We start from the raw sequence: 230,686 nt of genomic DNA on the forward strand, positions 1-230,686 counted from the left end.
CGGTGGGCCTCTTCCGCCGGTTGATGATGACCGAGGGGCCGCCGCCGACTGAGGCTCCGGACCACCCGGAGACTCGATCGGCTCGTCGGCTCCCCGCCGGATTCGCCTGGCGAGCGGTGGCTCTCTGCCTTGTCGCGTTCACGGCGGGAATCGCCATGGTCGGGGTCGCCCACCAGTTGGCTTGGCTGGCCGTCTCTCCGGAGCCCTGGACGGAGAACCGTTTTTCGCTCTCCATCGCAGGGAGTATCAGTGGCAGACATCTCCACACGATTGCCCACGGCGTCTCCTTGCACGAAGACGAGTTCCAGAAACTTCCGGGAACCGGCGCCTACTCCGCCGGCGGAGGCGCCCTTCACAGCTGGATGACAAGGCTGCTTCCGTATGTTGGACATCCGGAACTGTATCGCCGGATCGACGTCGGGAGATCGTGGCGGGATCCTGTGAACGCCGACCCGCTCTCCCAGACCGTCGAGGAATTCGGGTATCCCGAGCGGGAGCGAATCGTTCTCCCCGAATCGATCGAAGGGCGGGGGATAGCGACGTATGCCGGGAACGTTCGGGTTCTCGGACCGAATGGATGCGAGACGTCCCGGGAGGTGAAGGATGGTCTCGCCCAGACACTCTTCCTCGGCGAGATCCGCGAGAACTTTCGGGCCTGGGGAGATCCGTCCAATCTGCGGGACCCGGCGCTCGGGGTGAACCGTTCGCCAGTCGGGTTCGGTGCGCCTTGGTCGTACGGGACGCAATTTGTGATGGGCGACGGCTCGGTCCGCCGTATCTCGGACCGGGTGTCGCCAGAAGTCCTACTCCAACTCGCGACGCCGAATGCCGGCGATGGTGGAAGCGAGCTGCTCGATCCGTTCTGAGGGAGGCCGGGGCGGCGGCGGGGCTGGCCGCGCCTGCCGTGAAAAGACTTCCGCTATCGAATCGCGGAATCAGGTCGATGCAATGAATTCCCGGAAACGCACTCTCGGAAGGGCTGGATGTCTCTCGGCGGGAGGCTTGGCCTTCGTTGTCTTTGCATGCCTGGGCGGCCCCCTGTTGCCCGAGATCGTCTTCGCCCTGACAGCGGGCTGGTGGCGGCATGCCGTTCGGATCGCGGGGGACGTGACGATTGCCCCGCTTGAGGTGATCACCTTCGCAGTCTGTGTTCCGGCAACGCTAGTCCTCGCGGGACTCATTCGACGTGCGGCGCCGGGCACTGCGTCGGACGGTCCACTCGACGTCGTTCCGTCCGGCACCCTGCCCGTCTGCCGAACACTCCGCGCCGCTGGACTGGTCGCCTCGTTGTTCGTGCTATTCGCCGTGGGGACCTGTGCGGTCGCGATCGTAAGGCACGCGACATGGCTGTTGACGACTCCGGGGCCGCTCGTTGAAACGGGACGGGTGAGTTCCCGGCGTGCGGGGAGTCGAAACGCCATGCAGGCCATCGGCAGTGGCGTCATCTGGCACCACCAGGAACGCCATGCCTATCCCGTGAAGGGGACGTTCTCGCCCTCCGGGGCGGCAATCCACAGCTGGATGACGTTTCTCCTTCCCTACATGGAGCAGGCCGCGCTGTTTCGGCGACTCGACCTGTCCCAGCCGTGGAACGCTCCCCGGAACCGGCCGCTGCTCACCACGAAGATCGCGGTCTATCGGTACCCGGATCCCTACCAGGATCTTCTTCCTCCGGATGTCGACGGCCTGGGAGTGGCCTCGTTCGCCGGCAACGTTCACGTTCTCGGACCGGGACGCAGCCAGTCGATGGACGAAGTCGCCGATGGAACTTCCGAGACGATCCTGATGGGCGAGGTGCGGGAGGCGTTCAGGGCCTGGGGGGACCCGTGCAACCTCCGCGACCCGGCGGCCGGAGTGAAACGGGAGCCGGCCAGTTTCGGAGCCCCCGGTCCGGCTCCCACCCAATTCCTGATGTGCTCCGGTCACGTACGCCCAGTCGCCGACAACGTCGACGCGGAGGTTCTTTGCCAGCTCGCGACTCCCTCGGGGCACGATGGCGGTACGGAACTGCTGGAGAGATTCCACTGACCTACGAGGCGGGCTTCATCCCCAGGCTCTTGACCAGGAAGGCCCACTGGTCGGTCAGCTCTTCGATGATCTTGGCGGTCGGCTTGCCGGCGCCGTGGCCGGCACGGGTTTCGATGCGGATCAGGATCGGGGCGTCGCCTCCCTGGGCTTCCTGGAGGCGGGCGGCGAACTTGAAACTGTGGCCGGGGACGACGCGGTCGTCGGTGTCGGCGGTCGTCACCATCGTGGCGGGGTACTTCGTTCCGCTCTTGATGTTGTGGTACGGGGAGTAGGCCAACAGGGCCTTGAATTCCGCGGCGTCGTCGGCCGAGCCGTAGTCGTCGACCCAGTACCGCCCCGCCGTGAACTGATGGAAGCGGAGCATGTCCATGACGCCGACCGCCGGGAGGCACGCGCCGTAGAGGTCGGGCCGCTGGGTGAGGCAGGCTCCGACGAGCAGGCCCCCGTTGCTGCCCCCCTGGATCGCGAGCCTGGACGGTTGCGTGTACTTCTCCAAGATCAGGAACTCGGCCGCGGCGATGAAGTCGTCGAAGACGTTCTGCTTCTTGAGCTTCGTCCCCGCCTGGTGCCAGTCTTTGCCGTACTCGCCCCCGCCGCGGAGGTTCGCCATCGCGAAGACGCCTCCCATCTCCATCCAGGCGAGGCGGCTGATCGAGAAGCCGGGGGTGAGGGGGATGTTGAACCCGCCGTAGCCGTAGAGGAGCGTCGGGTTCTGGCCGTGGAGCTTGAGGCCTTTCTTGTGGGCCACGAACAGCGGCACCCGCGTTCCGTCCTTGCTCTTGGCGAAGACCTGCTTGACCTCGTAGTCGTCCGGGTTGAAGTCGACCTTCGCCCGTCGCAGCAGCTCGCTTTCGCCCGTGATGAGGTCGTAACGGTAGGTGCTCGGCGGCGTGGCGAAGCTGGAGAACGTGTAGAACGTCTCCGTGTCTGTCCGCTTCCCGTTGAAACCGGCGGCGGAGCCGATGCCGGGGAAGTCGACCGTCCGCACGAACTTTCCATCGACGGTGTGGAGGGCCACCCGGGTCTTGGCGTCCTTGAGGGACTCCAGGACGAACAGGTTGCCGACGAGGCTCACGTTCGTGAGGGCTTCGGTCCCCTGCGGGACGATCTCCTTCCAGTTCTTGCGGTCCGGATTGCGGATGTCGATAGCGATGACCCGCTTGAGCGGGGCGTCGAGGTCGGTCTGGAAGTAGAAGGTGGTCCCGTCATTGCCGATGAATGAGTATTCGTTCTCGAAGTTGTCGATCAGCGCGACCGGCGCCCCATACGGGTCGGTGAGGTCTTTGTAGAAGACCCGGAAGCGGTCGTCGGTCCCGACCATGACGGTCAGGATCAGCCAGCGGCCGTCCTCGGAGACTATGGAGTAGAAGCCCCATTTCGGCTCGTCCGGCCGTTCGAAGACGAGAGTGTCCTGAGACTGCGGGCGGCCGACGCGGTGGTAGTAGACCTTCTGGTTGAGGTTCAGGTTCTGGAACTCGGCCCCTTCCTTCGGCTCCGGGAAGCGGGCGTAGAAGAAGCCCTGGCCGTCGCTTGTCCAGGCGGGGGAGTTGAACTTCATCCAGTGGATTTCGTCGTCGAGGACTTTACCCGTCTCGACGTTCATGATGTGCCAGACCCGCCAGTCGGATCCGCCGTCCTGGACGCCGTAGGCGAGGTAGCGGCCGTCATCGCTGAAGGACATGCCTTCGAGGGCGACGGTGCCGTCCTTGGACCAGGTGTTGGGGTCGATGAGGACGCGGGCTTCGCTCTGGAGGGAGTCCTGGATGTAGAGGACGTCCTGGTTCTGGAGGCCGTCGTTCTTCTCAAAGAAGTATTTGCCGCCGACTTTGAACGGCGTGCCGAACTTTTCGAAGTCCCAGAGCTTCGTGAGTCGCTGGCGGATTGCTTCCCGCTGGGGGATCGATTCGAGGAAGGCTTGTGTGTGTTTGTTCTCGGCTTCGACCCAGGCTTCGACGTCTTTGGAGTTGCGGACGTCGTCTTCGAGCCAGCGGTAGGGGTCGGGGACCTGTGTGCCGTGGTAGGTGTCGACCTGTGAGCCGGTCTTGGTTTTGGGGGGAGCGGCCGGGAGTGGCGAGGGAGGCGACATGAGGAGCAGGGCGAGGAGGGCCGAGGTCAGTCCGGTGCGGAGCATGGAGTTTTCCCGTGAGTGGGTGACGTCTGGACTTGTAGGCCGCGCGTGCCTATCTGTCCATTGCGGATCAAGAACCGGGTCCAGGGGGACCCTGGTGGGGGATGCAAGGGGGCCACGCCCCCTTGCCCGCCGGAGGCCTGGCCGTCGGAAACCGTCGGAAGGAGCACGTGTCCAAGCGCGGACACCGTGCCGTATGCCCCTTCACCAACACGAGGGGATTGCAAAGCCAGCGATGTGGTTTGAGGGAGTCCTCAACGCGGGGACCACAAAGGGGACGTCCGTTGCTTACCACGGTTCCTCATGGAAATGCCTCCGGCGGCAAGGGGGTGAGACCCCCTTGACCCCAGCGGCCGTGGCACGTTGGGTTTGAGCTATGGGAGTCGCGCCGGCGAGGACGTTCCCTACCGCGAAAGCGAAATCAGCCGCTCATGCGCCCCCTGCCACGCCGCCCCCGCCTGCGGCTCGAACCGCTTCAGCTCACTGCTCGCCCGCACCACCGCCCGAATCTCCTCCAGCGAACCGATATCACCGGCCGAACGCGCCTGGACCAGCACATTCCCCAGCGCCGTCCCCTCCACCGGCCCCGCAATCACCGGCCGTCCACAGGCATTGGCGGTGAACTGGTTCAACAACTCGTTCTTCCCACCCCCGCCGACGACATGGATCACTTCGATCCGCGTTCCCGTCAACGACTCGATCCCCTCCAGCACCTGCCGATACTTCAGAGCCAGGCTTTCCAGAGCACAACGGATGAGCTGTCCCTCGGTCTCCGGCACCGGCTGGCCCGTCTTGCGACACCACGCCTGCAGAGCCGCTGCCATATCGTCCGGGCTGAGGAACGCCGAATCGTTGCAGTCGACAATCGACCGGAACGGCTCAGCCGCCTCCGCCTTCTGAACCAGCGTGGCGTAGTCGAACGTGTTCCCCTTCCGCTCGAACGACCGACGGCATTCCTGAACAAGCCACAGCCCCATGACGTTCTTGAGGAGCCGATACGTCCCGTCGATCCCCCCTTCGTTCGTCACGTTGAGAGCCAGCGCCTCGGGCCCGATCACCGCCTGCTGCACCTCGACGCCGATCAGCGACCACGTCCCCGAACTGATGTACGCCCAGTTCGCCTTCCCCGTCTGGTCGGTCGGCACGGCGGCGACGGCCGCGGCGGTGTCGTGTGTCGCTGGAGCAACGACCTGAATCCGGCCCAGCCCCGTTCGCCGGGAGACCTCCTCGCGGAGCGCACCGAGCCGCGTCCCGGGCTGAACGAGGTCCGGGAAGATGCTCGTCGGGATCTGGAACTTCGTCAGGAGCTCATTGGCCCAGTTCCGCTTCAGAGGATGCAGGCACTGCGTGGTGGTAGCGTTCGTGAACTCGACCACCTTGCTGCCGCTCAGGAGCCAGTGGAAGAAGTCCGGCATCATCAGGAACTTGTCCGCCTGGGCCAGCAGCTCCGGATCCTTCAGCGACATCGCGATGAGCTGGTAAAGCGTGTTGATCTCCATGAACTGAAGACCGGTCTGAGCGAAGATCTCCGCCTGTGGAACACGCGTGAAGGCGTGTCCCATCACCCCCTGCGTCCGCGGGTCGCGGTAGGTGTAAGGCGCCCCCAGCATCTCGTTGTTCTTCGTCAGCAGGACGTAGTCCACGCCCCACGTATCGACCCCGACCGAAACGATGCGGTCGCCGTACTTCTGGGCCCCTTTGGCGAGGCCGTCCTGAATGTCGGTCCAGAGCCGCAGGACATCCCAGCGGCGGGTCCCTGCCATCGGGACGGTGACGTTGGGGAACCGGTGCAGCTCATCCAGCCGGACGATGCCCTCGTTCAGCGTGCCGGCGATGACGCGCCCGCTCTCGGCTCCCAAGTCGACCGCCAGATACACCCGCTCCGCCATGTCCTGCCTCGTCCGCTGCGCTTTGACTGAGGAATTGCTCGATGGAGACCGGGACAAGCCCGATCCGCGCGTGACCGTACCGGGAACCGCCGCGTGTTCCAAGCGAACGGGGGGAGCGCCTGTCGGCCGGCTTCGCGCCGGACGGAGCCTTCTTCCGGAACGGGATCGAAGCCAGCGAGCGGTCCGGGTTTCCCCGGACGATGCCGGGCGGCATGTGACGCCGAGAGTCTTCCGGCCGTTCGGTGAACGCCGCCGCGGGAATGAAACGGGGCCGACAGGCGCCGAAGAGGGGCGGAAAACGAAAAAACCCCGGTTGCCTAGCCCAAGCAACCGGGGCCTGTTCGTGAGGATGCGGCTGGCCCGCTTACGCATCCTCACGAGCATTCTGTACAAGTCACAAGATCGGTTGTTTTGCCTAGTGACGCATGACCTGTTGAGGCTATTCTTTCTGGAAACTGTGTTTCACGAGACCTTTCGGTCAGTCACCTGTCGCGGCCTTTCCCAATGCTGCCAGAGCTGAGCCTCGTATTTCAGACGGAAAGGAAGACCAGCCTGCGGTTTCCGCTGCGGCCTGGTGTTCATCGAGTCGGCCGGGCCGCGGACTGCGATATTCATTTGATGCACATGTCGATTTCACGTGTGCACGCGGTCATCACGCACTCGGGAGCGACCATTCGCGTGGCGGACCTCGGCAGCCGCAACGGGACGTTCGTGAACCACGAGCGGATCCAGGACTCGCCGCTGAAGATCGGGGATTTCGTCTCGTTCGGCCACGCACGGTGCGAGATCGTCGATATCGCGCAGGGGGACACAAACCGCCGGATTGCGTCCGATTCCACGATCGGCCCATTGCGGGACTCCAAGGATCTGTTCCCGATCGGAAAGCTCAGCCAGGCACAGCTGAAGGTCTTCTGGCTCCTGCTGGAGGCGAAGCGCGAACGGGAGATTGCCGAAGAGCTCCATTTGAGCCAGCACACCGTTCACAATCATGCCCGCAAGATCTTCGAGGTTCTCGAAGTGACCAATAAGGCGGAATTGATCAAAGCCTACGGCGGCCTGCGGTGAACTTGGCTGCCGGAAGCACTTCCATGTGGAATCGTGGAACACGACGGGCATCCGCTTTGTGGTACCGGCGTTGAGGACTCCCTCAAAACACACCGCTGGCTTTGCAATCCCCGCGGGTTGGTGAGGGGGTATACGGCACGTCGTCCGCGTTTGGACACGCTTCACTTCAGACAGTGTCCGACGGCCAGACCTCCGGCGGGCAAAGGGCCAGAAAAACAACACAGGCCCCCTCTGCACTCCCCACCAGGGGCGAGCCCCTGGACCCCGCCTGACTGTCGACGTTGGTGGGCGCGGTTGGAGAATGCAACACTCTCCCTTTGGGGCGTGTTACCAGCCTGTTGGAATGCGGTTCGCGTTCTCGATACGCTGTCCCCATCGAGCCGGGCCGGCAATGCGGGGCAACGTCCTCCCGTCTCCAGGGCCAGCGGGAACGCCGACACGCAGCGCAGCACCGGTCTCGAGCCCCCCGTTCGTCCGCCGTCGCGGGCGAAGTCGGGAGGCGAACGAGTCGGTCGGGGCAGGGGAGTCTGGCAACATGATCTGCATCACCGTAGCGCCCACTTCGCGGACGCTGGCCAAAGTCGACATTCTCAACGCGATGCGCTACGCCGACATCGTGGAAGTGGCCCTCGACCATCTGGTCAAGGAGCCGGACGTCAAAGACCTCCTCGAAGGCTGGGAGAAACCGATCATCATCTCCTGCCGCCGCAAGGAGGATGGAGGCCAGTGGGACGGCAGCGAGTCGGACCGAATGACGCTCCTCCGGCAGGCAATCGTCGCGGGACCCGCCTACATCGAACTCGACCTCGACATCGCCTCGCGGATCCCGCGGTTCGGCAAGACGCAGCGGGTGATCTGCTTCACCAGCATGGACCGCCCCGTCCGGGACATCGATTCCATCTTTGACGAAGCGGCACAGGCCCAGGCGGACGTCGTCAAGTTCTGCTGGCCGACGCCGACCCTCGACGACGCCTGGCCTCTCCTCTCGGCCGTCAGCCAGAAGCGGCGGCTGCCGATCGTCGGGATCGGCCTGGGGCCGGCGGACCGGACGTTTTCGCTCCTGGGCCGCAAGTACGGGTCTCCGTGGATCTACGCGGCGCTGGAGAAGGGGATGGAGGCTTTCTCCGGGCAGGCGACGGTGTTCGACCTCGACGAGATTTACCACTGGCGGGAGATCGACCGGAACTCGACGTTCATCGCTGTGGCGGGGTTCGGCGAGACCCCCACGATGACGACGCGGATCTTCAACCATGCGTTCAAGCTTCTCGGAGCGAATGTCCGCTGCCTGCCGCTGCAGATCGGCGACCTGTCGATGCTGAAGAAGATGCTCGAGATCCTGAAGGTCCGGGCGATCCTGGCGAGCGGGCCGTCGGGAGGGCAGCTGCTGCCGCTGGCGGACCACATCGATGAGCAGGATCGCAAGAGCCAGTACGTCGACCTGCTGCTGAAGAAGGACGAGTCCTGGTCCGGGTACAACACCCTCTGGCGGTCGGGGCTGATGGCCCTCGAAGGCACGCTCAGCGGGGGAGCGGCGACCGGCCCCCGTCCGCTCGACAAGCACAATATCCTTGTCCTGGGGAATGGCCCTGTGGGGGCGTCGATCGCTTACGCGGTGACGCAGCGGAAGGGGATCGTGAGCATCTGCGGGCCGAATGACAAAGTCTCACAGAAGATTGCCCAGGAACTGCAGTGCCGGTTCGTGCCGTACCAGAACCTGTATGACACGCTTTCGGACGTGATTGTCATTGCGGACAAGGGGCTGGTGTGCGGGACGAAGGCGGGGGCGGTGAATCCGTCGGTTTTCCGGCCGAACCAGACGGTCCTCGACGTCAGCGATCCGCCGCTGGAGCATCCGCTGTTTACGGAGGCCCGTGAGCGGGGTTGCCGGGTGGTGGAGCCGAGCAAGGTTTACACGGACCAGTTGCAGATGCAGTTCAAGGCGCTGGCGGGTCGCGACCTGCCGATGGAGGCCTTTGCGAAGGCGCTGTCTGAGTGAGCTGCCGCAGCCTATCCCGTTAGCTCGAACCGCGTCCCTGCCGGCGCAGCTTTGTTAGCTCAAACCCAATGTTCCACGGCCACCGGGGTCAAGGGGGCAACCCCTTGCCGCCGGAGGCGCTCCGGTGAGGAACCATGGCAAACAGCGCGTGTCCGCTTTGTGGACCGGTGTTGCATGCCCCCATTTCCACAACGCTCGCCTTGCACTCCCCGCGTCTTAGGTGAGGGGGCATGCGACACGGTGTCCGCGCTTGGACACGCACTCCTTTCGATGGTGTCCGACGAGCCAGGCCTCCGGCGGGCGAAGGGGCGTTGCCCCTCTGCACTCCCCACCAGGGTGCCCCTGGACCCGATCGGGCCTGCGATGTTGACGCCTCCGGCCCGCGCTTGCAGTGCCGGCCGCGAATCGATCTGCTGACAACCGCCTTCCCTATCCACCGAGGAGAGACGTCGATGCTGCCGGGAATGAAACTGTTCGATCTGACGGGACGGACCGCCCTCGTGACCGGAGGGACTCGGGGCCTCGGCGAAGCGATGGCGGACGGTCTCGCCTCGGCCGGAGCGAACGTCGTCGTCCTGAGCCGCAAAGAGGCGGAAGCCCGGGCCACAGCGGAACGCATCCAGACGGAGCGGGGGACGAAGGCCCTGGGGCTGGGAGCGGACGTCACGTCGTCGTCGGACGTCGACCGCGTCGTCGCCGCGACGCTGGAGCGCTTCGGGGCAATCGATATCCTGATCAACAATGCGGGAATCAACATCCGCGGCCCGATCGACGAGCTGTCGTACGAGCAGTTCAAGCAGGTCCATGACATCAACGTCGACGGCCTGTGGCTCATGTCGCGGGCGGTGGTGCCGCACATGAAGTCCCGCAGCGGGGCGGGAGGGCTCGGGCGGATCGTGAACGTCGCCAGCACGCTCGGGATGGTCGGGCTGGCGAACCGGACGCCGTACGCTTCGAGCAAGGGGGCGGTCGTGCAGATGACCCGCGCCCTGGCCCTGGAGCTCGCGCCGTGGAACATCACGGTCAACGCGATCTGCCCGGGACCGTTCCTGACCGAGATGAACATTCCGATCGCCGACAGCGAGGACGCGAGGAAGAACATCATCGGCGCGGTCGCCCTCAACCGCTGGGGCCGGCTGGAGGAGATCCAGGGAGCGGCGATTTACCTCTCGAGCCCCGCCGCGAGCTACACGACGGGAAGCCTCCTCGTCGTCGACGGCGGCTGGACAGCGCGGTAAACGCCGCCCGCCGCCCGCAGAGTGATTTGTCTGCCGAGAAAGCGTGAAACACAAAGGCACAAAGAGCCCACCAAGTTCACAAAGGATTTCCGCCGCGAGTTCAATCCTTCGTGTTCTTGGTGACTCCTTGGTGTCTTGGTGTTTAACCCCTGGCCCCCCGGAATGGATCCCCGTCCCACGCCCGGTTTTCTCTTTGGATCGGGGATTTTTCCGCGGTAGCCTGACGGACCTCGGTGAAATCGCGTCGGACCTCTCCGTTTTGAGAGGGGCGAGGGAGACGACCGAGGTCCGTCGCCGTCACCTGAACTCGGCCAGCGAATTCGCAAGGGAGCCATCGATGAGTCGATGCCTGTTCGTCGAGGTCCTGGCGGCGGGACTGGTCCTGGTGTCGGGCGTACTTCAGCCGGCGAAGGCCGATCCCCCGGCGGCCGCTGCGCCACCAGTCGAAGCGACCGACAAGATTCTCCCCGTGCCTCCCGAGCAGCGCCACCGGAATCGCGTTGATATCACCTGGGATTCGGACACAGCGGATCGGATCCGCAATGCATTGAATGCTCAATGCGAGCTGGAGTTCCCCGACAACACTTTGAAAGAGATCGCGTCCTACCTGAGCGAGATCCATAACATTCCGATCCACTTCGACGTGCAGGCACTGGGAGCAGCCGGCGTTTCAGAGCTTTCCCACCTCACCGTGAGCGTCTCGGGCGTCACCTTGCGGGAGGCCCTGAAGAAGATTCTTCCCAAGGGGCTCGGGATCGTCGTCCAGCCCGAAGGCCTTCTCATTACGGCGGCGAATGAAGCCGACCGGGCGCTCTATACGCGGATCTACGATATCCGGCCGATGGTTCAGGCCGGCAAGACCCCGGAGGAACTGGTCCGCAAAGTGACCGCAGCGATCGAGAAGGCGAAGGTCGAAGGAGGAAGCGTTGTCCACAAGGACTTGATGATTTACGTGAAGCAGAACCAGGCGTCGCAGGACATCGTTCTCAGCCTGCTGAACAAGGAGAATCGCGAGGCACTCGGATCCGCTCCGCCTCCCGCGGCGCCGCCGTTGTGAAATGGCCGCGTTTCCGTCCGTTTGTAGGAAGGAAGAGCGGACCCGTCCTCGCTCTTCGTTTCCGGAAGTTCCGTCCCAAGACACGATGGCCTCATGTCTCGCCATTTCTGCTTGCCAGCCATTTTGCTCGCCGGGGTGCTCGCGGCGGACTCTTCCCCCCCGCTCCAGGCCGCTCCTCCCGCAGTCGCGGCGCCCCCCGTCGAAGAGGCCGGCAAGGTTGTCCCCATTCCTCCTGAGCAGCGCCGTGTGGGACGCGTCGACATCACGCGGGATTCGGGCAAGGAATATCTGGTTCGCCAGGCGCTGCAGTCTCAGGTGGAACTGCAGCTCCCCAACAATAAGTTGAAAGAGGTCGCGTCCTACCTGAGCCAGATCCATGGCATTCCGATCCACTTCGATGTGCAGGGGCTCGGGGCGACCGGACATTCGGAGCTCTCCCGCGTCAGCGCGAGTGTCTCGGGAGTCACCCTGCGGGAGGCCCTGAAGAAAGTTCTTCCCAAAGGGCTCGGGGTCGTCATCCAATCCGACGGACTCCTGATCACGTCGGCCAGGGAGGCCGACCGGGCGCTCTATACGCGGATCTACGATCTCCGGCCGATGGTCGCGGCCGGCAAGACCCCCGACGAGCTGATCCGCAAGGTGACGACGGCGATCGAAAAGGAGAAGATCGAAGGCGGGAGCATCGTCCACAAGGACTCGATGCTCTACGTGAAGCAGAACCAGACGTCGCAGGACATCGTTCTTGACCTGCTGATCGACGAGACGAAGGCGGTGCTCAAGGCCGCACCTCCTCCAGCGCCCGCCAAGTGAGCGGCCCCCGTCCGGAAAACGAAAGAGGACGCGACGAACCTTCGTCGCGTCCTCTCCGAGTTTCACTTCGATCCGTCGGCGGACTAGTTGCCGCTGGCCGGGAAGGCGGTGCTGGCGCCCGTCGGGCGAGTGCCGGAGACCGGCTGGACCTTCTGGCCCGTGCGGGCCTGGCCGACCGGAGTCGCTTCCTTCGAGTAGTAGTTGATGATCCGGGCTTCTTCCTTGACCTGCTCGAAGACCTTGGCGACCGCCTGCTGGGTCTTCTCTTCGACGACGAGGTTGTAGAGCTCGTTCCAGACCTGCTTCGGGTCTTCGACGATCTGCTCGGTCCGGCCTTCACACCGGAGGATGACGTAGCGGTTCGTGGCGACTTCGATGACCGGGGAGATCTCGCCCGGCTTGAGCTTGAACGCCTGGTCTTCCACGGTCGGGTTGCCGCCGTTCTTGCGGATCGGCGGGATCACGCCGCCCAGCGGACGCGTGTTCGGGTCGGCCGAGTGCTTGCGGGCGAGCTGCTCGAAGGTGTCCGGGTTGGCGGTCGCCTCTTCCCAGATCTGGTTGACGTTCCGCACGTTCCCTTCGAAGAGGATCATGCGGGCCTTCACGCGCGGTCCGTATTCCCGCTCGAACGCCTTGAGCATGTCGTCTTCGGTCGGGGCGATTTCCGAACCGGCCAGCTTCTTGAGGGCCAGCATCGGCCAGATGATGTCCTGCTGGTACTGCTCGGGATTGAGGCCCCGCTCAGCCTGGAGCATCTGGTACCAGGTGTCGGGCGGCAGGTTGAACTTCTTGGCGATGGCGATGACTTCCTGCTGGATCTCCGCCTGCGAGATCTGGAGCTTCCGCTGGTCGCACGCCTGCTGGATGACGGTCTTGTTGATGAGGTTTTCGAGGACTTCCTTCCCGTGGCGGGTCACGCACTCGCGGGCCAGGGCCTCGTAGCTGATCGTCTGGCCGTTGACGCTCGCCACCGCCGTGGAGGTGGGGCCGGCGGAAGGCTGGCCCGGCTGCTGCGGGGCCTGAGCGGTCTGCCGCGGCTCGCGCGTCTGCGAGGCCGCAGGCTCGGGACGAAGGAGCTGGAACAGGACGGCTCCGCCGATCGCCACAAGGGAGGTTCCGGCGAAGACGGGGACGATCCGGCGGCGGAGAGGAGAGGCGTTGGTCGCCGGCGCGGGACCGGTGCCGGCATCGGAGTGAGTCCGTTCACTCATGGGAAACTCCAGGGTGGGAGAGAGGCGAAAGACTTAACGCTTGAGGCTCGCGCGGCGTTATAGGGCCGCAGCAAAAAACGGGTCAAGACGTTTCCGGCAGGAGGTGCCGCCGGTCCGGTCGCCAAAGTGAGATTGCCTGAACTGGGCAGGGGAGGGTATAGAGCGTCGCGCTGTCCGGCCCGTCTGCGGCTCCCGCTCCGTCATGAAATACCGTCTCTTCGCCATCATCCCCGCGTACCTGCTGCTGTACTTCAGCAGCTTCGCGATGGCGTTTGGACTGCGGTTCGATTTCCAGACCACCCGCTTCATCGATTCCTTCTGGGCTACGGTCCCGATCGCGGTCTGCGTGAAGGCCCTCTGCTGTCTGCTGTGGAGCGAATGGCGGGGCAGCTTCCGGTTTCCGACCGTCTACGACATCGTGCGGGTCGGCTGCTTCGCCGCCACGACAGCCTTCCTCCTGGCCGCCATCAACCTCCTGGTCCCCGGTGCTCCGAATATCCCGCGGACCGTGATCGTCATCGACGGCGCGCTGGGGCTGCTGGGGCTCGGCATGCTCCGCGTCGCCTACCGCGTCTTCGGTGAAGTCGTCGGGCCGCGGCTGCGGACGCGGCGGCTCCCCAAGGCGCTGATCTACACCATCGGCCATGAGTCGATCGGGATCCTGCGGATGCTCTCCTCGACCTCGATGGAGTCCCGCCCGTTCCGGATCACCGGCTTTGTCCAGGCGGGACGGGAGCACCGCAGCTCGCGGATCGGCGGCCGCCCCGTGTATCCCAAACGGCTCGGGTGGGACCGGATCCGGACGCTGTCCGGGGCCGGCCACCTGCTGATTCCCGCCAGCGTTCCCGGCCGCGTGGTCCGCGGTCTCCTCCGGGAATGTGCCGACGCCGGCATCGCGGTCTCGATGATCCCGGCCGTCGGCGAACTCGTTGAAGGGCGGATCAAACTCGGCGTCCGCGACGTGACGGTCAACGACCTCCTCCGCCGCGAGCCGAACCGCCTCGACATGAACTCGCTCCGCAGCTCCGTCACCGGCAAGCGGGTCCTGGTGACCGGCGGCGCGGGGAGCATCGGCAGCGAGCTCTGCCGCCAGCTCCTGAGCCTGGCGCCGGAAGGGCTGGTGATCTACGACCAGTCCGAGTTTGGCGTCTTCAGCATGGAGCAGGAGCTCTCGCAGACCCACCCGGGCGCGGACATCCGGTACGTCATCGCCGACATCCTCGACGAGGATCGTCTCGGGCAGGTCTTCGACGGCTTTCGTCCGCACCTCGTTTTCCACGCCGCCGCCTACAAGCACGTCCCGCTGATGGAGGACAACCCGCAGTCGGCGATCATGAACAACGTTTTCGGGACGAAGGCGGTCGCGGACGCTGCCCTGCGGGTCAAGGCGGAGCGGTACGTCCAGATTTCGACCGACAAGGCAGTCCGCCCCACCAGCGTCATGGGAGCGACGAAGCTCGTCGCCGAGAACTACGTTCAATCCCTCGCGCAGCACGGCGAGACGCAGTTCCTGACGGTGCGGTTTGGGAATGTGCTGAACTCGATGGGGAGCGTCGTTCCGACGTTCCGCAAGCAGATCGAGGCGGGGGGGCCGATCACCGTCACCGACCCGGAGATGAAGCGGTTCTTCATGACGATCCCGGAGGCGGTCCAGCTCGTCATCCAGGCGGGTGTTCTCGGCGTCTCGGGCGAGATTCTGATCCTCGACATGGGCGATCCGGTGCGGATCGTCGACCTGGCGAAGGACATGATCATCCTCTCCGGCCTACGGTATCCGGACGACATCGACATCGTCTTCACAGGACTTCGGCCGGGCGAGAAGTTGTACGAGGAGCTGTTCTATTCCTCGGAGAAGGGCGCCCGGAAAGTCCACGAGAAGATCTTCGCGGGCGATCGGGAGCAGATCCGTCCTGCGATCCAGGTCCTGGCCGATCTGCGGCGATTGCGGGAAGGGACGGAAGTCTCGGCGGAGTCGGCTCTCGTGGCGCTGCGGGAGATCACGTGTGCCTACTCGGAGACGCCGTGGACGCCGTCCCGGCTGAAGGCGGCTTGAGCGGGCCACTCCGATGAACAAGTGAACCGGGGTCCAGGGGGAACCCCTGGTGGGGGATGCAAGGGGGCGACGCCCCCTTGCCCGCCGGAGGCCGTCTCGTCGGGAGATGTCTGAAGGACCACTTGTCCAAGCGCGGACACCGTGCCGGATGCCCCTTCACCAACCAGTGGGGATTCCAGAGCGAGCGGTGAGTCCTCAACGCCGGTTCCCCAAAACGGACATCCGTTGTGTGCCACGGTTCTGCATCGAAAATGCCTCCGGCGGCAAGGGGGCTGTGTTATTTTTTGGCCCCTTGACCCCGGCTGCCGTAGCACGTTGGGTTTGAGCGAGCAGCGTCGTGCCGGCAAGGACGTGCTTCGAGACACCGCTCAGTCTTATTCCTCGACCGACCACCCTTGGACGATTGCACCCGGCGGCGATGTGGTGCGGGTCCTCGACTCGACATTTGCCGGGGGCCAGGGTGGCGGGACCCGCGTCCCGGCCACCCTGCTGGCCCGCCTCCCGGTTTCAAAGCCCCGCCTCGAGCTGTTCTTCCTCGTGGCGGAGGACCGCCTGCCCGAGCATGATCGAGGCCCGCATCGCCATGTAGCTGGAGACCGCCTTCAGGTACGCCGCCCCCGCCTTCTTCCGTCCCGGCTTGCCGAACTCGTAAATCGCCATCCCGGTCTCGCGGGTCCGCGTTCCGACCGGCAAGTACTCGTACGACTCCAGCCGCTTCCCGTTCTCGGGCGTCCCGGCAAAAGTGATGATGTGCGGGTGGACGGAGGGGCGGTAGACGAGCGGGAACAGGGAGCTGTACTGGTAAGCCAGCGTACGGATCTGGGCACTCTCCCGAGCCGCCTTGGCCCGCCGCATGTCGGGAAGGATCCGCTCGTTGACGGCGTTCTGGTGGACGAACGGGCTGGGGCTCTCGATGTCCTCCGGCCGGATGTCCATGTCCTCCATCTGACCGTCGCGAAACCGCTCGTAGGCCCCCCTCGTCAGGGGGACGACGACGTTGACCCCCACCCGCATCGGTTCACCGTTCTCGTCGATCGTGGCGAACAGGACCGACCGCTCATCCCCCTTCCAGAATCGCAGCAGAAGGTCGATGTACTCATCGACCGTCCGCCGCATGATCCGCTCCCCAAGGACACGGGCCTTCTCCGGCGAGAGCGTATGGTCGTTGTGATACCCGACGCTCTCGACGACGATTCGCGCCGCCAGCGCGATGTCCTCTTCGTTCCGGCAATAGGCCTCTTCGGGGATCTGCCAGCCGCTGATGAGGTACGAGTACAGCCGGCCCCACCCCAGTTTCCAGACGCCTCCACTCGAGTCGTCGCGGCGATCGCGGCCGGAGGCGGGGGGAAGTTCGCTCGGCTCGGCGATCTCGGCCACGGGGAATTTCCCCAGACGGAGATGGTCGGAGATGTATTCGGAAAACGACTCAATGGTGACCCGCGTCACCGGCTCCCCCAACCGCAGGGGGCGCCACTGGTGTTCGCTGAGACGGACAGCCGGGACCCGCTGCTTGCGGGCCCAGGTGAAGAAAGCCTTGCGGGTCATTCCTTCCTGATTCCAGTTGAACGTCTCCAGGAACGCGGGACGCAACTTCAGACTCAACTCAACAGACATCCGGCCCCATCCTGTGCAGACTCACTCTGCGCCAACGCAGCGAGTTTAGAGGGGGCGGATCGTATCGGAAGGGCGCTACAGAATGGATGTTGTGCGCGCGCACGATTGCGGCGGAGTCTCGGGAGTGCGGATCGTTCGTTCTGACAGGCGACGGTCAGAAGTGCGTCGGAATGAAGAACGACGCGATGAACGCCCCCCACACGAAAGTCGTGGCGACCAGCAGGACGATGGCGACCCAATAGCGCCGCAGTCCGCGCGGCGACAGCTTGGGCTTGTCGATCGAAAGAACGAGCGGAACCGTGATGAAGAGGAGCGGGGCACAGGCCAGGTTCAGGATCGCCCCGCGAAGCAGGCGGCGGATCTTGTCGTCTTCCGTGAGTTCGGAGGGGGCTTTCGTGCCTGTTGTCTGATCTGCTGAATCCGGAGTGTCTGCTGGCGTCCCTTCCGACGGAACATCGCCGGAGTTTCCGCAGTTCCAGCAGACGTCGAATCCGGCGTCGACGTCGGACCCGCACCGCGGGCAGGTCCAGGCCGTTCGAACCGCGCGGTCCGACGCCTCCTGCTCCTCCCGCGCCAGCAGATCCCGCGCGGCCGCGGCGTCCTCCTGGGCGACCATGAGCTTCACATACTCGACCGCGGTGCCGACGTAGCTCAGCGTCGTGCGGATCTGCCCACCCAGGAGTGTGCTGGCGATTCCGCTCTGTTCCAGAAGCGCCTGCGCCGAGGCCGCTTCGACCTCGTTGTGGAACTCGCGGACACATTCCAGCCGATCCAGCTCATTCATCGGCAGTGTCTCAGAGGCGGTCCGAGAGGAGAAGAATGGTCGTTCTTTCTACCGAAGCGGGCACCCGCTGTCACGGTCCCCCTCTCGCTCCACGAGAGGAGCACGCAGGGGGAGGCCTCAAAGTCGAAGCCTCGCTTCGCTGCAGCCGAACCGCCGTTCATACGGATCGGCTCGCAACGTGGGCGACCGGATCGCTTTTCGGGCTCAACCCGCCGGAGCGGCTTCGCCGCCGAAGCAGTAGAGGTGCTCGAACGTCCGGAGCAGAACGTTTCCGTTGACGAGAACCGGAGTCGCCACCGTCTTCTCTTCCTGGGGGAGAGGATTGGTCGCCAGCAGTTTTCCGCTGGCGGCGTCGAGGACGAACGTCGTCCCGTCTTCCCGCGTCAGGTAGAGATGCCCGTTCGCCAGGACCGGAGAAGCGCTGTAGGCCAGGCGGTTTTTGGGGAGCGACGCGGTCCAGACTTCGTCGCCGGTCTCCACGTTCAGGCAGCCCGCCTTCCCCTTGTCGGTCGCCACATAGACCTTGCCGTTGTGCGCGACCGGAGTCGGGACATCCGCGGACAGCTCCCCCTTCGTCCATTGGACATGAGACTTCGTCACGTCGCCGGTTCCCCCCAGCCGGATCGCCGTCAGCGAATTGCCGCGGGCATACGGCGCCACGACGATGTTTCCGTCGATGACCGGCGACGAGATCGATCGGAAGAACCCGTTCTGCTCCGGATTCAGCCCGCCGACCCGCCACAGTTCCTGGCCATTGGCGGCGTCATGGGCCGTGACATGGTCCGCTCCGAGGACGACGACAATCTCCTTCCCGCCGTGCTGGAGGACAACGGGTGTCGTGTAGCTCTGGGCCGCCTCCTTGGGGGCGGGAACGTTCCGGTCGACCTTCCAGGCGATCTCGCCCGTCTTCTTGTCGAGGGCCGCGAGGTACGAAGGGGAGGGCTCGCTCTGCATGACCGTGACGATGACATGGTTCTTCGTCATCACCGGCGAAGTTCCCAGGTCCCACCACAGCGTGTCTTCTCCGTACTCCTTCTGCAGGTTCTTCTCCCACAGGACCTTGCCGGACCGGTCCACGCCCGCCACGTCGCCGCTCTTGTAGTAGACCGCGATCACCTGGCCATCGGTCACGGCGGAGGGATTGGCTCCCGTCGCCTTCTGGTGTTTCCCCTTCCGCTCGTCCCCGATCACCGCTTCCCACGCAGTCTTCCCGTTCAGATCGAGAGCCACCAGGATGTTCTTCCCCTCCTTGCCGCAGGTGACGTAGATCCGGCCTTCCCACACGATCGGAGTCGACCCGCCGCTCGGGAGGTCAATCTTCCACTTCAGGTTCTTCTCGCCCGACCACTCGATCGGAAACGCACCGGCGGCGACGCCGTTGTGTTGCGGGCCCCGCCAGTTCGGCCAGTTGTCCGCCAGGATCGGGGAAGAGCAGAGCAGGGCAGCCAGGGAGAAGGCGGCGGCGGAACGCATGCGTGACCTCGGGAACGTTCGAAGCAGGAAGGATCAGCCGTTCATTATGAGTGGCCGATCGCATTTGTGAACCGATCTTTGCGTCCCGCGGGAGGGCGAGGCTCCTGCCGAGCCGCGTCGGTGGCCCCCGCGGCCAATCCATCTCCGGGCATTCTCCGCGTCCTCCGTCCCTCTGTGTTTCAAAACCTCTTCCGGAAGGAAACAAAGAGATCACAGAGAGCCCCTCTCGACCTTCCACCTGAAGCGTCTCCCCCCCACCGAACAACCGGCAGAATCGATACGGTCGGTCCCGCTACGCCCACGAAAGGTGACAACCTCGTTGCCTGACACCCACAACCGACGGGCCGTCTGCAGCGCGGACTAGGTTTCGAAAAAGCCACTCACTCTGTGCGTCGCGTGTCCCGAATGCCCGACCTCGAACTCTCCGCTCTCGACAACCCGGTCGCCCCCACCCCCGCCCCCCCGGCTATCCGTACGGACCGCACCTTCGTCCGCCGGCTGCTCCTCGAAGAGATCGACACCGCCTTCGAACGCCGCTGGAAGGACCTTGCCCGCCGCAGCCTTACGCCGAACCCGTTCCTCGAACCGGAATTCGTCCTCCCCGCCCTCGAGCATCTGCCGGACCTCGCCCGCCCTATCTTCCTGGCGGTCGAAGGAGACCGCGGGGCGCTTGTCGGCCTCGGAATCTTCGAAGAGGTGTCCGGCTCCCGCCGGCTGCCGATTCCGCACCTCCGCTCCTGGCAGACACCACACACCTATCTCGACGGACTCCTCCTCGACCGGCGGATCCCGGAACTGGCGGTCTCGTCGCTCTGGAAGTACCTCGTCAACGATTCGCACGCCTGGCACGGTGTGGAATTCCCACGCCTGCGGGAGGGGGACGAACTCGACGCCGCCCTGACATTCATCAGCGAACAGGCCGAGGTCGACTGGGTCGACGGCCGGTCCATCGTCCGGGCCCAGCTGGAGACCGACTGGAGCCCCGAAGTCCAGCAGGCCGCGATCTCCCCCAAACGGGCCAAGAGCCTCCGCCGCGGATGGCACGAGCTCGAGCGCCGCGGGGCAACAGCCTTCCACGTCGAGCGGCATGACCAGACCACCGTCGCCGGCCCCGTCACGGACTTCCTCCGTCTGGAGTCGCTCGGCTGGAAAGCGGACGAAGGGACCGCGATGGAGTGCTGCGCGGAACAGCGGGCCTTCTTCGTCTCCATGATGGACCGCTTCGCCGCCTCGGGACGGACCCTGTTCACAACCGTCACCGTCGACGGGGCCACGGTCGGAACGGTGGCCCACATCGTCAGCGGGGCAGGGGCCTTCGCTTTCAAGCTCGGCTGGGACCCGGCGTTCGAGCGGGGCTGCCCGGGCTTCCAGCTCAAGGCGCATCTCGCGGAACACGCCGACGAGCTCCTGCCGGAGATCCGCTGGGTCGACAGCTGCTCGTCGGAAGGTTCGTTCATCGAACACCTCTGGGGGGGCCGGACCACGGTCCGCAGCCGCCTGTTCCTGACGAGCCGCGCCGCGAGCGTTGCGGCCATGTTCGTGGACAAAGTGAAGTCGATCCGGGATGTCCTGCTGGGACGGAGCAGCTCGTGAGTTCAACGAAAGCCGATACCTCCGGCCATGTCCGGGCCCTCGACACAGCCGGCCACGTCCGGGCGCTCGACGGAGTGCGGGGCCTCGCGATCCTGCTGGTCTTCCTCTACGACTGCCTCCGGCCTGAGGCGGGAGGCCCGATCAACTACGTGATCCGCCGCATCTGCACGGCGGGTTGGATCGGCGTCGATCTGTTCTTCGTCCTCTCCGGATTTCTGATCACCGGGATCCTGCTCGATTCGAAAGGGCGGCCCGGCTACTTCTCGAGCTTCTTCCTGCGGCGGTCGGTCCGGATCTTTCCGCTGTACTACATCGCCCTCGCGTTCACGTTCGTGGTCCTCCCGATGTGGTGCCGCTGGAGCGGCGGCCACCCGGAGCTCGAATCGAAGCTGGCGGCCCTCTCCGCCGATCAGGTCTGGTACTGGACCTATCTTCAGAACTGGCTCTTCGCATTCCGGCAGTCTTGGCCCGAGCCGGACTACCTCAAGCACTTCTGGTCGCTGGCGATCGAGGAGCAGTTCTACCTCGTGTGGCCGTTCGTGGTCGCGGCGGTTTCACTCCGATCGATGCCGGCTCTCTGCCTGGCGATGATCGGGACCTCGGTCGCGGTTCGGACCGGGCTTTATCTCAATGGTTACCACTGGGTGACGACGTTCGCCCCGACGATCTGCCGGCTCGACGGCCTGGCGATGGGTGCCCTCGCGGCAACGCTGCTCCGGACCGACTCCTGGCGCGACCGCGTGACCCGCTGGAGTCCGCCGATCGCCGCCGCCTCGCTCGTCGGACTGTTTGCGGTCGACAAGGTCTGGCCGGTCCTCGCGAACGATCACGTCGGCACGCACACCATCGGACATACGTTCTTCGCGGTCGTCTTCGCGTCGTTCATCGTGACTGCAAGAACCTCGGGCGAGCGGTCCTGGCTCGCGCGGGGGCTGTCGAACTCGTTCCTCGTTCTGTTGGGGCAGCTGAGCTACGGGCTCTATGTCTTCCACCGCCCGATCCACAAGTTCGTCCTCGGTTGGAATCTCGACGGTTTGCCCGCCGGTCTTCGCTCCTACGCCGAGTTCGCCGCCACGCTGGGCCTCTCGCTCCTCGTCGCCGGGCTGAGCTGGATCCTGATCGAGAAGCCGATGCTCCGGCTGAAGCGATACTTTCCCCGGCCGGACGAAACCCGCGACTCGTCCAATCCGCCCCCGGCTCCCGAGGCAGAGTCGGTACAGCCCACCCCCGATCCCGACTATCATTGGCCTGTCCGGGAACCTAAAGAGCCGCGCGGGGCGGAGGTTGTGACCAGCCTCCGGTGACACGCACGACGCCTCTGGCGGTTGCCGGCGCGGCCCAACGGCCGTCCACGACAACTGCCATCCACGAGAGTGCCGTGTCCGAACTGATCCGCGTCGCCGCCGTCACCGACATTCCGCCGGGAGGCCGGCTCTCCGCGGAAGTGGACGAAACGCCGGTCCTGCTGCTCCGGGCCGGGGACGACTTCTACTGTCTCGAAGATGTCTGCACGCACGACGGCCAGCCGCTGACCGATGGACCGTTCGACGGCCGCGAGATCACCTGTCCGCGGCACGGCGCCAAGTTCGATGTCCGGACTGGAAAGCCGACCTGCATGCCGGCCACTTCGCCGGTCCGGGTCTTTGAAGTCACGGTGCGGGACGGGGCCGTGTTCGTGAAGGCGTGACGCAGGTTGCCCATTCTTCAACCATCTGACTCGCGGCTTGGTGAACCGGCCGAAGAGAGGGAGCGTCTTTCCAAGACGCTGCGGTTCGCAATGCCGTTTTTGAGACCGGGAGTCATCTCGGCTGCTTTTTGACAGATTTCCTTGTGAAAATTGTCGCGCTGCCTAGGATGGGGGAAGCCCCCGAGTTTCCCCTGGAATCCCATGCGAGCATCGCTCGAACAACCCGACCGCGACTTCCTCGCCGAACTGCATCGGCGGGGTCAGGTTTCGATCTCGGAACTCTGTTCGGCGATGAAGGTTACGGCCACAGCCGTCCGGCAGAGACTGGTTCGCCTGCAGGCGGCCGGGCTGGTCGACCGGAACGTCGTCCGCGGCGAGCGCGGGCGGCCGCACTACCTGTACGGAGTCAGCCAAGAAGGGTTGAACCGGCTCGGAGACAATTACCGGGAACTGGCTCTGCTGCTTTGGGACGAGATCCAGCAGATCGAGGAGCCGGATCTCAAGTCACGGATGGTCAATAAGTTGCGGCAGTCGCTCGTCAAGGCGTACGGCGAATCCGTCCGCTCGGAGAACACCGGCGAGCGGATGGAGGAATTGCGGCGGGGACTCGCCCGGCGCGGTTTCGACGTTGAGCTGAAAGCGGGCGCGGCCGAAGGCCTGCTCCCCGTACTGCGGGAGAACGCCTGCCCGTATCACGAGCTGGCGATGAAAGATTCGTCGATCTGCGATCTCGAGGAAACCGTGTTCTCCGAGATCGTGGGAGTCCCGATCCGGCGTTCCCAGTGTTGCCGGGACGGGCATTCCTGTTGTGAATTTGCCCCTGTGGGGTGAGTCCTCCGGCGAGAGGCCGGAGGAGACCGGCAAGAACACATTCGAAAACGTTGTCGAAAATTGGAAAGCGAAGTCCCGCGTTTCAGGAGATTGGTTTTGAAGAATGGCGACGGTTAGAGTCTGTCGCTGAAGTTCCTCGCAAGTGTCGATTCGGACTTGGATTCGGACGACGCGGCTGCGAAAGACATGCAAGTTCGGTCTGGCACGGAGTTCTCACTCCCTCCCCCTAGTCTTCTGATTAGTCCTCTGACAGGCAACGAGACGGAATCATGACCTGGATTGACGGCCGGTTTGAAGAGAATGTCATCACGACGACGCTCGAGCAGGCAATGAACTGGGCGAAAGAGTCCAGCATCTGGCCGATGACGTTCGGGCTGGCGTGCTGTGCCATCGAGATGATGGCAACGGGAGCGAGCCGGTACGACCTCGACCGCTTCGGTGCCGGTGCCTTCCGCGCCACGCCGCGGCAGGCGGACCTCATGATCGTCGCCGGGACCGTAACCTACAAAATGGCGAGCCGTGTCCGCCGCCTGTACGAGCAGATGCCGGATCCGAAGTACGTGATCGCCATGGGGGCCTGCACGGTCGGCGGCGGCCCGTACTTCAAGTACGGCTACCACGTCGTGAAGGGGGTCGATCTCGTGGTCCCCGTCGACGTCTATGTCCCCGGCTGCCCGCCGCGTCCCGAAGCCCTTCTCGAAGGGGTCATGCGGATCCAGGACAAGATCAAGGCCCGCCGCATCACGAAGGGAGCGACAGAAGTCCTCCCCGTCCCGCACCACACCGGCTACGTCAAGCAGCCAGAACTGATCAACGCCTGAGGAGATTTTCCGGTTCGATGTCCGTCGCGACGCTTCTCACCGCCGAGCAGTTTTCTCAGATGGAGTTTGACGGTCCCGTCGAACTCGTCCGGGGGGAAGTTGTCGAGATGACGAGACCGGAGCCTCCGCATGGGAACGTCTGCAACGAAGTCGCTTTTGCCCTGACGTCCTGGGCGAAGCGAGGAGGGCGGGGACTCGTCACGACGAACGACAGCGGCGTTATCACCGATCGCGATCCGGATACGGTTCGCGGACCGGACGTCGCCTTTTATGCCCTGAGCCAGATTCCCGGAGGACGGTTTTCGCCCAAAAGCCGGACCCTGGTGCCGACGCTCAGCGTCGAAGTCCTTTCGCCGTCGAACCGCTGGTCGGAGATGCGGACGAAGATCGACGAATACCTCGCTTGCGGAGTCGAGGAGGTGTGGATCGTGGATTGTCAGCGGCGGACCGTCGAGGTGTTCCGCGGCGACCTTCCCGCGGTCGAATTCAAGCAGGACGCGCAGTTGGTATCGCGAGCCTTGCCGGAGTTTGTCGCTCCGGTGAGCGAGTTTTTTGCCGGGATCGAGTGAGCGTCGTCCGCTGAGTCGAGTCCGCTGTCCGATTGAGATTTTTTCAGGCCTCCATGTCCATCGAACTCAAGATCACGAACCTTCACGTTTCGGTCGGCGACGTACCGATCCTCAAGGGAGTCAACCTGACGATCCGTCAGGGAGAGATCCACGCCCTGATGGGGACGAACGGCTCCGGGAAGAGCACGCTGGCCTACACGCTCGCCGGCCACCCGAAGTACGAAGTGACCGACGGGACGATCGAACTCGGTGGCCAGGACATCGGCGAACTCGACCCGTGTGAACGAGCCCGCCTGGGGATGTTCCTCGCCTTCCAGTACCCGGTGACGATTCCGGGCGTGAAGGTCGCCGACTTCCTCCGCCACGCGATCACGAACATCCGCAACCCCGCCCGCAAGGAAGGGGAAGAGCTGATGCCGATGCGCGAGTTCCGGCAGGAGCTCCGCAAGACGATGGAAGAGCTCGACATCCGCGAGGACTTTGCCCGCCGTTACCTGAACGAAGGGTTTTCGGGCGGTGAGAAGAAGCGGATGGAGATCCTCCAGCTCGCGATGCTCAAACCGAAGTTTGCTATCCTCGACGAGACCGACTCAGGTCTCGACAGCGACGCCGTCCGCGTCGTGAGCGAAGGTCTGGCCAAGCTCTCGGGTCCGCAGATGGGTGTCCTGATCATCACCCACCACGAGCGGCTCCTCGAGTTCAATCGCCCGCAGTTCACGCACATCATGATGGCTGGCCGGATCGTCGAAACCGGCGATGCCCAGCTGGCCCACGATATCCACGCCAACGGCTACGCCGCCGTCCGCGCCCGCCATCCGGACGCGAGTGCCGAAGAAGATGCCGCCAGGGAGCGGAAGCCGCTGACCGGCGCCAAGTAGACCGCCTGTCGCGTGATTCCGATCGTCCCGTTGTTTGAGTCTGTTTGAAACAAGCCGGAGTCCAGTGCCCTCGGGCACTGAGGATTCCGTGAGTGAACAAAAGTCCCAACCACCGCGGCTTTCCACCGCGAGGAGTTGAAGAGAGATGATTGAAGCAATCCTGAACGAAGAAGCTCCTGAGAAGGCCGACGTCCAGATCGGCGAGTACCAGTACGGCTTCCACGATCCGACCGACAAGTACACCTTCATGTCCCGCAAGGGGCTGGACCGGGAGATCGTCGGCCAGATCTCCGAGATGAAGGGGGAACCGGACTGGATGCGCCAGTTCCGGCTCGACTCGCTGGAAGAGTTCTTCCGCCGCCCGATGCCCTTCTGGGGCGGCGATATGTCCGGCCTCAACTTCCAGGACATCTACTACTACGTCAAGGCGTCCGACCGGCAGGGAAAGACCTGGGACGACGTTCCGGACGACATCCGGAAGACCTACGACCGCCTGGGGATCCCGGAAGCCGAGAAGAAGTACCTCGCCGGGGTGAAGGCCCAGTACGAGTCGGAAGTCATCTACGGCTCGCTGCAGGAAGACCTCGCCAAGCAGGGAGTGCTCTTCACCGACACCGACTCGGCGCTCAAGGAGCATCCCGAAATCTTCCGCGAGCACTTCGGCAAGGTCATCCCGCCGAACGACAACAAGTTCGCCGCGCTGAACTCGGCCGTCTGGTCGGGGGGATCGTTCATCTACGTCCCGAAGGGTGTGAAGATCGACTTCCCGTTGCAGGCCTACTTCCGCATCAACACCCAGAACATGGGGCAGTTCGAGCGGACGCTGATCATCGTCGACGAAGGGGCCTCGGTGCACTACGTCGAAGGCTGCACCGCCCCGACCTACAGCAGCGACTCGCTCCACTCGGCGGTCGTTGAGATCATCGTGAAGCGGGGCGGCCGCTGCCGCTATACGACGATCCAGAACTGGTCCAACAACGTCTACAACCTCGTTACCAAGCGGGCGATGGCGTACGGCGATTCACTCATGGAGTGGATCGACGGCAACCTCGGCTCGAAGCTGACCATGAAGTATCCGGCCATCTACCTGATGGAGCCCGGGGCCCGCGGCGAGACGCTGTCGATCGCCTTCGCCGGCGATGGCCAGCACCAGGACGCGGGGGCCAAGATGGTCCACTGTGCTCCGCACACCTCGAGCCGCATCATCTCGAAGTCGATCAGCAAGAACGGCGGTCGCTCGAGCTACCGCGGGCTGGTTAAGGTTCAGAAGGGGGCCCACGACTGCAAGAGCAACGTCGTGTGCGACGCCCTGATCCTCGACCCGCAGAGCCGGAGCGACACCTACCCATACATCGAGGTCGAAGAGGAAGAAGTCGCGATCGAGCACGAGGCTTCGGTCTCCAAGATCGCGGAAGACCAGCTCCTCTATCTCATGAGCCGCGGCCTGACGGAAGCCGAAGCGAGCGCCATGATCGTCACCGGTTTCATCGAGCCGCTCGTCAAGGAGCTGCCGATGGAGTACGCGGTCGAGATGAACCGCCTCATCGAGCTCCAGATGGAAGGAAGCGTCGGATAGTTTTCCGATCTTCCGGCACAACCAGTTTTCCAGAGCAGCGGCGGACGATGTTCGCCGCTGTTTATTTGTAGACGTGCCGCCGTTCCGACTGATTGCCGCTGTCCCGACCTATCAGCAGGGGGCCGGGCGATGGACGACGTCCCGGCGAGTCTGAGAACAGGATCAGTCCTTGGCGGACGAGTTGTACCCCGTCTGCCGGATGCCCCCTTCGTCCGCGTCCTTGATGCCGGAGCTCCCTTTCATCGCTCCGCTCACTCCCAGGATCTCCGGGTGCCGGGCGATCCGGTCGCTGAAGATCCGGGCGTCGGCGATGATCGGCTCGAGGTTCCCCAGCAGCGTCGTGAGGGCCGCGGTCGAGCGGTTCAGGTTGTTGTAGAGATCGGGGTTCTTGGCGAACTGCTGGAGCGTGCCGTTCTCCGTGTTGAGGTTCTTGGAGAACATGTTGAGCTCGGTCAGCAGGGCCTCGAGCTGGCCGAGGCTGCCGTCGAGCTTGGCGACCATCGCCTCGCTCTGCTTGGCGAGCGGGTCGGTAGCCGAGTTGATTTTGTCGAGGTTCTCGCTGACCTTCTGGACCGAGGCCCGCGTCAGGGCGATCGTCTGCTGCGTCTCCTGCACGATCGCCGGGAGGGCCGCGATCGTCCGCTTGAGGTCTTGCTGGACCTGCGGATCGCCAAGGAGCGAGTTGGCGGAGGTCAGGGTTTCGTTGGCGGCCTTCATCGTGCTCGCGAACGATTCAAGTCCCGCCGCGGCCCGCTCGATGACTTCGTCGAGTTTTCCCTCTTTCGTCTCCATCAGGGCGTTCAGGTTCTTTCCGACCGACCGCCACTCTTCGCTCGTGTCGTTGAACGAACTGAGGGTCTTGCTGACCGTCACTTCCAGCTTGGCCAGCGAGGCGAGCGGATCGACGGGAGCCAGGCCGCGAAGCTTCTTGTTCGGCGGAATGAACTCGCGACTCGTCCCCGGCGTGAACTCGATCGTCGCATCGCCGAAGAGCGAACGGGTCAGCGCCGCCCGGGAGTCCTTCCGGAGCTTCCGTTCGGCGTAGATATCGACGATGCAGATGACCCCCGGCTCCTCTTCGCTGATGACGACGTCCCGCACCGATCCGATCGGCAGGCCGTTGAGCTGGACCGGGCTGCCGGGGCGGACGCCGGGCGCCTCTTCGAACTGGATCGCGAGGGCGTAGGTCTCCTGCCAGTACTTCTGGATGTTCCCGAACTGCAGGATCAGGATCACGCCGCAGAACAGCGTAATCAGGACGAACATCCCGACGCGGAACTGGAGTTTCTGTTCGTTCATGGGGAGTTTTTCAGTCGTCAGTTTTCAGTCGGGATCGTGCGAGCCTGAGGGCGATCGGACGTGGGACCTCAGGCGGCGGCGAGCTCCGTCAGCCGGTCGCGGGCTTCTCCGCGGATAAACTGGGAGACGCGGGGGTCGGGGGCGTCGAATGCTTCTTCGGCGGTCCCTTCGAAAATGATCTGCGGCTCGTGGGCCGGAAGGCGGGCCAGGGGATAGAACATGACCACCCGGTCGGCGACCTTCCGGACGGTGTGCATGTCGTGCGTGATGACGAGGCTCGTCATGTTCCGCGTCTGCTTTGTCTGCAGGATCAGCTCGTTGATGACGTCGCTCATGATCGGATCGAGCCCGGTCGTCGGCTCGTCGTAGAGCATCACTTCGGGATCCATCGCCAGAGCGCGGGCCAGGGCGACCCGCTTCCGCATCCCGCCCGAGAGCTCGGCCGGCTTCTTCTGGGCAATCATTCCCAGGCTGAGCCCGACATCGCGGAGCCGCTCGCGGACAATCTGCTCGACTTGGTCTTCGGGGGTTCGCGTGTTCTGCCGCAGGCCGAAGGCCACGTTTTCGAAGACCGTCAGGCTGTCGAAGAGGGCTCCTCCCTGGAACAGGTAGCCGAAGCGGAGCCGTTCCTTGTTGATCTTGCGGGCAGAGAGGGTCTTGAGCGGGCGGCCGTCCCACAGGACCGTCCCCCGGCTCGGCTCGAGGAGCTGCATCAGCAGCTTGAGCGTCACGCTCTTGCCGCAACCGCTCTCGCCGATCACGACGAGCGTTTCCCCCCGGTGGACCTCCAGGCTGATCTCGCGCAGCACCGCCTGCGACCCGAACGAGCGGGAGACGTTCTGCAGTTCAAGGAGGGGAGGGGGATCGTCCATGATCGGGGAGGAGTTGTCGGTTTTCAGTCTTCAGTTGTCAGCCAGGCGATTGGAAGGCTGCGTCTCTCTCTGGCTGACAACTGAAAACTGACGACTGAAAACTCCCTTCACATTGCCGCGTTGATCCGCGGCCAGAGGATGTAGTACAGGTTCATGAACAGCGCGCCGAGCGCGAAGTCCAGGACGAGGATCGTGACGAAGGAGTAGACGAACGACTCCGTCGCCGCCTTGCCGACTCCTTCCGCTCCGGCCGATGAGTGAAAACCCCGGTGGCAGGCGATGACTGAGATCCCGCAGCCGAAGAAGAGGCTCTTGATGAGGCCGGTGATGACGTCGTAGGGGGCGACGTACCGCTTCGAGTGATACCAGTAGAAGAAGCTGTCGACCCCCAGCACCTGCGTGCTGAAGAGCCACCCCATGAAGATCCCGATACAATCCCCCACGACGGTCAGCAGGGGAATCAGCAGGACGCAGGCGACGAACCGCGGGACCACGAGGTAGGCGATCGGGTTGGCGCCGAGCGCCGTGAGGGCGTCGATCTGCTCGGTGACCCGCATCGTCCCCAACTCGGCCGCCATGGCGCTGCCGACCCGTCCGGCGAGCATGATCGCCGCCAGCACGGGGCCGAGCTCTTTGACGAGCGTGATGTTCACGACGGTTCCGAGCTGGTTCTCCATGTGCATCATGGCGAACTGGTCATAGGCCTGAATCGCCAGGACCATCCCGATGAAGCCTCCCGTGATGCAGACCACGGAGACGCTCTGGACGCCGACGAAGTACAGGACCGACCAGAAGGTGTGCCCACGCGGCCAGCGGACGAGCAGCCAGGAGAGCATCCGCAGGCCGAAGAGGACGATGTCCCCCACCAGTCGGACCGTATCGATGACGATCCGCCCGAGGGCGTGGACAAACGTGTCCCGCGGAGGCTGGGCGACTGCGGACATGGAGTCAGACAATGGAGGGCTTCGGGCGAGTCGGGGCGGAGACTACCGCCATTCGCCGAACGCAGCTACGGCAGTTTGAGCCGGAAGACTGGAAGGGGCAGGGGAGATTGGGAGGACTGGGAGGAGTCTTGGCGGACCTTCAGGCAGACGGTAGAAGAGTGTTGATCACGTCGACGGCCACGTCGTCGACCGCCTGCTTCGCCTTGTCGCCCCCTTGGTTGGTCAGCGTGCCAATGGCCAGCCGCCGTTCCGGAGCGAGCCAGACGACGGCGTAGTTCATGTTGTTCGTCCCGGCGTGGTTGTAGACGCGTCGCGACGGGCCGGCCCAGCGGCGTTCCGACCGGAACCAGCCGAATCCGCTCTCGCCCCCATAAGGCGCGCTGTGCAGCCGCTCCCACGACTCACGGGAGAGCAGGGGAGCGAGGCCCTGTTCGCCGTCGACGTGGGCCATCAGGTAGCGGCCCCAGTCGGCGGGGGTGCAGTGGACGGTCCCGCCGGGGCCGAGGACCGCGGGGTTGTCCGACCGCGGCCCCGGTTCGATGGGGGTCACCTTGTCGTCGATGATCCGGTGCTGCCACGGCTGGTCGATCTTTCCGGCCCGGCCCATCGCGCCGTAGCCGAGCGACGCCATCTGCAGCGGCTGGGCGATCCGCTCTTTGAGGAGCCGCTCCCATTCCTGTCCGAGCACGCTCTCCAGCATGTGTCCGGCGATCGTGTAGTTCAGGTTGGAGTAGGCGAACTGCGAGCCCGGCTTCGACTCCGGAGCCTCGGTCAGGATGAGCTGGCAGAACCGCCGCCGCTGCTCGCGCGGCGAACCCTTGAGCGTGCCGTTTTCATAGAGCTGGCCCAGCGTCGTCCCTTCAGGGCTGTTGCGGACGGTCACCCCGGACCAGTGACAGCAGAGCTGGCTGAGCGTGACCGGCTTCAGGTCGTCGTGAATCTTGGGAACCGCCTTGGCGAGGACGTCGGCGATCGTCGTCTCCCAGGTGATCCGCTTCTGTTCGACGCAGATCGCGGCCAGCGTTGCCGTCAGCGACTTCGTGCAGGATCCGAGATGGAACTGGTCCTTGTCGGTTACGGGCGTCGGATCCCCGAGCTTTCGAACTCCGGTCGCTCCGACAGCGAACAGCTTTCCCTGGAGGACGATGACTGAGGCGAGGGCCGGCAACTCGTGTTTCGTCCGCACGCGTTCCAGGATCGCCTTCAGGGCGACGGTCGGATCTTCAGCGGCCTCCGCACGGCGTCCCGCGGAGAGCAGGGCACCGCCGGCCCAGGCGGTCAGCAGAGTCTGGAGGTAGTGGCGGCGAGTCGGCATTGGTCTCTCCCTTCGTCCCTTCCGTTGGGGCGATGAAGAAGATTCTGCCAAACGGCGCGAGTCTTCGCATTCCCGTGCGTGTCGTGCAGCGTCCTTGCCGGCACGGCGCTGATAGCTCAAACCCAACGTGCCAGGGCAGCCTGGGGTCAAGGGGGCCACGCCCCCTTGCCGCCGGAGGCACACCTGTGAGGAACCGTGGCAAGCAACGGGCGTTCCCTTTGTGGGACCGGCGATGAGGACTCGACGCTCGTCCTGCAATCCCCGCGGGTTGGTGAGGGGGCATACGACACGGTGTCCGCGTTTGGATACGCGCTCCTTCAGATATCTCTCGACGAGAGGGCCTCCGGCGGGCAAAGGGGCCTTGCCCCTCTGCACTCCCCACCAGGGTGCCCCTGGACCCGATGAACTGGCCCACCTCGGGGCCAATTCCACCAGGTGGCGGTTCTCAACCGGGGAGTGGTTCGTCAAACTTTCTGTTTTCATTGCCCGCAATCTTTGACTTCCCATGCCCGCACCGCAGCGCCTCTCCACCGGCATCCCTCGCCTCGACGACCTCCTCGACGGCGGCCTCCTTCCCGGGACCCTCGCCGTGATCCTGGGAGCGACCGGCATCGGCAAGACGCAGCTCGGAATCCAGTTCCTGAACGCCGGCCTGAAACAGGAAGGCGAACGCGGCGTCCTGTTCGACCTGACGTCGCGGGGAGACTCCCAGAACCACGCCGACTACGCCGAGCGGATCGCCGACTGGGCTCTCCGCGAGATGCCGAGCAACCTCTACGCCCCGCCCGAACGCCTCTGGGAACGGGACCGGGCGCGGTTCGACTCCGCCCACCTCTTCAACCGGGCCGGACGGCGGGTGACCATGTCCGACCTCGACGAAGACGCCCAGCGGGAATGGAAAGTCGAGCTGAACCGGAAGCTCGAACAGACGATCGCCTTCTTCTACGGCAACTTCATCCACGGCGCCCGCCGCTGCCTCATCGACGGCGTCGAGCCAAGCGACCGGGCCAGCGACTCGTTCCAGTTCGAGCTGTTCGAGTACATCTATCACCAGATCTTCCGCAAGGAAGCGGAGTGGGTCGCCCGCGACCTGTTCCGGGCCCACTACCGTGAGCACGCCGAAGCGGTCGCCCGCCACAGCTACGACAACGAGTCGCTCGGCTGCGCGATCCTCTGCACGTCGCACGAAGTCATGCTGGAGGATCTTCTTTCGCGGCGGATCGAAACCGGTGACGTCCTGTCGAACGCGAACACGATCATCCTGATGGGGAAGATCCGCGAGGGGACGAAGATGGGGCGGGCGCTGTACGTCGCCAAGCACCGCGGCAGCAAGTGCTCTGAGGAGATCGTCCCGTACCAGATCACCGACCAGGGGATCGAACTGCTGTAGAACCCGACCGCGGGCGATTGCCGACCGCAACTCTCGGATTTCAGCCGGCCCCGTCAGCGGGGCGGCGGGAGCAACCCGGAGTTGGAGAGGGCGAGCCGGACCTCGTCTTCGGGGTCGTCCGCCAGAGTTCGCACAACGTTCTGCAGCCCCGCTTCGTCGAGCGGCCGTTTGATCCCTTCGATCTCCTTGCGCAGGGCCGCGATCGTCCGGATGCTCTGGCTGCGGATCTCGGGCGTCGGGTGCTGGCACCCCTTGAGCAGGGCTCGGCTGAGCTCCACCGGTTGTGACCGGGCCTCCTGTTTCAGGAGCCCGACCAGGGAAGCGGCCTGGAGATTCCGGATCGCCTGCTGCTGGTTCTCCGCCTTCGCTGCATCTCCCTCGACCGGCCGATAGGCCGCGATCGAGCGAAGGCAGAACAGAGTGAACCGCTCGACGTTCTTTGTAACGTGCCACAGCGCGATCTCGGCGTTGTTTGCCACCTGCCAGTCCGGATCGTCGGCCAGTTCCTGCATGATGCGGACAACTTCGGGCGCGTTGCCCCCGGCCACTTTCAGGAGATGAGGGGCGTTGCTTCGCAGGTTGCGATCGGGACTTCGCGCGGCCTTCTTGAAGATGACCAGTGAGCCCTCTGGGTATTCGGAGAAGATCCCGCCGTAGGTGGACGCCGCCAGCCGGACGTCCGCATCAGAATCGTTGAGCATTTCTACGAGGGCGAGCGGGCAGGGCTGCTTCTGGAGGTAGAGAATGGACCCCAGGGCGGCGACCGCCTCCTCCCGCACCTTCGCCTCCTTGTCCCTCAGGCAACTCAGAATTGCCGGCACCGCGGAAAGCGTCTGCGGGTCTTTGGCGATCCCGCGGATGGCCACCAGGGCGGCCGTCCGCTCGGAACTCTTCCCGGGTTGTTGGACAGCTCGGATCCATTCCTCCAGCTCAGCGGAGGCCCGGCCGGCCGACAGAATCACCGCCGCAGCCGCCAGCACTTGGAAGATGTACCCCCGCATGCGGACTCCCCCCAACACCGATGGACGGCATCAGCCCCCTCGTTGCCCGGGCCGCGAATGCCGTCGACAGCCAACCGCGCCGAGTCTCAATTCAGCGCCGGAGCCGCCCGGTGGACACCGCTGTTTCCACTGGGATTGCCGCCGGCCTGCTCGACCGCCTTCACGAGCTGGTCCATCCGGAACGGTTTGTAGATCACCGAGCGGAGGCCCATCTGCCGGGCTTTGACGATCGAATGGTTGGCGTCGTAGCCGAAGCCCGCCATCAGGATCACTTCCACGCGGCTGTCGATCTCCAGCACCTTCTGGAAGAACTCGGAGCCCTTCAGGTCGGGAAGCCGGATGTCCGCTACGACCGCGTCGTAGCGGTGCGTCCGGATCATCATCAGAGCCTCTTCGCCGTTGTGAGCCGTCTCGACGCTGACCCCGAAGCGGCCCAGGATCTCGTGGGCGGAGCGGCGGATTTCCTTGTCGGAGTCGACGATCAGGACCCGCATGTGCCGCAGCTTGGGGGACTGGAACTGGTTCATCAGCCCCGCGCCCCCTCCCTTGGCGACACCGTTTCCAGCGACATCTCCCGCCTTGCGGATCGAGTCCCGGATCTCGCGCGTGTGCTTCAGAATGTTCTGCAGGCGGCTGACTGCGGCGGGGAGTTTCTCGCCGAACTTGTCGAGGATGTAGGTCGCGTCGTTGAGGATCTCGTCGACCGGGTCGGCCACCTCGCACAGCATCTGCTTTGTGCTGTTGGCCGCCGTGGTCACCTTTTCGGCGACCAGCAACTCAAGCGTGTTGAGCGCGACCGCGACCTCGCGGGAGAACAGTTCCAGGAACCGCAGGTCGCTTTCCGAGAACGCGTCCGGTTTCGTGCTCTCGACGTTGAACGTCCCGAGGACCTGATCGTGCAGCACCAGTGGGACAGTGAGCGAGCTGCGGGCTCCGGGAGCGCCGGGAAGGTAGTGGCAGTCCCGCTGCGTATCCATGCAGAGGTAGCTCTGGCCGGTCGTTGCAACAAAGCCGGTGACGCCGTTTTCTTCCGGCAGGGCTTTCAGCTCCCGCTGTGCCGCGGTCCCCATCCCGACGGAGAGGAGCGGCGTCAGGATTCCCGTCTCTTCGTTGAGGAGCCGGATTTCGACCGTCTCGAACTTCAGCAGATCCTGGGTGTAGCGGAGGATCTTGTCCTTCAGCAGCTCGACCCGGTCCTCCACCGAGAGGTCGACCACCTCCTCGGGCTGGAGATCGCCCAGCTCGAATCCGGCGGCGTAGATCGCTTCGATCTTCTGGCGGGCCGACCAGGAGGCCGTGACGTCGTGGACCACCGCCAGCAGGAGCGCCGGTCCGGCGCAGGCCGATTCTGAGACCGGTTTGACTTCGATCGTCAGGAAGGTGGAATCGCTCGACTTGAGCGTCGCCGAGGCGAGCTGGTTGGACTGAAGGGCGGCCTGGACCGGCGAGTACTCGCCCGGCAGGAACTCGTAGCCGGAAAGGGTGTCGAACAGCCCCTTGCCGACGACATCCTGTTCCGCCCGGGTCAGCTCGCGGAACTGGCCGTTGGCCCACAGGATGTTCCCCTGCGGGTCGAGGACGGCGATCCCCTGCGGCAGCTCCCGCAGGATTCCGCCGGCCTCCAGGAGCAGCTCGCTCGAGGCGATTCCTTCGTTGAGGACGCAGAAACCGTGGATTCCGCCGGACTGGAGGGCGGTGATCGCTTCGCGGAGGGTGTGGACCGCCCGGACGTCGCAATGCCGCGACAGCCCCGCCACGACGTCGTCGAGGCAGGCGTCCGATCGGCCGTAGACCAGGAATTGGGGGCGGGACATGGGATGGACTTTGGTCGAATGACGTTCGCGTCTCCGTCCCCGAAATCGGCTAGCAACGTCTGCGCCAGGATAGGGGCGGAAAACGGGCAGCCCCTGCCCGGAAACGCTGACGGTCGATGGATGGGACGACTTGCCGCGAAGATGCGGGGGAATTCTAGGCGCCGACCGGGAAGACCAGCAACAGGCGTTTAGCGCATAGGGGTATCATCTCTTGACAGTGGGGGGCGCAGTTCGGCGTTATTCGGGGAGAGCGAACGCGTTTCGACGCGCCTCCGCCGGGCAGGACCGGGGTGTTAAACACCAAGGCACCGAGATCCTCAAAGGCCACAGAAGACCCTTGGTGTTCTTCGTGCCTCCTTGGTGTCTTGGTGTTTAACTCTTCTTCGGCCTGCGGAACGGTCTCGCCCGGTCCGGCGGCCGGGAGTACACTGGAAATGGATCGAGCAGGACGGCTCGTGATCCGAAGTTCTGGCAGGCCGAAGATCGCCGCGTGCTCGCGGCCCCTCGGGTCCGGCAGGACGGCGAGTGCGACGCGGGGAGGCGGTGAGATGGGGATCAGTCGCCGATCATGGCTTTCGGCCGCCCTCCTGGCAGGGGCGACCCTGACGTTGTCTTCGGCCCGCGGAGAGAGTCCGGAACAGGTGATCCGGCAACTCGGCGCCGGACGCTTTTCCGACCGCTACGCCGCCGAGCGAAAGATCCTCGACAATCCCGAAGGGCTGTTCCCCGCGCTCCAGGCGGGGGCGGAATCGAAGGACCCGGAGCTCCAGGCCCGGGCCTCGCGTCTGCTGAAGATCGTGCAGCGGCGGGTGCTGGAACGGCAGTTCGAGCGGTTCCGGGAGACGGGGGACCGGCAGTTCATTCCCGCCGGATGGGAGCGGTTCTCGGAGGTGGTCGGCCACTCGGACGGCGCGCTCGCCCTCTACCTGGCGATGTTCCTCGCGCATCCGGACGCGATGGCGGACGCCGCCGCCGGAAACGTGCCGCTCCAGGGTACGCTTCAAAAAGTCCTCGCCGATCTGGGGCCCTGGCAGCAGGATTCGCGGCATTTCGACGTCGTGACCTTTGCGACGATCCTGTATCTCTCTTCGTCGCCCCAGTGCCGCGTCGACCGGACGTCGCAGCAGGGGGTCGGCAGCCTTCTGGGGCTGAATCCGACCCAGTCGGCCATCCTTCACGGCGACTATCACGAGGAGCTTCAGCGGCTCCTGGGGCAGTGGATCAAGCGACCCGACGCGGCGCCGCCGGAGAGTCGCTTCCACTGGGCGGAGCGATACGACCTGGAAGAGATCCTTGTCCCGGCCCTCGAGATGGTCTCCGCCGTTTCGGAAGGGCGGGGGGACAAGAACACGATCGTGGCCCAGGCGATCCTGAGCGTCGCCCGCCGCGGGGATGTCGACCACCTGGAAGTCCTGGAGCCTCTGCTCGAAGACTCGACGCGTTTCTACGAGCGAAGCAACACGACGAATGGACAGCGGGTCCACGTGACGACCGAGATCCGGGATGTCGCCCTGCTGGCGGCGATTCATCTCACGAAGCAGTCGCCGGCCGCCTTCGGCTTCGAGCCACTCCGCAGCGACAAATTCCTCTACATGCCGGAAACGGCGGGCTTCAAGACGCCGGAGGCCCGCGATCTGGCCTTCAAAAAGTGGGAGACCTGGAAGCGGCTGCACTGGCAGGGGCTCAACATGGCTCCCGTGCAGGCGATTGAGGGGGAATCGCTGTAGAGCCGCTGTCAGCGGTCAGGCACCGCTGAGTCCGAGCTCCTCGTAGAGCGTCGTCAGCATGATCCGGAAACGCTTGTTGTGCGCCGGTTCGCCGGGGCAGCCGTTCGCGACGGCGGCGACCGCCAACCCGTGGGTTGGGTCAGCGAACCCGATCGACGACTGAGCGCCGCCGTGGCCGAAGGCCCGATCCGAGCTGTGCCTGCCGAACCCGTACGGGACGGTGTCCGGCCCGTAGCGGTTCGAGTTGACGATGACCCCCAGGCCGAAGTCGACCCGGTGCTTGAACGTCTGATCGAAGCGGTCCTCGCGGTGCCGCTGCGTCATCAGGGTGACGGTTTCCGGAGCGAGGATCTGCCGTTCTCCGGCGCGGCCGCCTGCCAGCAGCATCTCATAAAACCGCCCGAGCTCCCGGGCTGGTCCGCGACAGCTCCCGCCGGGGGAGGGGGCGCGGCAGACGTCTTCCTGATGTCCGTGGGTGGCGTGGAGCGAGCCGTCCTTCACCGAGTACATGACGCCGATCCGGTCGCCGTAGGCCCGGTGGATCTGCTTGGGGATTGCCATCCACGAGTCGGTCATCCCCAGCGGTTCGAGGATCTCTTCCCGGACGACATGCTCGATGTCCCGGCCTTCGATCCGGCGGACGATCTCTCCGAGGAGGAACCAGGTCCGGGCCGGGTCGTAGGCGGCGCTCTCTCCGACGACAAAGCCGTCCTGGATCCCCGCTTCGCAGACCCGCTGGACGATCGAATCCCACGGCTGGTGCGGCCATCCGGAGAGGACGGGCTCCAGCCCGGCGGTGTGTGTGAGGAGGTGGCGGAGGGTGATCCGCTCCTTGCCTCGCGTGCCGAATTCCGGGACGTATTCCGCCGCCGCGGTGTCGAGATCGACGAGTCCCCGCTCGACCAGCCGCATGACCGCGACGGCCGTCACCGGCTTACCGGAGGAGAGCCAGAGCATGAGCGTGCGGGAGTCGAACGGGCGGGGTTTTCCGTCGACCTCACCGCCGGTTCCAATCGCGTCGTCGGCGATCGTCTCCCCATTCCGTGAGACGTAGAGCTGGATCCCGTGGTGCCACCCTTTCTCGACGCCGTTGAGAATTGTTTGAACAGTTCGGGGGAGGCGGTCCGCGAGCGACATGGTTCCAACCGGGGGATAAGGACACTGTCGCTGAATGTCGAATGGGGCCGGGGGCGTGTCAATGGGGTGCGGGTTTCTCATCGCGCCGGCTCGAACCGCGTCCATGCCGGCACGACGTCCATAGCTCAAACCCAACGTGCCACGGTCGCTGGGGTCAAGGGGGTCTCACCCCCTTGCCGCCGGAGGCACTTCCATGAGGAACCTTGGTACACAACGGACGTCCCTTTTGTGGGACCGGCGTTGACGACTCACAGCTCGCTTTGCAATCCCCGCGAGTTAGGTGAGGGGGCATCCGGTACGTTGTCCGCGCTTGGACACGTGCTCCTTCAGACATCTCTCGACGGCCAGGCCTCCGGCAGGCAAGGGGGCGTCGCCCCCTTGCATCCCCCACCAGGGTGCCCCTGGACCCGGTCGGTGGACGATGCTGAGTTCCTCCCGGTTGGTACCGCGTCCAACACCGCGATATCATCTGGAAACGGTCCAGGCCGGAATCCGACGGAACTTCTTGTCCGTCGCGGGGTTTGAATCCCCAGACCCTTCCGCACCTGAATCGAGGCATCGTGGGAATCACCTCTTCGGGGACGTGTGTGGTCACAGGGACGATGAGTTCGCCATACCTCAAGGATCCCGACGTCCAGCTCATGCTGCGCGTCAAAAAAGGGGACGAGCAGGCGTTTGGCCAGCTCGTCTCCAACTACCAGGACCGGCTGATCGGCCTCCTGACCAACATGGTCGGAGACCGCGAGACCGCCGAAGACCTGACCCAGGAACTGTTCCTGCGGGTCTACCGGGCCCGCAACGGCTACGAGGCCAACGCCAAGTTCTCCACCTGGGTCTTCAGCATCGCCCACAACCTGGCGAGCAACTCCCGCCGCTCCAAAGGACGCCGCAAGGAGGTCGCCCTGGCCCCCGCCGACTCCGGCGCTCAGTCGACGGGTGTCGAAGCGAACCTCGCGGAAAAGTCCGCCATGATGCCGACCCGGCAACTGGCCAAGAACGAGCTGATGGAACGGGTCCAGGACGCCATCGGCCAGCTCAACGAACGGCAGCGGATGGGACTGCTGCTGCACAAGTTCGAAGGGCTGAGCTACGAAGACATCGGACTGGCGATGGAGATGACCCCGCAGGCGGTCAAGTCGCTGCTGAGCCGGGCCCGCGAACAGCTGCGGGAAGTCCTCGAATCCTATGTGAAGTGAGGACCTGATGAGCCGACTCACCCGCCTCTCGACCGATGAACGCAACAACCTCGTCGCCTACCTCGATGGCGAACTGGAAGACGACGCCACGCAGCGGATCGAGGACGTCCTCAGCCAGAGCCCCGTCGCCCGCAACGACGTGGAACTGCTCGTCAAAACCTACGACCTGCTCGACCTGCTCCCCCGGCCCAAAGCCTCGGCGGAGTTCACGCAGAAGACGATCGCCACGGCCCGCATGACCGAGGTGAAGGTCGACTACACGCAGACGCCGCTCGCCAAAAAACTCCGCAGCCTGATGCCGCTTATGGGAGCCGTAGTGCTCGTGGCGGTGGGGGGCTTCGCCGGGTTCGCTGCGGCGAACCGCTTCGTTCCCCTCGAGTCCGACGTGATGCTCCGCGACCTCCCGATCATCGAGCGGATGGACGAGTACACGGAAGTCGGGGACGTCCAGTTCCTCGACAAGCTGTCGAGCGACGCTCTGCTGCTGCAGGAGGTCCGATCGGAGGTGAGCCGTGAGCGTCGCTAAGGGATTCGCCGTGCTGATGGTGGCGGCTGCCGCGGGAGTGGCGGGCGGAGCGGTCCTGATGCCGCCGGAACGCCCGGATGTCCGCAAGAACTGGGACCGGATCGCCGAGATGTCGCCCTCTGAACGGACGCGTCTCGATCAGAAGTTCCGGGCCTACCAGGCCCTGACGCCCGAGGCCCAGAGCCGGCTCCGGACGCTGTACCGCGCCCTCGAACAGGATCGGCAGACGAAGAACGGCCTCAATACGAGCGCGATGAACGACTATGTGGCCTGGATCTCGACGATCCCGGCCGCCAGCCGGGAACAGCTCTCCGCCACGACGGACCCGGCCGAGCGCATCACGGCGATGCGGACGATCCTGAGCGAGCAGCAGGCCCGCAAGACTCCTGAGCTCGCCGAGATGTCCGGCCCCCTGAAGATCAGCCGGGCCGAGCTGGCGGATGTGATCTCGATTGTGGAGGAGCACGTCCGACCGACGCTCTCGTCCGACGACGAGGCGACTCTCGAGGGCCTGAAGTCGAGACCCGCCGTCTACCGCGACGCCTTCATTGTTACGAAGCTCTCGTCCAAGTTCCCGGCCCAGCCGGATCCGGCCACGCTCCCTCCGCCGTGGTCGCAAGGGTTGTTCGACGACCTGACCCGCCGGGCTCAGAATCCGGGGATCCGGATGATGGTTCAGCAGGCGATGCAGATGCCGCGGGGGCGGTGGGGGATGGCGGTCGGTCTGAACTGGCGGCTCCTCAACGCGGTCCGGCTGGAGTTGCGGCGCGAGCTGATGACCCGTAAGGCGGGCGAAAGCGAACTGGAATCGCACTTCCTCTCGCTCGGCCAGGCGGAGCAGGACCGGCTTTCCCGACTGTCGGCCGACGACTTTCGTTCGGCGCTGCGAATGTCGTTTTTCGGCAAGACCGAGTCGGTGCTCCGCGATTTTCGGACGGAGTACGACCGATTCGACGAGATCACAAAGCGGTGGGCCCCCTTCCAGCGGCGTCCCGACGGTCCGCCGGGACGACCGGAAGGGATGGGACGTCCCGATGGCTTCGGTCCAGGTGACCGTCGTCCGGGGCGGGGAGAGTTTGGCCCGCCGGACGGCCCGCGCGGGGAATTCCGGGGGGGAGAACGCGACCGGTTCCGGCCGGATGACCGACGCCCGCCCGGTGAGAATGGTCCGCCGCCCCGTTCCGAGGATCGACGCCAGAACGACTGAAGTGGCATCTCGCCCGCGGGCGCGCCGCCGAAGTCGGTCAGATTCTGTCCGGGCTGACGACAGAGTAGATGAGCCGGTGGTCCGAGCCGTCGGTCGTGCCGATCCCCGCTTCGTGAACGCTCCATTCGGGCCCCGCGAAGATGTGGTCGATCCGGACCCAGGGCGTATTGTGCGGCCAGCGGGAGTCGGTGTTGCAGGGGCTTGTGTAGCCGTAGCCAAAACCGGCCGCCTCGAATGTGTTCGTGAACCCTTGCCAGGTGGTCGTGAGCGTGCTGCTGAAGGCGGGCGTGTTGAAGTCGCCGCCGATCAGCACGGGGAGCCCGGCCGAACCCTCTTCGACGAACCGCCTCAGCTCAGCCGCTTCCTGCTTCCGGAGAGCGAAGAACTCCGTGACCGCCTCGATCCCGGCTCCTGTAAGCGGTGAGTGCCAATGCAGCTCGCCGAAGGCGTGACGGGGCGTATTGAGGTGCGTATCGCAGACCCGGACCGGGCCGGAGGGAAGGGCCACCTCGCACAGAATCGCCGCCCGGCGCTCGAAAGGCTCGAAGCGGAACTCTTCGATCAGCCGCACCGGGTGAGGCGAGGCGACCAGGAACTCGCCGACATGGACGACGGACCAGCCGGCCAGCTGTTTCGTGAAGGTCTCGGTTCCGGCGTGGGCCTCCTGGAGCATCAGGATCTGGGGATGGAGCCGGTCGAATTCCATACCGAGCTTCAGCGGCTGGCCGGAACCGAACTGGATGTTCGACGAGACGACGGTGATGGCCGAATCCCGAGCGGGAGGAACGGCCGCGGCGGGAGTGGTAAATCCCATGACCGGCGCCGCGACGACCAGCAGGGCGGCGGCATTCGTCAGGATCATCCAGGGAGCGCGGAACGCGGAGGCGATGAGGAGTACGAGGGCCGGAATACCCCACGGGGCGCGGGGGAGGAACGAGAGGGCTGCGCTCAGCCACCACTCGTCGGAAACCATGCAGAGCAGGGCCATCACGCCGACGACGCCGACGAGGTTCACGACGGACAGCCAGGTGATGACCTGGTCGACGCGGACCGTCCCGGCCACGTCCGTCCGCCGGCGGCGGGGAGTGAGGAAGGACCGCCGCGACGTCCGAATGGGCGGGGGAGCGGCGGGGCCGGAGGTCGGGCGGGGAGCGAGGGTGGTCGACATGGCGGGGCCTATCGGCTCGGCGCGAGCTCGAGGCGATTCGAGCGGGCCGCGCGAGCAGCGGGGATCAGATCGGGTGTGGCGGCCCCTTCCTCGGCCTCGTGAACCAGTCGCGCCATTTCCCAGGCGGTCACATAGTGGTAGCGAAACAGCGGATTGTTTTTGGCCTGCGCGGCGAGCTCCTCATGGAACCGCTGCATCTCGGGACCGAGCCAGGTATCGATGTTGCCGTCCTTGCAGCCGTGAGTGTGCAGCTTCACGAACTTCCATTCAGGCCGTCCGCTGACGTGGACGTCCGCCTGGAGCCAGAGCTGCATCCGTCGCCAGGAGGCGGGACGACCGGCGTGGACGTCGGCGTTCTCGATCCGCGGAATTACGCCGAGCTTGCGGGATTGCCAGTCGAGGCCCAGCGGCCCCTGGATCATAAGCAGGTGGTCCCGCGGCGGCGTGAATCCGACTCGGGAGCGGAGTCCCTTGTCGTGTGACTTCCGCTGGCCGGGGATGTCCTGGGCGTAGTAGATCGAGTTGATCGTCGAGGTCTGGCAGGCGCTTGGGGCGGACGGGAGGGTGAAGTCGGCGTAGCAGCCGGTCTCCAGGAGGACCGTCAGCTCCTGGTCGACTCCGCACCAGTCGCCGTCCGGGCGGGAGTTGCAGAGGGCCCAGTTGCCGTGAATGAAGCCGTAGACGATCTCGCCCGTCGCGGGGTCTTTCCGCAGGAGGCCGTGGCGGTGGTAGAGGGTCTGGCGGAAGCCATCGAGTTTTTCGCGGAGCTGATCGGCGGTGTCGTGGGCGTGGTGGAGGTGGATGTCGACGTCGCCGTAGCCGGCGTCGCAGAGTTCCTTGAGGTGATCGAGGTATTCCGGCCGGTACTCGTCCTGCGGGAAGAAGAAGGTGTGCTGCGGCGGGCGGCCGGAGGAGTCGCGGTAGCGGTCGAAGAGGCGGGGGTATTCGCTGACCCATCGGGCGACGCGCTCCTTGGCCCGTTCGTGGGAGACTTTCTGGCACTCGGGCTCGTAGTGGTCGCCGATGGCGATGAAGACATCGATCGCTTCGCCGGGGGCGGTCCGTTCCTTGGGCTCGGAGGGGAAGACGTACTGGGGGATCCAGTACTGCATGTTCCGCTGGCGGATGACGAGCAGCACCGCACCTGCTGTAGCCAGCCCCAGTCCCGCCATTCCCAGCAGTGCCCACCAGACGTACGCCACCATTGGCCTCCTTTGGCGCATGCGGGGAGTCCGGAGCGCACCCTGCGCGGCCGGGCACTCCGCATGACCCTCAAAGCCTACGCCACGCTAGAGAGGGCGGTCGGATCGGATGCACTGAAACGGGGATGTCCGGAACACGGAAAGATAGACGGGCGAGTCGGCTGGCGCAGTTATGCGGACGATTCCGAGATGTTGCCCAGAAGCATCACGGAGCCGACCGGGGTCCAGGGGGTACCCCTGGTGGGGAGTGCAGAGGGGCAACGCCCCTTTGCCCGCCGGAGGCCGTCTCGTCGAGAGATGTCTGAAGGAGTGAGCATCCAAGCGCGGACACGGGGGCGTATGCCCCCCTCACCAACCCGCGGGGATTGCAAAGCAAGCGGTGTGGATTGATGGAGTCCTTAACGCTGGTACCAGAAAGGGAACGTCCGTTGTGTCCCACGGTTCCTGATGAAAGTGCCTCCGGCGGCAAGGGGGCGTGGCCCCCTTGACCCCAGGCTGCCGTCGCAATTGGGTTTGAGCTATGGACGCTGCGCCGGCAAGGACGTGATCAGCGGATGTAGCGGACCCGCGAGAAGTCCGGGAGCCGGATATACCGCGACTCCCCCAGCAGATCGATCTTCGCCTGCCGTGAGGGAAGATGAACGATGAACGGCTTGCCGATCAGCGTCGAGCGGTCGATCGCCGGATGGTCCCACGCACGGCTGTCGACCGACACCGGGCTGTTGTCTCCCAGGACGAGAAACTCACTCGGCCCCAGGACAAACTCCCGCGTCTCGCTCTCATGCTTCGGCGTGTAGTAAACGTCCCGATAGAGCCTCAGGTCGCGGATCGAGACATCCCCTCCCGAAGCCCCCAGCCGGACCGGCGATCGCGCGGAGGGCCGCGACTCCTTCGAGGCGGCGTACATCAGCGGCTCAAACAAAACCTGTCCGTCGACCGCGACCAGAACCTGACGATCCATGACCGACATTTCGATCGTCAGCGGCTTCCGCTCCTTCTCGTCCTTCGGCTTCGGAAGAGTGGCCTCACGGATCGGCCGCGTCTCGCGGTCGACGAGGAGCGAAACGCGGTTCTCGGCCCGCTGGAACTGACAGACGAACGTGTGCTGATCGTCCGACATCTCGACGACGAACGTCCCCTCGTCCGACGGTTCCACCTGGAACTCGACCATCAGGTCATGGACGGGAAAATCCTTCGCGGCCGCGTCATCGCGGTTGTAGCCGTAGGTGTCGGTGATGGGAGCGACGTGCGACCGCTCGAAGAGGTCGAGGATTGCCTTGTCGGTCTCCACGTCGTCATTGAGCGACAGCAGTTCGTCGCGAAGCTCGGCAGGCATCGCCCCTTGGGCGATCAGACGGCGGCGGTTCGCATCGAACGAAACCAGTCCGTTTGCGGCGGCCGGGAGTTCCAGCGACCGCTTGAGGAGTGGAACTTCGGTCGTATGCCGTCCCCCGTCGGTGATCCAGTTGCGGAACTGGATCCAGTCGAGGGCCCCCGCGGTCTCGTCATCCGGCTGGAACACCATCCGCCCCGGACTCGTGCTCCACCGCGAGTCCTTCCGCGCCGCGGTCCACCGCGGCCGCCAGTTCGGATCGGTCTCGTCCGGCTGGAAGGCGTGATCATCGACGGGGATCCGCACTCCCTGTTGGGCCGAGAGCGGCTTCCGCTGGAGCTGGCCCCCCGCGTAGACGTCCCCGCCGAGGAGCCGGATGGTCTCGCCGGGGAGCCCGACCACCCGCTTCACATAGGGCTGGGCCGGATCGTCCGGATTGCGGAAGACCACGACTTCCCAGCGGTGGGGATCGCGGACGTCGAAGACGTTCTTGTGGACAAGGAGCTGGTCCCCCTCGTTCTTCGGAAACGCGGCGAGCGAGATCTCGTGACGCCCGCAGTTGGGGCAGCTGCAGAACTCCCCGCGCGAGGAGGCGAAGTCGTCGACGGTTAGGAAGTCGACCTGATCGGGGTCGGCATGAACGTTGGCGTTGAGTGTTGCCGGGGAGTCTTCGACCGGCACTCCCCGCGGAAAGGTGTAGTGGCAGGTCGGGCACTCGACCCGCTTGTGATAGCCGAGCAGGGAAGGGGCCATCGAGCCGGTCGAGATCAGGTACCCCTCGGCGGCGAAGGTCCGGAAGAGCGTGACCGAGATCCCGAGGATGATGATCGATTCGAAGACCTGGCGCACGACGCCCCGGCGGTCAAAGTCGGTCTCGTTACTCGCAACACGGTCCGGCAATCAGGCACCCCATGTGTCGTGGCGGTGACGCCGGCGACGTGGGTGCGATTGTACGGATTGCTCCGGACGTGAGGAAACTGCGAATCGTGCCGGTTTGTCTGGTGGGGCCGGTTGTAGGGGGGAGGGGCGCGCCAGCGCGCGGCTTCGCTCTTAACTTCTGATGCCGCAACGGAATGGGAGATCGTCTCCCGCGCAGAGGTCGCTGCTGATTAGTGAAGGTTAGTGTTCCAAACCCTTCCAGTGAGAGGACTTGGGAACACGAATCATCGCTACTGAGCCGCAGAGTGTGTGTTTTGCGAGGGAGGCGTCCTTGCCGGCACGGCGCTGCTACCTCAAATCCAACGTGCCACGGCAGCCTGGGGTCAAGGGGGCCACGCCCCCTTGCCGCCGGAGGCGCTTCCCTGAGGAACCGTGGTAAACAACGGACGTTCCCTTTGTGGTACCGACGCTGAGGACTCCCTCAAACCGCACCGCTCGCTTTGCAAGCCCCGCGGGTTGGTGAGGGGGGCATACGACACGTTGTCCGCGTTTGGATACGTGCTCCTTCAGACATCTCTCGACGGCCAGGCCTCCGGCGGGCAAAGGGGCGTTGCCCCTCTGCACTCCCCACCAGGGGTTCCCCTTGGACCCCGGTTCTTGGCTCAGTAAACCGGAGGGCAGCTGAAGCCGTGTGTCGCCGGCCTCAGCCCGTGATCGTCCAGCGCAGATACGCCTCAATGAACGGATCCAGCTTGCCGTCCAGCACTTCCGTCGGATTGGTCGTCTTCAAATCTGTCCGTGTGTCCTTCACGAACTGCTCCGGCTGAAGGACGTAGTTGCGGATCGTCTGCCCGCCGAATCCGATCTTCGATTTCTCTCCCCGCCGCGCCGCCTGCTCGGCATCCCGCTTCTCCTGCTCCCTCTGGAACAGCTTCGCGGTGAGCATCTTCTTGGCCTGGGCCCTGTTCTGGTGCTGGCTCCGCTCGTTCTGGCAGAGGACGGAGACCCCGGTCGGTTCGTGGGTCAGGCGGATGGCCGATTCCGTCTTGTTCACGTGCTGTCCACCGGCCCCCTGAGCACGAAGTTTGTCCTCCCGGACATCCTTCTCCCAGTCGATGTCGATGTTGATGTCCTCGCCGATGTCCGGCATGACATCCACGGCGGCGAACGACGTCTGCCGCTTGTCACCGGAGCCGAAGGGGCTCATCCGGACCAGGCGGTGCTGCCCCATCTCGCCCTTGAGATATCCGTAGGCGTAGTCCCCCTTAATGAGGATCGTGCCGCTCCGAATTCCCGCCTCTTCCGCGTCGGAGCGGTAGAGCAGTTCGACCGAGAACCCGCGGTCTTCGGCCCAGCGGGAGTACATCCGCATGAGCATTTCGGCGAAGTCGGCGGAGTCGGTCCCCCCTTCGCCTGCCTGCAGGGTGATGTAGACGTCGGAGGCGTCTTCAGGGTTGGCCATGCTCGCCTGGAGTTCGACTCCGGCGATCTGTTCGCGGAGCTGCGCGAGCTGCGTCTTGACCTCCTGGATGTTTTCCGGGGTCGGATCCGCGTCGGCGAACTCGATGAGGACCTGGAGGTCGTCACCGCCGCCGATCATGTCTTTCAGGAGCTTGAGCGTCCCGTTGAGTCGCCGCAGTTCGCCGATGAGTCCCTGGGCCTTCTCCTGGTTATCCCAGAAGTTCGGCGCGCTCATCAGGTCGTTGATCTCGTTGGCTCGCTGGACTTTGACGTCGTAGTCAAAGAGACCCCCGGAGTTGGGTGATCCGTTGGAAGAGGGTTTCGCACTCCTGGCGTGTTTCGCTGTCGAGCATGGCAGGTGGGGAGGGGGGGGACGAGAGTCGCGGATTCAAAGTGGTTCGGGTGAAAAGACCCGGACCGGGAATCGTAGGAGTTGAGGGGGAATCGCTCTACCCCGGGGTGATGCCATTGGTCTGACCGGGGTCCAGGGGAATCCCCTGGTGGGGGATGCAAGGGGGCAACGCCCTCTTGCCCGCCGGAGGCCTGGCCGTCGAGGACTGTCTGAAGCGCGCCGTGTCCAAACGCGGACAGCGTTCCGGATGCCCCCTCACCAACCCGCGTGGATTGCATCGCAATCGGTGTCTTTTGAAGGAGTCCTCAACGCTGGTACCACAAAGGGGACGTCCGTTGTGTACCACGGTTCCTCATGGAAGTGCCTCCGGCGGCAAGGGGGCGAGGCCCCCTTGACCCCAGCTGCCGTGGCACGTTGGGTTTGAGCTATGGGCGTCCGTCCGGCGAAGACACGTTCCGAGACGGCAGAACGCCTTGATGTCAGCCGCTGCCGGACGAGAGTTGATACAGTCACACTGTGCTCGCTCCACAGCATTAAAACCTCGCCACCGCTGGCCCCTCCCACTTCATGTCGTCTAAGACCCTCTTCCGCGTGCTGATCGTCTGCGGGCTGGGACTGGCGGGACTGATGTGGTGGCGATCCGAATCCGCCGCGACTTTCCAGCGCGACCTCAGCCGCGCCATCGCCAACGCGGACTGGACCGCCGCCGAGACCGCCGCCGACGGCATCCTGAAACGTGAGCCCACCAACTCAGCCGCCCTGATGGCCAAAGGCCGCGGTTCCCACGCCCGGGGCGAGTTCGCCGAAGCGGTCGCCTGGTGGGACCGCATCGACACCACGCGCCCGGAAGCCCGGGAAGCCCACGTCGCGGCTGCAGAAACTGCCTTCGTCTCGCTGAAGCGGCTGAGCGAAGCGGAACGGCGGTTTCGCGCCGCCCTGGAACTCGATCCCGACTCGCTGCCGATGCTCGGTCAACTGGCCACGCTGCTGGCGATCACGGGGCGGCCGGTCGAGGCGAACGGACTCCGGCTGAAGCTGCTCCAGCGAAGCGCGATCGAATCGCTCGACCTCATGGTCATGGGACTGCTGGGGACCGATGTTCCGGAGAACGTCGTCGTGGACGACTTCGCCCGGCAGGCTCCAGACGATCCGCTCGTCGCAATCGCCCGGGCCTCGATCGCCCTCCGCCGGTTCCAGACGAGCGAGGCCGAGAACCTCCTGACACCGCTCCGTTCGGCCCCCGACCGCCACTGGCTCGTCGACGCCCTCTGGGGAGAACTCCTCTGGCAGGCAGAGCGGTCGGGCGACATCCCCGAGTGGTTCCGCGGGCTGAGTCCGGCCACGCTCGAGTCCGCGTCCGTCTGGCGCCTTCGCGGCGAAGCGGCCCGGCAAGCGGGGGAGAAAGAGGTGGCCGCCCGCTGTTACTGGGAGGCCCTCCAGCGGAACCCGGTCGACCAGCCGGCGTGCTATCAGCTCGGGCTCGTGTTGAAACAACTGGGGGCGGACGAGGCCGACCCGTTCCTGGAGCGGGCCACCACACTGCAGGAGTATCTCCTCGCCGTCAAAGGCTTGAGCAACACGGGGGACTTTTCGCGGGCCGAGCGGATTGGCGAGCTCGCGACGGCAGCCCGGCTCGACTGGGACGCCTGGGGCTGGCTGAGGCTCGCCGCCCGTGTTCCCGGCGCGAGCCGACCGGCGGACGTCTCTCCGAACGTTCGCCCGACTTCGATCTCCCGCGTCGCCCCGGAGGAGAACCTCGCCGAACGATTCGATCTGTCGAAGTATCCGCTTCCGGAGGGGGCGGATCTCTCTCAGTCTCCGAAGCCCGCCACAACGACCGATACGGCGGCCGTGATCCGCTTCCGCGACGACACGGACCGCGTCGGCCTCCGGATGACCTACGAGAATGGCCACGATCCCGCCTTCGGGGGGGCGGACGCCCGGCGGGCCTTCGAGTTCTCCGGCGGCGGCGTCGCGGTCCTCGACTATGACCGGGACGGCTGGCCCGATCTTCACTTTCCCCAGGGAACCCGCTGGCCGGTCGCCGCCGGACAGCGCGAGTTCCTCGATCATCTCTATCGCAACCGCGGCGACGGCCGCTTCGTGGAAGTTGCCTCAACGGCGGAGCTGAACGAGGACCGTTACAGCCAGGGGCCCGCGGTCGGAGACATCAACAACGACGGCTTCCCGGACCTCTTTGTTACGAACGTTGGCCGGAATCGTCTCTTCCTGAACCTCGGCGACGGCACGTTCGAAGACGTGACGGAGACCGCCGGGCTGCGGGAGTCCGCCTGGTCGACCAGCGCCGCTGTCGCCGATCTCGACGGCGACGGTCTCCCGGACCTGTACGTCGTGAACTATCTCGGAGGGGCCGACGTCACCGAGCGGCTCTGCCGCGGTCCGGACGGCCGTCCGCGGGAGTGCGACCCGCACGACTTCCCCGCCGCGCCGGATGAGGTCTATCGCAACCTTGGCGATGGCCGCTTCGAGCCGGTCACGCAGGAATGGGGCTTCGCGAGCGACGCCGGCAAAGGTCTGGGGATCGTCGTCGGACGGCTCAACCCGTCCGACGCCTGCTCGGTCTTCGTGGCCAACGACACGGACGGAAACCTGTACTTCCGCCGCGGGGCGGGGGAGACCCGCTTCACCGAGGACGCGCTCCTCTCGGGAGTGAAGTTCGACGCCGAGGGACGCTCGCTCGCTTGCATGGGCGTCGCGGCGGGGGACGCCACAGGCGACGGCCTCCCCGACCTCATGATCACGAACTACTACGACGAATCGAACATGCTCTTCGTCCAGCAGTCGGGAGGCGGGGGACTGTTCGATGATGCCGCGGCGCAGGCCGGTCTGCGGATTCCGAGCCTCAAGGTCCTCGGATTCGGGACGCAGTTCCTCGACGCCGACCTCGACGGCCGCCTCGATCTCGTCGTGGTCAACGGCCACGTCGCCCGCCAGCGGCGACCGGATGTCCCCTATGAGATGGCTCCGCAGGTCTTCCGGAATCGGAACGGTGCGGTCTTTGACGAGGTCTCCGCCACAGCCGGAACATGGTTCCAGCAGAAAGCCCTCGGGCGGGGCCTGGCGCGGCTCGACTGGAACCGTGACGGTCTGGACGACTTCGCCGTCGGCCACCAGGAGTCCCCGTCTCGTCTGCTGACGAACGAGACCACCGCCGGAGCGGACTCGCTGTCGGTGACCCTCTCGGCCCGCGGAGGCAGCCGGGACGCAGTCGGCGCCATCCTCCGCCTGACAACGGGGCAGGGGGAGCAGGTCCAAATTGTGACCGCCGGGGACGGCTACATGGCGAGCAACGAGCGGAAGTGGATCTTTTCGCGGAACCGCATGCCCCCAGGCGGCGAAATGACTCTGCAGGTCGAGTGGCGTTCCGGGATGATCGAAAACTATGCAGTTCCAGCAGACCTGCGCGCATGCGCGGCAGTCGAAGGAACCGGCCGACTCTGGACGCTGGATGGCAATCGGGGCAATTACTGAATTCCAGGGACGTTAAACGCTCCCTGCCTCACAGTTTCGAAAGTTAGCCTCGCTGGTCTGAAGTTTGCTTTCTGCTCCGTTCGAAGGCGATCTGGTCTTCTTCCGAGACGATGCGACACGCGGCCGATGCCAGCGGATGTCCTTGTCCGGGCTATACCTCGATGACTCGCTCTCCGCGCTGTGAGGGTTTGAGTCCACTCCTAAGGGAAGTTTGCGGAATATGAGTGCGCGCCTCGTCCATTCCCGGTCGGACCGGGGTTTCACGCTGATCGAACTCCTCGTCGTCATCGCGATCATCGCCGTCCTCGTGGCGATCCTTCTGCCGGCGGTCCAGCAGGCCCGCGAAGCGGCCCGGGCTTCCCAGTGCAAGAACAACCTCAAGCAGCTGGGCATCGCGATGCACAGCTATCACGAGACGCATTTCTGCTTCCCGCCGGGCTCGACCGCGGTCTTCTACAAGGGGACCAACTGGCGGACACACCTCCTGCCGTACATCGACCAGGGACCGCTCTACAACAAGCTCGACTTCAACCTTCCGCTGACCGGCGGCGGTTCCTATCCGACCTCCGGCGTGAACACGGTTCTCAACAACCTGTCGATCCCGGTCTACACCTGTCCCTCCAGCGACCTGAACCCCACGGTCGGCGGCAGCAACAACACGTCGAACCTGCTGATGCATATGTACGTCGGCATCATGGGGGCGACTCCCGATCCCGCGGGACGGACCGTCGGTTCGGCCAGCAACTACGGCGGTTTCTACGTCAACAACGGAACGCTGCTGTGCAATGAGATTACGCGGATCCGCGACATGTCAGACGGCTCGTCGAACATCATGGTCATCGCCGAGCAGTCCGGCCGGGTGAACGGCGTGACGGACGTCCGCAGCGCCTATTACGGCGGCTGGGCCGGCGTGACGTTCGCCGCTCCGGTCTCGGCCAGCGTCCCCGCCAGTTCGGACTCCTGGAGCACGGGCGTCACCGGCGTCATGTACTCGATCAACTACCGGACCTACGGCGCAGCGATCCCGGCCGAGGCCAACAGCCCCTACGACGCGAACACGCTCCTGAACTCGTTCCACACCGGCGGAATCAACGCCCTGATGGGGGACGGGGCGGTCGTCTTCCTCGGCGACTCGATGGAAATGGAAACCCTCCGCCGGCTCGCGTCGCGGGGCGACTCCAAGCCGGTCGGAGAGTTCTGATCCCGGATCGGTCGGACGCGGCCGCCGACCCCGGCCGCGTCCTTTCCTGACCGCGTGTTCGATTCACTGCACTGAGCCGCTTCCGAACTCGGATTCCCCGCCATGCCCGTCACTCGCACGTTCAAGTTGGCCACCGCTCTCCTGTGCGTCGGATCGCTCGCTGCCGGCTGCGGCGGCTCGGGGCCCCCCCCGATCGCGATCGGAACCCTCAGCGGTAAGGTCCTGCTTTCCGGGCAGGCTCCGGGCGGAGAGTGCCAGGTCAACTTCTTCGACTCGGTGAAGGGGGCAGGGGGGCTCGCTCTGACGGGCGCCGACGGGACCTTCACTGCGTCCCTGCCGGTGACGCCGTCGGGCTACAAGGTCTCGATCACGGCCAAGGAGCCGGAACCGACGGAGCCGGGAGTGCCGCGTCCCAAGACGGTCTCCGGTATCCCGCCGAAGTTCCGGTCGATGGACACCTCCGGCCTGACCGCCATGGTCAAGGAGGGCCCCAACGACCCGATCACCTACGACCTGACGAAGTGACGGAGCGCGTGGTCCGCTGATGCGGCCGCGTCGCGATCGGCGAATCGTGCGGCAGCAGATTGCCGTCATTCGCTGCGGCAAATCGCTCCAGGCAAACGCGTTGCAATCTTTGCACTCTCCCGGCCCAACCCTGGGCTTGGTCTCCCTGGGGCCCCGAAGACGGGGCTAAAATTTCGCCACGATCGACTGGATGATCGCGGTCAATGGGAGTCGGCAGGGATGCCTCGAACCTGGTCACGTCGGACTCTGCTCCGCCGTCTGCTCTTGCTCGCCCTGGCCGCCCCCGCGTCCGGTTGCGGCACGATCCTCTACCCGGAGCGCCGCGGCCAGCCGGGCGGGCCGATCGACTGGAAGGTCTTCGCTCTCGACGGGATCTTCCTGCTCCTGTTCGTCATCCCGGGCGTGATCGCCTTCGCGGTCGACTTCACGACCGGAGCGATCTATCTCCCGACCGATTGCTCGGGGGGCGTCCCGGTCTCTTCGACGAAAGTCCCCCGCGACGAACTCCATCCGACCGGGATCGCGAAAGCCGTTTCGAGGCTGATCGGCCGGACGATCCATCTGAAGGAGGGAGAATACGCGACCGAGGAACTCAACACGGTCGACGAACTCCCCACCGCCTTCGAGCAGGTTGCCCTCCGCGAACGGCGCGACCCAACCGTGCTCCGCTGCCAGTCTCCAGAATAGCATCGAGGCTGCGCCCGCGCTGCATTATCTGTGTGCATCCGTGTTCATCTGTGGCCAGTTCATTTTCTAGCCACAGATACACACAGATGAACGCAGATAAGAGCCGTCGCGTTTGCCGACGGTGTGTTCAGAACCCACGCGCCGTCTTGATGTCGTCCATCGTCCGCAGGTCGTAATCGATGCCGACGTAGTCCAGGAGCGAGCAGAGCGCCCGGACCGCGACCCCCATCCCGTCCGGCCCGCTGAACCCGCCGAACTGGCCCCCTCCCTTGAGGTGCGGCTCGAGCTCCAGGAAGACGCCCGGGCAGCCCAGGGCCTGCATCTTCGAGGTCATCGCGGAGAGGTTCTCCTTGAGGTTCCGCAGGATCGCCTCGTGGCCGGAGTCGCCGATGTCGGCCGGGACGAAGTTCTTCAGCCGCTCCTCGTCCACCACGCCGGTCCATTCGAGCGTCGGATCGACGCGGTAATCCTTGATGTGCGCCCAGCCCATCCAGTCCCGCATGGCGACGAACTCGTTGAAGCAGACGACTGGCGAGAGGTTCTGCGACGAGAGGTTCCCGCCGTCGAAAATACAGACGAGGTTTGGCCGGTTGACCTTCTCGGCCAGGGCCGCCAGGAGCCGCCCGTTCTGGCCGATCAGGTTCGCTTCGACTTCCAGGCCGTAGACCAGGCCGTGCTTGGCGCACTCGGCGACGATCGGGTTCAGCTTCTCGACCGCCTGATCGATGTACTTCCAGGGATCGTCCCCCTTGGGGTGGTAGAACGAGAAGCCGCGGAGGAGCTTCGCGCCGAGCGCCTTGGCGGAGTGGATGCTGCGGGCGACTTCCGTCTCGATGTACTGCTGGATCGGGACGAACTTGTTGTGCGAGCCGTCCTCCTGGTCGATCAGCTTGATCTTGCCGATCCGCGAGCCGATGCTCGTGACCTTCATCCCGTACTTCCCCTGCAGGTCGGCCAGCCGGGCGAGCTTCTCGTCGCTCAGCTCGGTGACGTGCTCGACCTTTCCCTCGCCGGTGACGTCGATGAACCGCGGGCTGTAGTAGTTGAGTCCCAGAGCGGAGATGACCGAGAGCTGTTCGACCGCGGTCTTGGAGAGCGCGGCCTCGTCGGCGAAGGCACTGAGGACGATGAACGGAGAGTGGGCCATGATTTCCTCGCAATTCCAAGACGACGGCAGCCAGCGCGAAGCGGGATTCTAATGGCGACAGGGGAAATTGCCCGTCCGGGGGAGGCCATTTCTGCCGCCTGTTTGCGACACGTTCTCCGCAACTTCTTTCCATTGCCCCAGAAGCGGCGCGCCAGTGGAAATGGCTATCCGAATGCCATATCGTGACAGGGCCAGCCTCGGGCCCAGGCGGTCGCGATCGACGGGATTGCGACCGCCGGAAGAACGATGCCGTGTTGTGAGACAGCAATGTCCGTCGTAATCGTCCGCATCCTGTACTACACCGCCGCCGTCGGAGCGGCGCTGGCCTACGTCCTCAATCCGAACTTCTTCCGCGTCCCGCCGGTCATCGAGGATCACCCGTTCCTCGTCTTCAGCGTGATGGTCGTGATCGCCTCGGCGATCCTGCTCGTCGACATCCTGATCCCCCGCAAGCGGGTCGAGACGATCTCGGCGATCTACTTCGGCCTCCTGATCGGGATGCTGCTGAGCCACCTCCTCAACCTGGGGCTGCAGCCGGTCTTCAGCGGCTGGGGAGAGAACGGGATCGGGGTCCTGGGGGCCGTGACCCTCGTGACGTCGATCATGCTGCCGTACCTCTGCACGACGTTCCTGCTCCAGACGAAGGACCAGTTCCGGTTCGTGATTCCCTACGTCGAGTTCTCACGGGAGCTCAAGGGGGGGCGGCCGCTCGTTCTCGACAGCAGCGCCCTGATCGACGGCCGGATCGCGGACGTCATCGACACGAACGTCCTCGACGCCCAGTTCGTCGTCCCGCAGTTCATCCTCCATGAAGTCCAGGACATCGCCGACAGCCACGACAAGATCCGCCGCAGCCGCGGCCGGCGGGGGCTCGACGTTCTGAAGCGGCTCCAGCAGAACCCCAAGATCGACGTGAAGGTCCAGGAGACCGACTCGACGAAGGGAAAGACGGTCGACCAGCGGCTGATCGAAGCCTGCCGCGAACTGAACGGCCGGCTCGTCACGAACGACCTCAACCTCAACAAGCTGGCGAGCGTCCAGGGGGTGGAGGTCGTCAACCTCAACGACGTCGCCAACGCCCTCAAGCCGCGGTTTATCCCGGGCGAGCATGTCCGGATCAAGATCGTGAAGGAAGGGGAGGGAATGGGCCAGGGGGTCGGCTACCTCGATGACGGCACGATGGTGGTCGTCGAGCAGGGCTCGCGCGAGATCGGCAGCGATGTCGACACGGTCGTGACGAGCGTCCTTCAGAACAGCGCCGGGCGGATGCTCTTCTGCCGCCTCATGGCGGAGACGAAATGACGGAACCGGTCTCGATCGACCGACTCGAACAGGCCGCGCAAGTGACGCGCGACCGTCTGCTGGCCGAGCGGGGCCCTTCCGGGCATTGGACGGGGGAGTTGTCCACCTCCGCCCTCTCGACCGCCACGGCGGTCATGGCCCTCTTTCAGGTCGACAACGCGGACGGGACGAGTCTGCATCACGAACGGATCGCAGGCGGGCTCCGCTGGCTGGCGGATCACCAGAATGAGGACGGCGGCTGGGGAGACACGACGCTCAGCTTCAGCAACATCTCGACGACGATGCTGGGGTACGCCGTCTTCCACGCGATCGATACCGAAGGGCGCTACGCGGCGACGCGCGACCGGGCCAAAGCGTACGTCGACCGCGCGGGGGGCGTCCCGGCGATCATTGCCCGTTACGGCAAGGACAAGACCTTCTCCGTCCCGATCCTGACGCACTCGGCGCTCGCCGGCCTCGTCGACTGGCGGACGATCCCGCCGCTCCCGTTCGAGCTCGCCTGTCTGCCGCATCAGCTCTATGCCGCGGTCCGGCTGCCGGTCGTCAGCTACGCCCTCCCGGCCCTGATCGCCATCGGGCAGGTCCGGCATCACTTCGCCAAGCCGTGGAATCCGCTCGTGCGGTTCACCCGGGCGGCGGCCCGCGAGCGGAGCCTACGGATTCTGAGCCGGATCCAGCCGTCGAACGGCGGGTTCCTCGAGGCGGCCCCGCTGACGAGCTTCGTCACGATGAGCCTCGCCGCGATGGGACTGACCGATCATCCGGTCGTCGTCAAAGGGGTGGAGTTTCTTGTCCGGTCGCTCCGGCCGGACGGAAGCTGGCCGATCGACACGAACCTGGCGACCTGGACCTCGACCCTCTCGACGAATGCCCTCGACGGGGACCTGCCGCCCGACGCGAAGCCGCCGCTCCAGCAGTGGCTCGTCAACCAGCAGTACCGGACCATCCACCCCTACACTCACGCTCCTCCCGGCGGCTGGGCCTGGACCGACCTCCCCGGCGGCGTCCCCGACGCCGACGACACGCCGGGAGCGATCCTGGCGCTGCTCAATCTGACCCGCGGCGCCGCTCTGCCGGAAGACGTGCGGGACGCCCTGAGAAACGGTGTTCGGTGGCTCCTCGATCTCCAGAACGGCGACCGGGGCTGGCCCACCTTCTGCCGCGGCTGGGGGCTGCTCCCGTTCGATCGCAGCGCCGCCGACATCTCCGCTCACGTCGTCCGAGCCCTTCATGGCTGGCTGACGCATCCCGATATCTCCGAATCAGATCCGTCGTCGCCCGACGGCGTGCAGCGGCCGGAAGTCGAGAAGGCGATCCGCGCCGGGATCCTGTATCTCGACCGGCACCAGCGGCCCGATGGAAGCTGGCTCCCGCTCTGGTTCGGGAATCAGCATTCGCCCCAGGAAGAAAACCCGGTCTACGGGACGGCCCGCGTCCTCAAGGCGTATTCCGGCTCCCGGACGGAGCAGAGCCTGGCCTATCAGGCGGGGATCCGCTGGCTGCGGTCGGTCCAGAACGCCGACGGCGGGTGGGGGGGCGAAAAAGGGCTCCCCTCCAGCGTTGAGGAGACCGCCCTCGTGGTGGACGCCCTTCTGGACGATCCGGAGAGCGATCCGCAGGTGCAGCGGGGAGTGAAATGGCTCGTTGAACGGGTCGAGGCGGGGACGTGGTCGGACCCTTCTCCCATCGGTTTCTATTTCGCCAAATTGTGGTATTTTGAAAGGCTTTATCCGATCGTCTTCGCGACGGGCGCGTTACGCCACGCCCTCCATCGCCGACGGACACGGATCTCCGCCCGGCGGGGTTAATCGAGCCAGCTGCGTGCGGTTTCGACGGGGATGGTTCGAAACCTGCTGTCCGGAGCGTTCGGACGGGCGGCGCGTCGACCATGAGCGTCGCATGGAATGAGGAGTCACCTTGGAAATGTCCTCACCTGGACAGGTATACACTGATTCGTCTGAACGAGCCCGGCAGGAAGGGGCTCGCTCGAATCGGTCGGGAGACTCCGACGGAGACGACGCGGCCCCCACGAAGCGGACCGGACGCCGCAGCACCAGCCACCTCAAGGCGGTCCCGGAGACGCTCGCCGCGCGGGACAAGATGAAGGCGGACTGCGACCGCTTCATGCAGTCGATCGACCGCAGCCAGGCCTTCACCAAGGACGAGCTGGAAATCTTCGGCCAGAGGTTCCTTGAGGAGCACGCGCTCCCGGAGAAGTACCTCGGCTTCGTGATGGTCCTGCTGGGGAACTCGTTCTGGAAGCGGCAGTTCCTGGCGGTCCCGTTCGAGAAGCGGCTGCTCCTCCTGCCGCACTGCCTGAAGCACGCCGAAGGCTGCCCCGCCGAGTACGACGAGTTCGGCCTCGACTGCGAGAAGTGCGGCGCCTGCTCGATCGCCGACTACAAGGTCCGGGCCGAGCAGCTCGGCTACAAGGTCCTCGTCGCGGAGGGCTCTCCGATCGTCCTCAAGATCATCGTCGAAGGGTACGTCGACGGGATCCTGGGGGTCGCGTGCCTCAATGTCCTCGAAAAGGCGATCGACAAAGTTCTTCTCGCCGGCGTTCCGTCGTTCGCCGTCCCGCTCCATTCCGGGGACTGCAAGAACACCAGCCTCGACGAGTCCTGGGTCTGGGACGTCCTCGACAAGTACGAGCCGCTCGACCAGCCGCAGACGACGACCTACATCCCGCTGATGCGGGCCTCCAACCGGATGTTCAAGGAGGATTTCCCCCGGCTCCTCCCCCGCGTCCGGAGCAAGGACCCGGAGAAGACGAAGACGCCGCTCGCGATCACGGAAGACGTCGCTTACGACTGGCTCGCCAACGGCGGCAAGCGGTTCCGCCCGTTCATCACGCTGGCCGCCTTCCACGCCCGCTCGAGCGGCGCGATCCTGCGGACCGACGTCGAGCACCCGGTGAGCGATTCCGTGGCCCGCGTCGCGATGGCAATCGAGGCCTTCCACAAGGCGTCGCTCGTCCATGACGACATCCAGGACAACGACCTCTACCGCTACGGCCGCGAGACGGTCCACCGGACGATGGGGATCGGTCCCGCGATCAACGTCGGCGACTACTTGATCGGCCTCGGTTACCGGCTCGTCAACTCGTGTCGCGGGGACCTCGGGGCGGATGTCGCCTGCGACATCCTCGACAGCATGGCGACGGCCCATATCCGCCTCTGCGACGGGCAGGGGGCCGAGATGGCGTGGCAGCGGAATCCGGACTGGACTCTCTCGCCACTCGACGCCCTTCAGATCTACGCCCTCAAGACCTCCCCGGCGTTCGAGGCGGCCCTCTATGCGGGGTTGCGGATGGCCGGGCCGATGGAGCCGTACGCGGAAATGGTCTCGCAGTTCTGCCGGCAGGTCGGGGTCGGGTTTCAGATCCTGAACGACCTCAAGGACTGGGCGGGGGACAAGGACAACAAGCTCGTGGCGGGCCAGGACGCGCTGGCCCTCCGTCCGACGGTCCTGCTCGCTCTGGCGATGCAGTCCGCGACCCCCGAGCAGCGGAAGGAAGTCGCCTCGATCCTGCAGAGCGACGGAGACAGCCTCGCGCGGCTGAGCCGGCTGCGGCGGATCTTCTCCGCGACGGGCGCGTTCGAGAAAGCCCAGAGCCTCATCGAGAAATCCCGCGAGCGGGCGGAAGCGCTCGCCGACGCGACCGAACCGGTCGCGCTGCGGCAGCTCCTGTACTTCTTCATCGACACCGTTCTGGCCCCGGAAACCGACTCCGGTCCTCCGGAAGCGGACGCCATGCCGATGTCGCTGCCGGTCGTGAATCACGCCCCGCAGCTGGCGGCGCGATGATCGATTCCCGACTGAGGACGAAGTGACGACGGCGGCAGGGACGACCGCGGAGCCCAACGCTCCCGAGATCTCGAACTGGCAGATGCTCCGCCGGCTGGTGCGCCTGGGCTATGAGTATCGCTGGGGCGCGCTCCTGATGGTCGTGATGCACGTCCTCCTCGTGGGGCTCGGCATCGCGACGCTGGGGCTGACGGGACTGGGGATCGACTACATCCGCCATGTCGTCCAGCCGGACAGCCGCGCCCCCGCCTGGCCGTTCGGCATCGCTCCGCCGGCCGACTGGACCCCGCGGACGGTCGTCGCCATCCTCTCGCTCCTGATTCTTGTCGCCGCTCTGGCGAACGCCCTCGTGCGGTTCCTGGCCGCGATCGCGACCGCGAACCTGACGCAGACGATCCTCGTGGCGCTCCGGGCCGGGGTCTTCGAGAAACTCCAGCGGCTGAGCTTTCACTTCTACGACTCGGGCGAGAGCAGCTCGATCATCAACCGGGCGGCCGGCGACGTGAATGCGGTCCGGTCGTTCGTCGACGCCGTGCTGGTCAAGATCGTGACCGTCGCGCTGACGCTGGCGGTTTATCTCGTCTACATGCTCCGCGTGCATGTCGGGCTCACGTTCTGGTGCCTCATCTCCTCGCCTCTGCTGTGGATCGGGGCGGTGCTGTTCTCGCGGCTGGTGCAGCCCTCTTACCGCCGGGCGAGCGAGCTGGGGGACGCGATGGTCCGGACGCTCGTCGAGAGTCTGACGGGGATTCAGGTCATCAAAGGGTTCGCCCGCGAGCCGGAGGAGATCGCAAAGTTCGAAGCGGCGACGCGGCGGATCCGGGACCAGAAGGAGTCGATCTTCTGGCAGGTGAGCACCTACCAGCCGATCATGGGGCTGCTGACCCAGGTCAACATGCTGGTCCTGATCGGGTACGGCGGGATCCTGGTGGTCCGCGGCGAGGTTCAGCTCGGGGCAGGGCTGTTCGTCTTTGCGAACCTGCTGCACGAGTTCGCGAACCAGGTGAGCCAGATCGTCAACATCGCCAACACGATCCAGTCGAGCCTCGTCGGGGCGCAGCGGGTGTTCGAGGTTCTCGACGCTCCGGTTCAGATCCAGAGTCCGCCGGGGGCGGTCCGGCTGCCGCGGGCGCGGGGGATCGTCGAGTTTGCCGGGGTGACGTTTGGCTACCGTCCGGGGCAGCCGGTCCTGCATGACGTCTCGTTCCGGGGCGAGCCGGGGGAGCGGGTGGGGATCTGCGGGCCGACCGGTTCGGGCAAGACGACGCTCTTGAGCCTGATCATGCGGTTCTATGACGTCGATGCCGGGCGGGTGATGATCGACGGGACGGATGTCCGCCAGCTCGATGTCGACGATCTCCGGCGGAACATGGGGATCGTGTTTCAGGACAGTTTTCTGTTCAGTCATACCGTGGCGGCGAATATCGCGTTCGGGCATCCGGAGGCGACGCTGGAGCAGATCGAGCGGGCGGCGCGGATCGCGCTCGCGGCGGAGTTTGTCGAAGCGTTGCCGCAGCGGTACGACACGGTGGTCGGGGAGCATGGCTCCAACCTCTCAGGCGGTCAGCGGCAGCGGTTGGCGATTGCGCGGGCCCTGTTGCCGGATCCTCCGATTCTGCTCTTGGACGATGCGACCGCTTCCGTCGACCCGGAGACGGAGCATGAGATCCGGGCGGCGCTGGATGCGGCGATGGAGCGGCGGACGACGCTGGTGGTGTCGAACCGGGTGAGTACGTTGCGGAAGACGGACCGGATTCTGGTGATCGAGGATGGTCGGATCACGGCGGTGGGGACGCATCATGATTTGATGGCGTCGTCGCCGTATTTCCGGCAATTGACGGATCTGCAGTACACGGACGCGCTGGAAGAAGTCGGCACGCCGTAAACCGCCCTTGCCGGACGGACTTCCATAGCTCAAACCCAATGTGCCACGGCCGCTGGGGTCAAGGGGGTCTCACCCCCTTGCCGCCGGAGGCACTCCTGTGAGGAACCGTGGTAAGCAACGGACGCCCCCTTTGTGTGACCGGCGTTGAGGACTCCACGCTCGCTCTGCGCTCGCAGCGGGTTGGTGAGGGGGCATCCGGCACCGTCTCCGCGTTCGGACACTCACTCCTTCAGACATCTCCCGACGGCCAGGCCTCCGGCGGGCAAAGGGGCGTTGCCCCCTTGCATCCCCCACCAGGGTGCCCCTGGACCCGGTGAATAAGTACCACGCGCGAAACTATCATTGCGATATGAGCGACATCCATCCCACCTCCCACTCCACACCCCGCATCGCCATCATCGGCGGCGGCTTCAGCGGTCTCGCCGCCGCTCACCACCTCGCCGAACTCGCCCAGAAAACCGGACGCCCCGTCGAACTCCACCTCTTCGACACCACCCACCGCCTCGGCGGACTCGTCCAAACCGAACAACTCGGCCCCTACACCATCGAACGCGGCGCCGACTCCTTCATCACCAACAAACCCGGCGCCATCAACCTCTGCCGCCGACTCGGCCTCGAATCCGAACTCGTCCCCACCGACCCCACCTACCGCGGCTCCCACATCCTCTCCCACGGCCGACCCGTCCCCACCCCCGCCGGCTTCAACCTCCTGGTCCCCGGCAACCTCTGGGCTGTCCTCTCCACACCGCTTCTGTCTGCCGCCGGAAAACTCCGCTGCCTCGAAGAGTGGTTCATCCCCCCCCGCACCTCACACGGGGACGAAAGCCTCGCCTCCTTCACCCGCCGCCGCCTCGGCCCCGAAGTCCTCGACCACATCGTCCAACCCCTCGTCGGCGGCATCTACACCTCCGACCCCGAACACCTCAGCCTCGCCGCCACCCTCCCGCGGTTCCTCGACATGGAACACCGCTACGGCGGCCTCCTGAAGTCGGTCTGGAAAACCCGCCGCACCCGTGACAACGCCGATCGCGAAGCCGCCGGCGCCCGCTACGGCCTCTTCGTCTCCCTCAAAGGCGGAATCTCGCAGTTCGTCCAGACACTCGCCAACCGTGTCCAAACCACCGCCCAGGTCCACCTCGGCCGACGCGTCCACGCCCTCCACAAACCGGATCCGGCCGCCTCGACCGTCGAACTGATCCTGGAGGACGAAAAGCAAACGTTCGACCACGTCATCCTGGCCCAGTCTGCGTACACGATGGCCGACCTCACGCGCCGCTGGTCGTCGGAACTGGCCACGCGTCTCGACGAGATCCCCTACGCCTCCAGCTCGATCGTCGTCTCCGGACACAACTTGAGCGACATCCGCAATCCGCTCGACTCCTTCGGCCTCGTCATCCCCTACGTCGAGCGGCGGAAGATCCTCGCCGTCTCCTACCTCAGCCGGAAGTTCCCGATGCGGGCTCCGGATGGGAAGGTGATCCTCCGGACCTTCATCGGCGGCGCCATGCAGCCGGAACTGTTCAACCTCTCGGATGACGACATCCGCAAGACCGTCCGGGACGAGCTCCGCGACCTCCTGGGAGTCGCAGGAACGCCGGACTTCGAAGTCCTCACCCGCTATCCCCGCGCGATGCCGCAGTACCACGTCGGCCATCTCGATCGCGTCCGCGAGATTCGGAAGATCGCCGAGGGACTCGGCTCGATCTCGCTGGCCGGGAACGCCTTCGACGGCGTCGGCATCCCGGACACGATCCAGAGCGGGGAAGGGGCCGCGGAACGGGCCTTCGCCGACGTCTTCCGCCCCGGCCGCGCGCCGTGCGTCGCGGTCTGATGTCCGACGTCAGCTCCTCTTCAGATTCCAGAATGACGCCATTGACAGGAACAGAGTCCCTTGGTAAAATATATTCACGACTTTGGTGGTAGTTGTTTGTGCGGATGGATGGCACGGCCACCGGGATCGACATCGGACCTCTTGTGCGACTGCTGACCGGCACGTTCCGGAGGCAGGCACGCGGACTCGAGGAGTCACGACAATGTCTTGCTGTTGTTGCCGCTGAGGCCTGCTCTGAACGTCAGGCCGCTGACCCGCTTCGGTTGGAGCGGGTCGCCCGCCCGCGAAATGACGCATCCCCGCCCGGGACGTTCCTTCGCCGAGGTCGGGAACCTGACATCTCGCTTTTACTGAGGCCCCGCCGTCGCTGACGGATGGGTTGTGCTGAACGCTTTTCTTTCCGACCGGACGCTTGCCTCACTTCGGCGCGTTCTGTGGGTCCCGCTGAGGATGCGCGCCGCACAGAAGTCGGCCGCATTCATCGCCCTCTTTCCATACGCAGGAACACCTTCGTCATGTCCTTTGCCCCTTCGTTCTTCCGCCGCGGCTCCTTGTCGCGGAAGTCCGGTTTCACGCTGATCGAACTCCTTGTGGTCATCGCCATCATCGCCGTCCTGGTGTCGATCCTCCTCCCGGCGGTGCAGCAGGCCCGCGAGGCGGCCCGCGCTTCGCAGTGCCGCAGCAACCTCAAGCAGATCGGCATCGCCCTCCACAACTACCACGAGGTCTTCGGGGCGTTGCCCCCCGGCGTCGTCCACAAGAACGGAAACCAGAATGTTGCCGCCCTCGGCTCCTACGGCTGGGGGACGTTCATCCTCCCGCAACTCGATCAGGGGACGATGTTCGAGGCGATGCAGACGAACGGTTCCGACCTCGACGAACTCCTGCGGAACACCTCGCAGCCGGCGGCCCGGGACCTCGTCTTCAAGTCGATCGCCGTCTACCGCTGCCCCTCCGACACCGCTCCGGATCTCAACACGAAGCGGGAGTGGGACACCCCCTACAGCACGTTCTTCAACAACCAGCCGGTCTACCTCTCGACGTCGAACTACGTCGGTATCTCGGGCTCGCGGTGGGCGACTCCGGAGGACTGGATCGTCAACCGCCTTGACCCCTACGGTGTCTTCTGGGGGGACAGCCGCGTCCAGTTCAAGGACATCACCGACGGCCTGTCGAACACGTTCATCGTCGGCGAGCGGGACTGGGAGCTGGGCTGGGCTGCCAACTGGGTCGGGCAGCGGAACTACGTTGGCACCGGCATCTGGGGCTCCCGCCAGAACCTCGCCATTCTCGACGTGAAGATCAACGACCCGCTCCTCCAGCCCAACGGCAACCCGGCCGTCAGCCGCGGCTTCAGCAGCACGCACACTGGCGGCGTCCACTTCCTCCTCGGAGACGGCCGCGTCCAGTTCGTGAGCCAGGACATCGAGTTCAACAACGTCCAGCCTGCCCAGCAGAAGCCGAACAACACCCTCGGCCTCTTCCAGCGCCTCGGCCGCCGCAACGACGGGCTGTCGTTGGGAGAGTTTTGAGTCTTCAGCTTTCAGTTTTCAGCCAGACACCGGCCCCGGGAGGGCGAGGCTCCTGCAGAGCCGCAGCCGCCGCCAGTCCCCCACAACCTCCACCAGAACAACAACCCACCATGACACACCAACGTGCTTTGACAGCGACGGCCCTGATCCTGATTCCCCTGGCCTGGGCCGGCTGTTCCGAACACGGCCCGCCGCTGGGCTCCGTCAGCGGGACCGTCACCTGGAATGGCGAGCCCGTTCCCTTCGCGTACGTGGTCTTCCAGCCGGTCGAGCCGAAGGGAGCTTACGGCGCGGCCTACTCCGATGCAGACGGACGCTATGAACTCCTCTACAGCCGCGATCGGAGAGGGGCCCTCGTCGGCAAGCACGCCGTGACGGTCCGGACTTCCTCGGTCGACGAGATTCAGGTCGAGGATAAGAAGACCGGTCTCATGGTCACGCCCCCCTTGCCGAAGGGTTACCGTCCCAAGATGGAGAAGCAGTTCGAACGACAGGTCGCCGCGGGGGATAATGCGATCGATCTGGAGATCAAACGGTAAGGGCGAGGATCTTGGAATGAGCCTCACGCGGAGACGCGGAGAACGCGGAGGAGACGCCAGGCCAACGTCTCTTCTCCGCGACCTCCGCGTCTCCGCGTGAGCTTTTCTTTTCTAGGGCAGTGGGGGCGCCCAATACTGACCGACTGGGTCCAGGGGTACCCTGGTGGGGAGTGCAGAGGGGCAACGCCCCTTTGCCCGCCGGAGGCCTGGCCGTCGAGAGATGTCTGAAGGAGTGTGTGTCCAAGCGCGGACAGTGTGCCGGATGCCCCCTCACAAAACCGCGGGGATTGCAAAGCGAGCGGTGTAGTGTGAGGGAGTCCTCAACGCTGGTTCTACAAAGGGGACATCCGTTGTTTACCACGGTTCCTCATGGAAGTGCCTCCGGCGGCAAGGGGGCGAGGCCCCCTTGACCCCGGGCTGCCGTCGCACGTTGGGTTTGAGCTATGACGCTGTGCCGGCAAGGGCGCGGTTTGAGCCGGCGGGACGAGCCATCCCGTCCCTGATTCACCAACCACCATCCGCGAATGCACCCGCCTCGTTCAGGCCGCCTTCGCTCCGGTCTTGATCAGCCGTGGAATCGGCACCTGCTGGCCCAGGATCTGCCCGTGCCGCGCCTTGAGTGACGGAAAGTCGTGCTTGAGGAAACTCAACAGCCGGGCCGGAGGGCGACGGGCCAGATACGCCTTCACGTAGTCCGCCATCCAGCCGTCGTACTCCTTCTGGCTGCGGGAGTGGGCATGACACCGCCCCGTAAAGCGGCGGATGTCCCCGTTGAAGTGCGGACTGATGTGATACAGCTCATGCAGGATCGTGATCAGCTTCTCTTCGAACGGCTGATCGAGAAACCGCGGCAGGTAGAACGTCAGCAGGTAGAGCATCTCCTGCCGCCCGATGAACACCCGCTGCAGCGTCCAGGTCTCGCCGTTGCGATCGGAGAACAACGACCCGTTCTCAAACCGCAGCGGCGTCAGCTTGGCCTGCACGCCGTACTTCTTCCACGTCCGGGTCTGGGCGAAGCAGACCGCGACGCGGTCCATGTCGATATGCCCGAACTCCGTCAACCGCGTGCAGACATCCCGGCAGACAGCCGTGATGGCAGCGGTGAAGTCGAGGGGAGCGGACATGGAACGACGCGTCAGGTTCTGTTCGAAATGGGTGCTCGAAGGTGGCTGGCCACACTAGCCCGAAGCGCCAGCGAGGGAAGTTCGCTCCGATCCCTCGTTGGCGCTTCGGGCTAGTGTGCTGACGGCTCTACGCCGCGCGGCGGGAGTTCGTCTCACCCGCCTGCGGGCGGAGCTTTGCGAGGAGTTCTTTGCGTCCCGCGTTGCTGAGGACCGGGCGGAGCCACTGCGGGATCCGGCGGGACTCGTACCGGCCCTTCTGATGGTGCTCGATGCGGTAGATGTGCGGCACGTCGATCGGCGTTCCGTGCGTCCCCAGGAGCCAGCGGAACGAGCGGTCTTCGTAGGTGTTCCCGAACCCCGGGCACGGCGTCTGGTAGTGCTTCAGTGCCTCGCAGTAACCGATCGCCCGGGCGACGTCGCCGTGGACGATCTGCAGCCCGCCGACGGCCTTGTGGTGGACGACCGGATGAAAGAGTTCCGTGTCGATCTCAACCAGCGACACCCCTTGCCGCGTCGGTGTTTCCTTGAGGACTTCGGACGCCTCGTGGACGCGATGGCTGCACTGGGCGACGCGGGGGAACAGCAGATAGTCCCGCCGCCCCTGCAGCTCTTCGCCGAGCTTGTCGAAGGCGTCGCGGTAGAACATCTGGTCGCAGTCGGTGAAGAAGATCCAGTCCGCCGTCGTCGCCTTGGCGCGCAGGTTGCGGCCGATGGCACGGCGGAAGAGGCGGGGCTTTTCGACCGGGACCCAGTTCCAGGTGACGTTCGAGATCGCGAGCCGTCCGAACTCCTGGAGCAGGTCGACGGTTCCTTGATCTTCCGGGCAGTAGATGACCGTCATCGTGACGTGCGTCTTCGCGGGCGGCGACAGGACGAGGCTGCTGAGCTGGTAGCGGAGCAGGTGCGCGTAGTTCCAGCAGTGGCTCACCAGTTCGATATGCAGCGGACCGGTCCGTGCCGGAAGCGACTCCGCCTTCGGCAGCCGCCGTTCGAAGAGCGTCGGTGAAACCCATCCCTTCGCGGCGATGCGGTAGAACCAGTTCACGAAGAAGTCGTTCATGACGGCTCTCGATCCCCAACAGACTGCTTGACTGATGACTGAAAACTGATGACTGAAAACGAGCATCGACCATGCTCTACTTGTGGAGCACCGCCACGTCGCGGTCGAACTCCCACTTCTTGAACTCGGAGTGGAGCGGAGCGCCGCAGCAGATCTGCTCGGGGCGATACAGCTCCCACGCCGCCTTGTTGACCGCCGACATGTCGGTCCCGACGTACTCGCCGTGGGCGTCGATCGACTGCGTCAGGTGATCGAGGAACCGCAGGACTTCCGTTCGCGGGCCGCCGTGAATGCCGGGATTGAGGATCGGATTCCAGGGAAACAGGATCCGGCCGAACTGTCGCCGCATTTCCCGCCGCATGAAGGTCTTGAGCAGGATCCGCCGGGGCTCGCGGTTGAAGAACAGAGCGTGCCGGCCGCCGTCCTCCTCCATGAGCCGGAACGGGTCCCGTTTGAACGCCACGTCGCGGCCGTCGGTGATGAGCACGAGCCGGTCATCGATCGTCCGCAGGAAGTCGCGGACGGCGAAGTGCCGCTCGAAGAAGATATGCCGCGGACCGACCGTGATTGGAACACAGTCGACGCAGTCGGTCGTGATTTCCCGCATCTCGGCGTCGGGAACGCCGCTGCACAGGACCGTTCCGCGGAGGCCGATCCGGTTGATCGTGTTCCACCACGGGCGGAGGTAGTCGAGCATCCGGAACGTCGCGCCCGGCGACTTGAAGGCGACCGTGATGACCCGCCCCCGCTGGCGGTCGGTGGCGATGGTCTGGACTTCGGCGAGCCGGTCGAGCTGCCCCTCTTTCCACTGCTGCTTCCGCGCGCGGTAGTCCCTCAGAAAACCGAGCAGGCCATCAAACGGAAGCGAGCGGGCATTTGCGGTCATCGACGGGACGTCCGTAAAGGCGAGGCGAGGCGAAGCGAGAGGCTTAGACCCAGTCGAGGTTCACGTTGCGGATCCCCTCGCGGCGGACGCGGTCGCGGAGCGCCTGAGTCCGCTGGGCCAGGTCGTCCGAGAACCGCTCATGGGTCTCGACGTAGATCGCGGAGATCTCGCGGTGCAGGCCTTCGTCGATGAGCCGGTTGACGAGGTCGACTTCGGCCCCTTCGATGTCGACCTTCAGGACATCGACCCGCCGGTCGAGCTGGCGGATGAACGCGATCAGGTCGATGACCTGTACGGAGACCGCGTTGCCGCTCGTGTGGATGTCCCGCCGGACCAGCGAGGACTCGATCGTGGCCCGTTCAGGACGGGTCTCGAAGCGTTCGGTGCGGAACAGCATCAGCTCGCCCGGCTCGGTCCCGACCGCCGCCTTGTGGAGGTGGACCTGCGGGTGCCCGGCGAACTTGGATTCGAACTTCTCGATGGCGTACGGGTCCGGCTCAAAGGCGTGGACCTCGCATCCCTGCTTGACGAAGGCCGCGGTCACCTGACCGACGTTCGCCCCGCAGTCGATGATCAGCGCGCCCTTGGGCAGTGTGCGGATGTAGTTGATGAACTCCCACGCCACACGGCGCTGCACCTTGAACCGGTTCCGGAACCGGTAGTAGCAGTGCCAGGAGAGCCAGTTGTACCAGTAGGGGTGGTCGACTCGTTTGACCATGGGGCACTTCGCGATCGCGTGTTCGGCGTCCTGCCTCGCGGCCTCCACCGCTCGTCGAGCGGAAGGCCTTGGCCGCGGGCCCACGGTCGAGCGGGATCTGCACCCCGCTCCATCGGGGGCCGGACTATAGGCCTGCTTTCGATTCAGCGGCAAGACGGATTCCCCGGCGGGGACATGGGTTGGGGGCCGGTCCCCGGGCGGCCTCGGCGAGAACTCGTCTTGTTGCAAAAGAGGATCGCGGATTACTGTCCCGGCGGGACGAACTCAACTCCTGAGCGACCGTCCATTCCGGCAAGGATGCCCACCCGATGCGCCCCAAATCCCGTTACTACAAGGGCCCGCTCTCGTTCGTGAAGTCGATGGTCTCGCAGGTCTTCTTCCGCGACCTCGTGAAGAGCACCAAGAACTTCGGGCACATCACCTGGGCCGGCAATCCGATCTGGCAGAACATTTTCGACCTCTGGACGATCCAGGAGATGATCTTCCAGATGCGTCCCTCGCTCATCCTGGAGACCGGAACGAACCGCGGCGGTTCGTCCTTCTTCTACGCCCAGCTCTTCGACCTGATCGGCGAAGGGAAGGTCATCACGGTCGACGTCGAAAAACTCCACGACCTCAAGCACCCCCGCGTCACCTGCCTCCTCGGCAGCTCGACGGGCCAGGAAGTCTTCGGCGAAATGCAGAAGGCCGCCCGCGCCGCCCGCGGCCCGGTGATGGTGATCCTCGACAGCGACCACTCCGCCAAGCACGTCCGTGACGAGCTCGAGCTCTATTCCCAGCTCGTCACTCCCGGCAGCCTGATGCTGGTCCAGGACGGCGTGATCGACACCCTCGGCCGCTTCCGCAAGGGGCGTCCGGGACCGCTCAAGGCGCTGCACGACTTCCTCACGACGCATCCCGAGTTCGAGATCGACCGCGATCTCTGCACCCGCTTCCCGATCACGCACCATCCGGACGGCTGGCTGCGGCGGAAGGCGATGTCGCAGAAGGCGGCCGCCTGATCGGACACGGCTCTCCCGCTGAGCGGGCTTGAATCACTCCCGACCGGAATCGTTTCCATGCACCTCAACAGTCAGCTCCTGTTCCGCAAGCACGCTCTGCATCTCTTCCAGCCCGGCATGCGGGTCCTGGAGATCGGGCCGGACAGCCATCCGTCGTCGTTCCGCAAGCTGCTGGGCGATATGGACCTGAAGTGGGAAACGATCGACATCTTCAACGACCCGCGTCTGACCTATAAGACGAGCGGGGAGTACTCGTTCCCGATCGCGGACAACACGTTCGATCTCGTGGTCTCGGCCCAGGTGGTCGAGCACGTCCGCAAGACGTGGGTCTGGATCAAGGAACTGGCCCGCGTCTGCAAGCCGGGCGGAATGGTCCTGACGATCAACCCGGTGAGCTGGGGCTATCACGAGGCTCCGATCGACTGCTGGCGGATCTACCCGGAAGGGATGCGGACGCTGCACGAAGAAGCCGGCCTCAAGACCGAGCTCAGCACCTGCGAATCGCTTGAGCCGTTCACGAAGTCGGCGAAGCGGTTCGTCCGCGTCGTGACCGATTCGCTGATCCGCTTCCGCGCCCCGTCGCACGGTTTCCCGCCGATCGTCGACACGATCTCGGTCGGACGGAAGGCCGCTTAGTCCGAACTTCGCCCACAGATTTCCTCAAGCCGTCGGCCTCTCCCGCGAGAGTCCGGCGGCTTTGTGTTTTGGGGGGCGGGAGAGGATTAAACACCAAGGCACGAAGAACACCAAGGGGAAGACAGAGGGAAGGGGGGCGACACCGCGGGGGGGGAATTCGCTGGAGGGCGGCCGGTTAAGGTGGGGCAGCGAATCGCGTCCTTGCCGGCACAGCTTTATTTGCTCAAACCCAACGTGCTACGACAGCCGGGGTCAAGGGGGCGACCCCTTGCCGCCGGAGGCAGTCTGGTGAGGAACCGTGGTAAACAACGGATGTCCCCTTTGTGGGACCAGCGTTGAGGACTCCCTCAAAACACACCGCTTGCTTTGCAATCCCCGCGTGTTGGTGAGGGGGCATACGACATGGTGTCCGCGTTTGGACACGATCTCCTTCAGACATCTCCCGACGGCCAGGCCTCCGGCGGGCAAGAGGGGGCCAAGAAAACAACACAGGCCCCCTGCACCCCCTGGACCCAGTCGGCTAGGAGTCGGCTACTGCCTCTTCTTCGTGTCCTTCGTGCCTCCTTGGTGTCTTGGTGTTTTACTCCTCCGTCAAACTGCGAAGGATAGGCGAAGTGTGCCGATTCGCGCTGACTTGCTGAAGGTGAGGGCTTTGACGGGTCGAAATCAGCCCAGTTGGGAGAGCTTTGCCGGGCGCTTCCTTGCTGATTTCCACGTCCCCCAACCCGGGTCGACGGCATGCTGTTCAGCTCCTATGTCTTCATCCTGCTGTTCCTCCCGATCACGCTGATCGGCTTTGCGCTCTGCAGTCCAGCAGGGACGCGGGCCTCAATGCTCTGGCTGCTGATCGCGTCGGCCTTCTTCTACGGCTTCTGGAACCCGATCCACCTGCCGCTGTTCGCGGCGTCGGCCCTCATCAACTTCGGGCTGGGACGGTTTCTGCGGACCTCCGCGCCGAAGTGGCAACGGAACACGGCGCTCGCCGGTGGCGTTGCGGCCAATCTGGCCGTCATCAGTTACTACAAGTACGCCGGTTTCTTTGCCGAGGTGTTCGCCGGTCTGACGGGGGCGGGGATCACGTTTGACAAAGTGATCCTGCCGCTCGGGATCTCGTTCTTCACGTTCCAGCAGATCGGCTACCTCGTCGACACCTGGCGGCATCAGGTTCGCCCCTACACGCTCCTCGAATACGCCTTCTTCGTGATGTTTTTCCCGCACCTCATCGCGGGACCGGTCGTTCAGCACAACGACCTCCTCGATCAGGTCGAAGGGAAGCGGACCCTCAAGCTCCACACCCGCGACCTAGCGGTGGGGCTCGTGATCTTTGTGCTCGGCCTCATGAAGAAGGTTGCGATCGCGGACTCGATCCAGCCGTTCGTCGGGAACGTCTTCGGGACCGCTGCGGCGGGGCACGACGTTGGAATGACGAGTGCCTGGGTCGGCGTCCTGGCTTACACGCTGCAGCTCTACTTCGACTTCTCCGGCTACTCCGACATGGCGATCGGCCTCGCCCGGATGTTCAGCTTCCAGCTGCCGCTCAACTTCAATTCGCCCTATAAGGCGACGTCGATTATCGACTTCTGGCGGCGGTGGCACATCACGCTGTCGGTCTTCCTCCGGGACTATCTTTACATCCCCCTCGGCGGCAGCCGCTGCGGCCCGGTCCGTCGCTACACCAACCTGCTGATCACCATGACCCTGGGCGGACTGTGGCACGGGGCAGGGTGGACCTTCATTCTCTGGGGGGCGTTCCACGGCGGACTCCTCTGCGTGAACCACGGCTGGAACGCGGTGAAGAAGCACTTCGGCTGGGGGGACCTCGGCTGGGCCGGCCGGACGGTCGCATGGGGCCTGACCTTCACGGCAGTGGTCGTGGGGTGGGTCCTGTTCCGGGCGGAACGTCTCGAAACCGCCCAGTCGCTCCTGGCCTCGATGTTCGGATTCGTCGCCGAGGGAGCGGAACCGGTCCGCAAGGCGAAGACGATCCTGCTGGGGCTGCTGGGGTTGCTCGGCGCCACCGTCCTGCTTCCCAACACGCAGCAGCTTCTGGCCCGCTTCGAACCGGCTCTCGGCTGGAAGAAACTGGCCGAGCACATCCCGCCCGCTCCCGCGTGGATGGCGTGGTACTCCTGGCAGCCGTCGGCCGCCCGCGGGGCACTGCTGGCGGTCGGGTTCGTGGGAGTGGTCGCGATGCTGACGCGGGTCAAGGAGTTCCTGTACTTCCAGTTCTAGCCGGATCTCGAAGGCGGCGTTTTGAGCTGTCAGCTGTCAGCAATCAGTAGTGAGGACTTGCGGACGGGATCCGCAGGAGATTGTTCGCTGTTCGAATGAGTTCGCTGACGGCTGAAAGCTGATCGCTGACAGCCAAAGACACTCCCACTGCGACCAGACGGGGAACCAGCCATGAATCCGAATCACGCCGACGACGTCCGCCCCTACCGCAGCTTCCTGCTGGCGTTCGTTGGAACGTCGGCCGCGCTGCTCTCCGGGATGGCGGCCCTCAACGTCGTGGTCGACCCCTACACCTCGTGGAACAGCCGCGTCTTTCCCGGAGTCTGGGACTTCGCGACGAGCCGCGTCGGTAAGGGAGAGATTTTCCACGCCTACAACGGTGAGACCGCGCTCGTCGGGAACTCACGGGTGATGCTCGGGATCCGCGGCGGGGCGGAAGGCTCACCGGCCGACGACGATGCGGACGTGCCGTGCAACCTCGGGATCGCCGGGGCCTCGTACGGCGAACTGCAGGAGATCCTCCGCTGCTGCCTCGACCGGTCGAACATTCGCCGCATCCTGTTCTTCGTCGACTTCCAGACGTTCCGCGAGGAGTACCAGTTCAACGAGAGTTTTTCGCTCTCGCGGTTCAACCCGGCCAAGGCTCCTTTCGACCACCTGTGCGATCTCGTCTGGAACTACCACACGTCGCAGGACTCGTTCGAGAAGCTCGGGATGGTCGTCCGCGGCATCCCGGCGGACTTCACGGCGACTGCCTGTCCCATCCCCGAGCGGCAGCGGGCCAAGGAGTCCTTTGCCGTCCGCACCGAGAAGATCATCCGGAACGTGACCGCGGAGCGGGGCTTTCAGTATTCCCCGGCGACGGTGGAAAAGCTGCGCGAGCTGATCCAGCACTGCCGGCAGCAGAACGTCGAACTCGTCCTGGCGATCAACCCGACGCACGCCACGTTCCTTGAGACCTACTGGCAAGGCGGCACGTGGAAGGAATACCAGCGGTGGGCCCGTCATCTCACGCAGGTTGTCCAGGAAGAAGGCGAAGGGGCCGTCGCCCTGTGGGACTTCAACGGGTTCCACCCGTATACGACCGAGTCTCTGACGGGCGCGGACGGCAAGGCGGTAACAGGGGTGGAGTGGTTCTGGGAACCCTCGCACTACACCTGTGCCCTCGGCGACCGGATGCTCCAGCGGATCAGCGGAGCGCCCGAAGCGGATCCGAACTTCGGCACCCGGCTGACGCCTGAAAACGTCGAAGGGCGGCTCGCCGCGATGGAAGCGGGCCACGAGCTGTGGGCGACTCATCACGCCGTGGAAGTCCAGCTCGTCCAGCAGATCGCCGCGACCGGCCGGATCGGTTTCCTCCAGCAGGCGACGCACGCAGAAGTGCAGACGGCCGCCGCCTCCGCCACCGAAGAGACCGTCATCCGCTGAGTGCTACGCCTGGTCCGGCTGCGGGTGCAGGTGAATGAAATTCTTCCCGAGCCGGCCGTTGTAGTTGCCGGCCGAGATCTTCACGAGACCCGGCGTTTCGAGAGCGGCGTCGATGGCGGCATAGGTCGAACGGCGGACCGTTTCGAGGTCGTGGCCGTTGATGATGATCTCCTGGATCGACACGACCCCTTCGGGAACCTGCGACGCCGTACCGAGCTTCTCCCGCAGCGTGGGGCAGAACGGATCGTTCGTGCTGGCGAACAGGAACGAGTAGCGGCTCCCCGCCTTCGATCCGCTCGAGGCCAGGCCGCCGGGGAAGGGGGCGATCACGCCGGGAACGGACATCGCCCCTTCGAGGCCCCGCTCGGCGGCCAGGAGGGCGGCGTCCGCGGTCGTCCCCATGAACCACAGATTCCCCCCCATGATCCCGTCGCGGAAGCCGAACCGCCGGTCGACGACGAACTCGCCGGACATGATCGGGAGGACCCACACCTTGCGGCCGAACCGCTCGTCGCGGAACTGGTGGTGATCGCCGAAGAGGGCGATCTTCCGGCCGAGCTTGAAGTAGACCTCGGTGTCGAGCAGGTTGAAGCAGGCGGTGGTCGGGCAGGTCAGTACGTTCTGGCTGATGCGGGTCAGCAGCACCTTTTCAAGGTGGGCTTCCCGGTCCTTCTTGAAGCGTGGAACGTGGACCTGGACGATCGCCCCCGGGCGGCCGTCGGGCGTGGCGAACGATTCATCCCCCCCGGGGCCGACGTAGCGGGACAGCCCCGCCTCGCAGTCGCAGAGGATGGAGCTGGAGGCGTTCCCGGTGGCGGCGTTGACGGCGTGGTCGAGCCATTTCCGGTCGCGGGCCGTGATCAGGAACTCGGCGTAGATGCTGCGGAAGGCTTCGGCGTAGGTGTCTTCGACAAGCTGGGAGCGGTCAGCCACAATCGTCTCTCATCAGGCCGTGTTGCAGAGCGATCTTTTTCTAGGTGGCCCGTCTACCGCGTTCAAGGGCCGTGACCCGTGATGCTGGATCAGGACGCCCCTCCGCCGGTCGAGATCCACCGGCTGATGGAGTTGCCCCCTGCACTCGAACGCCTGATTGCCGAGAGCGAGCGGGAAGGCTTCCGGTTCCTGCGTCGACTGGCGGACGACTGGGCCGCGGGACGAAACCGGTTCGCCGGCCCAGGCGAAGGGCTCTGGGGAGCCGCCGTGGCGGGACAGTGGATCGGGACGTGCGGCCTGAACATTGAAGAGACGTCACCCGATGGACCGATGGGGAGGCTCCGTCGCCTGTACGTTTGTGCCGATTGGCGGAGGACCGGTGTCGGTTCGCTTCTCGTCCAGACTGCCCTCGCGGCGGCGGCCACGCAGTTTCGGGCCGTTCAGCTGCGGACCGACAATCCGGACGCCGCGGCGTTCTATCGAGCCCTCGGTTTTCAGACGGTGTCCGGAGATCCGAACGTCACTCACAGGCGGATTCGGGCCGACTCGACCTGACTTCGCTGGCGAAACGCGGCCGGCCCGAGAGAATCCCCGGCCCCAGGAGCGGGGCAGGGCAGGAAGATGCGCCGCAATCGTCAATTCCCGTGCCCCGTTTGACGAAACCGAAAGGGCCGACTATCCTTCGCCCCTTACCCCCGAGGTCGGTGGAGTTTTCGTATTTCCAGCGGGTGGTAATTCGAGCATTGGAGTCAGCGGACGTGGCGGAAATCGTCGTCAAAGACATCCTGGAAGCGGGAGTTCACTTCGGGCACAAGACGAGCCGGTGGAATCCGAAGATGCGGCCGTATATCTACGGTCGTCGTAACAAGATTCATATCATCGACTTGAAGGAAACGGTCCGCGGCCTCGTCCGGGCCCAGAAGTACCTTCAGAAGGTCGCCGCTCAGGGCTCGCTGATCCTCTTCGTCGGCACCAAGCGCCAGGCCCAGGAAGCGGTCCAGCAGGCCGCCGAAGCGTGCGGCATGCCCTACTGCACCGAACGGTGGCTGGGTGGGACGCTCACGAACTTCCGGACGATCCGCGCCCGCCTCAAGCGGCTCGAGGAACTGGAAGGCCTGGAGCAGACCGGCCAGATCACCAGCTACTCCAAGAAGCAGCAGTCCCGCCTCCTGCGGGACCTCAAGAAGATCCGCGCCAACCTCGGCGGGATCCGGGAAATGACCCGCCTGCCGGAAGCGATCGTCATGGTCGACCCGAGCAAGGAAAAGAACGCGGTCGCCGAAGCCCGCGGCCTGGGGATCAAGATCGTCGCCCTGATCGATACCGACTCCAACCCGGACTCGGTCGACCTCGCGATCCCGGGGAACGACGACAGCATCCGTTCGATCCGCGTCATCACCGGCTACCTCAGCGACGCGATCAAGTCCGGCCGGAGCGCGATCGTCCGCAAGCAGGAAGAGACGGTCAAGGCGGAAGAATACAAGGCCGTTCCGAACGTTCGCTAAGCCTGTCCCGATCGATTCGCGAACCCACGGCCGACCTCCGTGGGTTTTCGCGTTGATGGGGGTGAGCGAATGAGAACGCGGAATGCGAACGGCGGGTGAATCCACCGTTCCGAGTGTGTGAAAAAGTGCTCGCGCGGCCGCCGGAGGAGGGCCGTGCCGGCGAAGCAGACAGTATCCAGGGGTTTTGCATTTCGTCGGGAGTCGATCCCGGCGCATCAGGAGTGTTCGAGATGGCAGATATCACGGCAAAGATGGTGAACGACCTGCGCCAGAAGACGGGTCTGTCGATGATGCTGGTCAAGAAGGCCCTCGTGGACGCCGGCGGCGACGAAGCCAAGGCGATCGAGATCCTCAAGCAGCAGGTCGGCAAGGTCCTGGTGAGCCGGGCCCAGAACGCCACGGAAGAAGGCTGGATCTTCGCCGCGACGAAGCCGGACGGCAGCGAAGCCGCCCTCGTCGAGCTCCAGTGCGAGTCCCCGCCGGTCGCCAAGGCGGATGACTTCGTGAACCTGGGCAACGCCCTCGTCAACCAGCTCCTCAACGGCCCCGGCGCCGCCACCCCGGAAGAGCTTCTCCAGCAGCCTGCCCCGAACGGCGGTACGCTCCAGGGAATGTTCGACGAAGCGGTCAACCGGATCCGCGAGAAGTTCGTCGTCGCCCGCATCGCCCGCGCCAAGGGGCCGGTCGGCGTCTACGTCCATCACGACGGCAAGACGGCGGTCCTGTTCGAAGCGACCGGCGAGAACCTGACGGCCCCGATCCTCCGCGATGTCGCGATGCACGTCGCCGCCATGAAGCCGACCGTCGCTACCGTCGAGCAGGTCGATCCGGCCCTCGTGAAGGCGGAGCGGGACAAGCTGACCGCCGACGCGGCCAAGTCCGGCAAGCCGGCCAACATCATCGAGAAGATCGTCGACGGCAAGATGAGCGTCTTCTACCGCGACGAAGCGGGCGTCCTCTCCGAGCAGGCCTTCGCCAAGGACGACACCAAGTCGGTCCGCCAGGTCCTCGCCGAAGCGGGCCTCAAGGTCAAGAATTACACGCTGTTCGTTCTCGGACAGAAGTAAGCAGCTCGACCGCACGGCAATCTGAATACCCGACCGCCCCCGGAGCTTCCGCGGGGCGGTTTTGTTTTTGGGGTGATCAGTTTTCAGTTTTCAGTTGTCAGCGAGACAGGAGCCGCACTTCTGACTGACAACTGACAACTTCCCCACTCTTCGCAACCCCCACAATCCGCACGTCCATTTCAACCCATTCCCTCGATTCCTGCGGCAAAAGTGCCGATCTAGGACGATAAGGAAAAATCGCTACACCCGGACCACGGTCCGGCGTGACAGGGATGCAGGTCCGGTTCCGGGGGGAGTCGGACAGATGAGGGTGGGGGGATCAGGGATGCGCATCGCTCTCGCGACCGTGGTGCTGTTGAGTCTGCTGCAGACGTCCGTCCACGCGCAGATGTGGGCCGACGCCGAATGGCTCTACTTCGCCCGCCTCTCCGGCAGCAACGTCCCCGTCATCTCGGGCCCCAACGGCTTCTCGACGGACAATGACGGCAGCGGCTCCGGCTACCGCCTCAGCATCGGCGGCCACATCGGGGACTTCGAGATCGATGCCTCGTTCCTGAACATCGAAGGACTCTCGTCGAGCTCCACGGGTACGCTGACGAGCGCCCTTTCGTTCGACACGGAGGCGAATAACGCCATCGTCTTCAACGGCGGGGCCAACGGAACGGCGCCTGCTAACACGCTCGCGATTTCGAGCGCCCTCTTCCGCGCCGCGACCTACGCCGGCGCTGGGGACAATGAAACGCTCGAAGCGGAGTTCCTGCTTCCCGGCGCGACCGTTGCCCTTCAGAGCTACACGGATGTCCGCAGCGGCGAGATCAACTTCGGTACCAACCGGAACCTTCGCCCCTGGCGGCTGGGGGTCGGTTACCGGACCTGGATCGTGACCGACGGTACGAGCTCCCTGATCAGCGGCACCTTCGACGCTCTCGACGCCGACGATGCCCAGACGGTCGGCGGCGGAACCAACGACGCCAACGACGGCCTCTCGCACGCGGCTCTGACGAGTGCCGGATACGGGCTCGTTGCCGGGGGGGCCGACGGATTCGACGCGATCGCGGTCGGCGGGCCGGACACCCTGCGGATCTTCGACAGCGGCTACGCCCGCAACGAGCTCCACGGAGCCCAGCTCACCGGGGCCTACCAGCTCTTCCCGCTCGAGTGGCTGACGCTCGAGGTCATCGGCCGGGCCGGACTCTACTACAACAACGTCCAGGGGAGCGTCCTGGAGCAGCTCGCCGGCTCGGTCAACGACGACTCGATCTACCAGCGGGCCTTCAGCGGCAAGAAGAGCGCCGCCTCGTTCGTCGGCACGCTTGGCTTCCGCGGCCTCTTCCCGATCACCGACTACATCAGCGTGATTGCCGGCTACGAAGCGATCTTCATGGGGGGCGTCGCCCTCGGATCCAAGCAGTTCGAAGGGATCTCGACCACGCCCCTCGGAGCCGAGTACTACGACCCGCGGTCCAGCAACCATCTCATCCTGCACGGTGGCAACCTGGGCCTGCAGATCACTTGGTAGCCGCGCACCCGGTCGCCTGAGACACACAAAGAAGAAATGCCGGCCGGGAACATTCCCCGGCCGGCATTTTTCGTCTTACGTCCGCGTGCTGCGGGCTATCATTTCTTCTCGGACGAGAGTCCCACGCCGAGGTACGTAATCCCTTCCTTGGCCATCCGCGAGGGATCGTAGAGGTTCCGGCCGTCGAAGATGACCGGGGCCTTGAGCTTGTGCTTGATGTAGGCGAAGTCCGGATTCCGGTACTCGTTCCACTCGGTCACGATCGCCATGGCGTCCGCCCCTTCGAGCGTGTCGTAGTGGTGTTCGTGATAGCGGACCTTGTCGCCGATCTCCTTCTGTACGTTCTCCATCGCCACCGGGTCATGGACGTGAACTTCCGCTCCCGCTTCGATGAGCTGCTCGAGGAGCACGAGGGCCGGAGCTTCGCGGATGTCGTCGGTGCGGGGCTTGAAGGCCAGTCCCCACACGGCGATCTTCTTCCCCTTGAGGCTGGCGCCGAAGCGGGCGGTGATCTTCTCGAACAGGACGTTCTTCTGCCGGTTGTTGATCTCGTCGACCGCTTCCAGCATCTGCATCCGCATTCCCTTCTCGGCTGCGACGGACGAGAGCGCCCGGACGTCCTTCGGGAAGCAGGAGCCGCCGTAGCCGACGCCCGGGAAGAGGAACGCGAACCCGATCCGCTGATCGTGTCCGATGCCGCGGCGGACTTCGTTGATGTCCGCTCCGACCCGCTCGCAGAGGTTCGCCATCTCGTTGATGAAGCTGATCTTCGTCGCCAGGAGGCAGTTGGCGACGTACTTCGTCATCTCGGCGCTTTCGAGCCCCATGACGAGATAGGGCTTCTCCGTCCGCAGGAACGGCTTGTAGAGGTCATGGACGACGTCGGCGACGTCCTCGCGGTCGCACCCCACGACGACCCGGTCGGGCTTCGTGAAGTCGTCGATTGCGCAGCCTTCCTTCAAGAACTCGGGGTTCGAGGCGACGTCGACCGTCCGGCCCGTCAGCTCCCGCAGGCGATTGGCGATCTTGCGGTTCGTTCCGACCGGGACCGTGCTCTTGACGATGACGACGGCGTCCGGCCGCAGGTACGGGGCGATCGCGTCGGCGGCGGAGAAGAGGTAGCTCAGGTTGGCGGAGCCATCGTCTCCCTGCGGCGTGCCGACCGCCAGGAAGATGCACTTGGCGTCCGGAACGCAGGTCGAGACGTCGGTCGTGAACTTGAGGCGGCCCTGCTCGGCGTTGTGCTGGATCATCTCCGTGAGACCCGGCTCGTAGATCGGAACGTCGCCATCCTTCAGCATGGCAATCTTCTGGGCGTTGATGTCGACGCAGGTGACGTCGTTGCCGCTGTCGGCGAAGCACGTCCCCGTGACCAGCCCGACGTAGCCCGTTCCCATCATCACAATCTTCACAACCGCATCTCCCGATCAGTCCGGAGCATTCCGGAGTGGTTTCAATTTCCTCTGGAAACATAACACAGCGTCTGGGACGCTAAACCTTCCCGTCCGGAAAGGTTGACGCAATCGACGGCATCGCGTGTAAAACGGGCGAATTGCGCAAAGTGGGGCGGCGTGTTGCGTTTGGACGACATGTCGACCGGGGGCAGCAGAAACGGCCGGACCGCAGCGGGAGGCGGGGGCTGTTCCGCGCAAACGCCTGTGCCGCCGAGGACCGCTGTTGAGGCCAACGGGGAGCCGAGCCTACGCTCGCCCCGGTCAGGAGCCTCCGATGACGATCCGTACACTCTCGACGACTTTTGCGCTGCTGGTCCTGGCCTTGGCGGGACTCTCCCGCGGGGAGGACGCGGCGGCGCCGACAGTCCTTCCCGACGCTGCTGCCTCCGGCGGGATGCCTCCCGTTGCGCTCCCTCCCGAACCGGGCCTCAAGGCCGGGTGCGTGATCATGCGCGACGGGCGGACGTTCGTGGGGGACGTGACGTCAGTGGCCGACGGATACGCAATCCGGCTCGTTCAGGGGGGCCGCTTCGTCGTTCCCTATGATCAGGTGCGGCTGACGGCGGCGGACGTCAAGGAGGCGTACCGGAAGCAGAAGGAGACGATGAAGAACGGCTCCGCATCCGAAGTGGCGGGATTGGGCCGCTGGTGCTTCGAGCAGAAACTCTATGAGGAAGGGCGGGCCGAGTGCCTGCAGGCGATCCGCCTGGAGCCGAACCGTGCGGACCTGCGGCAACTCCTCCTGCGGATCGACGCCGCCACTGGGCAGGCCAATGTCGGAGAGCTTCCCGAGATGTCGGTCGTCCCCGCCGCCGCGCCTCCCCCTGTTCGGTCAGCGTCGGCTGCCGCTCCGGTTGGGGTCTCTCCCAGGAGCAACGCCGACTTCGTGCGGATGATCCAGCCCCTGCTGATGAACACGTGCGGCAACGCCGCCTGCCATGCCGCCAAGTCCGAGACCGAATTCCGGATCATGGCGGTCCGGCCGGGGCAGGGGAGTCAGCGGTTTCAGAGTCAGCACAATCTGGAGCAGGTGCTGCGTCAGATCACGTCGGCCGAGCCGGAGTCGAGCCCGCTTCTGACGGTCACGCGGAACACCAAGGCGGGCGATCCGCACCACGGCGTTTTCGATGGACGCCGGGGGACGATGCAGTTCGACCTGCTCAAGGAATGGGTGGTCCGGGTCAGTCGAGAGAAGTCCGGAGCGGGAACGGTCGCGGCGGGGGGCAAGTCCGCTCCGCAGCGGCTCGTGCCGATTCCGCGTGGTGCGGAGCGATCGATTGTGATCAAGCCGCGGGCCGCCGACGGCGATGAGGTGAGCGAGGGGGGGAATCCCCGCGGGATCGTCCTGACCTCCGGTGAACGGAGAGCCGAAGAGGCTATCCCGGCAGAGTCCGGGGAGCAGTCCGACGAGGATCTTCTCCGCGATGTTCGTCGGGAGTCGCTTCCTGATCCCTTTGATCCGGACGAGTTCAACCGGTCGGTGCATGGAAAGACGGCGGCTGAGCTCCGCGGTGCGCCCTGACTGCTCAACCCGCGCCCTTGCCGGACGGACTCGATAGCTCAAACCCAACGTGCCACGGCAGCCGGGGTCAAGGGGGTCACCCCTTGCCGCCGGAGGCGCTTTTGTGAGGAACCGTGGTACGCAACGGATGTCCCCTGTGTGGTGCCAGCGTTGAGGACTCCCTCACATCACACCGCTGGCTTTGTAAACCCAGCGGGTTGGTGAGGGGGGCTACGGCACGGTGTCCGCGCTTGGACACACACTCCTTCAGACATCTCTCGACGGCCAGGCCTCCGGCGGGCAAAGGGGCGTTGCCCCCTTGCATCCCCCACCAGGGGCGTGGCCCCTGGACCCCGGTTCTTATTTGTTGAGCACTTCGTCCAGGTTCATCAGCTCGTTGCACAGCATCGTCCAGGCTGCCAGCTCACCCGCATCCAGCGTCGCCAGCGGCTTCGTCTCACCGACCGCAATCACCTTCGCGGCCTCCGCCGGATTCGCCTTGTAGAACGCCACCAACTCGCCCAGCGACGCATCGATCACCGGCTGCTCCTCCGACCGCAACGGCCGCGATAACAGATTCTCCGCCAGGAAGCGGGTCCGCGACACCACATCGGCCCCCCCCTCAGTCAGCGCCCGCTGCGCCAGATGCCTGGCCGCCTCAACAAACTGCTCATCATTGAGCGTCATCAACGCCTGCAGCGGCGTGTTCGTCCGCTCCCGCCGCACCGTGCAGGTCTCCCGGCTCGGTGCGTTGAAGATGTCCATCTGAGCCGGCGGAGCACTCCGCTTCCAGAACGTGTATAGACTCCGGCGATACAAACTCTCACCCGTATCGCGGCGGTAGTTCCGGGTATTGCTCTCCACCATCGCCACCGCTTCCCAGACCCCATCGGGCATATAGGGACGAACGCTCGGCCCCCCGATCTTGCCTGAGAGCAGCCCGCTCGTCGCCAGCGCATAGTCACGGACCATCTCGGCATCCATCCGGAACCGCGGCCCGCGCGAGAGCAACCGGTTCGACGGATCCTTCTCCAGCTTGTCCGGCGTCACGGTCGCTGCCTGCCGGTAGGCCGAGGACATGACGAGCATCTTGTAGAACTTCTTCACGTCCCAGCCCTGCTCGCGGAACTCCACCGCCAGCCAGTCGAGCAGCTCCGGATGACTCGGCAGCTCACCCGTGATCCCAAAGTCCCCCGACGTCCGGACCAGCCCGCTGCCGAACAGCTCCTGCCAGAAGCGATTCACCGTGACGCGGGCCATCAGCGGATGGCTCGGGCTGAGGAGCCACTGGGCAAACCCCAGCCGGTTCCGCGGAGCCTCCGCGGGGAACGCGGGCAGGACCGCCGGAACGTCGGGTGAAACCTGATCCTTCCGCTTGTCGTAGTCCCCGCGGTTCAGGATGAAGGCCATCGCGGGCTCGGTCTTCTCCTGCATGACGTGAGCCACCGTCCCGCGGGCACGGATGTTCTTGTCCTGCCATTCCAGGTCGTTCACAACCGCCGTCAGCGCCCGGTACTGCTCGTCCTGCGTCGCCAGCCACCAGGTGTGGACTTCCTCGATCTCCTGCGGCGTCCGCTTCTCGACCGGCTTCGCCAGGATCGTGGCGTACTTTGACGATCGGGCCAGCGACTCCATCTCCTCCGCCGGCAGCGGACGGCGATAGACCCGCAGATCGTGCAGAGCCAGATTCGGGAGGAACTGCCCCGTCTGCCGCTGGCCCACCTTGAACGGCACATCCGTCTTGATCGAGTGGTTGAGGCTGTCCACCTGGACGCCGGTCGGCTGGACCTGGCCGTTGATATAGATCTTCACTCCCGCCGCCTTCGACGAGCCGTCATAGCTGAACGCCACGTGCGTCCACTCGTTCGCCGGGACCTGCGCCGTCGAAACGACCTTCAGCGCATCGTCGGACCACTTGTTGACGATGTGCGTCCCGACCCGCCGCCCCTCGATCCAGAAGTCCCAGCCGCGGTAGTCGTGCTGGTCATCCATCCGGGCGCAGATCGATCCCGAGCCGTCGTTCGGAGACAGCTTGACCCACGCCGCGCAGCTGAACGGCTGGTCCCGCTCAAAGTCCCCCGCCTCCTTGACCTCGGCGACGCCGCTGGTCGTGATCAGCACCGCGTTGTCCGAGACATGCCCCGGCTCCCACTTCGTCTGCCGCGGGAGGTTCACGTCGCGACCCTTGCCGTCGATCTCGATGTGAGTCTTGTTCCCTTTCCCCTCCTTCAGCGGAGCCAGCAGGGCGAGCCCCTCCTTCGGCAGGGTCGTCGCGAAGTCCTCCGGCTTGACCGTCTTCATCCACTCGTCGAACAGCGGCCGGGCCTCCTGCCGACGGGCGGCGACCTTGGCCTGCGCGGCGGGGATCTCTTGCTTGAGGGCATCGAGCCGCGGCTGCTCGTCGGGCCGGGCGACGGGGATGATCGGCGGAGTGTCTTTGATGTTGCCGTCCATCGCGTTCTGCGTCGTGTTATTGAAGAACGCCGCCAGCGAATAGAACTCCTTCTGGGAGAGCGGGTCGAACTTGTGGTCGTGGCAGACAGCACACCCCGCGGTCAGCCCCATGAAAACCTGCGACACCGTCTCGGTCCGGTCGCGGGTGTAGAGGACAAGGTACTCCTCGGCGATCGCTCCCCCTTCGTTCGTCGTGATGTTGCAGCGGTTGAAGCCCGAAGCGATCTGCTGTTCGAGGGTCCGGTTCGGGAGCAGGTCCCCCGCGAGCTGTTCGACGGTGAACTGGTCGAACGGCATGTTGCGGTTGAATGCCCCGATCACCCAGTCGCGGTACGTCCACATCTCGCGGTAGTTGTCGAAGTGGATCCCGTGCGTGTCGGCGTAGCGGGCATAGTCGAGCCAGTACCGCCCGCGGTGCTCTCCCCACTTCGGCGATTCCAGCAGCGTGTCGACGAGCTTTTCGTAGGCACTCGGATCGGCGTCCTTGACGAAGGCCTCGACGAGCTCGGGCTTCGGCGGCAGTCCGGTCAGATCGAGGCTGACCCGCCGCGCGAGCGTCCGGCGATCCGCTTCCGCGGCAGGCGAAAGCCCTTCCTTTTCCAGCCGGGCCAGGATGAACGCATCGACCGGTGTCCGGACCCAGGCGGTGTTCTTGACCGCGGGGGGCGTCGGCCGGGTGGGGGCGATGAACGACCAGTGCGGCTGGTACTCCGCGCCGGAGGCGACCCACTGCTTGAGGAGGTCCTTCTGCCGGTCCGTCAGCTTCTTGTGGGAAGCGGGCGGGGGCATGAGTGTTTCGGGATCGGTCGAGAAGATCCGCTCGATGAATCCGCTTTCGTCCGGCTTGCCGGGGGCGAGGGCTCCGGCGGCGATGGCGTCATCGCGGCGATCGAGGCGGAGGTCCGCTTTGCGGGCGGCGCTGTCCGGCCCGTGGCAGGCGAAGCAGGTGTCGGCCAGGATCGGGCGGATGTCGCGGTTGTATTCGATCTCGGCGCCGCGGGCGGTGGCGAGGGCGGCGAGAGAGAGAGCGAGCAGGAGAAACGGGAGTCGCACGGTGCGGGGCATCGATTGCGGTCTCACGGGAGGCATCGGAGGGCCGTCGGGGCGGGGCAGGCAATCCATCAATCCTACCCGATTCAAGTGTCGGTTGACCAAGCTGCGAAGAGGATTCTGTTCCCGTGCGTGCGTCTGCTGGATGGTGGTCCGACATCGCCCCCAGCCGGGGTCCAGGGGGTACCCCTGGTGGGGAGTGCAGAGGGGCAACGCCCCTTTGCCCGCCGGAGGCCTGGCCGTCGAGAGATGTCTGAAGGAGGGCGTCTCCGAACTTGGACAACGTGCCGGATGCCCCCTCACCAACCCGCGGGGATTGCAAAGCCAGCGTTCTGGATTGAGGGAGTCCTCATCGCTGGTTCCACAAAGGGGACATCCGTTGTTTACCACGGTTCCTCACAGGTGTGCCTCCGGCGGCAAGAGGGCGTGGCCCCCTTGACCCCAGGCTGCCGTAGCACGTTGGGTTTGAGCAAACAGTGTCGTGCCGGCAAGGACGGGTTCGAGACACCGGGATCATCCTCAGTCCTCCATCAACCCCCATTCGGCAAATGCCCCCTCTCCCCCCACGGCCCCCTCCGACCACGGAATCCGCCTCACAAGCCAGAACCCCAATTGACCCCACGCCGGAGTCGAATACGATTCCGTTCCGAACCTGGGAGCCGGAAACGGTGTCCGGGTGAGGAAGCCAACCGGGGGCGATCGGATTCGACTGGTTCTCCGCGGGTGGTGGTTGCGTGTCGTGGTTGATCAGTTTGCCACGTAAAAAGCTGATCAAAAAAGAACTGCCAACAAGCAGTTTGCCCTCGCTGCCTAGAGATAGGCGCGACCGTCTGCGGAAGCCCTGCCTGAGGCGTCCAAAAGTCGGTTACCAATTCGGGCTGGTCTCCTCTCACTGATCGCTGGTGAGGAGACGAGATCAAAGGCGATCTGGTCAGAGAACGTTCTGTTCGCCGTACCGACCCTGACGACTTGAACGACGGACTACACACGTAGAGGCCCCATCTCAGGGCTCTCAGGACGGGGGTTCAATTCCCCCCGCCTCCATGTGAAGGCCGGCTGCAGAGATGCAGCCGGCCTTTTTCGTGCGCGGGGAATCGCAGGAGGACCGAGTGCCACTCGCGTCCAAGTCCGTCCGTTGCGTGTGCCAAACGAATGGACAGATAGCGTGGATATTTGGATCCAGGAGATCACATGGAACCAGACGTTCTGCTCGAACAAGAGTTCTACTCGGCTCATGCAGAGCTGTTTGCCGAATTGCTCCGTTCCGTCACGTGGGATCAAAGCATGAAGGCACGGAGAACGGCGAGTTTTGGCAAGCCTTACATCTATTCCCAAATGAATTACGAAGTATCAGAGATGTTGCCGTGCCTTGTTCCGGTTGGTGAAATACTATCGAAAAGGCTGAGTGTTCATTTCAACAACTGTTTGCTGAACCTGTACGAGAGCGGCCAGAACACGATGGGCTTCCACTCCGACGATACGACTAATCTGTTGCCGGGAACCGGCGTGGCGATCATGTCACTCGGGAGCGAACGAACCATCACTTTCCGCTCGATGGATCAGAGAAAACTGGTTCACTACAGCTTGAAGCCGGGGTCGTTGCTCTACATGGGATCGGACGTGCAAGCAGGCTGGATGCATTCGATCAGAAAGCAAGATGGCGCCGGACCACGAATCAGCCTCACTTGGCGGGCAATTCTCTGAGCGACAATTCAGCCGTCCTGTGGGCGGAATTCTTGCGAATCCAGCGACATCAGAGTCAACGTGTCGTGTGGCACGCGACGTGTGCCACTGGCTCTGCCAGTGCCGATGCGGTGTCAGATCAATGGGCAGCGGCAGGGTGGCCGGGGCTGGACCAACGGGAAGCCCCGGCAAGTGTTGCCGAGTGGTCCCTGCGATGATGCGGCACAAGTCATAGGGGGCTCGTCCAACCAGTCCCACGGAATGGCGTCGGGCTTCCACTCGTTCGGATCGGATGGTGTGGCACGCCCAGGAGGCTTTGCGGATGGGCGTGGCCGAGTTGGTCACGATGCTCTGCGTCCATGCCCCGCCGACTCGAACTCGGCCACGCCCTTCGAAGACTCAGGGCGTGCCACGCGACCCGCTATTGGCAGGAGGGAGCGGGATTCGATCGAAACCTCTTCTCCCGGTCGGCAATCCCGGGGTCAATGGATTGAAAGCCCATCGGCACTGGCAGAGCCAGTGGCACACCATTTGGTCCCTCTGACAGTGCCACCCCGCGGGGGACTGGTGGGTTGTTCTGGTTGAAAGTGGGCTGGCGAATCGAGAATCTCATTCTCGCCACAAGCCATTCCACGCTGATTGGATCTCTGCAAAATCCATGAAATCTGACGAACACCCGTTTGGCGCGCTCGCGCCGAGAGACGCGCACAAACGAGGACTCCACCGAACGATGACCCTCGGCGGAGAATACGCGACCCGCAACTACACGGTGAAACACCTTCAGGATCTGAAGGGCAAAACCGTTCTCACCGAGACAATGCCTTTCACCACCAGGGAGGCCGTGGCTGCCGAAGAGGCGGGGATCGATACGCTGAAGGTCAGGTTTGATCCAGCGAATCCGGCGGATGCCATCGCGATGCGGAAAGCCGCACCTCATACGTTCATGACGTTCTGCATCGGGCTGACAAAGATTGCGACTGCGGACGAGGCGGTCCGAGCCGGCTACATCGCGATGGAGGCTGGCGCCGATGGAATCATGTGCCAATGGGGACCCAAACTGATTCGGGCCGTTTCTGATGCTGGCATCCCCGTGGAAGCTCACGCCGGCCTGGTGCCGCGCCTGAGTACCTGGACGGGAGGCCTCAGGGCGGTCGGCAAAACGATGGAAGAAGCGATGTGGATCTTCGAACAGATCAAGTCATTCGAAGAAGCCGGTGCCTGGGCCGTTGAAGTGGAAGTGGTGCCAGCTCAGTTGCTTGCGGAGATCTCCAGACGGACTCGACTGGTCACCTCGTCGATTGGTGCCGGCAGCGGCGGCGACATTCAGTTCATGTTCGCCGAAGACATCCTCGGCTGTCATGCTCCTCCCTATCCTCGACACACAAAACAGTATCGAGACCTCTACAAGATGGAGCAGGCGATGCAGGTCGAGCGGGTCCAGGGTTTCCGGGACTATATCGCCGATGTCAAAGGGGGCACGTTCCCGGGCCCCCAGCACATCGTCAACGCCCCGGAAGGCCTGATCAATCAGTTCCTGTCTGCAGTGGATGGTCGCGGGGTGGAGTCCCGTCCGAACGACGTGAATCGCCGGACCGGTGAGACCTGAGGAGCAACTTAAAGCGGACAAGGTGACAATTCGAAAGGCATGGGATGTAGAGATGTGTAAGACCATCAAGCAGCGCGTGAAGTTCAACGCCCCACCGGCGGTCATTTACGATCTTCTCGCAGACTCGAAGAAGCACTCAGCGGTGACCGGCAAGCAGGCGACGATCAGTCGCAAGATTGGCGGGACTTTTTCGGCCAGCGGGAACGAAGTCTCCGGGATCAACGTCGATCTCGTACCCGGGCAGCGAATCGTTCAGGCCTGGCGCCATCGACTGTTCCCCGAAGGCATCTTTTCCATGGCGGCTGTGACCCTGACTCCCACTGCTGACGGCGGCACGGAACTCGTACTGACGCATCGCGGTGTGCCAAAGGACCTGATCCCTGAGACCGAACTCAGTTGGCGCGAGCAGTATTGGTCGAGAATCAAAGCCTTCCTTGCTCACGCGGGCTAAGACCATCGGCCTGTTCTTTGATCGACGGGGTGGCTGAGGTCAGGTTGCCGCGAGTGTTCGGGACCTGACCCAATGTCGTGACTGAGAGATTTCGTCGGCAAGCTGCGCCCAGCGCGAGTTCAGATCGCGATTCGCGAGTATCGCTCGGCAACGCTCGGCTGGGGGCTTCGCTACGCTGCGACCCCAGCCATCCTGTCGACTGGTGGCACTCTTGAAGGCACAGAGGAGTGTGCCACTGGCTCTGCCAGTGCCGATGTGCGATCGAGGAGATAGGAGTACCCGCGGGACCACGAGTGGCTTTGCGGTGGATGGAATTGTGAAGGGGAAACGATCCGCGTGGGCTCTGGTTCCTCGCAGTATCAGCCTTCTGACCTGCTGAATCCGTCGGCACCAGCAGTTTAACATCTCGACAGCGCCACCCCGCCATCCCGTCGCCTAGAGCAATCTGGCCAAGGATCTCTCATTTCGCCGGACCGAATTGGGGCTTGTCGACGGCCCATTCAGCCAAGGCCAGAACGCACCCCTTTAACTCGTGGTGTAACGCAGCCACGTTGTGAGGCATGATTTGAAGTCTGTCGCCATCGACGTGAACTCCGTGGTTGCGCCCCTTCAGATGCTTGGTAATTCGCCCCCCCGCGTGCGCCAGAGAATGTCGAATGAGTTTGGCATCCTCGATTCTGGAATCCAACCAGCATCGCTCGGCCAGGGCGTCTCCGAAGACACGTCTACAGGCGTCCTCAAACTTGTGTGCATTGCTGGTCCACAGCCCTCCGTGGCCCATTGCGCTCAGCAGCTGAAGAATGAAGTCCTCGTAGGCGAAGAACAAAGCCGAATAGGCGAGACGTTGCGACGCCCAGATTCCAATTCGAAATTGATTCTTGCGGCTGTCGACGCCCTCATCGGTCTCGACCTTCACCCACCCGTCCCAAAGTTCTTGACGGGGAAAAGGAATCTCTTCGCCTTTGATTTTCTCATGAACTTCACCGAACCACTCGAGCATCTTTACTAGCAGGGTGCGCTCGATTGAACTGTTGAGAGCATGTGATTGCTCTAGTCTTGCGATAATGTGTTTGGCGTACTGCAGCTGCAATGAGCTGCTCAGTTCGAGAAGTTTCGTTCCCTTGGCGAACGCCTCGACCGCATCGACGGCGAGTACTGGGATGGCGAGAGTCGTCGAGACGCCTTGAAAGGAGAGGCACAAGTCAAAAAGCATCTCCGACAGGACGGGAGCTGGTTGCGACAGCTCCACGAGCTTCCTGCCCCACTCGAAGTCGTAGATTCGTCCATACGAATCGATGTGTTCGTCAAATCTCCATTGGCGAATTTCGGGATTGCTCATGACTCTTCGACAGGTGAACGTCGATTGGGGTTCAACTATTACGCAGTGGTCTGGGTGGTCAGCGGCTGATCTGATTGCAGTTGAGGCGGCAAGAGAATACCTGCCCCGCGACTTGGTGGCGTAGACTGGCCCCAAAGGACGCTCAAACGTCTCAAGGAGAAGTGATGGCGAAATCCAAGACGAAGTTCGATCCGAAGGACTGGCGTAACTGGCGAGACTATCCACAGGAGTCACTGACAGCCATTGTGGGGAAGTGCGAGACGCACATTCACCAACTTCTCAGTGGCAAAACTGAACCAAACGAGTCCGAGGTCAACGACCTGGAGGATCAGATCGACGCCTGGATGGAGGCGATTGATACCGATGGAATCACGGCCAAGATGACGGTAGCGGAGTTCCTGGAGAGTCGTGCTGAGGAGTAGCGAGCTAGGTCGGAAGTCACACGCCATTCCAGGTGGGGACGCATACCGATGTACCCTATTTGGGGAGAAGATGATGCATTCAGATGCAAGCTGTAGCACGAACGGGGCATCCACGCTGACCGGACACTTCGCCGTATCCAGATGAAACATGAATCCGAACTCTGGGCGACCCTTGAACGCTACGGTGGCTTTGCCGGGCTGCGGAAGTTGGACACACTTCACTTGGTCGCGGAGTTTCTCGACGCGATGTCCGATGGCGACTCAGACGACTGGGCGTGGGGGCCAGAGCCTGGTTTCCCCAGATGGATCTATTCGCCCAACGTATGGCGACTTGGCGCGGTTCATCGAGCACTGACCGTGGTCGGACTCGTCGAGCTTTGCCAGCTTTTCGATGACTTCCAGAAACTGTTGCCTGATGGCTTTCGAGGGCTTTTTGGCGCTAACTCCAGCGAGAACCACAAACAGTTTGACTCACCTGCCGCCCGAGAAATCAATGTCCGTATCGTGGACGTTGTCGCTCAGCAGGGAGACGAGTTTGCAGAGCGAGTCATGCACTGGTTCCGCTCGACACCGTAGCGAACGTTCGGCCCCGCCCGTGGCGTGTTTCGCCGGGTAGTTGACCGCCCGGCGGTCAACGTCGCATTAGGAAAGGGCGAATCCTCAAGAGGCGTTCGCGGGCGACTGCGATGGCAAACGGTCCCCCTAAACACCGTCCGTTTTTGCTCCCGAGCGGCAGGGCTTCTCTTCCCGGGCCGACGCGGTGGCTCGCCACCCGCAGAAGCGTCCCCCCGTTTCTGAATCGCGAACCACGACGGACCCGCAACGGTAGCCCTATCGACGGGCCATAGAACCAGTGTCAGTCCCGGCCTACTTCGCCGACGAACCTGACGGCGCCGTCAGCCGCACCTGCACGTCGATCCTGTTCGTCCGGAGGGGGAGCGGGAATTGTCCCTTTGGGAGCTCGACCGTGACCTTGGCCATCCCTTCGACGACCCCCTTGTCCTGCGGCACGCGGAACTCCGAGTTGTAATACTCCCAGTAGCAGCAGTGTTCGTTCAGTTCATGGGTTGTCACAAGGGCAGGGGAGCCGGCGGCGACCGGCCATTCGATCCGCACGCGCATCGGGGGCGAAACGGGAAGCACGGTTTCCCCAAGACGCGTCGGGCCGGCCTCTCCGTGGCCCGGGGTCATGAAGCAGACGCTCAGCCGGTCGATGCCGGCGTTGATGACGAAGTCTTTGTTCCGGAGCAGACGCGGTTCGAGTGACCCGCCGAAATGCAGGATGGAGGCCTCCGCCGGCGAGTCGGCCCACAGCGTGCCGAACCAGCCGGCGTACATCTTGATCCCCTCGTCCCGGACCTGAAGGCGGGCTCCGGCGGCTTCCGCGGAAGGGGCGGCATCGTGAATGTTCACTGACAGCCCATAGCTGTCTTCCTTCTCGCCGTAGTTCCAGCGCTTGAGGCAGAACTCCGTCTGTGCAGGGCCCGCCTCCGGCCGGATCTCGTTCAGGAGGTACTCGTGCCAGGTCCCCGAGGACGCTCTCTGGAGTGGGAGCGGCGGCCCGTCGTCGGTCAGGTCCCCGTTCGCATTGCGGTCGAGGTACAGCGTCCGTCCGTCTTCCACCATCCAGACCTTGGTCTTCGCCTCCGGCCCGAACGCCATGAGGCAGTATCGCGGCTTGCCCCGATAAGCCGGCTGCTTCCCGATCGTCTTTTCAACGGCTGACAGATCCGCGCCCCAGAGCGGAGCGGCGGCCCACAGCGTCATCACGAACAGGACCGCCCCAAGCCGCCAGGAAGAAGTGGGCATCTCCGAACTCCACGGAACCGGGAACGAACGGAACAAGCGGATTCGGCGGGCCTCTCTCCTCGCTCGACCGCATGCGAACGGCGGCCGGGGTTGAGAGGAGCAACCCGCCCCGTCTCGATCCTACCCACGACGAAGCGCGAATGTCGATCAGGCGGCGGACGCCCTCGGGCGACTTCATCCGGTCCCTGAGGTCGCGCCCCCCGTTTCTGAATCGACCGTCCGTCTCCGTCCATCACAACAGACCCGCCGGCAGATCTCCAATCACGACCAGCCCAAAGCGGCCGCCAGTGCCGCCGTCTTCCGGTTCCCATCACCGCGGCTGTTCTCGAGTCGCGTCCTGTGGTGGCTCCTTTGATGGATCCTGAGCCACCTCCTTGGCCGGAGACGGTTTGGGCGCGGAGCGCACCCCCTTCTCGGAGAAGTGCTCGACCGGAAAACCGGGAGCGATGTTCACGGACGCGATCGTGATCGTCGCCCGCCACTGCCATTGCCGTTCGACAAGGCCCTTGCTGTCCAGCGGGCCGTACTTGGTGTGGGTCATCCGGGCGGGGAACCACACCCCTGGCGAGAGTTCGCGAAACTCCTCCACCGAGGTCTGCGAAATCGGCACGTCCAGAGACCAACTGTAACGGTAGTGGTAGACCCGGATCGGAAGATAGTTGCGGTCCTCCGCGAGCCACAGCAGTTCCGCCAGCGCCGGTTTCCCGCTCTTCAAGTCGATCCGATCCCGCCGGACCTTGTGGCATGTCAGGCCGTCAACGTCATCGGTTCCGAGAGACTGGATTTCGTTCCGATATCCCCGGACGTGATGATCCCAGCCGGTAAATTTCGTGACCGCGTCGTCGCCGGAGAGCCAGACCGACAGCGGGGGAACGAACGGCACTCCCCTGACCCACATCTGGTGCGGATAGAAATTGGCCAGCTTGGGAGTATCGGAAACGGTCACGCTCCCGTCCTTCTGCCGCGTGACGACTTGCGAACCGTCAAAGGCCCGGATGGTCGAGGAGGCCGAGGCCGAACCATCGATCAGCACGCTCTCCTCAGACTGGTCGACGCGGTATCTCTCGCCCTGTCGGATGAAATACAGCCGATGCTTCGTGTCCATGGTCTCGGTATCGGACAGCATCTCCTTGTCAGGAGCCGTCACATAGTGCGAGTCGACGATCGTCTCCAGATTTCGATAGAGCGCTTCGTTCTTCTCCACCTGAGCGATGAGTTCAATCGGCGGCAGGTCCCCCCAGGCCGACGCTGAGAGGGTTGTGAGGAGACCAGTCACAGCGAGAGTGAGCTGCCACGCAGACATGGGCGTCTTCCGGGATCGAGAGAGGGGGGCCGCGCGACCGCATTGTTGCCATTCGGGGCCCCCGGAGATCAAGGGAGCGAGGGCAGGCCCCTGGCTCTGCACTCAATGCCGTGGTCGTAGCTCCGGGTCGCGGTGGGCCTCGCCGCCCCCCCCTTCGGTCCGGGGGGCCGCGACAACCGTCGCAGATCGTACGATCGGAGCCGGCCGGGTGAGCCTCGATGTCGATCGTCGATGCTCTCGTTCGGCCGCGAGCTACGGTTTCAGAGGGTTCGACCGGTCTCGACCGCTGCCGCGAGGATGTCATGCGCTCCGTTCATCCCGTACCGCTTGGCGTGGTCGCCGTCTGGACGGGGGCTGTCCTGCTGGCCGTCCGATACAGCGATCTGTCCGCGTCCGCCGGAAGGCTCCCGGGGGTCTGGATGCGGATCGGCATGCTCGTGGCGTTGCTGCACGCGATCATGGTCATCGTGGCGGTCTGCTACCTCCCCGAGCGATTCCCCCGACTCCTTTCGCGCCTGCTGCAACTGGTGGGAATGGCGGGCGCCTTCTGGTCCGCCGGCACGCTCACTCGAGCGGTGTACGCCCTCGCCGGCTGACCGTCGGGGCAGGACATCGGGTATGGCGTCCGTCGCGCCCGGTGCCATTGCTGTTGCTCTGACCAGCAATGCTCATCGAAGAAGGAACCTCCAATCACAGCTGGCCCCAAGCTGCGAGCAGGCCTCCCGCCGCGGCTATGCCCGCTTTCTCAGAATTGCGCCGCGAAGCGCTTCGAAGGGGCAGGTCGCTGACTGGGCTGGGCAGCGGAACCCACCGGGAACCTTCCCCGCGGTAATGCAGGCCCGAGCCTGGGATTCGGCGGTGCAGCCGAAGTGAAACGCCCGCTGGGTTGGATCGTAAGCAATGACGAGTTCGGGATGCTGGAGGAGGTGTTCGAAGTAACCTTCCATCCATTCGCCGCGGCCATCGTCGTCGGAAGGGACGAAGCATCCTCCCTGGACCGCGGGGATCTGATCCCAGGCGTCGAGCGAACCGGCGTCGTCAGACTGAGGAGCAAAGAACGAGACTTCGAGGCGGCTGTCCCACAGGTCGGCGATGGTGGCTCGGTCGGCTGGCCCGAGCGAATTCCACCACTGGCGGGCGACGGCCTCAGTTCCCTGGGGTAGGGACTGAACGAAATCGATGGGGAGGTCCTGTTCGTGCATGATGTCTCCGTTTGAGTCAAGCCAGGTAATGGACATGCCAATGCGCCCTGCATTGGATAAAGACGCAGGTTCGGCCTGCACTCGACATGACTCGCTGGAACGCTAATTGACGCCCAGCTCCTGAAGGAGTTCGACGATCTCCCGATAGGCCTCGGGAGGGGGGAGATCTTCGAAGCCGCCGGCCAAACCGCGGAGTGCAACGTCCATTACGCCGGTCGTGTCGGCGCCGCGGGCCACAAGAGTCCGGACGATCTTCTTGTGGCGATGGACGACGGCGGTTGTGAGCGGTGTTGCGCCATAGTCCTGCTCGCGCCGTTCGATATTGGCGCCGTGGTCGAGCACCCACTCGAGGGCTTCGGGCAGGTCTCCGTAGATGCAGGCGTGCAACGTGGGGGGAACCCAGTCGACCCCTTCCAGCTGGTCGGAATCGTCCGCCACGATCCGCTCCGCCAGAGCGAAATCCCTCGCTTCGAACGCGTCCCACAGTGAAGGTCGTGCCGACGGGGCAGGGTAGTCTTCGATCGGAGGGCATAACTCGAACGGTCGGACCGGAGCGGCGGCGAGGCGAAAGCCGCTGTAGCGGCCGCCCCACGCGTAGAAGGAACGGGCCGCCGCGCGGCAGCTCCTCCGGGTGTTGAAGTAGCTGCCGCCGCGGCCGGCCCGCAGCTGCCTCTTCTCCGAATACCAGTCCTGGCACAATTCCCAGACATTCCCCAGCATGTCATGGAATCCCCAGGGATTGGGGGCCTTCTGGCCGACCGGATGCGGGCGATCGCTCGAGTTCCCGAGATGCCAGGCAATGGAATCGAGCGGGCCGTACGCGGGCCCCGATGTCCCGGCCCGGCACGCATATTCCCATTCTGTTTCGGTCGGGAGCCGATACTCGCAGTCCTGGCTGAGAAGGCCGGCATCTCGGTCGATCCGGGTGAGCCGGGTGCAGAATTCGGTCGCCCCGCGCCAGCCGACCGAGTCGACGGGAGCGTCCCCGGCCGCCGCATCGTTCTCGGAGCGTTCTTCCGTCCAAGAGCAGCCAGCGTACTTCGGAGAGGTGATGACCTGCTCGTACTGTCTCCGCGTCACCGGCGTCGCGCCGAGATAGAACTCACTGGGGAGCGTGACCTCGCGCTGTCGCTCCCAGGGGGCGTGTCCAACCTCGTCGCCTGGGCTTCCCATGACAAACGAGCCCGCGGGCACCCGGATCAGGCGGACGCCGTTCGAACTTGTCAGTTCGGACTTCATCGGAGGTCTCGGAGAACCCAAGGATCGCCGGAGAGTTCAGGCCCTCGTGTCGTCCGATGATAGCACGACACTCGGATACCGGCCCTCCGGATGGAGTTCGCTGTTCCACAGCCTGGCGAGCCACAATCCGCTTCGAGAGGGGCCACATCGGCCGGGGGCTCCCGTCTCGGACGGCGTCCGGGATGAGACTTCTGGAAGCGACCGTCTCACGAAGGTGACGCTTCCGGGGCCCGATCCCCATCTCGCGTCGACGTCTCGAACGTGGCGTCAGCGGGCGCGGCCTGGGGAAGGGGACCGTCGGCGCGGCGCGAGATTGGGCGGCCATCGGTCGCTTCAGATTCGCCCGGCCCGTCATGGCAGTGCGCGCCATAAGTGGCTGCTGGTAAAACGATTACGGGCATCCTTTTGGTCCGGTCGCCACGGCGGGATTATGTGAACGGCCAGGGATTCGCCACCGGCGCGGTCGTAATGTTCAAAATGTCATCTCCGTAAGGAACGCTCCGGACACGTTGGCGCGGGCTGAAAGTCGCCTATACATCGTCGCGCGGAATGAGATTCAGTCTCAGTGAGGTTCCGCCACTCACCTGAAGAGGCCCACCCCATGCTGCGTTCCCCGCTTCGCGCCCGCCACGGCTTCACCCTGATCGAACTGCTGGTCGTCATCGCCATCATCGCGGTCCTTGTCGCCATCCTCCTCCCGGCCGTCCAGCAGGCCCGCGAAGCCGCCCGCCGCACCGGATGCCTCAACAACCTTAAGCAGATCGGCATCGGCCTCCACAGCTACGCCGAGACCTACACGATCTTCCCGCCGAGCCACTGCATCGGCCTCGGACCGGGGGGCGGCTGGTCGATCCACGCCCGCCTGCTCCCGTACATGGAACAGACCGCCACCTTCCTCAAGGCGGACCTGTCCGTCAGCTACTCCGCGGAACCGAACGTCAGCAACCTGATCAGCGAGAAGCGGGTTCCGGTCTACGTCTGCCCCAGCGAGGTGAAGTCGATTCCCCGCATCGGCCCTCCGAACCACTTCCCGCCGAACTACGCCTTCAACGGCGGCACCTGGAAGATGTTCACCCACGCCGCCGACCTTAACGCCGGCGGCACGGCGGGGAACGGCGCCTTCGCTCCGAACAGCAATTTCTCGAGCAAGGACTTCACGGACGGGATGAGCAACACGCTCGGCTTCTCCGAGGTCAAGGCTTATACGCCGAACATCGGCAACGGACAGGAAGGGACCGACACGATCCCGGACTCGATCTCGTCCTACACGGCGGGAACGCTGAGCGCCAACGGCCACACGGAGTGGGTCGACGGCAAGGTCCACGAGGCGGGCTTCACGACCACCTTCACCCCCAACACGGTCACGTTGATCTCGTCGACGCCGGTCGATGGCGACTTCATCTCCTGCCGCGAAAAGGGAGCGGCCTGCGCTGGCAAGCCGATCTACGCGGCGGTCACCGCCCGCAGCTACCACGTCGGCCTCGTGAACGTCCTCTTCATGGACGGCGCGATCCGCGCCGTCTCGGAGAACATCGCCCGTCCGACATGGCAGCAGCTTGGAGCGCGAAACGACGGCCAGCGCCTCGGCGAGTACTGAGCGAGGGCAGGGCCTCGATCAATTCACGCAGGCCCTGCGCTCTCCGCAGGGCCTGCGACGTTTTGGGGGCAAGCGTCGGGCAGGTGTTGGCCAGGGACTCTGTTGTCATCGAATCGCGACCGCCGATAATATAGGCGGCTGTTGATGCGAACGGGTCCCTCCGTTGCTCTGTGCGCGCTCGAGGTCGGCGATGTGGAACGTATTCGGCTCCGGCTCATCGCGGCTGTGTGACCGCCGTTCGCGGCGGGATGTCCTGCGTGTCGGCGTCTACCCGACGATCAAGCTGACCCGTCTCGATGACCGCCGCTCGCTGAAGCGATCCTTCGACCACCTCCAGCGGACCGGCGAAACGCAGCTCGTCATGGACGGCATGGACGACCTCGAGCAGCAGGCTTACGAGATGCTCAGCAGCACCCGGGCCCACGACGCGTTCGATATCCGGAAGGAACCCGCCTCGATCCTCGAACGCTACGGCGACCACGCCTTCTCCAAGATGGCCCTCCTGTCGCGGCGGTTCGTCCAAGCAGGGGCCGGCTTTGTCTCCATCCGCATGGGATCCTGGGACCATCACGGCAACGCGGGGGGAACAGTCACATCGGGGATGAAGGAGAACGCTCCGCCGATGGACCGCGCCGTCGCCACGCTCCTCGAAGACCTCCAGGAACAGGGCCTGCTCGAGACCACGCTCGTCCTGCTCTGGGGTGAGTTCGGCCGCACGCCGCGGATCAACAATTCGCAAGGCCGGGACCACTGGCCGCAGGCGATGTCGGTCCTGATCGCGGGCGGCGGCCTCCAGCCCGGCCGGGTGATCGGCGCCACGAACCGCAAGGGGGAATTCCCGATCGACCGTGCGGTCTCTCCGGCGGACATCCTGGCAACGGTCTACCGCCAGATCGGGATCGACCCGGAGCGCCAGTTCCCCAACGGCGCCGGCCGCCCGATCTCGATCCTCTCCCACGGCAAGCCGCTCGCGGAGCTTGTCTGACGGGCGATGACTGCCACGTCCGGCCGTCGACGTTCTGCAGTGGTCCAGAGCCCGATGCTCACTTTCTGTCGCACGTGACAAAGGGGCTGGTTGGGAAGGGAATTGCAAAGACAATGCGAGGGTCAGCATGATGCGACAAGGCATCATGCTCCGGGTTAATACGGAGTTGCTAGAGGGTGAGTCGATAGAAAATAAATTGTCGAGATCAGCACGTTGAACAGAAATTGCATTCATTAGAGAGGTTAAGGAGGCCTGTGCATCCGAGCTGTTAACATTCCATGAGGGTGGTCATCACATTTTCGTTGACTCGCTGATTTCCGAGCGGTAGCGTCGGCCCACCGCCTCCCAGGATTCTAGCGCTCATGGATTTTCGAGCAGACGGTCATGGCCGAGTGATGCGCTCACACATTCGTGAGCCGTGTGTGCGCGGGCCGCCGCCACCTCAGACGATTCGCCGGCCCATCACCTGCAAATCTCTTCGTTCTCGCTTCGTGGCCCGCTTGCCTGAGTTCTGCCGGCAAGCCTTTCTCTCCTCAAGACCTCCGGAACTCCAGGTTCCGCCGCCCATGCATCGTCTTCGATGAATGGAGCGGATGTCTCCCTGGAGGTGGAGAAGTTCGCGCTCATTCCATCCACTTAAGGAGTTGTGTAATGACTGCTATCTATCGGGTATTCACTTGCGCCGTTGTTTGTGGATTGTTTCTCGCGGGCGTTCAAACGGTTCACGCTCAAAGTTATACGGCGTCAACCGGCGCAGCCCTGCGGACGGCCATCAATTCGGCCAACTCGGACGGCGTCGACAGCACAATCACGATCACTGGGACGCTGATCCTCAACCAGACCTCTCCGTCCGGGAGCGGAGAAGACGCCAACGCCAGCGGAGATCTGGACATCCTCGAGTCGGGGACCAAGCTTACCATCGTCGGCTCGGGGACGAATCCCACGATCCAGGTGTACGAGGTCTGGACCAGCGACCGCATCTTTCATGTCCATTCCGGCGCCGAGCTCGTCGTGCAGGGGGTCTATCTGAAGGCGCAGAAGTCGATGGGGGCCAACGTCATCGGCGACACGATCTACAACAGCGGCACGCTGACGCTCGATACCTGCACGCTCTACGGATCGAGCAACGTCCCGTTCGGAGGATCGTCCGGCGGCATCGAGAACCTTGGAACGGCAACGATCACCGACTGCGTCTTCATCAACTCGAAGGGAAAGCCGAGCACCTCGGGAGGCGTCCGCAACTGGGGCAACCTCTACGTGAGCGGAACGGAGTTCAACAACTGCCGCGAAACCACGTACTACGGTTCCGCGATCTCCAACCGCGGCGGCTACGTCGAGATCCTTTCCTCCGACTTCCACGACAACGTCGGGTACGGCGGAACGGTCTACAACTCCAACGACGGATCGGGAAACAGCGGTCTGATCGAGATCGACGGGACCACGTTCACGGACAACCAGGCGGGCGGCGGGGGAGCGATCTGGAACAGCGACGGCGACATCTACTGTTCCAACACCACGTTCGACGGCAACACAGGGGCCGAAGGGGGGGCGGTCCACTGCGTCCCTTATGCGACGGGGCTCACCGTGACGATGGAGTTCGACACCTGCACGTTCGTCTTTAACGAAGGCCCGAGCGGCGGCGCTCTGGAGTTTGGAGCCCCCACGGGCGCCACCTGCACGGCGGTCTTCTATGACAGCCTGATCGAGAACAACGAAGCCCATCAGGAAGGGGGCGGTCTCCGGGCCACGGGAGCAGGAACCTCCGTATCGCTCTACGATTCCGAGATCCGCTACAACGTCGCGGGGGTGCACGGCGGCGGCATCGACGAGCATGCAACAACAGTGTTCCTCAGCAATACCCCCGTCCACAGCAACAGCCCGGACAACATCTATTCCGTGCCGTAGGCCGGACGCAGCGTGTCCGGTCGATATCCGCAACTCGGCGGGCGACTGCAGCGGTGCGGCCGGGGGCTGAGCGACGCGAAGTCCCCGGCCGGCCGTGGCGGGTCTGGACGGGGGGAAGGGCTTGCAACCCCTCGGTTCCCCGACGGTCCCTCTTGGCACGGTCTCGGTCCGCAGCGAAGTGAGTCGCCGCGGACCGCGTGCTCCGTGCCAGTCGTCTGCGGATCGCACGTCAGCAGGTCCTGGCCGGGACGACCCGTCGGCCGGCCACGGTGTCCGAACACCCCTGGCACCGGCGGGACGCCGGCCCGGCCAACTTGCTACGCTCTCCCGATCGGTCCCACAAACTGATCCCGTTGTCGTCCGCCTGCCGCGGACAACGGCCAACCGAGAGCGCCGCATGTTCCGTTTGCTTCACGCCAAAGCCCTCATCCCCATCGCCCTCCTGCTCCTCCTGGGCACCTCGTCCTCCCTCCCGGCTGCCGACAACTTCGAGGCGGACCTCATCGTTTACGGCGGCACCTCTTCCGGAGTCATCGCGGCGGTCCAGGCCAAGAAGATGGGGAAGTCGGTCATCGTCGTCGGACCCGACCGCCACCTTGGCGGCCTCTCCAGCGGCGGCCTCGGTTTCACCGACACGGGAAACAAGGGAGTCATCGGCGGCCTTTCCCGCGATTTCTACCACCGGGTCTGGAAGGCGTACCAGAAACCCGAAACCTGGCGCTGGCAGAAGCAGTCGGAGTACGGCAACAAGGGACAGGGGACCCCCGCGATCGACGGTGAGAACCGCACCATGTGGATCTTCGAGCCGCACGTCGCCGAGCAGGTCTTCGAGGACTACGTCAAGGAGTTCCAGATCCCCGTCCACCGCGACGAATGGCTCGACCGCGCCGCCGGCGTGAAGAGGGCGGGGAGCCGCATCACCAGCATCACGATGCTCTCCGGCAAGACCTACACCGGAAAGATGTTCATCGACGCCACCTACGAAGGGGATCTCCTGGCCGCTGCCGGCGTCGACTACCACGTCGGCCGCGAAGCCAACTCCGTCTACGGCGAGAAGTGGAACGGCGTCCAGGTCGGCGTGCTCCACCATCGCCACCACTTCGGCGCGGTCAAGACGCCGATCAGCCCGTACGTCGTTCCCGGTGACAAGACTTCGGGCGTCCTCCCGCGGATCAGCACCGCCCCGCCGGGGGAGTACGGCGCAGGGGACAAGCGAGTGCAGGCCTACTGCTACCGCTACTGCGCTACGGACCACGCCGAGAACCGCATCCCGTTCCCGAAGCCGGAAGGCTACGACCCCAAGCAGTATGAGCTCTTGGTCCGGGTGTACGAGGCAGGCTGGCGGGAGACCTTCGAGAAGTTCGACCCGATTCCGAACCACAAGACCGACACGAACAACCACGGTCCGTTCAGCACCGACAACATCGGGATGAACTACGACTACCCCGAGGCGAGCTACGAGCAGCGGCAGAAGATCCTCGACGAGCACTGCCAGTATCAGCAGGGCTGGCTGTACTTCGTGGCGAACGATCCCCGCGTCCCGGTTGAGGTCCGTGAGGCGATGCAGAAGTGGGGCCTGCCGAAGGACGAGTTCCAGGACAACGGGAACTGGCCGCACCAGATCTACGTGCGGGAAGCCCGCCGGATGATCGGCCAGTTCGTGATGACGGAGAACGAGCTGACGAAGAAGAAGCCGACGCCGGACTCGGTCGGGATGGGAAGCTACACGATCGACTCGCACAACGTGCAGCGGTACATCACGCCCGAAGGCTATGTCCAGAACGAGGGGGACATCGGCGTCGGGATCTCGCCGTACGCCATCGCCTACGGGTCGCTCCTCCCGAAACGCGGCCAGTGTGACAACCTCGTCGTCACGGTCTGCGTCAGCAGCTCGCACATCGCCTTCGGCAGCATCCGGATGGAGCCGGTGTTCATGATCCTGGGCCAGAGCGGGGCCACGGCCGCGGCCCTCGCGATCGACGCCAATCAACCCGTGCAGAACGTCGCCTATTCGGTCCTGCAGAAGAAGCTCCTCGAAGACGGCCAGGTGCTCGAATACGCCACCCCCGCGAAGCAGGCCGCCAAGGGGAGCATCGACCTCAAGACCCTCTCCGGCGTCGTTGTCGACGATGAGGACGCCCAGCTCACGGGGGACTGGCAAGTGAGCCGCGCCTCGTCGAAGTACGTCGGCGACGGCTATCGCCACGACGGGGCCGCGAAGGATGGCAAAGCCGCCGCCCGCTTCACCGCCAAGCTGCCGGAGGCGGGCCGCTATGAAGTCCTCCTCGCCTCCCCGCCGAACGCGAACCGCTCCTCCAAGGTCGCCGTGGAGGTCGAGAGCGCGGGCGGAAAGAAGACGGTCCACGTCGATCAGAGGAAGGAACCGGCCGAGGACGCTGCGTTCGTGTCGCTCGGAACCTACGACTTCAAGGCGGACGCCCCTGCGGTGGTGACAATCTCGAACGCCGACTCCGACGGCTACGTGGTGATCGACGCCGTCCAGTGGGTGAAGCGGTGACCAGCGGGCGCCGATATACGCTTGAGCCCCGTTTCACCGGCCCATGGGGTGGGAATCGCCCCACCCCGGAGGGCTTGGTCATCAATCGTTCCCTGTCCTTCCTTCGTTCCGAATCCCTGGTCAGCCCATGCAGTACATCGCGCTGATTCACAAGAATGCCGACACCCCGCCGACCTCTGCCGAGTGGGAGCATTTCATTGAAGTCGCCGTGAAGACTGGCCTCTTCAAAGGGGGGAGCGAGATCGGATCGGGGCAAACGATCGGGAACAAGCCGGTCGCCGACACATCGCAAACCGTGGGCGGCTACATGCGATTCGATTCGGAGATTCTGGAGCCACTGCTAAGGCTTCTCGATCAGCACCCCGTCGTGAAGCACGGAGGGACGATCGAACTGCTCACGATGCCGAAGTCCTGAGGGAGCGAGCCATCGTCGGCCCGGAGAACGGCATGAGCTCCGACATCGCGGCAACGATCCGCATCCGGATCGACGACCTCTACCGCTCCGAGTCGCGCCGCGTCTTCGCTTCGCTCGTTCGCGTGCTGAATGATTTCGATCTCGCGGACGACGCCATGCACGAGGCGTTCGCCGTCGCGATCGAGGTCTGGCCGCGGGACGGAGTTCCGGCCAATCCGAGTGCGTGGCTGGTTTCCACGGGGCGGTTCAAGGCGATCGATTCGCTTCGCAGGCAGGGGCGGTTGCGGGAGCTTCAGCCGGAGATCGCCGCGCGGCTGGATGACGTGGCCGACGAGAACGCGACCCGGGCCGCCGTGGAGATCGAGGACGATCGGCTGCGGCTGATCTTCACCTGCTGCCACCCTGCGATCGATCCCCGACTGCAGGTGCCGCTCACGCTCCGTGAGGTCTGCGGGCTGACGACCGAAGAGATCGCTCACGCCTTCCTGACCTCCAAGGCGACGATGGCCCAGCGGATCGTCCGCGGCAAAGCGCGGATCCGCGAGGCCGAGATCCCCTATGCGGTGCCGTCGCTGCGGGACCTGCCCGAACGGCTCGACGCTGTCCTGTCCGCGATCTATCTCGTCTTCAACGAAGGCTACGCCGCCTCGCAGGGGGAGTCGCTGACGCGGGTCGACCTCACCGCTGAGGCGATTCGGCTTGGCCGTCTGCTGCTCGACCTGCTTCCCGATCCGGAAGTCCAGGGGCTCCTGGCCCTGATGCTGCTTCACGAGTCGCGCCGGGAAGCCCGTGTCTCCCGGGAGGGGGAGATCGTTCTGCTGGAAGACCAGGACCGCTCCCGCTGGAACGCCGGGATGATCTCCGAGGGGACGACCCTCGTCGAACAGGCTCTCCGGTCGCGGCGGTTCGGGGCCTACACCCTCCAGGCCGCCATCTCCGCCATCCACGCCGAGGCGGCCACGCCCCCCCAGACCGACTGGAACCAGATCGTCGTCCTGTACACCGTCCTGCAGCGGATCGATGCGTCGCCCGTCGTCGAACTCAACCGCGCCGTCGCGGTCGCGATGCGGGACGGTCCGGAGGCGGGGCTGGAACTCATCGACCGCATCCTGGGCCGGGGCGACCTTAGCCAGTATCCGCTGGCCCACTCCGCCCGGGGCGAACTGCTCCGGCGGGCGGGCAGGGGACCCGCGGCTCGGACGGCGTTCGAGCGGGCCCTGGAACTGGCCCGCTCCGAGCCGGAAAAGCGGTTTCTGGCAGGCCGAATCCGGGAGGTGAGCCGGTAGCGTCATCGCTCGTCGAAAAAATTCTATCGGGAGTGTCGATTTGCCGCCCGGGCCATTCGACTACTGGGTGAAAGCTCGGCCGACGTCCTGGCCGGGACCTCCCTGAACAGCCGTGATCGAACGAGAAATCCCATGAAATACGTCTGCCTCGGATTCATTGACGAGTCGAAGTTTGCCGCCATTCCGCCGGAAGAGGCGCAGCGGATGATGGAGGAGTGCTTTGCCTACGACGACGTCCTGCGGCGGGGGGGCCACTTCCTGGGGGGAGAGGCTCTCGACTCCGCCCGCAACGCGGTCACCCTCCGGGCGAAGGGGGGCGAGGTCGAAGTCACGGACGGGCCGTTCGTGGAGACCAAGGAAACGCTCGGCGGCATCCTGTTTCTGGAAGCCCGCGACCTGAACCACGCCATCGCGCTGATGTCGAAGCATCCCGGGGTCAAGATGGGCCCGTTCGAGATCCGGCCGGCCGATGAAACGCTCCATCAACTGATTGCCGAACGCACGGCCCGGATCGCCAAAGAGGGATAGTCAGCGAGCCCGCTGGTCGAAACCGGCCGCCTTCCGTCCACCAATCCTCCGTCGAGGGAACACGTCATGTCTCTAGTCCGCGTCGAGAGTTTCACGATCTCGCTGGACGGCTTCGGAGCCGGGCCGAAACAGAGTCTCACCGAGCCGCTCGGAGTCGGTGGCGAATCGCTCCACGGCTGGTTCGTTGGAACACGGACGTTTCAGCGGCAGGTGATGAAGAAGGACGACGGGGAGACGGGGGTCAACGACGACATTGCCGCCCGCGGGTTCAAAAACATCGGGGCGTGGATCCTGGGCCGGAATATGTTCGGCCCGGTCCGCGGCCCCTGGCCCGACGAGTCCTGGAAGGGATGGTGGGGGGACAACCCGCCGTACCACTGCCCGGTCTTTGTGCTCACGCATCACCCGCGGGCTCCGATCGAAATGGAAGGGGGGACGGTGTTCCATTTCGTGACCGATGGGATTCACGAAGCCCTGCGACGCGCGCGGGAGGCAGCCGGCAGCCAGGACGTCCGGATCGGCGGGGGGGCCTCGACGATCCAGCAGTACCTTCGCGAGCGTTTGATTGACGAGATGAACCTCGCCATTTCGCCGGTTCTTCTCGGTTCGGGAGAACCGCTGCTCGCTGGGATCGACCTGATCGACCTTGGCTATGAGTGTGCCGAGCACAAGGCGACGCCCACCGCGACCCATGTGGTGATTCGAAAGAAGAAGTAGTCCTTTTCGCAACGATGTCCCCGGTGGGGCGAGAACACTCCTTGTGACGCGATCCTGGAAAGAGGTTTCGATGTCTTCCGTTTCGAATCCGAATGCGACCCTGAGCAACGAGCGGGTGTTCTCCGCCAGCCCGCGGGCGATCTTTGGTGCGTTCGAGGATCCCGGCTGCCTGGCGCGGTGGTGGGGGCCGGCCGGGTTTACCAATACGTTCGAGCAGTTTGAGTTTCGGCCTGGCGGGACGTGGCGGTTTGTGATGCACGCTCCGAACGGCGCGAACTATCCTAATGAGAGCGTCTTCCGGGAGATTGAGCCCGATTCCCGGATCGTCATCGAGCACGTCGTCGAGCCGCGGTTCCGGCTGACCGTGACTCTGGCGGCGCGGGGCGGCGAGACGCATCTGGCTTGGGACCAGGAGTTTGAAAGCCCGGAGATGGCGGAGCGGATGCGGCCGCTGTGTTGGACCGCCAACGAGCAGAACCTGGACCGGTTGCAGGCGGTGCTTGCCGGGATGCAGCCGTGAGTGCGCAACACCGGGCACCGAGACTGAGGGGAGCGTGCGTTCGCTGGAGAGTGGTCCGCATTTCTTCTGTGTTGAACCGGGTCCAGGGGCACCCTGGTGGGGAGTGCAGAGGGGCAACGCCCCTTTGCCCGCCGGAGGCCTGGCCGTCGAGAGATATCTGAAGGAGTGAGTGTCCAGGCGCGGACAACGTGTCGGATGCCCCCTCACCAATCCGCGGGGGTTGCAAAGCGAGCGGCGTGGTATGGGGGAGTCCTCAACGCCGGTCCGACAAAGGGGACATCCGTTGCTTACCGCGGTTCCTCATGGAAGCGCCTCCGGCGGCAAGGGGGTGGGACCCCCTTGACCCCCGGCTGCCGTCGCACGTTGGGTTTGAGCATGCCGTGTCGTGCCGGCAAGGACATTATCCAAGAGGCGTGACGCTGCCACGCGGTCTCCGGAAAGGATGGCTTTCGCCGTCCCATCGTCTCGACTTTGACGACAGGCCAGCGCTTTGCCGCATTTGGCCCCTCATCGCCCAATCGGGCCCATTCCAAACGGCTTGATTTCGAGCAAATAAGCCGATGCTTTGACCTTAGCCAGCGATAGAGATACGGTCCGGTCGTTTTCGACCGTATCCACTCCAGAAAGGACAGCATGGCTAAGGCACCTGCAATCGAAGGGTATTCCAAGGATCCGATGGGAGCCGGTTGGAAGAAGTGCCCTCAATGTGAGGGTTACGTCAAGGGACCGGTCACCAAGGAGTGTCCCAACTGCCATCACCTGTTCGAATTCAAGAGCCGGACCGTCAAGAAGCCGGTCGCCTCGACAGTCGATCGGGAACAGCAGATGGAACAGCAGGTCATGCTGCTCGCCCTCAAGATGGGCGGACTCCAGAATGTGACCAAGGCCGTCCAGAAGCTGGCGGCGGATCCCCTGGTGGCTTTCACCATCCGCTGCGGCGGCGTGGACAACACGCTCCGCATCGTCGGCGCCATCGAAGGGAAGCTCAGCAGCTTCGAGCCGGGCCAGTAAGTTCTTTTCGGCGGGCTTGTTCCCCCGCCCGGCCCTCTCCGGCCGTGCGGGGGATGTTTCTTTTCTCGGGCAGCATGCCGAGCGATCGAGCCGATCGAGGACGATTCGCAACGGGGCGAATCCCACTCTCGCACCGAAACGCCGTGTAGCCGAATCGAAGCCGGTTTCCTAACGTCCGCAGTCCAGCAGGAGCCGATCCCAAGGTCGCCTCCGTGATGTCGACGAGACCGGACGTTGCAAAGACATGAGTGAGTCGATTTTCGCGCCTGGCCCCCAGCCCGACACCGTTCGCGCGACCGATGGGCGAATTGTCGCGGTTCCCAAGGGGTGGGTTCTCCTCCCGCCGGGAGACGCCGCGCTGACCCGCCGCGTCAAAGCGGCCGGCGAGCACTGGATCGTTCAGGAAAAGAAAGGCCGCCGGGTCTTCTCCCGTGGCCTCTGGGCGCCGGCCGCCACGATTGAACAGATCCAGGGGGACCTCGCGACGGAACGCGCGACCCCCGCCTTCGCCAGGAAGAAGGAAGCGGACGCCCGCCGCCGGGAGCGCCAGCAGGATGACTACGTCGGTGAGTTCCACGGCGCGGTCGTGGCCTTTCTGGCGTTCCATCGCCGGTATGCCGAACTTGCCGATCGTCTGGCCCGGGCAGTGACCACCCATGCCACGCCGGTCGGTTCGGGAACCGTCGCCCGCACGCAGCGGATCCCGGTCGAGCGGCGGGCCGAAGCGGCCGTCATCGCCTGGATGCGGCACCAGACGACCGGCTACGACAACATGGTAATCCCCCGGGTGAAGGGGAAACGCCGCGAAGTCCGCCGCCTGCTGGCCCAGCGATCGAAGGAACTGCTCCAGCGCTATCGCCGCGGCGAAGCGATCGAGAACGACTGTCCCCTTGCGAGGGCGCTCGAGTCGCGGGACAAAGAGACCGCATCGTCGTGACGATCCGCGTCCCGGCTCAGTGAGGACCGGGACAACAGCCTACTATCGCCTCGTCCCCAAGGGAGACCAGGATGCCCGTCCTCGCCCGCCTGCTGGCCTTGAGCCTGTGCCTCGCCGGGATCGCCTCCGCGGGGCAACCCCTCGTCGTCGCCCATCGCGGCCTCCTCCAGCACGCCCCGGAGAACACGCTCTCCAACTTCCGGGCCTGTCTCGAACTGAGGCTGGGATTCGAGTTCGATGTCGAGCGGACGAAGGACGGTCACCTCGTCTGCCTTCACGACGACACCGTGAACCGCACGACGAACGGCACCGGGAAGATCGCCGAGCTGACGCTGGAGGAACTCCGCCGTCTCGACGCCGGGAGCTGGTTCGATCCCCGCTTTGCCGGCGAGACAGTCCCGACCATCGAGGAAGTCCTGGCCCTCGTCGCCGAGTACAGCCGGCACGAAGTCCTCGTCGCGGTCGACCTCAAGGCGGCCGGTGTGGAAGAGGAAGTCGCGAGGCTGGCTGAGAAGCACAAAGTGCTTCCCCGGCTGATCTTCATCGGGAAGACGATCTCCGACCCGCGAGTCCGGCAGGGGATCCGACGGGTCTCGCCGGCCGCTCACACGGCCGCCCTGGCCAATACGCCCGAGGAGTTTCCGGCGGCGCTCACTGACGAAAGCGCCGACTGGGTCTACCTCCGGTTCCTTCCCTCCCCGAAACAGATGAAAGCGGTCGAGGCGGCGAAGAAGCGGGCCTTCATCGCCGGCGTCACGGTTGCCGGTCAACTTCCGGACAACTGGCAGCAGGCCGCGGAAGCGGGAGTCGACGGCATCCTGACCGACTATCCGCTGGAACTGCGAGCGCTGCTGCGGAAGCGGGGCCCGTGACGAGCGGACGCCGCCTCGGCCGATGAAAGGGACGGGACGAAGGCGGCTTGCATGAGAAGCGGAGTCGTTCGCTCCACCTCCCTTCGCGTCCGGGCCGCTGTGGTTCAGGGATCTCGTTCCATCGACTCCAGACCCGCCAGACTTTGCAGATCCGCCCCGATATCCCCGGGCACCGATTCGCCCTTCTGCAACCGCGAGTCGATCTCCTCCCGGACGAGTCGCGGAAACTCCGACAGCCGCTCCCCAGAGAGAGTCGCCTGGCCCACGCGGACCGACTCAAGCTCATACAGGTTGTGCCGGCCGCTCCAGACCGCCTCCGGCCACAGGTGCAGCCTTGGCTTTCGTGGCGTGGCAGAGGCGGGGACCCGAACCGGAACGTCACCTCCCAGGAGGCAGCGATCCAAGCGAACCGCGCCGCCGGTCGCCTGCAGGTCGAGACCGAGGAACGTCGTCCGCCGCGCGGTCAACTCGCAGTTCGTCGAGACCCGGATCTCATTCTCCGTCTTCTCCCGCCGGATCAGGACATTCTCGAGTGTCAGCCGGCACGGTTCCGCCGGCGTCTCCCGTCCCGAGAGATACACAGACTTCGCGGCCGAGGAGATCAAGAGCGCGTCCTGAACGGAGTAGGTGCCCGTGTCCAGGAAATACAGGTCGAAGCCGATGCAGTCCCGGATCAGGACGCGGCGGTAGCTCGTGCGGCTGTGTCCCGTGTCGCAGATCCCCGTCGCGTTGCCGATCGAAGCGAAGCCTGTGACGGTGTAGTCGCATTCGCCGTGGGCGCTAATCCCATCGTCGCCGCAGTCGATCGCCCGGATGTTCTCGAGCGTGACGTCCCGGCAGTTCGAAAGGTTGAATCCGTCGTTGTAGGGATGGATCGAAGTCACGTTCCGGATGACGAGATGCGAACAGGTCCCATGCATCGAGACCCCCGCCATCCGGAGCGGCGCCTCGATCCCGGCCTCCGCCAGTGACTGCCCCTCCGCCGTCCGGATCCAGAACGTCCCATAGATGTAGCCCGGCCGCGCGGCCTTCGTCCGCTCCTCATTTTTGACGAACGTCCACTCTCCCGGCTGCAGCGCCTCCGGAGCCTTCAGCGGCTGGCTGGGGCCTTTCGAGCACCGCTCCATCCGGTTCGGTTTGCCGTTCTGGAGAAAGAACCAGCGGCCGATGATCGCGTCGGTCAACGACAAGAGGTTGTCGTGGCGGTACAGCCCGGGCGAGACCTCCGTCCACGCCGCCGCGTCGAGGGGATCGCAACCGTTGAGCGTCGCCCCATGGCCGTCGAGGGTGATCGGCCGTCCCGGCGCGCCGGACTTGTCGAGGAACGTCGCCTGGTCGCGATACTCCACGGGGCGCAGATGGATCGTGTCCCCCGGCTGCGCCAGCCGGATCGCCCGGCCGATCGTCCGGACCGGCTTCTGCAGGCCGTCCCCGGCATCGTTCCCCTCGACCGGGTCGACATGCAGATCCCGCCCCGCCGACGGCTCGGCCGGGACCGCGGCCGATGCCGCTGCAAGTCCCGCGAGCAGCGCGATGAGCAACGTCCGGCAAAACGACGGCATGGGGAACTCCATCGAATTGAGCACCGAAGCTGGAACGCCGCGGCAGTTCGTCCAGCGGCCGCCCGCTCACGGAGTGCGGCCGCTGTCCGCCGGGATCTTCCGCATCTCCGCCGCGAACTCGTCGAGATGCTCCAGCGAGGCGGTTTTGCGGTTGCGGCGCATCCACGTCTCGTAGGAGATCCGCACCGGGGCTGTCGGGAGCGGTTTCGTCCAGAGCAGGCCGTCGCCGCTCACGATGACCGACGACTTCTTTCCGTCCGCCCGGGCGCGAAGCTGAATCTCCGCCTTCCCCATCTCGTAGGTGAGGAAGACGTAGTCGTCGGCCTGAACTCCTGCGCCGTCGCGCTTCCAGCCGAGCTCTTCCATCTGCTTGACGAACTGCTCGCCCACCTTGGGAGGAGCCGAGTCAGCCAGCTCAAACTCGATCTGCTTCTGGTCGGAATCGAATTTGATCGCGCTCGCTCCCTTCGGGAGCGTGAAGTCGGCCGCTTCGATCCCCGCCTGGTCCTTCGGCGCTTTCGCCGCGGGGGCCAGTTGCCACGAAGTCCGCTCGTCGCCAACGAGAATCCGTGTTCCCCGGCCGGGCTCCCCCTCCTTTTCCGGGAGCGCGACGAGCCGGATCTGGACATCCCGCTGTCCGCGGATGTAGGGGAGCCAGCCCCGCTTCTCGTCGATCTTTCGCCCCGCCTCCCGCGCGATCCATCCCTCCTGCGGCATCTCGGCGTCGAAGAACGCCGCCGTCTCCGGAAGAGTCATGTTGGTCGTGGCGACCATCTTGAGGTCGGTCGAGTTGTCGAACTCGATCCAGCTCGCGTCCGGCGGAATCGGGAGCGATTTGTTCGAGACGTTCACGACGTGGCGAGACGCGAATACGGCGTCCAGCCCGCCTCGTGGAACTGCTTCAGCAGGGCCACCTCGACATCGGTGATCGATGCTTTCGTGCGGGACATCGTGAACGAGAGGCCGCTGAACGTGTTCGGGGAGTCGCTCGGCAGGATCTTCGGCAGCCAGCGGGCGTCGTAGTTTCCGGAGAAGCTCAAAACGACCTGCTGCTCGCCGGCGCGCTGCGGCACCCCCGGCACCGGGTACGCGGCCGAGACCGAGACGTTGAGGGCGCATCCCTCCTTCTGGAAATTCAAACCGGGCCGGGCGGGGTCGGGCTCGGCGGCCTCTTTCCATCCCGTTTTTCCGAGCGAGTAGCGATAGAACTGTTCGATCTCCGCCTGCGCGGCCGTCGTGGTGTAGGTGCCGGATCCGCCGTATTCGCTGGCCGGGACCGCGTCCGGCAGTCGCGGGAACGAGCGGACGTCGAAGACCTGCTCGAACTGCGCGGAGGACTCGGACCGCTTCGCCGCGGCCGCGGTCCGGCGGAGCGTGGGTTGCGGAACCGGCGTGATTCCGAGGGTGGCGGCCGCCTCGGGCCGTCCCCACAGGCGAAGTCGTCCCCCCTGTGTGGCGACGACGAGGACGTCGTTGCCGGGGAGCCATCCGAGGCCCGTGGGCTGGCCCCCGTCGGTGTCGAGGATCTGCTCGAGGGCCTGTGTTGCTCCCTTCCAGATCCGGATCTCGCTCTGTCCGACGGTGGCGATCCACTTTCCGTCGGGCGAAAACTCGATGAGGTTCGCGCCGGTGTGGAGAACCGCCGGAGCGACCGCCTGCTTCTCGACATCCCACAGCTTCGTCTTGGCGTCCGTGTCGGCGAACGCCAGCCAGCGGCGGTCTCCGGAGAGGCCGAGCGCCGGGCCGATCAGGCGGCCGGTTGTCAGGGGAGCGGACTTTTCGCCGGTCTCGATGTTCCACACCACCGCTTCGCTGCCGGCGGTCGCCAGCAGTGTGTCGGAGACGAACACGAGGCCGTGAACCTCCTGTTTGTCGGCTTTGAGGCTTTTGAGCTTCTTCCCCTCCGGCAGGGACCAGAGGCGGACCTCGCCCGAATAGCTCGTCGTCGCCAGGGTCTTCGAGTCGGGCGAGAAGGCAAGCTGCGTCACGCGTCCTTCGTGGGCGGGAATAAGGGCCGCCACGCTCTCGTCGCTCCGGTTCCAGATCCGGAGTTTGCCTTTGGTGTCGCCAGCCGCCAGCCACTTCCCATCGGGAGAGATGCCGACGCAGAGGATCGGGCGTTCGACATCCTTGTCCGTGAAGTTCGCCAGCAGGTCGGCCGTCGGCTTCGATTCCGCCGGGTTCCAGAGCGTCAGCCGGGCCCCTCCGAGGGCGAGCTGTTTTCCATCGGGAGCGATCGCCATGCACTGCACGAGGCCGTCCGAGAAACCGTCGTAACAGGCGAGCAGTTGCAGCGGTCCGGCGACTTTGTCGGCGAACCCCCACTTGGCGATCTGCTCCGGCGTCGACTCGGGGGCGGCTTTGGGCGGGGCAGCGGCGGGGGGCGAAGGTTTGCCAGCGGCCGGAGCCTGGGCCAACTCGGTTGCGACGGGAGCCGAAGTCTTGGGAGCAGGCGACGGAGCGGAAGCCGTGGTGTTCTCCGCCGGCAGGACGGCCTTGGCCTCGGTGGAGGTTCCGGAGGCGGCCGCGCCCGTCGGGGACTCGGCGCTGCAGCCGTGCAGCGAGGGAGTGGTCACGGCCAAGAGCAGCACGATGTCGCGAAGCGGGTGAGGAATTCGCGAGGGCAGGGGATTCAAAGGAGTCTCTCAGGGTGTGGAACTGGGCGGATCGTCACGACGGGTGGGCGCGACTCGGGAATCGGGGAACCAGCGCCCGTGGGGCCCGATGGCAATCGTGTTCAACCGCGACCGGCCAGCCGCTTCCGGACCGCGGAGCTGTTCAGCTCGCGAAGTGCGTCCGTGCCGATCAATCGCGCTCCGTCGTGGGGGGAGTCCGACAACCGCGTTGCGGTCTCCACAGCCGCAGCGTGGAGTGTGGGATTGCGCTTCCCGACCGCCCGCAGTGCCATGTTGATTCCCTTCTGGACGAAGTGCCGCTCATCTTCGGCGGCGCTCTCGATCAGGTCCAGTCCCCGGAGGAACGGCCCGTCGTCGGCCGACTTGTCGTGGACCGTCAAACCCCACAGCAGGGCGAAGGCCCCCCGCCGGCTGAACTCGGCCCGCCGGGTGGACCACAGCTCCACCTTGGTCCAGGCGTGCGGTGTGCGGTCGAACAGGGCGAAGCAGACCGTGTCGCAGATGGCCCAGTTGTCGAACTCGCGGCACCAGCGATCCATCTGGGCGGAGGTGACGGCGGCGGGATCATCGACGAACGAGGCGAGCATCCGGGCTTCGTACCACCCGGTCTCCCACAGTTCGAGAGCGAGGTTGTGATGCTGGCCGATCTTCTTCGCCAGCGTCTTCAGCGTCCCGACGGGAACGCCGAACGCCTTGTCCGAGGGAATCGCGTAGCGGCTCATGCCGTCGCGAGTTTTTTGCGTCCCGAGCCGCTGAAGCTTCGCGACGATGGAGGCGGCGTCGTCGACCCCGGGCAAGACTGCGTCGGGAGAGGACTGGACTCGCTTGGAGTTCCGCCTTGGCGCGGGCGATCCGGAGGGCATGGAGGAACTCGTGATGGAAGAGGAGAATGTAGCGGCGCATTGGAAGGTTCATCGCCGGGTGGTTTCAAGCTTGGAATGGTGGCGGACATTCGCCTCCTGGTGTTCGCCATGCGGCCGATGGACATCCGATGTGCGCCACGACATCCTCGGCCAGCCGGGTCCAGGGGGTACCCTGGTCAGGGAGTGCAGAGGGGCGACGCCCCTTTGCCCGCCGGAGGCCTGGCCGTCGAAAGATGTCTGAAGGAGTGAGTGTCCAGGCGCGGACGACGTGCTGGATGCCCCCTCACCAACCCGCGGGGATTCCAGGGCGAGCGGTGAGTCCTCAACGCCCGTTCCACAAAGCGGACATCCGTTGTGTCCCACGGTTCCTCATGGAAGCGCCTCCGGCGGCAAGGGGGCGAGGCCCCCTTGACCCCAGTGGCCGTCGCACGTTGGGTTTGAGCAAACAGAGCTGCGCCGGCAAGGACGTGGTTGGAGCCATCGGGACAGGCCACAACCTTCAACCGACCGTCATCGTCGTCCCACCGGACTTCCGTCTCAGTGGAAATCGCGAGACTTCAAAATCACAGAAGCCAGCATCGGAGTCAGATCCTCAAGCCGTTCAACCACCACATGCACCACCCCCTCCTTGTTCTGCAGCTTTCCCTGAACGATCCAGGCCTGCGAATGGCGGGTGATCTGCCGGAACCGCGTCCACGTACCGATGTGAACGATGAGGTTGATCGTTCCCGTCTCGTCTTCAAGAGTGACGAACGTAATCTCCTTGGCGGTCGCCGGACGTTGTCGCATCAGGACGATTCCCGCCACGGTCACCGGGGAATCGTCCTGGGTACCGGGGAGCGCCGCGGCGGAGAGGATGCCCCGCCGGTCGAGCTCTTCCCGATGGAAGGCGACCGGATGCGACCGGAGCGAAAGCCCCGTCAGGTTGTAGTCAAAGCGGACCTCCTCCTCGGCGGACATCACAGGGAGCGTGGCTTCGGGTTCATCGAGAGGGAGATCATCGAAGAGAGTCTGCTGCCGGGGTCGGGATTCGATCGAGAGGGCGTTCCAGACCGCGTCCCGACGCGAGCGGTTGAGGCGGGCGAGAGCATCGGCCTCCGCCAGGAGCTCGATCTGCGGCGGAGGAACGAGCGGCGCTGCGCGGCGGAGAAAATCCGGCATCGAGGCGAACGGACCGGCGGCGCGGAGCTCGACGATCGCCAGAGCGGCCGCCTGATGAATCCCCTTGATCATCCGGAACCCGAGCCGCAGCTGTCCCTCTTCGACCGTGCTGTCCCAGTCGCTGGCGTTCACATCAACCGGGAGAACGGTCACCTGCTGCCGGCGGGCGTTCTGAATGAGCTGGGCGGGCGCGTAGAAACCCATGGGCTGACTGTTCAGCATCGCCGCCGTGAACTCGACGAGGCAGTGATGTTTCAGCCACGCCGAGACGTAGACCAAAAGGGCGAAGCTCGCCGCGTGGGCCTCGGGAAAACCGTACTCCCCAAAGCCCCGGATCTGCTGAAAGATCTGCTCCGCGAACTCCAGGCTGAAGCCTTTCTTGAGCATCCCCTTGAGGAGTTTTTCGCGATACTGGTCGATGAGTCCCGGCCGCCTCCAGGCCCCCATCGCCCGCCGCAGCTCGTCCGCCTCCGCGGCAGTGAAATCGGCGGCGACCATCGCGATCTGCATGCACTGTTCCTGAAAGAGCGAGACCCCCAGCGTCTTGCCCAGGATCGGCCTCAGGATGTCAGGGCACTTGGGTTCCTCCAACCCGGCCCGCCGGCGCAGGTAGGGGTGGACCATGTTCCCCTGGATCGGACCCGGACGGACGATCGCGACCTCGATCACCAGGTCGTAGTAGGTCCGCGGCTTGAGTCGCGGGAGCATCGCCATCTGGGCTCGGCTCTCGATCTGAAAGACTCCCATCGTGTCGGCCCGGCAGATCATGTCGTAGACCGACGGGTCCTCCTGCGGGATGTTGGCCAGCGTCAGGGCCCGGCCCCGTGTCTTCTGAACCAGCTCGAAGCACTTCCGGATCGCGGTCAGCATTCCCAGGGCCAGGCAGTCGACTTTGAGGATCCCCAGGTCGTCGAGGTCGTCCTTGTTCCACTGAACGACGGTCCGCCCTTCCATCGAGGCGTTCTCGATCGGGACGAGTTCGTCGAGCGGACCGCGGGTAATGACCATCCCGCCGACATGCTGAGAAAGGTGCCTCGGAAATCCCTGGAGGGTTGTGACCAGCAGGAGGAACCACTGGCCCAGAGGGGACTGGATGTCGAGTCCCGCCTCCCGGCAACGGGAGACGAAGTCCTCCGAAGCCCGGTAGTGATCGGAGCTCTTGGCGAGCCGGTCCACCAGATCGAGCGAGAAGCCGAGCGCCTTGCCGACGTCGCGGATCGCCGAACGGGGACGATAGGTGATCGTCACGGCGGCGAGGCCGGCCCGGTCGCGACCGTACTTCTCATAGAGGTACTGCAAGACCTCCTCGCGGCGCTCGTGCTCGAAGTCGACGTCGATGTCCGGAGCCTCGTTCCGCTCCTTGCTCATGAACCGCTCGAACAGCAGGCCCACCTGGACCGGGTCGACGGCGGTCACCCCCAGGCAGTAGCAGACGGTCGAGTTGGCGGCCGATCCCCGTCCCTGGCAGAGAATGCCTCGCGACCTGGCGAACCGGACGACGTCCCAGACGGTGAGGAAGAAGGGCTCATAGCGCAGGTCCTCGATGATGTCGAGTTCCCGATGGAGCAATTCCCGGACTAGGCCGGGGATGTCTCCCGAATACCTTTCGTGAGCGCCGCTCCAGGCCAGGTTCCTCAGATGTTGAATGGGAGTGAGACCCGGCGGAGCGAGCTCCTCGGGGTACTCATACCGCAGCTCGGAGAGGGAAAACGTGCATTGCCGGGCGATCAGCCGCGTCCGTTCCAGGGCCTCCGGGATGTCGGCATAGATCGCCTGGATGTCCGCCTGCGACCGCAGATGCCGCTGGGCATTCGGCTCGAGGGACTCTCCCGCGAGAGCGACCGTCGTCCGCAGCCGGATGGCGGTCAGGACGTCCTGGAGCGGCTTCCGCTCGGGATCGTGGAACAGGACATTCCCAGCCGCCACCAGGGGCAGCTCCGCCTCCTGCGAGAGGTGCTGGAGCCAGTCGAGACGCCGTTGGTCGTGCGGTCCCTGGTGCAGCTCGGCGAGGAGGTAGGCGGACTCCCCGAACAGGTCCCGATAGCGGCGGGCGTCGGCGAGGGAGAGCGTTTCCGCATGCGGCGGTGGCGCGACCCCTGCCAGCAGCCCGCCGGTGTGCCGGACAATGTCGTCGAACGTGAGGTGGCACTCCCCCTTGGGAGCCCGCCGCCGACCGAGTGTGATGAGGCGACAGAGATTGCCGTATCCCTGGCGGTCCTTCACCCACACCACGATCGGCGGGGCATCGACCGGCCGGAGCTCCGAGCCGACGATGAGGTGCAGCGGATGGTCCTTCGTGGCCGTGTTCGCCCGCACGATCCCGGCCACGGTGTTGATGTCCGTGATCGCCAGTGCCGAGTAGCCCAGTTGGGCCGCACGGATCACGACTTCGTCCGGATGCGATGCGGCGCACAGGAACGAAAAATTCGTCAGGCAGTGGAGTTCGGCGTAGAGCATGGTTCTTCACAGCCCGCCGTGCCAGAACCAGTTTCCGTCCTCGGACTGCCGGAAGACCCACAGCCACTGTCCCCCCTCGGTCTCCAGCCACAGGTAGTCCCGGGCGATGGACTGCGCGTCCCACCAGCCCAGCTGGACCAGCTCCGGCCGGCTGGAGCGGAGGATCGAAAACCGCGTCCCCTTCCATGACAGCCGGGCCGGGGGACCGTTCGGAATGAGGGGAACGATCTCCACGGGTCGCGGCCGGGGGAACAGGACTGTCGGGCGATCCACCACCGTGAACCGGGCCTCCAGAGGAAAGGAAGGGGGTGGGGTGAGCGAAAAGGTCCGCTCGGCGACCGGCCGCAGTCGCACCGCCCGTTCGGGGACGGGGGTCGCCTCGAGCTGCGGGACGACGACCGCTCTCTCTCCCAGGCGGCTGCCGAGCCGGTTGAGCAGCCGCGAGAACTGACGGGTCTCGTCGGAGTTTCCGCCGCCGAAGAACTCCGGCTGAGTGGTTTCGAGGGGAGCGACATCGAGGGCCTCGATCCGCGCTCCCATCATCGGCGCGTCCCACACGAGACGGTCCAGATGAGCCTGGAGCAGGTCGCTCAGGTGCGGCAGATCGTTCGTCGCTTCGCAGACCCGCAGCTCGAGCGTTTGGACCGTCCGGTCTTCGAGCGGGAAGTGGCACTTGAGCCGCCGGGTTCCCATCCGCCGCGACTGGAGCCGGGCCAGCAGCGTCTCGAGGAGCTGCGACCAGAGAGCGTCAATCGACTCGCGGTGTGTGAGCCCTTCGGTGAGGTGCCGCTCAACCTCGTAAGTCGGTTGCGGACGACAGGGAACGATGAGTTCCGAGCGGTCTCCAGTGAACTGGTCCAGCCGGACCGGGAGTTCGTTCCCCAGCCGCCGCTGAAGGGCGGTCCGGTCGAGAGCGAGGAGCTGCGCCAGGGTCGAGATCCCGAGTCGCGCCAGCCGGTCCAGCGCCCGCTCGCCCAGCCGCAGGGCGGCGACGGGCAACAGGGGAGCCAGAGGAAGGGGATCGTGAACCACGACCGGCTCTCCCGGCCGGGCAAGGGTCTGGGCCGCACCCCAGGCCGCGCCTACAGTGTCGGCGATCGCGATCCGCCCTTCGAACCGTTGTCCGGCGAGGAACTGTTCCAGCTCCCGGGCCAGGGCCGGCTCCCCGCCAAAGAAGGCCGCCACCCCCGAGACATCCATCAGGAGGGAATCGGGCTGCTCCGTCTCTTCGAGGCCGACGCAGAAGCTGTACCGCTCGCACTGGAGAGCCAGCTCCCGCAGCGCCTGGGCCGCCTCGTCCGGCTGGAAGGCTTCGACGACGAGCCGGTCCCGGCGGCGGACCAGGGTCAGGGCTTCCGAGAGGGGCATTCCGTTCCGGATCCCGCGCGTCCGGCTGAAGCGGTTGCCGTAACGGACGAACTCGCCCCGGCTGGTCCGCTCGGTCAGGAGCACGACCGCCTCGTCAAGCTCCGGATGCGGCGCGGTCCGCCGCTGCATCGGCCAAGCGGGAAGCCACAGGCAGAGGATTCGCCGGCCGGGACCCTGCGAGCTCATGAATCGTTCCTCGAAAGCGGTCGAGCAGGATGTCGATCCTTGAGCGTCGCGGTCTTCCATGGAGGGAGGCGGTCTCGACCCGAAAGCCCGGAGACCTCTCGCAGGAGGGGAAGGGAGGAGGGGAAAAAGAGGCTGCGGACCGGGAGGGAAGGCCTGGGCCGCCGGGGAGCGGCAGCGGGCGGACGACCAGCCGGGATTCGGCCCACGATGGCTGGGGGAGGGCCCGTGCCGATCGGAGAAGAAAGCCGACGCCGTTCGCCGTCTCCGCCGCCAGCTGCAGCCGCCGGAAACTCGTCCCGCTGAGCCGTTCAATGTTGGCCCACACGAAACCGACCCCCGCGCACCGCAGAGTCTCTTCGAACGCCCACAGCGCTTCCTGCTCCGAGGAGGGCCGGACGATCACGATCCGCGCGAGATCGAACCCGAGCAGCTTTAGCGCGAGAGGGAACAGCACCTGGAGCCGATCGATCAGAACGACTGGACGACCTTCCGGGCAGATCGCCCGGCCCACCGTCAGAGAGAGGGTCGCGGCTCCGCTCGCCATCCCGTCTCCCAGCCACTCCACGAGCGTCCCCCGGCCGATCCCCTGATGCGTCAGCAGTTCATCCAGTCCGCGGCACCCCGTCGAACGCACGGAAGCGGGCTGCCGGGACACCTCCCGGCCGCACTCCTGGATCTGCTTCCGGAGCGCGCCCAACCGTCGTGTTCGGGTTTCGATTTCGACCATTTTTCCTGCCTCGTCGGTGAATGTATACGCGTGTACACATTGTGGTCAAGCGGCGTTTTTCGCGAGGAAAAACGCAGCTTTCGAGGCGGAATCCGATCAGGCCGTCCGTCATCGTCCGGGGCCGGCGACTCAACAGTGACTTGGCCGCAGACCTGCCCTATCTCAGGGAAATCCCGGAGCAAAAACGCCCAAGCTCGTTCCTTGGAGAGAGGAGATCCATACCTTCGGACAAACCGACTGAAAATCATCCTTGACCGATCCATCAGCCGCGCCTGAAATGAGCTTAAGGCCGATTCTTCATGTATTGTTCATTGTTGAAGGTGGCCTACGGACTGGAAATTTCGCTGTAGGAGTGTGGTCATGCTGCGTTCGCGTTCGCTCGTTGCCTCGCCTCCCTGCCGTCGGAGCGGATTCACTCTGATCGAGCTCCTGGTTGTCATTGCGATCATTGCGGTGCTGGTTGCGATCCTGCTGCCGGCCGTGCAGCAGGCTCGCGAGGCGGCCCGCCAGACCGACTGCAAGAACCGCATCAAGCAGCTTGCCCTTGCGATGCATAACCACCATGAGACCTTCAGCAAGTTCCCGCGGAACTACAAGCAGGTCGGGGCGAACGCCTGGGAGGCGCTCAGCGCCAATTTTGAGCTTCTGTCTTATCTCGACGCCGCCAACCTCTACAACGCCGGCCAACAGAACATCACCAACTGGAGCTGGATCTACAACAACACCATGAACGCCGACCTGGCGGTGTTCCGTTGTCCTTCGGCTCAGTTGGGGCCAAAGCGTGGGCAGCACCCGCAGAGCTGGGACGGCCCCGGAACAAACTACGCCTGGTGCACCGGAAGCTCCACCGAAACCGTGTGGGCCGGTGACCGCTTCAACGGCCTGATCTCGTACCAGTTCGACCGGAAGATGGCGGACGCCACGGATGGGCTCTCGAACGTGATCATGTGCGGCGAGATCCTCTCCGGCTCGGGTCAGACCGGGAGCACAGGGAAGTTTCCGAACGACATCTTCTATGTCGGAAACGGGCCGTTCAATTCGATCGTCAACAAGGACTTCCCGACGATCAACGAGCTCAACACGATCGGCCAGGCCGCGCTGAGCGCCCCGATCGGCTTCAAGTCGAACAACGGAACGATGTGGGCTTGGTACGCCGCCGCCCAGTCGACCTTCAACGCCGCCGCTCCTCCGAACTGGCAGTATCCGACGGCCGGAGGGGACTGCTGCCCCGGCGGGGCGCACGACTGGGGTGTCGGGATCATTCCGACCCGCAGCAAGCACACCGGTGGTTCCACGGTTGCCCTTGGGGACGGCTCCGTCCGGTTCATTCAGGACAGCATCGACCTGCTGACCTTCCAGCGGCTCGGAAACATGAAGGACGGTAAGGCCGTCGGCGAGTTCTGATTGCGAACGGGCCTACCGAGCTCTCCGTAACCGATTCGATGCCGGCCTCCTCCCGAAACGGGCGAGTGCCGGCACCGGCATTTCTGTCTTCAGGCGACCGGGACCGGTCGGTCCGGGCCGCCGTTTCCCTCTTCTTCTCAAGGCGAATTCGCCATGTCGTCCCGCGCTCTGTCTGTGCTGTTGCTCTTCCCGCTCCTGGCCGGCTGCCAGCAAGGCGTCCCCGAAAAGCAGATCGTCGTCAAAGCGTCGAACGATCCGCTGCACGAACCGCGGCAGATCCTGGAGCGGTACGCGCAGGGGCAGCCGCTCGCCAGCGAAGTGAGCTCGTTTCCCGCGATGGTGGAGAACGTCCGCAAGTCCGATCCCGAACGGGCGGACATCCTGCAGAAAGGGCTCGACGAGCTCCAGAAGGGGGGACGTGCGGCCCGAGTCACGAAGGCCAAGGAGCTTCTCGACAAGCTCAAACCGTCGATGACCGCCGCGCCCGCGGCTGCAACGCCGCCGGCCGACGCTGTTCCCGCTGAGGCTACGCCGGCCGCTGAGCCCGCTCCCGCTGAGCCGAAGCCGTAGCGTCTCCCAAAACGAAACCGCCCGCGAAGCGCGGCTTTGCGGGCGGAGTTGATTCACGACGTGGATTGACGACGGAAGGCGAGACCGGACCGCCGGATTGGCGGCCGATCCGGCTCAGCCGAACTGCGTCCGGCGGTAGTACTCGATCGTCTTCGCGAGGCCCTCCTTGAGCGGAACCTTGGGTTCCCACTTCAGGATCGCCTTGGCCTTGGTAATGTCCGGCCGCCGCTGCTGCGGGTCGTCCTTCGGGAGCGGGTCGTGCTTGACCGCCGACTTCGAGCCGGTCAGCTCGAGGACCGCCTCGGCCAGCTCCAGCATCGTGTTCTCGACCGGGTTGCCGATGTTGATCGGGCCGAGGTCGACGTTCTGGTCCATCATCCGGATCAGGCCTTCGACGAGGTCGTCCACGTAGCAGAAGGAGCGGGTCTGCTTGCCGTGGCCGTAGACCGTCAGCGACTCGCCGCGGAGGGCCTGCATGATGAAGTTCGACACGACGCGGCCGTCGTTGGGATCCATCCGCGGCCCGTAGGTGTTGAAGATCCGGACGATGCGGATCGGGATCCCGTGGGCCAGGTGGTAGTTCATGCACAGGGACTCGGCGACCCGCTTCCCTTCGTCGTAGCAGCTCCGCGGTCCGAGCGGGTTCACATGGCCCCAGTAGTCTTCCTTCTGCGGATGGACCTCGGGATCGCCATACACTTCGGAGGTCGAGGTGTGGAGGATCCGGGCCCGGCAGCGGCGGGCGAGACCGAGAACGTTGATCATCCCGACCGTCGAAGTCTTGATCGTCTTGATCGGGTTGTACTGATAGGCGACCGGCGAGGCGGGGCAGGCCAGGTTGTAGATCTGCTCCGCTTCGACGTAGAGCGGATGGACGATGTCGTGGCGGATCAGCTCGAACCGCTTGTGGTCGCGGAGGTGGTCGATGTTCTCCTTCCGGCCCGAGAAGTAGTTGTCGACGCAGATGACGTGGTCGCCGCGCTCGAGAAGACGTTCACACAAGTGGCTTCCCAGGAAGCCCGCTCCGCCCGTCACCAGAATCTGTGCCATGGAATTGTCGTCGTTCAGTGGAGGTGTCCGACGGCCTCGCGGGCGGTCGGGATGGTCTTGCGATCGTCAGTGTGGCGACCCGGCTACGCTGTGCGCGGACCCAGGACGCGATCGGCAAACGAGCTTACCGTGCGTTCGAGGCCGGTGGCGAGATCGACTTTCGGCGTCCAGTTCAGCTCCGTTTGGGCGCGGGCGAAGCCGATGACGTTGCTGCGGAGGTCCCCGGGGCGGGGGGGGCCGTGGAGCGGCGCCGGGACGGCGATCGGGTTTCCGCGGCGGCGGAGCTCGGCCTGGCAGAGATTTCGCAGGTGATCCGCGAGTTCGTTCACGTCCGTTTTGCGGGCCGTGCCGACGTTGAAGCTCCGGACCGGCTCCCGGAGCGGGGTCGAGAGGGCGGCGATGTTGGCGGCCGCGACGTCGTCGACATAGACGTAATCGCGGTCATAGCGGCCGTCTCCGTTGATTGTGGATGTTTCGCCACGAAACATCCTGGTGCAGAAAATCGCTACGACCCCCGCCTCGCCGTGCGGGTTCTGCCGGGGACCGTACACGTTGGAATATCGCAACGCCGCCCCCGTCAGGCCGTGCTCGCGGTTGTAGAACCGCAGATACGCCTCGCCGACGAGCTTGCTGATCCCGTAGGGGGAGACCGGATTGGCGGGATGGTCTTCGTCGGCCGGTTCGGTGACGTCGCCGTAGAGGACTCCTCCCGAGGAGGCGGCGACGATCCGTTCGGCCCGGACCGCGACGCAGGCGTCGAGGACCGAGATCAGTCCCATGATGTTGACCGAGGCGTCGAACTGCGGATCGCGGACGGATCGGCTGACCGACATCTGCGCCGCCTGATGGCTGACCCATTGGGGGCGGAAGTCTTCGAAGGCCTGACGGGTGGTGGCGGCGTCGCGGATGTCGACTTCGTAGAAGGGAACGCCGTCCGGGATGTTGGCCCGCTCTCCGGAGGAGAGGTCATCGAGGACGGCGGGGACGTATCCCAGCCGTTGCAGTTGGTGGACGATGTGGCTGCCGATAAATCCGGCTCCGCCGGTCACCAAGACGCGCTGCCCCGCCATGTCGCTCGCTCTCCTTATCCGATCCGTGTCAGGACGCAGGATAGGTGGCGGCTGCAAAGTCTGAGAAGGGTGAAGTGGAAGGAGGGGCCAGGGTACTGCTGCGACGGGCCTACCGGGGTCCAGGGGGAACCCCTGGTGGGGAGTGCAGAGGGGCAACGCCCCCTTGCCCGCCGGAGGCCTGGCCGTCGAGAGATGTCTGAAGGAGTGAGTGTCCAAACGCGGACAACGTGCCGGATGCCCCCTCACCAACCCGCGGGGAATTGCAAAGCCAGCGGTGTAGATTGAGGGAGTCTTCAACGCGGGTCCCACAAAGGGGACATCCGTTGTGTACCACGGTTCCTCATGGAAGCGCCTCCGGCGGCAAGGGGCCCGTGTTGTTTTTTTTGCCCCTTGACCCAAGGCTGCCGGGGCACGTTGGGTTTGAGCTAACGAGTCGTGCCCGGCGAGAACGCGGTTTGAGCCGATCACCCCAGTCACGGCTGCGTCGGCGGAATCGACATCGACCGGATCAGCGAGTGAAGCATCCCCGGAACATTCGGCACCGCCATATGGACGCGGGCCGAGACCGCCGAGCGGGGATAGATGTTCGTGATGAAATCGAACGAGAACTCGGTCGGAGAGTGCCGGATCAGCACCGCATTGGCATACCGCCCGGAGAGCAGCGTGTCCGGAATCCGCAAGTCGCCGTAAATCTCGTCGATACTCGGAGGACCGGGGGGAGGGGCAGGGACGTTCTCCGGATGGAGCGACTCACTGACCCCCGGGATCGTCCCCGCCTCCGGGGCAGCCCCGGGCAGCCATTCCGGCGCGTTCTCAGCGGAGGAGGCGGCCGAAGCCGAGGGGGTCGGAGGACGGTAGCGGGGCATGGCCGGCGCCCCGAACCGGTCTTCGTAGCTTTTGAGATTCTCCTGCAGCGCGTGGATCATCTGCCGGGCAACCGCCAGCGGCAGGATGACGCGGGACACGACGCGATGCGGCTCCCCCAGCCGGAGCAGGAAATCGAGCACCAACTCGTGCGTCCCGGTCAGCAGCAGGATCCCGTTCGCAAAGACACCCGCGCCGACCTCTTCGGGAACGCGGGCGCTGACGTTGCTGTGGCGAACCTGCCCCTGGAACGGAGCAGGATCTTCGGGATCGTTCTCGGGATGACTCGACATGGATGGCACCCCGGCCGCCGCGCGGGTCTTCAATCGTTGGGGAAGGGATCAGGACTTGGCCGGTCCGTCGGTCCCGGTCAGGCGCTTGCGGAAGTCGGTCTCGACCTTGCCGAACGCCTTCTCGTGCCGCTGGACCGTCTCGGTCAGCAGGGCGGCCAGCCGCTTGGCCCAGAAGAAGTTGAGGATCACCCGCTGCGAGACCTTGAACTTCTGGATCTGGGCCAATGGATTGGGGTTCATGGCCAGATCCAGGATGACTTCCTCCGGCGTGATCGAGACCCGGCACCAGTTGGCGTAGAGCGCCGCCACATCCGAATCGTCCACATCGATGCGGATCGTGTTTTCCGCAGGGGCGTCGGCCGGGAGAGGGGAAGGAGTCTTTTTCGGGTCCGCCATGATCAGAGAATCCTTGCGTCAAGAGAGAGGAAGGTCGGTGCCACCGACCGGCCACTTGGACGCAAGGTCATATCAGCGAACGGCTGGGAACTCAAACCCGGTTTGCACGTTCTGCGGAAGATTCACCGTCCCGCCCGCCTCGCGGCGTCCCCGCCTCAGGGCGTCCCACTTCCACCGCAGATAGGCCGAAAGAGTCGGCTGTCCCCATTCGGCCGACGGGCGGCCCGCGGTCGGGATCGGTCGCGCCGTGCCGTTGTGGATCTCGACGAGACGCTCGGCAATGGCCGGCAGGTTCTCAAAGGTCATCCGCCGCTGGATGCCGATGTGCGACTCGGTCCATTCGTTGACCGGGGTCGTGAAGTAGCCGTACACGGGGCCGGTGTCGATCCCCGCGTCGATCTTGAGGAGCGACATCCCGACGCGGCCCAGGTCGCCGTGGACCAGGGCCCAGAAACACCCGTGAGCGTTCCGGTACTCGGGAACGATGCCGGGATGCATGACGAAGGTCCCGGTCCGGGCCTGCTCGAAGATCCGCGGTTTGAGGATGTGCTTGCAGCACGCCAGGATCACGTCCGGCCGGGCCTGGGCGATGAACTGTTCGGCGGCCCCCCCGTTGGGCTGCGATGTTTCCAGCAGGGGGACGGGGGGCGTGGGGGCGGCGTACTGCGTCCTGAGCTCCTGGAGCCGCGCCGCCTGCCAGCGGGTGTCCCGACCGGCCCAGCGGAGACGGTACCAGAGCCGCATCAGGAGGAGGTCCGTGAACCGCAGCGCTCCTTCGCGTTCCAGCTGCCGCCGGGCTCGCTTCTGCACCTGCGTCCGGTTGTCCCGGAGGACGATCACTCCGGCCAGGTCCGAGAACGAGTTCAGCCACAGCGGCAGCCCCTCGCGGATCAGGGGGACGTCGTGGTGGCAGATCAGAAGTGTGCGCATAACATGGACCGGACCGGCGGGGGAGTGCCTGAACAAAGATGCGTCACGCCCCGCGCCTGTCCAGCGGAATGTCCGCCGAGGGGCGGGTTTGGGCCCCCCGGTCGCTGGAAGTCGCTCGATTATTTGGTTTTGGGATGAATGTCGGGAATAATGCGGTGGTGCTCTTGGTCAACGTGGCAGGAGTGGAGGATGGATCAGTCTCCGGACGTCGACATTCGCAGTCTGGTGGCCAGCCACTATGCGGCGGTCTATCGGTACGCCTGTCGACTGACCGGAAACGCGGCGGATGCCGAAGACGTCACTCAGCAGACCTTCCTGCGGGCGCAGCGAGCGCTGTCGCAGTTGCGGGACGCGGAGCGGGCGGACCGGTGGCTCCTGCGGATCGCCCGCAATGAGTTCCTGCGCGTCCCCCGGCGTCCGCTGGCCCGCATGGAGGTTGACCTCCCCGCGCCGAGCGTCGGAGCGAAGGAGGATGCCGAGGAGGTTGCCGAGGCCCTGCGGGAGCTAGCTGAGGAGTTCCGGGTCCCCCTGCTGCTCTTCTACTTCGAAGAGTTGAGCTACCGGGAGATCGCCGAGGAGCTCGGCATCCCGCTCGGAACGGTGATGAGCCGACTGTCGCGGGGGCGGGATTACCTCCGGGAACGGCTCACTCCGGAGCCCGCGCCCGACGGGTCGGTCCCCCCGGCCGTCCGGTTTCCTCCCCGCCGTTGAAAGTCTTTTCGAAAGTGTTGGTGTCGCAATCCCGCCCCATCGAGCCGCTCCTGGCATCACGAGGACTCGACAGGAGGAACGCCGGCCGACCTTCCGGATGATCACCACCCGACAGGACTGAGTTTTCCGAGACACGTTGACCGACCCGACGAGTGCGACATGGATTGCCGTAGTGCCCTGGAGACCCTGGAGACCGTTCCGAGCCGCCGGCTTCAGGCGGAGCGGAGTGAGTTCGCGGACTTTCACACACACATCCAGTCCTGCGGGCTGTGCCGCGTCGCCTTCGATTCCCGCCGTCTGGAAGAAGACGCCCTGGTGCGGGCGCTGAGTTCCGTTCCGGTCCCCGCCGGACTGGAAAGCCGGATCTGCGACCGCCTGGACGCGGAGCCCCGGAAGCGGGGACGGCGATGGTGGAAGCTGGCCGGTGCCGGCGGGGCGGTCGTGGCGGCGGGCCTGATGCTTGGCGTCTCGTGGTCCCTGTGGACGAACGGCTGGCTGACGCTCGAACAGGTCCGTCTGGCGGTGAACGAAGCGGTGTTGCGTGTCGAACGTCCGGAGTCCGGCCCGCCGAGGGGAGCGATCCGGGACGTGACCGGACGGGAAGGGGGGACGGTTGCGGCCACGGTCTCCGATCGGGACTGGCGGTCGATGATCGCGGGGCGGCCGCCGCTGGCAATCGACGTCGATCGCCGCTGGGGTGGAGGACCCGACGCGACGGTCTACCGCTTCTCCGACGGGGCGACCCGTGTCGAGGGGGTGCTGGTGATGATTCCCCGTCGAAGAGTCGCCGCGGCTCCGCAGAATCCGGTCCCCATGTCGGTCGAGTATCTGCCGTTCCCGACCGCGAGCTGGTCCGATTCGGACTACGTCTATGTCTGCATCGCCCAGTCGGGCGATCTGGGCCGGCTCCTCCGTTCGATGTACGGAACAACGGCCTGACGGCGGACTGGTCCGATTCCGGACGGCTGTGGCGCGGATTGGGTACCGAACCCTGCTGTTTGTCTGTGCAACTGCCGCCGAGGCCACAGCCCCGTCGTGGAGGGGGCTGAGGCGGGAGGGCGAGGCTCCGGCCGAGCCGCAACCGTGGCGGAACTCGATTGAGACGGCTGCCGCCAGGGGCTCACCGTCCCGTATGGGCTCGACATGCACCGACGGGGACTCTCCGCGAAGCGAATTCCCGCCGCGTCAGCCCGTCTCCCAAAATAACAAACCTCGAGGCGCCTGGGGCGCCTCGAGGTCGTTGAGGGGATCCGGAATGTCCTGAGGACCGATCAGCGGTTGCTGGCGATCTGCTCCGAGGGAGCGGCCACGTCCTGAACGGCGACGCGCGAGACCTTCAGCGGCTTGGAAGCGGTCGCGAGCTGGCTCCGCAGACGACGGGCTTCGTAACGATGGGCGATCGGCCCGTCGATGTAATGAATGCTCGACGTGTCGGGCTTGTTCAGTCGAATGCTGTCGTCATTGCCCGGATTGAATTCGTTCGAGCGGGGGACATTGTTCCCCGGATTGAACTCATTGCTCGCCGGCGTGTTGGCGCCGGGATTCGTATTGTTGAAGCGTTCCCCCGAAGGAATGCTCGAAGCCGGCGGCGTGTACGCCGGAGCCGCTCCGCCGCCCGGTTCGCCTGCGGCCGGACCCCGCGGGGTCCCTCCACGCGGGCCGAGCTCGATATTGCTGGCGGGCGCGGGCGTTGACCAGTTGTTGGCCGGATTCGCGTTGTTCGGGGGCGTATTGCCCGGGATCGAACTGGGCCGGTTTCCGTCGAACGTCCCCGTGTTGGCGGGGGGAGTCGTGGCGCGATCGAAGCCGTCCCCCTCGGGGTTCCGCAGCGGAGTCGCCGGAGTCGGCTGCGGACCCGCGGGGCGGCTGTTGTCCGGCGTGGGGGTCATGTTCGACCCCGACGATGTCCCGGCGCAGTTCGCACAGTTCCCGCCGCTGCATCCGGACCCGCCGCAACTGCTGCATCCGCTGCCGCCGCAACTGCTGCACCCGTTACAGCCACCGGCACATCCGTCGCAGCAGCCGGTCCCGCATCCACAGTCGTAGCCGTATCCGGCCGAGTAGTTCCCGCAGCAGCCCGACGCACAGGACGAGCAGCCGCCGCAGGCCCCTCCGCTGCAGGGGCTGGAGATGCCGCAGCAGCCGCCGTTGTAGTACGACGGGCCATAGGCGGCGGTGTAGTACACCGGAGCGTAACCGGTGTAGTACGACGGACCGTATGAGGTGAACATCGACCCGCTGCCGTAGCGCGTCTCCCACGTTCCCCAAGGCATCATCTGAGCCTGTGCCGGAGCGGATTGAAGACACGCCATCACGGCGACACAGGCCGTCATCACCACAAAACGCATGGTCAGTTCCTCATCGTTGCAGGCCGTACGGGCGATGCGGACGTCACGGACGGCGAACGCAAATCGCGGGCACGGCTCGTCCATTACACCGGTCGCGACCAACGAAAGTCAACGACGCCGCGCGGATGCTGACGGGGAATCCGACGGGTCGCGGCGGCCCAAATGTGCAGTCCCCTTCGGCTTCACAGGCTGTGATGCCCGCGCGGCTCCGTCGACCCGCATAACCCTCCCGATCCTCTCAGTTTGCCGGATCGGTGCAACACGGGCGACCGTTCCGCTCGGAAAAGTCCGAGGGGAATGTCAACGGTTCTGAACGGTCCCCCGAACTTTGGCTCAAGTTTCCGATTCGTGACCTACGGTTTCCGCGGGTCGTCCGTCGGCCCCAGCACCAACCTCCGAAACCGGGAATGAACGACGCGATGGGAACGATGGTCAAGAGCCTGTGGCAGGATGAATGCGGCTTCGTGGTTTCGTCGGAACTGGTCCTGGCGGGGACGGTTGGCGTCCTGGGCCTGGTGTCCGGACTCTCCGAAGTGGCGGGGAATGTCAACGAAGAGCTCAAAGACATCGGGCAAGGCGTGCGGCTGAACCAGTCCTACAACTGCCGTCTTCCGAGCGGCGAAACCTGGAGCTTCCAGGACTCCGACGCCCGCTGATCGTTCCCGTTCGACCGGCATTCACGAAGCCAGCCCCCGGAGTTCTCCGGGGGCTGGCTTCGTTTTTTTGAGGCTTAAGGCGGCAGGTCGAGCGGGGCGAGGGTGAGTGAGTTCTTCGTTGTGCTCTTTCCTCTGAAGCCGCCGGGTGATCTATGTCCGACGGCGGTGCCTGGCCATTGGGCCTTCTCCTGGATTCGGGCGGACGGCGAGACAAGCGAAGCGAGTGAGTCTCCGTTCGTCGTTGTGGCCAATGCTTCCGGTTTGATCTCTACCTTCAGCCTTAAGCCTTCCGCCTCACGTCATTACTGAACGTCGTACTGGCCGGCACAGAAGTCCTGGCAATCCTGAAAGTGGCTTCCCTTGCTCTTCCCCTTGTGGCCGCTCAGCCCTTCGACGCAGTAGCCCTGATCGATCGAGGCGAAGGCCGAACCGACGTCTTCGAGTTCGTTGTTCACGTTGAGGGAGACTTCGCTCAGGCCGACCACCAGTCCGAGGACGGCGATCGAGGCGACCAGGACCAGTTCAGCCGAAACGATGAAACCGGCTTCGTCGCGAACAAGAGCGTTGAGGAGGCGAGTCATGGAAATCGAACCTTTGTGTGTCACTTGCAGTGGGTGGGTTGGGTGATGCAGGAGATGTAAAGCAGGCTGAATGCCACCCGGGCCGGGCGCGCCAAGATTTCTTGACGGCCACTCCATGGACAATTCTTAAGTCATTTTTGGGTCAATGTTTGCGTTTCGGTCAGTGGCCTGCGGCGACCGAAGTCCGTCCCTGTGGCCGCATCTCGCCGCTGTGGCCACAGGGCAACGTCCGTTGCCGCCGCTCGACGCAAGTCAAAGCGGGGCCTCGCTCTCACGGCGATGTTTCCGATTCGCCACGTCGGCCGCGATGGCAACACGCCCTCACAGACGGAATCCCCGGCCGATCGACGCCGGTGGGGGGAGGGACGGATCGGGCGGGGAGCGGAAGCTGAGCGCAGCGAATCGAGGGAAAAGTCGGTAGTCTGGTTCCTGCGTCAGAACGTTGGGCTTTGGCGTGAGGAGTCGTGGGCTGTCTGCCGCTGCCCGGGGCGGGACGTTTCGTTGTCGGAGTGACGTGATGAGAAGTGCTTGGGTCCTGCTGGTCGTGGCCGCTTTCTTCGCAACGCCTGGATTGGCTCAGTCCAGCAAGACTTCGCAAAGCAAGAAGACGGCGGAAGAGAACTTCGGCCCCAAGGAGTATTCCTCCGCCAACTTCCATCTGGTGACCGATCTGGGCGACAAAGGGGCCGAAGAGCTCTTGGGGCGGCTCGAGGTCATGATCAAGTTCGTCTCGGGCTACTTCGGCCGGAAGAACCCCCGGACGATCGACATGTACGTCGCGAAGAACATTGCCAGCTGGCCCGAGGCGGTCACGTCCAAGATGGATCCGGACGGAATCCAGTCGATCCGCAACGAGGCGGGCGTGACGCTGGGGATGACCCGTCGCAGCGGCACGACCGGTCGCGCGGTCGACGCCATCGCCGTCGTCTACGCGATCGCCGACCACGGCACGCCGCAGCACGAGGCGGTCCACGCCTACTGCATCCTGTCGTACGGAACCGCTGGACCCGTCTGGTACGCCGAAGGGATGGCCGAGGTGGGCCAGTACTGGCGCGCGGACGAAAAGGGGGTGAACGCTCACGAAGTCGTCGTGGAATTCCTGAAGCAGTCCAAGGTGAAGCCGATCAAGGAAATCGTGGACAACCCGCTCGAAACGACGGGGGACTCGTGGCAGAACTACGCCAGCCGCTGGGCCCTCTGCCATCTGCTCGGCTTCAATGAGAACTACACGCAGCGGTTCAAGCCGCTCGGCCTGTCGCTGCTGGCGGAGCAGCGGGATATCTCGTTCTGGACCGTCTACGGAACGCAGTCCAAGGAGATCGATTTCGAGTACCGCCAGTTCCTGAAGGATCTTGAGCCGGGCTATCGCGTCGACCTCTGTTCCTGGGACTGGAAGGCCCGCGGAAAGACGCTCAAGGGAAAGACGAGCCACAAGGCCCAGGTCAAGGCGGGGCGGGGATGGCAGCCCGCCAAGCTCCACGTGACTCCGGGGACCGAGTATTCCCTGGACATCACCGGTGAATGGAAGCTCTCGAAGGACGGCGAGCCGATCGGTGCCGGCGGCGACGAGGAAGGGAAGGGGAAGCTGACCGGCATCCTGTTCAATGACTACACCCTGAGTGAGCCGTTCGAGATCGGAGACGTCGAGACGTTTTCGCCCCCCGGCGAAGGGGATCTCTTCCTCCGCTGTGCCGATTCCTGGGGATCGCTCGGGGACAACTCCGGAACTCTCAACCTGACGCTCCGTCTGGCCGACGGAAAGTAACCGCCCGGTCTCCCGCAACGACCCCGATGAAGTCGATGCCCCTCCGTCGACTCGCAGGTCGATCGATTCTTCCTCCTTCCTTAAGCCTCGCATGTCCGACCTGACGCACTTCGACGACACGGGGGCCAGCCGCATGGTGGACGTCAGCGGCAAGCCGGTCACGGAGCGCCTGGCGCGGGCCGAAGGCTTTGTCGAGATGCGTCCCGAAACGCTGGCCCGGATCCTGAACCGGGAGTTCGCTAAGGGGGACGTCCTGGAAGTCGCCCGGCTGGCCGGGATCATGGCGACGAAGCGGACCGCCGATCTGATCCCGCTCTGTCATTCCCTCGGCCTCGACGCCGCGAGCGTCGACTTGCGTCCCGGCAGCGACCGGACGCTGCGGATCGAGAGCACCGTGCGGGTGCAGGGGCGGACCGGCGTCGAGATGGAAGCCCTGACGGCGGTCAGCGTCGCGGCCCTGACGGTCTACGACATGTGCAAAAGCATCGACCGGGGGATGGTCATCACCGGGATCCGGCTCCTCGAGAAGCAGGGGGGGCGGTCGGGAACGTGGACCGTCGCCGAGAGTGGGGATTCCGGCGCCAGCCGGCCGGACTGAGGGCCGGCGCGGGCGCCGATCGGGGGCTGCCAGCCCGGGTTTTCTCAACTTCGCGAGAGCATGGAAGGCGTTCCGATTCTCTGGTAGCTTGCGGCTCCCTTCGTGGTTCGCAGGAGAGTGCGGATGTCGTCAACTGCGTCGTGGACCGTTCAGCCGATCGCCGGTGTCAGCCCCAATCAGGAGCGGACGCTTGAAGCGGTCTATCCCTCGGTCGGCGCGTCGGCCCTCGGCCGCTCGCTCGGATCGCTGTTTGACTCCGTTCCGGTGAAAATCAACGGGGTCAAGCTCTCCTACCTGCTGTTCTGCCTGCCGCTGGCCCCGGTCGCCCTGACGATCTATCTGCTGCAGAAGGTCGTCGGTTCCTGCTACGTCCTGACCAACCGCAGCGTTGAGATCCGGAACATCATCGGTCGCGGCCTCGTCGAGAAGATCCCTCTCGCCGGGATCGAACAGGTCAACGTGGTGACGCAGGCGGGGCAGGCGTTTTTCCGGGCGGCGGACCTCGAACTGGTCAACGCCCGCGGTGACGTCCTGATGAAGCTGGAAGGGGTCCCCTGGCCGGACCGCTTCCGTCAGGTCATTCTCGACGCCCGGGAAGCCCGCAAGCGCTCCGACGAATCGCTCGCCCGGATCGAAGCCCGCAAGTAGTCTTCGTTCACGGCTCCGACTTCGCTCAGTTCCCCGTGCGGCTCCATTAATCGGGGCCAAGGTCTTTGGTCTTATCCGTGTGAATCTGTGTCCATCAGCGGCTGAAGTTCCTTTTGGACCGGCCACAGATCAACGCGGATGGACTCAGATAAGGCGACCCGGCCGGGTCAGCTCTTGAGATCGAATTCCTTGATCTTCCGGTAGAGCGTCCGCTCGCCGATGTTGAGCATCTTGGCCGCCTCCTCGCGGTTCCCGCCGGAGAGCTCCAGGGCTCGCGCGATGTAGTATTTTTCGACCTCTTCCATCGGGCGGCCGACGAGGAAGTCGGCTCCGCTGGCGAGCGGCGTCCCGTCGGGGCCGGCGGTCTTGGCGAGCGGTGAAATCTCGTCGGGAAGGTCGTCGACGTCGAGGAGGCCGTCGGTATCGAGGGCCAGCATCCCCTCGATCGTATTGCGGATCTGGCGGATGTTCCCCGGCCAGTCGAAGTGCATCAGGGCATGCCGCGCCGCGCGGGTGACTCCCTGGACTTCCTTGCCGTAGACCTTCGAAAACTCCTTGACGAAGTGCTCGATCAGGAGCGGGATGTCGGGCTGCCGTTCGCGGAGCGGCGGGAGAACGACCGAGACGACGGAGAGCCGGTAGTACAGGTCTCGCCGGAACGTCCCCTTTTCCATCATCTCCTTGAGGTCGGCGTTCGTCGCCGCCAGGAGCCGGACGTTGATCGCCTTCTCCTCGTTGGACCCGAGCCGCGTGATCTTGCGGTCTTCGAGGACCCGGAGGAGCTTGATCTGGGTCTCCATCGGCATTTCGCCGACTTCGTCCATGAACAGCGTTCCGCCGTGGGCGTACTCGAACTTGCCGATCCGCCGCGTGACCGCCCCGGTGAAGGCCCCCGGCTCGTGGCCGAAGAGTTCGCTCTCGAGGATCGTCTGCGGGAGAGCCGAGATATTGAGCGGGACGAACGGCTTGTTCTTGCGGTTGCTGTTCTGGTGGAGGGCCCGGGCGGCCAGTTCCTTGCCGGTGCCGTTCTCGCCGAGGATCAGGACGGTCGTCTCGGTCGGCGCGAGAGCCTTGAGCTTGTCGATGACCCGGTTCATCGCCGGGCTGTTGCCGATGACCCCTTCGAACCCGAATTTCTCGTCGAGCCGCCGGCTGAGGGCGGCGTTCCGGCGGATCAGGCGGACCCGTTCGGCCGCCTTGTCGACGGCGGCCCGCAGTTCCTGGATGTCGAGCGGTTTGGTGAGGTAGGTGTAGGCTCCCGCCTGCATGGCGGTCACGGCCGAATTGATCGAGCTGTGGCCGGTGAGGACGATGACTTCGGCCTCGGGAAGTTCCTCCTTGGCTTTGCGGAGGATCATCAGGCCGTCGACATCGTCCATCTTGAGGTCGGTGATGACGATGTCGAAGTTCTCGCCTTCGATCAGTTCGATGCCGCGTTTGCCGGAGGGGGCGATGGTGCATTCGCAGCCGACCCGTTCCAGGCTTTCCGCGACCGCTTCCGCGTGGGCCTCGTCGTCGTCAACGACGAGGACGCTGATGATGATGCTGTGGGCATCGTTTTCTTTGGGGTCGGGCGTCGCCACAGGTTTGTGCAGGAGGAGCGGGGGCGGGAACGAATTGGAGCCCCGGAAATTAGCAGACTCGTGAGAGGAGGGGGAGCGAGGGCATTTGATGGATGGTGATTGGTGACGGTTGGGGGGAATGTCCTGTCCCGCTGGGACGAACAACGTCCTCGCCGGCATAGCGCTGTTGGCTCCAAACCCAATGTGCGACGGCAGCCGGGGTCAAGGGGGCAACCCCTTGCCGCCGGAGGCACTTCCATGAGGAACCGTGGCAGGCAACGGATGACCCCTTTGTGGTACCAGCGTCGAGGGCTCCCTCAACCCACACCACCTGCTTTGCAATCCCCGCGGGTTGGTGAGGGGACATACGACACGTTGTCCACGCTTGGACACGATCTCCTTCAGACGACTCTCGAGGGGCCAGGCCTCCGGCGGGCAAAGGGGCGTTGCCCCCTTGCATCCCCCACCAGGGTGCCCCTGGACCCGGTTGACCAGCGACGTTGGGGGGCGAATGGAGCACCCATCGGCCCAGCACGATGTTCGATCACTCGCAAAACCGCGATTTCACCTTTTGCCCGAACCGCGTCCATGCCGGCACGACTTCCGCCCGCTCAATCCCATCGTTCCACGGCCACCCAGTCCAGCGGGACGCTGGCTGGATTCCAGTGTTCCGGTCCGCCACAATCAGACAGACCGTGGAGCGGAACCGAATGCGACGCCTGTTTACCCTCGGGAAGGGATCTCGCCTTCCCACCTACAACTCGCCCGAAGAGCGGGAAGGACTGCGCGCCGCCGGAGCCTTCAACGCCAGCGTGCTCGACCTCCTCCGGTCCGAAGTCCGCCCCGGAATCACCACCGACCACCTCGACCGCATCGCCGAAGAATACACCCGGGACCACGGCCACATCCCCGCCTGCTACGGATACCACGGCTACCCGAAAACGATCTGCACGAGCATCAACGAAGTCGTCTGCCACGGCATTCCGTCCAATGACGTCCTCCGCGACGGAGACATCGTCAACGTCGACTGCACGACGATCGTCGACGGCTGGTATGGCGACTGTTCGGAAACATTCCTCATCGGCGACGTCTCGGACGACGCCCGGCGGCTGGTCCAGGCCGCCTTCGACGCCCTGTGGGTCGGGATCGACACGGTCAAGCCCTACAGCTCCGTGATCGAGATCGGCTTCGCGATCGCCAAGTTCGGCCGGCTCAACGGCTTCGGTGTCGTCGAGACCTTCCAGGGCCACGGGATCGGCCGGCAGTTCCATCAGGACCCCGGCGTCCCGCACGTTCCGTTTCGGAAAAGCCGCAAGGACATCCTCGTTCCTGGAGTCTCCTTCACGATCGAGCCGATGCTCAATCTCGGCGGCAAGGAGACCGTCGGCCCGCTGGCGGATGGATGGACCGTCGTCACGGCGGACCGCAGCCTCTCGGCCCAGTTCGAACATCAGCTCCTGATGACCGAGACCGGTCCTGAGATCCTGACGGCCACGCGGAACGGCCCGCAGCGAGGACATCGCTTCCTTCCTCAATCAGCTCAATCCATCGGATGAATTCCCGCATAACGCTGGGTGTGATCGGGCTGACGAGCGAGTGGTTCGAGGACCTGGAGCCGCGGATCCGGTCCAACGCGCGGCTCACGGTCGCCACGATGTTCGAGGAACCCGCCGCGCGGAAGCGGCTTCTCTCCAGGCAGGAACGACTGAAGGTGACGGGCGCGGTGCAGGGGATGCTCCGGACGCCGGGACTGCGGGCCGTCATCTGCTGCCGCCTCGGCTGGCGCGGCGAACACATGGTCCGGCAGGTCCTCGAACGCGGACTGCCGGTCTATCTCGCCGCCAGCGCCGTGGCGGAGCTCGACGGACAGGTGGAACAACTTCTGTCGCAGGTCGAAGAGGCGGGGGGGATCGTCTGCCCGGACCTGTCGTGGCGCTACACGCCGGCCACGCTCCGGCTGCGGGAACTGCTCGCCACCCGTCTCGGCCCCTGCCGGACGATCGACATCGAGGTTCCCGAGATGTCGCCCGCGTGGCTGCGGACCGCCTGCGACTGGTCGCTCCTCGTCTCGGGCACCCGCGGCGAGCCCAAGGGGCACCGCGCGGCAGGAGCGGTGCATCTGGAACTCGGAAAGACCGATGTCCGGATCTCCACGGTGGAGCGGCCCGTTGACGACGAGGCCCAATCGCCGCCGCGTCCCGTGTGGCGGATCGAGTGCGAGCGGGGCCGGGCGGTTCTGACGGGCGAAACCGAGATCACCTGGCAGACCGAAGAGGACTGCCACACGGAACACCTTCGCGATGAGCGGTCCCGCCTCGACGTGAACCTCGACCTCTTCTTCCGCCGCGTTGCTGGCGGCCTGATCCCGACGCCGAGCCTCACCGATGTCGGCCGGACCGAGACGCTCCTCCGATCGATCGCCGCGGCCGGCTGATCCGGTCGGCTGCCTGGCTCAATGGGCGGCCTGTTGCCACGCTTCGAGAGCCCGCAGCATCCCCGCCGCCTTGTGAAGCGTCTCCGCGTACTCGGCCGCCGGATCGGACGCCACGACCACTCCTCCGCCGACCGAGCAGCGAAGAAGCCCCTCGGCTATCACGAACGTCCGGATCAGGATGTTGCTGTCCGAGCGGCCGTCGAAGCCGGAGTAGAAGAGCGTGCCGCAGTAGGGGCCGCGGGGGATCTGCTCCAATTCCGTGATGATCTCCATTGCCCGGACCTTCGGGGCGCCGGTGATCGATCCTCCGGGAAAGGCCGCGCTGAGGGTGTCCCAGAAGTCACGGCCGGACTGGAGTTCGCCCCGGACTTCGGAGACGAGGTGCTGGACGGTCTCGTAGGTCTCGACGCGGCAGAGCTGGGGAACGCGGATCGATCCCGGCCGGCAGACCCGCGAGAGGTCGTTGCGGAGCAGGTCGACGATCATGACGTTCTCGGAAAGATCCTTGTCGCTCTCGCGGAGCTCGTCCGCGCGGAACAGGTCCGCCTCCGGTCGGTCGTGCCAGCGGCGGCGGGTCCCCTTGATGGGCCGGGTCGAGACCTCGTCGCCGCGGACTTCGAAGAACCGCTCGGGCGAGGCGCTGGCGATCGCCCAGCCGTCTGCGGCCATGTAGCCAGCGAACGGCGCCGGATTGACCTTCCGCAGGATCTCGTAGAGCTCCACGGGCGAACCCCCGAAGGGGTGGTTGAGCTGCTGCGAGAGGTTGGCCTGGAAGATATCGCCGGCCCGGATGTATTCGACAACGCGAGCAACCGCCTCCAGGTACTGCGGCCGGGTGAAGTTGCTCTTGAGCAGAGGAAGGGACGGCATCGCCAGCGAGTGGCCATCGATTTCCACTCCACCGTCCGGCACCGTTTGCGGTGCGGCCAGGGGCGGAGCACCGAGCCATTCCCGGACCTGTCGGATGCGATCCCGAGCTCGCGCCAGACGCGCCGTCTCGCTAGTCTCCGGGAAGCCGGTGCTGGCGATCCAGCAGCGACCCGTGAAGTGATCCCAGACGATCGACCAGTCATAGAGGCCGACGTGCATCGCCGGGAGCGGAGCGCCGGGGAGGCGGGGGACCGGAAGTCTCTCGAACGACCGCCCCATCTCGTAGCTCAGGAAGCCGGCCGCTCCTCCCACGAAGCCCCCGAGGTCGGGCAGAGAAGGCATCGTCCCGAAGGCTGCCAGGTCACGGCGGATCGCCGAGAACGGATCGGCCGTCGGTTCATCGAGCCGATACACACGAACGGGGTCGGCCGACAGGCTCGAATACCGACCGAGCGGAGGGCGGAGCAGGGAGCTGTCGAAGAGAATCGGGCTGCCGCGGCCTTCCATCTGTCGGAGGGCCGTGCCGACCGATGGAGACGGATCAAGTTGTTCGACGATCGGGGTCAACGGGTGGGCGACGGACTGGGGCCAGAGACGAGAGACCGGAGGTCACCCGCCTTCGTGATGGAACCGGGCGCGGCCGTTCAGCCGCGGCGGAGCTGCCGTTCGGCGACGTCGATCGCCTTCAGCAGCCCCTTGGCCTTGTTGAGCGTCTCCTGGTACTCGCTCGCCGGGACACTGTCGGCCACGATCCCGGCCCCGGCCTGAACGTAAGCCTTCCCTCCCGCCATCACGAGCGTCCGCAGCGCGATGCAGGTGTCCATGTTGCCGGTGAAGTCGATGTAGCCGACCGCGCCGGCGTAGGGGCCGCGGCGGTGCCGCTCGATCTCGTCGATGATCTCCATCGCCCGGACCTTCGGGGCGCCGGAGACGGTTCCCGCCGGCAGGCCCGCCTGGAGGGCGTCCATCGCGGAGGTGTCCGGCTTGAGGCGGCCGTGGACGTTCGACGTGATGTGCATCACGTGGCTGTACCGCTCGACCTGCATCACGTCGCTGATCTCGACCGTGCCGTACTGCGCGACCCGGCCGACATCGTTTCGCGCCAGGTCCACCAGCATGACGTGCTCGGCCCGCTCCTTGGGGTCGGCGATCAACTCGGCGGCGAGCGCCGCGTCCTCTTCTTCGTTCTGGCCGCGGACGCGGGTTCCCGCCAGCGGGCGGATCGTCACGATCCCGTCCTCGACCCGGACCATGATCTCCGGCGAGCTGCCGACGAGCGAGCTGTCCGGCGAGTTGAGGAGGAACATGAAGGGACTGGGGTTCACGACCCGCAGGGCCCGGTAGACGTCGAGCGGTGTGGCCGAGGTGTCGACTTCCAGACGCTGGCTGATGACGACCTGGAAGATGTCGCCGGCGCGGATGTACTCCTTGCACTTTTCGACCCCCGCCTCGAACTCCTCGCGGGCGAAGTTCGAGACGTACCGCGTCTGCGGCTCGATGGAGAGGTTGATGTCCCGCATCGGCAACAGGCCGCTCGGCCGTTCGAGGCGGCCGCACAGGTCGTCGATCGCGGCGCAGGCCCGGGCGTATTCCGCCCGGAGGTCGGCAACGTCGGTGCGGACGTGCGCCACGACGAGGACCGTCTTGCGGATGTGATCGAAGATCACCATCTCGTCGTAGAAGGCGAACGAGAGGTCCGGCAGCTCACGGTCGTCCGGCGGAGCGTTCGGAAGCCGCTCTGAGTAGCGGATAACGTCGTACCCCGCGTAGCCGACCGCTCCGCCGCAGAACCGCGGCAGGCCCGGCAGATGGATCGAGCGGTACTCGTCCACCTTCTCCTGCAGGAGTTGGAGCGGGTTGTCGCTCTGGAGCGTCGTCGTCCGGCCCCCTTCGGTAATCCGGACGTCCTTCCTGGTCGCTTCGAGACGGAGGAACGGACGGCCGCCGAGGAAGCTGAACCGGCCCACCTTCTCGCCGCCGACGACGCTCTCGAAGAGGAACGCCTCCGGTCCCCAGCCGGCGTTGCAGAAGGCGGAGATCGGGGTCAGGTTGTCCCCCAGGATCTGCCGGTACACGGGGACGAGCCGGGCGGAGCCGGCGAGCGACTGAACGGTTTCGAAAGGGGTGTGCGGGGACATGCGGAGGTCGAACCGGAAAGGATCAGGCGACGTGAGAGGCGGCGGAACTCGCGGGGAGGCGGCCCGGGATCAGCGTTCGACCCGCGCGCGGCCGATGGTGATCGTGAACTCGCTGATGGCGGGGACGAGCATCGCGAACGTGGCGAATCCGTACGCGAAGAAGACGCAGGCCGCCACCCCGAGCGTCGAGTCGAGGACGAAGGAGGCGATGGCGTAGAACGTCAGGAACGGCAGGACCGCCGCGGCGAGCGTCAGGGCAGGGGATGGGCTCTTGTGCGTCAGCGAGGCCCACAGCCCGAGGCTCCCCCCGAGGATAAAGATCAGGAACGGCGTCAGCTGCAGGCCGAACGACGACCGGGCTTCGACGATCAGCATCATGCAGACGAAGATCCCGATGAACAGGAAGAAGACGGTGCCGAGCGAGTTGGCGATCGCCGTCCGCGAGCGGTGGAAGCTGAGACCCGCGTGCAGGCCGAGCATCGCCACGAACAGGACGAGCGTCGCGAACCCGACGAAGACGTAGATCGCGTTTTCCAGCGTCAGCCCCCCCTGGAGCAGCGAGATCGCCAGGAAGAGGCACGGAACGAGGATCGCTTCCTTCGTGTTGTAGAGCACCCCGCCGAGCTTTCCGAAGATGAACTCCTTGGCGGAGATCTCCGTGACGAGGAGCAGTTCGAGCGTTTGTGCGTCGCGCTCGTTGGTCAGCGACGTCACCGCCTGGGCGTTGACCAGCAGCAGGCTGATGAGCGCCACGGCGACGAAGGCGAACCCCGTGTAGCTGATGACACCGAGGATCAGCCCCTCTTCGAGTCCCGGCCGCGCGAAGGCCCACCAGATCGCCGCGGCCAGCAGGGCGTAGGCGACCTTGATGAGGATCATTTTCCGCCCGTAGGCGCGGGTGCAGATCTCCCGCCAGAGGATCGGGGTCTCCCAGATCCGGCGGGGCGGACGGACGACCGTCTTGAGCTGTTCATCCGCTGTCGCCGGGGTTTCGGCGGCGGCGATGAAGATGTTGCGGGAGGGATTCCAGACCCGCACGCGGAACACGGTCCAAAGCGAGAGCAGAAGTCCCACGCCGGTCATCGCCAGCGTCGGCCCGAGGGCCTGGGCGGTCGGATGTCGGTCGGTCGGATAGGCGGCGAGCGGATCGAGGACGACCGACAGGGCCCGGAAGGGATCGAGCCACCGCAGGACGGTGCCGAGTCCCGACTGGGGACCTGCGAGAGCAGCCAGCCCTTCGACGACGGCGATGAACATGACCGCGCCGAGGACGCTGATCGCCAGCGTCTGGAATGTCTTTTCGCGCCAGTAGGCGACGAGGATTGCCCACGCGCCGGCGGCAAAGGCGGCGGAGAGCGAGATCGCTTCGATCCACAGGACCTGCTGGAGCGTGAGGCCGCCGAGGACCATCAGGAAGGCGAAGACGGGCACTGAGACGCCGATCAGCGTGACGACGATCAGGAGGCTGGCCAGCAGCTTTCCGTAGACGAGCTCGAAGTCCCGCAGGTCGGTCATGAGGAGCAGGATGAGCGTGCCGCGGTCCTTCTCTTGGGCGACGCTGCCGGCCGAGAAGAGGATGGCGGCGGCGGTCACGAGGATGAGCTGGACGAAGGCGAAGATCCCGGTGACGAACTCGCCGAAGCGGGAGAGGTCGCCGACGTCCTGGATGATCCGCCGTTCGAACGTTGCCTGTCCGGCGGTGTACATGATGACGATGAGGGCCGCGATGTAGCCGGCCCGCATCAGGAAATGCTTGGGCTGGCGGGGGGCGGTCAGGGCTTCGCGACTGAACAGGGGACCGGCAAGCACAGCAATCTCACGGCATCAATACGTCAAGCTCCGGGAATTCCGGGATCTGCAGTATAGAAGGGGTTGTGACAAACTGTGAGTCGCGGCCCGGCGCCCGGCTGAGATTCGCGCGACGTTAACCCAGCGCGATTGATCGACTTGGGTCCAGGGGCACCCTGGTCAGGGGGTGCAGGGGGCAGAATGCCCTTTGCCCGCCGGAGGCCCGTCTCGTCTCGATCTCTCTGAAGGAGCGAGGGGCCAAGCGTGGACAACGTGCCGTATGCCCCCTCACCAATCCGCTGGGAGTGCAACCGAGCGGTGAGCTCTCAACGCCGGTTCCACAAAGCGGACGCCCGTTGCGTACCACGGTTCCTCATGGAAGTGCCTCCGGCGGCAAGGGGGTGAGACCCCCTTGACCCCGGCTGCCGTGGCACGTTGGGTTTGAGCCAGCAGAGCTGTGCCGGCGAGGACGCGGCTCGGGCGGACCTCAGTTACGAGAGGCCGCTCCCTGCGGCGCCAACTGAAGAAGCCGCCCCATCCCAGCAAGGCACGCCTTCACCACCGACTTGCCGTCACCCTGCCAGGCATCGCGGGACCAGACTTCGACTTCATAGCGGCCGCGATAACCAATCCGCTCGAACTGCGCGAGCTGGGCCGCCAGCGGCGAGATGCCATAGCCCGGGATCTCCCGGTCATTGTCGTGCTGCGTGTCGATCTTCCAGTCGCTGACCGTGACGTTGGCGATATAGGGAAGCAGAAGCCGGGTGTACTCTTCGAAGTCCGGATCCGCCCCGATGTGGTAAGTCCCGAGCGTCACGCCGACGACCTTGGGATCGAAGCCCCGCACGACCTGGAACGTATCCCGCAGCGTGCTCAGGAAGGACCACTGTTCTGAGAACAAGGGGTGCATCGGCTGGAGCGCCAGCCGCACGCCCAGACGTTCCGCCGCCAGCGACAATTCGAAGATCCCATCCTGCAGGCACCGATAAGCCTGCGGGCGAATGTGACCCCGCTGCGGCCCCGAGAGGACGGTCACGGACTCCGCGCCGATCAGTCGGGCCAGCTTGAGCAGCCGCTTCCCGTCCTGGATGGCGTCGCTGTAACGGTAACCGCCCGTGAGTCCCGCAAAGCCGCCGACCCAGCCGAGGCTGGAGACCTGCAGACCCGACTTCCGCAGCGCCGGCACGGCGTCGCGGAGCCCGTATCGGAGGAGCTTGAGGTGGGAGACCCCGATCGCCTGCAGGCCCGCCCGGCGGTACACGCGGACGTCATCCTGGGGAGACCACCGCCACGTCGTGGTGTGGTTCAGCGCGATGCGGCCGAGCTGTTCTCGCGTGACGAGACTTTCAATCTCGCCCGGAAAGAACGTGATCTCAGAGGGAGTCTCGGCTCCGACCGCAGTCCGTTGCCACGACATTCATGATCTCCCAAAGGCGAAGTCCGCGTTCGACAGAGAGGGGGGACTGGAGAAAAGAATCGACGAAGGGACGATCGATCCGCAGTTCCCGCTGTGAACAAAGACTCCCGGATAGTGATGTTAGAGCCCGAAGCAATGGTCACGCCGTTGCGCCCGGCGTGATACGGCCGGTCAGACGTTGAGCGGCACAGAAGGATCGTCCGCCACGTTCACCCACACATGAACATGAGGCGATCCGCGATAATGCCAGACGAAGGACGGACCTTCCAGCCGCCAGACGTCCCAGACTTTGTCGTCACCGATGTCGTCATCGGGATAGAAGGCAAGGCGGCAGGCATCGAGTCCACCCTGCGTCTCGAGGCACTTGAGGGCCTCGGTCTGGTCGGAAGTCCGATACGGCTCGATCAGGGACTTGAGGACCTTCTGGGCGACCTCTTTCTGGTCGGCCGAAAGTTCGCTCACCGGGATTCCGTCGATCGTCTTCTTTCCCTTGAAGGCGACTTCATGCTCGCCCGGCATGTCGTGGACGAGGGCCTGCATCCGCTGCTTGCCGTCGAGCATCTGGAACAGTTCGTTGGCCTTCAGGGCCTGCGGCCAGAAGACGTTGCCGGGGTGATCCTTCGTTTCGTCAAAACCCTTGGCGGCGTGCCCGTAGAAGATCGGGCCGCCGAAGGCGACGTGTTCGGTGGAGTCTCCGTCGCAGCGGATCGTGAGGTGCCGACCGGTCATCACGAACTCGAACTTCCCCGTGCCGGGCTCGCCGAAGAGGGCGATCGTCTGCTGCGTGCCGTAACCGCCGGCATCGTCCTTGAGCTGCTGATGGATCCGCTCACGCCACTCGGGGTTGTAGAAGCTGTGGAAGATCGCCTCGATCAGCTCCTGCTGATCCTTTGTGTAGAAAGGGCTGACGACGTTGAGGGTCTTCTGATCGACGATCTGCCAGTTGTTCGAGACGTGCGTGCGGAGCAGACCGCGGCTGTCGGTGTGATCCCAGGCGAAGCAGATCTTCTTGCGCTGATCGGGAGTCAGGGAGTCGTAAAGGGTCTTGACCAGTGACTCGCTGCTGCGAGCGGAAGAGGATGAAGGGGAGGAGGTCGGTTCCGCGTGAGCCGGAGAGGGAAGCGTCTTGAGCCATCCGGCCGCCGCCGCAGTTCCGGTCACCTGCAGGAAGCGGCGACGTGAGTGTCCCGGTGTGCCTTCTTCGGTGGAGTCACAGTCCGGACACGAAGGTCGATCGACCATGGACACGTTCCCGAAAGAAAGGATTGTCGTCGCTGAGACGGACAGGACGGGGCGTAGTATGAACACGCCTCAATCAACTTCGCAACATCTGTGTTTCGAGTTCTGGACAAAACATCGAGACTGATATTTTTGACTCGCGGCACGCTTGACACAAAGGTCATGACAGACGGCTGCAAGCGACTTTCACGTTGCCTCGCAATGAGTCGATCTTCCGGCGCGAACTCGATGTTCGAGGAGCCAACTCGATGACGTTTCGCAGCACGCGCGTTGATGGCATACCACGCTCGATGCTGTATCGCATCGAGCGTCAAGACTCGCTCAGAGCTGCCCCGCGCGATTGATCATGTCGGCGTACCAGCTGAAGATCGTAAAGATCAGGAAGACGATCATCGCCGCCACGCCGAACCAGATCGCTCCGGCCAGCACACCGGTCATGAATCGCAGGCTGCGACGGGCGTCCTCTTCGAACGTCGGGCTCATCCGGTGCAGCTGTTCCGGCACGGTCCCCGAAGTCTCGGCCACGTTGACGATCTGCATGAATTCCGCCGGAAAAAGCCCCGAGTGGTCGAGCGTCTCGGTCAGGGTCTCGCCGCTCCGGACGTCGGCAATCATCTGGTCGGCGGCGCTGGCGAACGCGCCGTTGGCCGTCGCCTTGAGGCTCGCGTCCAGGCTCTCGTCGACCGGCAGTCCGGCCTCCTGGGTGAGATAGAAGGCCCACGAGAACCGCGCGATCGCAAAGGACTGCATGCAGCGGCCGATGACCGGCAGCGACATCAGGATCCGGTGCACGACGGTGCGGATCGCCGGGACCCGGGAGAGGACCTTGTAGACGACCACCATCGTCGCGATGGCCACGGCCCAGCCCCCGAGCCACTTCAGCGCACCGGTCGGCCCCAGCAGTCCCCATCCCAGGATGTCCTGCGGAACGGGGAGCATCCCGAGAATGAAGATCAGGAGTGCGATGACCAGGGTCGCCGCCACGAACTGGACGATGGGCCAGGTGATCTGCCCGAGGAACTCCTTCCGCAGCCGCACCAGGTTCTCGTAGTGGTCCGCCAGCGCCTTCAGAACCTCCGGCAGCGAGCCGGTCTGCTCCGCGACGTGAATCAGCTCGATGAACAGCGACGGGAAGAGCTCGCCGTTGGAGCGGAGCGCCGTCGTGACGTCCTGACCCGCCTTGATCTGGAGGGCAATGTCGTCGAGCCCCCGCTTCAGCCGCCGGTCGGGAGCCTTCTCGGCGACCGTGATGAACGCTTTGCGGATATCGACGCCGGCCATCAGCATCTGGGCCAGGGAGCGGGAGGCGTTGGCCAGGGACCGGTACGAGACGCGTCCGGGAGAATCGATCGAAGCGGTGTGCATGAGGCGATTCCATTCCGAAGGGGCGGACCAGCCTGGATTGTAGAGGGCCTACGGAAAAGTGGGGGGACTTCGCAAAAACTATAGACTCATTTTCACATTCCGGTCCCGGCCGGAGCCGCGGCCAGGCCGTCTCCGTGCGCTTGTTCCCGCCGGACGGGCGACCCATAATCGCGCCGCCGTCGCGGGATCCGCCTCGTGGGGCGGTCCCCAGGTTACGGCGATCAGCATCCTGTCCGCGGCTCGCGGGGAACAAACATGCGCTCAGTCCTGTTGGTGATGAGAGGTGTCTGCATGGCGATGTCCGTCCTGGGAGCGACAATGGCCGGCGCCGAGCCGCCCAAGGGAGAGCCGTTCGGGAAGACCTCCCGCGGCGAACCGGTTGAGCTCTACACCCTCAAGAACAAAGGGGGGCTCACCGCCAAGATCATGACCCGCGGGGCGACGCTGACCGAACTGAACGTTCCGGACAAGAACGGGGACGTCGCGGATGTCGTCCTCGGCTGGGACGACGTTGCCGGATACGAGTCGGCCGACAACCAGTATTTCGGATGCACGACCGGGCGCGTCGCGAACCGCATCGCCAAGGGAAAGTTCACCGTCCTCAATAAGGAGTATCAGGTCCCCGTCAACAACGCCCCGAACGCCCTGCATGGCGGCGTGGAGCGGAGCCTCGACAAGGTGGTCTGGAAGGCGGAGCCGTTCGAGACCCATCGCGGCCAGGGAGTCAAGTTCACCTACACGAGCCCGGACGGCGAAGAAGGCTATCCCGGCAAGCTGACGATGGAAGTGAGCTACCAGCTCACGGGCGACAACGAACTGCGGATCGAATACATAGCGACGTCCGACCGTCCGACGCCGGTGAACTTGACGAACCACAGTTACTTCAACCTCCAGGGTGCCGGCTCGCCGACCGTTCTGGACCATGAAGTGACGATTCACGCCGATAAGTACACCCCGACGGACGACACGCTCATCCCGACGGGAAAGATCGATCCGGTCGAAGGGACGCCGCTCGACTTCCGCTCCGCGCACAAGATCGGTGAGCGGATCGAACAGCTGGATAAGACTGCCGCGATCGGCTACGACCACAACTTCGTGTTGAACGGCGCCTCCGGCACACTGCGGAAGATCGCTCGCGTCAAGGACCCCAAGTCGGGCCGTGTCCTCACGGTCCAGACGACGGAGCCCGGCGTGCAGTTCTACACTGGCAACTTTCTGAAGGGGCAGAAGGCGAAGGGAAGCAAGACCTATGCCCACCGCAGCGCTCTGTGTCTGGAGACGCAGCACTTTCCGGACTCGGTGAATCATCCCGAGTTCCCGACGACGATCCTCAAGGCGGGAGACAAGTACACGCATATCTGCGTGTACGGGTTCTCCGCGGAGTAGTCGACAGCGGTCTCGTCGCGCCGGTCCGTTCCGCGTCCCGGTCTTTGGGATGGCCCTTGAAACGGCACCGGCTCAGACGAACAATCGCCCAGAGGTCCCCGACCGGACGGTCGGGGATTTTTTTGATTCACGATGTCCGGGATGGGGAGGCGACATCATGCGTCTGGATGGTCCGGAGAGCGACAACGTCGAGGATCGCCGCGGGTCCCGGTCGGGGCCAATGCTGCTGGGGGGCGGGGGGATGGGGATGGTTGTCATCCTCATCGTCTACACGCTGCTGGGCGGCAACCCGTTGGCTCTCCTGAACCAGATGCAGCGGCAGGGGCCGCCGCCGCAACAGCAGCAGGCGGACGCGCCGCTCGAGACGACTCCGGAAGAAGAGGAGATGGTCTCGTTCGTGAAGCGGGTTCTGGCCTCGACCGAGCAGGTCTGGACGGAGCAGTTCCGGGCGGACGGGGAGCAGTACCAGCTTCCGCGGCTCGTGCTCTTCCGCGATCGGGTCCAGTCGGCGTGCGGTGGGGCGAGTGCGGCGATGGGGCCGTTTTACTGTCCTGGGGATGCCAAGGTGTATCTGGACCTGGCGTTCTATGACGAGATGCGGGACCGGTTCCACGCGGGGGGGGACTTTGCCCAGGCGTACGTGATTGCCCATGAGATCGGGCATCATGTTCAGAACCTGCTGGGGATCTCGGACCGCGTGCATGCCGCGCAGGGGCGGCCGGACTTCAATGAGCAGTCCGTTCGTCTGGAGCTTCAGGCGGACTTCCTGGCGGGGCTGTGGGCGCATCACGCCAATAAGAAGCGTCCCATGCTGGAGGAGGGGGACGTGGAGGAGGCGATTCAGGCGGCGACGGCGATTGGCGATGACCGGTTGCAGAAGCAGTCGCAGGGCTATGTCGTGCCGGACTCATTCACGCACGGGAGTTCGGAGCAGCGTGTCCGGTGGTTTATGAAGGGGCTGAAGTCGGGGAAGTTCACGGACGGGAACACGTTCGCGATTCCCTACGATCAGCTGTAGCGTTCTTGCCGGCACTGCTCTCATAGCTCAAACCCAACGTGCTACGGCCGCCGGGGTCAAGGGGGTCTCACCCCCTTGCCGCCGGAGGCGCTTCCATGAGGAACCGTGGTAAACAACGGACGTTCCCTTTGTGGTACCGGCGTCGAGGACTCACCGCTCGCTTTGAAGACGCTGCGGGTTAGATAGGGGGGCATACGGCACGGTGTCCGCGCTTGGACACGTGCTCCTTCAGACATCTCTCGACGGCCAGGCCTCCGGCGGGCATGAGGGCTTCGCCCCCCTGCACCCCCCACCAGGGGTACCCCCTGGACCCCGGTATGGGGTGGCTCAGGCTGCCTTCTTTGTCCGGTACACCGTTGCCAGGATCTCCGCAATCGCCTGGTACAACTCCATCGGAATCTCCTTCCCCACATCCACCATCTTGTACAGCGCTCGCGCCAACGGCTTCCGCTCCAGCACCGGAACTCCATTCGCCTCCGCCAGCTTCAAGATCCGCCGCGCATGCGGTCCCGCCCCTTTCGCCACCACCTTCGGCGCCGCCATTGTCGCCGGGTCATAAAGCAGAGCCACCGCAAAGTGCGTCGGGTTCTTCAGCACCACCGTCGCCGTCGCCACATTCTTGAACCCCCGCGGCTTCCGCATCTCCCGCTGCATCTGCCGCCGCTTGCTGCGCACGTGCGGGTCCCCGTTCTCTTCCTTCTGCTCCTGCTTCGCCTCCTCCTTCGTCATCTTCAAATTCTGCTCGTGCCGCCACCACTGAAACCCATAATCGGCGGCACCCACGATCAAAGCCGAAAGCCCCAGCATCAGCAGCAGCCACACCGCCGTCGACCACCCCGTCAACACCGCGTGACGGACACTCACCCGCCCCGCCGTCGAGAGCGCATGCCAGTCGCCGCGGATCACCAGCCACACGACCGTCCCGGCGAGAGCGATCTTCGCCACCGCCGCCAGGACCTTCGTCATCGACTCCATCGAGAACAGCTTCTGCCATCCCCGCGTCGGCAGCAGCCGCTCCCACTTGATCGCAATCGTCTCGGTCGAGATGTGGAATCCCGCCTGCAGCAGACCGGCGCCGACGGAGACCAGCAGGATCGCCAGCGAAAACCCGCCGACAGCAGACCACGTCGCCCCTACGAGCCACCGGCCGACCATCGAGCCGTGCATCACGTTCCAGTCGGTTCGCGGAGCATGACTCAGCGTCTGCCGGAAAGCCCCCAGCAGCGAGTCCCCGATGACCGGCCCCCCCAGCCACAGGATGGCGGCGAGCGCCGTGAGGACGAGCCCGGTCGAAAGGTCCGTACTGTACGCGACCTGACCCTCGGAGCGCGATTGCTCGCGTCTCCGTTGGGACGCCTCTTCTGTTTTGGAATCGCGTTCGATGTCCGCCATGGCGGGGACTCAGTCGCCGGGACTGGAGAGTCGAGGGGAAGGGATCAGGTACTGAGGGACAGCCGCGCCATCCGCTGGAACAGGCTCACGGAGACACGGCCAAGCTCGGGAAGGAAGACGATCAGGGCCGACAATCCCGCCAGCAGGCGGATCTGAAAGCCGACGGAAAACAGGTTGATCTGCGGCGCCCAGCGGGCCAGCAGGAACAGGGTCACGCTCGTCAGAAAGAGCAGGGCAGCAACCGGGGCCGCCATCTGGATCCCATACTCCTGCATCCGGCCGAAGGCGGAGATGATCCACTCGCCGTTGGGACGGACCCACGGCCCGCCAACCGGATTGAGCTGAAACGAGCGGCCGATGACCCGGAACACGAAGTGGTCCATCCCGCTCGAAAAGAATAGCAGCGTTCCGAGCGCCTCGAGGATCGTGGAGACGATCGACTGCTCCTGCGCCTCGACGAGCGATGCCTGCGAAGCGAACTCGAGCCCCATCTCCTGCGTGATGTAGCTGCCGGCCACCTTCATCGGAACGAGAAACAGCCCCAGGATGGCCGCCAGCGCCAGGCCCGTCATGACTTCGGCCACGCCGAGGATCATCATTTTGGGGAGCGACAGCGCCGCGGCGAGGCCCGGATCGAGCCTGGCCGTCGGGAGCCACAACAGAGTCAGGGCCATGGCGAGGCCGATCTTGACCGTGTTCGGCAGACCCTTGCCGGTGAACGGCGGCATGAACGCGACGAACGACCCGATCCGCAGGAAGACCAGAAAGGCTCCGATCGCGAGCGCCGCCATCGGAGCGTTGTCGGTCGTGAAGGGCCCCAGCGGAATCACTTCGTCACCTCGACCATCCGCGCCACCATCCGGGTGGTGAACGCGGTCGAGGTCCGCAGCATCCAGGGGAGCGCCAGAACGAGAATCAGACAGACAGCGGCGATCCGCGGCGCGAACGACAGCGTCTGCTCCTGCACGCTCGTCAGCGTCTGGAGGATGCTGATCGTCAGGCCGACGAGCAGGCTCACCCCGACCGCCGGCAGCGACAGCCACAGCGCGGTCCAGAGGAGATCGCGGCCGATTTCCATGACTTGGAGAGAGGACATGGGGATGGACGAGGGGCTAGGGGATGAGGGACGACGGGAAGGAGCGAAGGGCGCCTTACTTTCCCTTCTTCTTCTCCGGTTCCGGTCGCTTGTAGTTCCGGAAGGCGTCGGTGATCTGAGTCACGAGGGCCCGGTCCTCTTCGGGGAAGGCGGAGAGGACCTTCGCCGCTTCCCGCTCCTCGAAGTTGGCCAGGAGCTGGACGGCCATGTCGAGCTTGCCGTCGTTGCAGAGGTCCTTGAGGAACTCCGCCGCCTTGGCTGGTTCCATGCTCTGGAACCAGGCGGACATCCGCTTGATGTTCTCCTGCTGCAGCGGGCTCGCCTCGTCGCCCGTGGCGGACTTCTTGACGGCATCGGCGTGCTGCTGCCGCTCCGTCTCGAGCCGGAGGCGGTTCTGTTCCATCTCCACCAGCTTGCGGTCGGCGGCGGCGAGCTGCTCCTTGATCTGGAGCCGCAGCCCCTCGATCTCCTTCTGCTCCCCCTGGATGTCGGCGTAGACGAGCTTGATCTGCGACTCCTGCTCGGAAGCGGCGTGCTCACGCTGCTTCATCAGCTCTTCCCGCTTCTTGAGCGCCATCCCGTAGCGGAGGATTTCCTCGACGCTCATCGCCTTCGGGCGGACCGCGACGCCCATGTCCGGGCCGGCCGCGTGCGAATCGTCGTGGGAGGTCTTGCCGTGGCCGGTCTCGCCGTGCGGGGTGGTCACGTCGTCCGGGCCGATCTTCGAGGCGACCGGCACGTCGGACGGATCCTTCTCGACGACCTTCGGCGGGACCTTCCGCAGGTACATGCTCACGGCGGCGGACGAGCCCCCCACGGCGAGCGCAAACAGGAGCAGCATCACCATGTTCTTCATGACGGATCACCTTGCATTGTCTGGGGCCGGGCGTGAGGACGGGCGGCGCGGTGGGCGCTCAGCTCGTCGAGCCGGACCTGCTGCTCCCGGAGAGTCTCCTGCCGGTGGACCCGCCGCTGCTGATCAAGGAGTTTCTGGACGACTTCGACCCCCGCCCGCTTTTCGACGACCTGGGCGGTCTGCTGGTCGACTTTCACGGTCTGTTCTTCGACGGCCCGTTCGCTCTCGTCGAGCTGGCCATGGAGCCGGAACAGGAACATCTGATCCGCCTGGATCCGGTCCGCCGTGATCGCTCCCAGAGGCAGGGAGGCGATCTGGTGCGATGCGTCATCAACCGCCGTGCGGGCGTCGTCCCGCCGCTGCTGTGCCTGCCGGAGCTCCGCCACGAGCGCACCGAGCTCCATTTCCGCCAGCCGGGCTTCCTGCTGCCGGATGCGGTGGAGACTCTCGTAGCTCGAGTGGAATCGTTTCATAGGTGGCGGGTGGCTTCTCAGCCGCCCCACGCTCCGGCGATCGTGGTCAGGCTCTTGACGGTCTCGGCGAACGAACACGAGGCGTTGACGGTCTGCCGCAGCAGGGCATTGATCGCCGGCTGAAGCTGGATCGCCCGGTCGATCCGCGGCGACGTCCCGGACTTGTAGACGCCGAGCTGGACGACGTCGGCGACTTCGGCGTAAGCGGCCATGCACTCGCGGACCTTGAGGGCCGCGGCCCGATGCTCCGGAGTTGTGATCTCGGTGAAGAGCCGGCTGATCGAACGCAGGACGTCGATGGCCGGGTAATGCCCCTTCGCCGCCAGCTTGCGGTCGAGAACGATGTGGCCGTCGAGGATCCCGCGGGCCGCGTCGGCGATCGGCTCGTCCATGTCGTCCCCGTCGACGAGCACGGTGATGATCCCGGTGATCGATCCCTGGGCCGAAGTCCCGAGCCGTTCGAGCGTCGAGGCCAGCAGGTGCATGACCGAGGGGGTATAGCCCCGGTTTCCGGGGGGCTCGCCGCGCAACAGGCCGATCTCGCGCTGGGCGAAGGCCAGGCGGGTAATGCTGTCGACCATCAGGAGGACGTCGGTGCCTCGGTGTCGGAAGTCGTCCGCGATGCTGACGGCGGTCGAGACCGCACGCGTGCGGAGAAGCGGTGTCTCGTCGGAGGTCGCCAGGACGACGACGGACCGCCGCATCCCCTCGGGACCGAGGCAGTCCTCGACGAAGGGCCGGACTTCGCGACCGCGCTCGCCGACGAGGGCGATCACGTTGAGGTCGGCACGAGCTGTCTTGGCGATCTCTCCCAACAGGGTGCTCTTGCCGACGCCGCTGCCGGCGAACAGTCCGACGCGCTGGCCGCGGCCGACCGTCAGGAGTCCATCGATCGAGCGAAGTCCCGTTTCGAGCGGGCGGGTGATTCGCGGCCGCTCCAGGGCAGCCGGCGCGACGGAGTGATTCGCCTTCCAGCGCCGCGGCGTGAGCGGCGGACCGCCATCGATGGGACGGCCGAGCGGGTCGATGACCCGGCCCAGCAGCTCCCAACCGACGGGCGTCGAGAGGGGGCGGTTCCGACGGAGGATCTCCAGGCCGGCGCGGACGCCGTCGACATTGTGGAAGGGAAGGACCTGCGCGACCTCGCCGTCGAAGCCGATGACTTCGCAGCCGATCGTCCGGCCGTCGGGAAGCCGCAGGTCGCAGACGTCGCCGACGGCCGCTTCGAGCCGCGCGGTCAGGAGTTCGCGGGCGCTAAGCAGTTTCCCGGCGGTCCGGAAACCGTCGCAGTCCGCGATCCGTTGGCGCAGCCTGTCGCCGCTCAATTTCAGCGTCATCGAGCCCCTCCAGCAGGTGCCGCCGCAGCTCCGCGAGATGAAGCGAGGCGTCGGAGAGGACCGATCCCTGCGGCGCTTCCCCGCGGCAGGAGCCGCGCGGCAGCGAGGGATCGGGAATGAGTGTCAGTTGCCGATCCTTCCAGGTGGCGGGATCGCGGGCGATCTGGGCGTTGAACAGTTGCAGGTCCCGCGGATGGAGCGAGACCCGGAGTGGAGCTTCGAGTCCGAGCCGATCGATCAGCCGCTGCACCAGTCCGGTGACATCGAACTGCTCCGCCTCGACCGCCTTCGCAATCACATGCGAGGCGACCGCCACCGCCAGCTCGACCGCCAGCTGCTGAAGCTCCCCCAGCGACTGCTGCCGTCGCTCCTCGAATTCCCGGACGGTCTCCTCGAGTCCCATCAGCAGCGGCCGCAAATCCTCCGTGGGAGGGGGAGCGACCGGTGGTGGGGGCGGAGGCGGAGGGGGGGGCGGAGCGCTCGTGGCCGCCACGTCCAGGTCCCCGTCCGCAACGCGGACCTGGATCTGCCGCAGCGGCGTCGAGGTCGAAAGGGTGTACCGGAACATCGATCGCGGCGCTCCCGACGGGAACTGGGGTCGTCAACGGCCGGGGACGGAGGGAGAGGAGGAGGGAAAGGGGAGAGAACGCGGGGAGTCGGCTCATGCGTCCTCCTCTCGCGCCAGCTTCGCCATGATCTGGGCGATGGCGGTCCGGGCCTGCGTCACCTTGGACGCGGCGACGTGAGTCTGGAGCTGGAGCTCTTCCTGCAGCGACTGCTGAGCGCGGCGGGAGAGGTTCTTGAGGACCTTCTGCAGGATCGCGTCGTCGACTTTGAACAGCGCCGTCGCGAGCGTCGACGACTCGACCTGCCCCAGGATCTTCTGGATGACACGGTCCTCGGTCGTCGAGAGGTCTTCGAACTTGTAGAGCGATTCCGCCAGCTTCCCGGCGAGTTCGGGATCTTCCGCTTCCAGGGCCTCGAGCATCGGACCCCGCTGCGCCTTGTCGAGCGACCGCAGGATTTCGATCAGCTTCCCGACCCGGTCGGACTGCTCGACCGGCGGACCATCGGCGGCCGCCACGGCCCGCTGGATCGTGGCCCGGGCCAGACGGTCGAAGAGGGTCGGATGGGCGATCGACTCGCGGCCGAGCTCCTTGATGACCGCCTGCTTGAGATCGTCCTTGAAGAACCCCAGGAGCTCCGCGGTCCGGGCTCCCGAAACCTTCGCCAGCAGGATGGCGATCGTCCGGGGCTGTTCCGCCAGGAGCGTCAGGCCGAGCTGCTGCGCCGGCATCCGTTCGAGGTCGGCGAGCGGATCGTCGGAGGGAATGAACTTCTTGCCCGGTGCCGGACTGCCACCCGCTGCTACGGCGCTCTCCTCCGCTACCTGCAGCTGGACCGCCGAGGGAGGAGGGGGCGGGGGAGGGGCGTGGGACTTGAGGAACGCCAGCATCATCTCGAATTCGTCGATGACGCTCGATTCGAGGGACCAGTCGACGGCGTCGTGAGCGCTCGCGCTCGCCAGCCCGCGGCGGAGGCCGTTCGCCTGCTCCGGCGGCAGGAACTCCAGCACCTGCTGCTGGACATCGCTGTCCAGGAGGCGGAGGAGAATCAGCGGGCGGTCATCCTTGGTCAACATGCTCTGCGCGTCCGTGCGTGCCGTTTCGACTCGTGGGGGGGCGGATCAGGCGGCCCGTCTTTCCTGACGGAGCGGAATCGTCTGCCGCCCGCCGTTCGCCGCGGCGCTCTTGCCGGTGCTCGCGGCGGGAGCGGCTCCCAGCCACGCCTTGAGGACCTCGGCGACCGCTTCCGGGTTCTCCCGCGCCCGTTCCGAGAGCGTCGCCAGCCGTTTTGCGGCATTGAGCGAGAGCTCGGTCGTGGTCGGCTGCTTGATCTCGACGGGACGCATCCGCCGCAGGGCGAACATCCCGAGCGCCCCGACGACGAGAGCGACGATCCCCAGCGAGGCCGCCTTCAGCCAGTCCTTGAGCGAGTCCATCGAGGTGACGGGGATCGCGGCCTCCATCGGGACCGCGGCTGCCAGCTTCGCCAGGACGACTTCGATCTGGTCATTCCGGTCGGTGTCGAAACCGACCGCCTGCTTGATGAGCGCTTCCACGGCAGTCTTGTCGAGCCGTCCCGCCGGCGGTTTGGCCTGACCCTTGGCCGCGGGATCGGCGGCAGCCGCGTCCGGATCGGTAACATCGACGACGGCGGCCACGGTGATCCGGCGGATCCGTCCGGGGGCCTCGGCGGTCGTGTTCGTCGTCTCGGGGTTGAGGTAGTTCGTTTCGCTCTCCTCCCGCTTGCTCGACGTCGGACTTTCGGTGCGGCTGTTCGCTCCGCTTCCGACGTTGGAGCTCGTCCCGGCGACGCCGGTGGCCGATCCCCGCGTGGAGCTGTTCTGCTCGGAAACGATCTTCTCCGTCGACTTCACTTTGCCCGACGGGTCGTAGGTCTTCTGCGTCGACGTCGTCTGCGTGAAGTCGACGTCCGCCGTGACCCGCACGACAGCCCGGCCGAGGCCGAGGACTTCGGCCAGCATCGTCTCGGCCTTCGCGGCGAGCCCGGTCTCGAGCCGCCGCCGGAATTCGAGCTGGCCGGCGACGTCCCCTTCGAGCCCTCCCTCGGAGGTGAGAAGACGCCCTTCGGTATCCATGACGCTGACGTCGCCGGGGACCAGCCCCTCGACGCTGTGGGAGATCAGGCTCACGACCGCCGCGGTATCACGGCTGGAGAAGAACGCTCCCGGGCGAAGCTCGATGACGACGCTGGCGGTCGTCCGTTCCGCGTCGCGGATGAAGGGGCTCGCTTCCGGCTTGCTGATGTGGACCGTCGCGGCCTTGACCGCCTTGAGCTGGCCGATCGAGCGGGCGAGCCGCGTCTCCTGCTGCCGGAGGAGCCGGACGTGCGTCAGCGACGGGTCGCTCCAGATGTCGTTCGTTGGGTCGTCCTTGGCGGACTGCCCCGCCGCCCCGAGATGGTCCTTGCTGGCGAGGCGGGCCCGGTTCAGGTCCGCCTTCGTGACGAGAATCGCGGAGCCGGAGAAGTTCAGCTTGTAGGAGATCCGCTCCGCTTCCAGCGTGCTGACGATCTCGGCGGCGTCCGCCGGGGTGAGCCCGCTGGCGAGCTGGACGTATTCGGGCTGCAGCGACCAGTAGCCGACCGCCCCGACGAGGAGCAGACAGCCCAGGACGCCGCCGGCGACCATGACCTGCTGCGCGCGGGACCAGCGGCCCCACAGGCCGGTGAGCTGCGTCATCAGGTTCTGAACAAAATCCACGGTCGACTCCCTGTTCGGATGCGGGGGGCCGGGCATCTGGAATCAGACGCCGGCCGAAGGGCTACACCTGCATCCGCATGATCTCCTGGTAGGAGGCGATCACCTTGTCGCGAACCTCCATCAGCAGCCGGAACGTCAGATCCGATTTGGCGACGTTCAGGACCACTCCCTGCAGGCTGTCGGCCTGTCCGGAGGCGAGTTCCTGGATCGACTGCTGGGCGCCGACCTGCTGGGTGTTGACGTCGTTGAGCAGATTCTTGACGAGGTCCGAAAACGGCATCTCCGGCGTTCCGACGGAGCCGGTGGTCGGCGGCGTCGAAAGGCCGGGAAGGGAATTCGGTCCTACGGGGGAAAGGGCCACGACGGCACGTCAGGAGGCGAGAGGGCGGGGTGGGGCGGGGGGCCGAGGGCGCTATCCGATGTCCCGGAGGACGGAGAGCGTCGTTTCGGCCATCTGTTTGAAGGTTTGAAGGGACTTGAGGTTCGCTTCGTAGCTGCGGCTGGCGACCATCAGGTCGACCATCTCGTGCGGCAGTTTGACGTTGGGCAGGGAGACATAACCGCGGGCGTCGGCGTCCGGATGGGACGGGTCATAGACGGAAGGGAGCTCCGACTGGTCCTGGATCACGCCGACCACGTTGACCCCTTTGAGGCCGGTCAGTCCGTCGGCTCCGGAGCTCTCGGTCTCCGCCATCGCCTCGGAAAAGACGACCTGTTGCCGGCGGTACGGTCCTCCCTGCGGGGTACGGGTCGAGTGCATGTTGGCGATGTTGTTCGCCACCACCTCCATGCGGGTCCGCTCGGCCTTGAGGCCGGAGGCGCTGATATCCGCGGCGGACAGGATGCGACCGATCGACATGTCTCTCTCCTTCCGATGACTTCCAGCGATCGTGAACTCCAGGGCCAGACGATCCGTTCCAGCCGCCGCCCGACCTCAGCCGGCTCGTGACTGAAAACGTCTGACTGACGACGGAAAACTCCGCTAGGACATGGCCCGACGGAGCTGCGCCATCTGGCTGATCAGGAGCTGGGTACAGGTCTGATGGAGCATCTCGTTCTGGCTCAAGTGCCCGAGTTCGGTGTCCATGTCGACGTTGTTCCCGTCCGGCCGGGACGACAGTCCCTGCTCCTCGATGACCTGCGGCAGCGCTCCCGCCTGCTCCGCCTGCCGCTTCATCTCCTCCTCGAAGGAGATGTCGAGGCGTCGGTAACCGGGCGTGTTGACGTTCGCCAGGTTCTGGCTCAGGACGCGATGCCGGTGCTCGGCGGTCGCCATGAGCCGTTGGAGCAGGTCGAGTTGGGGATTGCCGTTGATCATGCTGTTGTTATCGGAATGACCGGCAAAGTTAGCCCAGTCCCCCGCGTTGGCGGCAAGGCGAAATGCAGGAATGCGGCTTCGCCCCGACGGGGACCGGACGATCGTGCCGAAGGTCAGCGGAAGGTTCTGCCGATCGTCGGAGCAAGTGGGAGACGCGGCATAACCATCCAATCCCCGTTCCGGGACATCGCCCCCGCAGAAAATGCGAGGATCCGGGGGATCAGGGGTCAAGCGAAAGACGCGATCCAACGATGGAGAGAGTGCGGGGACGTACGGCTTCACTCGAAATCGCCATGCCGGGGGGAATTACGGGAAACCCGCATGGCGCGGTTCACCGGGAGTTCCTCCTGAGGGGCGGTCCGGGGAAGAAGTCGGGCAGAAACAATGGCGGGGGACCGGTTGCGCGGACAGACCGGTCGTGGCCGCTCGCCTGGAGAGGAAGACGCTCCCGCAGGAGTCGATGAGGTTGGCGCGGCTCCGACCTGACTCCGGCACTTGTGCTCCCACTGCGAAAACAATCAACACCTTGATGAAGACACAATCCAGAACCTTTCGCCTTCCGACCTTTCCGGCCGTCGCCGTCCGGTTGCTGGATGTGTTCTCGGATCCGGATGTTTCGATCCGGGATGTGGCCAAGGTTCTGGAGAGCGATCCGGCCCTGGCCGCCAAGATCCTGAAGGCGGCGAACTCGGCCACCTTCGGCTGCGGGCGGGGAATCGCGGACATCGGGCGGGCTCTCACGCTGCTCGGCAAGCGGACCGTGACCTCTCTGGCGCTCGGTTTCTCGCTCTCCGACGTGGCGACGAAGCGCGGGGATCAGAAGCAGCTGTTCCAGGACTACTGGCTCCAGGCGGTTGTCCGGGCGACGACGTGCGAGCATCTGGGGCGGCGTTACTCGCGGGGCAAGGAGGGCGAACTGTTCGCGGCCGGGCTCCTGTCGTCTCTCGGCTGGCTGGCACTCCTGCACTCCGAACCGGCCAAGTTCGACGAGATCCGGAAGAAGGCCGACGTTGAGGATCTGAACGCGCTGGAACTGGAACAGGAGGCATTCGGGACCGACTACATTCAGCTCACGTCGCAGCTCCTGGGGCAGTGGAATCTCCCCGCGGAGTTGATCTCGGCGGCGCGGGACCAGGCGGCCGAGCTGACCGTCCTGGAGGGGACCGACCCGAGCGAAATCACCATCTTCGACAAGGCGGTGTCGGTTGCCGCCGCCATGGGGAGCTTTCTCTGCCAGGGGAAGCGGGCGATCTCCCTGATCCGCATCCATGAGCTGATGGGAATGTTCTTTGGCGCCAGCCAGGACGATGTCGATCAACTGATCGCCCAGGTCCGGGAGCGTCTCAGTGCGAGTGCGGAGATGTTCCAGGCGGAGGCCGGCCATCTTCCGTCGCCGTCGGAAATCCTTTCGCAGGCCATGGAGCAGCTCTCGGAGCTGGCGGCCTCGGCCCTGAGGGATGGAAACACACCGAACTCCCAGGACGTCCTGGAGGAGAACGGCCGGCTCCGCCGCCGTGTCGAGGAACTGACGCGCCGCAGCACGATCGATCCGCTCACCCACATCTTCAACCGCGGCTACCTGACCGAGCGGCTGGCGGAGCAGGTCGCCGTCGCCCGGTTGCGGCAGCAGAAGGTTGGCCTGATCTTCATCGACGTCGACCACTTCAAGTCGGTGAACGACACGTACGGCCATGCGGCCGGTGACCGGGTTCTCGAGCGGGTCGCCCGGGCGATCGAGAGCGTGATCCGCACGAGCGATGTCCTCGGCCGCTATGGTGGGGAAGAGTTCATTGTCCTGACCGGATCCGGGGACATCACCGGGCTGGGGTGTGTTGGCGAGCGGATCCGGGCCCGGATTGCCGAGGAGGCGATCGAGTATGACGGCCGGCCGATCGTCGTGACGGCGAGTATTGGCGGAGCGCTGATGGGCCCGCCGATCGAAGGGGACGATACGCAGCAGCGGCTGATCGATTCCGCGGATGCCGCGATGTATATGGCCAAGCGGAACGGCCGGAATCAGGTGGTCCTGATGCACGAGAATGAGCAGGGCCAGCAGGAAACGGTCATGGCTCAGGACTGAGGAGCCGCGTCCTTGCCGGCACAGTTCCCATAGCTCAAACCCAACGTGCGACGGCAGCCGGGGTCAAGGGGGTCTCACCCCCTTGCCGCCGGAGGCGCTTCCACGAGGAACCGTGGTACACAACGGACGTCCCCTTTGTGGGACCCGCGTTGAGGATTCCCTCAAAATTCACCGCTGGTGATGCAATTCCCGTGGGTTGGTGAGGGGGCATCCGCCGCGCGGTCCGCGTCTGGACACTCACTCCTTCAGACATCTCTCGACGGCCAGGCCTCCGGCGGGCAAAGGGGCGTTGCCCCTCTGCACTCCCCACCAGGGGGGCCCCCTGGACCCCGGTTATCGCCCTCTACTCGATGGGCTGGAATGTCGCATCCGGTGCGACGGTCGTTGGCTGTTCCGGCAGCGGCGAGACGGCCGGAAGCTGAGGCGGCTCCCCCGAGAGCGCGTTCGAAGCATCGATCGTCATGCCGGCCGTCGCATCAACCGCCGCGGCGGATGAGAACGTGGCGTTCCCCAGAAAACCGGCCACATCGCGGGCCGCCCGCTCGCTGAGTCGCTGCGGACTGATCTCGTCCAGCGGATCATGCGGCAGAGCGACCGGCGGAAGCAGATACCGCAATAGCCCGGGGCGCGGAATCGGAGCAGGGGGCCCATCCGGTCCGTCCCACACTCCGTCATAGTCCAGGAGCGCGGCGTTGTCCGACGTCCGGACCAGGACCACCCTCAACCCGATCCGCATCGGCCGGACCGTCTTGAGCTGAGTCACCTCATACATTGCGACCAGCTCCGACGGGCAGGTTCGCTGGATGTCGGTAACGAGCAGCCGCAGGTCGACCGCGGAGCCGGGAAAAGGACGCCGGCAGGTATCCGGCCACGGACCCGTGTAGTCCAGCACCTGAAAGCCTTCGGTCCGGCGGATCGCCGCCGTGAGCGCCTCGTGGAAGAAGCCGGTGGAGAACGGAGGCGAGTTCTGGTCGTTGAGCGGGACGAGCGCGAGCGTCGACTGCCGCGGCGGCGGCGGATTCCGCGGCGGCGGCTCGACAGTGACGAAGGCGTGATGCAGGCAGCCCGCCAGAAGGCAAAGCGGCAGCAGCCAGGCCGATCCGGCTCGTCGCGTCATGGCTGGCTCCCCGCAGGAGGGGGGAACGAGGCCGGTTCCGGAGCCGGTGTCATGGCTCGCGGCGGCGTGAACGTTTCAGCGGGGGCCGGTGCCGACTGGGGGGCCGCTGCGGGGACCGGCACCGCGGCGGGAGCGGGCGCCATCGGGCGAGCGGCGGCTGGCTCCGGCTTCGGACTCGCCAGCTTCTGGATCATCTGGTCCATCAGGGAGAGGATGTCCTCGATCGCCTGATCCTGCCGCTGCTGCCGCTGCTGGAGGTCTTCGAGGACCTTCTTGAGCTGGAGGTTCTGCTGCTCCATCTGGGTCTGCTGACCCCGAATCGCATCCGTCAGCCCCGTGATCTGCTGCGCCTGATCGCCCAGCCGCTTCTCCAGCGCCGTGGTCGGCTCCGGCCGGGCCGCGCGGAGATGCTGAACGGGGTGGATCTCCGAGGGGAACGGTGAAGGGGCCTGGGAGAGATCCGTGGCAGCCTCCGGAACTGCGATCTCCGGAATGAAGACCGGCGGAGGGGCCGGGGCGTCGAGTCCAGGGAGCGAGGCGGCGTGGTTCGGTCCGTTCGGAGCGGGAGAGGGGACCGTCGGCGGAGCCCAATGGCTCGCCTGCAGCGTGCTGAGCGTGTCGGCCGGCGGGGCCAACGGGGGAACGGCAGACGGAGGGGTCGGCGAATTCTGGGAGACGCCGAAATGCAGGTGTTCCGCCACCACAGTCGAGCCGGCGGGCGACGAAGCGGAGAGTCCGTTGGAGGAAGGGACGGCGGCCGCGGAGCCGGTGGATGCCGCGGGGGAGGTGGCTCGGCTTGAAGGAGCAGCGGCCGGCACGGCGGACGGTGCCGATGAGCTCATCCACCGCGGGAGCGGCGCCGAGGCGCAGCCGCCGGCGAAGGCCGCTATCAGGGCGGCGCCCAGCCCGATCGAGCGTCGCGTTCGTGAGTCCATGCCGTCCGGTTTCATGAGGAGCTGCAGTCGAGGACGATCCGCTCGCCGCAGCGGCAGCGGATCTCGATCTCGCGGATCACGTCTCCGTCCCGCCGCACGGCGACGTCGAATTCGTGAGGATGGGCGCCGCGGCCGATCTGGACGGGGGCGGCTACCCGCACCGCCTCTCGCCGCAGGACTGCCTGCGTCTGCTGTTCCGCTGAAGCGTGAACCATGCTCGTTTCCCCCACTCCGCCGGGCCGGCCGGACCGACCGACCCGCTGCGCTCCGGTCAGGACTGAAGTTGTTTGGGCCGGACTCGCTCCGGACGGTCTTTGCGTTCCGACTTCCTGTCCGCCAGCAGGAGTTCCTGGGCCTGAACCTCGGAGAACGTCAGCGGAGCTTTCGGCCCCAGCGGCACCAGCGAGTGAATCCCCTGCGGATCGACGCCGGCGACGATCAGTTGCCCGTCCACTTCCACCAGGCACATCTCGCTCTTCCGCGACACCGGGAGGCGGCTGACGATCCGCATCCGCGCCGCCGGTTCGCCGGCGGACCGGGCGAGGCGCCTCTTCCGGAAGGCGAGGGCCGCCAGCAGGCCGGCCGCGAGAAACATCACGGCGAAGCCGATGCGGTCCAGGAACTCCGGGATCTCCGGCACGTTGGCCGCGAGGTCGCTCTCGGAGAGAGAGATCGACGCCTGTTCCGTTACCACCTCAATCGCACCGGCCCCGACGGCGTCCATGCCGTTCGAGCCGGAAGCGGGAGGGACAGGAACGGCGACGGGCCCCGCCGGAGCGGTCTCCGATGGCGAGCGACGCGGTTCCAGGGCCGGCCGCGAGCGTTTGGCTTCGACGACGTTCGCCCGCTGACGCGGCTGGACAGTGGAAGAGGTGCGAGATGTCTGCGAGCCGGAAGCCAGCGAGCCGGAGGCCAGCGAGCCGGCGGTCCAGGCGGGGGCGGTCTCCGGGAAGACGGCGTCCGGCGTCGTCGAGCCCTCGGCTGCGTGCGCGGCCGCGGCGCTGATCAGCAGCGCGGCGGTGGCGACGGCAGTCACAAGGGGGGACATCGGCTGGTTCCTTCGCGAAAATTGTTCGATGAGGCGGGTCAGTGGCCGGGGCGGGGGGAGGACGTTTCGACCTGCGTGATGCGGACCGCATACCGGTCCTCGACGACCACGACTTCGCCCCGCGCCAGGCGGACTCCCTGAGCCATCAGGTCGATCGGCTGCGTGACGTAGCGGTCGAGCTCCACGACCGCCCCTTCTCCCAAACGAAGGAGTTCCCCGAGCGGGAGCGTAACCCGCCCCAGCTCGGCCGTGACGGTGACGCTCACGTCGAAGAACCGCTGGATCGGAAGCGACCCGGTCGACGCGGGCCCCGAGGCCAGCGGAGGGAAGTCCGGCGGGTGAACCGAGATGCCGGGTTCGGTATCGCTCACGACGGGGGTGGTCATGGGGCGGACTGCGATCGGGAAAAGCGTGGTGCAACGACCGGAGACGAAGTCCGGTATCGCCTACATCGGTTGCGCGAGGGGAAGGACTGGAGGACTTTGCGGGTTAGGAAGACTTTTCCGGGGAAATCGGCCAGGCGGGCCGTCGTGAGGGGCCTCCCCGGGAGCGGAAGGTCCCCCTGGGGACGACGCATCCCGCTCGGGAGAAACTGTTTGCAGCTCAGGAGAGGCCCGGTCTCCGTCGGGCGACGGGCGGCGGAAGGGGCGAGCGGAACGGCCCTTCTCTCGGCATTCCCCGAAGAATCGTTACAGCCCGCAGAGTCCCTCCGGTCGATACCAGAAGAGACGGGACCGAGCCGGCATTGCGCCGGACGGTCTCGGAAGAGGGGAGGGTGGGGATGCTGCAGGGACTCTATTCCGCTGCCAGTTCGATGGATTCGGCCGATCTGCAGCACGCGATCATTTCGCGGAACCTGGCGCACGCCAACGTGCCCGGCTTCCGGCGGATGCTCGTGCACCAGCAGACATCCGGTTCCTCCGGAAGCGGACAGTCCGGAGACGCGTCCGACCAGGGGCAGGGGGAAGCGAAGATCGCCGTCGACTTCAAGCCGGGGGCGATCCAGCAGACCGGCCGCGGTCTCGATCTGGCCCTGATGGGGGACGGCTTCTTCTCCGTCAACGGTCCCAACGGTCCGCTCTACACCCGGAACGGCTCGTTTCACATCAATCCCGAGGGAACCCTCGTGACGACCGAAGGGCTCCCGGTCCGCGACGACGGCGGCAGCCCGATCCAGATCCCCAACACCTCCAGCGAAATGGAAGTGGCGATCTCCGAGGGGGGACAGGTGATGGTCAAGGGACGGTCGGTCGGCGTCATTGGACGCTACGCCTTCCCTGATCCGAACGTGCTGGTGTCGCAGGGGACCACGCTGTTCGAGGCCCCGCCCGACGTCACCCCCAACTCGATCGACACCCAGGTCGGGACGGGAATGCAGGAAGGCTCGAATGTCGTTCCGGCGACGGAGCTGGTCCTGATGATTTCCGGCATGCGGCAGTACGAAGCCGCCCAGCGGATGATGCAATCGATCGGAACCGCCCTGCGGGAACGGATCCAACTGGAGGGCAAGTGAGATGCTGAGAGCGCTCTACACCAGCGCCACCGGGATGCGAGCCCAGGAAACGCTGATCGACAACACGGCGAACAATATCGCCAACGTGAACACGACCGGCTTCAAACGGAGCCAGTTGAACTTCGCCGACCTGCTGTACACCACGTCCCGCGCCGCCGGTACGGAGGTCGCGACCGGCCAGGTCTCGCCGACGGGACTCCAGATCGGCAGCGGGGTCCGGGCCGTGGGAACCACGAAGTCGTTCCTGGCCGGCGTCGCCGAACAGACCGGGAACCCCCTCGATGTCATGATCGTGGGGGACGGATTCATCAAAGTGGAGCTCCCCGGCGGGGAGTTCCGGTACACGCGGGACGGATCGCTCAAGCGGGACCAGACCGGCCAGCTCGTGACCGGCGACGGATATCGCGTCTTCGGCGGCCTGACGATCCAGGACGGGACCACGAACATCACGATCGGGACCGACGGGACGATCTCGGGGATCGGTCCGACGGGCGATCCGGTGTCGATCGGAAACCTCCAGCTCGCCCGGTTCCTCAATCCCGCGGGACTCAGCAGCGAGGGGGGCAACCTGTACCGGGTCACCCCCGCGTCGGGCCCGGAGAACCTGGGAACGCCCGGCCTCAACGGCCTCGGCACCATCCTGCAGAACCATCTGGAGAAGTCGAACGTCCAGGTGGTCACGGAGCTGATCTCGCTGATCACGGCGCAGCGGGCCTATGAAGTGAACTCCCGGGCGGTCCGGGCCGGCGATGAGATGCTCTCCACCACCAACGACATCGTCCGGTAGGGAAGGATCCCATGAAGGGGCGACCAGTTCAGCACGGAAGCGTTCTGCTCCTCCTGGCGATCTTCGCCGGGGAGGCCTGGGCCGGACCGCGCGCCGTCATTTCGCTCCGGGACGAATGCTCCGCTCCGGAGACGATCGTCGCCATCCGGGACGTGGCGGATGTCCGCTGCCCCGACGCCGCGGTCCGCCGGCGGCTGGAGGCGATCGACCTGTGGGAGTTCAAGGGGCCCGACGAAGTCGAGGCTACGATCCCCGTCGGCCTGCTCCAGATGCGGCTCCTGCTGGCGGGCGTCCCGCTCGACGAAGTCACCTTCACCGGTATGGACTCGGCTCATGTCCGGCTGTCGGGGAACCGGCTCGCAGCCGCCTCCCGCCTGACGCCGGACGGCAAGACCGCCATGTGCCCGCTGACGGACCTGATGCTGGAGGAGCGGCTGACGCTCCAGATCGCGCACCGCCTCGAGCTTTCGCCGCAGGACGTCCGGCTCCAGCTGACCGCCCCTTGTCTGGCGCGGGCGTTGCCGGCGAACGTCGTGGGAACGATGGGCATTCTCGAACTGACGGTCCTCGATCGGCCCGAGCCGGGACGGGTCCCGGTCGGCGTCCGCGTGCTCCAGGACAACCGGGTCGTGGCCCGGCTGCAGACGCAGGTCGACCTGGCCCTGCGGCTGCCGGTCCTGGTGGCCCGTCAGCCCCTCGTGCGGGGGACACTCCTCGATGAGAACGTCGTCGACGAACGACTCGACTGGGTGACGCGGAACGAGCCGCGCCCTCGCAAGGAGAGCGCCCTCGGCAGCCGCGTTAACCGCGACCTCGGCGAGGGCTACCTGCTCAAGATGTCCGACTTCTCGCGAAAGCCCGAAGTCCCCGCCGCCAGCGCCGCGGAGTTCGCCGTCCGCTCGCGGGACAAGGTGCAGATGACCGCCCGCAAGGGGCCGCTCGTCGTCGTCCTCCGGGGAGCCGAAGCGCAGCAGCAGGGGCGTGTCGGCGAGTGGATCAGCGTGAAGAACCTGGAGTCGAACCGGATTGTCACCGCCAAGGTCATCGGCCCCGGCGAGGTCGAGATTCCGCTCCAGTAGCGGAACCGTTTCAGGGAGGGGAGGGGATCATGTCCTACGGAAAGCTCATCGCGGCCGCGGTCGCGCTGGCGGTCGTCTGGTGCGGCACCGACGTCCGGGCCCAGAACCTGTGGCAGCGGCGCAGCACCACGCAGGGATTCCTGTTCTACGACACCCAGGCCCGCCAGGTCGGCGACCTCCTGACGATCGTCGTCCGGGAAGATTCGAGCATCCAGAACACCGACAACCGCGGGATGAAGAAGCAGACCGGCCTCAAGAGCGCCTTCTCGCTCGCGGGGGCGGCCGACGGCGGCTTCGCCTCGCAGGAGTCGACCGCGTCGGCGAGCGAGGCCCTGACCTCCGACCGTTCGATGAGCGGGAGCGCCAGCTTCCGCAGCCAGCGGGCCTTCACCGACATGATGACCGTCACCGTCACCGACGTCCTCCCGAACGGCAACCTGATCGTCCGCGGCTCGCGGGACATCGAGATCCAGGGGGACATCCGGACCCTGGTCGTGACCGGCGTGGTCCGCAGCTACGACGTGGGACCGGACAACACCGTGAACTCCCGCCTCGTCGGCGATCTCCGGACGGCGTACCTGGGGAACGGCCAGGAGCAGGCCTTCACCCGGCAGGGCTGGGGTGGCCGGATCGCCAACAAGCTCTGGCCATTCTGAGTCGTCTCCCGAACGTCAGCGGACCATCGACCGGCTCCTTCGAACCATTTTGTCCTCCTTCCCACCCTGCGAGCGTGCCATGAAATCGATCGGCGGACCTCTCGTCTGTCTGGCCGCCTGCGTCCTCGCCCTGGCGGCGGAGACCTGTTCCGCGGCCGGAACGCTCGTGCGGGTGAAGGACATCACGCGCGTTGAAGGAGAGCGGGAGAACGTCCTGGTCGGGCTGGGGCTCGTCACCGGTCTCCAGGGGACCGGGGGGAAGAACCCGATCACCCGCGAGTTCATCCTCAACCTGACGCAGAAGTTTGGGATCCGGGCAGAGCCTGAGTTGATCGCGCGGCTCCGCAACGACACGGCGGATAAGTCGGACAACACTTCCGTCGTCGTCGTCATGGCGAACCTCCGTACCGGCCGGAAGCCCGGTGAGCGGATCGACATCCTCGTTTCCTCGATGGATGACGCCAAGAGCCTCAACGGCGGCGTCCTCCTCCCGACTCCGCTCGTCGCCGTCGACGGGCAGGTCTACGCCCTCGGCTCCGGGCCGGTGACGATCGGCGGCTTCACCTTCAGCGGCGAGGCGGCCTCGGTCCAGAAGAACCACCCCACCACAGGGCGGATCTCGAACGGGGCGACGGTGGAGAAGGAGACGTTCGCCGAGCCGCTCGCTCCCGGGCGGATCCAGCTGCTGCTGCTCAATCCGGACTACGAGACCGCGCGGCGGATCGCCGGAGCGACCAACTCCAAGTTCCCCGGGACCGCCGGAGTCCTCGACTCGGGGACCGTGCAACTTGTCCCGCCCCCGGCCTGGAACGGTGTCGTCCGTGACTTCGCCGCGGAGGTGCAGCAGCTGACGGTCATTCCGGACAACGTCGCCCGGATCATCATCAACGAGCGGACCGGGACCGTCATCATCGGCGAGAACGTGCGGATCGCCCAGGTCCTCATCAATCACGCCAACCTGGCGATCTCGACCGCCGAGACCCCCGAGGTCTCGCAGCCCGCTCCCTTCAGCGAAGGGGAGACGACGGTCGTTCCGCGGACAACGGTCGACGTCATCGAAGAGAAGAAGCCGCTCACGATCATTCCGGAAACCGCCACGGTCAACGATCTGGCCCAGGCGCTCAACGCCCTCGGCGTCAGTCCCCGCGACCTGAGCTCCATCTTCCAGCAGCTCAAGGAATCGGGCGCGCTGCAGGCAGAGCTCGAACTCAAGTAAGCCGCACCTGTCCCCGTCCCCGTCCCAGCCCACGCCGCGATTGCTCCCCACGGAGGGAACCTTCATGAATCCCCTGTCATCCGTCCTGCCGGCCGGTTCGTACGACGCCGGGCTCGGTCTCAGCGGCAAGTCGGAAACCGAAGCGGCGAAGCAGCTCGAGTCGCTGTTCGTTTCGCTGCTCCTCAAGGAAATGCGGCAGACGATCGGCTCGGAAGACGGGTTTGCCGGAGACAAGTCCGACACGATCGGCGGGCTGTTCGACCAGTACATGGGCGAACACATGGCCGCGGGGGGGGGCCTGGGGATCGCCGACTCGCTCCGCGGCGCGCTGCTGCGGGATGCGGGGGGCGCTGGAGTGGGAGGAAGCGGCACGTGAGCTCGATGACGCCTCGCAACGAACTGTCGGCCCTCGCGGACGAGAGTCAGGTCCTCCTGGCGGCGGAGATCGAACATCTCTCCGCGGTCCGGGACTGGCTGCAGCGAATCATCACGGTCCAGACCGACCGGGAAGTCGCGCTGGCGATCCCGCGTCTCGAGGAATCGGCCCGCGCGGTCGGCGAGAAGCGGCGGCGGTTCCGGCAATCACTCGGCCGCGCGCTGCGGCTGCCGCCGGCGGAGTGCGGCATGGGCGCCCTCCTGGAGCGGCTGCCGGCCGAACGGCGGGCGTCGCTGGCGACCGCCCGCTCCCATGCGCTGTGGCTGGCGAATCAGGTGGGCCGGCTGACGCGGCTCGCCCGGATGCAGGCCAATGACCTGGCGAACTGCCTGGGGCTGCTGCTCTCGTCCGGCTCGGGACCGTCGCCGGTTGTCGAGCGGTACGACGGGCGGGGACTGCGGACGCAGTCGCACCGGGCCACCCTGCTGAACGATCGGTGCTGAGCCATGCTGGAATTCAACATCGCACTCTCGGCATTGCGGGCCAGCCAGCGGGGGCTGCAGGTCACCGCGAACAACCTCGCCAACTCGGCGACGCCGGGCTACCACCGCCAGTCGCTCGTTCTGACCGAGAGCAACCCGATTCGTGTCCAGGGGCTGAACCTGGGGACGGGGGTTACGGTCGAACGGATCAACCGCGCGCGGGCCGCCCTGACCGAGGTGACGCTGAACGCCGTCTCCTCGCAGCAGGGGACCGCCCAGGCGCGGCTCGACACGCTCCAGAAGATCGAGTCGCTCTTTGCCCCGGGGGACGGGAGCATCCACGCGGAGCTCGAGAACTTCTTCACACAGCTCGATCAGCTGGCGACGAATCCCGGCGACGTGACGATCCGCCGCGGAGTCGTCCAGGGGGCGCAGGGGATCGCCCGTTCGCTGAACGCGATTGCCGATGGGCTCAGCGATCTCCAGCAGGACCTCGACACGACGATCGACGAGCAGGTCGATCAGGTGAACACCCAGATCCGCCAGGTCGCCGATCTGAACGCCAAGATCGCCGTCGCCAAGGGGCAGGGGGGGGATCCCAACGATCTCCTCGACATGCGGGACCAGATCCTCAAGGAGCTCTCGAACGTCATCGACGTCCGGGTGATCGAGGCCCCCAACGTTCCGGACACGGTCTATCTTGCCGGGGGGAGCGTCGTCTTCAGCACGACCCCGGTCGATATCGAGCGGACGACGCTGTCGGACGGAACGACGCAACTCGTCCGGCCTCCTTCGACGCAAGCCCTCACGATCCCCACCGGAAGCCTCGCCGGCCTGCTCGAAGCCCGGAACGAGCTCGTCGGCTTCGCCAGGGAGCAACTGAACGAGTTCTCGCAGACCTTCATCCGCTCCGTCGACTCCATCCACGCCGCCGGCCTGGGTCAGGGGGGGGCGCAGAACCGCTACGACAGCTCGCGCCCCGTCGGCAGCGTGACGGCGCCGCTGGCGCAGGCCGGGACCGCCTTTCCCGTTTCGAAAGGCTCCCTCTACGTCGGTGTGACGAACCAGTCGACCGGCGTGCGGACGGTCCACCGGGTCAACTACGACCCGGCGGTCGACAGCCTGAACGACATCGCCGCCCGGCTGGGGACGGTCCCCAACGTCCAGGGGCTGACGCAGTCGGCCGCGGGGTCGCTGTCGATCGTCGGGGACGTCGGTTACACGGTCGACTTCGCCGGGCAGTACCCGAGCGACCTCCACACCACCGCCTGGACCGGCACCAGCAAGGCGACCTTCAGCGGCGCGTACTCCGGAACGGCGAACGAGCAGTACACGTTCGCCGTCAACGGCTCCGGCCGCGTCGGCGTCGATGCCGGACTGTCGGTCGATGTCTTCAACACGGCGGGAGAGCGGATCGCGACGCTCGACGTCGGGAGCGGCTACTCGCCCGGCAGTCCGCTGACCCTGCCGGGAGGCGTGAAGGTCCAGTTCTCGGCCGGGACGATCACCGGGGGTGAATCGGGGACGGCCGCGATGGTCCGGAACTCGGACAACGGCGGTCTCCTCTCGGCGCTCGGGATTAATTCGCTCTTCACCGGCGCGGGGGCGGGCGATCTGGCGGTCCGCCAGGAGATCGTCAGCGACCCGAGCCGCCTTTCGGCCGGCCAGTTTGCCGTCTCGGGCGACAACGGGGCGGCCAAGCTCCTCGCGCAGCTTCGCACGACCGACCTGTTCGGCGGGGTGCAGTCGGCGGAGGAGTACCTTTCCGATCTGACCGCCCTGCAGGCGTTCCGCTCGCAGGACGCGAAGAACCAGGTCTCGAACCTGGAAGGGGTGACCGCCCGGCTGGAGGCGGAGCGGGACGGCGTGTCGGGGGTCGACACGAACGAGGAGCTGATGAACATGCTCCAGTACCAGCGGATGTTCCAGGCGGCGTCCCGGTTCATGCTGACGGTCAACGACACACTGCAGGAGCTCATGTCCGTGATCCGGTGATGGAGCGCCCATCGCCGCGGACCCGGCCCTTCCGGCCGGCCGGAGGAGGAAACCGTGACCTTTCGAGTGACACAATCCGGACTCTATTCGAGCGCCCTGCGGAACCTGCGCAAGCAGACGACGTCGCTCGGCCGGCTCCAGGAGCAGATGCTTTCCGGGAAGCAGCTGCTGACCCCGTCGGACGATCCGACGGCGGCCAAGACGATCATCCTGCACAAGTCGGCCATCGGGAAACTCGAGTCGCGGCTGACCTCGATCGGGACCGCCCGGAACTGGCTCTCGCAGGGGGAGGTCCAGCTCACCGACGCGCAGGAGATGATGACGCGGGCCAAGGAGATTGCGCTCGCCGGCCGTCAGTCGACCGATCCGACGGAGCTGCGGACCCTGGCGGCCGAAGTCGACCAGATCCTGGGGCGGATGGTCTCGATCGCCAATACCAAGGACCAGGGCCTATACCTGTTCGGTGGAAACCAGTCGGACGCGCAGCCCTACTCGATCCAGAACGGCCGGGTCGTCTACGGCGGCGGGTCCCAGGGGGTGTCGGTCTCGTCGGGAGACGGTGTCGACCTCCCGATGATCCTGTCGGGAAGCGACGTCTTCACGAACTCCGCCCGCGGCGCGACGATCATTCTCGGGAACACCGGCCTCAAGCCGGGAAGCGGGACCGACAGTGGCGTCGGGCAGTCGTCGATCCTGATCCGGAACACCTCCACGACCTTCGCGGGGGGCTCGGGGATCGCGAGCGGAACGGGAGCCGCGGCGGGCGACACGGTGCTCGGGGCGGTCGGGACGCACACGCTGACGATCCGGGACGAAAGCGGCACCGGCGCCTACGGGACGATCTCGATCAACGGCGGTCCGGAGGTTCCGTTCACGAACGGGGACACGAACCTCAAGCTCCAGGGGGCTCAGGGGGAAGTGGTCTATGTGAACACGACCGCGATCACCGCCGGCTTCAACGGGACTGTCGGCGTCGGGGGGGACGGAACGATCTCCCTCGATGGCGGGGTGACCGAGGTTCCGCTGACCTACGCCACGAACGTCCAGCTCCAGGATCCGGCGACGGGGCAGGTGACGAACCTCGATACCTCCGCGGTCCGGGTCGCGGGGACGGCCCAGGCGGAATACACGGGGACATCGGACGTTTTCAGCACGCTCTCGGAGCTCCGGGACACGCTTCTTAACGCGTCGAACCTCCCGTCGGGGGAGCTGCAGCAGGCCTTCACACGGCGGATCGGCGACATCGACCGGCTGGCGGACCACATGTACGACGTCCGCGGTGAGCTGGGTGTCGTCCAGCTCCAACTCGACAAGCTCCAGACCCGGACCGAGGACCTGCGGCTGGCCACGAAGCAGTCGTTGTCCGACGTCGAGCAGGTCGACGTGACGGACGTCGTCGTCAAGCTCCAGGAGGCCCAGAACCAGATGCAGTTTGCGCTGGCGGCGGTCGCCCGGCTCAATGACGTCAGCCTCCTCAATTACATGCAGTGATCCGGTCGGCCGGTGTCCGACGTTGCGGACCGTCAACGTGGGTCGTTGCCTTTTGGCAACCGGCGTGTCGGTTTTCGGCCACATCCGGTTAGAATTCGGGCGTGAAGGAGCCCGCCATGAAGTCCCCCTCATCCTCTCCATCCCCATCCGCCGAACCCATTCGGCGGCTCGATGCCGCTCCTCCCGCGGGGGCGAGCGCGGTGACGCGTCCGCACTTCGAGATCACGACCGGGGCGGTGTGGGGCCGGCTTCACGAAGCGGCGATGCGGGACAATGTCGACCTTCGCGACCTGGGGGAAGCGGCGGCGATGTATCCGGCGGTCCGGGATGGGATTCTCCGCGTGGCGAACTGTGTGGAGCCGGGGCCGTTGCGTCCGTTTGATGATGTGACGCGGGCGATGGTTTTTATGGGGCTGCGGCGGTTGCGGGCGTTGTTTGCGGAGCGGGTGGAGGAGTTGGCAAGTGAGGAACCGGCCCGGTCTGATCGCGTACGGGCCTGATCGCCGCGATGCTCAACCCGCGCTTGCCGGCACGACTCCCATAGCTCAGACCCAACTTTCCACGGCAGCCGGGGTCAAGGGGGCGACCCCTTGCCGCCGGAGGCGCTTCCATGAGGAACCGTGGTAAGCAACGGACGTCCGCTTTGTAATCCCCGCGGGTTGGTGAGGGGGCATACGGCACGTCGTCCGCGCTCGGACACTCACTCCTTCCGACGTCTCTCGACGGCTAGGCCTCCGGCGGGCAAAGGGCCAATAAAGGAACACAGGCCCCTCTGCACTCCCCACCAGGGTGCCCCTGGACCCGGCGAAAATTGCCGATCGCTGATGTCCCATTTCGCCGCATCCGCCCGCCTCTCCACACCGATCCGGCAATGTCTTCCCCGACGTTAGAGTCCCTCAAGTCCCCCATCCACTCCTGCCGAAAAGGACGAAATCCGTAGGAGGCACACCCATGGCTAACGCCCCCGCTCCCCCGCCTGGCGAGGGGCAGGAAGAGGCCCCCGTCAAGAAAGGGCCCGGCATCATCGTCTGGCTGCTGGCGGCCGTCGTCTCCGGCGGCGTAGGCTTCGCCGTACCAATCTTCCTCCCCATGGGAGACGCCGGCGACGCAGCCAAAGCGGCCTCCGAAGGAACCGAGGAACACGGTCACGAAGCCGCACCGGCCGGCCACGGCGCCCCAGCCCCGTCAGCCCACGCTGACAGCGGCCACGGCGGCGGAGGAGGCCACGGCGCCAGTGCTCACGGAAGCGGCGGACACGGCGGAGGAGGCCACGGCGCCGGCGGACACGGGACCACCAACCCCAACGCCACGGTCGCCTTCGTCAACTTCGGCGACATCGTGGTCAATCTCGACGAAGGACGCCTGAACCGCTATCTCCGTCTCAAGATCATGCTCCAGGTGAAGCCCCAGGACGAAGGGATCGTCACCACGGAGATGGAGACCCAGCGGACCGTCCTCAAAAGCTGGCTCCTGAGCTACCTCTCGGACAAGACCCTTTCGGACATCCGCGGGGCGGCCGGGCAGGGAATGCTCCGCCGCGAAATCCAGGAATACTTCAACACGACGCTCTTTCCCGACGGCAAAGACCGCGTCTACGACGTGCTGTTCGACGAATTCAATATTCAATGAGTGACGCCGCTCCGTTGCCCCGCCATGACTTCCAGGATCCCCGGCGCCCGCCGGCCGGAGTCTGGAAGGCTTTGACGCAGTGGGTGAAGGACGCCTTCCACCTGACGCAGGAAACCTGGCAGCCGCTGCTGACCTCTCCCTGCTCGTTCGAAGTCGTCGGCGTCGAGCTCCGCGACATCCGCGAGGCGGTCGGACTGATGCCGCAGCCCGGTGTCGGGATGCAGTTCGAGTTCGCCGATGCCGCGATGGCGGGACTTCTGGTCTTTTCCCAGAAGCTGGCCGTCGGACTCCTGGCCGATCTCCTGGGAGACCGCCAGACGGAAGGTCCGGCCCCGCGTGAGCTGACCGACCTCGAAGAGTCCCTCTTGGCGATCCTCTTCCAGCAGTTGGCGACCGCCTTCGGCGAAAGCTGGCCGGCGGCGCAGCCGATCTCCAACCGCTTCCTGGAGTTCGTCGACCGTCCCCACCGGACGCGGCTGTTCGGGCCGGACGCCACGGTCGTCGCGGTCCGCCTCAAGCTCAAGATGCGGTTTGGCGAGGAAGAAGCGATCTGGCTGCTCCCGCTCGACGCCGTCGAATCCCTGCTGCGGACCGAAGCGCAGTCCTCCGACGCCGGCGACGGGCCCCCGGCGACCGTTTCGGAAGGGCTCGCCATGCAGCTGCCCGCCACGATGGTCGTGGAACTGGGCCGGACTCGCCTCAAGATGTCGGAAATTGCCGCTCTGCGGGTCGGGGACGTCATTGTTCTGGATCAATCGATCTCCCGTCTGTTACAGACCTCCATCGGGACATGCGTGAAGTTCCGGGGTTCTCCCGGCCGCGTCGGACCGCGTCAGGCCCTCCTGATCGAGTCCGTCGTCGGTGACGACGCATTTCCCGGCTCGGCTTCCTAGAGACCCGCTCCCGGCTCCGTCCGGAAGTCGTGTTTCGGGCCGCGCTCCGGTGCCTTTCGGCCTTCGACCGCTCGCGTTTGAGCGGCGACGGGCTGCGCGGCTGCCGCGGACAGGAGGTCCGCATGAACGAGACGATCCAGGACCTGGCTCAGAACGCCGCGACCGGCGCCGCACCCGCTCTCGGGCAGCCGCTGCAGATCGCGCTGATGCTCGGCGCGCTGGCCTTCATCTCCGCCGCCCTCGTGACCCTGACCGCGTTCACGCGGATCATCATCGTCCTCTCATTCGTCCGCCGGGCCCTCTCGACGCAGGAAATCCCCCCGACGCAGGTCCTGATCGGCCTCGCCCTCTTCCTGACGCTGTTCGTCATGGGCCCCACGCTCGACGGCATCGACAAGGACGCCGTCCGGCCCTTCATGGCCGAAAAGATCTCCGGAATGCAGGCCTGGGAGATCGGAAGCGGGCACCTGCGGACGTTCATGACCCGCCAGACCCGCAAGCAGGACCTCGCCCTCTTCCTCGACCTCGCCGGCCTCAAGAAGGTGAGCGGCCCCGAAGCGGTCCCGTGGCGGGTCCTGATGCCCGCCTTCGTCACGAGCGAGCTGCGGACCGCCTTCATCATGGGGTTCTGCATCTACCTCCCGTTCCTCCTCGTCGACCTCGTCGTCTCGATCATCCTGATGAGTCTCGGCCTGATGATGATGCCTCCGGTCATCATCTCCGCCCCCTGCAAGTTATTGCTGTTCGTCCTCGTGGACGGCTGGACGATCCTGCTGAAAGCCCTGAGCCTGAGTTTTCACTCGACAGGGTAGGGGAGTGGACGAGGGACTAGGGACAAGGGTCTGGCGATCGAGACGCGAGACCGGAGTTCATCGCCGACAGTCACTCCAACCGTTTTGTCCGCATGTCGACTGCTACGCCCAATCCCGCCGCCAAGATGTCCAACCAGAGCGACACACTGCTCTCGTTCGGGCTGCTGGCGATCCTCGTTGTCATGCTCGTGCCGCTGCCGACGGCGCTGCTCGACATGCTGATCGCCTTCAACCTTGGCGTGACCGTGCTGCTGATGCTCGTCACGCTGAACGCCAAGCAGGCGCTCGACCTGTCGGTCTTCCCGTCGCTGCTGCTGCTCCTGACGCTCTACCGCCTCTCGCTCAACGTGGCGACGACGCGACTGATTCTCCTCGACGGCGACGCCGGCCGGATCGTTTCGACATTCGGCAACTTCGTCGTCGGCGGGAACCTGATCGTCGGGCTCGTGATCTTTTTGATCCTGGTCATCATCCAGTTTGTCGTCATCACCAAGGGGGCCTCGCGCGTCTCGGAAGTCGCCGCCCGCTTCACCTTGGACGCCATGCCGGGCAAGCAGATGGCGATCGACGCCGAGCTCAACGCCGGCGCGATCAACGAAACCGAAGCCCGCCGCCGCCGCGACCTCCTGACCCGCGAGACTGAGTTCTACGGGGGTATGGACGGGGCGAGCAAATTCGTCCGCGGCGACGCGATCGCCGGCCTGATCATCACGGCGATCAATCTCGTCGGGGGCGTGGCCCTCGGCCTCACGAACGGGATGACGTTTGCCGACTCCCTCCGCAACTACGCGGTGCTGAGCGTCGGCGACGGTCTCATCTCGCAGATTCCCGCCCTGATCATCGCCACAACCGCCGGTATCCTCTCGACCAAGGCGAACTCCGCGACGAGCCTCGGCCAGGAAATCGGCGACCAGATGTTCCGCCACGAGCGGTCGCTGATCGTCGGCGCGGTGATTGTCGCCGCGATGGCCCTCACCCCCGGCCTCCCCAAGCTCCCGTTCCTCGCCCTTGCCGGCGGTCTCTGGTGGCGGGTCGCGCGGGGCCGGAAGGCGAAGGCGGAACCGGTCAAGGAGCCGGTCCAGGAGAAGACTGCCGAAGTCCGCGAGATCGAGCATCTGCAGGAGTTCCTGATCACCGACCGCGCCATCATCGAGGTCGGGACGCGGCTCATTCCCTTCGTGAACAACAAGCAGGGGAAGAGCGTCACCGAGCAGATCACGTCACTCCGCCGTGACTTCTCGCGAACCAACGGGATCTGGATCCCGCCGGTGCGGGTCATCAACAGCGTCGAACTGGAGCCCGAGACCTACCGTGTCCTGATCGCCGGCCGGACCGTCGCCAAGGCCACGATCCGTGTCGACATGGTGATGGCGATCGCTCCCGACGACCGCCCGATCCCGGTCCCGGGCGAAGACACCCGCGAGCCCGCCTTCAATCTTCCCGCCCGCTGGATCGCCACCGAGAGCCAGCGGCTGGCCGAGATCCACGGCTGCACGGTCGTCGATCCAGCGAGCGTGCTCGTGACGCACCTCGGGGAAGTCCTCAAGCGGCACGGCCACGAGCTTATCAGCCGCGAAGACGTCAAGAAGATGATCGATACCGTCAAGGCGTTCGCGCCGACGGTCGTGGAGGAGCTGAAGCCGGACGTGGTCCGGATGGCGGTCCTGCATCAGGTCCTCGTCCTGCTCGCCGCCGAGCGGGTGGCGCTGGCCGACCTTGTCCTGATCCTCGAATCGGTCCTCAACCATGGGCCGCAGATCAAGGTTCCCGAAGACCTCGCCGACCGTGTTCGCGAAGACCTCGGGCGGCTGATCTGCGACCGCTACCGCGACGACGGCGGTTCGCTGCGGGTGGTGATCCTCGATCCCCGTCTGGAGAAGCAGCTTCGGGACTCGATCCGGGAGAAGCAGCTGGCTCTCGCTCCACAGCCGCTGGAGAAGCTGCTTGGATCGCTCTCAGCGCAGGTGCAGAATGCCCAGCGCCAGCAGTTGCCGCTGGCGGTGTTGATCGACAAGACGCTTCGCCGTCCGTTGCGGCGGCTGCTGGTCCGGGCCGCGCCGGACCTGGGGGTCATCAGTTATCAGGAAGTTCCGCCGGACATCATGCTTCAGACGGTGACGATGCTGAAGCTGGAAGATGTTTTCCCGGCGGCACCGGGCGATGCGGCCCGTGCTCCGAATCCGCTGGCGGATCTGATGGCCGCCTAGAACCGCGTCCTTGCCGGGACGGCTCGTTAGCTCAAACCCAACGTGCCACGGCCGCTGGGGTCAAGGGGGCCACGCCCCCTTGCCGCCGGAGGCGCTTCAATGAGGAACCGTGGTAAAACGACGGCTGTCCCCTTTGTGGCACCGGCGTTGAGGACTCACCGCTTGCTCTGAAGTCCCCGCGGGTTGGTGAGGGGGCATACGACACGGTGTCCGCGCTTGGACACGATCTCCTTCAGACATCTCTCGACGAGAGGGCCTCCGGCGGGCAAGGGCATTCTGCCCCCTGCACCCCCTGACCAGGGTGCCCCTGGACCCGGTAAGGTCAACCGTCCTTCAGGCACGCTTTCCAACGGAACTTCGGATTCCGACCCGCCGCCACCTCATCCGGCCGACGAATCCCCGTCGTGTGCGGCGCCTGCTTCAACATCGCCGGATCCTCCTCCACAATCTTCCGCACCGCTTCCACAAACGCATCCAGCGTCGCCTTTGACTCCGTCTCCGTCGGCTCAATCATCAACGCTTCCGGCACCACGAGCGGGAAGTACACCGTCGGAGCATGGAACCCATAGTCCAGCAGCCGCTTGGCGATCTCCATCGCCGTAATCCCGCGGCCATCCTTGAGCGACTTCGCCGAAGCCACAAACTCGTGCATGCAGAACCCGCCATGCGGCACCGGCAGCACATCCTTCAACCGAGCCTTCAGATAGTTCGCATTCAGCACCGCCTGCTCGGTCATCTCCCGAGCCCCCTGCGGACCCAGCGTCCGCAGATAGAAATACCCCCGCAGCAGAATCCCGACGTTCCCAAAGAAGCTCCGCACCCGCCCGATCGACTTCGGCGGCGTCTTGAGGCGATAGGTGGCCTCGCCCCCCGCCGCGGCGGTCTTCTCGATCACCGGGCCGGGCAAGTAATCCGCCAGGAACGGCCGAACGGCAATCGGCCCCGACCCCGGCCCGCCGGCGCCGTGAGGACCCGTGAAGGTCTTGTGCACGTTGTAGTGCATCATGTCGCCGCCAAAGTCCCCCGGCCGCGTCACCCCGACGATGGCATTCATGTTCGCCCCGTCGATGTAGACCAACCCGCCGACGTCATGCAGCATCTTCGAGATCTGGGCGATGTCCTTCTCAAAGATCCCCAGCGTGTTCGGATTCGTCACCATGAAGACTGCGGTCGAATCGTCGAGATGCGTCTGCAGCTCCTTGACGTCGACGAGGCCGTTCGCGGACGGCGGCAGCTGCACGCAGTCAAAGCCGGCGATCGCCGCGCTTGCGGGATTGGTCCCGTGGGCGCTGCTCGGGAAGAGAACCTTCGTCCGCTTCTCACCCCGGTCCTTGAAGTACGCCGCGGCGGTGAGCAGCGCGGCGAATTCTCCCTGAGCCCCGGCCGCCGGCTGCAGCGACACCGCCGGCAGCCCGGCGATCTCGGCCAGCATTTCCTGCATTTCATAGAGGAGAGCCAGCATCCCCTGCGTGTCTTCCTCGCGAGCGTGCGGGTGGAGGTCGACCAGGCCGTGCAGACGGGAAAGCCGCTCATGCCGCTTGGGGTTGTACTTCATCGTACAGCTCCCGAGCGGATAGAAGTGCGTGTCGACGCACATGTTCTGCGTCGAGAGGTTCACGAAGTGCCGGACGACATCCGGTTCGGAGAGTTCCGGCAGTCCCGGCGGCTGCGGAGCGACATTGTCGTGACCCAGCAGCTCGGCCAGTGGAGCGGCCGGCACGTCGCACTTCGGAAAGATCGCGGCCCGACGACCGGGGGACGAGAGCTCGAACAGCGGACGGGTCGCCTGGACGTTACGCATTGGTCAATCGGAAGTCAGTGGGAAGTCTGCGAGCGGGGCGGGGAAGTGTGTCGAACAGGGGGACGACACACAAGCACCCCAAAACGGTCGCCGCAGGGCGATCGGTCCAGCATCGTAGAAGTCTGTGCAGTTTAGCGGAAGCGGCGGGCCGATTCGCTCACGGACTCTTCGAGGGATCGGAGACTTCAGATGCGTATAGGGCGGCGAGCTGCACCCCTTCCCGGCAAACTTCCGCCAGGAGCCGGAAGCCATTGGCGGCGACGCGGTCTTCACGAAGGGTTTCCCAGGGATCCGCCATCCGCCGGTGAACGACAACGTAGCGGACTTCGCTGCGAATCCGGTCCTCAAACGAAGCCAGACGGACCCCGTGCCGCTGCAGGATCGGCGACTGGGCCTCGAGATCGGGAAGCTGCAGCGGGTGCAGCACAGGAGCGACATGAACCGTCGCCCCCTCGGGCACGTTTCGGACGATCTCCTCCTGGAACGTCCGGTTGACCGACTCCCCCCAGTAGCTCCGCTCAAAGCCCAGCCGGTTCGCCCCCCAGAGCCCGCTGACCGCGACATTGTAGTGGCTGAGCAGGAACGGCCAGACGGTCCAATACCCTGCGGTCTGGATCGCCAGAAAGCTCCCCATTGCAATCGCCGCCAGCCGGGATCTTCCCAGGACAGGGGGAGCGGTTGGTGAACTCGCGGCTTCGGCAGCGACACCCGGCGAGAACCGTCTTTCGAGCCGCGCCCACATCACCGCAGCCCCTCGCCCGATGAAGACACCCCACAGCGGATAGATGATGAGGAACAGCCGTTCCCCGTCGTACACCGCGATCCCTGGCTTGGCGAACAGCACGAGCGGGAACAGGATTGCCGTCAGAACGAGCTGCAGCCGCGGATCGCGGAGCGGAGTCGCGGGCAAAGATGCCGGAGCTGATGGCGACTTCGCAACGAGTCCCAGCAAGGCGGCGATATGGAGTCCGAGCGGGACCGTGACCGCAAAGATCACGAACGGATAGTGCCACGGCACGTCGATGTCGGCGAACTTCGTCCCTTCGTAGTAGCAGTAGAGGACTTGCCGGTCCGTTGACCGGGCGAAGAAGTCGATGACGTGCGCTACCGGGTTCAGCCACAGCCAGGGCCAGCCGACGAAGAAGGTCAAAAAGCCGACGACACCGAAGATCGCCCCGGGCAGGATCGCCCGATGCCGGAAGTGCCACAGCCCCCACAGTCCGACCGGGACTGCGGCCAGCGCTCCCTGGATCTTTGTCAGCAGCGCCAGGCCGAACAGGAATCCCGCGAACATCGCCGCACTCATCGCGACCTTCGCGGGCTTTCCCGCAACCGGAGCGACCATCGAACGCGACCACGCATCCGCGACGTACAGGATCGTCGCCGTGTAGGTCAGTCCAACGAACGTCTCCAGCGAGGCGATATGCGAGTGGCCGAACAGCCTGGGAATCAGGGCCAGCGAGAGCGCCGCGAGCCACCCGGCCCGCACTCCGCACCATCGGCTCGTAAACCATCCGACGAGGAAAACCGTCAGGCCGAACGCCAGGGCCGGGGCGATGCGGGCATCCGCCGTCACATAGTCGGTCGGCGGCCGCCCGCGGAACGCCTGGACCGTGTCATGCACCACCCCCATCGCGACCCGGCCGAGGGGCGGGTGATCGGGGTTGTAGGCCCGCGTGCCGAAGATCTCCTTGATGCTGTCCCAAGCCAGGACCCCCAGGCCGTAGATCCGGACCGACCGGACCAGATACATCCCCATCTCGACGTTGTAGACCTCATCCAGTGTCAGCCCTGGACCCGCCGGGAGGTGCGGGAGGTTCCCTGCCGGATCGCGGGTCACGATGGACGCGGTCGAGGCGAGCACCGAGATCAGGACGAGCACCGCGATCGAACTTCGCCACCAGGGGCAGCCGAGGTCGGGAGCGGGATCGCCGGGGTGAGGAACGGAAGACATCAGCAAGAGATCGCGGGAACGGACGCAGGGGGAGACCGGCTCATCATGGAGCCGTCACGAGGCGTCGGCCAGTCGATTGCAGAGGAGGGACCGGAAACCGGCAGCGGAATCAGAACAGGAGAACGACGATCCGAAGTTCGGAATCTGCGGCCTGGCCTGGAAAAACCGAGGGAAACGGTCGTGCGGAGAGGACCGGTCCGGACGCCGGGCCGCGATAGCTCCGGTCGATGTTCCCCATGAAGAGGGGATATGATCCTCAGGGTGGGCTGAGAACGGGTTCGACCGGAGAGGCAGGCTCGTGGGCAACGGAAGGGCGGGGCTGGCGGAGGGCGCGTTCGGTTTGTGGATCTTCGCCTGCGCGGTCTTCCTGGAACTCGTTGCGACGGACACGATCCCGCTCTACTGGTGGATCGTCGCGTTCTTCTTCGGCCCGTTTGCCCTTCTCCTCTGCGCGTTCCTTCTGATTCTCTGCTTCGGGGCCAGGAAGTGAGAACGTGACAGACGGGCCGAAGAGCACTGCCCGGGGCCTCGCCGGTCGAGCCCCGAGCGAAGGGGAACACAAATCGGATCGCCAGAAAACAAAAAAGGGACCAACGATGAATCGTTGGTCCCTGAGGTGCCCACGACAGGACTTGAACCTGTACGTCTTTTGGACACTAGCTCCTGAAGCTAGCGCGTCTGCCAATTCCGCCACGTGGGCTCGTGGACCGCGAATCCTACTCCCCTTGATCGCAAATTCAAGCGACTTGTGCGAATGGGGCGCAGGGCGATATCAAACGGAACAGATGGGACGGACTGGGGGCTCAGGGACGGTCGCCGCCTCGGCTCAGCAGGAGCTTCGCCCTCGGGACACCCCGTCGGTTCTTCCCGCCTTGTTTCCGTGAATGCGTTCCAGCGGAGTCATTGTTGCCATGCGATCTGCCCTCCTTCGGTCGACACTTCTCGGTCTCCTGGGCCTCGTTTCCGGGACCGCGGTGGCGAGTGAACCCACCACGCCGGTGAAGTGGAAACGGGTCCAGCTCGACGCCCGGTTCCGTTCGGAAGGGGTGGCGGTCGGCGACTTGAACAAGGACGGCAAGGCGGACATTGTCGCCGGGGACCTGTGGTACGAGGCCCCGAACTGGACGCCGCACGAGATCCGCAAGCCCGGCGATTACTGGGCGGGGCAGGGGTACAGCAACAGCTTCTGCAACTTTACGCACGATCTGAACGGCGACGGCTGGACCGATGTCGTGATCGTCGGGTTCCCCGGCGAGCCGTTCCACTGGTACGAGAATCCCAAGGGGGCGGAAGGGCTCTGGAAGGAGCACGTGATCTGGCACAGCATCTGTAACGAGTCTCCGCAGTTCACCGATCTGACGGGCGACGGCCAGCCGGAGTTCGTTCTCGGCTCGCAGCCCGAGCAGCAGATGGGCTACCTCGAGATCCCGAAGGGGGACGCGGTCTACCAGAAGTGGACCTTCACGCCGGTCAGCATGTCGGGCGATCCGGCTAAGAACGGGACCTTCAAGTATTACCACGGTCTCGGCGTGACGGACGCGAACGGCGATGGGCGGAAAGACGTCGTCATTCCGAACGGCTGGTGGGAGCAGCCTGCGGCGCGGGACGGCAAGCCCTGGGAGTTCCACGAGGTGCTGCTGGCGGCGAAGAAGGAAGGGGAGCCGGAGAAGGGCTCCGACATCCATTGTGATGACTTGGATCTGGACGGTGATCAGGACGTCATCATGAGCTCGGCCCACCAGTACGGACTGTGGTGGTTCGAGAACGGTGAGAAGCTGGGGAAGCCCGGAATGACGGGGCACTTGGTCAACGAACTGTTCTCACAGACGCATGCTCTGTTGTTCGTCGATGTCGATGGCGACGGCCGGAAGGATCTGGTGACCGGTAAGCGGTATTACGCTCACAATGGCGGGGACCCGGGGGCGAACGATCCGGTGGTGATGTACTGGTATGAGATCGATCGCACCAAGGATGGCCCGAAGTTCATTCCGCACGAGATTGTTGCGGGGCGCGACACGGGGATCGGCACGCAGTTCATGACCGCGGATATCGATGGCGACGGTCTTTTGGACATCGCGTTGTCGAACAAGAAGGGTGTGAACCTGTTGCTGCAGCGGCGGTAGGTTTTTTCACCGGGTCCAGGGGTACCCTGGTCAGGGGGTGCAGGGGGCAGAATGCCCCTTGCCCGCCGGAGGTCCTCTCGTCGAGAGATGTCTGAAGGAGCACGTGTCCAAGCGCGGACACCGCGTCGTATGCCCCCCTCACCAACTCGGGGGACTGCAAGGCCAGCGATGTTGTGTGAGGGAGTCCTCAACACGGGTACCACAATGGGGACGCCCGTTGCTTACCAAGGTTCCTCACCGGAAGTGCCTCCGGCGGCAAGGGGGTGCCCCCTTGACCCCGGCTGCCGTGGCACGTTGGGTTTGAGCGAGCATAACCGTGCCGGCAAGGACGGCCCGCGTTATTGCCCGCCGCCTCCACCGCTGGTGAACGTGCTCGCCGCGATGCCGATCAACGCACCTTCCAGCAAGTTCCGCTGGCAGAAGGCTGCAATCGCTTCCGGACACGTGTACTGCAACAGCAGATAATCCCCCGCCTGAACCGTAATGTTCTCGTGCGGATACTTCATCGCCCGGTACAGGTCGATCTCGATCGGAACCGTGTCGCCGGTCGGAAGCTTCCGCAGAATCACGAGCCGGCTGGCACTGACGATCACGTCCTGGTTGAGGGCCGACGGTCCACCGTTCGACTGAAGAGCCTGGCTTCCCCCGCCGCCGCTCCGCTGGCCGGTGGCGATCGAGATCGCCTGGAGGACGTTCAGGTCATAGTCGCGCGGCAGCGTGAACTGCCCGCCACCCAGGAGACCGCCGGTATAGAACACCTCGGTTTCGCGGGACTCGATGAAGATGATGTCGCCGTCGTAGAGGGTGATGTCCTCCTCGGTGATGTGCGGCGTCTCTCCCGGCGCAATCCGGATCGGGATCTTGATGACGTCCGGGCTGTCGATCGTCAGGTCGATCTGAGAAAGGTCAGGCTGCCACGCGTCGATCGGCGTGTGACCGTCCATCGGACCGCCCGGAAGCGGTGAGAACGGACCGATCTCCTCGGTCGGTCCGATCGGCGGGGCATGCCCGGGAGGCATCGCGGAACCCGGCATCATGACGGGCGGGAGCGTCTGCTGCTGAGCTGGATACTCGTGCGGGATGTTCGGACCGCCCGGGAAAGGGGCGTACCCCTGCGGAATGGGCTGCATCTGCTGCATGGGCTGGACCGGCACCTGCGGCGGAAGGCCCGCCCGCGGAGCGAACGTCGGCTGCGGCGTGATCACCGGACCGGTGTACTGCGCCGGCTGAATCCGAGGCGTCGAGATCGAGTGGCCGCCGACCGGCTGGTGACCCGTCAGGAGGATCTCCTGGCGGCTGCTCGTCGTGTTGTGGTCCGCGGTGACGACCGAGTGTCCACCCAGGTCCGCGGCCGGGATCTGCATGAAGCCGGGGACCGGCGAGTGGCCAAAGCCCGCGCCTCCGCCCCCGATACCGCCGGGACCCGGCCGGCCGAGCCCCTGGCCGGGCGGACACGACCGCCGGCCCTGGCGGTTGCGGATGATGTAGAGCGTGTTTTCGGCGTCGAGCCCGGGGAGGCCCGAAGCGACGTCGGCCCGCGACAGGGCGTGCATGACGTCGTTCTCGAAGGCCCGCAGCCGGACTTCCCGGGCGATCCCGCGGCGGGTGCTCCCCAGGTTGACGGTATTGGCCTGCATCGTCGGGATGGCCTGTCCCTGCGACTCCTGGCGGACCACGAGGACGCGGTACTCCCGCGGCCGGAAGAGGCTCACCATGATCCGGGCCGGGTCGCCCCGCAGGATCTGGCGGTCGACCGTATAGGCCCGGCGGATCGCTTCCTCCACTTCATGCAGCGTCATCCCCGCGACATTGAGCGGCGGGATCTGGGGGAGCGAGATCGTGTCGTCGTCGTGGACCTGCAGCGGATAGCCGACGGTCGGCGGATCGTCAGGTGAGAGCGGCAGGTTGATCGGCGGCTCTTCACCGATGCTCTGTTCAGGGTTGGGGACCCAGCGGCCCAGGACCCCGGGGATATAGACGGAGAGAATGTCCCCTCCGGCGACGCGGTGCTCCTGCGGCCGTCGGACCAGCATCCCCAGGTTGATCGTTCGATGGTCCTCGCGGCTGACTGCCTGGAACTCGGTCGGCATGTAGCTGGCGGGGACGCCGCGGATCGGTCGGAACGCCGCGCATCCCGGAGCTGCGGCCGCTGCCATGAGAATCAGCAGGTGACCGAGCCGCGCCAGGCTGACGCGCGAGCACCCGGAGCGATCGCCAGCGGTCCCTCGGCGCGAGGCAAAGTGCCCGGAGCGCTGGGCGCCGGCCGGGCGGCGGAGAGCGTTGGCGGCAGGGGGAAGGGACATCGGGAGGTCTCCGGTGCGGCGCGAGGTCGCGGGAGGCGAGGCGGTCAACGGGGACAGGCTCAGTGCGGATCTTGTTCGCCGCAGGGGGCGGCAAAGCTCTGGACGCGGTTCGTTTCGGCCCGCAGGGGGACGGCCCGTTGGACGCCGTCGCAGTAGCCCTGGAACCAGTCCTGGGCCCGGGCGTGTCCTTCAGGGCTCCGCATCCCGGCGGTCCAGTACATCGGGGGCGGGACGACGGGCATGGTGCCGGGCGACCCCAGGGCGACGTCGACGTAGGCCTGTTCAAAGCCGCGGCGGTAGTCGCAGGTGGGGTGCGGCGTGTCTTTCGTGTGGCACATCGCCAGGTGTTTCCGGGCGACCTTGCGGGCGGTGATGCTGGCGACGCAGTCGTCGATGCAACGGAAGTAGAAGTGGTTCCCGCTCCGCGTCGGCTTGTGGGCGGCGACGGCCGGGACGGAGTGGCATCCCGGGAGGCTCGCCGAAGCGAGCAGCAGCCCTCCCAGCAGGAGCGTCGGCGCCCGCGGGAAGAGCGGCTCCGTCGCCCCGGTGAGGGGGGAGGCGGGACGCGTTGGGATTGGATCCGTCATCGAAGTGGTCCCCTGATACGGAGCGCGCACGGGCCGGAGCTCGGGCGGCTCGGAGGAGTGTCCATTTCGGTGTATCGGTTGGTGAGCGAAGTAAGATCGACGCAATCCGCAAGATCGTGCTGATCGTGAAAGGTTGCGCAAGTTCGCCAGAGTGGCGAAGGGGGGGAGTGGCGGAAACGGCCGAAGTGCGCGAGTAGTCAGCTGTCCAGCCTACCGGGTCCAGGGGGACCCTGGTGGGGAGTGCAAGGGGGCAACGCCCCTCTTGCCCGCCGGAGGCCCTCTCGTCGAGAGATTTTTGAAGGAATGAGTGTCCAAGCGCGGACACCGTGTCGTATGCCCCCTCACCAACCCGCGGGGATTGCGTCGCAAGCGGTGTATTTTGAGGGAGCCCTCAACACCGGTACCACAACGGGGATGTCCGTTGCTTACCACGGTTCCTCACAGGAGTGCCTCCGGCGGCAAGGGGTTGCCCCCTTGACCCCGGCTGCCGTAGCACATTGGGTTGGAGCTACGGGAGTCCGTTCGGCAAGGACGCCATTCGAGCCGCGCCACCGCGAAAAAAAAACGCTCGCCGCGGAAGTCCGCGGCGAGCGTGAAAACTGCATCCGGAAACGTTCGATCAGGCTTGGCCGAAGATCGTCTTCCCATCCGACTTCAGGTCGGTGATCGCTTCGCCCATCCGCTTCGCCACGCCGTTCTCGGCCAGCTTGAGGTAAGCGCGGGGATCGTACGCGTCCTTCTCGCCGATCTCGCCGTCGACCTTCATCACCTTCTCGTAGTTGCGGAACATGTGGTCCGCGATCGGCCGGGTGAAGGCGTACTGCGTGTCGGTGTCGATGTTCATCTTGATGACGCCGTAGCCCAGCGTCTCATGAATCTCGTGGGCCGGAGTCCCCGAGCCGCCGTGGAACACGAGGTCGAAGGCGGCCTTCTCGCCGAACTTCTTGACAACCGCGTCCTGGCCCTTCTTGAGGATGTCCGGACGCAGCTTGACGGCGCCCGGCTTGTAGTGGCCGTGGACGTTGCCGAAGGTGGCGGCGAACATGTACCGGCCGAGGCCGTTGAGGGCTTCGTAAACGGCGACCATGTCTTCCGGCGTCGTGTAGAGCTTGGAGTGGTCAACGTCGGTGTTGTCCATCCCCTCTTCCTTGCCGCCGACAACCCCCGCCTCGACTTCGAGGATGATCTCGTTCGGGGTGCACTCCTTGAGGATCTCCTGGCTCATCCCCATGTTGAGGGCGAGCGGGAGGTTCGAGGCGTCCAGCATGTGCGACTGGAACAGGTTCGCCTGACCGGCGGCGCGGCGGCGGGCGGTCTCCTTGATCAGCGGCTTGAGCCAGCTGTCGACTTTCCCTCCCTTGAGGCTCTTGTCGACCGCCTTCGGATCCTTTTTGTCGCGGAGCCACGGGTGGGCTTCCAGGACCGCTTCCGGCACCGAGCCGTCGGCCGGCATCTCGACCTTGAGGCGGGTCGCTTCGCTCTTGAGCCAGTTCTTGAGGTAGGAGTCCTTGATCCCCGGCTGGCAGTGGTCGGTGTGCAGGGCGATCAGGACGTTGTACTTGGCGGCCAGCGTGTGGCACGCTTCGGCCAGGACGATCGAGCCCAGGACCGAGTCCTTGATCTTCTGGCCCGAGGCGAATTCCCCGGCGCCCGAGGAGACCTGGATGATGCCATCGGACTTGAGATCCGCGAACGCCTGGAGCGCTCCGTTGATGCCGCTGATCGAGGTGATGTTGATGGCGGCGTAGGCGTAGTTCCCCTTCTGGGCGGCATCCAGCATGGCCGCGTACTGCTTGGGGGTCGCGATGGGCATGGAACTTCTTTCTCCGAGAGACTGCGAACCGAGGGTATTCGGCGGGCGCAAAGGTGGACGGGACCGGCGGACCGCCGCCCGAGCGCAGACAATAGGAGAAGTCGGGGTGAGTGCCAAGCGGTTTGCGGGCTGTTGGGATCTCGGGAATTGACAGGTGGTGGGGGAGGCGTTCTCCCATCGGTGGCGGCCGATCTCATGGGGATTTGCCACGTCGGTCGTTTGGTGATCGGTACACGGCCAACGGATGTCCAAAGCACGCGGCGACAGCCCAGGCCCAACCGGGGTCCAGGGGGCTACCCCTGGTGGGGGATGCAAGGGGGCAACGCCCCTTTGCCCGCCGGAGGCCTGGCCGTAGAGAGATGTCTGAAGGAGCGCGTGCCCAAACGCGGCCAACGTGTCGTATGCCCCTCACCAACCCGCGGGGTTTGCAAAGCGAGCGGTGAGGATTGAGGGAGTTCTCATTGCTGGTACCACAAAGGGGGCATCCGTTGTGTACCGCGGTACCTCACAAGAGTGCCTCCGGCGGCAAGGGGTTGCCCCCTTGACCCCGGCTGCCGTCGCACGTTGGGTTTGAGCAAACAGAGCTGTGCCGGCCAGGACGCAGTTCGAGCCGGCTTGGTACGCCGCGACCACCATCCAGCGAATGCATCGCTCCCGTCCCCGGAAATGAGAGAGACCCCGCGGGACAACGGACCGGAGCACCGACCGGGTTACGATGCCGAACTCCCAGCCCCGGCACGCGCCCGTTCCGAGAAGGTCCAGACGGTGAATCGCATCTTCCTGACGCTTTCGATCGTGAGCAATGTGGGCCTGGCGGTCGCCTTCGGTTTTGGTCTCAGCATCGGCGATCCCTCGCAGGCGGACGCCATCCTCCGCCGCTCCGTCAGCCTGCACCTGCTGACGGCCCTGGGAGCGGCCCTGCTGGCCCTGCTGGTCCACGCCGTGGCGCTCACCTACTTCATGGGGACGGGGCGGTGGATCGAGGAGACCTGCGAAGCCTATCGGCTGGGGCCCGACCCCCGCGCGCAGAACATCCGCCTCAAGTACCGCGCGATCCCGGGGATGATCGTCTGCATCCTCCTCATCATGACGACCGGCGCCTTCGGGGCGATGTCCGATCCAGGGGCGGAACGGAGCGCCAGCTGGTCGTCGCAGATTCACTTCCTGCTGGCGTGCGTGACGCTCGGGGGAAACGTCCTCTCGAGCTGGCTGGAATGGTCCGCCATCGCGGACAACGGGCGGCTCGTCGATTCCGTCGTCCAAGAAGTGAAGCGCATCCGCGCGAGCCGCGGACTCGACTCGTAACGTCCTCCGGAAACGAAAACTCGCCGCGGAGGCCGCAGCGAGTCATTCGAATGGCTAGGTGGGATTCGAGGGCTCAGCCGCCGCTCGGGACCCACAGCAGCGGCGGCGGGTTGACCGGAGCGGTCTTGATCCGCGGAGCGGGCTGCCCGACCGCGGCGGCCGGGAACGTCGCCGGCGGGGCGACCATGACCGGGGCGGCGGCGGGAGCCGGCGGAGGAACCTGGAGGGCCGGCTGGTACGCGGCGGGCTGGTAGGTCGGCGGCTGATACGCCGCCGGCGGAACGAGCATCCCCTGCGGAACGACGTAGGTGCCGGAGGTCATCTCCACGGCCGGCATCGGAGTCATTTCGGCCGCCGGAGCCGGGGGCGGGGCGGGGGAGTACGGCTGAGGAACGACTCCTCCAGCCGGAGAGGGCATGGCTGCGGGGGCCCGGGCCGGCGTCGGCATGGCGTCCGGCATCGGCGCGCTCTGGGCGTCGTAGAACTCTCCCGCCGGCTGTCCGCAGGAAGCGCAGCCGCCCGACAATCCCATGTCGAACGAGCCGCCGCAGCCCCCATCACAACCGCCGTCGAAACCGCAGCTGTCGCAGCCGCCGACCGTGCCGAACAGGGTTCCCCACGAAGGCCAGATCGAGCGGCGGTGCTTCCGGCAGCCTCTGCCGTGCGCCGGCGCACACTCGACGAATCCGTCGCAACCTTCGACGCAGGCCGAATACCCGCCGCAGCGGTGAGCACAGCAGCCCGGCGCCAGCAGCAGGGCGGCGGTCAGGCAGATCCAAACGCGGTGCATGGCGAACTCCTTGATTTTCGCCGTCCCGCCTCAGATGCCGATCCCGACCGGTGCATGGAAGGGATGGGGGGGCACAGACGAAAATCCTTCGCTTTCGAAGTAATCGGCGTTCACTTTGGGGAACTTGATCCGATTCCGCGGATTCGTCGCAAGAATCCGGAATTTGCGAAGGGGCCGACCGAGCCCGATACGACAGTCGGAGAAACCGAAGCGGGTGCGTAACCCTGGAGTTCCAGGGAACTTGGAAGGCGCATCTTGCGTGGCGACCCTGCCGGCGTAGAATTTCTTTTGCGCGGCGGCGGATAGACGCATTCGCGGAAACGCGCCATTCCCATTCATTGTCACTATTCAACCATCTGGTGCGGACGGATTTGCGTGAGCTTGAATCACGCGGTCCGGTTTTGACCGCCGATGGAGCGAGATGTGCGTTCCTGTTGTTGCAGCGACGGGAGAACGCGCTCCCACCTTCCGAGGAGCTGGTCTGATGACGCAGAAGAAGTATCTGAGCCTCGAAGAGGCGGCGGAACGGGTGGGACTTTCGCGCGACGAAGTCATGCGGCTCCGGGAAAAGGGAGACCTCCGCGGCTTCGCCGACCGCGGCACGTGGAAATTCAAATTTGAGGACGTCGAGGAACTGGCCCGCCGCCGGCAGGCCAATTCCGATCCGGACCTGCCGTTCCTCGTCGACGATCCGGAGTCTGGCTCCGCCCTGTCGATCTCGGAGGATGAGCTGGGCGAGCAGCCCACGATCATCCGCGGCGGAAAGAAGGACGACAGCGACATCAAGCTCGAATCGGGCGACGTCCACGGCTCGTGGACCAAGAAGAGCCAGATGGATTCGGACAGCGATATCAACCTCACCAAGGAGTGGGGATCGGGCAAGCCGCTGCCGAAGGGGGCGGTCCCCCGTGGCGAACAGGACAGCGACAGCGATGTCCGGGCCGTGGAAGAGACGCTCCTCTCGCACCAGGGAACCCCTGACAAGACCGAAGCGTTCGTGCTGGACTCCGATAGCGACGTCAAGCTGGTTGACGATTCACCTGGCCGGCCGGCGGTCCCGTTCGCCAAGGAGCTCAAGGGCTCCGACAGCGAGATCCGCCTCACCTCCGACGTGACCTCCAGCGAGATCCGCCTCATTCCCGAGCGCGGCCGCGGCGGCGCGGACAGCAACGCCAGCGACGTTCGGACGGCGGCCGACAACAAGACCAGCGACGTCCGCCTGGCCCCGATCGACAACGACGTGAGCGACATCCGCTTCGCGCCGCAGGAAGCGCCGAGCGATAGCGATGTTGCCCTGCTGCGTCCCGGCGACTCCTCGATCGCCCTCGACTTCACCCCGGATGAGGGGGAAGGGGCGTCGGTCCTGACCGACGAGAGCGGCATCGCCCTGGCCAGCGACAGCGCCATGATGCTCGCCTCCGAGAGCGGCATCTCCCTCGAAGGTCCCAGTGACAGCGGCATTTCGCTCGAGTCGCGGGACGAAGAGGGGATCACGCTCGCGGACGACGCGGGGATCGGCCTGCTCGGCGCCGACAGCGGGATCACGCTCGACTCGCCGGCGAAGGGCGCCCCAAAGAAGGGCGGCGGCAAGCAGGGGGGCGGCACGCTCCCGATGATGGACATCCCGAACTACCGGGACGAAGGGACCGACACGAGCTTCGAGATCCCGTCGCTCCGCGATGACTCCGCCTATGACCTGGAGACGGTCAAGCCGACTCCGAAGTCCGACAAGACCGCCAAGCTCCCCGCCTTCAGCAGCTCGGAGTCGGTCGATGACGCGGTGTTCAACATCGACGACGGCGACGCGGCCCTCGACAGCGGGGCCGACGAAGAGCTGGAAGTCATCGACGACGCCTTTGGCGAAGACGACGACCTCGGGGACGACCTGGACGTCATCGACGCCGACGAAGAGGTCTTCGCCGCCGACGAGGAAGACAGCGAGTTCGCCGCTCCCGCCGCCGGACGCTACGTCCCGGTCGAGCAGGAGTGGGGAGCCGGCGTGATGGTCGGCGTCTCGGTCTGCAGCGTCCTGCTCCTCCTCGTGGGGGCGGTCATGTTCGACCTCGTGAAGACGATGTGGGTTCCGGGGCAGGCGAATGCGGTCGCCGGTCCGGTGCTCGACGCCCTCAGCGGCCTCTACAAGTAGTCGCGCCTTCGATCCGGCCTTTCGCGAGTCACGGATCGCTTGCCGACCTATCTTCCGCTCACCGAAATCGCCCACGCCGAGGTCCGCAAGGTCCTGGACGCGGGCGATTTGGCTATAGATGCGACCTGCGGGAACGGGCACGACACGCTCTTCCTGGCGGGGCTGGTGGGACCGGAAGGATCGGTCCTGGCGATGGACCGCCAGGCTGAGGCGATCGCGCGGGTCCGCGCCCGTCTCGACGCCGAGCGGATCACCCACGTCCAGCTCGTCGAAGGGTGCCACTCGCGGATCGGGGCCGTCCTTCCGCCCGATGCGGCGTGCCGCGTCGGAGCGGTCATGTTCAACCTCGGTTATCTCCCCTCGGGGGATCATGCCGTCGTCACCGGGAGCGCGACGACGATTCCGGCGCTGGCCGAGGCGGCGACTCTCCTGCGGTCCGGAGGCCTCTTGAGCGTCCTCGCCTACACCGGCCACCCGGGCGGCGAGGAGGAAGCGGAGGCGGTCCGGATCTGGGCGGAGGGGCTCTCCCCGGATGAGTTCACAACGGAGCGGATCGCTCCCGGCGATCCCCGGAGCCATCCCCCGGTCCTGTTCCTCATCCGCCGGAAGTGATCGCAAGCGACCGGGAGGGCGAAGCTCCTGCTGAGCCGCGAAGGTTCGCAAGCGCACTCCCTCTTTCGCCTCAACCTCCCGCCCTCTTTCCCGGAGATACGGTCCCAGGCACCATGGCTCCCTTGAGGCCGGGGCCAAGAGACGATCGGGCGCATTCTCCACCGCCGCGGCTCGGCTGGAGCCTCGCCCTTCCGAAGCCTTCGCCCTGAACGACGCGGTTCCTTGTTGCTTCCATCCGGAATCGTCCACCCACTTTCGGGACACGGATGCGGCCGCTTCCCGCGCCGCGGAAAGTGTGCAACAGTAGCCCCATGCCCGCTCCTCCTCCCCAACTGCTCGTCAGCGTCCGCGACGTCGCCGAGGCCCGATCGGCCCTCGCCGGCGGCGCCGATCTGATCGACATCAAGGAGCCCGCGGCGGGCCCCCTGGGACGAAGCGGCCGGGAGACGATCGAAGCGGTTGCAGCCCTCGTCCGCCGACAGGCCCCCGATACTCCGGTCAGCGCGGCCCTCGGCGAGCTGCCGGAGTGTCTCGCCCGGCCCGAACCACTCGACTACTCCGTCGACTACCTCAAGATCGGCCTCGCGGGAGCGGGGCCGGGGTGGCGGGACGAGCTCGACCTCCTGCGGGACCGGTCGATCCGCGCCGGCGACGCCTTCGGTCCGCGGTGGATCGCCGTAGCCTATGTCGACTGGCAACGGGCCGCGGCCCCGGAGCCGGCCGTCATCCTGGAATACGCGCTCGAAGCGGACTGCCCCGGCCTCCTCGTCGATACGTACGGCAAGGAAGGGGAGGGGCTGCTCCGTCATCTTCCGGCGGCGGCTCTTGAAGACCTGATCCGGACGGCGCATGACGAGGGGCTGTTCGTGGCCCTCGCCGGACAGGTCCGGGAGAGCGACCTGGCCGAGCTTGTCGGGTGCGATCCCGACATCCTCGCGGTGCGGACGAGCGTATGTGCCGCCGGCGAGCGCCGCGGGCCGGTCGCCGAGCCGTCTGTCCGGGAGTTCCGCCGGCGGCTGCACGACGCATCGGCGGCGTGCCCGTTCCTTTGCGCATCCGTGGAGTCCGAGTCGAGATGAGCGCCCGGTCCGAGATTCTTCAGAAGATCCGCAGCGTCCTCCCCCCGGTGGTCGACACCCCCGCGTCCGAGTACACGGGCATCGAGTACCCCGACCCCGCGGCGAAGTTCGCCGAGGTCCTGGCGGGAGTCGGCGGCCAGTGCGTTCGCGTCCGGACGTTCGCCGAGGCGCAGGCGTGGCTTGAGGCCTTCGAGCCTTACAAGAGCTCCGGCGTGCGGCTCAGCTGCGTCCCCGGCGTCGGGGCGAACTCGTTCGATCTGGCGGCCGTCGAAGACCCGCACGATCTGGAGCACGTCGAGTACGTCGTCCTCCCCGGTGACGTGGCGGTCGCGGAGAACGGTGCGGTGTGGGTTACGGATGCTCAGGTCCCGCAGCGGGTCCTCTATTTCCTCACGCAGCATCTGGCCCTTGTCGCGCCGGCGGGGCGCGTCGTCAGCAACATGCACCAGGGGTATGCCGCGGTCCCGATCGGAACGACGCACTTCGGAGCCTGGCTCTCCGGTCCGTCGAAGACCGCCGACATTGAGCAGTCGCTGGTCATTGGAGCGCACGGCGCGACGTCGCTTGTGGTCTTCCTCGTCGATGAATGGGACGGCTCGCCGGCTTGAACCGCGTCCTTGCCGGCACGACCTCCATAGCTCAAACCCAACGTGCCACGGCAGCCGGGGCAAGGGGCCGAGAAAACAACACGGGCCCCCTTGCCACCGGAGGCACTCTTGTGAGGAACCGTGGTACACAACGGATGTCCCCTTTGTGGGACCGGCGTTGAGGACTCACCGCTCGCTGCGCGATCCCCGCGGGTTGGTGAGGGGGCATACGACACGGTGTCCGCGCTTGAATACGTGTTGTTTCCCATGGTGTCCGGCGAGACGGCCTCCGGCGGGCAAGAGGGCGTTGCCCCCTTGCATCCCCCACCAGGGTGCCCCTGGACCCGGTGAGACCGTGAGGTTGGATTGCGTAGATGGATCTGAACAGATCTGGGGCAATGGCCGCTCACTCACGCCGCCCCGTCATGACCCACTGTGCAGCTCAAAAGACTCCCGCACAGCCTCCGGGATCCGAGTCAACTTGAGATCGCTCATCCGCACAAAAGCCCAGTTCGTCTCCGCCCGGACCAGCAACGCGGCGTCAGAGGGGCGGACAATCTCGTACTTGCGAAGCGACGTCACCCGCTGCATATCCGCCACCCACGTCCGGACCACGATCGTCTGGTCCGCGAACGCCGGCTGCCTGTACTCGACGAAATGCGAACGGACGACCCATCCGTGGTCCTCGGCCCGGTACCGCTCCATCGGCCATCCCATCGCCGCCGAATGCCGGACCGCGGCATCCTGCAGCCAGCGGACATAGGCCAGGTTGTTCACATGGCCGAACAGGTCGACCTCATCCGGCCGGACCGCATGCTCATGTTCGTAGATCGCAGGCATCCGCGAATCCGTCCGTGGGGCTGCCCTGAACGCGATCGATCCGGAACAGGCCCGGAGTCATCCGCAGCCCGTCTCCCGATCGCCTCGCACCAGGCGGCTACTGCAGCTCGGACATCAGGGCATCGTAGCGCCCCACCATGTCCGGTCCGCTCAGGTTCGGCGCCAGGGCACTGGTCGCCTTAAGGAGCTGCCGCGCCTGGGCCTTCATGTCGTTGGCCTCCTTCTGGCTCGACGACAGCTTGGACTGCTCGAACAGCCCGCGGGCGGTCTCGTACACCGCCTCGTAGTACTCGGCCGGCTTCTTCTGCATCCCCTGCATCATGTTCCGGAGCTGAGCCCAGTTGTCGGTGGAGGCTTTCCACTTGGCGACATCGGGTTCGGAGTCCGCCATGCCGGCCAGAATCCGGGCCTTCTCGACCCGCGGTTCGAGCGCCTTCGGGACCGACTGGATCAGGAGGTCCACTTCCCGCAGCGCGTCGTCGTATTTCTTCTCGGCCCGCAGGAGGCCGATCACCTGCGCCTGGACGCGGTTCACCGCGCTCTGCAGCCGCGGATTGTTGCCTCCGGCCCGCGCGGTCTCGAGAGCCCGGTTGTAGAGCTTCTTGGCGAGCTCCGTGTCCCCCGTGTCGGCCGCCGTGTCGCCGAGGACGATGATCTCCTGGAGGCCGAGCTTCTCCCGTCCGGCCAGCTTGCCGAGGAAGGCGTCCAGCGTTTCTTTCGCCTGGTTCGCCATCGCCTGGGCCGCCGCGTTCTCCGGGCCCGCCTTTCGGGCCTCTTCCGCCTTCAGCTTGTACTCCGACCGCAGGTTCTGCGAGACCCCGGCAAGGACCGTATTGACAGGCGGGATGTCCTGCCCCTTCTGCAGCAGGACCAGTCCCAGAGTCGACGCCTCAGCCGCTTTCTTCTGCTGCTGGTAGCCGCGGATCGCCGAAACGAGAATCCGGATCCCGGTCAGGTCGAGCGATTCCGCCTCGTCCGCCTGGAGCTTCGTCACGAGCGGCGTCAGAAGGACGATCGCCTGGTCGGAAGTCTCTTCATCGAGGCGGATCTCGGCTAGGAGCAGCGGCACTTCCGTGGCGACCTGCGGCATCTGGGTCGCCAGCGAGGGTTTCTCTTCGAGGAGCTTGACCGACTGCTCAAGCTGCTTGACCGCCGTGTCACGATGTTCCTGGACCGCTGCGTCCTTCGAGCCCATCCGTCGCCCGTCGACATAGAGCTTCCAGTGAGCCTGGGCCGACATCTGCAGCGCCTGCGGGTACCGGTCCGACGCGGGGTTCACCGCCCCGAACGTCTGCATCGCGGCGGCGAGGTCCCCCTGAACCGCCTTGAGCCGCCCGAGAGCGATGCGGGCGTCGTCCGCCTCGGCCCGGTTCGGCCAGGTCTGGACGGTGTAGTTGACGGCGTCGAGGAGCTTCTGCTGGGCGGACGCCTTGTCCTGCGCGGTCCCGAAGCTCGCCAGGGCGGACTGGATGGCCAGGACCGCCGACGGCGGCGCGACCTTGGCGTCCTTGTTCCCCTTCGCCAGAGCGAGGCCGTCGGTGTAGGCCCCTTCGTAGTCCTGGGCGGAGTAGCGGGCGTTCGCCAGCTGGTAGCGGACGATCTCGACGCGGGCCTTGTGCTCGTCGGTCTCCTTTTCCTTCTTGGCGAGCTCGAGGGCCTTGAGGTAACTCTCGACCGCCCCCTTGGGATCGCCGCTCTGCATGGCGATGTCGGCGACCGAGACCGCCTCGTTGAACGTGTTGGCCGAGGCTTCCTGGCCCACTTCCGGGGCGTACTTACTCAGGAGAGCGGTCGCCTCCCGGTGGTAGCCGGACTGCTTCTTAGTCGCTTCGCGGAGCGTCCCGACCGCCTCGGTCATGATCTTCTTGCGTTCGTTCCCCTGCGGGAGCTTGAGCCCCTTGGCGACGTAGGCCTTCGCCACTTCAACGGCCACGCCGTACCACGGATCGGTCCGCATCCGCTGGAATTTCAGGTAGCTCTCCCCTTCGCCGATAATGTCGTCGATCTTCTGCTTCTCGCTGAGGAGCAGGAGCTTCTGGCGGACCGCCTCGGTGTAGAAGGTGATCTCGGTGGGATCGACCTGTCCGCCGGAAGGGGTCTTGGCGATGACCTCGTCGAAGATGTCCTCGGCGGTCAGCTTGTCGCCGAGCTGCTTCGTCGCCATGCCGTGCCAGAAATGCGCCAGCACGCCGGGACGGGCCTCGCGATAGCCCTGGAAGATCTGGTCGAGTCCCGCCGAGGCCGCCTTGAGGGCCTTGGCCGCGTCCGGGTTCTTGGCGTCCGGATAGGTCTGGGCCGTGTAGTAGTCGAGCATCGCCAACTTGAAGCGGGCGTTGAGCCAGTCATTCTCGGCGATGTACCGCTGCTGGTCGGCATTGACCGCGGCCCGCTTGAACTTGGTGTTCCCTCGCTTTTCCTTGGTCTGCTCGAGCGCCGCCTTCACTTCCGCATCTGCGTCGTCCAGCCGGACGCGGAACCGCTTCACCGCCTCATCGAACCGGGGACGGGCCGCGAGGTACTCCTTGCGGGCCTCGTCGAAGAGCTGCGTCTTGCGGGTCGCATCCTTCTGGACGTTCGCCTGCCGCGAGAGCTGGTTCCCGCGGTCCATCGAGAGATTGCCGTACGTGTCGAAGGCGAAGCCAGACTCGGAATGGTCGGGATGGGCCTTCAGGAAGGCGTCGATCGCCGTCTGGGCGTCGCGGCGGTACTTGGCCGCCTCACCCTCGTTCACCGTCTCGTCGGCCGCCACCTGAAGGTTGCGGGCCATCTCCAGGTCAAAGACCTCCTGCAGGTCCGGCGAGACACGATTCGATGCCTTGAGCTGGTTCAGGTACTCGATCGCCAGGACACCCTGCTTGTCATTCCGCAGAGCGTCGAGGAACTCGAAGACCGGCTCCGCCGCGAAGGCCGGTCCCCCGACGGCCAGAGTCAGGGAAACGAGCAGCGTGCGGGCAAGCGCGCGGGGCATTCATCCATCCCTTCTGAGAACGGCGGGAGCCGGTTCCATGGGCACCAGATCGTCACAGTCGCCGAGGACCGGCGCACGGCCGGCGGGCGGTTACTTCGTCGTCAGGTCCGCGGTCGCCTTGCCGTCCCGGTCCAGTTTGTAGAGCGGCAGGAAGCGGTAATACACTTCGAGGTTGAGCGTGTTGATCGAGGTGACCATCAGCCGCCCCCCCTGCGTCCCGAAGGAGTCCTTCGTCGGCTTGTTCGGGTCCCAGCTTCCCTCGGCACAACCGTCCTTGACCTGGGTTTCGATCAGGTAGCGGCGGGTGGCGCGGTTCCACTGGTCCCACTCGGGGCCGGGCAGGTTGTGCATCACCTGCGTGGCGTAATAGAAGTAATACGAGTTCCGGGAGTACTTGCCCGGCAGGTACTGCATCAGGTAGTTCATCCCCTCCTTCATGGCGGGATCGTCGCGCTTGGCTCCCAGGAACTGCTGGCAGAGGAGTCCGACGGCCGTCATCGAGGGGCTCGGACCGCTGGCGGGGGTCGGCTCGTAGCTGAACAGTCCGCCGCTCTTTCCCTTCTTGGCCAGGTTCATGTAGACCTTGGCCAGCTCCATCGTCTTGGGGTTCACTTCCAGCCCCGCCATCATGGCGCTCTTGAGAGCCATGAGCTGCCAGCCGACGACCGAGGTATCCCCCCCGGTCGGCGTCTGCCCGGCGACGTAGTACCGCCAGCCCCCCTGTTGCGGGTGCTGCGACGCCTCGATGAACTGGATTGCCCGCTGGGCCGGGAGGCGGAGCGAGTTGTCCTTCGTCATCCCGTAGGCTTCGCACAGGACGATCGCCGCCATCCCGTGGACGTACATCGGCGAGCTGTCTTTGTTGTAGAGGCCGCCGGTCTTCGGATTCTGGCTCCGGACGATGAAGCGGATGCCGTCGAGGATCGTCTTCTTGTAGGGCCCCGGCGTCTCGGGGGTCTGTCCGGCCGCGAGGTAGGGGAGGAGGGCCATGGCGGTCGCTCCGACGTCCGCCTTCGCATCGCCCAGTCCGGGGAGTTTCCCTTCCTTGTCCGGCTCGCCGGCGCAGGAGGGGTCTTTGCAGCTGCGATTGTATCGGTCGAAGCTCCAGGAACCGTCCGGGTTCTGGTGGCGGGCGAGCCAGTTCAGGCCCCCCGCGACGGAGCGCTCGGTGGCCCGAGTTCCGCCGTAGGCGCCGGCCATCTCTTCACGATGTCCCTGGCCGCGGCCGCCGAATCCCTTGCCGGTTCCGCCGCCGCTTCCCGTATTCCCGGTGTCGCCCGATCCGGAGAGTCCGGTCATTGCCGCTCCGGGGCCCGGTCCGGGTCCGAGGGCGAAACTCCCGCCGAGGCCGCCAAAGTCCGCGGCCGCGGCGACTCCGGTTCCCCCTCCGCCGCCGTCGACGAAGGTATCGGAATTGTCGAAGAACTCCGCCTCCTGGGCCATCGCCGGGGCTTCGGTGATCGTCAGCGTTTCGGTCGACAGCTCGGAGACTTCGAGCGGCGCGTTGTCGACGTCGAATTTTTCGATGGGGACTTCAGGGACCGTGGTGTCGATCACCGACTCGAGGAGCGGCGCTTCACCCGTGGTCGCGGCCACGTGGATCGCCCCACCGAGGAGTCCGACCAGTCCCAGGAGCAGGGCATGAGCCGCGATGCTGGTGACGTACCACGCCCCGTTTTCCTTGACCCACGTCACCCCGTCCTGAATCGACTTCTGAATGAACGAAGGCCGTTCAGTCGTCTTGGGGGAGGGAGTGGGCGCGGAGGGGGGAGGGGTAGCAGACATGCGGGACTCCGCAGGCAGATCAATCAAAGAGAGCTGTTCTGACTAGTTTGCACAGTTGGAACGGACAGTCAAGGTGGCGGAGCGGCGACTTCGCGCCTCTCTCCCACGTGGAAACGGACCAAGCCCAACCGAGCCCTTCGGGACGTCGCGCCCTTTCGATCTGTTCGACGGAATCCGGCCGCCGGACGAACTTTGTCGAAGATTTTTTCCTCGAACAGGAGCCCGAATTCGCCGGGTGCGCCTTCCTTCGTTAAGACCCGAGTCCGCGGCGCGGTGCCAGACCCATTTCCCCGAACTCGCCGCGCCTCCCAATCGGCACAACCGCGGGGGCATTCGCCGGATAGTGGACGGTCAACGGGGGATTGGGGCAGCTTGTCCGGCTGTCTCGAACCGCGTCCTTGCCGGCGCAGTTCGGTTTGCTCAAACCCAACGTGCCAGGGCAGCCTGGGGTCAAGGGGGCCACGCCCCCTTGCCGCCGGAGGCATTTTCGATGAGGAACCGTGGCAAGCAACGGACGTCCCATTTGTGGAGCCGGCGTTGACGACTCACCGCTCACTTTACAATCCCCGCGGGTTGGTGCGGGGGCATACGACACGGTGTCCGCGCCTGGATACGTGCTCCTTCTGGCATCTCTCGACGGCCAGGCCTCCGGCGGGCAAAGGGGCGTTGCCACTCTGCACTCCCCACCAGGGTGCCCCTGGACCCGGTTCGGTTGGCATTCGGCGAGCACCAAGCGGCGCACGCACCCCACAACCCGCCCGCAATCCCGGCTGGGTAACGCTTTCCGGCACCTCCCCCTAAACTTCGCGTTTTCCGATGCGGACCGCAGGAGAACCGGCGACGGCCGGGACGTGTCCCCCTTCGTTTGCGCATCCGATCTCCGCGGCCCCAGGCCGCCTCCGTCTCAACCCGCCAAGCCCCATGCCCCGTTACGACGCCCACCGCCTGGAATCCAAGTGGCAAGCCTACTGGGAACAGAACCGGACCTTCGTTACGCCCAACACGCCCCCCGTGGCGGGCGGCCCGCGGGAGAAACTCTACGTCCTGGACATGTTCCCGTACCCGTCGGGGAACGGGCTGCATGTCGGGCACCCGGAAGGATATACGGCGACCGACATCGTCTGCCGCTACGGCCGGATGCGGGGGAAGCACGTCCTGCACCCCATGGGCTGGGACGCCTTCGGCCTGCCGGCGGAAGACTATGCCATCAAAACCGGCACCCACCCCGCCGTCACAACCGGCAAGAACATTGAAACCTTCCGCCGCCAGCTGAAGATGCTGGGCTTCAGCTACGACTGGAGCCGCGAGCTGTCGACCACCGACCCGGACTACTACCGCTGGACGCAGTGGATCTTCTTGCAGCTGTTCGACACCTGGTACGACCCCGCCTTCGAATGGACCGGTCCCGACGGCAAGCCGCGGGTCGGGAAGGGGAGGCCGATCGCCGATCTGCCGATCCCCGCGGGAATCACGGGCGATGACGCCCGCCGCTACCAGGACAAGCACCGCCTGGCCTACATCTCCGAAGCCCCGGTGAACTGGTGCCCGGCCCTGGGGACGGTGCTGGCGAACGAAGAAGTCGTCGACGGCAAGAGCGAACGGGGCGGCCATCCTGTCCAGCGCGTCCCGCTGAAGCAGTGGATGCTGCGGATCACCGCCTACGCCGACCGCCTGGCGAACGAACTGGAAGAACTGAACTGGCCGGAGTCGATCAAGCTGCTGCAGCGGAACTGGATCGGCCGTTCGACCGGCGCCGAAGTCGATTTCCTGGTCGCCGGTTCCGGCGACTTCGCCGGGTGGAAAGCCGCCCGGACCGCTAGCGGCTTCCCGAAGGAGCCGGAATCGAACGTCATCCGCGTCTACACCACGCGGCCCGACACGCTGTTCGGTGCCACCTACATGGTCCTGGCGCCCGAGCACCCGCTGGTCGACCGGATCACGACCGCCGACCAGACGGCCGCCGTCCGGGTCTACAAGGAGCAGGCGGCCCGCAAGAGCGACCTGGACCGGACTGACCTGGCCAAGGAGAAGACCGGCTGCTTCACCGGCGCCCACGCGATCAACCCGATCAACGGGGAGCAAATCCCCATCTGGATCGCGGATTACGTCCTGAGCAGCTACGGCACCGGTGCCATCATGGCGGTCCCGGCGCACGACGAGCGGGACTACGAGTTCGCCATCGCCTTCCAGATCCCGATCATCGAGGTCGTCGCCCCGCCGAAGGCTCAACCCGACGAGCCGCGGACGCTGCCGTTCACGGAGCTGGGGGTCGCGGTCAACTCGCAATCCTACAACGGCCTGCCGACCGCCGAGTTCAAGGCCCGCATCACCGCCGACCTGGCGGGCGCCGGCCTGGGCCGCGAGGCGGTCAACTACCGCCTGCGGGACTGGCTGTTCTCCCGCCAGCGGTACTGGGGCGAGCCGTTCCCGATCTGGCACGAACTGGACGCCAATGGCCAGCCGACGGGCCTGCTCCGCGCCGACACGCCGGAGTCGCTGCCGGTCCTGCATCCGCACATGGAGGACTTCAAGCCGACCGGCACCCCTGAGCCGATGCTGTCCAAGGCCCCCGACTCGTGGCTGTACCAGACCGCCGCGGACGGAACGCGCCTGAAGCGGGAGACCAACAGCATGCCGCAATGGGCCGGCTCCTGCTGGTACTACCTGCGGTTCTGCGACAACAAGAACGGCGCGGCCTTCATCGACCCGGAGCTGGAAAAATACTGGCTGCCGGTCGACCTGTACGTCGGCGGCGCCGAGCACGCGGTGCTGCACCTGCTGTACTCGCGGTTCTGGCACAAGGTCCTGTTCGACCGCGGCCACGTCACGTCGCCGGAACCATTCGGCCGGCTGGTTAACCAGGGGATGATCCTGGGCGAGGCCGAGCTGACGGGCTACGCGCGCGTTGCCGGCGGGCCGGAGACCAGGGACGGAGAGGACGGGGCGGCGCTGACGGCGGCGGACGTTCCGGCCGCCGCGTGGGTCTCGGTCCGCGATGTCACCGAGGGGGAGAACGACACCAAGGTCCTGAGGAGCACCAAGGAGCCGGTCGTCGCGGTGAAACTGTCTTCGGACGATGTCGAGAAGCAGGCGGGGAACCTGGTGCTGAAGTCGCACCCGGAGATCGTCGTCGAGAGCCGCGCGTTCAAGATGTCGAAGTCCCGCGGGAACGTCATCAACCCGGACAGCGTCGTCTCGGAGTACGGTGCGGACTCGCTGCGGCTGTACGAAATGTTCATGGGCCCGCTGGAGCAGGTGAAGCCCTGGAGCATGAGTGGCGTGGAAGGGGTCTACCGCTTCCTGGCCCGCGTCTGGCGGATGTTCGTCGACGAACGGGCCGAAACCATGACCGTTCACCCGGCGATCGTGGACATCGCCCCGACCGCCGAGCAGGAGCGGATCCTGCACCGCACCATCAAGACGGTCACCGAGGACATCGAGAAGCTGTCGTTCAACACGGCAATCAGCCGGATGATGGAGTTCACGAACGAGTTCGGCACCGCCGACGTCCGGCCGCGCGCGATCCTGGAACCGTTCCTGCCGCTGCTGTCCCCCTTCGCTCCGCACATCGCCGAAGAGCTGTGGGAGCTGCTGGGCCACCAGACGTCGCTTGCGTACCAGCCGTGGCCGACATTCGACGAATCCAAGATTGCCGAAGCCGAAATCGAAATCCCGGTCCAGGTGAACGGCAAGCTGCGGGCCAAGATCAAGGTCCCGGCGGGAGCCGATCAGGCCACGATGCAGCGGATCGCCGAAGCGGACGAGGCGGTCCAGACCCAGCTCGCCGGAAAGCAGATCGTCAAGACGGTCGTCGTGCCGGGGCGGATGGTCAACTTCGTCATCAAAGGCTAACCACCAGGACATCCGCCGTCTGGACCCAGCGTCGAGCGATGGGATTGAGCAGTGGGAGCCGACTCGGCAGATACGGTATGCGAGATGCCGAAACAGAGCGATTCCCTGGCCGCGCTGCTCGCCCGCTTCCACGAACGGCAGTCCGAGAACTGGCGAAGACAGTTCAGGGCCGTGGTCCGCGAGCGGAACCGCGGTGTTGAGAAACTGGTCTCGCACGGCGTCGTGACCGTCGGCCAGCTTCTTGAACGACTCTCCGGGTTGTCCCAACGCCTTTCGATCGTGGGAATCGAGCTGATCTCCCTCCTGCGGATCGGGCAGGCGGCTCCGCTCCTTGTGGACCTGATGGAATCGAGGCCGCTGCGGATGGCGTGTGCCTCGGCGATCGCGATGTGTTCCCAAAACGAGCGGATCACCGAGCGGCTACTGCGGATCGGGTGCCGCGAGCTCGATTCGTCACATCCCGATCCGCACTGGCTTTGGACCATCATCGAAGCGGTCCGCAGGTCCGACGACCGGCGCGCCGCCGAGTTGCTGGTCCGGATCTACGAGCATCCGGCGTTGCCGGGATCGATCCGCGGCGACGCGGCCGACCGGCTCGGCTGCGAAGGATTCATCGGAGACCGCCGCACGAGCCTCCGTCGTCGCTGTCGGGTAGCTGCGATTCTGGGGCTGACAGACGACTCGATCGACGTCCAGTTCTGGAGCATGTATCTGATCGGGCAACTCGGCAGTCATGATCGGCGCGGTCCTTCTCGACGCGCGCACGACCTTCTGGATGCCATTCCGATCCTGAAGGGGATCGCGGCCGTAGACCAGCGGATTGCCCCCGGCTATTGGTGGCCCATGTCTGCCGAAGCGGAAGATGCTCTGCACTGCCTCGAACACGGCAGCTGGCCGGAAGTCGACGCCGCTGAGAGATGGGCAGGGAAGGGTGAACGCGGTCCAATGAACCATGAGCGCGAGTTTGGTCCGCTGTAGTTCACCAATTGGAAGAGAGGTGGGCGGCCAGTGTCAGGGGCCGGTGGAACGCCCTGGAGTCAGGCAGTACCAATACTGCGTTGGATCTCATCTGTGGTGTATTGACATACACCCTACTCGACTGAGGCCAGACCCAGCCTGCGGAACTCAACGACGAGGTGAGCAGTGCCCAGGAAGGTCCAACCTGTGATCGTTCCGCCGTCAGAGGGAGTGAACATGCGGAGAGCCATCCAAGGTATCTCGGTGGCGTGTGCAAGCGGTTGCCTGATCCTGTCCGCGTGGGCGCTGTCGGGGATTTCGGGGACAGATATCGCAATGTCTCAGACGGGTACGGGTCGCGCAGAGATTCAAAGGGCTGGCGACAACGGGAAAAGGTTGGCATTCAAGGGCGAGACGCCGGGCGTAACAACCTTCGAGCAGTTCGCGAAAGCGCACGGCGGCCGCCAAAGACGCCCCGCACTCATAGACGGCGAAGCGGTCCCTGGTGTGTCGCTCTACGTCCTTGAGAAAGGGGAGCTATCGATCGGCGCGATACCGGTCGCCGAGGGGAAATACACCTTTGTCGACAATGTCCTGGCCAGGATCGTTCTGTCAGTGCGCGGTTCGAAACGGCGCTTGGTTGAGGCACTCGCGGACGAGTACGGCGAGCCTCAGTACCAGTGGTCGGCGTATTGGTGGCACAACGGCGAAGTGGTGTTGTGCGTGACTGGCACCGACGACGATGTCATCATCGACTTCTCGTGTACTGCACTTGCACACGAAATCGATGTTCGCATCTGGAAGACCTATGCGGCAACGACATACGAACTGAATGGCGAAATCCTCGGTGTGACAACGCTTGATGAGTTCCGCAAGAAGTATGAGTTCAGGGGTGAGGACGGAGCTGTGTACCCATCCGAGTGGAATAAGGACGATCCGCCGGCGAAAGGGGTCACGGAATGGAAGCTGTTTGATAGATCGAACGGTCGGCAGGACTACACGCTCTTCGGAGTCAAACCATCTGATGTGACATTCCGGTTCGTTGACGGTCTTCTTGAGTTCGTTCATGTCGACTTCCCCCATTCAGAGTCAGCTCGAGTGGCAGCAGGTCTGAAACGAAAATTTGGCGCGCCCAAGGACAATGGATGGCATGTGGGATGGGAAAGCCCGACGGCGCGCGCTGACCTCTTTCGGGATTTGGGCGCGTTCCACATGACGCATTTGAAGTTGCACTGGGATTACTTATCCCGGTAGTCAGATTGGGAAGGAGCGTGGCTGTCGAGCGGCGCGAGAGGCGAGGGTTGCCCACGCCCCGCGAAGGCTCAGAGCGTGCCGCTCTTCGCGACGCAGAATACGATGCTGGTTCCGATCGTCACCCGCGACCTTCTTGTGGACTGCTGTGATGAAAGTTCTCGTTTCACTTGTCCTGCTGTCGATCGGGGGGCCGGCGCTGTCGGCTGCGGAGCGGCCTTTGAAGGTCTTTATTCTCGCCGGGCAGTCCAACATGGAGGGGCACGCTCGAATCGAGACCTTGGATTACATCGGCGATGACCCGGCGACGGCGCCGCTCCTGAAGCGGATGCGTGGCGCGGACGGCAAACCGACGGTCTGTGATCATGTCTGGATTTCGTATTTCACCGGAAACGGCGCGGAGAACGGCGAGGGCTTCGGCAAGCTCACCGCGGGGTATGGCTCCCGCCAGAAGCCGGAGGAAGACGGCGGCAAGATCGGGCCGGAGTTCACGTTCGGACTGACTCTCGACGAACGGCTCAGCGAGCCGGTCCTGATCATCAAGACCGCGTGGGGCGGGAAGTCACTGCATACCGATTTTCGCCCGCCGAGCGCCGGTCCCTATGTCCTGAGCGACTGGCAGAAAGAGAACTATCCCAGGCAGACGGGGCACGGCATTCCGAAGGACTTCGAGAAGTGGAAGGCCGACAAGATCCGGGAGACCGGTGCCTACTACCGTCTGATGATCCAGCATGTGAAACGCGTGCTGGCCGACCCGCGGCGCGTCTGCCCGGCCTACGATCCGGCGGCTGGCTATGAGCTGGCAGGCTTCGTCTGGCTGCAGGGATTCAACGACATGGTCGACGGACACGCGTATCCCAACCACGGCAAACCCGGCCGCTTCGATCTCTACAGCGAGTCTCTGGCGCATCTCATTCGCGATGTGCGCCGCGATCTCTCCGCTCCCCGGATGCCGTTCGTGATCGGCGTGATGGGCGTCGGTGGTGCGAAAGCCGGCGAAGATGTGCTGGAGTTCCGCAAGGCGATGACCGCTCCGAGCCTGTTGCCCGAGTTTCAGGGGAACGTGACCGCCGTGCCGACATCGCCGTTCTGGTCCGAGGAACTCGGGGCCATCGACGACAAGTACGCCGAGGTCCGGCAGATGGCCTACTACCTCGACACAAAGCACAAGGATTACGCCAATGCCAGGGGGCAGATGACCTCCAAGCAGAAACGCGAATACTTGAGCAAGTTCGAAGCCGACCTCATCTCACCTGCGGAAGTCGCGCTCTGGAATCGCGGTGCCTCAAATGGCGGCTATCACTACCTCGGCTGCGCGAAGACGTTCGCACTGATGGGCCAGGCGTTTGCCGAAGCCAGCCTGACAATGCGGAATCCGCCCTAGAAGACCGCTGCGGCAGGGGGGGACATAGCCGCTGCTTTGAGTGGCCATCAGCGTCCGCTTCGGACGCGGCGGACGATATCCTGTCCTGTCTCCGATAGGGAAGCTTGGATCGACCTACGAATCCAGCGAAGCTGAACCGCTCGGCGGGATGACATGGCACCCGTTGCACGGGCGAGTCACAGACCTGCATTCGATCTCAGTCATCTCGACCATCGTCAATGGAAACGCCTGGAAACAGCCGCTTAAACTCCCGCACTTCCGGCTCGCCGAAGACCTCTCGCGCTTCCAGGACGACGAGTTCACGCAATGAGATCAACTGTCTGATCACGGAGTTGTCTTCTTTCGGCCGGAATCCGGTGCGGTACAGCCACAATGACTCAAGGCAGCGACAACGCTTGAGATCGTGCAAGACGTCGAATGGGACCTTGTACAAATTCAAGGAAACCAACCGCGGTCCGACCTGGTTCAGCACGTAGTTCACATCCGAAGGTTTCGCCAAGTTGCAGTTCGCGATACGAATGTCTCGCAAACTCCGTAGCTGCCCAATCTCGTCAAATGCGCCGGCGTCTATACCGCAGTCGTGAAAGCGGAGCACCTCGATGCTGGTCACCCCGCACAAATGGCGGCCAGTTTGTTCCGATACATTTATTCCTCTTACTAGAACATGACTGCACTCTTTAGCAACGAGCACCTCCCAAGTCCCTTCGTCTGGAACAACGTCCATGATGACCTCAAATCCTCGAAGCGATTGAGCATCCTTCAGAGAATCACTGGTGTTCTTGTATGCGCCTAATCTGACCTGCCCGACGATCCGCGCGCGAACCCATTTGTCGCAAAAGTGGCGACGCTGAGTGACGTAGGTAACAATCGCGGCGACAGCGAAAATGCAGGTCAGGAAGGTCAACGTCCTTGCTGGGGGCTTTCGCATTTGACGGCTTCTCACTGTGAACACGACAACAGCGGCGGTGGTCAATATCTGGTACCGTCTCCGACATGGAAAGTCCGGAAATTGACACCGGCCGGAGAGGGCAGGGGATGCCGTCTCTCACGAACCACCAAGAGGAGCCCAAGGGCAGGAACTGATGTCGAATCTGTTTGTGACGTCCGGCCGAGCGAAAGCCTCCGCGGGAACGCGGAACGGGATGGTCTACCGGTACTCCCCGGACCTCTCCCGGCGGGCGATCTTCTCCCCATGCTCCGGGTACCGCTACGCCCTCCTGATCCTCGACAGCCCCGATGACGTCCCCGCGGCGGAGTGCTGCGCCTTCATCGGCCTCAATCCGTCCACCGCCGACGAGTTCAAGGACGATCCGACCGTCCGACGATGCCGCGACTTTGCCCGCCGGTGGGGCTACCGCGGGCTCATGATGCTGAACGCCTATGGCTTCCGGTCGACCGATCCCAAGGGACTCCGGACGCAGGAGGACCCCGTCGGCCGGGACACCGACCGCATTCTTCGCCGCTACGCGCAGCAGACCGGGCGGGTAGTCGCGGCCTGGGGAACGCACGCCGACGTCGAACGGGTCGCCGCGATGAGGAAAGTCCTCGAGGGTGTGCCGACGCTCTGCCTCGGGGTCACGAAGGACGGCTATCCCAAGCACCCGCTCTACATTGCCGGCAAGACGGAGCCGATTCCGTGGGGCCTCTCGACCTGAGCCCGTATCCCGGAATTCGCGATTACCACGGCACAAGGAGCTGGATTAGGATTGCCCCGCGGAACTCGCAGGCAGGGCAGTCATCTCGCAGGCAATCATGCTGAACATCTTTGAGTCGATCACCAGGCGGCTGGTGGACGCCTGGAAGTCGGAAGAGCCGACCGGAAGGAAGAGCGCCTTCCGCTGTCGCTGCGGGCGTCCCGTCTTCTTTCGCAACAGTCTCTGCCTGGGGTGCCAGGCCCCCCTGGGATATGAGCCGGAGCTCCAGCAGGTCCGAGCCCTGACGGAAGAGACAGAAACGGGCGTCTGGACGGTCGACGGCCAGGAAGACGGCGTGAAGTGGAAACGCTGCGAGAACCTCGATTCTCCCGCCGGCTGCAACTGGCTGACACGCGCCGATGACGAGGAACCGCTCTGCCGGGCCTGCCGGCTCAACCGCACCATTCCCGATCTCGGCGATCCGGACAACGCCCAGTGGTGGCGGAAGATCGAGAACGCCAAGCGCCGCCTCGTCGCCCAGCTCCTGAGCCTGGGGCTGCCCGTCGCGTCGAAAGTGAGCGAGGATCTCGAACGCGGCTTCATGTTCGACTTTCTCCGTTCGCCCAAGGAGGGCCCCCGCGTCCTCACGGGGCATGCGGACGGGCTCATCACGCTCAATGTCGAGGAAGCGGACGACTCGATCCGGGAGAGAACCCGGAGCCTGATGCGCGAGCCGTACCGGACGCTCCTGGGGCACTTCCGCCATGAGGTCGGCCACTACTATTGGGACCGGCTGGTCGCGGGGACGCCGTGGCTCGACAAGTTCCGCGAACTCTTCGGCGATGAACGGCAGGACTACGCCGCCTCACTGAAGCGGAACTACGACCACGGCCCGCCGGCGAACTGGGCGGACCACCACATCAGTTCGTACGCGTCGGTTCATCCGTGGGAAGACTGGGCGGAGAGCTGGGCGCACTACCTGCACGTCGTCGACAGTCTCGACACCGCCCTGCGTTTCGGCCTTCGCGGCGAGGACGTGGAGCAGGCGGTCGAGCCCTTCTCGGTCGACGACCTCTACGACCCGTCCGCCCCGGACGCGCAGCGGGTGATCCTGCTGGTCAACTCCTGGGTGCAGATGACGACGGTTCTCAACGAAATGGCCCGCAGCATGGGCCAGCACGACTTCTACCCCTTCGTCATGTCGCGGCCGGTCCTCCGCAAGATGCACTTCGTCCAGATGATCGTGAAGGAAGCGCGGGGCGGCACGTCGCTGATCGGCTGAGTCCCCGCTTTCCCCGCGGGCCCGGCTTCGGAACTCGATCGCAGCGTCAGCGGCGAGCGGAGCGCCCCTGTTCGACCTGCTCGGCGATGTTCACCTTGCGGTGCTCCGCGGGCAGGATCCAGGCGTTGTGCTTCCAGAAGGAGTACTCCACCGCGGCCATGTCCTGCTCCGGATCCACCAGCGGGCGCGGGTAGCGGTAGTTCATCATGACGCTCGTGTAGGCATGGACCGCGGGACGTCGTCCGCAGTCCCGCTCCCAGCGACGGGCGACTTCTTTCGCGTACTGCTGGATCAGGTAAGGCTGGGCCGCCAGGGCCTCCGTCTGCCGGCCCGACAGGTCGTGGAAGGAGTTCCACAGGATCGTGAGCTCACCCTCCTCATGGACCGGGAACCACGGCGGGAGCACCTTCCAGGCGGCCGGTTGGAGCCGGGTGAAATCACACCAGACGACGTACGATTCCGGTTTCCCCAGCCGTGTGGAGAGACGCTGCAGGTCCTCAGGCGTGGTGGCCTGTTCCACGACGTAGAACGGCGTCTGGGAGGGGGCGGCACCCGCCAGTTCAAAGGGCTGGACCAGTCTTAACTCCCGAGACAGCACACCCTCCTGCTCCCGATTGTCCAGGGTCAGCAGCAGTCCGTGCAGCCGCGCCAGTCCCTCTTCCCGCCGGTCTCCGGCGGGAGCGAGTTCCTCATAGAGCCGAAGGCCCTCGGCACTCAGCCGGGCGAGATCCGCGTTCCCGCGGTTGGGGGACGCCTCCGCCTGCCGTTTCAGAATCGCGGCGACATTGCTGAGAGCGTCACGGAGCGAGATCCCTTTCCGGAGCTCGATCGTCTCCCGGGTCTTGGCCGACCAGTACTCGGAGAAGTGCGAGAACTCCTCCGCGCTGTTGGTGCGGGGGACGTAGATCATGCGGTAGCCGACCAGCCCCTCGAAGACGGTGGTGAGGCCCGGATGGTCGGACCACTGGAAGCGGGGACCATCGATCGGAATGTAGATGGCCCGCGTCGAGATGTCGGGAGACCGGGACCAGTCCGGAACGCGGTGGCCCTGGCCGTTCGGCTGGAACAGGCCGGCGTCTTCCACATGGAGCGTGATGTGCCCGGACGTTTTCTGTCGGAGCATCATCCGCCAGGCGAAGAGCTGCCCTTCTTCCGTCCAGCTGGCGTCGCCGGGGATGAAGAAGTGCCGGAGCGGAGCCGCGACCTGAAACACCAGCCAGGCCGCGACCAGGCCGGTCAGGAGGCGGGGCGGCTTCGAGGACGTCTCCCTGTTCGCCGGATCCTCCGGGAGCCGCCAGCCCAGGAGCGCTCCCAGACCCGGAACCGCGATGGCTCCCCAGCGGCACCAGTTCGGATCGGGCGCGATCCATCGCGGCCTCCGGAGCCAGCGGCCCAATTGCACCGGCCAGCTGGGATCCAGAAAGATCAGCGAGCCGGTGAAGCCCAGAAACGGAAACACGCCGATAGGAAGCGTCAACTGGTTGATGCCGTGGAACACCCCCAGCATCGCCACCGCCAGGAGCCGCGTCCGGGGGAGCAGGAGCAGGAAGCCGATCAGCATGTCGAACACGAGGCCCGTCCAGGCGAGCGCCAGACTGACGTGGATCGCCTCGATCGACGCGGGAAGCGGAATCCATCGTTCCGCAGTCTCCAGCAGGACCTTTCCCGTGGCGATCATCGGCTCGCCGGTCAGCCAGTCGGCGTTGAACTTGGCGATCGAGGCGTACAGGTACACGATCAGAAACTGGGCCCGCAGCAGAAACACGCTCCAGGAGGGGACCCGGCCGTCGGTCGGCCGGCGCGGCCAGCGGAGCGCCCAGCATCGGTCTGCCGGCATCCAGATCAGCAGGAAGGCCAGGAGCGAAATCAGGTAGAAGTGGTTGTTGAAATAGGTCTGATCGAGCAGGAAGTACCAGGTGTATCCGAGGAAGACGACCACGGCGGCCGCGCGGTAGAACAGCCCCAGGGCCAGCAGCAGCCCCGCCGCGCCGGTGATCAGGAAGTGCCCGTCCAGCCAGGGCCCCGGCAGCGGCTTCACCCAGGCGAAGCCGGGGTAGGTGAAGTGCCAGCCGGCGCGGCCGTACACCGCCTCGGCGAGATTCGTGTCCCCCACGGGCTGGAGGTACGCGAACATAGACCAGGCCACCGCGGTCCCGAAGACGATGCGGAACACGGCCAGCGAGGCTCCGTTCACGGTCCCGGACAGGCTCTCTGGGAATCGCCCAGCGAGTCGGGCCGAGAAGCCAGGCGTCGACGCCTCGCGGTCGCCTGTGGATCTGGCCAACGGAATCCTCCGAGATCGGTCGGGCAGGGCTCCGGGCTGTCGCTTTCCGGACTGTCGCTCTCCGGTTTTTGACTCCGGTGTCTCGTCTTGAGGGACCTGCCTGGCCGCGCAGAAAAACAGCCTCGCGGGCTTCTACCCGCGAGGCTGGATCCCAACAAGATCAATCCGAATCGGGATCATCCGGCCCGCAGGAGCGACGGGTGCCCGGCTCACCACGAGTAGCCGGCGGAGAAGACCATCCCCAGGAACCCCAGGTCGTCATCGAGAATGCTGCCGACGAACTCGCTGTCACCGACGTCGTCGCCCGGCCCCACGTTGTGATTCGTTGCGTTGCCGGTGTTGGCCCAGTACTGGGCTTCGAGCGCGGCGCGGAGGAAGAACCCGCCCGACCGGCGATACTCGAGGCCGAGCTGCAGGTCCGCGTTCGAGATCAGCGACTGTTCGTTGTAGGTGTAGGTGTTATCCGGGCCGACGCTGTTGATGTCCTTGCCGCCGTAGAGCAGCGAGCCACGGACGGTGGCCAGTCCGCGGAGTCCGTCGAACCAGAAATCGTGGGACTTCCACTCATAGGCCAGCGTGGGGCCGATCGCCGCCACATCCAGATCCGTGAAGAGCTGCCCTTCGTCGGAGTCCAGGCCGTACTTCTGGCCCATCCACGCGGTGCGGATCCCGGCCGCGAAGGTGCCGCTGCTGCCGACGGCCCTGGTCGCTTCCAGGTCCAGGACATCCATGTTCAGGTCGTAAACGACGGTGGTGATCGTGTCGACGTCCTGAATCGTGGCCCCGGCCGCGATGGCGATCGCATCGTCCGCGATCAGGCCGTTCGCGTCATTCGCGGGCCCCGTGGCGGCATTGGCTCCAAAGTGCCAGTAGCGGGCGCGGAAGCCCAGATTGGAGGTCGGCGCCATGTAGCCGACTTCGATGCGGGGGGAGTACTCCATGTCGAGGTTGAAGCCGTAATTGACGACGTTCCCATCGGCGATCTGAGCGGGAAAGGCGCTGTTCTCGCTCAGGTACGGCTTGACGATGACATTGTCGTACTGCACGTAAACGCCGCCCTGGGGATCCAGGGATGCGACGGCGGGGGCGCTGTACCGCTGATTCGCTTCCAGTTGCTCGATCCGGGCCCGCAGGGAGGCGTAGTCCTCCGGCTCGTACATCTCCACCCGCTCGTCCGGCGAAGCGAGGTCCTGGGCGGAGGCCACTCCGGCTGCCAGCTGCACAGCCGTCACCACAGCTGCCATGGCCACAAAGTAGCGCATCTGCTTCATCCTGAAGAGAATCGCCCGGCACGTCGTCGGGACATGGGCCACACGCGGAAACTCTCAGCACGTTTTTCCGCTCGAATGCAATTCGACGAAACTTGATGCGAATCTTTAGCTAACGTCAAAAAATGACCGTTCCGATGCTCCAGCAACTCAGTGCCGGGGGGGGCTGGGTGGTTTGAGCGATCTGGGGCGGCCCCGGCGGCCCTCAGCTGGACCTTGCCGGCGTCTGACCGGCTGTTTCCCGAGGGGCCATTGCGAATGCCCTCCGGGAACGCGACTTCCTACTATGGAGCACGTGTTCATCGCTCGGAACCGTTCTCAGAGGTCGTGATGGCGCTCGCTCGTTGGGTCGTGATAGTGGTCGGCATCTGCGTGGCGGTGGGGGGCGGTCCGGCCGGCCGCGGGGTCCTCGCGGAAGAGATCCGGCACTCGCTGTTCATCGCCGGGCCCAACTTCACCGGGATCCTGGACGAAGAGGGCCAGGAGACCTGGAACGCGGGACGGACCGGGGCCCGCGACGGGTTCGTGCTGCCCAGCGGCAATGTCCTCATCGCCTGGACGAATGAGGTGATCGAGTACGCGGCCGCGGACAAATCGGTCGCCTTCCGGTATCCGCTCTCGCCCGAGAACAGCGAGATCGGGACGGTCGAGCGGCTGGACAACGGAAACACGCTGGTGACGGAACTGGGCAAGAAACCCCGTCTGCGGGAGATCGATCCCGCAGGCAAAGTCGCGGTCGAGTTTCCGCTCCTCCCCGAAAGCGACAACGCCCACATGCAGACCCGGATGGCGCGGAAGCTCGCGGGCGGGACCTACCTGGTGCCGCACCTGCTGGCGTTCAAGGTCAAGGAGTACTCGGCCGAGGGGAAGGTGCTGCGGGAGTTTGCGACCGACAAGGAGGAACTGGGGGGCCGGACCGCGGAGAACTGGCCGTTCACGGCGATTCGCCTCGAAGGAGGCCGGACGCTGGTGAACCTGACGCACGGGAACAAGACGGTGGAACTGGATGCCGACGGGAAGGTCGTGTGGAAGATCAGCAACGAGGACTTCGCGGAGAAGCCGTTCGTCGATCCCTGCGGGGGGCAGCGTCTGCCGAACGGGAACACGGTGATCGCGAGCTACGGGGCGCAGAAGGGGATCAAGGTGTTCGAGGTGACGCCGGAGAAGAAGCTCGTCTGGAGCTACAGCGGCCCGTTCCGTGCGCATGAGCTCCAGGTGCTGACGACGAACGGAAAGCGGGTACCCGGCAAGCCGCTGAAGTAGGCTCGTCGGTCGGCTCCGCAGGGTCGCAGCAGGGCACGAGAGGAACTCACCAGCGGCGGGAGGACCCGGAGTGTCAACGTCGCAAGATCGACCTCAGATCCTTTCGCTCGGCGTCCGGCCGATCGCGGCATGCGCCGTCCTCCTCGTGTTCTGTCTGGCTGCCGGAAGAACTGTTCACTCCTATCTGGTGAGGCGAGACATCGTCTCTGCCGGCGGAACAATCCGGGAAGACCGCGGAGCCTCGGGTTTTGGCCTCTCTGCCGAGGAGGTCCAATTTGCCGACCGTCCGGTGTCGAGCCGCCAGATCCAGGCCCTGACGGCTCTGCGGCAGATCCGCGTGCTGCATCTCACCGCCTGCGAGATACGGGTGGGGACTGACCCGGACCGGCTTCCGACCGTCGAATCGATCGTCTTGGACCAATGCCGCCTGGATCGCGACTTCATCGAACTCCTGGCGTCATGGAGGTCGCTGCGCACCGTGGCCATGAGGCGAATGACACTTTCGGACGAGCACTGCTTGGATCTGGCCAGGCTGGAACAGATCGAGACCCTCATTGTTTCCGAGTCGGAACTGGGGGCGAAGGGGATGATCGAGTTGCGGCGTCTGCCACGTCTGAAGACGTTCGTGGCCCGCGAATCGAACATCGCGTCGGATTCCTTTGCCGGAGTTTCGACGTCCCCGGGCCTGGAAGTCATCGAAGTCGCATGCAGCGATCTGACCGATGCGGTGATGGAGCACATCCGCCTTTCGGGCACGGTGCGGGTCCTGGACATCTCCGGCAACCCGATCTCGGCCGGGGGGGCGAGCCTTCTCTCCCGGTGCGACTCGCTCCGGTATCTCGACGTGTCCGGCACTGCGATCGGTTGCTCGCAACTCCGCGACGTGACGTTTCCTCGCGGGATGGAAACCCTTGTCTGTCAGTGTGCGGATGTCGATGGCTTGAGCGGCCGGTTTCCCACCCTTCGAATCCGGGAAGGGTGGCGGACGTGTGAGGATTAGGGCGCTTTCAGATCGGATGTGCAGTCGTCCATTCTCAGCGATCCACCGAGAACGGACTGTTCTGACTGAAAACTGACGACTGAAAACCAACCTTGAAAGTGCTCTAAGATGACAACGAAGTGGGGGCACAGCACTCGCCCCGCGGGAATATGGCCCCTGAGGGGGCGATTTGACGCGCGTGGCTTGCAGACTCTCTCACGGCCCTCCGGCGCGGGGCGTCGCTTGGACCGTTCCTCATCGAAGCGCCTCCGGCGGCCAGGGGTTGCCCCCTGGACCCCGGCTGCCGAATCCCGCCGACTCGCGCAACAACACGCTTCCGGCGGGTCGGATCACGCTACTTCACCCGCTTGACCCCCGGGATCGTCCAGCTCCCGTCGATGATCGACGGGGCCTTCTCACGCGGCCAGTAGAGCCGCATCATCAGAATGAACTCTCCCTTCGGAGCGGGGAGCCAGTTCGCCTCTTTGTCCTGGCCGGGCGATTCGTTCTGGATGTAGACGTCCACCGACCCGTCCGCGTTCGCCTTCAGGGCGTTCCGCGCGCTGATCGTGTACCGGTTCAGCGGGTTGTCGACAAAGAAGTACGCGGCGTCGTACATCGTCAGCGACCAGAACCCGTCTGCCGGCGGAGTCTGCCCCTTCTCGAAGTGGAGCACGTACTTGTTGGCCCCGCTGTACTTCTGCCCGGCCGCGTCGGCTTCTGACGTCGGATACACGGCATCCTGGGGGCGATTGGCGCCAAGGCCGATGGCGGTGATGAAGGCCCGCTGCAGGTAGTCGGTTCCGTAGAGGCCCGTGTTCGTCGTGAAGGTCCAGCCGTTCTCCATCCGACCGGCTTTCTTGAAGTGCCCCATGATCGCCTCAACGCCCGGCTTCGGAGCCGCCTTCAGGGCTGCGGCGACCGCCGGATCGACCTGGGCGGCATCGAAGTCCTGCCCGGGGACGATGCCGATCGTCTTCAGCTTCGCGACCATCGGGGTGTCGGCCGCGGCGGGCGGGTTCTGCCGCATCAGCTTGGCCAGCAGCGAGAAATACGCCGCTCCGTCGAGCGCGTTGACCTGTTCCCGGACGGCGGTCTTCATGTCGATCGCCGGATCAGCCTTTCCGACCGGCGGCGTGTAGGGCTTTCCATAGGCGCTCAGCGGCGTGAGCGAGTACTGGTCCATGATGGCATGGACCGCTTTGTAGTCTTCCGGCGTCCCGGTGCAGTACGTCCGGCCGAGGATCCACACCAGCGCCGTCGGCGCCTTGATCTCCTTCAGGCCTTCCGGAATCGTTCCATTCCAACCGGGGCCGGTGATGACGTAGGTCTGGGCCATCGTTCCGGTCGTCCGCTTGCCGGGGACGGCAAAGACGTCGGTCCAGCCGCTGAGCATCGGCATGAGGAAGTAGCGGTCGTTCATGTCGGGCAGGCTCAGGACGTACGGCTCGGCGGAGAGGTCGAGCCACGCGGTGGAGTAGAGTGTGTCGGCATTGGGAGCGGTGACGTCCCGGAACTGGGCGGTCGGGTACGCCCGCATCCGCAGGAACTGGCCCATCGGCGCGTGCGTTCCGCTCGGGGCGGGGGTGTTCGTCATGACGCGACGCGTCATTTCCATCGTGACCAGCGGATATCCGTAGACGTAGGCCTCCTCGGCGATCTGCCCGAGGTCACTCTTCGCGGCGTTTCCCTGAGCCAGGCTCTGCGGGGCGTTCCCCAGCGTGAAGAGACTGCAGGCCAGCACAGCCCATCCCAGTACTTTGGTCGTCATTCCGTTTCCTCTGAAGAAGTTCATCTGAAGGGTTCGTCGCGATCCGTCTTTTACTGGACCACTGGTCCGAAGCCGGCGCCGTCCGGCAGCGTGCTCGCTCGATGGAGCCCCCCGGTCAACGGGGAACTCGGACGTCGACGGCGGTGGGGCATGAAGCACCCGAGAAGTTTGCCCAGTCACGGTGAAAGTGTAGCGAAGAGAAAACGCCTTGGCTCTTCATCCGCCGCGCCGCCACCGTCGGCTTGCGACGTCCAGGACGGCCCCTGAATTCCACGCCAGGGTCGCGACCGTGAACTCGGTGGGCGATCGCCGTCGGGTTGCGCGGAGAATATCCGTCCGCCGAAGTGCGCTCTCCGACCCTGAGCTGCGGGATCGGATGTCCCGTCTACCTTCCGCCTTCCGCCTTAAGCCTTCCGTCAACCTCCGCCAGCCACCCCACCGGCGGCTCGCTTGCCCGTGTCGGGATGATCGCAAAGTTCAGGAGGAAGAAGGCCGTCAGCAAGTCGCTCTGGGCGACCGCCGTCGCGGGAGTCGGCGAACTGAAGTACGCCGCGGCAGCCACCCATAACCCGATCGGAATCTGCAGCAGATTCACCGGCTGCCGACTCATCAGGGAACTCATCCCCGCCACGGCAATGCACAGGGCACCACACACCACGTCATTGATCACGAGCCAGTCGGGACCCGCACCGTTCGGCAGGATCCAGTGACCGGCGATCAGCCACACGCCGAGAATCGCTTCGCACACCCGGGGCCACATCATCCCAGCTCCTTCGCCAGCGCCACCGCTTCCGGAGGAGCGCCGCCCCAGAATGTCCGCCACAGAACCGTCCGGTCATGCGTTCGATCCCACACCTGCTTCAGGAACCTGAGCGACGACCACACCTCGTCATACGCCCAGTACACGAGCAGCACGGAAATCGCCGCCGTCACCAGACAGGGAAAGCACCAGAAGCCAACCACCGTTCCCTGCAGCACCACCAGGATCACGCTCACGATCCCCAGCGGTATGACATCGATCCCGAAGAGAATCACCAGCCACGGCCGGAACTGCCAACGCCGCGTTGATCCCGCCAGCCCCAGCAGGGCCTCGGAGAAGTAACCGACCGCTCCGAGAGCGGCATCCGGCACGAGCATCCAGTGACGCATCTTCTCCGAGACGTCCGAATCCAGGACCTTCGCCGTCTGCTCGCCGAAGACCGGATCCCAGACCGAGCCGATGACCCGCCACTGGTAGAGGGCCATGTAGGTCGCGATCAGGCCCGCGACCGCCGCGAGGGCACAGATCGGCAACCGCTGCGACCACGACGACGGGTTGTACTTCCAGGGCGGGGCGTTGATGTCGAGCGAGAGAGACATATCCGTCGTCCAACGAGCGGCCAGTTAAACCGTCAGTGGGGATCACTTCGGAAACACGAACCCGTTCCGTTCATACCAACCCTTCGGATCCTGCTTCAGGCGACGAAGGAGCTCGGGGAGCGTCTCGCGGAGCGAGCGGCTTGGATTCCACCCGAGCCGGGTTCGGGCCTTCCCGATATCGACCGCGAGGTGCTGGTCGGCCAGGTCGATCATCCACGGCTTAATGAACGCCGGATCGTCCTCGCTGGCCATCTTGTCTTTGACCCACGCCCCCGCCTTGGCCACGAACTTGGGAATCCGGATCGTCGGCCACTCGTAGCCGTGCAGCTCCTCCCCGATCGCCTCCTGGAGGTCGTCATAGCTCATGACGTCGGGCTCGGAGATCAGGAACACCTCGTAGTCCCCGAGCGTGCGACGGTGCTCGATCACCTTGGCGAAGCACTCGGCCAGATCGGTCAAGTGGACGAACGCCTGTCCGTGATCGGCATTGCCGGGGAACAGGTAGCTCTCGAGTTGCTTCTCATAGATCCGGGTGATCTGCTGCCCGACCGGGATCGAATGTCCGTTCTCGTCATAGACACCGGCGATCCGCAGGATGACCGCCGGGATCTTTCCGCGCTCCTCCCGGATCACCTCCTCCGCGTCGAGCTTGGACTGCGGGTAGTCCCATGTCGCCAGGGTGGGGGAGGACTCATTGATAAGCTTTCCGGGTTCCGATGGCTCCATGACCAGCAGGCTGCTGGAAAAGACGAACTGCTCGACCTCAAAGTGCTGCAGATGCCGCAGGATCCGCCGCGTTCCCTGGATGGTGAGCTGCTCATAGAGCGGACTCGGCTCCCCTTTGAAGTCGTAGTAGGCCGCCAGATGGATCACGCTGGCGATGTGAGAGCCGTGGTGCTGCCGCAGGTAGCGGAAGGCGGCATCGATCTCCTCGGCGTTCGTGAGGTCCACCTGGACGTAGTCGATGTGCTCGCCGTCATGCGGGGAAGGTGGTCGGTCGAAGCCCACCATCGAGCAGGCACCGGTCAGCCGCTCGATAATCCGCCCGCCGATCAGCCCCTCGGGGCCCGTCAGCAGAACAAGCGGCCTTTCGCCTCTGCGGGATGCGAAGTCGTTGGATTCCATCACCGGTTCCACAAGGGTCTTGGAAGCTCACGGGCGGCGACTCCACGCCGCTGGCGACATAACGAAGCCGTAAGCAAAGGCCATTCCGACGCTGACCAGACGCGACGCGGTGGAATCACTCTCGGCCGCTTCCCTCGCCGCCCGGTGAACCGTTGGAAGCGGGGCCCGCGAGTGTTTGAGCGAACAGGGAGCCCGAACTACGATCCGTGACGCATCAGTTGTTGTTTGTGTGTTCGGCGGAGGTCTTTGATGCTGCGGTTGCTGGAGACGTCGATGCGGACCGTGTTGCTCGTGGCGATCACCTTCTGGACCCCGAGCGTGATGGATGCCGGCTGGAAGGCGGGGCTCGCGCGAGTCGACATCACGCCGGCCGGAAGCATGTGGATGGCGGGCTACGCCGCGCGGACCACGCCGTCGGAAGGGGTCGAGCAGCCGCTGTTCGCGAAGGCGCTCGTTCTCGCCGACGACAGCGGAACGCAGATCGCGATCGTCACCCTCGACCTGATCGGGATCCCGCGTTGGCTTCGTGAAGACCTGGCGAGCGAGGCGAGCAAGAAGTACGGCATCGCCCCCGAGCACCTGCTCCTGAATGCCTCGCACACGCATTGCGGTCCTGAGCTCCGCGAGCCGCTCGACAGCGACACCGTCAACGCCGCTCAGCGGGGCGCTCAGGCCCGCGAGTATTCACAAGGTTTGTACGCGAAGCTGGTCGCGCTCATCGGGGAGGCGCAGAAGGCACTCCAGCCGGCCAAGGTCGGGTATTCGCACGCCCGCTGCGGCTTCGCGATGAACCGCCGCCTGCCAACCGCCAATGGCTATCAGAACAGCCCGAACCCGGACGGACCCGTCGACCACGACGTGCCGGTGCTGCGGATCGCGTCCGAAGACGGCAAGACGGTCCGTGGGCTGCTTTTCGGCTACGCCTGTCACAACACGACGCTGGGCTTTCAGAAGTTCTGCGGCGACTACGCGGGCTACGCCCAGGAGTATCTCGAAGCCGACCACCCCGGCGTTCAGGCGATGTTCGTCCTCGGCTGCGGCGGCGACCAGAACCCCTATCCGCGGAAGACACTGGAACTTGCCCAGCGCCACGGCCGCAGCCTCGCCACGGCGGTCGAGACCGCTCTCGAAACACCCTTCACGGACCTGACCGGTTCATTCAAAGGGGCGATCCAGGAAGCGGCCCTGCCGTACGAACCGATCCCCAGCCGGGAGGAGTTCGAGAAGCGGGCTGGAGGAAAGAGCACCCTCGAAGCTCAGCACGCCCGGCGGATGCTGAAGCGGCTCGACGAGATGGGAAGCCTGCCGGCGAGCTACCCCTATCTGGTGCAGGTCCTGCGGCTGGGCGATCAGCTGACGCTCGTCGGTCTCTCCGGCGAGGTCGTGGTCGACTACTCGTTCCGCCTGCAGCGCGACCTCAAGAGTCAGCTGCGTCCGGGAGAGCGGCTGTGGATCGCCGGCTACTCGAATGACGTCTTCGGCTACGTCCCCAGTGCCCGCGTGCTGGCCGAAGGAGGGTACGAGCCGTATTCGTCGATGCTGTACGGTTCGCGTCCCGCGTCCTTTGCCCCGGAGGCGGAAGAGGTGATCGTTGGCCGCGTGCTCGACATCCGGCGTCGGCTATCCGACGGGTCTGCGAGATGAGAGGGAGTGTTCGCCGGGGCTCGATCCGCGTCCTTGCCGGCACGACTCGATAGCTCAAACCCAACGTGGCACGGCAGCCTCGGGTCAAGGGGGTCTCACCCCCTTGCCGCCGGAGGCGCTTCTATGAGGAACCGTGGTGAGCAACGGACGACCGCTTTGTGGGACCGGCTATGAGGACTCCCTCACATCACACCGCTTGGTGTGGAATCCCCGCGGGTTGGTGAGGGGACATCCGGCACGGTGTCCGCGCTTGGACACGGCCTCCTTCAGGCAATTCTCGACGGCCAAGCCTCCGGCGGGCAAGGGGGGCGTGCCCCCCCCTTGCATCCCCCCACCAGGGTGCCCCTGGACCCGGTGGGGCGTTGCCAGCGCGGACAATCAGCCTTCCCACTGATCCGTGATCTTGTTCCGTCCGTCGAGGATCGCGACCTTCGGCTTATGAGTCTTGGCCTCTTCCGGCGTCATCTGGGCGAACGCGAGGATGATCACCCGGTCCCCCGGCTGCGCGAGGCGGGCCATGGCGCCGTTGAGCTGGATGTCGCCGCTCCCGGACTGCCCGGGAATCGTGTAGGTCTCCCCCCGCTGGCCCGTGTTGACGTTCGCCACGAGGACATGCTCGTACGGCAGAAGGCCCACGGCGTCGAGAAGGTCCTGCGGGACGGTGATGCTCCCGTGGTAGGTCAGCTCGGTCCGCGTGACCGCTGCCATGTGGAGCTTCGCCTTGAGCATCTGGATGAGCATGACGTATCGAATCAGAGAGAACGCGTTGAGCTGCCAGGCATCCGCCGTCAGCTTTCAGCAGGAAGTGTAGGCAATCGGGAAGGCCACGAAGCAAAACAGCCAGAGATTTCCATCTCTGGCTGTCTGCGGATCGCGGAAAGCGGGCTGCTATCCCTGCTGGATCTTCTTGCAGATCGCTTCGGCCATTTCGCGGGTCCCGACGGCGGTCGGGTCGGTCCGGCTGGCCTTCATGTCGTAGGTGACGTCCTTCCCTTCGGCGATGACGTCGGACACGGCGCGGTCGAGCTTCTCGGCCGCCTTCGTTTCGCCCAGGTGCTCGAGCATCAGCTTGGCTGAGAGAATCAGGGCGGTCGGGTTGACCTTGTTCTGACCCTTGTACTTCGGAGCCGAACCGTGGGTTGCTTCGAAGATCGCCGCGTCGTCGCCGTAGTTGGCGCCCGGGGCGACGCCGAGACCGCCGACGAGGCCGGCGCACAGGTCGCTCAGGATGTCCCCGTACAGGTTCTCGGTCAGGATCACGTCATACTGCTCAGGCTTCTGCACGAGCTGCATGCACATGTTGTCGATGAGCCGCTCCATGTAGGGGAGCTTGCCCTTGGTGTCGGCGACCTTGCCGACGAGGGTCGGGTCGGCCTGCACGCCGACGGCGAGGTCTTCCTGCTCGAACTTGGCGCCGTAGGCGACGGCGACCGCGCGGGTCTCGTCGTACCACAGGCCGTCGGTGAACTTCATGATGTTCGCCTTGCAGACGCTCGTCACCGACTTGCGGTTGTTCTTGACGGCGTAGTTGAAGGCGAAGTCGGCGATCTTGCGGGTCCCTTCGACCGAGATCGGCTTGATGCTGATGCCGGTCGTCTTCTCGCCCGTCTTGATCTTCTTGCCTGTGGCGATCTCGTTGATCTTCTTCAGGAGGTCGATGGTCTTCGCATCGCCCGCCTGGAACTCGACGCCGGCGTACAGGTCTTCCGTGTTCTCACGGACGAGGACCAGGTCGACGGAGCTCCCCGAGAAGCTGGTGCGGACACCCTTGTAGATCCGGCAGGGGCGGACGCAGGCGTACAGGTTCAGTTCCTGCCGCAGGAAGACGTTGACGCTGCGGAACCCCTTGCCGATGGGAGTCGTGATCGGGGCCTTGAGGGCGACCTTGTTCTTGCGGATCGACTCGAGAACGCTGTCGGGCACCTTCCCCTTGGCTTCGATGACCTCGATGCCGCACTCCTGCACGTCCCAGTTGATCTTCACGCCTGTGGCTTCGACACAGCGCTTGGTGGCTTCGGCGATCTCCGGTCCGATCCCGTCTCCGGGGAGCAGGGTGACGTTGTACATGGTTTCTCCAGCAGGAATTCCGTCGTTTCGAGGGCCGAGCGAATCTGCTCCCGAACGCGCGAACAGGTCGCGATTTTGCGAGCGGGCGACGGTATCAGACCGATTTTCGCGATGCAAGGAGGGGAGTTGTCAGTCGCAAGTTCTCAGTTGTCAGTCATCAGTTCCCAGCCAGGGGATGTCTCTGACTGATGACTGAAAACCTGAAACGAAAACCTCTCTCATACCGACCGTTCCAGGCACCAGACGAAGACCCCCTTGGCCACGTGCATCCGGTTCTCTGCCTGGGGGAAGACGATGCTGCGGGGGCCGTCGACGACCTCGTCGGTGACTTCCAGACCCCGGCGTGCCGGGAGGCAGTGCATGAACTTGGCCTTGGGGCCGGCCGACTTCATCAGCCGCGCGTTCACCTGATAGTTGGCGAAGATCTTGCTGCGGGAGTCCTTCTCCTCTTCCTGACCCATGCTGGCCCAGACGTCGGTGTAGACCACGTCCGCCCCCCGGACCGCCGCCTGCGGGTCCGCAAACTGCTCGACTTCGAGTTTGGGGAACTTCTTCTTCAGGGACTTGAGGAAGGCCGGCTTGAGCTGGTAGCCCTCCGGGGCGCCGATGGAGAACGCCATCCCCAGGTGACCGCACACCTCCGCCAGCGAAACCGCGACGTTGTTCCCATCGCCGATGTACGCCAGCTTCACCCCGTCGATCCGCCCGAGCGCCTCGCCGATCGTGAAGGCATCGGTCAGCGCCTGGCAGGGGTGGGAGTCGTCCGAAAGGCCGTTGACGACCGGCTTGCCGGAGTACTTCGCAAAGTCGTCGATGAGCTGCTGCGAGAAGGTCCGCAGGACGATCACGTCGGAATAGCCGCCGATCACCTTGGCGACGTCCGACTGCGCCTCGCGCCCCTCGAGTCCGGCATCCTTCCGTCCGAGGAAGATGCTGCTTCCGCCGAGGTGGTCCATCGCCGCTTCGAAGCTCAGACGCGTCCGGAGCGAGGGCTTCTCGAAGATCTGCGTCAGGACGTGTCCCTTGAGGATGTCCGGGCGGTCTCCCTGGCTCCAGCGTGTCTTGAGTTCGGAGGAGAGGTTCAGGATCTCGCGGACGTCGGCGGAGCGGATTTCGTTGAGGGAGGTCAAGTGTCGCATGTCAAACGCTCAATCAATGACAATTCTGGTGAGGACACTTCAAAGGGGGAGGGGGGCCGCAGACAACAGAATCGAAAACAGAGAAGGGTTCGTTAGGACGGCGTCGAACCCTTGAAGATTTTTCGCTGGATGTTGGGGTGGAACGGCGTCCACGGCGACTGCGAGTTCGGGTCCGCCTGGATCAGCGTCGCGAACTCGTTCACCTTGGCATCCAGGTTGTCGAGGTGATGCAGCGCGATCGCCTCGGGGGTCATCGGCAGCCGGGCACTCCCGTGCTCATAACTGCCGTGGTGGCTGAGGATCATGTGCCGGATCCGCAGGCTCAGTTCCTCAGGGAAGTCGCGTCCGAACCGCTCGGCGAACTCCTGCGCCTTGACGTCGAACATCTCGACGCCGATCGCCAGGTGGCCGAGGAGCTGCCCTTCGTCCGAGTAGCCGAAGGTGGGGTCCCAGGTCAGTTCGCGGATCTTGCCGATGTCGTGCAGGAACGCCCCGACGAGGAGCAGGTTCGAATCGACTTTGGGGTAGAGGTCCGCAATCCGGGTGATTGTCTCCAGCAGGTTGACGACGTGTTCCAGCAGTCCGCCGCGGTAGGCGTGGTGCAGGCGGATGCCGGCCGGCGCCTGGGAAAGCGGCTCGGTGATCGCGGGATCGTCGAGGAAGCAGGACATCAGCCCGCGGAGATCCGACTGCGGGATAGCGAGGAGGATGTCGCGAAGGCGGGACAGGAGGCGGTCGGTGTCCTGGCTCGTCGTCTGGACGAAGTCGGACTGCTGGAGGCCCGCTTCGTCGACGGCGTCGATTTTGGTCAGGATGACTTGGACGTTTCCCTGGTAGAGCTGGGTTTTCCCGCGGATGCGGACGTACTGGCCCGGCTGCAGGTGCGCGACCTGTCCTTCGGAGACGTTCCAGAAGAAGGCGCTGATCTGGCCCGTTTTGTCCCGAAGCTGGGCGAGGAGGTACAGGTCCGCGTTCCGATTGGCCCGGAGCTGGCGGTCTGCCAGCAGGTAGACCTCGTCGACGAGGGCGCCATCGGTCAGGGTGTTTACAAACTGCCGCGCCATCAGAGCCTTCTCGACATGCCCTCCGAGACAGTTGCCCGATCCCGAAACGCGAAGGGAAAACAAAAAAGTGTAATAATCCTCACTCGACACGCAACGCCAGCCGCAGGCGAGGATGCTCTATTGGGCGACCTGACCGGGGTCCAGGGGGTACCCCTGGTGGGGGATGCAAGGGGGCAACGCCCTCTTGCCCGCCGAAGGCCCTCTTGTCGAGAGATGTCTGAAGGAGGGCATGTCCAAGCGCGGGCACCGTGCCGTATGCCCCCTCACCAACCCGCGGGAATTGCAAAGCCAGCGGTGAATCCTCAACGTCGGTACCACAAAGGGGACGTCCGTTGTGTCCCACGGTTCCGCGACGAAAATGCCTCCGGCGGCAAGGGGGCGTGGCCCCCTTGACCCCCAGGCGGCCGTGGCACATTGGGTTTGAGCTAGGGGCGTCCGTCCGGCAAGAACTGTGTTCGAAACGGGTTAAAAGGGAGACGCAACGCATCGCCGCGACTTGTGTCCTTCTCACCGTTGACCGAGGATGCCACCACTGCGGGCTCACCTGTTT

Annotated in this window: 190 protein-coding genes, 1 tRNA gene and 1 other RNA gene (1 of these 192 only partly in view); 103 read left to right on the plus strand and 89 right to left on the minus strand. The window is 65.2% G+C overall.

What is annotated here, in order from left to right:
• Nucleotides 1-866, plus strand: partial view of a DUF1559 domain-containing protein gene (locus VT03_RS25930; RefSeq protein ID WP_082846547.1) — the 3' portion only. Its footprint begins 196 nt before the window's first position; 866 of the gene's 1,062 nt are visible here — the last part of the coding sequence; its start codon lies beyond the left edge, outside the window; its stop codon occupies nucleotides 864-866.
• 82 nt (nucleotides 867-948) lie between these two features.
• A complete protein-coding gene (locus VT03_RS35020; protein WP_255378442.1) occupies nucleotides 949-2,028 on the plus strand; it encodes a DUF1559 domain-containing protein in 1,080 nt (359 codons plus the stop codon).
• Nucleotide 2,029: 1 nt separating this feature from the next.
• Here the strand turns inward: VT03_RS35020 and VT03_RS25940 are convergent, their stop codons facing one another.
• Nucleotides 2,030-4,114: a prolyl oligopeptidase family serine peptidase gene (locus tag VT03_RS25940; RefSeq protein WP_075097302.1), complete on the minus strand. Its 2,085-nt coding sequence runs from the start codon at nucleotides 4,112-4,114 to the stop codon at nucleotides 2,030-2,032.
• A gap of 446 nt (nucleotides 4,115-4,560) precedes the next feature.
• Complete coding sequence (gene rhaB, locus VT03_RS25945) at nucleotides 4,561-6,045, minus strand: rhamnulokinase (RefSeq protein ID WP_075095692.1); 1,485 nt, start codon at nucleotides 6,043-6,045, stop codon at nucleotides 4,561-4,563.
• A gap of 504 nt (nucleotides 6,046-6,549) precedes the next feature.
• Here rhaB and VT03_RS25950 point away from each other — a divergent pair.
• From VT03_RS25950 to VT03_RS25970, 5 genes are all read left to right on the plus strand, one after another.
• Nucleotides 6,550-7,110 carry an FHA domain-containing protein gene (locus VT03_RS25950; RefSeq protein ID WP_075095693.1) on the plus strand — a complete coding sequence of 187 codons (561 nt, stop codon included), beginning with the start codon at nucleotides 6,550-6,552 and terminating at the stop codon, nucleotides 7,108-7,110.
• Between the two features lie 535 nt (nucleotides 7,111-7,645).
• Nucleotides 7,646-9,106 carry a type I 3-dehydroquinate dehydratase gene (locus VT03_RS25955; RefSeq protein ID WP_075095694.1) on the plus strand — a complete coding sequence of 487 codons (1,461 nt, stop codon included), beginning with the start codon at nucleotides 7,646-7,648 and terminating at the stop codon, nucleotides 9,104-9,106.
• 464 nt (nucleotides 9,107-9,570) lie between these two features.
• On the plus strand, nucleotides 9,571-10,344 hold the full coding sequence (locus VT03_RS25960; RefSeq protein ID WP_231870524.1) for an SDR family NAD(P)-dependent oxidoreductase: 774 nt from the start codon (nucleotides 9,571-9,573) through the stop codon (nucleotides 10,342-10,344).
• 337 nt (nucleotides 10,345-10,681) lie between these two features.
• Nucleotides 10,682-11,401 (plus strand): hypothetical protein, encoded by a 720-nt coding sequence (locus VT03_RS25965; protein ID WP_075095696.1) that lies wholly within the window; start codon nucleotides 10,682-10,684, stop codon nucleotides 11,399-11,401.
• Nucleotides 11,402-11,494: 93 nt separating this feature from the next.
• Nucleotides 11,495-12,211: a hypothetical protein gene (locus VT03_RS25970; RefSeq protein WP_156514760.1), complete on the plus strand. Its 717-nt coding sequence runs from the start codon at nucleotides 11,495-11,497 to the stop codon at nucleotides 12,209-12,211.
• An 83-nt stretch (nucleotides 12,212-12,294) separates the two neighbouring features.
• On the opposite strand, the gene VT03_RS25975 is transcribed toward VT03_RS25970, so the two are convergent.
• Nucleotides 12,295-13,422 (minus strand): peptidylprolyl isomerase, encoded by a 1,128-nt coding sequence (locus VT03_RS25975; protein WP_075095698.1) that lies wholly within the window; start codon nucleotides 13,420-13,422, stop codon nucleotides 12,295-12,297.
• A 202-nt stretch (nucleotides 13,423-13,624) separates the two neighbouring features.
• On the opposite strand from VT03_RS25975, the gene VT03_RS25980 reads away from it, so the two are divergent.
• The gene (locus tag VT03_RS25980) at nucleotides 13,625-15,475 is read left to right on the plus strand and encodes a polysaccharide biosynthesis protein (RefSeq protein ID WP_075095699.1); all 1,851 of its coding nucleotides are present in this window, start codon (nucleotides 13,625-13,627) and stop codon (nucleotides 15,473-15,475) included.
• 507 nt (nucleotides 15,476-15,982) lie between these two features.
• Here VT03_RS25980 and VT03_RS25985 read toward each other — a convergent pair.
• From VT03_RS25985 to VT03_RS25995, 3 genes are all read right to left on the minus strand, one after another.
• Complete coding sequence (locus VT03_RS25985) at nucleotides 15,983-17,089, minus strand: hypothetical protein (RefSeq protein ID WP_075095700.1); 1,107 nt, start codon at nucleotides 17,087-17,089, stop codon at nucleotides 15,983-15,985.
• Between the two features lie 154 nt (nucleotides 17,090-17,243).
• Nucleotides 17,244-17,873, minus strand: coding sequence for a putative signal transducing protein (locus tag VT03_RS25990; RefSeq protein WP_075095701.1), 630 nt, complete (start codon nucleotides 17,871-17,873; stop codon nucleotides 17,244-17,246).
• A 204-nt stretch (nucleotides 17,874-18,077) separates the two neighbouring features.
• Complete coding sequence (locus tag VT03_RS25995; protein WP_075095702.1) at nucleotides 18,078-19,346, minus strand: PQQ-binding-like beta-propeller repeat protein; 1,269 nt, start codon at nucleotides 19,344-19,346, stop codon at nucleotides 18,078-18,080.
• A 405-nt stretch (nucleotides 19,347-19,751) separates the two neighbouring features.
• On the opposite strand from VT03_RS25995, the gene VT03_RS26000 reads away from it, so the two are divergent.
• The 8 genes from VT03_RS26000 (at nucleotide 19,752) to sufB (ending at nucleotide 27,301) form a co-directional block, all read left to right on the plus strand.
• Nucleotides 19,752-20,939: a GNAT family N-acetyltransferase gene (locus VT03_RS26000; protein WP_075095703.1), complete on the plus strand. Its 1,188-nt coding sequence runs from the start codon at nucleotides 19,752-19,754 to the stop codon at nucleotides 20,937-20,939.
• Nucleotides 20,936-22,243, plus strand: coding sequence for an acyltransferase family protein (locus VT03_RS26005; protein WP_075095704.1), 1,308 nt, complete (start codon nucleotides 20,936-20,938; stop codon nucleotides 22,241-22,243). Before VT03_RS26000 ends, VT03_RS26005 begins: the two co-directional genes overlap by 4 nt.
• A 74-nt stretch (nucleotides 22,244-22,317) precedes the next feature.
• Nucleotides 22,318-22,626, plus strand: a complete 309-nt coding sequence (locus VT03_RS26010; protein WP_075095705.1) for a non-heme iron oxygenase ferredoxin subunit — start codon at nucleotides 22,318-22,320, stop codon at nucleotides 22,624-22,626.
• Between the two features lie 201 nt (nucleotides 22,627-22,827).
• A complete protein-coding gene (locus tag VT03_RS26015) occupies nucleotides 22,828-23,457 on the plus strand; it encodes a helix-turn-helix transcriptional regulator (protein ID WP_075095706.1) in 630 nt (209 codons plus the stop codon).
• A gap of 269 nt (nucleotides 23,458-23,726) precedes the next feature.
• Nucleotides 23,727-24,278 carry an NADH-quinone oxidoreductase subunit B gene (locus VT03_RS26020; RefSeq protein WP_075095707.1) on the plus strand — a complete coding sequence of 184 codons (552 nt, stop codon included), beginning with the start codon at nucleotides 23,727-23,729 and terminating at the stop codon, nucleotides 24,276-24,278.
• Nucleotides 24,279-24,295: 17 nt separating this feature from the next.
• Nucleotides 24,296-24,847 (plus strand): Uma2 family endonuclease, encoded by a 552-nt coding sequence (locus VT03_RS26025; protein ID WP_075095708.1) that lies wholly within the window; start codon nucleotides 24,296-24,298, stop codon nucleotides 24,845-24,847.
• Between the two features lie 53 nt (nucleotides 24,848-24,900).
• The gene (gene sufC, locus VT03_RS26030; RefSeq protein ID WP_075095709.1) at nucleotides 24,901-25,725 is read left to right on the plus strand and encodes a Fe-S cluster assembly ATPase SufC; all 825 of its coding nucleotides are present in this window, start codon (nucleotides 24,901-24,903) and stop codon (nucleotides 25,723-25,725) included.
• A 145-nt stretch (nucleotides 25,726-25,870) separates the two neighbouring features.
• The gene (sufB, locus tag VT03_RS26035; protein WP_075095710.1) at nucleotides 25,871-27,301 is read left to right on the plus strand and encodes a Fe-S cluster assembly protein SufB; all 1,431 of its coding nucleotides are present in this window, start codon (nucleotides 25,871-25,873) and stop codon (nucleotides 27,299-27,301) included.
• 162 nt (nucleotides 27,302-27,463) lie between these two features.
• On the opposite strand, the gene VT03_RS26040 is transcribed toward sufB, so the two are convergent.
• The 4 genes from VT03_RS26040 to VT03_RS26055 form a co-directional block, all read right to left on the minus strand.
• The gene (locus VT03_RS26040; protein ID WP_075095711.1) at nucleotides 27,464-28,600 is read right to left on the minus strand and encodes an MlaD family protein; all 1,137 of its coding nucleotides are present in this window, start codon (nucleotides 28,598-28,600) and stop codon (nucleotides 27,464-27,466) included.
• A gap of 68 nt (nucleotides 28,601-28,668) precedes the next feature.
• Nucleotides 28,669-29,472 (minus strand): ABC transporter ATP-binding protein, encoded by an 804-nt coding sequence (locus VT03_RS26045; protein ID WP_075095712.1) that lies wholly within the window; start codon nucleotides 29,470-29,472, stop codon nucleotides 28,669-28,671.
• Nucleotides 29,473-29,579: 107 nt separating this feature from the next.
• Nucleotides 29,580-30,416: an MlaE family ABC transporter permease gene (locus tag VT03_RS26050; RefSeq protein ID WP_075095713.1), complete on the minus strand. Its 837-nt coding sequence runs from the start codon at nucleotides 30,414-30,416 to the stop codon at nucleotides 29,580-29,582.
• Between the two features lie 139 nt (nucleotides 30,417-30,555).
• Entirely contained in the window at nucleotides 30,556-31,731 is a 1,176-nt protein-coding gene (locus VT03_RS26055; protein ID WP_075095714.1) for a serine hydrolase domain-containing protein, read from the minus strand.
• A 505-nt stretch (nucleotides 31,732-32,236) separates the two neighbouring features.
• Between VT03_RS26055 and VT03_RS26060 the strand changes: the two genes are divergently transcribed.
• The gene (locus tag VT03_RS26060; protein WP_075095715.1) at nucleotides 32,237-33,121 is read left to right on the plus strand and encodes an RAD55 family ATPase; all 885 of its coding nucleotides are present in this window, start codon (nucleotides 32,237-32,239) and stop codon (nucleotides 33,119-33,121) included.
• 53 nt (nucleotides 33,122-33,174) lie between these two features.
• Here the strand turns inward: VT03_RS26060 and VT03_RS26065 are convergent, their stop codons facing one another.
• Nucleotides 33,175-34,122, minus strand: coding sequence for a HEAT repeat domain-containing protein (locus tag VT03_RS26065; protein ID WP_075095716.1), 948 nt, complete (start codon nucleotides 34,120-34,122; stop codon nucleotides 33,175-33,177).
• 86 nt (nucleotides 34,123-34,208) lie between these two features.
• Nucleotides 34,209-35,936, minus strand: coding sequence for a response regulator (locus VT03_RS26070; RefSeq protein WP_075095717.1), 1,728 nt, complete (start codon nucleotides 35,934-35,936; stop codon nucleotides 34,209-34,211).
• A gap of 548 nt (nucleotides 35,937-36,484) precedes the next feature.
• Here VT03_RS26070 and VT03_RS26075 point away from each other — a divergent pair.
• Entirely contained in the window at nucleotides 36,485-37,663 is a 1,179-nt protein-coding gene (locus VT03_RS26075; RefSeq protein WP_075095718.1) for a hypothetical protein, read from the plus strand.
• Between the two features lie 15 nt (nucleotides 37,664-37,678).
• Here VT03_RS26075 and VT03_RS26080 read toward each other — a convergent pair whose 3' ends face one another.
• Nucleotides 37,679-38,800 (minus strand): serine hydrolase domain-containing protein, encoded by a 1,122-nt coding sequence (locus VT03_RS26080; RefSeq protein WP_075095719.1) that lies wholly within the window; start codon nucleotides 38,798-38,800, stop codon nucleotides 37,679-37,681.
• A 602-nt stretch (nucleotides 38,801-39,402) separates the two neighbouring features.
• Here VT03_RS26080 and VT03_RS26085 point away from each other — a divergent pair.
• Genes VT03_RS26085 through VT03_RS26095 form a run of 3 tightly spaced genes read left to right on the plus strand, consistent with a single transcriptional unit; the run spans nucleotide 39,403 to nucleotide 41,729 of the window.
• Complete coding sequence (locus VT03_RS26085; RefSeq protein ID WP_075095720.1) at nucleotides 39,403-39,996, plus strand: RNA polymerase sigma factor; 594 nt, start codon at nucleotides 39,403-39,405, stop codon at nucleotides 39,994-39,996.
• Between the two features lie 7 nt (nucleotides 39,997-40,003).
• Nucleotides 40,004-40,522, plus strand: coding sequence for a hypothetical protein (locus VT03_RS26090; RefSeq protein ID WP_075095721.1), 519 nt, complete (start codon nucleotides 40,004-40,006; stop codon nucleotides 40,520-40,522).
• On the plus strand, nucleotides 40,509-41,729 hold the full coding sequence (locus tag VT03_RS26095; protein ID WP_156514761.1) for a DUF3106 domain-containing protein: 1,221 nt from the start codon (nucleotides 40,509-40,511) through the stop codon (nucleotides 41,727-41,729). The genes VT03_RS26090 and VT03_RS26095 overlap by 14 nt, the downstream gene beginning before the upstream one ends.
• Nucleotides 41,730-41,766: 37 nt before the next feature.
• Here the strand turns inward: VT03_RS26095 and VT03_RS26100 are convergent, their stop codons facing one another.
• From VT03_RS26100 to prfB, 4 genes are all read right to left on the minus strand, one after another.
• The gene (locus VT03_RS26100; protein WP_075095723.1) at nucleotides 41,767-42,897 is read right to left on the minus strand and encodes an endonuclease/exonuclease/phosphatase family protein; all 1,131 of its coding nucleotides are present in this window, start codon (nucleotides 42,895-42,897) and stop codon (nucleotides 41,767-41,769) included.
• An 8-nt stretch (nucleotides 42,898-42,905) separates the two neighbouring features.
• The gene (locus VT03_RS26105; RefSeq protein ID WP_075095724.1) at nucleotides 42,906-44,102 is read right to left on the minus strand and encodes a hypothetical protein; all 1,197 of its coding nucleotides are present in this window, start codon (nucleotides 44,100-44,102) and stop codon (nucleotides 42,906-42,908) included.
• 544 nt (nucleotides 44,103-44,646) lie between these two features.
• Nucleotides 44,647-46,332 carry a signal peptidase I gene (lepB, locus tag VT03_RS26110; protein ID WP_075095725.1) on the minus strand — a complete coding sequence of 562 codons (1,686 nt, stop codon included), beginning with the start codon at nucleotides 46,330-46,332 and terminating at the stop codon, nucleotides 44,647-44,649.
• Between the two features lie 682 nt (nucleotides 46,333-47,014).
• Nucleotides 47,015-48,125, minus strand: a protein-coding gene (gene prfB, locus VT03_RS26115) for a peptide chain release factor 2 (protein WP_156514762.1) whose coding sequence is annotated in 2 segments (ribosomal slippage) — nucleotides 47,015-48,052 and nucleotides 48,054-48,125 — 1,110 coding nt in all. Because the reading frame shifts where the segments join, the coding sequence is not laid out codon by codon here.
• A gap of 566 nt (nucleotides 48,126-48,691) precedes the next feature.
• Between prfB and VT03_RS26120 the strand changes: the two genes are divergently transcribed.
• The 4 genes from VT03_RS26120 (at nucleotide 48,692) to VT03_RS26135 (ending at nucleotide 54,029) form a co-directional block, all read left to right on the plus strand.
• Nucleotides 48,692-51,616, plus strand: coding sequence for an FG-GAP-like repeat-containing protein (locus VT03_RS26120; RefSeq protein WP_075095727.1), 2,925 nt, complete (start codon nucleotides 48,692-48,694; stop codon nucleotides 51,614-51,616).
• Between the two features lie 220 nt (nucleotides 51,617-51,836).
• Nucleotides 51,837-52,817 (plus strand): DUF1559 domain-containing protein, encoded by a 981-nt coding sequence (locus tag VT03_RS26125; RefSeq protein WP_075095728.1) that lies wholly within the window; start codon nucleotides 51,837-51,839, stop codon nucleotides 52,815-52,817.
• Between the two features lie 102 nt (nucleotides 52,818-52,919).
• Nucleotides 52,920-53,342 (plus strand): hypothetical protein, encoded by a 423-nt coding sequence (locus VT03_RS26130; protein ID WP_075095729.1) that lies wholly within the window; start codon nucleotides 52,920-52,922, stop codon nucleotides 53,340-53,342.
• A gap of 219 nt (nucleotides 53,343-53,561) precedes the next feature.
• The gene (locus tag VT03_RS26135) at nucleotides 53,562-54,029 is read left to right on the plus strand and encodes a hypothetical protein (protein WP_156514763.1); all 468 of its coding nucleotides are present in this window, start codon (nucleotides 53,562-53,564) and stop codon (nucleotides 54,027-54,029) included.
• A 127-nt stretch (nucleotides 54,030-54,156) separates the two neighbouring features.
• On the opposite strand, the gene VT03_RS26140 is transcribed toward VT03_RS26135, so the two are convergent.
• A complete protein-coding gene (locus VT03_RS26140) occupies nucleotides 54,157-55,176 on the minus strand; it encodes a sugar phosphate isomerase/epimerase family protein (RefSeq protein WP_075095730.1) in 1,020 nt (339 codons plus the stop codon).
• Between the two features lie 267 nt (nucleotides 55,177-55,443).
• Here VT03_RS26140 and VT03_RS26145 point away from each other — a divergent pair, with 267 nt between their 5' ends.
• From VT03_RS26145 to VT03_RS26175, 7 genes are all read left to right on the plus strand, one after another.
• Entirely contained in the window at nucleotides 55,444-56,478 is a 1,035-nt protein-coding gene (locus VT03_RS26145; protein WP_075095731.1) for a PIN/TRAM domain-containing protein, read from the plus strand.
• Entirely contained in the window at nucleotides 56,475-58,286 is a 1,812-nt protein-coding gene (locus tag VT03_RS26150) for a prenyltransferase/squalene oxidase repeat-containing protein (RefSeq protein WP_075095732.1), read from the plus strand. The genes VT03_RS26145 and VT03_RS26150 overlap by 4 nt, the downstream gene beginning before the upstream one ends.
• 115 nt (nucleotides 58,287-58,401) lie before the next feature.
• Entirely contained in the window at nucleotides 58,402-60,285 is a 1,884-nt protein-coding gene (locus VT03_RS26155) for a polyprenyl synthetase family protein (protein ID WP_082846551.1), read from the plus strand.
• 22 nt (nucleotides 60,286-60,307) lie between these two features.
• Nucleotides 60,308-62,170: an ABC transporter ATP-binding protein gene (locus VT03_RS26160; protein ID WP_231870525.1), complete on the plus strand. Its 1,863-nt coding sequence runs from the start codon at nucleotides 60,308-60,310 to the stop codon at nucleotides 62,168-62,170.
• Nucleotides 62,171-62,519: 349 nt separating this feature from the next.
• Nucleotides 62,520-64,001 carry a protoporphyrinogen oxidase gene (hemG, locus tag VT03_RS26165; protein WP_075095733.1) on the plus strand — a complete coding sequence of 494 codons (1,482 nt, stop codon included), beginning with the start codon at nucleotides 62,520-62,522 and terminating at the stop codon, nucleotides 63,999-64,001.
• Nucleotides 64,002-64,516: 515 nt separating this feature from the next.
• Entirely contained in the window at nucleotides 64,517-65,533 is a 1,017-nt protein-coding gene (locus tag VT03_RS26170; RefSeq protein ID WP_075095734.1) for a DUF1559 domain-containing protein, read from the plus strand.
• Nucleotides 65,534-65,643: 110 nt separating this feature from the next.
• Complete coding sequence (locus tag VT03_RS26175; RefSeq protein WP_156514764.1) at nucleotides 65,644-66,072, plus strand: carboxypeptidase regulatory-like domain-containing protein; 429 nt, start codon at nucleotides 65,644-65,646, stop codon at nucleotides 66,070-66,072.
• A gap of 539 nt (nucleotides 66,073-66,611) precedes the next feature.
• On the opposite strand, the gene VT03_RS26180 is transcribed toward VT03_RS26175, so the two are convergent.
• The 4 genes from VT03_RS26180 to VT03_RS26195 all read right to left on the minus strand — a co-directional run bounded on the left by VT03_RS26180 (nucleotide 66,612) and on the right by VT03_RS26195 (nucleotide 69,860).
• A complete protein-coding gene (locus VT03_RS26180) occupies nucleotides 66,612-67,196 on the minus strand; it encodes a putative metallopeptidase (RefSeq protein ID WP_075095736.1) in 585 nt (194 codons plus the stop codon).
• Between the two features lie 127 nt (nucleotides 67,197-67,323).
• A complete protein-coding gene (locus VT03_RS26185) occupies nucleotides 67,324-68,256 on the minus strand; it encodes a glycosyltransferase family A protein (RefSeq protein WP_075095737.1) in 933 nt (310 codons plus the stop codon).
• Nucleotides 68,257-68,332: 76 nt separating this feature from the next.
• A complete protein-coding gene (locus VT03_RS26190) occupies nucleotides 68,333-69,142 on the minus strand; it encodes a hypothetical protein (protein ID WP_075095738.1) in 810 nt (269 codons plus the stop codon).
• A 43-nt stretch (nucleotides 69,143-69,185) separates the two neighbouring features.
• Nucleotides 69,186-69,860 (minus strand): FkbM family methyltransferase, encoded by a 675-nt coding sequence (locus VT03_RS26195; protein ID WP_075095739.1) that lies wholly within the window; start codon nucleotides 69,858-69,860, stop codon nucleotides 69,186-69,188.
• A gap of 308 nt (nucleotides 69,861-70,168) precedes the next feature.
• Between VT03_RS26195 and VT03_RS26200 the strand changes: the two genes are divergently transcribed.
• From VT03_RS26200 to VT03_RS26215, 4 genes are all read left to right on the plus strand, one after another.
• Nucleotides 70,169-70,861, plus strand: coding sequence for a CmcI family methyltransferase (locus VT03_RS26200; RefSeq protein ID WP_082846552.1), 693 nt, complete (start codon nucleotides 70,169-70,171; stop codon nucleotides 70,859-70,861).
• 57 nt (nucleotides 70,862-70,918) lie between these two features.
• The gene (locus VT03_RS26205) at nucleotides 70,919-71,497 is read left to right on the plus strand and encodes a class I SAM-dependent methyltransferase (protein WP_075095740.1); all 579 of its coding nucleotides are present in this window, start codon (nucleotides 70,919-70,921) and stop codon (nucleotides 71,495-71,497) included.
• A gap of 738 nt (nucleotides 71,498-72,235) precedes the next feature.
• The gene (locus tag VT03_RS26210; protein ID WP_075095741.1) at nucleotides 72,236-73,729 is read left to right on the plus strand and encodes an MBOAT family O-acyltransferase; all 1,494 of its coding nucleotides are present in this window, start codon (nucleotides 72,236-72,238) and stop codon (nucleotides 73,727-73,729) included.
• A 171-nt stretch (nucleotides 73,730-73,900) separates the two neighbouring features.
• On the plus strand, nucleotides 73,901-75,157 hold the full coding sequence (locus VT03_RS26215) for a hypothetical protein (protein ID WP_075095742.1): 1,257 nt from the start codon (nucleotides 73,901-73,903) through the stop codon (nucleotides 75,155-75,157).
• 3 nt (nucleotides 75,158-75,160) lie between these two features.
• On the opposite strand, the gene fhcD is transcribed toward VT03_RS26215, so the two are convergent.
• Entirely contained in the window at nucleotides 75,161-76,090 is a 930-nt protein-coding gene (gene fhcD / locus VT03_RS26220; RefSeq protein ID WP_075095743.1) for a formylmethanofuran--tetrahydromethanopterin N-formyltransferase, read from the minus strand.
• Nucleotides 76,091-76,171: 81 nt separating this feature from the next.
• Here fhcD and VT03_RS26225 point away from each other — a divergent pair, with 81 nt between their 5' ends.
• From VT03_RS26225 to VT03_RS26240, 4 genes are all read left to right on the plus strand, one after another.
• A complete protein-coding gene (locus VT03_RS26225; RefSeq protein ID WP_075095744.1) occupies nucleotides 76,172-76,645 on the plus strand; it encodes a GNAT family N-acetyltransferase in 474 nt (157 codons plus the stop codon).
• A gap of 203 nt (nucleotides 76,646-76,848) precedes the next feature.
• Nucleotides 76,849-77,595 carry a 30S ribosomal protein S2 gene (gene rpsB, locus VT03_RS26230; protein ID WP_075095745.1) on the plus strand — a complete coding sequence of 249 codons (747 nt, stop codon included), beginning with the start codon at nucleotides 76,849-76,851 and terminating at the stop codon, nucleotides 77,593-77,595.
• Between the two features lie 230 nt (nucleotides 77,596-77,825).
• Complete coding sequence (gene tsf, locus VT03_RS26235; RefSeq protein WP_075097306.1) at nucleotides 77,826-78,662, plus strand: translation elongation factor Ts; 837 nt, start codon at nucleotides 77,826-77,828, stop codon at nucleotides 78,660-78,662.
• A 325-nt stretch (nucleotides 78,663-78,987) separates the two neighbouring features.
• Nucleotides 78,988-80,181, plus strand: coding sequence for a hypothetical protein (locus VT03_RS26240; RefSeq protein WP_075095746.1), 1,194 nt, complete (start codon nucleotides 78,988-78,990; stop codon nucleotides 80,179-80,181).
• Nucleotides 80,182-80,279: 98 nt separating this feature from the next.
• Here the strand turns inward: VT03_RS26240 and VT03_RS26245 are convergent, their stop codons facing one another.
• Complete coding sequence (locus VT03_RS26245) at nucleotides 80,280-81,593, minus strand: UDP-glucose dehydrogenase family protein (RefSeq protein WP_075095747.1); 1,314 nt, start codon at nucleotides 81,591-81,593, stop codon at nucleotides 80,280-80,282.
• Between the two features lie 316 nt (nucleotides 81,594-81,909).
• On the opposite strand from VT03_RS26245, the gene VT03_RS26250 reads away from it, so the two are divergent.
• The gene (locus VT03_RS26250; protein ID WP_075095748.1) at nucleotides 81,910-83,157 is read left to right on the plus strand and encodes a hypothetical protein; all 1,248 of its coding nucleotides are present in this window, start codon (nucleotides 81,910-81,912) and stop codon (nucleotides 83,155-83,157) included.
• 339 nt (nucleotides 83,158-83,496) lie between these two features.
• Here the strand turns inward: VT03_RS26250 and VT03_RS26255 are convergent, their stop codons facing one another.
• Complete coding sequence (locus tag VT03_RS26255) at nucleotides 83,497-86,655, minus strand: DUF1553 domain-containing protein (protein WP_075095749.1); 3,159 nt, start codon at nucleotides 86,653-86,655, stop codon at nucleotides 83,497-83,499.
• 676 nt (nucleotides 86,656-87,331) lie between these two features.
• Here VT03_RS26255 and ssrA point away from each other — a divergent pair.
• The 4 genes from ssrA (at nucleotide 87,332) to VT03_RS26275 (ending at nucleotide 90,380) form a co-directional block, all read left to right on the plus strand.
• Nucleotides 87,332-87,687: a transfer-messenger RNA gene (ssrA, locus tag VT03_RS26260) on the plus strand.
• Nucleotides 87,688-87,831: 144 nt separating this feature from the next.
• A complete protein-coding gene (locus VT03_RS26265) occupies nucleotides 87,832-88,344 on the plus strand; it encodes an alpha-ketoglutarate-dependent dioxygenase AlkB (RefSeq protein WP_075095750.1) in 513 nt (170 codons plus the stop codon).
• 637 nt (nucleotides 88,345-88,981) lie between these two features.
• Complete coding sequence (locus tag VT03_RS26270; protein WP_082846553.1) at nucleotides 88,982-89,929, plus strand: 3-methyl-2-oxobutanoate hydroxymethyltransferase; 948 nt, start codon at nucleotides 88,982-88,984, stop codon at nucleotides 89,927-89,929.
• Between the two features lie 52 nt (nucleotides 89,930-89,981).
• Nucleotides 89,982-90,380 carry an SRPBCC domain-containing protein gene (locus tag VT03_RS26275; protein WP_075095752.1) on the plus strand — a complete coding sequence of 133 codons (399 nt, stop codon included), beginning with the start codon at nucleotides 89,982-89,984 and terminating at the stop codon, nucleotides 90,378-90,380.
• Nucleotides 90,381-90,840: 460 nt separating this feature from the next.
• On the opposite strand, the gene VT03_RS26280 is transcribed toward VT03_RS26275, so the two are convergent.
• The gene (locus tag VT03_RS26280) at nucleotides 90,841-91,719 is read right to left on the minus strand and encodes a hypothetical protein (RefSeq protein ID WP_075095753.1); all 879 of its coding nucleotides are present in this window, start codon (nucleotides 91,717-91,719) and stop codon (nucleotides 90,841-90,843) included.
• Between the two features lie 164 nt (nucleotides 91,720-91,883).
• On the opposite strand from VT03_RS26280, the gene VT03_RS26285 reads away from it, so the two are divergent.
• Nucleotides 91,884-92,141 carry a hypothetical protein gene (locus tag VT03_RS26285; RefSeq protein WP_075095754.1) on the plus strand — a complete coding sequence of 86 codons (258 nt, stop codon included), beginning with the start codon at nucleotides 91,884-91,886 and terminating at the stop codon, nucleotides 92,139-92,141.
• Nucleotides 92,142-92,282: 141 nt separating this feature from the next.
• Complete coding sequence (locus tag VT03_RS26290; RefSeq protein ID WP_075095755.1) at nucleotides 92,283-92,717, plus strand: hypothetical protein; 435 nt, start codon at nucleotides 92,283-92,285, stop codon at nucleotides 92,715-92,717.
• Between the two features lie 291 nt (nucleotides 92,718-93,008).
• Here the strand turns inward: VT03_RS26290 and VT03_RS26295 are convergent, their stop codons facing one another.
• Together VT03_RS26295 and VT03_RS26300 are read right to left on the minus strand one after the other, a co-directional pair.
• A complete protein-coding gene (locus VT03_RS26295) occupies nucleotides 93,009-93,950 on the minus strand; it encodes a hypothetical protein (RefSeq protein ID WP_156514766.1) in 942 nt (313 codons plus the stop codon).
• Nucleotides 93,951-94,260: 310 nt separating this feature from the next.
• Nucleotides 94,261-95,253 (minus strand): hypothetical protein, encoded by a 993-nt coding sequence (locus VT03_RS26300; RefSeq protein WP_075095757.1) that lies wholly within the window; start codon nucleotides 95,251-95,253, stop codon nucleotides 94,261-94,263.
• A gap of 302 nt (nucleotides 95,254-95,555) precedes the next feature.
• Here VT03_RS26300 and VT03_RS26305 point away from each other — a divergent pair, with 302 nt between their 5' ends.
• Nucleotides 95,556-95,849 (plus strand): hypothetical protein, encoded by a 294-nt coding sequence (locus VT03_RS26305; protein WP_156514767.1) that lies wholly within the window; start codon nucleotides 95,556-95,558, stop codon nucleotides 95,847-95,849.
• A 135-nt stretch (nucleotides 95,850-95,984) separates the two neighbouring features.
• On the opposite strand, the gene VT03_RS26310 is transcribed toward VT03_RS26305, so the two are convergent.
• Together VT03_RS26310 and VT03_RS26315 are read right to left on the minus strand one after the other, a co-directional pair.
• Nucleotides 95,985-96,455: a hypothetical protein gene (locus tag VT03_RS26310; RefSeq protein WP_075095759.1), complete on the minus strand. Its 471-nt coding sequence runs from the start codon at nucleotides 96,453-96,455 to the stop codon at nucleotides 95,985-95,987.
• Between the two features lie 102 nt (nucleotides 96,456-96,557).
• Nucleotides 96,558-97,694, minus strand: a complete 1,137-nt coding sequence (locus VT03_RS26315; protein WP_075095760.1) for an SUMF1/EgtB/PvdO family nonheme iron enzyme — start codon at nucleotides 97,692-97,694, stop codon at nucleotides 96,558-96,560.
• A gap of 601 nt (nucleotides 97,695-98,295) precedes the next feature.
• Between VT03_RS26315 and VT03_RS26320 the strand changes: the two genes are divergently transcribed.
• The 12 genes from VT03_RS26320 to VT03_RS26375 all read left to right on the plus strand — a co-directional run bounded on the left by VT03_RS26320 (nucleotide 98,296) and on the right by VT03_RS26375 (nucleotide 110,985).
• Complete coding sequence (locus tag VT03_RS26320) at nucleotides 98,296-99,291, plus strand: DUF1559 domain-containing protein (protein WP_075095761.1); 996 nt, start codon at nucleotides 98,296-98,298, stop codon at nucleotides 99,289-99,291.
• Between the two features lie 190 nt (nucleotides 99,292-99,481).
• Complete coding sequence (locus VT03_RS26325) at nucleotides 99,482-100,276, plus strand: DUF1501 domain-containing protein (protein WP_075095762.1); 795 nt, start codon at nucleotides 99,482-99,484, stop codon at nucleotides 100,274-100,276.
• A gap of 651 nt (nucleotides 100,277-100,927) precedes the next feature.
• A complete protein-coding gene (locus VT03_RS26330; RefSeq protein WP_156514768.1) occupies nucleotides 100,928-102,181 on the plus strand; it encodes a hypothetical protein in 1,254 nt (417 codons plus the stop codon).
• A gap of 397 nt (nucleotides 102,182-102,578) precedes the next feature.
• Nucleotides 102,579-104,699 carry an FAD-dependent oxidoreductase gene (locus tag VT03_RS26335; protein ID WP_075095764.1) on the plus strand — a complete coding sequence of 707 codons (2,121 nt, stop codon included), beginning with the start codon at nucleotides 102,579-102,581 and terminating at the stop codon, nucleotides 104,697-104,699.
• A gap of 127 nt (nucleotides 104,700-104,826) precedes the next feature.
• A complete protein-coding gene (locus VT03_RS26340) occupies nucleotides 104,827-105,114 on the plus strand; it encodes a hypothetical protein (protein ID WP_075095765.1) in 288 nt (95 codons plus the stop codon).
• A 32-nt stretch (nucleotides 105,115-105,146) separates the two neighbouring features.
• Complete coding sequence (locus VT03_RS26345) at nucleotides 105,147-106,400, plus strand: RNA polymerase sigma factor (protein ID WP_075095766.1); 1,254 nt, start codon at nucleotides 105,147-105,149, stop codon at nucleotides 106,398-106,400.
• Between the two features lie 132 nt (nucleotides 106,401-106,532).
• Complete coding sequence (locus VT03_RS26350; RefSeq protein ID WP_075095767.1) at nucleotides 106,533-106,928, plus strand: YciI family protein; 396 nt, start codon at nucleotides 106,533-106,535, stop codon at nucleotides 106,926-106,928.
• A 66-nt stretch (nucleotides 106,929-106,994) separates the two neighbouring features.
• Nucleotides 106,995-107,645 (plus strand): dihydrofolate reductase family protein, encoded by a 651-nt coding sequence (locus tag VT03_RS26355; RefSeq protein ID WP_075095768.1) that lies wholly within the window; start codon nucleotides 106,995-106,997, stop codon nucleotides 107,643-107,645.
• 70 nt (nucleotides 107,646-107,715) lie between these two features.
• Nucleotides 107,716-108,165 carry an SRPBCC domain-containing protein gene (locus VT03_RS26360; RefSeq protein ID WP_075095769.1) on the plus strand — a complete coding sequence of 150 codons (450 nt, stop codon included), beginning with the start codon at nucleotides 107,716-107,718 and terminating at the stop codon, nucleotides 108,163-108,165.
• A 633-nt stretch (nucleotides 108,166-108,798) separates the two neighbouring features.
• Entirely contained in the window at nucleotides 108,799-109,176 is a 378-nt protein-coding gene (locus VT03_RS26365; RefSeq protein WP_156514769.1) for a hypothetical protein, read from the plus strand.
• Between the two features lie 244 nt (nucleotides 109,177-109,420).
• Nucleotides 109,421-110,113, plus strand: a complete 693-nt coding sequence (locus VT03_RS26370; protein WP_075095771.1) for a DUF2293 domain-containing protein — start codon at nucleotides 109,421-109,423, stop codon at nucleotides 110,111-110,113.
• A 71-nt stretch (nucleotides 110,114-110,184) separates the two neighbouring features.
• The gene (locus tag VT03_RS26375) at nucleotides 110,185-110,985 is read left to right on the plus strand and encodes a glycerophosphodiester phosphodiesterase (RefSeq protein WP_075095772.1); all 801 of its coding nucleotides are present in this window, start codon (nucleotides 110,185-110,187) and stop codon (nucleotides 110,983-110,985) included.
• Nucleotides 110,986-111,089: 104 nt separating this feature from the next.
• Here the strand turns inward: VT03_RS26375 and VT03_RS26380 are convergent, their stop codons facing one another.
• From VT03_RS26380 to VT03_RS26415, 7 genes are all read right to left on the minus strand, one after another.
• The gene (locus tag VT03_RS26380) at nucleotides 111,090-112,547 is read right to left on the minus strand and encodes a right-handed parallel beta-helix repeat-containing protein (RefSeq protein ID WP_156514770.1); all 1,458 of its coding nucleotides are present in this window, start codon (nucleotides 112,545-112,547) and stop codon (nucleotides 111,090-111,092) included.
• Between the two features lie 66 nt (nucleotides 112,548-112,613).
• Nucleotides 112,614-113,399, minus strand: coding sequence for a hypothetical protein (locus VT03_RS26385; RefSeq protein ID WP_075095774.1), 786 nt, complete (start codon nucleotides 113,397-113,399; stop codon nucleotides 112,614-112,616).
• Nucleotides 113,396-115,183, minus strand: coding sequence for a WD40 repeat domain-containing protein (locus tag VT03_RS26390; protein ID WP_075095775.1), 1,788 nt, complete (start codon nucleotides 115,181-115,183; stop codon nucleotides 113,396-113,398). Before VT03_RS26390 ends, VT03_RS26385 begins: the two co-directional genes overlap by 4 nt.
• A 101-nt stretch (nucleotides 115,184-115,284) precedes the next feature.
• The gene (locus VT03_RS26395; RefSeq protein WP_082846554.1) at nucleotides 115,285-116,046 is read right to left on the minus strand and encodes a DNA alkylation repair protein; all 762 of its coding nucleotides are present in this window, start codon (nucleotides 116,044-116,046) and stop codon (nucleotides 115,285-115,287) included.
• Nucleotides 116,047-116,583: 537 nt separating this feature from the next.
• Nucleotides 116,584-119,664 carry an error-prone DNA polymerase gene (locus tag VT03_RS26405; RefSeq protein ID WP_075095778.1) on the minus strand — a complete coding sequence of 1,027 codons (3,081 nt, stop codon included), beginning with the start codon at nucleotides 119,662-119,664 and terminating at the stop codon, nucleotides 116,584-116,586.
• Nucleotides 119,665-119,670: 6 nt separating this feature from the next.
• The gene (locus VT03_RS26410) at nucleotides 119,671-121,218 is read right to left on the minus strand and encodes a Y-family DNA polymerase (RefSeq protein ID WP_075095779.1); all 1,548 of its coding nucleotides are present in this window, start codon (nucleotides 121,216-121,218) and stop codon (nucleotides 119,671-119,673) included.
• Complete coding sequence (locus VT03_RS26415) at nucleotides 121,127-121,945, minus strand: ImuA family protein (protein WP_075095780.1); 819 nt, start codon at nucleotides 121,943-121,945, stop codon at nucleotides 121,127-121,129. The genes VT03_RS26410 and VT03_RS26415 overlap by 92 nt, the downstream gene beginning before the upstream one ends.
• 360 nt (nucleotides 121,946-122,305) lie before the next feature.
• Between VT03_RS26415 and VT03_RS26420 the strand changes: the two genes are divergently transcribed.
• Nucleotides 122,306-123,349, plus strand: a complete 1,044-nt coding sequence (locus VT03_RS26420; protein WP_075095781.1) for a DUF1559 domain-containing protein — start codon at nucleotides 122,306-122,308, stop codon at nucleotides 123,347-123,349.
• A gap of 153 nt (nucleotides 123,350-123,502) precedes the next feature.
• A complete protein-coding gene (locus VT03_RS26425; RefSeq protein WP_075095782.1) occupies nucleotides 123,503-123,919 on the plus strand; it encodes a hypothetical protein in 417 nt (138 codons plus the stop codon).
• 114 nt (nucleotides 123,920-124,033) lie between these two features.
• On the opposite strand, the gene VT03_RS26430 is transcribed toward VT03_RS26425, so the two are convergent.
• The 5 genes from VT03_RS26430 to VT03_RS26450 form a co-directional block, all read right to left on the minus strand.
• A complete protein-coding gene (locus VT03_RS26430) occupies nucleotides 124,034-124,969 on the minus strand; it encodes a UDP-glucuronic acid decarboxylase family protein (RefSeq protein WP_075095783.1) in 936 nt (311 codons plus the stop codon).
• An 83-nt stretch (nucleotides 124,970-125,052) separates the two neighbouring features.
• Complete coding sequence (locus VT03_RS26435) at nucleotides 125,053-126,039, minus strand: NAD-dependent epimerase/dehydratase family protein (protein WP_075095784.1); 987 nt, start codon at nucleotides 126,037-126,039, stop codon at nucleotides 125,053-125,055.
• Nucleotides 126,040-126,512: 473 nt separating this feature from the next.
• The gene (locus tag VT03_RS26440) at nucleotides 126,513-127,196 is read right to left on the minus strand and encodes a DUF3467 domain-containing protein (RefSeq protein WP_075095785.1); all 684 of its coding nucleotides are present in this window, start codon (nucleotides 127,194-127,196) and stop codon (nucleotides 126,513-126,515) included.
• A gap of 48 nt (nucleotides 127,197-127,244) precedes the next feature.
• A complete protein-coding gene (locus VT03_RS26445; protein WP_075095786.1) occupies nucleotides 127,245-127,592 on the minus strand; it encodes a DUF3467 domain-containing protein in 348 nt (115 codons plus the stop codon).
• 72 nt (nucleotides 127,593-127,664) lie between these two features.
• Nucleotides 127,665-128,522, minus strand: coding sequence for a formyltransferase family protein (locus tag VT03_RS26450; protein WP_075095787.1), 858 nt, complete (start codon nucleotides 128,520-128,522; stop codon nucleotides 127,665-127,667).
• Nucleotides 128,523-128,711: 189 nt separating this feature from the next.
• Here VT03_RS26450 and VT03_RS26455 point away from each other — a divergent pair, with 189 nt between their 5' ends.
• Together VT03_RS26455 and VT03_RS26460 are read left to right on the plus strand one after the other, a co-directional pair.
• On the plus strand, nucleotides 128,712-129,233 hold the full coding sequence (locus tag VT03_RS26455; protein WP_075095788.1) for an RNA polymerase sigma factor: 522 nt from the start codon (nucleotides 128,712-128,714) through the stop codon (nucleotides 129,231-129,233).
• A gap of 159 nt (nucleotides 129,234-129,392) precedes the next feature.
• The gene (locus VT03_RS26460) at nucleotides 129,393-130,172 is read left to right on the plus strand and encodes a hypothetical protein (RefSeq protein WP_075095789.1); all 780 of its coding nucleotides are present in this window, start codon (nucleotides 129,393-129,395) and stop codon (nucleotides 130,170-130,172) included.
• A gap of 332 nt (nucleotides 130,173-130,504) precedes the next feature.
• On the opposite strand, the gene VT03_RS33810 is transcribed toward VT03_RS26460, so the two are convergent.
• On the minus strand, nucleotides 130,505-131,581 hold the full coding sequence (locus VT03_RS33810) for a hypothetical protein (RefSeq protein ID WP_156514771.1): 1,077 nt from the start codon (nucleotides 131,579-131,581) through the stop codon (nucleotides 130,505-130,507).
• Nucleotides 131,582-131,988: 407 nt separating this feature from the next.
• Here VT03_RS33810 and VT03_RS26475 point away from each other — a divergent pair, with 407 nt between their 5' ends.
• Entirely contained in the window at nucleotides 131,989-132,237 is a 249-nt protein-coding gene (locus tag VT03_RS26475; RefSeq protein ID WP_075095792.1) for a hypothetical protein, read from the plus strand.
• Nucleotides 132,238-132,539: 302 nt separating this feature from the next.
• Here the strand turns inward: VT03_RS26475 and VT03_RS26480 are convergent, their stop codons facing one another.
• On the minus strand, nucleotides 132,540-132,818 hold the full coding sequence (locus VT03_RS26480; protein ID WP_075092741.1) for a branched-chain amino acid aminotransferase: 279 nt from the start codon (nucleotides 132,816-132,818) through the stop codon (nucleotides 132,540-132,542).
• 517 nt (nucleotides 132,819-133,335) lie between these two features.
• Here VT03_RS26480 and VT03_RS26485 point away from each other — a divergent pair.
• The 3 genes from VT03_RS26485 (at nucleotide 133,336) to VT03_RS26495 (ending at nucleotide 135,829) form a co-directional block, all read left to right on the plus strand.
• Complete coding sequence (locus VT03_RS26485; protein WP_075095793.1) at nucleotides 133,336-134,583, plus strand: hypothetical protein; 1,248 nt, start codon at nucleotides 133,336-133,338, stop codon at nucleotides 134,581-134,583.
• Nucleotides 134,584-134,674: 91 nt separating this feature from the next.
• Nucleotides 134,675-135,181, plus strand: a complete 507-nt coding sequence (gene moaC, locus VT03_RS26490) for a cyclic pyranopterin monophosphate synthase MoaC (RefSeq protein ID WP_075095794.1) — start codon at nucleotides 134,675-134,677, stop codon at nucleotides 135,179-135,181.
• Between the two features lie 123 nt (nucleotides 135,182-135,304).
• Nucleotides 135,305-135,829, plus strand: a complete 525-nt coding sequence (locus VT03_RS26495) for a hypothetical protein (RefSeq protein ID WP_075095795.1) — start codon at nucleotides 135,305-135,307, stop codon at nucleotides 135,827-135,829.
• Nucleotides 135,830-135,996: 167 nt separating this feature from the next.
• Here VT03_RS26495 and VT03_RS26500 read toward each other — a convergent pair whose 3' ends face one another.
• Nucleotides 135,997-137,412 carry a sigma-54-dependent transcriptional regulator gene (locus tag VT03_RS26500; protein ID WP_231870526.1) on the minus strand — a complete coding sequence of 472 codons (1,416 nt, stop codon included), beginning with the start codon at nucleotides 137,410-137,412 and terminating at the stop codon, nucleotides 135,997-135,999.
• Between the two features lie 689 nt (nucleotides 137,413-138,101).
• Here VT03_RS26500 and map point away from each other — a divergent pair.
• Nucleotides 138,102-138,947, plus strand: a complete 846-nt coding sequence (gene map / locus VT03_RS26505) for a type I methionyl aminopeptidase (protein ID WP_075095796.1) — start codon at nucleotides 138,102-138,104, stop codon at nucleotides 138,945-138,947.
• Nucleotides 138,944-139,825: a hypothetical protein gene (locus tag VT03_RS26510; protein WP_156514772.1), complete on the plus strand. Its 882-nt coding sequence runs from the start codon at nucleotides 138,944-138,946 to the stop codon at nucleotides 139,823-139,825. Before map ends, VT03_RS26510 begins: the two co-directional genes overlap by 4 nt.
• An 18-nt stretch (nucleotides 139,826-139,843) precedes the next feature.
• On the opposite strand, the gene pabB is transcribed toward VT03_RS26510, so the two are convergent.
• From pabB to VT03_RS26540, 6 genes are all read right to left on the minus strand, one after another.
• The gene (pabB, locus tag VT03_RS26515; RefSeq protein WP_075095798.1) at nucleotides 139,844-141,262 is read right to left on the minus strand and encodes an aminodeoxychorismate synthase component I; all 1,419 of its coding nucleotides are present in this window, start codon (nucleotides 141,260-141,262) and stop codon (nucleotides 139,844-139,846) included.
• 77 nt (nucleotides 141,263-141,339) lie between these two features.
• Nucleotides 141,340-142,833, minus strand: a complete 1,494-nt coding sequence (gene trpE / locus VT03_RS26520) for an anthranilate synthase component I (protein ID WP_075095799.1) — start codon at nucleotides 142,831-142,833, stop codon at nucleotides 141,340-141,342.
• A 69-nt stretch (nucleotides 142,834-142,902) separates the two neighbouring features.
• Nucleotides 142,903-144,642: an ABC transporter permease subunit gene (locus VT03_RS26525; RefSeq protein ID WP_075095800.1), complete on the minus strand. Its 1,740-nt coding sequence runs from the start codon at nucleotides 144,640-144,642 to the stop codon at nucleotides 142,903-142,905.
• A gap of 466 nt (nucleotides 144,643-145,108) precedes the next feature.
• Nucleotides 145,109-146,038, minus strand: coding sequence for a sugar phosphate isomerase/epimerase family protein (locus VT03_RS26530; RefSeq protein WP_075095801.1), 930 nt, complete (start codon nucleotides 146,036-146,038; stop codon nucleotides 145,109-145,111).
• Between the two features lie 171 nt (nucleotides 146,039-146,209).
• Nucleotides 146,210-147,280, minus strand: coding sequence for a DUF3500 domain-containing protein (locus VT03_RS26535; protein WP_075095802.1), 1,071 nt, complete (start codon nucleotides 147,278-147,280; stop codon nucleotides 146,210-146,212).
• 318 nt (nucleotides 147,281-147,598) lie between these two features.
• Entirely contained in the window at nucleotides 147,599-148,642 is a 1,044-nt protein-coding gene (locus VT03_RS26540) for a type II secretion system F family protein (protein ID WP_075095803.1), read from the minus strand.
• A 291-nt stretch (nucleotides 148,643-148,933) separates the two neighbouring features.
• On the opposite strand from VT03_RS26540, the gene VT03_RS26545 reads away from it, so the two are divergent.
• Together VT03_RS26545 and VT03_RS26550 are read left to right on the plus strand one after the other, a co-directional pair.
• Complete coding sequence (locus tag VT03_RS26545) at nucleotides 148,934-150,028, plus strand: aldose epimerase family protein (RefSeq protein WP_197489089.1); 1,095 nt, start codon at nucleotides 148,934-148,936, stop codon at nucleotides 150,026-150,028.
• Between the two features lie 157 nt (nucleotides 150,029-150,185).
• The gene (locus VT03_RS26550; RefSeq protein ID WP_075095805.1) at nucleotides 150,186-151,046 is read left to right on the plus strand and encodes a neutral zinc metallopeptidase; all 861 of its coding nucleotides are present in this window, start codon (nucleotides 150,186-150,188) and stop codon (nucleotides 151,044-151,046) included.
• 327 nt (nucleotides 151,047-151,373) lie between these two features.
• Here the strand turns inward: VT03_RS26550 and VT03_RS26555 are convergent, their stop codons facing one another.
• The 12 genes from VT03_RS26555 to flgB form a co-directional block, all read right to left on the minus strand.
• Nucleotides 151,374-152,438, minus strand: a complete 1,065-nt coding sequence (locus VT03_RS26555) for a flagellar biosynthesis protein FlhB (protein WP_075095806.1) — start codon at nucleotides 152,436-152,438, stop codon at nucleotides 151,374-151,376.
• A gap of 44 nt (nucleotides 152,439-152,482) precedes the next feature.
• Entirely contained in the window at nucleotides 152,483-153,268 is a 786-nt protein-coding gene (locus tag VT03_RS26560; protein WP_075095807.1) for a flagellar biosynthetic protein FliR, read from the minus strand.
• Nucleotides 153,265-153,534: a flagellar biosynthetic protein FliQ gene (locus tag VT03_RS26565; RefSeq protein WP_075095808.1), complete on the minus strand. Its 270-nt coding sequence runs from the start codon at nucleotides 153,532-153,534 to the stop codon at nucleotides 153,265-153,267. Before VT03_RS26565 ends, VT03_RS26560 begins: the two co-directional genes overlap by 4 nt.
• Before the next feature lie 55 nt (nucleotides 153,535-153,589).
• Nucleotides 153,590-154,390 (minus strand): hypothetical protein, encoded by an 801-nt coding sequence (locus VT03_RS26570; RefSeq protein ID WP_075095809.1) that lies wholly within the window; start codon nucleotides 154,388-154,390, stop codon nucleotides 153,590-153,592.
• Nucleotides 154,387-154,863, minus strand: coding sequence for a flagellar export protein FliJ (locus tag VT03_RS26575; RefSeq protein WP_075095810.1), 477 nt, complete (start codon nucleotides 154,861-154,863; stop codon nucleotides 154,387-154,389). The genes VT03_RS26570 and VT03_RS26575 overlap by 4 nt, the downstream gene beginning before the upstream one ends.
• A gap of 17 nt (nucleotides 154,864-154,880) precedes the next feature.
• Complete coding sequence (locus tag VT03_RS26580) at nucleotides 154,881-156,200, minus strand: FliI/YscN family ATPase (RefSeq protein WP_075095811.1); 1,320 nt, start codon at nucleotides 156,198-156,200, stop codon at nucleotides 154,881-154,883.
• A complete protein-coding gene (locus tag VT03_RS26585; RefSeq protein WP_075095812.1) occupies nucleotides 156,118-156,768 on the minus strand; it encodes a FliH/SctL family protein in 651 nt (216 codons plus the stop codon). Before VT03_RS26585 ends, VT03_RS26580 begins: the two co-directional genes overlap by 83 nt.
• Before the next feature lie 93 nt (nucleotides 156,769-156,861).
• Complete coding sequence (locus tag VT03_RS26590; RefSeq protein ID WP_075095813.1) at nucleotides 156,862-157,842, minus strand: FliG C-terminal domain-containing protein; 981 nt, start codon at nucleotides 157,840-157,842, stop codon at nucleotides 156,862-156,864.
• A gap of 45 nt (nucleotides 157,843-157,887) precedes the next feature.
• A complete protein-coding gene (gene fliF / locus VT03_RS26595; protein ID WP_197489090.1) occupies nucleotides 157,888-159,486 on the minus strand; it encodes a flagellar basal-body MS-ring/collar protein FliF in 1,599 nt (532 codons plus the stop codon).
• Nucleotides 159,487-159,547: 61 nt separating this feature from the next.
• Nucleotides 159,548-159,766: a flagellar hook-basal body complex protein FliE gene (gene fliE, locus VT03_RS26600; protein ID WP_082846559.1), complete on the minus strand. Its 219-nt coding sequence runs from the start codon at nucleotides 159,764-159,766 to the stop codon at nucleotides 159,548-159,550.
• A 132-nt stretch (nucleotides 159,767-159,898) separates the two neighbouring features.
• The gene (gene flgC / locus VT03_RS26605; protein ID WP_197489091.1) at nucleotides 159,899-160,345 is read right to left on the minus strand and encodes a flagellar basal body rod protein FlgC; all 447 of its coding nucleotides are present in this window, start codon (nucleotides 160,343-160,345) and stop codon (nucleotides 159,899-159,901) included.
• A gap of 123 nt (nucleotides 160,346-160,468) precedes the next feature.
• Nucleotides 160,469-160,804 (minus strand): flagellar basal body rod protein FlgB, encoded by a 336-nt coding sequence (flgB, locus tag VT03_RS26610; RefSeq protein WP_075095816.1) that lies wholly within the window; start codon nucleotides 160,802-160,804, stop codon nucleotides 160,469-160,471.
• A 529-nt stretch (nucleotides 160,805-161,333) separates the two neighbouring features.
• Here flgB and VT03_RS26615 point away from each other — a divergent pair.
• The gene (locus VT03_RS26615) at nucleotides 161,334-162,884 is read left to right on the plus strand and encodes a GGDEF domain-containing protein (protein WP_075095817.1); all 1,551 of its coding nucleotides are present in this window, start codon (nucleotides 161,334-161,336) and stop codon (nucleotides 162,882-162,884) included.
• A gap of 343 nt (nucleotides 162,885-163,227) precedes the next feature.
• Here the strand turns inward: VT03_RS26615 and VT03_RS26620 are convergent, their stop codons facing one another.
• From VT03_RS26620 to fliN, 5 genes are read right to left on the minus strand one after another with little or no spacing between them, the layout of a single operon-like run.
• Complete coding sequence (locus VT03_RS26620; protein WP_075095818.1) at nucleotides 163,228-164,001, minus strand: hypothetical protein; 774 nt, start codon at nucleotides 163,999-164,001, stop codon at nucleotides 163,228-163,230.
• The gene (locus VT03_RS26625) at nucleotides 163,998-164,936 is read right to left on the minus strand and encodes a hypothetical protein (RefSeq protein WP_156514773.1); all 939 of its coding nucleotides are present in this window, start codon (nucleotides 164,934-164,936) and stop codon (nucleotides 163,998-164,000) included. Before VT03_RS26625 ends, VT03_RS26620 begins: the two co-directional genes overlap by 4 nt.
• An 11-nt stretch (nucleotides 164,937-164,947) precedes the next feature.
• Nucleotides 164,948-165,151 (minus strand): hypothetical protein, encoded by a 204-nt coding sequence (locus tag VT03_RS26630; RefSeq protein ID WP_075095820.1) that lies wholly within the window; start codon nucleotides 165,149-165,151, stop codon nucleotides 164,948-164,950.
• Nucleotides 165,152-165,207: 56 nt separating this feature from the next.
• Entirely contained in the window at nucleotides 165,208-165,984 is a 777-nt protein-coding gene (locus VT03_RS26635; protein WP_075095821.1) for a flagellar biosynthetic protein FliO, read from the minus strand.
• Nucleotides 165,985-166,022: 38 nt separating this feature from the next.
• Complete coding sequence (gene fliN, locus VT03_RS26640; protein WP_075095822.1) at nucleotides 166,023-166,370, minus strand: flagellar motor switch protein FliN; 348 nt, start codon at nucleotides 166,368-166,370, stop codon at nucleotides 166,023-166,025.
• A 395-nt stretch (nucleotides 166,371-166,765) separates the two neighbouring features.
• On the opposite strand from fliN, the gene VT03_RS26645 reads away from it, so the two are divergent.
• The 14 genes from VT03_RS26645 to VT03_RS26710 all read left to right on the plus strand — a co-directional run bounded on the left by VT03_RS26645 (nucleotide 166,766) and on the right by VT03_RS26710 (nucleotide 181,120).
• Nucleotides 166,766-167,497 (plus strand): flagellar hook-basal body protein, encoded by a 732-nt coding sequence (locus VT03_RS26645; protein WP_075095823.1) that lies wholly within the window; start codon nucleotides 166,766-166,768, stop codon nucleotides 167,495-167,497.
• A gap of 1 nt (nucleotide 167,498) precedes the next feature.
• A complete protein-coding gene (gene flgG, locus VT03_RS26650) occupies nucleotides 167,499-168,284 on the plus strand; it encodes a flagellar basal-body rod protein FlgG (RefSeq protein ID WP_075095824.1) in 786 nt (261 codons plus the stop codon).
• An 11-nt stretch (nucleotides 168,285-168,295) separates the two neighbouring features.
• Nucleotides 168,296-169,363, plus strand: coding sequence for a flagellar basal body P-ring formation chaperone FlgA (flgA, locus tag VT03_RS26655; protein ID WP_075095825.1), 1,068 nt, complete (start codon nucleotides 168,296-168,298; stop codon nucleotides 169,361-169,363).
• 29 nt (nucleotides 169,364-169,392) lie between these two features.
• A complete protein-coding gene (locus tag VT03_RS26660; RefSeq protein ID WP_075095826.1) occupies nucleotides 169,393-170,019 on the plus strand; it encodes a flagellar basal body L-ring protein FlgH in 627 nt (208 codons plus the stop codon).
• Nucleotides 170,020-170,098: 79 nt separating this feature from the next.
• A complete protein-coding gene (locus tag VT03_RS26665) occupies nucleotides 170,099-171,235 on the plus strand; it encodes a flagellar basal body P-ring protein FlgI (RefSeq protein ID WP_075095827.1) in 1,137 nt (378 codons plus the stop codon).
• A 64-nt stretch (nucleotides 171,236-171,299) separates the two neighbouring features.
• The gene (locus tag VT03_RS26670; RefSeq protein ID WP_075095828.1) at nucleotides 171,300-171,611 is read left to right on the plus strand and encodes a rod-binding protein; all 312 of its coding nucleotides are present in this window, start codon (nucleotides 171,300-171,302) and stop codon (nucleotides 171,609-171,611) included.
• Nucleotides 171,612-171,616: 5 nt separating this feature from the next.
• On the plus strand, nucleotides 171,617-172,114 hold the full coding sequence (locus VT03_RS26675) for a hypothetical protein (protein ID WP_156514774.1): 498 nt from the start codon (nucleotides 171,617-171,619) through the stop codon (nucleotides 172,112-172,114).
• 3 nt (nucleotides 172,115-172,117) lie between these two features.
• Complete coding sequence (flgK, locus tag VT03_RS26680) at nucleotides 172,118-174,088, plus strand: flagellar hook-associated protein FlgK (protein WP_075095830.1); 1,971 nt, start codon at nucleotides 172,118-172,120, stop codon at nucleotides 174,086-174,088.
• A gap of 54 nt (nucleotides 174,089-174,142) precedes the next feature.
• A complete protein-coding gene (flgL, locus tag VT03_RS26685) occupies nucleotides 174,143-175,579 on the plus strand; it encodes a flagellar hook-associated protein FlgL (protein WP_082846561.1) in 1,437 nt (478 codons plus the stop codon).
• Between the two features lie 116 nt (nucleotides 175,580-175,695).
• The gene (locus tag VT03_RS26690; RefSeq protein WP_156514775.1) at nucleotides 175,696-176,079 is read left to right on the plus strand and encodes a hypothetical protein; all 384 of its coding nucleotides are present in this window, start codon (nucleotides 175,696-175,698) and stop codon (nucleotides 176,077-176,079) included.
• Nucleotides 176,080-176,530: 451 nt separating this feature from the next.
• On the plus strand, nucleotides 176,531-177,208 hold the full coding sequence (fliL, locus tag VT03_RS26695) for a flagellar basal body-associated protein FliL (RefSeq protein WP_075095833.1): 678 nt from the start codon (nucleotides 176,531-176,533) through the stop codon (nucleotides 177,206-177,208).
• Entirely contained in the window at nucleotides 177,205-178,101 is an 897-nt protein-coding gene (locus VT03_RS26700; protein WP_075095834.1) for a FliM/FliN family flagellar motor switch protein, read from the plus strand. The genes fliL and VT03_RS26700 overlap by 4 nt, the downstream gene beginning before the upstream one ends.
• 122 nt (nucleotides 178,102-178,223) lie before the next feature.
• Nucleotides 178,224-178,913, plus strand: coding sequence for a flagellar type III secretion system pore protein FliP (fliP, locus tag VT03_RS26705; RefSeq protein WP_075097309.1), 690 nt, complete (start codon nucleotides 178,224-178,226; stop codon nucleotides 178,911-178,913).
• A 92-nt stretch (nucleotides 178,914-179,005) separates the two neighbouring features.
• Nucleotides 179,006-181,120: a flagellar biosynthesis protein FlhA gene (locus tag VT03_RS26710; protein WP_075095835.1), complete on the plus strand. Its 2,115-nt coding sequence runs from the start codon at nucleotides 179,006-179,008 to the stop codon at nucleotides 181,118-181,120.
• A 322-nt stretch (nucleotides 181,121-181,442) separates the two neighbouring features.
• Here the strand turns inward: VT03_RS26710 and gcvPB are convergent, their stop codons facing one another.
• Both gcvPB and VT03_RS26720 read right to left on the minus strand, forming a co-directional pair.
• Nucleotides 181,443-182,921, minus strand: a complete 1,479-nt coding sequence (gcvPB, locus tag VT03_RS26715; protein ID WP_075095836.1) for an aminomethyl-transferring glycine dehydrogenase subunit GcvPB — start codon at nucleotides 182,919-182,921, stop codon at nucleotides 181,443-181,445.
• A 157-nt stretch (nucleotides 182,922-183,078) separates the two neighbouring features.
• On the minus strand, nucleotides 183,079-184,875 hold the full coding sequence (locus VT03_RS26720; protein WP_075095837.1) for an ArnT family glycosyltransferase: 1,797 nt from the start codon (nucleotides 184,873-184,875) through the stop codon (nucleotides 183,079-183,081).
• Between the two features lie 298 nt (nucleotides 184,876-185,173).
• Here VT03_RS26720 and VT03_RS26725 point away from each other — a divergent pair, with 298 nt between their 5' ends.
• Entirely contained in the window at nucleotides 185,174-185,365 is a 192-nt protein-coding gene (locus VT03_RS26725; protein WP_075095838.1) for a hypothetical protein, read from the plus strand.
• A 127-nt stretch (nucleotides 185,366-185,492) separates the two neighbouring features.
• Here the strand turns inward: VT03_RS26725 and VT03_RS26730 are convergent.
• Nucleotides 185,493-185,575, minus strand: a tRNA-Leu gene (locus tag VT03_RS26730).
• Nucleotides 185,576-185,786: 211 nt separating this feature from the next.
• Here VT03_RS26730 and VT03_RS26735 point away from each other — a divergent pair.
• Nucleotides 185,787-186,998, plus strand: a complete 1,212-nt coding sequence (locus VT03_RS26735; protein ID WP_075095839.1) for an FG-GAP repeat domain-containing protein — start codon at nucleotides 185,787-185,789, stop codon at nucleotides 186,996-186,998.
• A gap of 338 nt (nucleotides 186,999-187,336) precedes the next feature.
• Here the strand turns inward: VT03_RS26735 and VT03_RS26740 are convergent, their stop codons facing one another.
• From VT03_RS26740 to VT03_RS26750, 3 genes are all read right to left on the minus strand, one after another.
• Entirely contained in the window at nucleotides 187,337-189,301 is a 1,965-nt protein-coding gene (locus VT03_RS26740; RefSeq protein ID WP_075095840.1) for a polysaccharide biosynthesis/export family protein, read from the minus strand.
• Nucleotides 189,302-189,360: 59 nt separating this feature from the next.
• The gene (locus VT03_RS26745; RefSeq protein WP_156514776.1) at nucleotides 189,361-189,888 is read right to left on the minus strand and encodes a hypothetical protein; all 528 of its coding nucleotides are present in this window, start codon (nucleotides 189,886-189,888) and stop codon (nucleotides 189,361-189,363) included.
• Between the two features lie 619 nt (nucleotides 189,889-190,507).
• On the minus strand, nucleotides 190,508-191,701 hold the full coding sequence (locus tag VT03_RS26750; protein ID WP_075095842.1) for a ketose-bisphosphate aldolase: 1,194 nt from the start codon (nucleotides 191,699-191,701) through the stop codon (nucleotides 190,508-190,510).
• Nucleotides 191,702-192,466: 765 nt separating this feature from the next.
• Here VT03_RS26750 and VT03_RS26755 point away from each other — a divergent pair.
• Nucleotides 192,467-193,006, plus strand: coding sequence for a hypothetical protein (locus tag VT03_RS26755; RefSeq protein WP_156514777.1), 540 nt, complete (start codon nucleotides 192,467-192,469; stop codon nucleotides 193,004-193,006).
• Between the two features lie 73 nt (nucleotides 193,007-193,079).
• Here the strand turns inward: VT03_RS26755 and VT03_RS26760 are convergent, their stop codons facing one another.
• On the minus strand, nucleotides 193,080-193,796 hold the full coding sequence (locus VT03_RS26760; protein WP_075095844.1) for a hypothetical protein: 717 nt from the start codon (nucleotides 193,794-193,796) through the stop codon (nucleotides 193,080-193,082).
• A 484-nt stretch (nucleotides 193,797-194,280) separates the two neighbouring features.
• Between VT03_RS26760 and VT03_RS26765 the strand changes: the two genes are divergently transcribed.
• The 4 genes from VT03_RS26765 to VT03_RS26780 all read left to right on the plus strand — a co-directional run bounded on the left by VT03_RS26765 (nucleotide 194,281) and on the right by VT03_RS26780 (nucleotide 198,241).
• On the plus strand, nucleotides 194,281-195,942 hold the full coding sequence (locus VT03_RS26765) for a helix-turn-helix domain-containing protein (protein ID WP_075095845.1): 1,662 nt from the start codon (nucleotides 194,281-194,283) through the stop codon (nucleotides 195,940-195,942).
• A gap of 39 nt (nucleotides 195,943-195,981) precedes the next feature.
• Nucleotides 195,982-196,554 (plus strand): class I SAM-dependent methyltransferase, encoded by a 573-nt coding sequence (locus VT03_RS26770; protein ID WP_075095846.1) that lies wholly within the window; start codon nucleotides 195,982-195,984, stop codon nucleotides 196,552-196,554.
• A gap of 311 nt (nucleotides 196,555-196,865) precedes the next feature.
• Entirely contained in the window at nucleotides 196,866-197,633 is a 768-nt protein-coding gene (locus VT03_RS26775) for a (5-formylfuran-3-yl)methyl phosphate synthase (RefSeq protein WP_075095847.1), read from the plus strand.
• Nucleotides 197,630-198,241: a lactate utilization protein C gene (locus tag VT03_RS26780; protein WP_075095848.1), complete on the plus strand. Its 612-nt coding sequence runs from the start codon at nucleotides 197,630-197,632 to the stop codon at nucleotides 198,239-198,241. The genes VT03_RS26775 and VT03_RS26780 overlap by 4 nt, the downstream gene beginning before the upstream one ends.
• Nucleotides 198,242-198,643: 402 nt before the next feature.
• On the opposite strand, the gene VT03_RS26785 is transcribed toward VT03_RS26780, so the two are convergent.
• The 3 genes from VT03_RS26785 to VT03_RS26795 all read right to left on the minus strand — a co-directional run bounded on the left by VT03_RS26785 (nucleotide 198,644) and on the right by VT03_RS26795 (nucleotide 203,813).
• Complete coding sequence (locus VT03_RS26785) at nucleotides 198,644-199,060, minus strand: acyl-CoA thioesterase (RefSeq protein WP_075095849.1); 417 nt, start codon at nucleotides 199,058-199,060, stop codon at nucleotides 198,644-198,646.
• A 97-nt stretch (nucleotides 199,061-199,157) separates the two neighbouring features.
• Nucleotides 199,158-202,028 carry a hypothetical protein gene (locus tag VT03_RS26790; RefSeq protein WP_075095850.1) on the minus strand — a complete coding sequence of 957 codons (2,871 nt, stop codon included), beginning with the start codon at nucleotides 202,026-202,028 and terminating at the stop codon, nucleotides 199,158-199,160.
• A gap of 90 nt (nucleotides 202,029-202,118) precedes the next feature.
• On the minus strand, nucleotides 202,119-203,813 hold the full coding sequence (locus VT03_RS26795) for a prenyltransferase/squalene oxidase repeat-containing protein (RefSeq protein WP_156514778.1): 1,695 nt from the start codon (nucleotides 203,811-203,813) through the stop codon (nucleotides 202,119-202,121).
• 921 nt (nucleotides 203,814-204,734) lie between these two features.
• On the opposite strand from VT03_RS26795, the gene leuS reads away from it, so the two are divergent.
• The 4 genes from leuS (at nucleotide 204,735) to VT03_RS26815 (ending at nucleotide 211,257) form a co-directional block, all read left to right on the plus strand.
• Nucleotides 204,735-207,665, plus strand: coding sequence for a leucine--tRNA ligase (gene leuS, locus VT03_RS26800; protein ID WP_075095852.1), 2,931 nt, complete (start codon nucleotides 204,735-204,737; stop codon nucleotides 207,663-207,665).
• Nucleotides 207,666-207,749: 84 nt separating this feature from the next.
• Entirely contained in the window at nucleotides 207,750-208,643 is an 894-nt protein-coding gene (locus VT03_RS26805) for a hypothetical protein (protein ID WP_075095853.1), read from the plus strand.
• 216 nt (nucleotides 208,644-208,859) lie between these two features.
• Nucleotides 208,860-209,876 carry a hypothetical protein gene (locus VT03_RS26810; RefSeq protein WP_075095854.1) on the plus strand — a complete coding sequence of 339 codons (1,017 nt, stop codon included), beginning with the start codon at nucleotides 208,860-208,862 and terminating at the stop codon, nucleotides 209,874-209,876.
• A gap of 148 nt (nucleotides 209,877-210,024) precedes the next feature.
• Nucleotides 210,025-211,257 (plus strand): sialate O-acetylesterase, encoded by a 1,233-nt coding sequence (locus VT03_RS26815; RefSeq protein WP_156514779.1) that lies wholly within the window; start codon nucleotides 210,025-210,027, stop codon nucleotides 211,255-211,257.
• 196 nt (nucleotides 211,258-211,453) lie between these two features.
• On the opposite strand, the gene VT03_RS26820 is transcribed toward VT03_RS26815, so the two are convergent.
• Complete coding sequence (locus VT03_RS26820) at nucleotides 211,454-212,161, minus strand: hypothetical protein (RefSeq protein WP_156514780.1); 708 nt, start codon at nucleotides 212,159-212,161, stop codon at nucleotides 211,454-211,456.
• 178 nt (nucleotides 212,162-212,339) lie between these two features.
• Between VT03_RS26820 and VT03_RS26825 the strand changes: the two genes are divergently transcribed.
• Both VT03_RS26825 and VT03_RS26830 read left to right on the plus strand, forming a co-directional pair.
• Nucleotides 212,340-212,912, plus strand: a complete 573-nt coding sequence (locus VT03_RS26825; protein WP_156514781.1) for a DUF1643 domain-containing protein — start codon at nucleotides 212,340-212,342, stop codon at nucleotides 212,910-212,912.
• A 97-nt stretch (nucleotides 212,913-213,009) separates the two neighbouring features.
• A complete protein-coding gene (locus VT03_RS26830; RefSeq protein ID WP_075095857.1) occupies nucleotides 213,010-214,173 on the plus strand; it encodes a putative zinc-binding metallopeptidase in 1,164 nt (387 codons plus the stop codon).
• A gap of 46 nt (nucleotides 214,174-214,219) precedes the next feature.
• Here VT03_RS26830 and VT03_RS26835 read toward each other — a convergent pair whose 3' ends face one another.
• Nucleotides 214,220-216,457, minus strand: a complete 2,238-nt coding sequence (locus VT03_RS26835) for an HTTM domain-containing protein (RefSeq protein ID WP_156514782.1) — start codon at nucleotides 216,455-216,457, stop codon at nucleotides 214,220-214,222.
• 209 nt (nucleotides 216,458-216,666) lie between these two features.
• On the minus strand, nucleotides 216,667-217,719 hold the full coding sequence (locus tag VT03_RS26840) for a hypothetical protein (protein WP_156514783.1): 1,053 nt from the start codon (nucleotides 217,717-217,719) through the stop codon (nucleotides 216,667-216,669).
• A 336-nt stretch (nucleotides 217,720-218,055) separates the two neighbouring features.
• Here VT03_RS26840 and VT03_RS26845 point away from each other — a divergent pair, with 336 nt between their 5' ends.
• Both VT03_RS26845 and VT03_RS26850 read left to right on the plus strand, forming a co-directional pair.
• Nucleotides 218,056-218,988 (plus strand): hypothetical protein, encoded by a 933-nt coding sequence (locus VT03_RS26845; RefSeq protein WP_197489092.1) that lies wholly within the window; start codon nucleotides 218,056-218,058, stop codon nucleotides 218,986-218,988.
• 289 nt (nucleotides 218,989-219,277) lie between these two features.
• Entirely contained in the window at nucleotides 219,278-219,988 is a 711-nt protein-coding gene (locus VT03_RS26850; protein WP_156514784.1) for a hypothetical protein, read from the plus strand.
• A 334-nt stretch (nucleotides 219,989-220,322) separates the two neighbouring features.
• Here the strand turns inward: VT03_RS26850 and VT03_RS26855 are convergent, their stop codons facing one another.
• The 4 genes from VT03_RS26855 to VT03_RS26870 all read right to left on the minus strand — a co-directional run bounded on the left by VT03_RS26855 (nucleotide 220,323) and on the right by VT03_RS26870 (nucleotide 224,222).
• Nucleotides 220,323-221,738: a DUF1254 domain-containing protein gene (locus VT03_RS26855; RefSeq protein WP_075097312.1), complete on the minus strand. Its 1,416-nt coding sequence runs from the start codon at nucleotides 221,736-221,738 to the stop codon at nucleotides 220,323-220,325.
• A gap of 385 nt (nucleotides 221,739-222,123) precedes the next feature.
• Complete coding sequence (locus tag VT03_RS26860) at nucleotides 222,124-222,501, minus strand: hypothetical protein (RefSeq protein ID WP_156514785.1); 378 nt, start codon at nucleotides 222,499-222,501, stop codon at nucleotides 222,124-222,126.
• A complete protein-coding gene (locus VT03_RS26865) occupies nucleotides 222,498-223,097 on the minus strand; it encodes a vitamin K epoxide reductase family protein (RefSeq protein ID WP_075095862.1) in 600 nt (199 codons plus the stop codon). The genes VT03_RS26860 and VT03_RS26865 overlap by 4 nt, the downstream gene beginning before the upstream one ends.
• A 42-nt stretch (nucleotides 223,098-223,139) precedes the next feature.
• Entirely contained in the window at nucleotides 223,140-224,222 is a 1,083-nt protein-coding gene (locus VT03_RS26870; RefSeq protein WP_075095863.1) for an NAD-dependent epimerase/dehydratase family protein, read from the minus strand.
• A 249-nt stretch (nucleotides 224,223-224,471) separates the two neighbouring features.
• Here VT03_RS26870 and VT03_RS26875 point away from each other — a divergent pair, with 249 nt between their 5' ends.
• Entirely contained in the window at nucleotides 224,472-225,866 is a 1,395-nt protein-coding gene (locus VT03_RS26875) for a neutral/alkaline non-lysosomal ceramidase N-terminal domain-containing protein (RefSeq protein WP_197489093.1), read from the plus strand.
• Nucleotides 225,867-226,244: 378 nt separating this feature from the next.
• Here the strand turns inward: VT03_RS26875 and panD are convergent, their stop codons facing one another.
• The 4 genes from panD to VT03_RS26895 form a co-directional block, all read right to left on the minus strand.
• Nucleotides 226,245-226,607, minus strand: a complete 363-nt coding sequence (gene panD, locus VT03_RS26880) for an aspartate 1-decarboxylase (protein WP_075095864.1) — start codon at nucleotides 226,605-226,607, stop codon at nucleotides 226,245-226,247.
• A gap of 147 nt (nucleotides 226,608-226,754) precedes the next feature.
• Nucleotides 226,755-227,933 (minus strand): isocitrate/isopropylmalate dehydrogenase family protein, encoded by a 1,179-nt coding sequence (locus tag VT03_RS26885; protein WP_075095865.1) that lies wholly within the window; start codon nucleotides 227,931-227,933, stop codon nucleotides 226,755-226,757.
• A gap of 218 nt (nucleotides 227,934-228,151) precedes the next feature.
• A complete protein-coding gene (argF, locus tag VT03_RS26890; RefSeq protein ID WP_075095866.1) occupies nucleotides 228,152-229,072 on the minus strand; it encodes an ornithine carbamoyltransferase in 921 nt (306 codons plus the stop codon).
• A 92-nt stretch (nucleotides 229,073-229,164) separates the two neighbouring features.
• Entirely contained in the window at nucleotides 229,165-230,136 is a 972-nt protein-coding gene (locus VT03_RS26895; RefSeq protein WP_075097314.1) for a 3'-5' exoribonuclease YhaM family protein, read from the minus strand.
• Between the last annotated feature and the right edge of the window lie 550 nt (nucleotides 230,137-230,686).

Source organism: Planctomyces sp. SH-PL14, assembly GCF_001610835.1.
Taxonomy (GTDB): Bacteria; Planctomycetota; Planctomycetia; order Planctomycetales; family Planctomycetaceae; genus Planctomyces_A.

Coding starts and splice junctions, on each gene's coding strand:
- VT03_RS26280 (WP_075095753.1), bottom strand. CDS start 91,719: ATGAGCAATCCCGAAATTCGCCAATGGAGATTTGACGAACACATCGAT.
- fliN (WP_075095822.1), bottom strand. CDS start 166,370: ATGACCACCCCCGTCGTGAGCGATACCGAACCCGGCATCTCGGTTCAC.
- VT03_RS26570 (WP_075095809.1), bottom strand. CDS start 154,390: ATGAAGAACATGGTGATGCTGCTCCTGTTTGCGCTCGCCGTGGGGGGC.
- VT03_RS26180 (WP_075095736.1), bottom strand. CDS start 67,196: ATGTCCGCTCCCCTCGACTTCACCGCTGCCATCACGGCTGTCTGCCGG.
- VT03_RS26210 (WP_075095741.1), top strand. CDS start 72,236: ATGCTGTTCAGCTCCTATGTCTTCATCCTGCTGTTCCTCCCGATCACG.
- VT03_RS26810 (WP_075095854.1), top strand. CDS start 208,860: ATGCGGAGAGCCATCCAAGGTATCTCGGTGGCGTGTGCAAGCGGTTGC.
- VT03_RS26225 (WP_075095744.1), top strand. CDS start 76,172: ATGCTGGATCAGGACGCCCCTCCGCCGGTCGAGATCCACCGGCTGATG.
- VT03_RS26815 (WP_156514779.1), top strand. CDS start 210,025: ATGAAAGTTCTCGTTTCACTTGTCCTGCTGTCGATCGGGGGGCCGGCG.
- VT03_RS25965 (WP_075095696.1), top strand. CDS start 10,682: ATGAGTCGATGCCTGTTCGTCGAGGTCCTGGCGGCGGGACTGGTCCTG.
- VT03_RS26675 (WP_156514774.1), top strand. CDS start 171,617: ATGACGCCTCGCAACGAACTGTCGGCCCTCGCGGACGAGAGTCAGGTC.
- VT03_RS26760 (WP_075095844.1), bottom strand. CDS start 193,796: ATGCACCGCGTTTGGATCTGCCTGACCGCCGCCCTGCTGCTGGCGCCG.
- sufB (WP_075095710.1), top strand. CDS start 25,871: ATGATTGAAGCAATCCTGAACGAAGAAGCTCCTGAGAAGGCCGACGTC.
- VT03_RS26575 (WP_075095810.1), bottom strand. CDS start 154,863: ATGAAACGATTCCACTCGAGCTACGAGAGTCTCCACCGCATCCGGCAG.
- VT03_RS26300 (WP_075095757.1), bottom strand. CDS start 95,253: ATGTCTGCGTGGCAGCTCACTCTCGCTGTGACTGGTCTCCTCACAACC.
- VT03_RS26535 (WP_075095802.1), bottom strand. CDS start 147,280: ATGGTCGATCGACCTTCGTGTCCGGACTGTGACTCCACCGAAGAAGGC.
- VT03_RS26140 (WP_075095730.1), bottom strand. CDS start 55,176: ATGGCCCACTCTCCGTTCATCGTCCTCAGTGCCTTCGCCGACGAGGCC.
- VT03_RS26700 (WP_075095834.1), top strand. CDS start 177,205: ATGAGTGACGCCGCTCCGTTGCCCCGCCATGACTTCCAGGATCCCCGG.
- VT03_RS26265 (WP_075095750.1), top strand. CDS start 87,832: ATGGAACCAGACGTTCTGCTCGAACAAGAGTTCTACTCGGCTCATGCA.
- VT03_RS26365 (WP_156514769.1), top strand. CDS start 108,799: ATGGCTAAGGCACCTGCAATCGAAGGGTATTCCAAGGATCCGATGGGA.
- VT03_RS26130 (WP_075095729.1), top strand. CDS start 52,920: ATGCCCGTCACTCGCACGTTCAAGTTGGCCACCGCTCTCCTGTGCGTC.
- VT03_RS26395 (WP_082846554.1), bottom strand. CDS start 116,046: ATGCCCTCCGGATCGCCCGCGCCAAGGCGGAACTCCAAGCGAGTCCAG.
- flgB (WP_075095816.1), bottom strand. CDS start 160,804: ATGATCAACGGCAATCCCCAACTCGACCTGCTCCAACGGCTCATGGCG.
- VT03_RS25990 (WP_075095701.1), bottom strand. CDS start 17,873: ATGAATGAGCTGGATCGGCTGGAATGTGTCCGCGAGTTCCACAACGAG.
- VT03_RS26350 (WP_075095767.1), top strand. CDS start 106,533: ATGAAATACGTCTGCCTCGGATTCATTGACGAGTCGAAGTTTGCCGCC.
- VT03_RS26170 (WP_075095734.1), top strand. CDS start 64,517: ATGTCCTTTGCCCCTTCGTTCTTCCGCCGCGGCTCCTTGTCGCGGAAG.
- flgA (WP_075095825.1), top strand. CDS start 168,296: ATGAAGGGGCGACCAGTTCAGCACGGAAGCGTTCTGCTCCTCCTGGCG.
- VT03_RS26775 (WP_075095847.1), top strand. CDS start 196,866: ATGCCCGCTCCTCCTCCCCAACTGCTCGTCAGCGTCCGCGACGTCGCC.
- VT03_RS25980 (WP_075095699.1), top strand. CDS start 13,625: ATGAAATACCGTCTCTTCGCCATCATCCCCGCGTACCTGCTGCTGTAC.
- VT03_RS26080 (WP_075095719.1), bottom strand. CDS start 38,800: ATGTCGCTCGCGGACCGCCTCCCCCGAACTGTTCAAACAATTCTCAAC.
- VT03_RS26330 (WP_156514768.1), top strand. CDS start 100,928: ATGACTGCTATCTATCGGGTATTCACTTGCGCCGTTGTTTGTGGATTG.
- VT03_RS26840 (WP_156514783.1), bottom strand. CDS start 217,719: ATGCGCTACTTTGTGGCCATGGCAGCTGTGGTGACGGCTGTGCAGCTG.
- VT03_RS26375 (WP_075095772.1), top strand. CDS start 110,185: ATGCCCGTCCTCGCCCGCCTGCTGGCCTTGAGCCTGTGCCTCGCCGGG.
- VT03_RS26425 (WP_075095782.1), top strand. CDS start 123,503: ATGTCGTCCCGCGCTCTGTCTGTGCTGTTGCTCTTCCCGCTCCTGGCC.
- VT03_RS25960 (WP_231870524.1), top strand. CDS start 9,571: ATGAAACTGTTCGATCTGACGGGACGGACCGCCCTCGTGACCGGAGGG.
- VT03_RS26765 (WP_075095845.1), top strand. CDS start 194,281: ATGACGCAGAAGAAGTATCTGAGCCTCGAAGAGGCGGCGGAACGGGTG.
- VT03_RS26360 (WP_075095769.1), top strand. CDS start 107,716: ATGTCTTCCGTTTCGAATCCGAATGCGACCCTGAGCAACGAGCGGGTG.
- VT03_RS26445 (WP_075095786.1), bottom strand. CDS start 127,592: ATGGCGGACCCGAAAAAGACTCCTTCCCCTCTCCCGGCCGACGCCCCT.
- sufC (WP_075095709.1), top strand. CDS start 24,901: ATGTCCATCGAACTCAAGATCACGAACCTTCACGTTTCGGTCGGCGAC.
- VT03_RS26255 (WP_075095749.1), bottom strand. CDS start 86,655: ATGCCCCGCACCGTGCGACTCCCGTTTCTCCTGCTCGCTCTCTCTCTC.
- VT03_RS26185 (WP_075095737.1), bottom strand. CDS start 68,256: ATGAACGACTTCTTCGTGAACTGGTTCTACCGCATCGCCGCGAAGGGA.
- VT03_RS26135 (WP_156514763.1), top strand. CDS start 53,562: ATGCCTCGAACCTGGTCACGTCGGACTCTGCTCCGCCGTCTGCTCTTG.
- VT03_RS26150 (WP_075095732.1), top strand. CDS start 56,475: ATGACGGAACCGGTCTCGATCGACCGACTCGAACAGGCCGCGCAAGTG.
- VT03_RS25950 (WP_075095693.1), top strand. CDS start 6,550: ATGCTGCCAGAGCTGAGCCTCGTATTTCAGACGGAAAGGAAGACCAGC.
- VT03_RS26060 (WP_075095715.1), top strand. CDS start 32,237: ATGCCCGCACCGCAGCGCCTCTCCACCGGCATCCCTCGCCTCGACGAC.
- VT03_RS26105 (WP_075095724.1), bottom strand. CDS start 44,102: ATGGTGGCGTACGTCTGGTGGGCACTGCTGGGAATGGCGGGACTGGGG.
- VT03_RS26090 (WP_075095721.1), top strand. CDS start 40,004: ATGAGCCGACTCACCCGCCTCTCGACCGATGAACGCAACAACCTCGTC.
- VT03_RS26000 (WP_075095703.1), top strand. CDS start 19,752: ATGCCCGACCTCGAACTCTCCGCTCTCGACAACCCGGTCGCCCCCACC.
- VT03_RS26250 (WP_075095748.1), top strand. CDS start 81,910: ATGACGATCCGTACACTCTCGACGACTTTTGCGCTGCTGGTCCTGGCC.
- VT03_RS26625 (WP_156514773.1), bottom strand. CDS start 164,936: ATGGACTCACGAACGCGACGCTCGATCGGGCTGGGCGCCGCCCTGATA.
- VT03_RS26290 (WP_075095755.1), top strand. CDS start 92,283: ATGAAACATGAATCCGAACTCTGGGCGACCCTTGAACGCTACGGTGGC.
- flgK (WP_075095830.1), top strand. CDS start 172,118: ATGCTGGAATTCAACATCGCACTCTCGGCATTGCGGGCCAGCCAGCGG.
- leuS (WP_075095852.1), top strand. CDS start 204,735: ATGCCCCGTTACGACGCCCACCGCCTGGAATCCAAGTGGCAAGCCTAC.
- VT03_RS26710 (WP_075095835.1), top strand. CDS start 179,006: ATGTCGACTGCTACGCCCAATCCCGCCGCCAAGATGTCCAACCAGAGC.
- VT03_RS26320 (WP_075095761.1), top strand. CDS start 98,296: ATGCTGCGTTCCCCGCTTCGCGCCCGCCACGGCTTCACCCTGATCGAA.
- VT03_RS26065 (WP_075095716.1), bottom strand. CDS start 34,122: ATGCGGGGGTACATCTTCCAAGTGCTGGCGGCTGCGGCGGTGATTCTG.
- VT03_RS26145 (WP_075095731.1), top strand. CDS start 55,444: ATGTCCGTCGTAATCGTCCGCATCCTGTACTACACCGCCGCCGTCGGA.
- VT03_RS26455 (WP_075095788.1), top strand. CDS start 128,712: ATGGATCAGTCTCCGGACGTCGACATTCGCAGTCTGGTGGCCAGCCAC.
- VT03_RS26125 (WP_075095728.1), top strand. CDS start 51,837: ATGAGTGCGCGCCTCGTCCATTCCCGGTCGGACCGGGGTTTCACGCTG.
- VT03_RS26190 (WP_075095738.1), bottom strand. CDS start 69,142: ATGACCGCAAATGCCCGCTCGCTTCCGTTTGATGGCCTGCTCGGTTTT.
- VT03_RS26100 (WP_075095723.1), bottom strand. CDS start 42,897: ATGTCGACCACCCTCGCTCCCCGCCCGACCTCCGGCCCCGCCGCTCCC.
- VT03_RS26885 (WP_075095865.1), bottom strand. CDS start 227,933: ATGTACAACGTCACCCTGCTCCCCGGAGACGGGATCGGACCGGAGATC.
- map (WP_075095796.1), top strand. CDS start 138,102: ATGCGACGCCTGTTTACCCTCGGGAAGGGATCTCGCCTTCCCACCTAC.
- VT03_RS26660 (WP_075095826.1), top strand. CDS start 169,393: ATGTCCTACGGAAAGCTCATCGCGGCCGCGGTCGCGCTGGCGGTCGTC.
- VT03_RS26175 (WP_156514764.1), top strand. CDS start 65,644: ATGACACACCAACGTGCTTTGACAGCGACGGCCCTGATCCTGATTCCC.
- VT03_RS26410 (WP_075095779.1), bottom strand. CDS start 121,218: ATGAGCTCGCAGGGTCCCGGCCGGCGAATCCTCTGCCTGTGGCTTCCC.
- VT03_RS26325 (WP_075095762.1), top strand. CDS start 99,482: ATGTGGAACGTATTCGGCTCCGGCTCATCGCGGCTGTGTGACCGCCGT.
- rhaB (WP_075095692.1), bottom strand. CDS start 6,045: ATGGCGGAGCGGGTGTATCTGGCGGTCGACTTGGGAGCCGAGAGCGGG.
- VT03_RS26780 (WP_075095848.1), top strand. CDS start 197,630: ATGAGCGCCCGGTCCGAGATTCTTCAGAAGATCCGCAGCGTCCTCCCC.
- VT03_RS26315 (WP_075095760.1), bottom strand. CDS start 97,694: ATGAAGTCCGAACTGACAAGTTCGAACGGCGTCCGCCTGATCCGGGTG.
- VT03_RS26085 (WP_075095720.1), top strand. CDS start 39,403: ATGAGTTCGCCATACCTCAAGGATCCCGACGTCCAGCTCATGCTGCGC.
- VT03_RS26405 (WP_075095778.1), bottom strand. CDS start 119,664: ATGCTCTACGCCGAACTCCACTGCCTGACGAATTTTTCGTTCCTGTGC.
- VT03_RS33810 (WP_156514771.1), bottom strand. CDS start 131,581: ATGCGTTTTGTGGTGATGACGGCCTGTGTCGCCGTGATGGCGTGTCTT.
- VT03_RS26565 (WP_075095808.1), bottom strand. CDS start 153,534: ATGTCCTCTCTCCAAGTCATGGAAATCGGCCGCGATCTCCTCTGGACC.
- VT03_RS26120 (WP_075095727.1), top strand. CDS start 48,692: ATGTCGTCTAAGACCCTCTTCCGCGTGCTGATCGTCTGCGGGCTGGGA.
- VT03_RS26310 (WP_075095759.1), bottom strand. CDS start 96,455: ATGCACGAACAGGACCTCCCCATCGATTTCGTTCAGTCCCTACCCCAG.
- VT03_RS26805 (WP_075095853.1), top strand. CDS start 207,750: ATGCCGAAACAGAGCGATTCCCTGGCCGCGCTGCTCGCCCGCTTCCAC.
- VT03_RS26045 (WP_075095712.1), bottom strand. CDS start 29,472: ATGGACGATCCCCCTCCCCTCCTTGAACTGCAGAACGTCTCCCGCTCG.
- VT03_RS26295 (WP_156514766.1), bottom strand. CDS start 93,950: ATGCCCACTTCTTCCTGGCGGCTTGGGGCGGTCCTGTTCGTGATGACG.
- tsf (WP_075097306.1), top strand. CDS start 77,826: ATGGCAGATATCACGGCAAAGATGGTGAACGACCTGCGCCAGAAGACG.
- VT03_RS26830 (WP_075095857.1), top strand. CDS start 213,010: ATGCTGAACATCTTTGAGTCGATCACCAGGCGGCTGGTGGACGCCTGG.
- VT03_RS26050 (WP_075095713.1), bottom strand. CDS start 30,416: ATGTCCGCAGTCGCCCAGCCTCCGCGGGACACGTTTGTCCACGCCCTC.
- VT03_RS26460 (WP_075095789.1), top strand. CDS start 129,393: ATGGATTGCCGTAGTGCCCTGGAGACCCTGGAGACCGTTCCGAGCCGC.
- gcvPB (WP_075095836.1), bottom strand. CDS start 182,921: ATGCGTAACGTCCAGGCGACCCGTCCGCTGTTCGAGCTCTCGTCCCCC.
- VT03_RS26355 (WP_075095768.1), top strand. CDS start 106,995: ATGTCTCTAGTCCGCGTCGAGAGTTTCACGATCTCGCTGGACGGCTTC.
- VT03_RS26860 (WP_156514785.1), bottom strand. CDS start 222,501: ATGATGTGGCCCCGGGTGTGCGAAGCGATTCTCGGCGTGTGGCTGATC.
- VT03_RS26305 (WP_156514767.1), top strand. CDS start 95,556: ATGCGCTCCGTTCATCCCGTACCGCTTGGCGTGGTCGCCGTCTGGACG.
- VT03_RS26380 (WP_156514770.1), bottom strand. CDS start 112,547: ATGCCGTCGTTTTGCCGGACGTTGCTCATCGCGCTGCTCGCGGGACTT.
- VT03_RS26055 (WP_075095714.1), bottom strand. CDS start 31,731: ATGCCGACTCGCCGCCACTACCTCCAGACTCTGCTGACCGCCTGGGCC.
- VT03_RS26555 (WP_075095806.1), bottom strand. CDS start 152,438: ATGGCGGACATCGAACGCGATTCCAAAACAGAAGAGGCGTCCCAACGG.
- VT03_RS26540 (WP_075095803.1), bottom strand. CDS start 148,642: ATGCACACCGCTTCGATCGATTCTCCCGGACGCGTCTCGTACCGGTCC.
- VT03_RS26530 (WP_075095801.1), bottom strand. CDS start 146,038: ATGTCGTGGCAACGGACTGCGGTCGGAGCCGAGACTCCCTCTGAGATC.
- VT03_RS26585 (WP_075095812.1), bottom strand. CDS start 156,768: ATGTTCCGGTACACCCTTTCGACCTCGACGCCGCTGCGGCAGATCCAG.
- flgC (WP_197489091.1), bottom strand. CDS start 160,345: ATGTCGATCGGTCGCATCCTGTCCGCCGCGGATATCAGCGCCTCCGGC.
- panD (WP_075095864.1), bottom strand. CDS start 226,607: ATGCTCATCCAGATGCTCAAGGCGAAGCTCCACATGGCAGCGGTCACG.
- VT03_RS26615 (WP_075095817.1), top strand. CDS start 161,334: ATGAAGACACAATCCAGAACCTTTCGCCTTCCGACCTTTCCGGCCGTC.
- VT03_RS26735 (WP_075095839.1), top strand. CDS start 185,787: ATGCGATCTGCCCTCCTTCGGTCGACACTTCTCGGTCTCCTGGGCCTC.
- VT03_RS26620 (WP_075095818.1), bottom strand. CDS start 164,001: ATGACGCGACGAGCCGGATCGGCCTGGCTGCTGCCGCTTTGCCTTCTG.
- VT03_RS26340 (WP_075095765.1), top strand. CDS start 104,827: ATGCAGTACATCGCGCTGATTCACAAGAATGCCGACACCCCGCCGACC.
- VT03_RS26630 (WP_075095820.1), bottom strand. CDS start 165,151: ATGGTTCACGCTTCAGCGGAACAGCAGACGCAGGCAGTCCTGCGGCGA.
- VT03_RS26020 (WP_075095707.1), top strand. CDS start 23,727: ATGACCTGGATTGACGGCCGGTTTGAAGAGAATGTCATCACGACGACG.
- VT03_RS26875 (WP_197489093.1), top strand. CDS start 224,472: ATGCTGCGGTTGCTGGAGACGTCGATGCGGACCGTGTTGCTCGTGGCG.
- VT03_RS26195 (WP_075095739.1), bottom strand. CDS start 69,860: ATGGTCAAACGAGTCGACCACCCCTACTGGTACAACTGGCTCTCCTGG.
- VT03_RS26370 (WP_075095771.1), top strand. CDS start 109,421: ATGAGTGAGTCGATTTTCGCGCCTGGCCCCCAGCCCGACACCGTTCGC.
- trpE (WP_075095799.1), bottom strand. CDS start 142,833: ATGTCCCCGCACACCCCTTTCGAAACCGTTCAGTCGCTCGCCGGCTCC.
- VT03_RS26545 (WP_197489089.1), top strand. CDS start 148,934: ATGGCGATGTCCGTCCTGGGAGCGACAATGGCCGGCGCCGAGCCGCCC.
- VT03_RS26845 (WP_197489092.1), top strand. CDS start 218,056: ATGGCGCTCGCTCGTTGGGTCGTGATAGTGGTCGGCATCTGCGTGGCG.
- VT03_RS26200 (WP_082846552.1), top strand. CDS start 70,169: ATGCGCCCCAAATCCCGTTACTACAAGGGCCCGCTCTCGTTCGTGAAG.
- VT03_RS25985 (WP_075095700.1), bottom strand. CDS start 17,089: ATGTCTGTTGAGTTGAGTCTGAAGTTGCGTCCCGCGTTCCTGGAGACG.
- VT03_RS35020 (WP_255378442.1), top strand. CDS start 949: ATGAATTCCCGGAAACGCACTCTCGGAAGGGCTGGATGTCTCTCGGCG.
- moaC (WP_075095794.1), top strand. CDS start 134,675: ATGTCCGACCTGACGCACTTCGACGACACGGGGGCCAGCCGCATGGTG.
- VT03_RS26335 (WP_075095764.1), top strand. CDS start 102,579: ATGTTCCGTTTGCTTCACGCCAAAGCCCTCATCCCCATCGCCCTCCTG.
- VT03_RS26895 (WP_075097314.1), bottom strand. CDS start 230,136: ATGGCGCGGCAGTTTGTAAACACCCTGACCGATGGCGCCCTCGTCGAC.
- VT03_RS26040 (WP_075095711.1), bottom strand. CDS start 28,600: ATGAACGAACAGAAACTCCAGTTCCGCGTCGGGATGTTCGTCCTGATT.
- VT03_RS26510 (WP_156514772.1), top strand. CDS start 138,944: ATGAATTCCCGCATAACGCTGGGTGTGATCGGGCTGACGAGCGAGTGG.
- VT03_RS26665 (WP_075095827.1), top strand. CDS start 170,099: ATGAAATCGATCGGCGGACCTCTCGTCTGTCTGGCCGCCTGCGTCCTC.
- fliE (WP_082846559.1), bottom strand. CDS start 159,766: ATGCCGTTTTCGGACCTCGTCAAGAATCTGCTCAACGACGTCAACACC.
- VT03_RS26670 (WP_075095828.1), top strand. CDS start 171,300: ATGAATCCCCTGTCATCCGTCCTGCCGGCCGGTTCGTACGACGCCGGG.
- VT03_RS26785 (WP_075095849.1), bottom strand. CDS start 199,060: ATGCCTGCGATCTACGAACATGAGCATGCGGTCCGGCCGGATGAGGTC.
- VT03_RS26240 (WP_075095746.1), top strand. CDS start 78,988: ATGCGCATCGCTCTCGCGACCGTGGTGCTGTTGAGTCTGCTGCAGACG.
- VT03_RS25955 (WP_075095694.1), top strand. CDS start 7,646: ATGATCTGCATCACCGTAGCGCCCACTTCGCGGACGCTGGCCAAAGTC.
- VT03_RS26790 (WP_075095850.1), bottom strand. CDS start 202,028: ATGCCCCGCGCGCTTGCCCGCACGCTGCTCGTTTCCCTGACTCTGGCC.
- VT03_RS25970 (WP_156514760.1), top strand. CDS start 11,495: ATGTCTCGCCATTTCTGCTTGCCAGCCATTTTGCTCGCCGGGGTGCTC.
- VT03_RS26070 (WP_075095717.1), bottom strand. CDS start 35,936: ATGTCCCGCCCCCAATTCCTGGTCTACGGCCGATCGGACGCCTGCCTC.
- VT03_RS26475 (WP_075095792.1), top strand. CDS start 131,989: ATGAACGACGCGATGGGAACGATGGTCAAGAGCCTGTGGCAGGATGAA.
- VT03_RS26740 (WP_075095840.1), bottom strand. CDS start 189,301: ATGTCCCTTCCCCCTGCCGCCAACGCTCTCCGCCGCCCGGCCGGCGCC.
- VT03_RS26450 (WP_075095787.1), bottom strand. CDS start 128,522: ATGCGCACACTTCTGATCTGCCACCACGACGTCCCCCTGATCCGCGAG.
- VT03_RS26435 (WP_075095784.1), bottom strand. CDS start 126,039: ATGGCGGGGCAGCGCGTCTTGGTGACCGGCGGAGCCGGATTTATCGGC.
- VT03_RS26495 (WP_075095795.1), top strand. CDS start 135,305: ATGTCGTCAACTGCGTCGTGGACCGTTCAGCCGATCGCCGGTGTCAGC.
- argF (WP_075095866.1), bottom strand. CDS start 229,072: ATGCGACACTTGACCTCCCTCAACGAAATCCGCTCCGCCGACGTCCGC.
- VT03_RS26275 (WP_075095752.1), top strand. CDS start 89,982: ATGTGTAAGACCATCAAGCAGCGCGTGAAGTTCAACGCCCCACCGGCG.
- VT03_RS26075 (WP_075095718.1), top strand. CDS start 36,485: ATGGGGATCAGTCGCCGATCATGGCTTTCGGCCGCCCTCCTGGCAGGG.
- VT03_RS26420 (WP_075095781.1), top strand. CDS start 122,306: ATGCTGCGTTCGCGTTCGCTCGTTGCCTCGCCTCCCTGCCGTCGGAGC.
- VT03_RS26635 (WP_075095821.1), bottom strand. CDS start 165,984: ATGTCCCCCCTTGTGACTGCCGTCGCCACCGCCGCGCTGCTGATCAGC.
- VT03_RS26745 (WP_156514776.1), bottom strand. CDS start 189,888: ATGACGGATCCAATCCCAACGCGTCCCGCCTCCCCCCTCACCGGGGCG.
- VT03_RS26415 (WP_075095780.1), bottom strand. CDS start 121,945: ATGGTCGAAATCGAAACCCGAACACGACGGTTGGGCGCGCTCCGGAAG.
- VT03_RS26485 (WP_075095793.1), top strand. CDS start 133,336: ATGAGAAGTGCTTGGGTCCTGCTGGTCGTGGCCGCTTTCTTCGCAACG.
- VT03_RS26870 (WP_075095863.1), bottom strand. CDS start 224,222: ATGGAATCCAACGACTTCGCATCCCGCAGAGGCGAAAGGCCGCTTGTT.
- VT03_RS26440 (WP_075095785.1), bottom strand. CDS start 127,196: ATGTCGAGTCATCCCGAGAACGATCCCGAAGATCCTGCTCCGTTCCAG.
- VT03_RS26865 (WP_075095862.1), bottom strand. CDS start 223,097: ATGTCTCTCTCGCTCGACATCAACGCCCCGCCCTGGAAGTACAACCCG.
- hemG (WP_075095733.1), top strand. CDS start 62,520: ATGAGCGACATCCATCCCACCTCCCACTCCACACCCCGCATCGCCATC.
- VT03_RS26270 (WP_082846553.1), top strand. CDS start 88,982: ATGAAATCTGACGAACACCCGTTTGGCGCGCTCGCGCCGAGAGACGCG.
- VT03_RS26480 (WP_075092741.1), bottom strand. CDS start 132,818: ATGACTCGCCTCCTCAACGCTCTTGTTCGCGACGAAGCCGGTTTCATC.
- VT03_RS26430 (WP_075095783.1), bottom strand. CDS start 124,969: ATGGCACAGATTCTGGTGACGGGCGGAGCGGGCTTCCTGGGAAGCCAC.
- VT03_RS26855 (WP_075097312.1), bottom strand. CDS start 221,738: ATGACGACCAAAGTACTGGGATGGGCTGTGCTGGCCTGCAGTCTCTTC.
- VT03_RS26025 (WP_075095708.1), top strand. CDS start 24,296: ATGTCCGTCGCGACGCTTCTCACCGCCGAGCAGTTTTCTCAGATGGAG.
- VT03_RS26590 (WP_075095813.1), bottom strand. CDS start 157,842: ATGTTGACCAAGGATGACCGCCCGCTGATTCTCCTCCGCCTCCTGGAC.
- VT03_RS26345 (WP_075095766.1), top strand. CDS start 105,147: ATGAGCTCCGACATCGCGGCAACGATCCGCATCCGGATCGACGACCTC.
- fliP (WP_075097309.1), top strand. CDS start 178,224: ATGAACGAGACGATCCAGGACCTGGCTCAGAACGCCGCGACCGGCGCC.
- VT03_RS26155 (WP_082846551.1), top strand. CDS start 58,402: ATGTCCTCACCTGGACAGGTATACACTGATTCGTCTGAACGAGCCCGG.
- VT03_RS26690 (WP_156514775.1), top strand. CDS start 175,696: ATGAAGTCCCCCTCATCCTCTCCATCCCCATCCGCCGAACCCATTCGG.
- fliL (WP_075095833.1), top strand. CDS start 176,531: ATGGCTAACGCCCCCGCTCCCCCGCCTGGCGAGGGGCAGGAAGAGGCC.
- VT03_RS26580 (WP_075095811.1), bottom strand. CDS start 156,200: ATGACGCTGAAATTGAGCGGCGACAGGCTGCGCCAACGGATCGCGGAC.
- VT03_RS26825 (WP_156514781.1), top strand. CDS start 212,340: ATGTCGAATCTGTTTGTGACGTCCGGCCGAGCGAAAGCCTCCGCGGGA.
- VT03_RS25975 (WP_075095698.1), bottom strand. CDS start 13,422: ATGAGTGAACGGACTCACTCCGATGCCGGCACCGGTCCCGCGCCGGCG.
- VT03_RS26550 (WP_075095805.1), top strand. CDS start 150,186: ATGCGTCTGGATGGTCCGGAGAGCGACAACGTCGAGGATCGCCGCGGG.
- VT03_RS25995 (WP_075095702.1), bottom strand. CDS start 19,346: ATGCGTTCCGCCGCCGCCTTCTCCCTGGCTGCCCTGCTCTGCTCTTCC.
- VT03_RS26205 (WP_075095740.1), top strand. CDS start 70,919: ATGCACCTCAACAGTCAGCTCCTGTTCCGCAAGCACGCTCTGCATCTC.
- VT03_RS26215 (WP_075095742.1), top strand. CDS start 73,901: ATGAATCCGAATCACGCCGACGACGTCCGCCCCTACCGCAGCTTCCTG.
- VT03_RS26750 (WP_075095842.1), bottom strand. CDS start 191,701: ATGCCCATCGCGACCCCCAAGCAGTACGCGGCCATGCTGGATGCCGCC.
- VT03_RS26285 (WP_075095754.1), top strand. CDS start 91,884: ATGGCGAAATCCAAGACGAAGTTCGATCCGAAGGACTGGCGTAACTGG.
- VT03_RS26795 (WP_156514778.1), bottom strand. CDS start 203,813: ATGTCTGCTACCCCTCCCCCCTCCGCGCCCACTCCCTCCCCCAAGACG.
- flgG (WP_075095824.1), top strand. CDS start 167,499: ATGCTGAGAGCGCTCTACACCAGCGCCACCGGGATGCGAGCCCAGGAA.
- VT03_RS26015 (WP_075095706.1), top strand. CDS start 22,828: ATGCGAGCATCGCTCGAACAACCCGACCGCGACTTCCTCGCCGAACTG.
- VT03_RS26645 (WP_075095823.1), top strand. CDS start 166,766: ATGCTGCAGGGACTCTATTCCGCTGCCAGTTCGATGGATTCGGCCGAT.
- VT03_RS26720 (WP_075095837.1), bottom strand. CDS start 184,875: ATGTCTTCCGTTCCTCACCCCGGCGATCCCGCTCCCGACCTCGGCTGC.
- VT03_RS25940 (WP_075097302.1), bottom strand. CDS start 4,114: ATGTCGCCTCCCTCGCCACTCCCGGCCGCTCCCCCCAAAACCAAGACC.